204 protein-coding genes, 4 tRNA genes, 1 other RNA gene, 1 pseudogene and 1 riboswitch (1 of these 211 only partly in view) are annotated in these 230,686 nt (G+C 50.2%); of the genes and pseudogenes, 85 read left to right on the top strand and 125 right to left on the bottom strand.

Translation table 11 applies throughout. The features are described 5' to 3' along the window. The 5 genes in view from N8M53_RS05030 to pspA are tightly spaced (at most 50 nt apart) and all read right to left on the bottom strand, a layout consistent with a single transcriptional unit that may run on beyond the window. Positions 1-955: the 5' portion of a YcjF family protein gene (locus N8M53_RS05030; RefSeq protein WP_269579704.1), read on the bottom strand. 68 nt of this gene lie to the left of the window's left edge; only the first 955 of its 1,023 coding nucleotides appear in the window; the start codon lies at positions 953-955; its stop codon lies beyond the left edge, outside the window. A gap of 11 nt (positions 956-966) precedes the next feature. Beyond that, on the bottom strand, positions 967-2,358 hold the full coding sequence (locus tag N8M53_RS05025) for a YcjX family protein (protein WP_269579703.1): 1,392 nt from the start codon (positions 2,356-2,358) through the stop codon (positions 967-969). A gap of 50 nt (positions 2,359-2,408) precedes the next feature. Next, positions 2,409-2,798 (bottom strand): envelope stress response membrane protein PspC, encoded by a 390-nt coding sequence (pspC, locus tag N8M53_RS05020; RefSeq protein WP_269579702.1) that lies wholly within the window; start codon positions 2,796-2,798, stop codon positions 2,409-2,411. Next, positions 2,795-3,025 (bottom strand): envelope stress response membrane protein PspB, encoded by a 231-nt coding sequence (gene pspB / locus N8M53_RS05015; protein WP_077770864.1) that lies wholly within the window; start codon positions 3,023-3,025, stop codon positions 2,795-2,797. The genes pspC and pspB overlap by 4 nt, the downstream gene beginning before the upstream one ends. A 21-nt stretch (positions 3,026-3,046) precedes the next feature. Beyond that, positions 3,047-3,715: a phage shock protein PspA gene (pspA, locus tag N8M53_RS05010; protein WP_269579986.1), complete on the bottom strand. Its 669-nt coding sequence runs from the start codon at positions 3,713-3,715 to the stop codon at positions 3,047-3,049. Positions 3,716-3,923: 208 nt separating this feature from the next. Here pspA and pspF point away from each other — a divergent pair, with 208 nt between their 5' ends. The 6 genes from pspF to N8M53_RS04980 all read left to right on the top strand — a co-directional run bounded on the left by pspF (position 3,924) and on the right by N8M53_RS04980 (position 10,327). Beyond that, on the top strand, positions 3,924-4,937 hold the full coding sequence (gene pspF / locus N8M53_RS05005) for a phage shock protein operon transcriptional activator (protein ID WP_269579701.1): 1,014 nt from the start codon (positions 3,924-3,926) through the stop codon (positions 4,935-4,937). Between the two features lie 124 nt (positions 4,938-5,061). After that, on the top strand, positions 5,062-6,681 hold the full coding sequence (gene sapA / locus N8M53_RS05000; RefSeq protein ID WP_269579985.1) for an ABC transporter substrate-binding protein SapA: 1,620 nt from the start codon (positions 5,062-5,064) through the stop codon (positions 6,679-6,681). A 3-nt stretch (positions 6,682-6,684) separates the two neighbouring features. Further along, positions 6,685-7,647, top strand: a complete 963-nt coding sequence (locus tag N8M53_RS04995; RefSeq protein WP_269579700.1) for an ABC transporter permease — start codon at positions 6,685-6,687, stop codon at positions 7,645-7,647. Continuing rightward, positions 7,634-8,521: a putrescine export ABC transporter permease SapC gene (gene sapC, locus N8M53_RS04990; protein ID WP_269579699.1), complete on the top strand. Its 888-nt coding sequence runs from the start codon at positions 7,634-7,636 to the stop codon at positions 8,519-8,521. Before N8M53_RS04995 ends, sapC begins: the two co-directional genes overlap by 14 nt. Beyond that, positions 8,521-9,528 (top strand): oligopeptide/dipeptide ABC transporter ATP-binding protein, encoded by a 1,008-nt coding sequence (locus tag N8M53_RS04985; protein ID WP_046073489.1) that lies wholly within the window; start codon positions 8,521-8,523, stop codon positions 9,526-9,528. The genes sapC and N8M53_RS04985 overlap by 1 nt, the downstream gene beginning before the upstream one ends. After that, on the top strand, positions 9,512-10,327 hold the full coding sequence (locus N8M53_RS04980; RefSeq protein WP_269579698.1) for an ATP-binding cassette domain-containing protein: 816 nt from the start codon (positions 9,512-9,514) through the stop codon (positions 10,325-10,327). Before N8M53_RS04985 ends, N8M53_RS04980 begins: the two co-directional genes overlap by 17 nt. Positions 10,328-10,387: 60 nt before the next feature. On the opposite strand, the gene pyrF is transcribed toward N8M53_RS04980, so the two are convergent. The 9 genes from pyrF to gyrA all read right to left on the bottom strand — a co-directional run bounded on the left by pyrF (position 10,388) and on the right by gyrA (position 21,462). Further along, the gene (pyrF, locus tag N8M53_RS04975; protein ID WP_269579697.1) at positions 10,388-11,086 is read right to left on the bottom strand and encodes an orotidine-5'-phosphate decarboxylase; all 699 of its coding nucleotides are present in this window, start codon (positions 11,084-11,086) and stop codon (positions 10,388-10,390) included. An 88-nt stretch (positions 11,087-11,174) separates the two neighbouring features. Beyond that, positions 11,175-12,344 carry a lipopolysaccharide assembly protein LapB gene (gene lapB, locus N8M53_RS04970; RefSeq protein WP_269579696.1) on the bottom strand — a complete coding sequence of 390 codons (1,170 nt, stop codon included), beginning with the start codon at positions 12,342-12,344 and terminating at the stop codon, positions 11,175-11,177. 3 nt (positions 12,345-12,347) lie between these two features. Further along, on the bottom strand, positions 12,348-12,635 hold the full coding sequence (locus N8M53_RS04965) for a LapA family protein (RefSeq protein ID WP_269579695.1): 288 nt from the start codon (positions 12,633-12,635) through the stop codon (positions 12,348-12,350). Positions 12,636-12,923: 288 nt separating this feature from the next. Beyond that, a complete protein-coding gene (ihfB, locus tag N8M53_RS04960; RefSeq protein WP_046073494.1) occupies positions 12,924-13,208 on the bottom strand; it encodes an integration host factor subunit beta in 285 nt (94 codons plus the stop codon). A gap of 72 nt (positions 13,209-13,280) precedes the next feature. Beyond that, positions 13,281-14,951 carry a 30S ribosomal protein S1 gene (rpsA, locus tag N8M53_RS04955; RefSeq protein WP_046073837.1) on the bottom strand — a complete coding sequence of 557 codons (1,671 nt, stop codon included), beginning with the start codon at positions 14,949-14,951 and terminating at the stop codon, positions 13,281-13,283. Positions 14,952-15,053: 102 nt separating this feature from the next. Continuing rightward, positions 15,054-15,737 carry a (d)CMP kinase gene (gene cmk, locus N8M53_RS04950; RefSeq protein ID WP_077599353.1) on the bottom strand — a complete coding sequence of 228 codons (684 nt, stop codon included), beginning with the start codon at positions 15,735-15,737 and terminating at the stop codon, positions 15,054-15,056. A 198-nt stretch (positions 15,738-15,935) separates the two neighbouring features. Then, positions 15,936-17,222, bottom strand: coding sequence for a 3-phosphoshikimate 1-carboxyvinyltransferase (gene aroA / locus N8M53_RS04945; RefSeq protein ID WP_269579694.1), 1,287 nt, complete (start codon positions 17,220-17,222; stop codon positions 15,936-15,938). A gap of 266 nt (positions 17,223-17,488) precedes the next feature. Then, positions 17,489-18,571, bottom strand: a complete 1,083-nt coding sequence (serC, locus tag N8M53_RS04940) for a 3-phosphoserine/phosphohydroxythreonine transaminase (RefSeq protein WP_269579693.1) — start codon at positions 18,569-18,571, stop codon at positions 17,489-17,491. 215 nt (positions 18,572-18,786) lie between these two features. Then, positions 18,787-21,462 carry a DNA topoisomerase (ATP-hydrolyzing) subunit A gene (gyrA, locus tag N8M53_RS04935; RefSeq protein WP_269579692.1) on the bottom strand — a complete coding sequence of 892 codons (2,676 nt, stop codon included), beginning with the start codon at positions 21,460-21,462 and terminating at the stop codon, positions 18,787-18,789. 633 nt (positions 21,463-22,095) lie between these two features. Between gyrA and ubiG the strand changes: the two genes are divergently transcribed. The 5 genes from ubiG (at position 22,096) to yfaE (ending at position 27,644) form a co-directional block, all read left to right on the top strand. Further along, positions 22,096-22,806: a bifunctional 2-polyprenyl-6-hydroxyphenol methylase/3-demethylubiquinol 3-O-methyltransferase UbiG gene (gene ubiG, locus N8M53_RS04930; protein ID WP_269579691.1), complete on the top strand. Its 711-nt coding sequence runs from the start codon at positions 22,096-22,098 to the stop codon at positions 22,804-22,806. 23 nt (positions 22,807-22,829) lie between these two features. Next, a complete protein-coding gene (gene gph, locus N8M53_RS04925) occupies positions 22,830-23,486 on the top strand; it encodes a phosphoglycolate phosphatase (RefSeq protein WP_269579690.1) in 657 nt (218 codons plus the stop codon). Positions 23,487-23,882: 396 nt separating this feature from the next. Next, entirely contained in the window at positions 23,883-26,171 is a 2,289-nt protein-coding gene (gene nrdA / locus N8M53_RS04920) for a class 1a ribonucleoside-diphosphate reductase subunit alpha (protein WP_269579689.1), read from the top strand. Between the two features lie 52 nt (positions 26,172-26,223). Continuing rightward, complete coding sequence (nrdB, locus tag N8M53_RS04915; protein WP_269579688.1) at positions 26,224-27,357, top strand: class Ia ribonucleoside-diphosphate reductase subunit beta; 1,134 nt, start codon at positions 26,224-26,226, stop codon at positions 27,355-27,357. Next, positions 27,354-27,644, top strand: coding sequence for a class I ribonucleotide reductase maintenance protein YfaE (gene yfaE / locus N8M53_RS04910; protein WP_269579687.1), 291 nt, complete (start codon positions 27,354-27,356; stop codon positions 27,642-27,644). Before nrdB ends, yfaE begins: the two co-directional genes overlap by 4 nt. A gap of 37 nt (positions 27,645-27,681) precedes the next feature. On the opposite strand, the gene N8M53_RS04905 is transcribed toward yfaE, so the two are convergent. Beyond that, on the bottom strand, positions 27,682-28,935 hold the full coding sequence (locus N8M53_RS04905; RefSeq protein WP_269579686.1) for a CinA family nicotinamide mononucleotide deamidase-related protein: 1,254 nt from the start codon (positions 28,933-28,935) through the stop codon (positions 27,682-27,684). Between the two features lie 226 nt (positions 28,936-29,161). Between N8M53_RS04905 and tyrP the strand changes: the two genes are divergently transcribed. After that, on the top strand, positions 29,162-30,334 hold the full coding sequence (gene tyrP, locus N8M53_RS04900) for a tyrosine transporter TyrP (protein WP_269579685.1): 1,173 nt from the start codon (positions 29,162-29,164) through the stop codon (positions 30,332-30,334). Between the two features lie 71 nt (positions 30,335-30,405). Here the strand turns inward: tyrP and N8M53_RS04895 are convergent, their stop codons facing one another. The 3 genes from N8M53_RS04895 to cysB all read right to left on the bottom strand — a co-directional run bounded on the left by N8M53_RS04895 (position 30,406) and on the right by cysB (position 33,519). Further along, entirely contained in the window at positions 30,406-31,131 is a 726-nt protein-coding gene (locus N8M53_RS04895) for a sulfite exporter TauE/SafE family protein (protein ID WP_269579684.1), read from the bottom strand. A 136-nt stretch (positions 31,132-31,267) separates the two neighbouring features. After that, positions 31,268-32,470, bottom strand: coding sequence for a methyltransferase (locus N8M53_RS04890; RefSeq protein WP_269579683.1), 1,203 nt, complete (start codon positions 32,468-32,470; stop codon positions 31,268-31,270). Positions 32,471-32,544: 74 nt separating this feature from the next. Further along, complete coding sequence (cysB, locus tag N8M53_RS04885) at positions 32,545-33,519, bottom strand: HTH-type transcriptional regulator CysB (protein WP_269579682.1); 975 nt, start codon at positions 33,517-33,519, stop codon at positions 32,545-32,547. Positions 33,520-33,885: 366 nt separating this feature from the next. Between cysB and N8M53_RS04880 the strand changes: the two genes are divergently transcribed. Next, entirely contained in the window at positions 33,886-34,644 is a 759-nt protein-coding gene (locus tag N8M53_RS04880; RefSeq protein WP_077579229.1) for a DNA repair protein, read from the top strand. A gap of 96 nt (positions 34,645-34,740) precedes the next feature. Here N8M53_RS04880 and N8M53_RS04875 read toward each other — a convergent pair whose 3' ends face one another. From N8M53_RS04875 to N8M53_RS04865, 3 genes are all read right to left on the bottom strand, one after another. After that, a complete protein-coding gene (locus N8M53_RS04875; protein WP_269579681.1) occupies positions 34,741-35,229 on the bottom strand; it encodes a low molecular weight protein-tyrosine-phosphatase in 489 nt (162 codons plus the stop codon). Positions 35,230-35,333: 104 nt separating this feature from the next. Continuing rightward, positions 35,334-35,636 carry a Dabb family protein gene (locus tag N8M53_RS04870; RefSeq protein WP_269579680.1) on the bottom strand — a complete coding sequence of 101 codons (303 nt, stop codon included), beginning with the start codon at positions 35,634-35,636 and terminating at the stop codon, positions 35,334-35,336. A gap of 19 nt (positions 35,637-35,655) precedes the next feature. Next, on the bottom strand, positions 35,656-36,402 hold the full coding sequence (locus tag N8M53_RS04865) for a dienelactone hydrolase family protein (protein WP_269579679.1): 747 nt from the start codon (positions 36,400-36,402) through the stop codon (positions 35,656-35,658). A 108-nt stretch (positions 36,403-36,510) separates the two neighbouring features. Between N8M53_RS04865 and cobO the strand changes: the two genes are divergently transcribed. Beyond that, a complete protein-coding gene (cobO, locus tag N8M53_RS04860; protein WP_269579678.1) occupies positions 36,511-37,101 on the top strand; it encodes a cob(I)yrinic acid a,c-diamide adenosyltransferase in 591 nt (196 codons plus the stop codon). 48 nt (positions 37,102-37,149) lie between these two features. Here the strand turns inward: cobO and N8M53_RS04855 are convergent, their stop codons facing one another. The 5 genes from N8M53_RS04855 to apbC all read right to left on the bottom strand — a co-directional run bounded on the left by N8M53_RS04855 (position 37,150) and on the right by apbC (position 43,150). Continuing rightward, on the bottom strand, positions 37,150-38,229 hold the full coding sequence (locus N8M53_RS04855; protein ID WP_269579677.1) for a metal-dependent hydrolase: 1,080 nt from the start codon (positions 38,227-38,229) through the stop codon (positions 37,150-37,152). 52 nt (positions 38,230-38,281) lie between these two features. Then, positions 38,282-40,420 (bottom strand): AsmA family protein, encoded by a 2,139-nt coding sequence (locus tag N8M53_RS04850; RefSeq protein ID WP_269579676.1) that lies wholly within the window; start codon positions 40,418-40,420, stop codon positions 38,282-38,284. A 124-nt stretch (positions 40,421-40,544) separates the two neighbouring features. Continuing rightward, the gene (gene dcd, locus N8M53_RS04845; RefSeq protein WP_269579675.1) at positions 40,545-41,132 is read right to left on the bottom strand and encodes a dCTP deaminase; all 588 of its coding nucleotides are present in this window, start codon (positions 41,130-41,132) and stop codon (positions 40,545-40,547) included. A gap of 113 nt (positions 41,133-41,245) precedes the next feature. Then, positions 41,246-41,890 (bottom strand): uridine kinase, encoded by a 645-nt coding sequence (udk, locus tag N8M53_RS04840; protein WP_077605938.1) that lies wholly within the window; start codon positions 41,888-41,890, stop codon positions 41,246-41,248. 141 nt (positions 41,891-42,031) lie between these two features. After that, complete coding sequence (gene apbC / locus N8M53_RS04835) at positions 42,032-43,150, bottom strand: iron-sulfur cluster carrier protein ApbC (RefSeq protein ID WP_269579674.1); 1,119 nt, start codon at positions 43,148-43,150, stop codon at positions 42,032-42,034. 157 nt (positions 43,151-43,307) lie between these two features. Here apbC and metG point away from each other — a divergent pair, with 157 nt between their 5' ends. Both metG and N8M53_RS04825 read left to right on the top strand, forming a co-directional pair. Next, the gene (gene metG / locus N8M53_RS04830; protein ID WP_269579673.1) at positions 43,308-45,344 is read left to right on the top strand and encodes a methionine--tRNA ligase; all 2,037 of its coding nucleotides are present in this window, start codon (positions 43,308-43,310) and stop codon (positions 45,342-45,344) included. Positions 45,345-45,588: 244 nt separating this feature from the next. Continuing rightward, a complete protein-coding gene (locus N8M53_RS04825; protein WP_269579672.1) occupies positions 45,589-46,389 on the top strand; it encodes a hypothetical protein in 801 nt (266 codons plus the stop codon). 43 nt (positions 46,390-46,432) lie between these two features. Here N8M53_RS04825 and serS read toward each other — a convergent pair whose 3' ends face one another. The 5 genes from serS to lrp form a co-directional block, all read right to left on the bottom strand. Beyond that, positions 46,433-47,719, bottom strand: coding sequence for a serine--tRNA ligase (serS, locus tag N8M53_RS04820; RefSeq protein ID WP_269579671.1), 1,287 nt, complete (start codon positions 47,717-47,719; stop codon positions 46,433-46,435). A 188-nt stretch (positions 47,720-47,907) separates the two neighbouring features. Beyond that, positions 47,908-49,224: a replication-associated recombination protein A gene (locus N8M53_RS04815; RefSeq protein WP_269579670.1), complete on the bottom strand. Its 1,317-nt coding sequence runs from the start codon at positions 49,222-49,224 to the stop codon at positions 47,908-47,910. A gap of 17 nt (positions 49,225-49,241) precedes the next feature. Then, on the bottom strand, positions 49,242-49,871 hold the full coding sequence (gene lolA / locus N8M53_RS04810) for an outer membrane lipoprotein chaperone LolA (RefSeq protein ID WP_420066597.1): 630 nt from the start codon (positions 49,869-49,871) through the stop codon (positions 49,242-49,244). 16 nt (positions 49,872-49,887) lie between these two features. Beyond that, the gene (locus N8M53_RS04805; protein ID WP_269579983.1) at positions 49,888-52,653 is read right to left on the bottom strand and encodes a DNA translocase FtsK; all 2,766 of its coding nucleotides are present in this window, start codon (positions 52,651-52,653) and stop codon (positions 49,888-49,890) included. 236 nt (positions 52,654-52,889) lie between these two features. After that, on the bottom strand, positions 52,890-53,384 hold the full coding sequence (gene lrp, locus N8M53_RS04800; protein WP_046073519.1) for a leucine-responsive transcriptional regulator Lrp: 495 nt from the start codon (positions 53,382-53,384) through the stop codon (positions 52,890-52,892). 166 nt (positions 53,385-53,550) lie between these two features. On the opposite strand from lrp, the gene ald reads away from it, so the two are divergent. The 7 genes from ald (at position 53,551) to infA (ending at position 61,113) form a co-directional block, all read left to right on the top strand. Continuing rightward, positions 53,551-54,675: an alanine dehydrogenase gene (ald, locus tag N8M53_RS04795; protein ID WP_269579669.1), complete on the top strand. Its 1,125-nt coding sequence runs from the start codon at positions 53,551-53,553 to the stop codon at positions 54,673-54,675. Positions 54,676-54,794: 119 nt separating this feature from the next. Then, positions 54,795-55,757, top strand: coding sequence for a thioredoxin-disulfide reductase (trxB, locus tag N8M53_RS04790; protein WP_269579668.1), 963 nt, complete (start codon positions 54,795-54,797; stop codon positions 55,755-55,757). 77 nt (positions 55,758-55,834) lie between these two features. Further along, on the top strand, positions 55,835-57,604 hold the full coding sequence (gene cydD / locus N8M53_RS04785) for a heme ABC transporter permease/ATP-binding protein CydD (protein ID WP_269579667.1): 1,770 nt from the start codon (positions 55,835-55,837) through the stop codon (positions 57,602-57,604). Next, complete coding sequence (cydC, locus tag N8M53_RS04780; RefSeq protein ID WP_269579666.1) at positions 57,597-59,315, top strand: heme ABC transporter ATP-binding protein/permease CydC; 1,719 nt, start codon at positions 57,597-57,599, stop codon at positions 59,313-59,315. The genes cydD and cydC overlap by 8 nt, the downstream gene beginning before the upstream one ends. 14 nt (positions 59,316-59,329) lie before the next feature. Then, a complete protein-coding gene (aat, locus tag N8M53_RS04775; protein ID WP_269579665.1) occupies positions 59,330-60,043 on the top strand; it encodes a leucyl/phenylalanyl-tRNA--protein transferase in 714 nt (237 codons plus the stop codon). After that, on the top strand, positions 60,040-60,765 hold the full coding sequence (locus N8M53_RS04770) for an arginyltransferase (protein WP_269579664.1): 726 nt from the start codon (positions 60,040-60,042) through the stop codon (positions 60,763-60,765). The genes aat and N8M53_RS04770 overlap by 4 nt, the downstream gene beginning before the upstream one ends. A gap of 129 nt (positions 60,766-60,894) precedes the next feature. Further along, entirely contained in the window at positions 60,895-61,113 is a 219-nt protein-coding gene (infA, locus tag N8M53_RS04765) for a translation initiation factor IF-1 (RefSeq protein ID WP_021022425.1), read from the top strand. 85 nt (positions 61,114-61,198) lie between these two features. Here infA and clpA read toward each other — a convergent pair whose 3' ends face one another. Continuing rightward, positions 61,199-63,454: an ATP-dependent Clp protease ATP-binding subunit ClpA gene (gene clpA / locus N8M53_RS04760; RefSeq protein ID WP_269579663.1), complete on the bottom strand. Its 2,256-nt coding sequence runs from the start codon at positions 63,452-63,454 to the stop codon at positions 61,199-61,201. Between the two features lie 45 nt (positions 63,455-63,499). After that, entirely contained in the window at positions 63,500-63,820 is a 321-nt protein-coding gene (gene clpS, locus N8M53_RS04755; RefSeq protein WP_269579662.1) for an ATP-dependent Clp protease adapter ClpS, read from the bottom strand. 804 nt (positions 63,821-64,624) lie between these two features. Here clpS and cspD point away from each other — a divergent pair. Beyond that, entirely contained in the window at positions 64,625-64,846 is a 222-nt protein-coding gene (gene cspD, locus N8M53_RS04750) for a cold shock domain-containing protein CspD (RefSeq protein ID WP_046073528.1), read from the top strand. Between the two features lie 77 nt (positions 64,847-64,923). On the opposite strand, the gene N8M53_RS04745 is transcribed toward cspD, so the two are convergent. After that, positions 64,924-65,505 (bottom strand): thymidine kinase, encoded by a 582-nt coding sequence (locus N8M53_RS04745; RefSeq protein ID WP_269579661.1) that lies wholly within the window; start codon positions 65,503-65,505, stop codon positions 64,924-64,926. A 113-nt stretch (positions 65,506-65,618) separates the two neighbouring features. Further along, complete coding sequence (locus N8M53_RS04740) at positions 65,619-67,202, bottom strand: Na+/H+ antiporter NhaC family protein (protein WP_269579660.1); 1,584 nt, start codon at positions 67,200-67,202, stop codon at positions 65,619-65,621. 88 nt (positions 67,203-67,290) lie between these two features. Continuing rightward, positions 67,291-67,472: riboswitch (Lysine riboswitch) on the bottom strand. Positions 67,473-67,743: 271 nt separating this feature from the next. On the opposite strand from N8M53_RS04740, the gene N8M53_RS04735 reads away from it, so the two are divergent. After that, entirely contained in the window at positions 67,744-68,169 is a 426-nt protein-coding gene (locus N8M53_RS04735) for an H-NS family nucleoid-associated regulatory protein (protein WP_077770910.1), read from the top strand. A gap of 50 nt (positions 68,170-68,219) precedes the next feature. On the opposite strand, the gene N8M53_RS04730 is transcribed toward N8M53_RS04735, so the two are convergent. Both N8M53_RS04730 and N8M53_RS04725 read right to left on the bottom strand, forming a co-directional pair. Next, positions 68,220-69,191: a lytic murein transglycosylase gene (locus N8M53_RS04730; protein WP_269579659.1), complete on the bottom strand. Its 972-nt coding sequence runs from the start codon at positions 69,189-69,191 to the stop codon at positions 68,220-68,222. A gap of 10 nt (positions 69,192-69,201) precedes the next feature. After that, a complete protein-coding gene (locus tag N8M53_RS04725; RefSeq protein ID WP_069361431.1) occupies positions 69,202-69,477 on the bottom strand; it encodes a YcgL domain-containing protein in 276 nt (91 codons plus the stop codon). Positions 69,478-69,746: 269 nt separating this feature from the next. Between N8M53_RS04725 and minC the strand changes: the two genes are divergently transcribed. From minC to minE, 3 genes are read left to right on the top strand one after another with little or no spacing between them, the layout of a single operon-like run. Further along, entirely contained in the window at positions 69,747-70,409 is a 663-nt protein-coding gene (gene minC / locus N8M53_RS04720; protein ID WP_269579658.1) for a septum site-determining protein MinC, read from the top strand. A gap of 17 nt (positions 70,410-70,426) precedes the next feature. Beyond that, entirely contained in the window at positions 70,427-71,239 is an 813-nt protein-coding gene (gene minD / locus N8M53_RS04715; protein WP_269579657.1) for a septum site-determining protein MinD, read from the top strand. A gap of 1 nt (position 71,240) precedes the next feature. Continuing rightward, positions 71,241-71,510 carry a cell division topological specificity factor MinE gene (gene minE / locus N8M53_RS04710; protein WP_046073536.1) on the top strand — a complete coding sequence of 90 codons (270 nt, stop codon included), beginning with the start codon at positions 71,241-71,243 and terminating at the stop codon, positions 71,508-71,510. A 75-nt stretch (positions 71,511-71,585) separates the two neighbouring features. Here minE and rnd read toward each other — a convergent pair whose 3' ends face one another. The 7 genes from rnd to N8M53_RS04675 all read right to left on the bottom strand — a co-directional run bounded on the left by rnd (position 71,586) and on the right by N8M53_RS04675 (position 79,182). After that, entirely contained in the window at positions 71,586-72,719 is a 1,134-nt protein-coding gene (gene rnd / locus N8M53_RS04705) for a ribonuclease D (protein WP_269579656.1), read from the bottom strand. Between the two features lie 85 nt (positions 72,720-72,804). Further along, entirely contained in the window at positions 72,805-74,496 is a 1,692-nt protein-coding gene (fadD, locus tag N8M53_RS04700) for a long-chain-fatty-acid--CoA ligase FadD (protein ID WP_269579655.1), read from the bottom strand. Between the two features lie 121 nt (positions 74,497-74,617). Then, complete coding sequence (locus N8M53_RS04695) at positions 74,618-75,577, bottom strand: alpha/beta fold hydrolase (protein ID WP_269579654.1); 960 nt, start codon at positions 75,575-75,577, stop codon at positions 74,618-74,620. Between the two features lie 41 nt (positions 75,578-75,618). After that, positions 75,619-76,164: a Slp family lipoprotein gene (locus N8M53_RS04690; RefSeq protein WP_269579653.1), complete on the bottom strand. Its 546-nt coding sequence runs from the start codon at positions 76,162-76,164 to the stop codon at positions 75,619-75,621. Between the two features lie 22 nt (positions 76,165-76,186). Next, positions 76,187-76,489, bottom strand: a complete 303-nt coding sequence (locus tag N8M53_RS04685; protein WP_069361426.1) for a hypothetical protein — start codon at positions 76,487-76,489, stop codon at positions 76,187-76,189. A 32-nt stretch (positions 76,490-76,521) separates the two neighbouring features. Further along, complete coding sequence (gene tsaB / locus N8M53_RS04680; protein WP_269579652.1) at positions 76,522-77,217, bottom strand: tRNA (adenosine(37)-N6)-threonylcarbamoyltransferase complex dimerization subunit type 1 TsaB; 696 nt, start codon at positions 77,215-77,217, stop codon at positions 76,522-76,524. Further along, positions 77,218-79,182 (bottom strand): ATP-dependent DNA helicase, encoded by a 1,965-nt coding sequence (locus N8M53_RS04675; protein WP_269579651.1) that lies wholly within the window; start codon positions 79,180-79,182, stop codon positions 77,218-77,220. A 159-nt stretch (positions 79,183-79,341) separates the two neighbouring features. Between N8M53_RS04675 and purU the strand changes: the two genes are divergently transcribed. Next, positions 79,342-80,175, top strand: coding sequence for a formyltetrahydrofolate deformylase (gene purU, locus N8M53_RS04670; RefSeq protein WP_269579650.1), 834 nt, complete (start codon positions 79,342-79,344; stop codon positions 80,173-80,175). A gap of 43 nt (positions 80,176-80,218) precedes the next feature. On the opposite strand, the gene N8M53_RS04665 is transcribed toward purU, so the two are convergent. Beyond that, entirely contained in the window at positions 80,219-80,764 is a 546-nt protein-coding gene (locus N8M53_RS04665) for a VOC family protein (protein ID WP_269579649.1), read from the bottom strand. A gap of 314 nt (positions 80,765-81,078) precedes the next feature. Here N8M53_RS04665 and argS point away from each other — a divergent pair, with 314 nt between their 5' ends. Further along, entirely contained in the window at positions 81,079-82,809 is a 1,731-nt protein-coding gene (gene argS, locus N8M53_RS04660; RefSeq protein ID WP_269579648.1) for an arginine--tRNA ligase, read from the top strand. Positions 82,810-82,882: 73 nt separating this feature from the next. On the opposite strand, the gene N8M53_RS04655 is transcribed toward argS, so the two are convergent. Next, positions 82,883-83,488 (bottom strand): DUF924 family protein, encoded by a 606-nt coding sequence (locus tag N8M53_RS04655; RefSeq protein WP_269579647.1) that lies wholly within the window; start codon positions 83,486-83,488, stop codon positions 82,883-82,885. A 165-nt stretch (positions 83,489-83,653) separates the two neighbouring features. On the opposite strand from N8M53_RS04655, the gene N8M53_RS04650 reads away from it, so the two are divergent. Further along, positions 83,654-84,082, top strand: a complete 429-nt coding sequence (locus N8M53_RS04650; RefSeq protein ID WP_269579646.1) for an HIT domain-containing protein — start codon at positions 83,654-83,656, stop codon at positions 84,080-84,082. A 314-nt stretch (positions 84,083-84,396) separates the two neighbouring features. Here N8M53_RS04650 and N8M53_RS04645 read toward each other — a convergent pair whose 3' ends face one another. The 3 genes from N8M53_RS04645 to znuA all read right to left on the bottom strand — a co-directional run bounded on the left by N8M53_RS04645 (position 84,397) and on the right by znuA (position 89,436). Beyond that, entirely contained in the window at positions 84,397-87,036 is a 2,640-nt protein-coding gene (locus tag N8M53_RS04645) for an AraC family transcriptional regulator (protein WP_269579645.1), read from the bottom strand. A gap of 188 nt (positions 87,037-87,224) precedes the next feature. Continuing rightward, positions 87,225-88,559 (bottom strand): murein DD-endopeptidase MepM, encoded by a 1,335-nt coding sequence (gene mepM / locus N8M53_RS04640; RefSeq protein ID WP_269579644.1) that lies wholly within the window; start codon positions 88,557-88,559, stop codon positions 87,225-87,227. Continuing rightward, positions 88,543-89,436 (bottom strand): zinc ABC transporter substrate-binding protein ZnuA, encoded by an 894-nt coding sequence (znuA, locus tag N8M53_RS04635; RefSeq protein WP_269579643.1) that lies wholly within the window; start codon positions 89,434-89,436, stop codon positions 88,543-88,545. The genes mepM and znuA overlap by 17 nt, the downstream gene beginning before the upstream one ends. A gap of 80 nt (positions 89,437-89,516) precedes the next feature. Here znuA and znuC point away from each other — a divergent pair, with 80 nt between their 5' ends. Next, positions 89,517-90,281: a zinc ABC transporter ATP-binding protein ZnuC gene (znuC, locus tag N8M53_RS04630; protein ID WP_269579642.1), complete on the top strand. Its 765-nt coding sequence runs from the start codon at positions 89,517-89,519 to the stop codon at positions 90,279-90,281. Continuing rightward, a complete protein-coding gene (gene znuB, locus N8M53_RS04625) occupies positions 90,274-91,062 on the top strand; it encodes a zinc ABC transporter permease subunit ZnuB (RefSeq protein ID WP_269579641.1) in 789 nt (262 codons plus the stop codon). The genes znuC and znuB overlap by 8 nt, the downstream gene beginning before the upstream one ends. A gap of 81 nt (positions 91,063-91,143) precedes the next feature. Here znuB and sucD read toward each other — a convergent pair whose 3' ends face one another. The 8 genes from sucD to sdhC form a co-directional block, all read right to left on the bottom strand. Beyond that, positions 91,144-92,016: a succinate--CoA ligase subunit alpha gene (gene sucD / locus N8M53_RS04620; RefSeq protein WP_269579640.1), complete on the bottom strand. Its 873-nt coding sequence runs from the start codon at positions 92,014-92,016 to the stop codon at positions 91,144-91,146. Between the two features lie 2 nt (positions 92,017-92,018). Continuing rightward, positions 92,019-93,185, bottom strand: coding sequence for an ADP-forming succinate--CoA ligase subunit beta (gene sucC / locus N8M53_RS04615; RefSeq protein ID WP_077770930.1), 1,167 nt, complete (start codon positions 93,183-93,185; stop codon positions 92,019-92,021). 106 nt (positions 93,186-93,291) lie between these two features. Then, a complete protein-coding gene (gene odhB / locus N8M53_RS04610) occupies positions 93,292-94,500 on the bottom strand; it encodes a 2-oxoglutarate dehydrogenase complex dihydrolipoyllysine-residue succinyltransferase (protein ID WP_269579639.1) in 1,209 nt (402 codons plus the stop codon). A 28-nt stretch (positions 94,501-94,528) separates the two neighbouring features. Further along, positions 94,529-97,339, bottom strand: a complete 2,811-nt coding sequence (sucA, locus tag N8M53_RS04605; RefSeq protein ID WP_269579638.1) for a 2-oxoglutarate dehydrogenase E1 component — start codon at positions 97,337-97,339, stop codon at positions 94,529-94,531. Positions 97,340-97,453: 114 nt separating this feature from the next. Continuing rightward, entirely contained in the window at positions 97,454-98,164 is a 711-nt protein-coding gene (locus tag N8M53_RS04600; RefSeq protein ID WP_046073555.1) for a succinate dehydrogenase iron-sulfur subunit, read from the bottom strand. A 14-nt stretch (positions 98,165-98,178) separates the two neighbouring features. Next, on the bottom strand, positions 98,179-99,945 hold the full coding sequence (gene sdhA / locus N8M53_RS04595) for a succinate dehydrogenase flavoprotein subunit (RefSeq protein ID WP_069361411.1): 1,767 nt from the start codon (positions 99,943-99,945) through the stop codon (positions 98,179-98,181). Further along, positions 99,946-100,296 carry a succinate dehydrogenase, hydrophobic membrane anchor protein gene (sdhD, locus tag N8M53_RS04590; RefSeq protein WP_046073557.1) on the bottom strand — a complete coding sequence of 117 codons (351 nt, stop codon included), beginning with the start codon at positions 100,294-100,296 and terminating at the stop codon, positions 99,946-99,948. Then, a complete protein-coding gene (gene sdhC / locus N8M53_RS04585) occupies positions 100,290-100,682 on the bottom strand; it encodes a succinate dehydrogenase cytochrome b556 subunit (RefSeq protein WP_046073558.1) in 393 nt (130 codons plus the stop codon). Before sdhC ends, sdhD begins: the two co-directional genes overlap by 7 nt. Positions 100,683-101,081: 399 nt before the next feature. Between sdhC and N8M53_RS04580 the strand changes: the two genes are divergently transcribed. After that, positions 101,082-102,371 (top strand): citrate synthase, encoded by a 1,290-nt coding sequence (locus tag N8M53_RS04580; protein WP_269579637.1) that lies wholly within the window; start codon positions 101,082-101,084, stop codon positions 102,369-102,371. An 84-nt stretch (positions 102,372-102,455) separates the two neighbouring features. Here N8M53_RS04580 and N8M53_RS04575 read toward each other — a convergent pair whose 3' ends face one another. Then, positions 102,456-103,214: a Nif3-like dinuclear metal center hexameric protein gene (locus N8M53_RS04575; RefSeq protein WP_269579636.1), complete on the bottom strand. Its 759-nt coding sequence runs from the start codon at positions 103,212-103,214 to the stop codon at positions 102,456-102,458. A 142-nt stretch (positions 103,215-103,356) separates the two neighbouring features. Further along, the gene (locus N8M53_RS04570) at positions 103,357-103,554 is read right to left on the bottom strand and encodes a DUF2517 family protein (protein WP_269579635.1); all 198 of its coding nucleotides are present in this window, start codon (positions 103,552-103,554) and stop codon (positions 103,357-103,359) included. A 147-nt stretch (positions 103,555-103,701) separates the two neighbouring features. On the opposite strand from N8M53_RS04570, the gene N8M53_RS04565 reads away from it, so the two are divergent. After that, positions 103,702-104,508, top strand: a complete 807-nt coding sequence (locus N8M53_RS04565) for a DUF1853 family protein (RefSeq protein ID WP_269579634.1) — start codon at positions 103,702-103,704, stop codon at positions 104,506-104,508. Between the two features lie 55 nt (positions 104,509-104,563). Here the strand turns inward: N8M53_RS04565 and pgm are convergent, their stop codons facing one another. Together pgm and seqA are read right to left on the bottom strand one after the other, a co-directional pair. Next, a complete protein-coding gene (pgm, locus tag N8M53_RS04560) occupies positions 104,564-106,210 on the bottom strand; it encodes a phosphoglucomutase (alpha-D-glucose-1,6-bisphosphate-dependent) (RefSeq protein ID WP_269579633.1) in 1,647 nt (548 codons plus the stop codon). A gap of 28 nt (positions 106,211-106,238) precedes the next feature. Beyond that, the gene (gene seqA, locus N8M53_RS04555; protein WP_046073564.1) at positions 106,239-106,784 is read right to left on the bottom strand and encodes a replication initiation negative regulator SeqA; all 546 of its coding nucleotides are present in this window, start codon (positions 106,782-106,784) and stop codon (positions 106,239-106,241) included. Between the two features lie 99 nt (positions 106,785-106,883). Here seqA and N8M53_RS04550 point away from each other — a divergent pair, with 99 nt between their 5' ends. The 3 genes from N8M53_RS04550 to fldA all read left to right on the top strand — a co-directional run bounded on the left by N8M53_RS04550 (position 106,884) and on the right by fldA (position 108,578). Next, positions 106,884-107,657: an alpha/beta fold hydrolase gene (locus tag N8M53_RS04550; RefSeq protein ID WP_269579632.1), complete on the top strand. Its 774-nt coding sequence runs from the start codon at positions 106,884-106,886 to the stop codon at positions 107,655-107,657. Positions 107,658-107,717: 60 nt separating this feature from the next. Continuing rightward, positions 107,718-107,939: a DUF2788 domain-containing protein gene (locus tag N8M53_RS04545; RefSeq protein ID WP_021022467.1), complete on the top strand. Its 222-nt coding sequence runs from the start codon at positions 107,718-107,720 to the stop codon at positions 107,937-107,939. A 111-nt stretch (positions 107,940-108,050) separates the two neighbouring features. Beyond that, complete coding sequence (gene fldA / locus N8M53_RS04540; protein WP_046073566.1) at positions 108,051-108,578, top strand: flavodoxin FldA; 528 nt, start codon at positions 108,051-108,053, stop codon at positions 108,576-108,578. 70 nt (positions 108,579-108,648) lie between these two features. Here fldA and N8M53_RS04535 read toward each other — a convergent pair whose 3' ends face one another. After that, complete coding sequence (locus N8M53_RS04535; RefSeq protein ID WP_077668325.1) at positions 108,649-109,137, bottom strand: DUF4442 domain-containing protein; 489 nt, start codon at positions 109,135-109,137, stop codon at positions 108,649-108,651. A 196-nt stretch (positions 109,138-109,333) separates the two neighbouring features. Here N8M53_RS04535 and fcrX point away from each other — a divergent pair, with 196 nt between their 5' ends. Further along, complete coding sequence (gene fcrX / locus N8M53_RS04530; protein WP_046073568.1) at positions 109,334-109,780, top strand: ferric iron uptake transcriptional regulator FcrX; 447 nt, start codon at positions 109,334-109,336, stop codon at positions 109,778-109,780. 52 nt (positions 109,781-109,832) lie between these two features. Here fcrX and glnS read toward each other — a convergent pair whose 3' ends face one another. Together glnS and nagE are read right to left on the bottom strand one after the other, a co-directional pair. Beyond that, positions 109,833-111,500, bottom strand: a complete 1,668-nt coding sequence (gene glnS, locus N8M53_RS04525; RefSeq protein WP_269579631.1) for a glutamine--tRNA ligase — start codon at positions 111,498-111,500, stop codon at positions 109,833-109,835. A gap of 227 nt (positions 111,501-111,727) precedes the next feature. Further along, a complete protein-coding gene (nagE, locus tag N8M53_RS04520; protein ID WP_269579630.1) occupies positions 111,728-113,236 on the bottom strand; it encodes an N-acetylglucosamine-specific PTS transporter subunit IIBC in 1,509 nt (502 codons plus the stop codon). 317 nt (positions 113,237-113,553) lie between these two features. On the opposite strand from nagE, the gene nagB reads away from it, so the two are divergent. From nagB to asnB, 5 genes are all read left to right on the top strand, one after another. Further along, entirely contained in the window at positions 113,554-114,354 is an 801-nt protein-coding gene (gene nagB / locus N8M53_RS04515) for a glucosamine-6-phosphate deaminase (RefSeq protein ID WP_269579629.1), read from the top strand. An 11-nt stretch (positions 114,355-114,365) separates the two neighbouring features. Then, positions 114,366-115,502 carry an N-acetylglucosamine-6-phosphate deacetylase gene (nagA, locus tag N8M53_RS04510; protein ID WP_269579628.1) on the top strand — a complete coding sequence of 379 codons (1,137 nt, stop codon included), beginning with the start codon at positions 114,366-114,368 and terminating at the stop codon, positions 115,500-115,502. A 7-nt stretch (positions 115,503-115,509) separates the two neighbouring features. After that, complete coding sequence (nagC, locus tag N8M53_RS04505; protein ID WP_077668328.1) at positions 115,510-116,724, top strand: DNA-binding transcriptional regulator NagC; 1,215 nt, start codon at positions 115,510-115,512, stop codon at positions 116,722-116,724. Between the two features lie 252 nt (positions 116,725-116,976). Beyond that, positions 116,977-118,557 carry a cation:proton antiporter family protein gene (locus N8M53_RS04500; protein WP_077668329.1) on the top strand — a complete coding sequence of 527 codons (1,581 nt, stop codon included), beginning with the start codon at positions 116,977-116,979 and terminating at the stop codon, positions 118,555-118,557. Between the two features lie 267 nt (positions 118,558-118,824). Next, on the top strand, positions 118,825-120,492 hold the full coding sequence (gene asnB / locus N8M53_RS04495; protein ID WP_269579627.1) for an asparagine synthase B: 1,668 nt from the start codon (positions 118,825-118,827) through the stop codon (positions 120,490-120,492). 74 nt (positions 120,493-120,566) lie between these two features. Here asnB and N8M53_RS04490 read toward each other — a convergent pair whose 3' ends face one another. From N8M53_RS04490 to N8M53_RS04450, 9 genes are all read right to left on the bottom strand, one after another. Continuing rightward, positions 120,567-121,868, bottom strand: a complete 1,302-nt coding sequence (locus N8M53_RS04490) for an inosine/guanosine kinase (RefSeq protein WP_077668776.1) — start codon at positions 121,866-121,868, stop codon at positions 120,567-120,569. Between the two features lie 89 nt (positions 121,869-121,957). Continuing rightward, entirely contained in the window at positions 121,958-122,932 is a 975-nt protein-coding gene (gene hemH / locus N8M53_RS04485; protein ID WP_077668775.1) for a ferrochelatase, read from the bottom strand. Positions 122,933-123,142: 210 nt separating this feature from the next. Further along, entirely contained in the window at positions 123,143-123,787 is a 645-nt protein-coding gene (adk, locus tag N8M53_RS04480) for an adenylate kinase (RefSeq protein ID WP_077668774.1), read from the bottom strand. A gap of 157 nt (positions 123,788-123,944) precedes the next feature. After that, the gene (gene htpG / locus N8M53_RS04475) at positions 123,945-125,840 is read right to left on the bottom strand and encodes a molecular chaperone HtpG (protein ID WP_269579626.1); all 1,896 of its coding nucleotides are present in this window, start codon (positions 125,838-125,840) and stop codon (positions 123,945-123,947) included. Positions 125,841-126,111: 271 nt separating this feature from the next. After that, the gene (gene recR, locus N8M53_RS04470) at positions 126,112-126,720 is read right to left on the bottom strand and encodes a recombination mediator RecR (protein WP_046073580.1); all 609 of its coding nucleotides are present in this window, start codon (positions 126,718-126,720) and stop codon (positions 126,112-126,114) included. Between the two features lie 3 nt (positions 126,721-126,723). Beyond that, on the bottom strand, positions 126,724-127,053 hold the full coding sequence (locus tag N8M53_RS04465; protein WP_046073581.1) for a YbaB/EbfC family nucleoid-associated protein: 330 nt from the start codon (positions 127,051-127,053) through the stop codon (positions 126,724-126,726). A 24-nt stretch (positions 127,054-127,077) separates the two neighbouring features. Next, on the bottom strand, positions 127,078-129,354 hold the full coding sequence (dnaX, locus tag N8M53_RS04460; protein WP_269579625.1) for a DNA polymerase III subunit gamma/tau: 2,277 nt from the start codon (positions 129,352-129,354) through the stop codon (positions 127,078-127,080). Positions 129,355-129,411: 57 nt separating this feature from the next. Further along, on the bottom strand, positions 129,412-129,957 hold the full coding sequence (gene apt, locus N8M53_RS04455; RefSeq protein WP_269579624.1) for an adenine phosphoribosyltransferase: 546 nt from the start codon (positions 129,955-129,957) through the stop codon (positions 129,412-129,414). Between the two features lie 37 nt (positions 129,958-129,994). Further along, entirely contained in the window at positions 129,995-130,402 is a 408-nt protein-coding gene (locus tag N8M53_RS04450) for a YbaN family protein (RefSeq protein WP_269579623.1), read from the bottom strand. A 423-nt stretch (positions 130,403-130,825) separates the two neighbouring features. On the opposite strand from N8M53_RS04450, the gene N8M53_RS04445 reads away from it, so the two are divergent. Beyond that, positions 130,826-131,209, top strand: a complete 384-nt coding sequence (locus N8M53_RS04445; RefSeq protein ID WP_269579622.1) for a DksA protein — start codon at positions 130,826-130,828, stop codon at positions 131,207-131,209. A gap of 133 nt (positions 131,210-131,342) precedes the next feature. Here N8M53_RS04445 and N8M53_RS04440 read toward each other — a convergent pair whose 3' ends face one another. Then, entirely contained in the window at positions 131,343-131,990 is a 648-nt protein-coding gene (locus tag N8M53_RS04440; RefSeq protein WP_269579621.1) for a DUF2057 domain-containing protein, read from the bottom strand. Positions 131,991-132,078: 88 nt separating this feature from the next. Continuing rightward, the gene (locus tag N8M53_RS04435) at positions 132,079-133,041 is read right to left on the bottom strand and encodes a porin (protein WP_269579620.1); all 963 of its coding nucleotides are present in this window, start codon (positions 133,039-133,041) and stop codon (positions 132,079-132,081) included. Positions 133,042-133,579: 538 nt separating this feature from the next. Here N8M53_RS04435 and dinG point away from each other — a divergent pair. The 6 genes from dinG (at position 133,580) to N8M53_RS04405 (ending at position 140,149) form a co-directional block, all read left to right on the top strand. Next, entirely contained in the window at positions 133,580-135,652 is a 2,073-nt protein-coding gene (gene dinG / locus N8M53_RS04430) for an ATP-dependent DNA helicase DinG (protein ID WP_269579619.1), read from the top strand. Positions 135,653-135,666: 14 nt separating this feature from the next. Then, positions 135,667-136,440, top strand: coding sequence for a sulfite exporter TauE/SafE family protein (locus N8M53_RS04425; RefSeq protein ID WP_077667551.1), 774 nt, complete (start codon positions 135,667-135,669; stop codon positions 136,438-136,440). 24 nt (positions 136,441-136,464) lie between these two features. Further along, positions 136,465-137,016, top strand: a complete 552-nt coding sequence (locus tag N8M53_RS04420) for a primosomal replication protein (RefSeq protein ID WP_269579618.1) — start codon at positions 136,465-136,467, stop codon at positions 137,014-137,016. Positions 137,017-137,030: 14 nt separating this feature from the next. Further along, on the top strand, positions 137,031-137,957 hold the full coding sequence (locus tag N8M53_RS04415) for a histone deacetylase (RefSeq protein ID WP_269579617.1): 927 nt from the start codon (positions 137,031-137,033) through the stop codon (positions 137,955-137,957). Further along, the gene (locus tag N8M53_RS04410; RefSeq protein WP_269579616.1) at positions 137,954-138,136 is read left to right on the top strand and encodes a DUF2496 domain-containing protein; all 183 of its coding nucleotides are present in this window, start codon (positions 137,954-137,956) and stop codon (positions 138,134-138,136) included. The genes N8M53_RS04415 and N8M53_RS04410 overlap by 4 nt, the downstream gene beginning before the upstream one ends. A gap of 582 nt (positions 138,137-138,718) precedes the next feature. Then, complete coding sequence (locus N8M53_RS04405; protein ID WP_269579982.1) at positions 138,719-140,149, top strand: alanine/glycine:cation symporter family protein; 1,431 nt, start codon at positions 138,719-138,721, stop codon at positions 140,147-140,149. A gap of 109 nt (positions 140,150-140,258) precedes the next feature. On the opposite strand, the gene N8M53_RS04400 is transcribed toward N8M53_RS04405, so the two are convergent. The 5 genes from N8M53_RS04400 to N8M53_RS04380 all read right to left on the bottom strand — a co-directional run bounded on the left by N8M53_RS04400 (position 140,259) and on the right by N8M53_RS04380 (position 147,037). Then, positions 140,259-140,462, bottom strand: coding sequence for a hypothetical protein (locus N8M53_RS04400; protein ID WP_046073593.1), 204 nt, complete (start codon positions 140,460-140,462; stop codon positions 140,259-140,261). Between the two features lie 138 nt (positions 140,463-140,600). Then, positions 140,601-141,332 (bottom strand): 3'-5' exonuclease, encoded by a 732-nt coding sequence (locus N8M53_RS04395; protein ID WP_269579615.1) that lies wholly within the window; start codon positions 141,330-141,332, stop codon positions 140,601-140,603. Between the two features lie 9 nt (positions 141,333-141,341). Beyond that, positions 141,342-143,219 (bottom strand): DUF294 nucleotidyltransferase-like domain-containing protein, encoded by a 1,878-nt coding sequence (locus N8M53_RS04390; protein WP_077667549.1) that lies wholly within the window; start codon positions 143,217-143,219, stop codon positions 141,342-141,344. 157 nt (positions 143,220-143,376) lie between these two features. Next, positions 143,377-144,993: a BCCT family transporter gene (locus N8M53_RS04385; protein WP_269579981.1), complete on the bottom strand. Its 1,617-nt coding sequence runs from the start codon at positions 144,991-144,993 to the stop codon at positions 143,377-143,379. A 427-nt stretch (positions 144,994-145,420) separates the two neighbouring features. Further along, entirely contained in the window at positions 145,421-147,037 is a 1,617-nt protein-coding gene (locus N8M53_RS04380; protein WP_269579980.1) for a BCCT family transporter, read from the bottom strand. 548 nt (positions 147,038-147,585) lie between these two features. On the opposite strand from N8M53_RS04380, the gene N8M53_RS04375 reads away from it, so the two are divergent. Then, positions 147,586-148,809 carry a NupC/NupG family nucleoside CNT transporter gene (locus N8M53_RS04375; RefSeq protein WP_269579614.1) on the top strand — a complete coding sequence of 408 codons (1,224 nt, stop codon included), beginning with the start codon at positions 147,586-147,588 and terminating at the stop codon, positions 148,807-148,809. 132 nt (positions 148,810-148,941) lie between these two features. Next, complete coding sequence (gene yjjG, locus N8M53_RS04370; protein ID WP_269579613.1) at positions 148,942-149,619, top strand: pyrimidine 5'-nucleotidase; 678 nt, start codon at positions 148,942-148,944, stop codon at positions 149,617-149,619. Between the two features lie 87 nt (positions 149,620-149,706). Here the strand turns inward: yjjG and N8M53_RS04365 are convergent, their stop codons facing one another. Continuing rightward, a complete protein-coding gene (locus N8M53_RS04365; RefSeq protein ID WP_077605900.1) occupies positions 149,707-150,012 on the bottom strand; it encodes a hypothetical protein in 306 nt (101 codons plus the stop codon). 415 nt (positions 150,013-150,427) lie between these two features. Between N8M53_RS04365 and N8M53_RS04360 the strand changes: the two genes are divergently transcribed. Next, positions 150,428-150,922, top strand: coding sequence for a fasciclin domain-containing protein (locus tag N8M53_RS04360; RefSeq protein ID WP_420066603.1), 495 nt, complete (start codon positions 150,428-150,430; stop codon positions 150,920-150,922). 146 nt (positions 150,923-151,068) lie between these two features. Here N8M53_RS04360 and choV read toward each other — a convergent pair whose 3' ends face one another. From choV to N8M53_RS04315, 9 genes are all read right to left on the bottom strand, one after another. Next, positions 151,069-152,271 (bottom strand): choline ABC transporter ATP-binding protein, encoded by a 1,203-nt coding sequence (choV, locus tag N8M53_RS04355; RefSeq protein WP_269579612.1) that lies wholly within the window; start codon positions 152,269-152,271, stop codon positions 151,069-151,071. 10 nt (positions 152,272-152,281) lie between these two features. Then, a complete protein-coding gene (choW, locus tag N8M53_RS04350; RefSeq protein ID WP_269579611.1) occupies positions 152,282-153,124 on the bottom strand; it encodes a choline ABC transporter permease subunit in 843 nt (280 codons plus the stop codon). A gap of 54 nt (positions 153,125-153,178) precedes the next feature. After that, positions 153,179-154,138, bottom strand: coding sequence for a choline ABC transporter substrate-binding protein (locus N8M53_RS04345; RefSeq protein WP_269579610.1), 960 nt, complete (start codon positions 154,136-154,138; stop codon positions 153,179-153,181). A 19-nt stretch (positions 154,139-154,157) separates the two neighbouring features. Further along, complete coding sequence (betA, locus tag N8M53_RS04340; protein ID WP_269579609.1) at positions 154,158-155,882, bottom strand: choline dehydrogenase; 1,725 nt, start codon at positions 155,880-155,882, stop codon at positions 154,158-154,160. Between the two features lie 20 nt (positions 155,883-155,902). Next, positions 155,903-157,363, bottom strand: a complete 1,461-nt coding sequence (gene betB / locus N8M53_RS04335) for a betaine-aldehyde dehydrogenase (RefSeq protein WP_269579608.1) — start codon at positions 157,361-157,363, stop codon at positions 155,903-155,905. 54 nt (positions 157,364-157,417) lie between these two features. Next, a complete protein-coding gene (gene betI, locus N8M53_RS04330) occupies positions 157,418-158,020 on the bottom strand; it encodes a transcriptional regulator BetI (protein WP_077667544.1) in 603 nt (200 codons plus the stop codon). A gap of 649 nt (positions 158,021-158,669) precedes the next feature. Further along, positions 158,670-159,668, bottom strand: a complete 999-nt coding sequence (gene cydB / locus N8M53_RS04325; protein ID WP_420066596.1) for a cytochrome d ubiquinol oxidase subunit II — start codon at positions 159,666-159,668, stop codon at positions 158,670-158,672. Then, on the bottom strand, positions 159,665-161,008 hold the full coding sequence (locus N8M53_RS04320) for a cytochrome ubiquinol oxidase subunit I (RefSeq protein ID WP_269579607.1): 1,344 nt from the start codon (positions 161,006-161,008) through the stop codon (positions 159,665-159,667). The genes cydB and N8M53_RS04320 overlap by 4 nt, the downstream gene beginning before the upstream one ends. An 18-nt stretch (positions 161,009-161,026) precedes the next feature. After that, positions 161,027-161,590 carry a GbsR/MarR family transcriptional regulator gene (locus N8M53_RS04315; protein ID WP_046073610.1) on the bottom strand — a complete coding sequence of 188 codons (564 nt, stop codon included), beginning with the start codon at positions 161,588-161,590 and terminating at the stop codon, positions 161,027-161,029. Positions 161,591-162,009: 419 nt separating this feature from the next. Here N8M53_RS04315 and N8M53_RS04310 point away from each other — a divergent pair, with 419 nt between their 5' ends. The 3 genes from N8M53_RS04310 to N8M53_RS04300 all read left to right on the top strand — a co-directional run bounded on the left by N8M53_RS04310 (position 162,010) and on the right by N8M53_RS04300 (position 165,383). Continuing rightward, a complete protein-coding gene (locus N8M53_RS04310) occupies positions 162,010-163,305 on the top strand; it encodes a methyl-accepting chemotaxis protein (RefSeq protein ID WP_269579606.1) in 1,296 nt (431 codons plus the stop codon). 54 nt (positions 163,306-163,359) lie between these two features. Continuing rightward, positions 163,360-164,739, top strand: coding sequence for an HD-GYP domain-containing protein (locus tag N8M53_RS04305; RefSeq protein ID WP_269579605.1), 1,380 nt, complete (start codon positions 163,360-163,362; stop codon positions 164,737-164,739). Positions 164,740-164,906: 167 nt separating this feature from the next. Continuing rightward, positions 164,907-165,383 carry a Dps family protein gene (locus N8M53_RS04300; RefSeq protein WP_046073613.1) on the top strand — a complete coding sequence of 159 codons (477 nt, stop codon included), beginning with the start codon at positions 164,907-164,909 and terminating at the stop codon, positions 165,381-165,383. Between the two features lie 214 nt (positions 165,384-165,597). Here N8M53_RS04300 and N8M53_RS04295 read toward each other — a convergent pair whose 3' ends face one another. The 6 genes from N8M53_RS04295 to N8M53_RS04270 form a co-directional block, all read right to left on the bottom strand. Continuing rightward, positions 165,598-166,464 carry a DUF2861 family protein gene (locus N8M53_RS04295; protein WP_269579604.1) on the bottom strand — a complete coding sequence of 289 codons (867 nt, stop codon included), beginning with the start codon at positions 166,462-166,464 and terminating at the stop codon, positions 165,598-165,600. After that, complete coding sequence (locus N8M53_RS04290) at positions 166,461-167,105, bottom strand: response regulator transcription factor (protein ID WP_077667539.1); 645 nt, start codon at positions 167,103-167,105, stop codon at positions 166,461-166,463. Before N8M53_RS04290 ends, N8M53_RS04295 begins: the two co-directional genes overlap by 4 nt. Then, positions 167,102-168,520 carry a DUF3404 domain-containing protein gene (locus N8M53_RS04285; RefSeq protein ID WP_269579977.1) on the bottom strand — a complete coding sequence of 473 codons (1,419 nt, stop codon included), beginning with the start codon at positions 168,518-168,520 and terminating at the stop codon, positions 167,102-167,104. Before N8M53_RS04285 ends, N8M53_RS04290 begins: the two co-directional genes overlap by 4 nt. Before the next feature lie 170 nt (positions 168,521-168,690). Further along, an RNA gene (ffs, locus tag N8M53_RS04280) (signal recognition particle sRNA small type) lies at positions 168,691-168,787 on the bottom strand. 122 nt (positions 168,788-168,909) lie between these two features. Continuing rightward, the gene (locus N8M53_RS04275) at positions 168,910-169,641 is read right to left on the bottom strand and encodes a hypothetical protein (protein ID WP_269579603.1); all 732 of its coding nucleotides are present in this window, start codon (positions 169,639-169,641) and stop codon (positions 168,910-168,912) included. A gap of 39 nt (positions 169,642-169,680) precedes the next feature. After that, positions 169,681-170,100 (bottom strand): YbaY family lipoprotein, encoded by a 420-nt coding sequence (locus N8M53_RS04270; RefSeq protein ID WP_158020619.1) that lies wholly within the window; start codon positions 170,098-170,100, stop codon positions 169,681-169,683. Between the two features lie 99 nt (positions 170,101-170,199). Here N8M53_RS04270 and tesB point away from each other — a divergent pair, with 99 nt between their 5' ends. Continuing rightward, complete coding sequence (tesB, locus tag N8M53_RS04265) at positions 170,200-171,063, top strand: acyl-CoA thioesterase II (protein ID WP_269579976.1); 864 nt, start codon at positions 170,200-170,202, stop codon at positions 171,061-171,063. Between the two features lie 89 nt (positions 171,064-171,152). Here the strand turns inward: tesB and N8M53_RS04260 are convergent, their stop codons facing one another. From N8M53_RS04260 to N8M53_RS04250, 3 genes are read right to left on the bottom strand one after another with little or no spacing between them, the layout of a single operon-like run. Then, entirely contained in the window at positions 171,153-172,913 is a 1,761-nt protein-coding gene (locus tag N8M53_RS04260; protein ID WP_077605890.1) for an ABC transporter transmembrane domain-containing protein, read from the bottom strand. Next, entirely contained in the window at positions 172,906-174,666 is a 1,761-nt protein-coding gene (locus tag N8M53_RS04255; protein WP_269579602.1) for an ABC transporter transmembrane domain-containing protein, read from the bottom strand. Before N8M53_RS04255 ends, N8M53_RS04260 begins: the two co-directional genes overlap by 8 nt. Positions 174,667-174,708: 42 nt before the next feature. Beyond that, positions 174,709-175,176, bottom strand: coding sequence for an Lrp/AsnC family transcriptional regulator (locus tag N8M53_RS04250; RefSeq protein ID WP_077457637.1), 468 nt, complete (start codon positions 175,174-175,176; stop codon positions 174,709-174,711). A gap of 130 nt (positions 175,177-175,306) precedes the next feature. Here N8M53_RS04250 and N8M53_RS04245 point away from each other — a divergent pair, with 130 nt between their 5' ends. Continuing rightward, the gene (locus N8M53_RS04245) at positions 175,307-176,371 is read left to right on the top strand and encodes a PLP-dependent cysteine synthase family protein (RefSeq protein ID WP_269579601.1); all 1,065 of its coding nucleotides are present in this window, start codon (positions 175,307-175,309) and stop codon (positions 176,369-176,371) included. Positions 176,372-176,385: 14 nt separating this feature from the next. Here the strand turns inward: N8M53_RS04245 and N8M53_RS04240 are convergent, their stop codons facing one another. Together N8M53_RS04240 and N8M53_RS04235 are read right to left on the bottom strand one after the other, a co-directional pair. Continuing rightward, positions 176,386-177,075 (bottom strand): response regulator, encoded by a 690-nt coding sequence (locus N8M53_RS04240; RefSeq protein WP_269579600.1) that lies wholly within the window; start codon positions 177,073-177,075, stop codon positions 176,386-176,388. Beyond that, positions 177,072-178,745, bottom strand: coding sequence for an ATP-binding protein (locus N8M53_RS04235; protein WP_269579599.1), 1,674 nt, complete (start codon positions 178,743-178,745; stop codon positions 177,072-177,074). Before N8M53_RS04235 ends, N8M53_RS04240 begins: the two co-directional genes overlap by 4 nt. A 194-nt stretch (positions 178,746-178,939) precedes the next feature. On the opposite strand from N8M53_RS04235, the gene N8M53_RS04230 reads away from it, so the two are divergent. The 3 genes from N8M53_RS04230 (at position 178,940) to N8M53_RS04220 (ending at position 182,017) form a co-directional block, all read left to right on the top strand. After that, positions 178,940-179,917 carry a tripartite tricarboxylate transporter substrate binding protein gene (locus N8M53_RS04230; RefSeq protein ID WP_269579598.1) on the top strand — a complete coding sequence of 326 codons (978 nt, stop codon included), beginning with the start codon at positions 178,940-178,942 and terminating at the stop codon, positions 179,915-179,917. A gap of 78 nt (positions 179,918-179,995) precedes the next feature. Beyond that, on the top strand, positions 179,996-180,469 hold the full coding sequence (locus tag N8M53_RS04225; protein WP_269579597.1) for a tripartite tricarboxylate transporter TctB family protein: 474 nt from the start codon (positions 179,996-179,998) through the stop codon (positions 180,467-180,469). 3 nt (positions 180,470-180,472) lie between these two features. Continuing rightward, a complete protein-coding gene (locus N8M53_RS04220; protein WP_269579596.1) occupies positions 180,473-182,017 on the top strand; it encodes a tripartite tricarboxylate transporter permease in 1,545 nt (514 codons plus the stop codon). Between the two features lie 27 nt (positions 182,018-182,044). Here the strand turns inward: N8M53_RS04220 and N8M53_RS04215 are convergent, their stop codons facing one another. The 3 genes from N8M53_RS04215 to dbpA form a co-directional block, all read right to left on the bottom strand. Then, positions 182,045-182,539: a DUF1003 domain-containing protein gene (locus tag N8M53_RS04215; protein ID WP_269579595.1), complete on the bottom strand. Its 495-nt coding sequence runs from the start codon at positions 182,537-182,539 to the stop codon at positions 182,045-182,047. Positions 182,540-182,618: 79 nt separating this feature from the next. Beyond that, the gene (locus tag N8M53_RS04210) at positions 182,619-183,443 is read right to left on the bottom strand and encodes a phosphotransferase family protein (protein WP_269579594.1); all 825 of its coding nucleotides are present in this window, start codon (positions 183,441-183,443) and stop codon (positions 182,619-182,621) included. 39 nt (positions 183,444-183,482) lie between these two features. Continuing rightward, positions 183,483-184,865 (bottom strand): ATP-dependent RNA helicase DbpA, encoded by a 1,383-nt coding sequence (gene dbpA, locus N8M53_RS04205; RefSeq protein ID WP_269579593.1) that lies wholly within the window; start codon positions 184,863-184,865, stop codon positions 183,483-183,485. A gap of 239 nt (positions 184,866-185,104) precedes the next feature. Between dbpA and N8M53_RS04200 the strand changes: the two genes are divergently transcribed. Further along, positions 185,105-185,539: an acyl-CoA thioesterase gene (locus tag N8M53_RS04200; protein ID WP_269579592.1), complete on the top strand. Its 435-nt coding sequence runs from the start codon at positions 185,105-185,107 to the stop codon at positions 185,537-185,539. 101 nt (positions 185,540-185,640) lie between these two features. Then, positions 185,641-186,559 (top strand): annotated as a pseudogene (locus N8M53_RS04195) (IS5 family transposase). Between the two features lie 103 nt (positions 186,560-186,662). On the opposite strand, the gene N8M53_RS04190 reads toward N8M53_RS04195, so the two are convergent. The 3 genes from N8M53_RS04190 to N8M53_RS04180 form a co-directional block, all read right to left on the bottom strand. Then, a protein-coding gene (locus N8M53_RS04190; protein ID WP_269578702.1) for an IS3 family transposase occupies positions 186,663-187,891 on the bottom strand; the annotation gives its coding sequence in 2 pieces (ribosomal slippage) (positions 186,663-187,540 and positions 187,540-187,891; 1,230 coding nt in all). A 122-nt stretch (positions 187,892-188,013) separates the two neighbouring features. Next, positions 188,014-188,799 carry a hypothetical protein gene (locus N8M53_RS04185; protein WP_269579591.1) on the bottom strand — a complete coding sequence of 262 codons (786 nt, stop codon included), beginning with the start codon at positions 188,797-188,799 and terminating at the stop codon, positions 188,014-188,016. A 197-nt stretch (positions 188,800-188,996) separates the two neighbouring features. Further along, complete coding sequence (locus tag N8M53_RS04180) at positions 188,997-189,524, bottom strand: RES family NAD+ phosphorylase (RefSeq protein ID WP_269579590.1); 528 nt, start codon at positions 189,522-189,524, stop codon at positions 188,997-188,999. Between the two features lie 181 nt (positions 189,525-189,705). Here N8M53_RS04180 and queC point away from each other — a divergent pair, with 181 nt between their 5' ends. After that, positions 189,706-190,401 carry a 7-cyano-7-deazaguanine synthase QueC gene (queC, locus tag N8M53_RS04175; RefSeq protein ID WP_269579589.1) on the top strand — a complete coding sequence of 232 codons (696 nt, stop codon included), beginning with the start codon at positions 189,706-189,708 and terminating at the stop codon, positions 190,399-190,401. Between the two features lie 86 nt (positions 190,402-190,487). Here the strand turns inward: queC and N8M53_RS04170 are convergent, their stop codons facing one another. Together N8M53_RS04170 and N8M53_RS04165 are read right to left on the bottom strand one after the other, a co-directional pair. Beyond that, positions 190,488-193,637 (bottom strand): multidrug efflux RND transporter permease subunit, encoded by a 3,150-nt coding sequence (locus N8M53_RS04170; protein WP_269579588.1) that lies wholly within the window; start codon positions 193,635-193,637, stop codon positions 190,488-190,490. Continuing rightward, entirely contained in the window at positions 193,637-194,758 is a 1,122-nt protein-coding gene (locus N8M53_RS04165; protein ID WP_269579587.1) for an efflux RND transporter periplasmic adaptor subunit, read from the bottom strand. The genes N8M53_RS04170 and N8M53_RS04165 overlap by 1 nt, the downstream gene beginning before the upstream one ends. A 286-nt stretch (positions 194,759-195,044) precedes the next feature. On the opposite strand from N8M53_RS04165, the gene N8M53_RS04160 reads away from it, so the two are divergent. The 4 genes from N8M53_RS04160 (at position 195,045) to N8M53_RS04145 (ending at position 195,449) form a co-directional block, all read left to right on the top strand. Beyond that, positions 195,045-195,129: transfer RNA gene (locus tag N8M53_RS04160), tRNA-Tyr, on the top strand. A gap of 22 nt (positions 195,130-195,151) precedes the next feature. Then, positions 195,152-195,236 (top strand) — tRNA-Tyr (locus tag N8M53_RS04155). A gap of 21 nt (positions 195,237-195,257) precedes the next feature. Beyond that, positions 195,258-195,342, top strand: a tRNA-Tyr gene (locus N8M53_RS04150). A gap of 22 nt (positions 195,343-195,364) precedes the next feature. Beyond that, positions 195,365-195,449, top strand: a tRNA-Tyr gene (locus tag N8M53_RS04145). 57 nt (positions 195,450-195,506) lie between these two features. On the opposite strand, the gene N8M53_RS04140 is transcribed toward N8M53_RS04145, so the two are convergent. Beyond that, the gene (locus N8M53_RS04140; protein WP_269579586.1) at positions 195,507-196,484 is read right to left on the bottom strand and encodes a glutathione S-transferase family protein; all 978 of its coding nucleotides are present in this window, start codon (positions 196,482-196,484) and stop codon (positions 195,507-195,509) included. 211 nt (positions 196,485-196,695) lie between these two features. Between N8M53_RS04140 and N8M53_RS04135 the strand changes: the two genes are divergently transcribed. Further along, complete coding sequence (locus N8M53_RS04135) at positions 196,696-197,049, top strand: DUF4168 domain-containing protein (protein ID WP_269579585.1); 354 nt, start codon at positions 196,696-196,698, stop codon at positions 197,047-197,049. A gap of 49 nt (positions 197,050-197,098) precedes the next feature. Here the strand turns inward: N8M53_RS04135 and arsJ are convergent, their stop codons facing one another. The 3 genes from arsJ to N8M53_RS04120 all read right to left on the bottom strand — a co-directional run bounded on the left by arsJ (position 197,099) and on the right by N8M53_RS04120 (position 199,756). Continuing rightward, positions 197,099-198,322: an organoarsenical effux MFS transporter ArsJ gene (arsJ, locus tag N8M53_RS04130; RefSeq protein WP_269579975.1), complete on the bottom strand. Its 1,224-nt coding sequence runs from the start codon at positions 198,320-198,322 to the stop codon at positions 197,099-197,101. A 73-nt stretch (positions 198,323-198,395) separates the two neighbouring features. After that, complete coding sequence (locus N8M53_RS04125) at positions 198,396-199,403, bottom strand: ArsJ-associated glyceraldehyde-3-phosphate dehydrogenase (RefSeq protein WP_269579584.1); 1,008 nt, start codon at positions 199,401-199,403, stop codon at positions 198,396-198,398. 11 nt (positions 199,404-199,414) lie between these two features. Next, a complete protein-coding gene (locus tag N8M53_RS04120) occupies positions 199,415-199,756 on the bottom strand; it encodes a metalloregulator ArsR/SmtB family transcription factor (RefSeq protein WP_269579974.1) in 342 nt (113 codons plus the stop codon). A gap of 540 nt (positions 199,757-200,296) precedes the next feature. Here N8M53_RS04120 and N8M53_RS04115 point away from each other — a divergent pair. Together N8M53_RS04115 and xthA are read left to right on the top strand one after the other, a co-directional pair. Further along, on the top strand, positions 200,297-200,497 hold the full coding sequence (locus N8M53_RS04115) for a hypothetical protein (RefSeq protein ID WP_167314136.1): 201 nt from the start codon (positions 200,297-200,299) through the stop codon (positions 200,495-200,497). A 118-nt stretch (positions 200,498-200,615) separates the two neighbouring features. After that, positions 200,616-201,419 (top strand): exodeoxyribonuclease III, encoded by an 804-nt coding sequence (gene xthA, locus N8M53_RS04110; protein ID WP_269579583.1) that lies wholly within the window; start codon positions 200,616-200,618, stop codon positions 201,417-201,419. An 83-nt stretch (positions 201,420-201,502) separates the two neighbouring features. Here the strand turns inward: xthA and N8M53_RS04105 are convergent, their stop codons facing one another. The 5 genes from N8M53_RS04105 to N8M53_RS04085 all read right to left on the bottom strand — a co-directional run bounded on the left by N8M53_RS04105 (position 201,503) and on the right by N8M53_RS04085 (position 206,259). Beyond that, positions 201,503-202,180, bottom strand: a complete 678-nt coding sequence (locus tag N8M53_RS04105; protein WP_269579582.1) for an ABC transporter permease — start codon at positions 202,178-202,180, stop codon at positions 201,503-201,505. A 6-nt stretch (positions 202,181-202,186) separates the two neighbouring features. After that, on the bottom strand, positions 202,187-202,927 hold the full coding sequence (locus tag N8M53_RS04100; protein ID WP_269579581.1) for an ABC transporter permease: 741 nt from the start codon (positions 202,925-202,927) through the stop codon (positions 202,187-202,189). A 38-nt stretch (positions 202,928-202,965) separates the two neighbouring features. After that, on the bottom strand, positions 202,966-203,742 hold the full coding sequence (locus tag N8M53_RS04095; RefSeq protein ID WP_269579580.1) for an ABC transporter substrate-binding protein: 777 nt from the start codon (positions 203,740-203,742) through the stop codon (positions 202,966-202,968). Between the two features lie 84 nt (positions 203,743-203,826). Beyond that, positions 203,827-204,597, bottom strand: coding sequence for an ABC transporter ATP-binding protein (locus N8M53_RS04090; protein WP_269579579.1), 771 nt, complete (start codon positions 204,595-204,597; stop codon positions 203,827-203,829). A gap of 432 nt (positions 204,598-205,029) precedes the next feature. After that, positions 205,030-206,259, bottom strand: coding sequence for a tetratricopeptide repeat protein (locus N8M53_RS04085; protein WP_269579578.1), 1,230 nt, complete (start codon positions 206,257-206,259; stop codon positions 205,030-205,032). Between the two features lie 427 nt (positions 206,260-206,686). On the opposite strand from N8M53_RS04085, the gene N8M53_RS04080 reads away from it, so the two are divergent. Both N8M53_RS04080 and pflB read left to right on the top strand, forming a co-directional pair. Next, positions 206,687-208,198, top strand: coding sequence for a DUF3360 family protein (locus N8M53_RS04080; RefSeq protein ID WP_269579577.1), 1,512 nt, complete (start codon positions 206,687-206,689; stop codon positions 208,196-208,198). A gap of 133 nt (positions 208,199-208,331) precedes the next feature. Beyond that, positions 208,332-210,608: a formate C-acetyltransferase gene (pflB, locus tag N8M53_RS04075; RefSeq protein WP_269579576.1), complete on the top strand. Its 2,277-nt coding sequence runs from the start codon at positions 208,332-208,334 to the stop codon at positions 210,606-210,608. Between the two features lie 166 nt (positions 210,609-210,774). Here pflB and N8M53_RS04070 read toward each other — a convergent pair whose 3' ends face one another. Continuing rightward, positions 210,775-212,397, bottom strand: coding sequence for a methyl-accepting chemotaxis protein (locus tag N8M53_RS04070; RefSeq protein ID WP_269579575.1), 1,623 nt, complete (start codon positions 212,395-212,397; stop codon positions 210,775-210,777). A 331-nt stretch (positions 212,398-212,728) separates the two neighbouring features. On the opposite strand from N8M53_RS04070, the gene pflA reads away from it, so the two are divergent. Then, a complete protein-coding gene (pflA, locus tag N8M53_RS04065) occupies positions 212,729-213,469 on the top strand; it encodes a pyruvate formate lyase 1-activating protein (protein ID WP_269579574.1) in 741 nt (246 codons plus the stop codon). Positions 213,470-213,513: 44 nt separating this feature from the next. Here the strand turns inward: pflA and N8M53_RS04060 are convergent, their stop codons facing one another. Continuing rightward, positions 213,514-214,419, bottom strand: a complete 906-nt coding sequence (locus tag N8M53_RS04060; protein ID WP_269579573.1) for a LysR substrate-binding domain-containing protein — start codon at positions 214,417-214,419, stop codon at positions 213,514-213,516. Between the two features lie 198 nt (positions 214,420-214,617). Here N8M53_RS04060 and focA point away from each other — a divergent pair, with 198 nt between their 5' ends. Beyond that, positions 214,618-216,066, top strand: coding sequence for a formate transporter FocA (gene focA, locus N8M53_RS04055; RefSeq protein WP_269579572.1), 1,449 nt, complete (start codon positions 214,618-214,620; stop codon positions 216,064-216,066). A 91-nt stretch (positions 216,067-216,157) separates the two neighbouring features. On the opposite strand, the gene N8M53_RS04050 is transcribed toward focA, so the two are convergent. Then, positions 216,158-216,823, bottom strand: a complete 666-nt coding sequence (locus N8M53_RS04050) for an energy-coupling factor ABC transporter permease (RefSeq protein ID WP_077771007.1) — start codon at positions 216,821-216,823, stop codon at positions 216,158-216,160. 182 nt (positions 216,824-217,005) lie between these two features. Here N8M53_RS04050 and N8M53_RS04045 point away from each other — a divergent pair, with 182 nt between their 5' ends. The 3 genes from N8M53_RS04045 to N8M53_RS04035 all read left to right on the top strand — a co-directional run bounded on the left by N8M53_RS04045 (position 217,006) and on the right by N8M53_RS04035 (position 219,451). Continuing rightward, positions 217,006-217,506 carry a YfbU family protein gene (locus N8M53_RS04045; protein WP_269579571.1) on the top strand — a complete coding sequence of 167 codons (501 nt, stop codon included), beginning with the start codon at positions 217,006-217,008 and terminating at the stop codon, positions 217,504-217,506. Between the two features lie 130 nt (positions 217,507-217,636). Further along, a complete protein-coding gene (rlmA, locus tag N8M53_RS04040; protein ID WP_269579570.1) occupies positions 217,637-218,464 on the top strand; it encodes a 23S rRNA (guanine(745)-N(1))-methyltransferase in 828 nt (275 codons plus the stop codon). Positions 218,465-218,479: 15 nt separating this feature from the next. Beyond that, positions 218,480-219,451 (top strand): ChaN family lipoprotein, encoded by a 972-nt coding sequence (locus N8M53_RS04035; protein ID WP_269579569.1) that lies wholly within the window; start codon positions 218,480-218,482, stop codon positions 219,449-219,451. Positions 219,452-219,579: 128 nt separating this feature from the next. Here N8M53_RS04035 and yfbV read toward each other — a convergent pair whose 3' ends face one another. Further along, positions 219,580-220,029 (bottom strand): terminus macrodomain insulation protein YfbV, encoded by a 450-nt coding sequence (yfbV, locus tag N8M53_RS04030; protein ID WP_046073658.1) that lies wholly within the window; start codon positions 220,027-220,029, stop codon positions 219,580-219,582. 356 nt (positions 220,030-220,385) lie between these two features. Here yfbV and N8M53_RS04025 point away from each other — a divergent pair, with 356 nt between their 5' ends. The 3 genes from N8M53_RS04025 to N8M53_RS04015 all read left to right on the top strand — a co-directional run bounded on the left by N8M53_RS04025 (position 220,386) and on the right by N8M53_RS04015 (position 225,103). Then, the gene (locus N8M53_RS04025; RefSeq protein ID WP_269579568.1) at positions 220,386-221,582 is read left to right on the top strand and encodes an acetate kinase; all 1,197 of its coding nucleotides are present in this window, start codon (positions 220,386-220,388) and stop codon (positions 221,580-221,582) included. A gap of 105 nt (positions 221,583-221,687) precedes the next feature. Further along, entirely contained in the window at positions 221,688-223,835 is a 2,148-nt protein-coding gene (pta, locus tag N8M53_RS04020; protein ID WP_046073660.1) for a phosphate acetyltransferase, read from the top strand. A 128-nt stretch (positions 223,836-223,963) separates the two neighbouring features. Beyond that, positions 223,964-225,103, top strand: a complete 1,140-nt coding sequence (locus N8M53_RS04015) for an amidohydrolase (RefSeq protein WP_269579567.1) — start codon at positions 223,964-223,966, stop codon at positions 225,101-225,103. Between the two features lie 7 nt (positions 225,104-225,110). Here N8M53_RS04015 and N8M53_RS04010 read toward each other — a convergent pair whose 3' ends face one another. Then, complete coding sequence (locus N8M53_RS04010; protein ID WP_269579973.1) at positions 225,111-225,734, bottom strand: LysE family translocator; 624 nt, start codon at positions 225,732-225,734, stop codon at positions 225,111-225,113. A gap of 262 nt (positions 225,735-225,996) precedes the next feature. Here N8M53_RS04010 and metN point away from each other — a divergent pair, with 262 nt between their 5' ends. The 3 genes from metN to metQ are packed head-to-tail and all read left to right on the top strand — an operon-like array spanning position 225,997 to position 228,569. Further along, positions 225,997-227,031: a methionine ABC transporter ATP-binding protein MetN gene (gene metN, locus N8M53_RS04005; RefSeq protein ID WP_269579566.1), complete on the top strand. Its 1,035-nt coding sequence runs from the start codon at positions 225,997-225,999 to the stop codon at positions 227,029-227,031. Next, positions 227,021-227,707 carry a methionine ABC transporter permease gene (locus N8M53_RS04000; RefSeq protein WP_269579565.1) on the top strand — a complete coding sequence of 229 codons (687 nt, stop codon included), beginning with the start codon at positions 227,021-227,023 and terminating at the stop codon, positions 227,705-227,707. Before metN ends, N8M53_RS04000 begins: the two co-directional genes overlap by 11 nt. Before the next feature lie 46 nt (positions 227,708-227,753). Continuing rightward, positions 227,754-228,569, top strand: a complete 816-nt coding sequence (metQ, locus tag N8M53_RS03995; protein ID WP_046073665.1) for a methionine ABC transporter substrate-binding lipoprotein MetQ — start codon at positions 227,754-227,756, stop codon at positions 228,567-228,569. 86 nt (positions 228,570-228,655) lie between these two features. Here the strand turns inward: metQ and N8M53_RS03990 are convergent, their stop codons facing one another. Both N8M53_RS03990 and N8M53_RS03985 read right to left on the bottom strand, forming a co-directional pair. Further along, positions 228,656-229,639 (bottom strand): GlxA family transcriptional regulator, encoded by a 984-nt coding sequence (locus N8M53_RS03990; RefSeq protein WP_269579564.1) that lies wholly within the window; start codon positions 229,637-229,639, stop codon positions 228,656-228,658. A 94-nt stretch (positions 229,640-229,733) separates the two neighbouring features. Continuing rightward, positions 229,734-230,510 carry an MBL fold metallo-hydrolase gene (locus N8M53_RS03985; protein ID WP_269579563.1) on the bottom strand — a complete coding sequence of 259 codons (777 nt, stop codon included), beginning with the start codon at positions 230,508-230,510 and terminating at the stop codon, positions 229,734-229,736. Positions 230,511-230,686: the final 176 nt, after the last annotated feature.

Below are 230,686 nucleotides of genomic sequence, written 5' to 3'. Positions count from 1 at the left end.
TGGGTGCCGCTTGACCGTGCCACGGCAATGGTCGCATCAATGTCATGGTTTTTAGCCCTAACCGCGCGGTGAGCAGGCCAATACCTAGCCCTTGGGCAACACGGCCTGATACTCGACCCGCAATATTCACCGACAGCACATCAAACCCCACGTCGGTCATCGCCTCACTGGCACCCGCCAGCGCCATGTTAGTGAGCACCATTTTTAGTAGGCGAAAACGCGCTTTGACGCCCAGCTGAATGCCGTAAATCTGCGCGATACGCGTCATCAAGTGAAAATTGCGCCACGCCACCAGCAGCATATCCGCTACCGCCAGCGGGCTGACCGCCACCATGAGTGCCGCCTCTTGCGCGTGCTTGGTCACCAAGGTACGCGCCGCTCTATCTTGCGCGCTGAGCACTTGCTGCTCATAGAGGCTCAGAATTTCACTGTCATTATGCGTGGCCGCCAATTGCTGCTGCCAGTTGGCAAAGGCTGTCGTTTGCGACTGCCCGGTTTGCTCAGCCAATTGCTGACAAAACCGTTCTCCTTGCCCCACCGCATCACTGCTTAGCAGCTGCTCTGCTTGTTCTCTTACGGCTTCACGCTCAACCAAGCGGCGCATCGCCCGCCACTCTTTGCCTAGCATCACCAGCCCAGTGGTGGCAAACGCGACTAGCAGGCCTTGCCAACCTAGGCTCAGCCAATCTCGCGCTAGCCAGCTTTGGTACACGCTGTCCGCTGATTGCCACACCGCGAGTAATACGGTCACCAATAGCAAAAACGGCCACACGCGGCGACGTTTACGTGGTGTTGGCATTAGGGTCGCTTCAAGTTCCGCATCCCACTCTTCACTCGGCGCAGGAGTAAAATCGGTTTCCGATTGGAACTGAATACCTTGTTGTATTCGGCTTTCCGTATCGCGTTCTACGTCCACATCCTGTGCGAAAGTTTGCTTTGGCTTGTATTGCGTCATCGCGCTCTCACTTATCGAAATTTATCACCCAGCAAGTAATCCAGTGCCTTATCCATACGAATATGAGGCAACGGCGCATCCAGTGGCGCTTGCTGAGGACGGAAAGAAGGAAAGTCAAACCCTTGTGCTTGCCAAAATGCCTCGTCAGGGAGCTGCGCCGGCACATCACCAGGGTATAGAGTCACCGGAGAGTTGTCTGCAAGAAAGCCTTTTAGCGCACTCTGGTTTTCTCCTTTTACCGAGACATAACCTGGTGTGGTGGCTTCAATCGCAGCAACACTTTGGCAACGCATATCAATGCCCTCAAACGCCGCCTGCTGCCACGCCTGATGAACGATTTGTTGCAGCAAGCTCACCATGTTCGGGTGTTGTTCCGGCGTAACGTGATCGGCTTTGGTCGCTGCAAACAACACCTTATCAATCCGCGGTGAAAATAGCCGTTTCATCAGCCCTGATTTGCCATATTTAAAGCTTTGCATCAGCTGCTCAACGGCAAGACGCATATCATGAAATGCCGCCGGCCCCGCATTCAGGGGCTGCAACGTATCCACTAGGATCACTTGCCGGTCTATTTTGGCAAAGTGCTCGCGGTAGAACTTGGCGACCACGTGCTCGCAATAATAGTCGTAGCGCGCTTTTAGCACGCCGTAATTCGACTCTTTTCCGGCTTTGGCTAGGTCTTGTTCATCTTGACGACCAACCCATGGGAAGAACTGCACCACAGGCGCGCCCGCGAGCTCACCAGGAAGTACAAATCGACCTGGCTGCACCCAGTGCAAGCCCCCGTGTGCTTTACACTGATGCAAAAACGCGGTGTAGTCTTCGGCAATTTCCGCCAGCATTTTTTCATCAGCTGGGGCAAATGGGTCAAGCGCCGCTGCTTTGGTTGTCCAGGTGGAAGCCAGTTCGCCCCGGCGACCGGTGAGTAGCCCAGCTTGTTTCGCTGACCATTGCGAGTAGGTGTGACTTAACAAGGGTAAATCGAGCAGCCACTCTCCCGGATAATCGACGATATCCACATATAGCGTGGCCATTTCATTGATTGCTCTCAGTGCCGCCGACTGGGGTCGATAACGCACCGCGAGGCGTACTTCACTGACATCACGTGTCGGTGACGGCCATTCCGGCGGGGTTTGATGAAGCGCTTGCATGGCACTGTCGTAATCAAACGCTGGCAGGTGCATGTGCGGGTGGGGTTCACGACGGGCACCCAGCCCCCGCCCCTGTTGCACCAATGACATCAGCGGTAAATTCGGCTCGGTGCCCAAATGCGTCAGTTGATTAATGAGAGAAGTAATAAAAGCGGTTTTACCCGCACGAGAAAGACCGGTTACCGCGAGGCGAACATGACGGTCAGCCCCACGGCTCACCCACTGCTTCACTCGCCTTTTCACTGATGGCATAGCTTAATAGCGCTCCTAGTTGGCCAAGCTGCCCGACAGGGGCAGCGAGGTTAGAGTTTTTTGAAGGCTTGGTCGACGTTAAAGGTCGATGAGGTCACATACGCTTCCATGTGCGTCACTTTATCTTCCATTTGGCTAAACTCACGGTCGAGATCGGCAATCAATTGGCTCGCTGACTTTCCTGACTGCCACGGCTTTTGCTTGACTTGATGCTCATGCTGCGCCGCACTTGGCTCCGCGTTTACCTCTGGCGGCTTTTTATCCAGGATCAATACCGCGGCGATGTAGGCAACCACCACAAAAAAACCAAAACCGAGCAAGAAAGCCGAGACCGTCAGTATACGTACCAACCAGGTTTCCATACCAAAGTGATTGGCAAGCCCAGCGCACACACCGGCGATGCGGCCATTTTCTGGGTCTCTGTACAAGGTTCCACTCATGCGCGCTGCCTCCAATGTGGCGCCTCAGCATCGAGTAAGCGCTCTAGGTTATCTACGCGTGATTGCAGCTTTTCTGCACGTTGCGCCAGCTGTTGTAAGGTCTCGTAATCTTGCCCACTTAGGCCTTGCGCCACCTGACGCTTGCTGCGGTAATGCAAGAACAGCCACAGCGGGGCGACAAACAGCAGAAAAATCGCCAGTGGGAAACCGAGAAATAGTGATGACATGTCCGCTCCTTGTGGTATCGGTTACGATTGGTTGTCTTTCATTTTGGCTTTTAAAGACGCCAGCTCTTTTTCAATCTCATCCTGCGCTTGCAGATCGGCAAACTCATCTTCCAGGCCTTTACCCTTGCCGACTTGATAACTGTCCGCTTCTGCTTCAAGTTCGTCAATGCGACGCTCATATTGTTCAAATTTCGCCATCGCTTCATCGGCGCGGCCACTGCCAAGGTGGCGACGTACATCGCGACGATTACCCGCAGTTTCACGACGAATTGTCAGTGATTGCTGACGTGCGCGTGTCTCACTGAGTTTGGTTTCTAATGCCGCAATTTCGCCGGCAAGCTTCTCTACGCTTTCATTAATCAGCGACAACTCTTCATCCAGCGCGACTTTAACATCATGCGCTTTTTGCTTTTCGATTAAAGCGGCCCGCGCTAAGTCTTCACGATCTTTTTGCAACGCCAATGAGGCTTTGTCCTGCCACTCTTGGATTTGACGTTCAATGTTTTCAATTTTACGCGCCACTTCTTTTTTATCGGCCAGCGCTTTGGCGGAAGAGGTACGTACCTCTACCAAGGTGTCCTCCATTTCTTGGATGATCAAGCGGATCATTTTTTGTGGATCTTCTGCCTTATCCAACAAGGCGTTGACGTTAGCATTCACAATATCAGCAAAACGCGAAAAAATTCCCATCATAGACTCCTTAATACGCTTCCTCGTTGATGAGCCCTGGAGTTAAGGCCAATGGCGCATTAACCCGTGGTACTCGGCTCTGACACATTCAATCTATCCAAATCCCATGCCAACTTTTAATACCTTTATTTTCATATAGTTAAAACACGTTGCGTTGTTATGCTAAACGCGCCATGATGAAGAAAACCACTATTTGGTAAAAATCGCCATGCGTGAACAAGACAATCTATTGGGTGAATCGGACCGTTTTCTGGCCGTGTTGGATCATGTCAGCCAACTGGCACCACTTAATCGCCCTGTTCTGATTATGGGTGAGCGTGGAACAGGGAAAGAGTTGATTGCACAGCGCCTGCATTATCTCTCCGCCCGTTGGTCACAACCGCTAGTGAGCTTAAACTGTGCGGCGCTCAGCGAAGGATTGATAGACTCAGAGTTATTCGGGCATGAAGCTGGGGCCTTTACCAGCGCCAAAGGCCGACATGCGGGGCGTTTTGAGCGAGCTGAAGGCGGCACTTTGTTTTTGGACGAGATAGCCACCGCCCCACTCGGCGTGCAGGAAAAGCTGCTGCGGGTGATTGAATATGGCGAATACGAGCGTGTTGGCGGCACATCTCCCCTGCGTGCCGATGTGCGTCTTATCTGTGCCACCAATGAAGATTTACCTGGACTGGCACATGAGAACCGCTTTCGACCCGACTTGCTTGATCGGCTCGCGTTCGATGTCATCCACCTTCCCCCTCTTCGTGAGCGCCAGCAAGATATTTTGTTGTTAGCTGAGCACTTCGCGATGAAAATGGCGGTGGAGCTTGGCTATTCTTTGTTTGCTGGCTTTTCGGCACAGGCTCAATCTCAGCTGCTGGCTCACACGTGGCCGGGGAATGTGCGTGAGTTAAAGAATGCCGTCGAACGAGCGCTCTCCCGTCATAATGATCCCAACACACCCATCGACACGATTTGTTTAGACCCTTTTTCACCGCCTTGGCAGCGGGCTTATTCTGCTGTCACTGCGACTACCGAGGCCGACTCGCTGCCCTCTCTGCCCCTTGACCTCCGTCAATGGCAAAGCACTCAAGAACGCGATTTGGTCACAGCGGCGCTGTCGCAGGCCAACTATCATCAGAGAAAGGCCGCGCAGTTACTTGGCCTAAGCTACCATCAATTTAGGGGACTGCTGCGAAAACATAACCTGGGGCAACACGACGCGCATGACCAGACGCGCTGAGTGTACGGACACAGGTACACCCCTTATGCAAAGAAACACCAGATAGCCCCTACTTTGCTTGGTGGTAAAGCCGTTTCGGTGGTAGATTACGGGGTTTACTTTGATAGCTGATTTTACTTGGTTTATGCGCGTTTTTTTCCAGTTTTTGATCCTGGGGGTGAGTGGTCTGCTCCTTGCAGGTTGTGACGCTGCCAGCGATCAACGTGCGGCCGACAATCGTGGCTTTGTGTTTTGTGGCCCTGGCCAGCCGAACACCTTTAATCCTCAGTTGACCGATGGCGGCCTCACGGCTGATACCTTGTCGAGTCAGCTTTATGATCGTTTGCTACGGCTGAACCCGAAGACCTACCAACCCGAGGCGATGCTAGCAAAAAGCTGGAAGGTGAGTGATGATGGTAAAACTTACACCTTCTCTCTTCGCCGTGGTGTCGCTTTCCACCGCAGCACCAAGTTTACGCCATCACGCTACTTGAACGCCGACGATGTGGTGTTTTCCTTCCGCCGCCTCATCGACCCTCGTCACCCGTTTCATCACCTCTCTGGTGGCCAATATCCATGGTTCGATAGCATGGACTTTGATGGCTTGGTGACCGAGGTGAAAGCGCTTGATACCTATCGTGTGCAATTCACGCTTTCTCGACCCGATGTGTCCTTTCTGTCGACCCTTGCCACCAACTTTTCAGTGATCCTATCAAAAGAATATGGCAACCAATTGCTGGATGAAGGCAAACCCGAGCAACTTGATACCTACCCAGTTGGCACCGGCCCGTTTGCTTTAGCTGAGTATCAGCCGCGTGAGTTTATTCGACTACGCCGCCATTGGCAGTACTGGCAAGGCCCTGCCCCCATGGAGCAAGTAGTCTTTGATGTCTCAACACGTGGCACAGGGACGCTTGCGAAAATGCTGACCGGCGAGTGTGATGTACTGGCCTCCCCGGTTGCCAGCCAGCTGCCTGTGGTCGTGGGCGATGAGCGCTTTAGTTTGTCGTCGCAAACAGGGATGAATGTGGCTTTTATTGCGCTTAATACTCGTCATCCTGCGCTTTCGGAAGTGGAAGTGCGTCAAGCGATTAATCTTGCCATTGACCGAGGGGCGCTGCTCAGTTCGGTCTATTATGGCACCGGCGCGCCTGCCACCAGCTTACTGCCACCCATGTCATGGGCCTATGATCCCAATCGAAAAACCCAGCATGACCCCAAATTGGCCGCGGCATTACTTGCCAAAGCAGGGTATCGACATGGGTTCAGTGTTGACTTAACCGTGCCGCTTAAACCCACCGCGTTTAACCCCAGCCCACGTAAAACCGCGGAACTGATCCAAGCGGATTTGGGAGAAATTGGTATCGACGTCAATATCATTCCGGAGAAAACCGTCAATCGCACGTCCATTCGTCAAGGTGGTGACAGCCACGATATGGTGTTAACTGGCTGGGTCGCCGATAATGGCGATCCTGATACCTTCTTACGTCCTTTGCTTACCTGCAACGCGAAGTTTACTGGCTGGAACATCTCAAACTGGTGTAACCGCTTTTTTGACCAAACGCTGAATCAGGCAATTGCCACGGATAAGATAGCCGAGCGCAAGGCGTTATATCAGGAAGCCCAAACCATCCTCGACCGTCGCATGCCCGTCATCCCGCTCGCCCACGGTATTCAGCACCAAGTGCGTGACGCTAGCCTGACAGGACTGACAATGACGCCCTTTGGTGCCGACAGTTTCGCCGATGTGTCGCGGGAGCGCTAACCTATGCTGATTTATACGTTACGACGCCTCAACTTATTCTTAATCACCCTAGTGATCCTCACCTTGGTCGCCTACAACATTATGTTGCTGGCACCCAATTCAAATTGGCACCAATTCGATTACTGGATAGGCTGGATTTACTACATTCGCCAATTACTTGATGGAAACCTCGGCTTAGCCGCCAATGGCTCGCCGGTTGTTGAGACACTGGCGCATGTGGCGCCCGCGACCTTGGAGCTTTGCTTTGCCGCGCTTTTTATCAGTTTGGTCGTAGGTGTGCCTTTGGGCACCATTGCTGGGATCCGCAGCCAAGGGCCGGCAGATAAGGTGATTTCTTCATTTGCGCTGGTGGTGTTCTCTATCCCAACATTCTGGTTGGCCATTTTGTTTATTATGGTGTTCTCACTCGACTTACAGTGGTTTCCAGTATCAGGCCGCTACAACCTTTTGTATGAGATCCCCCATATTTCCGGCTTTGCGCTGGTGGATTTGTGGTTGTCAGACTTACCGCTACAAGGCAAGGTCGCAACAGATATTATCCGCCACCTGGTATTACCGACCCTAACGCTTGCCGTGGTGCCCACCACCGAGATCATCAAAATGGTGCGCGACTCCATGGCCTATGTGATGCGGCAAAACTACATCAAAGCCGCCGCGACAAAGGGACTATCAAAAACGGAAATCGTGCTTCGTCACGGGATGAAAAACGCCATTCCACCCATCATTCCCAACTTTGGCCTGTTGGTTTCCACCATGGTGACCTTTGTGATCATCGTTGAGTCGGTATTTAACTGGCCTGGGATCGGGCGCTGGCTCCTCGATACTCTGATTGCTAAAGATTATGTGTCAGTACAAGGCGGTGTCTTGGTTATTGGTGGCTTTGTGTTACTGATTAATATCATCTCGGATGTATTAGGAGCCTTTATGAACCCGCTGGTAAGGAAAAAATGGTATGCCCTCAAATAGTGTTTATGTTGAACAGCATATCCCTACCCAATTCGAACGTACTTGGAATGCGTTTCGTCGTAATAAGCTTGCGGTGATTGGTTTTTGGTGCTTAGTCGGGCTCATCCTGGTCGCCTTGTTTGCGCCATTATTGGCACCTTGGAGCCCACAGCATCAGACCGGCCACTTACTGATGGCGCCCTCTTGGGTACAGTCAGGACAAATTGAGTACTTTTTAGGTACCGATGATCTGAGCCGCGATATGCTCTCGCGCTTGATTGCCGGCTCTCGGCTCACCTTTGGTTATGCACTGATGACCGCATTGGCCGCGTCACTTATCGGGGTCGCCATTGGCGTGCTAGCCGGGATGACCAAGGGGCTCAAATCGAGTGTATTAAACCATATTCTAGATAGTATCCTGTCTATTCCATCATTATTGTTGGCCATTATCGTGGTGGCGTTTTTAGGCGTGGGTGAAACCCAGGTGTTGCTCGCTATTTGGCTGTCACTGATCCCACGTATCATTCGCGCGGTGTATACCGCGGTGCATGATGAAATAGGAAAAGACTATATCATTGCCGCGCGCTTGGACGGTGCCAATGATTTTTATCTGCTTTACCATTCGATTCTGCCCAATATCGTCACGGTACTGAGTACCGAAATTACCCGCGCTATTTCGGTGGCGATTCTCGATGTGGCCGCACTCGGCTTTCTAGGCCTTGGAGCACAGCCACCAGCGCCAGAATGGGGTGCCATGTTAGGAGACTCTGTCGAGCTGATTTTCACTGCGCCGTGGACGGTCACTCTGCCCGGAATGGCGATTGCGTTCAGTGTGTTGGTTGTTAACCTAGTTGGTGAGGGGATCAGCCAAGCCATCAATGCAGGAACTGAATAATGCCGTTACTTGATATTCGACACCTGACCATAGAAATAGAAACCCCACAAGGCATGGTGAAAGCCGTCGATCGTATGAGTTTGACCATCAATGACGGTGAGATTCGTGGTTTGGTGGGGGAATCCGGCTCAGGCAAAAGCTTGGTGGCTAAAGCCATTTGCGGTGTGACCAAAGACCAGTGGCATGTGACCGCTGACCGATTACGCTTGGGTAATATCGACCTATTAGAGCTCCCCGCGCGTGAGCGTCGCCATGTGGTCGGCAAAGACATTGCGATGATTTTCCAAGAGCCCTCCACCTGTCTTGACCCATCCGAAGTAGTGGGTCATCAGCTCGAAGAAGCGATTCCGCCAGCTTCATTCTCGGGCAGTTGGTGGCAGCGCTTAAATTGGCGCAAACAACATTCGATTGCCTTGCTGCATAAAGTGGGCATCAAGGATCACAAGCGGGTGATGGAAAGCTATCCGTATGAGCTTACTGATGGCGAGTGTCAAAAAGTGATGATTGCGATGGCGATCGCTAACCGCCCTCGCCTATTGATTGCGGATGAACCTACGAATGATTTGGATCCCATTACCCAGGCGCAGATATTCCGTTTACTGAGTCGCACCAATCAGCTCTCCAATACCACCATATTGCTGATTAGTCATGACCTGACCTTGGTGACGCGTTGGGCCGACAGGATCACCGTGATGTATTGTGGCCAGTCGGTGGAATCGGGTAACCGCGAGCAAATTTTAACCACACCGCATCACCCTTATACCGATGCCTTGCTACGGACGATGCCTGATTTTAGTCGCGATATCCCCCACAAGAGCAAGCTAGAAACCTTGCCTGGCTCAATACCACCGCTACAGCATCTGCCCATCGGCTGTCGATTGGGCCCACGTTGCCCGTATGCACAGCGTAAATGTGTGGAAACCCCACACACGCAAAAAGTAAAAAATCATAAGTTTGCCTGTCATTTCCCACTCAACATGGAGAACAAGCATGGCCGCTCTTCTTGAAATTGATGGGCTAACCAAAGATTATCATCACCGCACTGGGTGGTTGAAAAAGCGTGTCACCCACGCGGTGAAGCCGGTGTCTTTCTCATTGGATGTTGGGGAAACCATTGCCTTTGTGGGCGAGAATGGCTCAGGGAAATCAACCCTAGCACGCATGATTGCGGGTGTTATCGAGCCGACCGCAGGGCAAATCCGGGTTAATGGCGAGACGCTGCGTTACAAAGACTACCAAACCCGCTGTAAATTGATTCGGATGATCTTTCAAGACCCGAATACCTCGCTCAACCCACGCAATCAGATCGGCCAGATCTTAGAAGGTCCCTTGCGGCGAAACACCAATATGACTCCGCAAGAGCGCGGCAAACGCATTAAGAACACCCTATTGCGCGTGGGCCTGCTCCCCGAGCACGCCTACTTTTATCCGCAAATGCTGGCGACTGGCCAAAAACAACGGGTATCGCTTGCACGAGCCTTAATTCTTCAACCCAGTGTGATTGTCGCTGATGAGGCCTTAAATGGCTTGGATATGTCCATGCGCTCGCAAATCATCAACTTGTTGTTGGAGCTACAAGATGAGATGGGGTTGTCTTACGTCTATGTGTCTCAGCATATGGGCGTGATTAAACACGTCACCGATAAATTGATGGTGATGCAAAAAGGTGACGTGGTAGAGGCCGGTAATACCGCGGATATTTTTGCCAACCCGCAACATAGTTTGACGCAAAGGCTGATTGACAGTCATTTTACCGCGCCTGTCCTAGACCGGCGCTCACGTAAATCAGCAGGCGCACGGCCATAGCCTGACTAAGAGCGGCACCGTTAGCCGCTCTTGTTTATGGCAACGTATCGCCTTAATCGATTAGCTATTTAATGATTGGTTGATCGCTGCCAGCACAGCGGCAGGATCGGCCGCCTGTGTCACTGGCCGGCCAATCACAAGATAGTCAGAGCCCGCTTGCACTGCTTCTTTTGGCGTCATCACGCGGCGTTGATCGCCTTGGTCACTGCCGGCTGGACGAATCCCCGGAGTAATCAATTTAAACCCATCTCCACACTCGGCCTTCAATAGACTAGCTTCATGTGCAGAGCACACCACTCCATCAAGGCCTGCCCGTTTGGTTAAGCCCGCTAGACGCTGTACCTGTGCTTGTGGTGACGTATAAAGACCACTGTCCGCTAAATCGTTTGCTGTCATGCTGGTCAGTACGGTCACGCCAATTAACCAAGGGCGATTGCCGCCATAGGGAGCTAGAGCTTCACGTGCCGCAACCATCATTCGCTCGCCACCAGAAGCGTGGACATTGACCATCCAGACCCCTAACTCCGCCGCCGCCGCAACCGCACGTGCACACGTATTCGGGATATCATGAAATTTAAGGTCAAGAAACACCTCGTGTCCCCGCGCGTGCAGCTGTTTAACTAATGCCGGCCCAAATAGCGTGAACATTTCTTTGCCCACTTTTAAACGACACGAGCCCGGCTCTATCTTATCCACAAAGGCCAGTGCTTGATTCATGTCTGCGTAATCGAGTGCCACGATGACTTTTGGGTCGTGCATGTTGTCTCCTCGTTCCTTATATAGTGTTCAGCTAAGCGGTGAATACCGCAACGATAGATAAAAAAACGGCGATGCCAATGCATCGCCATTATTCGCCATCAAGCCCTCGGATTGGCTTGATTGCCCCCCAGCTTTTGCAGGACGGACATTGCCAGTAGAGCGCGTGAGTGGAGAAGCCACATTTTCGACAACGGTAATGCGGTTTCACCTTCATCTGTTCAGCGACCAAGTCTTTTAGCGTGTTCAAACTGGTTTTCGCGCGGCCCTCTTCGGCTTGGTCGACATGGTATTCCATCAACTTGTGGAAACCGCGCATGGTCGGATTGCGGGTAAGCTGGCGAGTGAGAAAACTTTGCGCCATCGCGATATTTTCATTATTGCCAATCACTTCTGACAGCATCAGCTCTGCGCTGACCCCAGCGTTCTTTTCAATGCACTCTTTTAAAAACCGGACCAGATGCATTTCTCGCCCTAATGCGCGATAGCTTTGTGCCAGCAAAGGCAGCGCTTCACTGACAAAGTCCGCATCCTGCTCAAGGATATTTTCTAGCTGCTTAATCGCCCCTTTGTAGTCTTCATGCTGGATATCAAGCTTGGCCAACTTCAAACTAGCACGCACACAGCTCTTATCATACGACAGGGCGCGACGTAACCATTGCCGTGCCTTGTGTTCATCGCCATCAGCGAGTTGTTGCATCGCCAGCTCACAATGAAAGTGCGCAATGTCTTTACGTAACTTGTGCTTGCCCATCTTGACCAGCTTTGCTGCGGTATCAATGGCGTTTTCCCATTCGCGAGTTTGCTGAAAGATGGCTAGCAACTGCTGAAGGGCAAATTCTTGATAATCGGGCTCATCCACCAGTTCAGAAAATATCTTCTCTGCGCGATCAAAAAAGCCAGCAACCATATAGTCTTTGGCCAGCTGTTGCATCGCGAGGTTGCGCTGATCAAGCGTTAGATTGGGTCTAGCAATCAGGTTTTGGTGAATGCGAATAGCGCGATCGACCTCACCCCGAGAGCGAAACAGGTTGCCTAAGGCGAGGTGTGTATCAATGGTCTCATTGTCGACCTGAAGCAGCTCAATAAACAGATCGACCGCTTTATCTGATTGTTCAGACAGCAGCAGGTTGAGCCCCGCCACATACTGACGAGACAAGTGATGTGACTGTTCTTGCCGTCGATGACGAGCATTCCTGTTACCCATATACCAGCCGTAACCAGCGGCAATGGGAAGCAACAGAAACAACAGCTCTAGCATGAATTATTGTTCCTTAAGCGGGTCCGTGCGCAATTTATCAAGTTCTTTGCGTTGCTTATCCACCTGTTTACGTAGCCCTCGAGCGGTCACTCTCGCTTTCAGGTATAACGCACCGCAGACTAGCCAGCCGATGCCAAAACCAATGACAAAGACGATACCCAAGATAACAGAGAGGCGAAACTCACCTTGGGCGATTAAATAGTTAAAGTTGACCACATCTTGGTTTTGCGCTCCCAGCGCCAAGGTGATCAGAAAACATAACACCAGAAACAGAATGCCGAGTATTTTCACAAGTATTCCCTCATTGCGAAAGGCCTAGTGCCTCTTCAATTATGGCAGAACGACAAGATGCGAGGCACTTGTCACTGTGAACGTTTGCTTGATACAACAAAACGTTACTAATGCACCCTTGGCTAACGCTGTTCACTTGCAGGATGGCAAGCGGCAAGGTTTTAGTTGAGGGTACAAGATCTTACACAGAAGGTATGATTATGCAGGAAATTCGCCACGCAAGCTATGATCGATAGGCATAAAAAAACGGCATACTTACAGCATGCCGTTTTTTTCAGCGTCTATCGCTTAACCATAGATGTTAACGCGATCACGAAGCTCCTTACCAGGTTTGAAGTGAGGGACATATTTGCCGTCCAGCTCAACTTTTTCCCCTGTTTTAGGATTACGCCCGACTCGGGGCGCGCGATAATGGAGTGAGAAACTACCAAAACCACGGATTTCAATACGATCACCGCTTTCAAGTGTGGTCGCCATATGCTCAAGGATTTCCTTGATAGCATCCTCTACCTGCTTGGCAGATAGATGGGCTTGCTGACTACAGAGCCTTTCAATTAACTCAGATTTGGTCATAGACACCCCGCTTTAGTATGTTTCTCAACAGTATAAATGCAGAGGGGGAAAATTTCCCCCTCAACTTATACATTATTCGCTCTTCGCTGCTTTAAACGCGTCAGCCATAGCATTACCGATAGCGCCTTCATCAGATTTGTTCAGGCTAGCCATCGCTTCTTGCTCGTCAGCTTCGTCTTTCAGACGAACAGACAGGTTCAGAACGCGGTTCTTACGGTCAACGCCGGTGAACTTCGCTTCTACACTGTCGCCAACTGAAAGTACTTGAGTCGCGTCTTCAACACGGTCACGCGCAGCTTCAGAAGCACGCAGGTAACCTTCAACACCGTCTGCAAGCTCAACAGTTGCGCCTTTCGCGTCAACAGCCGTTACCGTACCGTTAACAATAGCACCTTTCTTGTTCGCTGCCAGGTAGTTGTTGAATGGGTCTTCTTCCATCTGCTTGATGCCAAGTGAGATGCGCTCACGCTCTGCGTCAACCTGAAGAACCACTGCTGAGATCTCGTCACCTTTCTTGTATTCGCGAACGGCTTCTTCGCCAGCCACGTTCCAAGAAATGTCAGACAAGTGAACCAGACCGTCGATGCCGCCGTCTAGACCGATGAAGATACCGAAGTCAGTGATTGACTTGATCTTACCAGTTACACGGTCGCCTTTGTTCTGAGTCTCAGCGAATTGCTGCCATGGGTTGGCTTTACACTGTTTCAGACCAAGGCTGATGCGACGACGCTCTTCGTCGATGTCCAGAACCATAACTTCAACTTCGTCACCCACGTTAACCACTTTAGATGGGTGGATGTTTTTGTTGGTCCAGTCCATTTCAGACACGTGTACCAGACCTTCAACGCCTTCTTCGATTTCAACGAAGCAGCCGTAGTCAGTCAGGTTAGTTACACGGCCAGTCAGCTTGTGACCTTCTGGGTAACGGTTAGCGATTGCTACCCATGGATCTTCACCCAGTTGTTTCAGGCCTAGTGATACGCGAGTACGCTCACGGTCAAACTTCAGAACCTTAACGTTGATTTCGTCACCAACATTAACGATTTCTGATGGGTGCTTAACGCGCTTCCACGCCATGTCAGTGATGTGAAGCAGGCCGTCAACGCCGCCAAGATCAACGAACGCACCGTAGTCAGTCAGGTTCTTAACGATACCTTTAACTTCCATGCCTTCTTGCAGAGAAGCTAGCAGCTCGTCACGCTCAACGCTGTTTTCTGACTCGATAACCGCACGACGAGAAACAACAACGTTGTTGCGCTTCTGGTCAAGCTTGATTACTTTGAACTCGAGCTCTTTGCCTTCCAGGTGAGAAGTGTCACGTACTGGACGAACGTCAACCAGTGAACCCGGTAGGAACGCACGGATGCCGTTCAGTTCTACGGTGAAACCACCTTTCACTTTACCGTTAATAACACCGTTAACGGTTTCAGCTTCTTCGTACGCTTTCTCTAGCTGGATCCAAGCTTCGTGACGCTTCGCTTTCTCACGAGAAAGCTGAGTTTCACCGAAACCATCTTCCACTGCGTCCAGGGCTACATCGACTTCACCGCCGATTTCAATTTCAAGTTCGCCAGCAGCGTTCTTGAATTGGTCAGCTGGAATAGACGATTCAGATTTCAGGCCTGCGTCAACCAGAACGAAACCGTTCTCGATAGCAACAACAGTACCCTTAACAATAGAACCTGGGCGAGTTTCGATTTCTTTTAGAGACTCTTCAAAGAGTTGAGCAAAAGATTCAGTCATTATATTTAAATCTTCAATTTGATAAACGTCCACGGGTATCCTACCGCATGGGGTTGTTAAATATGTTAGCTATCATCCTTGCAGCTAACGGTTATAGACTGCTTATGCAGCCGATAATTTGCTTTCAATAAACGCCAGTGCTTGTGCAATCACTTCGTCGATTGATAACGACGTTGAGTCTAGCACTAATGCATCTGACGCGGGGCGCAATGGTGCCACCGCTCGATTGCGGTCACGATCATCACGCTCTTGAATTTCGCTTAAAAGGCGGTCAAAGGTAACATTAACCCCCTTGCCTTGCAACTGATGCTGGCGTCGGCGCGCGCGTTCTTCTGCGCTAGCATCCAGGAAGATTTTCGCCTCTGCTTGCGGGAACACCACAGTACCCATATCACGGCCGTCAGCAATCAGGCCTGGTTCACCGACAAACGCACGTTGGCGGCGTAGCAATGCTTCGCGAACGCGAGGAAGCGCAGCGACTTTTGACGCTTGGTTGCCCACTTGCTCTGTACGTAAGGTGCCAGACACATCTTCCCCTTCGAGGATCACCTTAACCAGATCACCCTCGGCGATAAATTGGACGTCTAGGTTAGCCGCCAGTGGAACCAGGGCTTCTTCCGATGAGGTGTCCACATCATGATGGATCGCCGCCAATGCCAATACGCGATAAATGGCACCAGAGTCTAGCAGGTGCCAGCCTAGTGTCTCCGCCAACCGCATACATAAGGTTCCTTTTCCTGCACCACTTGGGCCATCTACTGTAATTACAGGCGCCTGTGTCGGCATAAATTTCTCCACGTTCGTCTACTTCGCTCAATTCGCTGGTCTATTAGCGTGAGGCTTAAAGCGGGTTTGACGAGCCTGGCGCAGCACTGTCGCCTTTTGCCCAACAAACCGCCGATAAATCGGCGCATAGTATAGAAGAAATATGGGAGGAAATCATTGCTGCTGCGTCGATATCAGCAGCAATGTTGCGCAAACTGATTATTCAGCGGTGCTGATCGCGGCCAGCTTATCGAAGTAGTCCGGGAAGGTTTTTGAGGTGCAGCCTGGGTCATTGATAGTGACGGGAGTGTCACTTAACGCCACTAGCGAGAAGCACATCGCCATTCGGTGATCGTCATAGGTGTCGATGGCCGCGTGTTGCAACTGCTTTGGTGGCTCGACGTATAAATAGTCTTCACCCTCTTCAACCACAGCACCCACTTTTTTAAGCTCGGTGGCCATCGCATACAGGCGATCGGTTTCTTTCACCCGCCAATTGTACACGTTACGTATCCAAGTGGGTCCCTCGGCAAACAAAGCGGCCACACCGATGGTCATCGCGGCATCGGGAATATGATTAAAGTCCATGTCGACGCCTTTAAGCGTCTTTCGACGGGCAAGCACATAATCATCGCCCCACTCAATCTCAGCGCCCATCGCTGCAAGTGCATCGGCAAACTGGATATCACCTTGCACACTATGACGCCCGATGCCCGTCACTTTGACTTCACCGCCCTTAATCGCGGCCGCCGCGAGAAAGTAAGAGGCCGATGACGCATCGCCTTCTACCATGAAGTGACCTGGCGATTGGTAACGCTGCCCGGCAGGGATCACAAACGCTTGGTAATGATCATTTTGTACCTCAACACCAAATTGCGCCATGATTGCCAGGGTAATATCGATGTAAGGTTTAGAAACGAGATCCCCTTTAATGGTGATCCGGGTTTCTTGCTCCGCAAATGGCGCGGCCATCAGTAGTGCGGTTAAAAACTGACTGGAGATGCTACCATCAATGCTGACATCTCCCCCCGCCAAGCCGGTGCCATGGATGCGTAGTGGCGGGTAGCCTTCAGTCTCGAGATATTGGATATCAGCGCCAATCGCATTGAGAGCCTCGACCAGGTGGCCTATGGGACGCTCTTTCATTCTCGGCTCACCTGTCAGGGTCACGTCACCCTCACCGAGGCACAATGCAGCCGTTAATGGTCGCATCGCTGTGCCCGCATTGCCGAGAAAGAGCGTGGTCGCCTCAGCGGTATTAAACGGTTGTCCCAGCCCTTGCAGCACACACTCGGTGCGATCGCTGGACAATTGATAGTCGACCCCCAACTCGGTAAACGCATTGAGCATATGCCGCACGTCGTCACTATCCAGTAAGTTGGTTAATCGGGTGGTGCCTGAGGCTAACGCGGCAAGCAACAGCGCGCGGTTAGACACACTTTTAGAGCCGGGAAGATTAATGTGTCCGTTTACATGAGAAATCGGGGAAAGTGTCAGTTGCTCCATTCTGGTTTATATCCGTGATGCTTAGTGTCCCCAGAGTAACCAAAATACCGGTAACCTCACAATTATTATTTTTGTCATTCTCGCCGCTCAAATAAAAAACCGCTTCCCCGTGGAGAAGCGGCTTGGTTTTGCGCTCGACGTATTGCCAGATAACGCCAAGTGATGGCAGGTAACACCAAGAGATGGCAACAAACGCCAATGATTTGCGAAGGTCACCCCTGTGGCACCTTAACGCAGCAGCCTAGCTTGACTGCCGCGCCCCCTTGTTAGCCGTATTTCTTTTCAAACTTGGCCATAAAGTCGACCAAGGCTTGAACGCCCTCAAGGGGCATGGCGTTGTAGATAGAGGCACGCATACCGCCTACATCTCTGTGGCCTTTCAGCGCATGTAGGCCTTGTTCCATGGCTTCGGCGAGGAAAGTCTCATCTAACTCGCTGTTTGCCAATTGAAACGGTACATTCATCAGTGAACGATTGTCTTGGTGAATGTCATTGCGGTATAAGCTCGATTGATCGATGGCTTGATAAAGTAGCGCCGCCTTTTGTTGATTGCGCGCATAAATCGCCTCAATTCCACCTTGTTTTTTCAGCCATTTAAAGACTTCGGCAGCCAGATACCAGGCAAAAGTCGGCGGCGTGTTGAACATCGAGTCTTTGTCTGCCAACACCTTATAGTTAAGCACGCTGGGAAGCACGTCTCGCGCCAGTCCCAATAAATCATCACGTACAATCACCAGGGTCAGCCCTGCCGGACCGATGTTCTTTTGCGCACCAGCGTAAATCACACCATATTTAGACACATCAATCGGACGTGACAAGATGGTTGAGGACATGTCCGCGACAATGGGTTTATTGGTCTCAGGCAGATCATTGATTTCAATACCATCAATGGTCTCATTTGGGCAGAAATGAACATACGCCGCATCATCACTGAGTAACCAGTCTTTGGCTGGCGAGATAGCACGCTTGCCCTCTCGCTCACGGCGAACATTGATAACATTGGGCGTGCAATAGCGTTTAGCTTCTTTGACGGCACTTTCGGCCCAATAGCCACCATCGACATAATCGGCGATAGTGTGGTTACCCATTAGGTTCATGGGTACCGCTGCGAACTGCGCTCGCGCGCCTCCCTGACAAAAAAGAATATGGTAGTTGTCGGGGATCACCAGTAGTTCGCGCAAATCTTGCTCTGACTGACGGGCAACGGCTAAGAACGCTTGGCTGCGATGCGACACTTCCATCACCGAGGTACCAAAGTCTTGCCAGTTCATCAATTCTTTTTGTGCTTTTAGCATCACCTCGCGTGGCAACATCGCGGGGCCTGCGGAGAAATTATATACCTTATCCATGTTGGGGAGGGGCTCCTGCTTATTTATCACTTGCGGCGTCGAAAGTCGCAATGGTTTCTCTGTTTTAAAAGGCGTGTGATTGATTTAACACGTTTCGCGAGTAATTTGAAAGCGCCAACGCAGTTCCGAACACAATTTCCATCATCACTCCTGACAATAGGCATTAAAAAAGGGTGCAGTTCACTGCACCCTTAAAACGTTATCTCAGCGACACGTTACCCGTTTTGATCATCATCCGACTCTGGCGGCTGCTCTTGCGCATCGCTGTCGTGATCATCGGCCGTCGTGGACGCCTCGCTGCCTTCAGACTGAGTGGTTGTCCCGGCCTCATTAGCCAAGGCTTCCATCTCGTCTTCGTCAGGCTCCTCGATACGCTGCAAGCCTACTACTTTCTCGTCATCACTGACGCGGATCAGGCGCACACCTTGGGTATTACGACTCACCTGGCTGACCTCTTCCGCACGCGTACGTACCAAGGTACCCGCATTGGTGATCATCATCAGCTCATCGCCTTCACACACCTGGATGGCACTGACAACATCGCCGTTACGCTCAGACACTTTGATTGAGACCACCCCTTTGGTGGCGCGACTCTTGGTTGGATATTCAGCCAACGCAGTACGCTTACCAAAGCCGTTCTCAGTCACGGTCAAGATTTCCGCATTCTCTTGCGGAACAATCAACGAAACGACCTCATCGTTTTCAGCCAGCTGAATGCCTCGTACCCCCGCGGCAGTACGACCCATTGCACGGACGGTGTCATTGGATGCAAGGAAACGCACCACTTTACCGAATTGCGAGAACAGCATCACTTCACTGCTATCGTCAGTGAGCTGCGCACCAATTAGGCTATCGCCGTCGCGCAAGTTCACTGCAATGATCCCGGCGCTCCGTGGACGACTAAAGTCAGTCAGTGGTGTTTTCTTCACTGTACCATGAGCCGTGGCCATAAAGACGTATTTGTCTTCTTCATACTCACGTACTGGCAAGATCGCGGTAATACGCTCATCTTCTTCCAGCGGGAGTAGATTGACAATTGGCTTACCGCGCGCATTACGCGATGCATGCGGCAGCTGATAGACTTTCAGCCAGTACATACGTCCGCGCGTCGAGAAGCACAGTATTGTGTCATGGGTGTTCGCGACCAGCAGTCGCTCAATGAAGTCTTCATCCTTCATCCGCGTGGCTGATTTACCCTTACCACCACGGCGCTGCGCTTCGTAGTCACTCAATACCTGATACTTGACGTAACCATCGTGTGACCAGGTCACGACCACATCTTCTTCATTGATAAGATCTTCAATATCAATGTCTGCACTCGCGGCAGTGATTTCGGTGAGACGCTTGTCGCCAAAACCATCACGGACGGCTTCGAGCTCTTCACGGATCACTTCCATGAGACGTTCGGTGCTCGCTAGAATATGTAGCAGTTCAGCAATTTGATCGAGTAAGCCCTTGTACTCATCCAAGATTTTCTCATGCTCAAGCCCAGTAAGCTTGTGCAAGCGTAAATCGAGAATCGCTTGTGCTTGCTGCTCGGTCAGATAGTACGAGCCATCGTCACGGGCACCAAACTCCGGTGCCAACCATTCGGGGCGCGCGTTTTCGCCACCGACAGCTTCGAGCATGGCGGACACACCCCCCAGCCCCCAGCCTTGATCCTGTAGCTCTTGCTTGGCCACGGCAGGTGTCGGCGCTTGACGAATGAGCTCAATCACTTCATCAATGTTGGCCAGTGCAACCGCCAAGCCTTCGAGGATATGGGCACGGTCGCGCGCTTTACGCAACTCGTACACGGTACGACGTGTAACCACTTCACGGCGGTGGTTAACGAAGCACTCAAGCATCCCTTTTAGATTAAAGAGTTTTGGCTGGTTGTTATCCAGCGCCACCATATTAATGCCGAATGACGTCTGCAATTGAGTTTGCGCATAGAGGTTGTTAAGTACCACCTCAGCCACCGCATCTCGTCGACACTCGATGACAATCCGCATGCCCTCTTTATCAGACTCATCACGCAGCGCGGAAATACCATCAATTTTTTTGTCTTTAACCAGTTCGGCGATCTTTTCAATCAAGCGCGCTTTGTTGACTTGGTAAGGGATCTCGTTGACAACAATGGTCTCTTTACCATTTTTGTCGGTTTCGATATCCGCTTTGGCACGCAAGTAGATCTTACCACGGCCCGTTTTGTAAGCGTCTTCTATCCCTTTACGGCCATTGATCATTGCCGCGGTTGGGAAGTCTGGGCCTGGGATATACTCCATCAGCTCATCGATCGTGATGTCTTCATTCTCGATATAAGCCAGGCACCCGTTAACAACTTCGTTGAGATTGTGAGGTGGGATGTTGGTTGCCATCCCGACCGCAATCCCGGAGCCGCCATTAACCAGCAGGTTGGGAACACGCGTTGGCAATACGTCCGGGATTTGTTCAGTACCGTCATAGTTCGGCACATAATCCACGGTTTCTTTGTCGAGATCGGCAAGCAGTTCATGGGCGATTTTCGCCATGCGCACTTCGGTATAACGCATTGCCGCCGCTGAGTCACCGTCGATAGAGCCGAAGTTACCTTGGCCATCTACCAACATGTAGCGCAGTGAGAACGGCTGCGCCATACGCACTATGGTGTCGTATACCGCACTATCACCATGGGGGTGATACTTACCGATTACATCGCCGACCACACGGGCCGATTTCTTATATGGCTTGTTCCAGTCGTTGCCAAGTACGTTCATCGCGAATAATACGCGGCGGTGTACTGGCTTTAGGCCATCACGCACGTCAGGAAGAGCTCGGCCAACAATGACGGACATTGCATAGTCGAGATACGAGCTTTTCAGCTCCTCTTCGATATTGACTGGCGTGATCTCTTTAGCAAGATCGCTCATGGAGCCAACATCCCTCAAATAATGTTTGCGTATTCAAATACGTGACCACGGAGAATAACACAAACCCTCTCTCGAGACACGTGAATATGGCTAAGATGTATCACGGATCTCGTTAGCAAACGCTCTGAGCGCGTCTACACGGACAAAAAGCCACCACTTCCGTACCTGACTACGATTTTTTTGCTAGATAAGCCCACAAGGTGGCTGAGCGCGAAAAAAGGATCCTTAACCTAACTTGGACTCAAGATCACTTTCTTACGCAAAACTGGCGATATCAGCCATACTTAAAGGTGACTGCGCTTTCCCCCTTTTCTGGGGGTAAGCCTTGATATAAAAGAGGAGGCTTTATGCTCACTCGTATCGTCAACGCCATTGGTGCCTGCCTAATCGTAGGTAAATACATTTTGGCTGGTATGATAGCGGCCAGTGCCATTTTAACCGCATCTTAATGGTATCGTCCTAGGCACGGCGGTGGCTGGCCGTCGTGCTATTTCTTTACCTCTATACGTTCCACCTCACTCAGCGCAGCCGATCCTCATTCATGCCACCCAGCCGCCCCGCGAGAAGCACGGCTTCTTTTTATCGTGTTAGATTTCGTTATAATGCAGCAAAACCGATAAGGAAGCTGCAGTTATGAGCCAAGTACCCAATGTCGATCCGGCAGAAATTCAAAAATTCGAGGATATGGCCTCGCGTTGGTGGGATTTAGAGGGTGAATTTAAACCTTTGCATCAAATCAACCCATTACGCCTCGATTATGTTTTGGACAAAGCAGGCGGGTTATTCGGCAAAAAGGTCCTTGATGTTGGGTGTGGCGGCGGCATCTTAGCGGAAAGCATGGCGCAAGAAGGCGCAGAGGTCACCGGCTTGGATATGGGCAAAGAGCCCTTGACTGTCGCGCGTCTCCATGCCCTTGAAGCGGGTGTCGATGTACAGTATATCCAATCGACCGCTGAAGAACATGCCAGCAACTATGCACAGCAATATGACGTTGTCACTTGTATGGAAATGCTGGAACACGTGCCTGAACCTGCCTCAGTGATTCAAGCCTGTGCACAGATGGTCAAACCGGGTGGCCATGTTTTTTTCTCAACACTTAACCGCAATGCTAAATCTTGGCTGTTTGCGATTGTAGGCGCCGAGCATATTCTCAAGCTCGTCCCAAAAGGCACGCACGAGCATCATAAGTTTATTCGCCCCTCAGAACTGATGAACATGATTGATGCCACGACATTGACAGCAAAAGATATGACTGGGCTACACTACAACCCGGTGTTTGATACCTACAAACTCTCTAACGCCAATGTCGATGTGAATTACCTGGTTCACACAGTCGCGCCCTAGTCGACACGAAGGAGCTCGCTAGCATGACCCCATCAACAGTTTTGTTTGATTTAGATGGCACATTGCTTGACACCGCGCCCGATATGGGTGAGGCGGCCAATCGTGTCCTGGCCGAATTTGACTTGCCTCCGTTAACCCGTGAACAGATTTATACCCACACCAGCTTTGGTGCGCGGGGCCTCTTAACCGCCGGGTTCGGTGAGCAAGCGCAATATCAAGATCCCATCGCCTTGCGTGCACGTTTTCTTCACCACTATGGTGAAGCGATATGCCATGGCACACAGCTCTACGATGGCATAGACACGCTGCTCGATACGCTGGATCAGCTGCACATCCCTTGGGGCATCGTGACCAATAAACCCGAAGGGCTCACCCACCAACTACTGACATTCTTCCCACGCCTTCAAAGCGCGAAAGTCATTGTCGGTGCCGATACTTATGAGCATGCGAAACCACATCCGATGCCACTGCTTGAAGCGGCGAAAAGCCTCAATTGTGTGCCACAACAGGGGCTGTACGTTGGAGACATTGAAAACGATATATTAGCCGCTCGAGCCGCCAATATGGGTGCGGCTGTTGCGGGATGGGGTTATACGGGGGATCTCACCCTAGTCCACAATTGGGAAGCAGATCATATTTTCGCCAAACCGGATCAGCTTAGCGCCTTTATTGGATCCTAGTCACACCCCACATTTTGTGGGGTTTGCTGTCTTTTCAATCAGTTAAAAACGATCACTGATCATCGCTGAGATCAACCAAAATAAATTTTTTTTATTGCCGATTTTTACCTTTCAGTGATTGAAATTTTCACTAATCTTGTCGGCCTTGCGTCACTAGGTTGGTGATTACTAACTTTGGATATAACATCCCCAAGATATCCACACCCACCGTAACAAAGACTGGCTTGCAAAAAGCAGGTTATATCACTATCTTGTAACCGACTCGGACATCGCCCCCTATATATAGTGCATAAGCGACTAGATGTCCGCATAGAGGCCGACCAAAAAATCATCAGCATTTTATAAAAACTTGCGAAAAAGAGCAGTTTGGCAAGGGAATATTGGGAAAGCATACAAATGAACCAAGAAATTACCGTATTAAAGCGTGATGGACGCAAAGAAAACTTAAACCTCGACAAGATCCATCGCGTAGTGACTTGGGCTGCCGAAGGCCTCTCAAACGTTTCTGTTTCTCTGGTTGAGATGCGCTCTCACATCCAGTTTTATGATGGCATGCGCACGGAAGATATCCACGAGACAATCATCAAAGCTGCAGCCGATCTAATCTCCGAAGAAAGCCCAGATTATCAATATCTTGCGGCACGTTTGGCGGTCTTCCACTTACGTAAAAAAGCCTATGGCCAGTTCGAGCCACCTAAGCTGGTTGAGCATGTCAGAAACATGGTCGAGAAAGGCAAGTATGATAAACATATCTTGGAAGACTACAGCGAAGAAGAGCTCGACACCCTAGATAGCTACCTAGACCACTGGCGCGACATGAACTTCTCGTACGCCGCGGTGAAGCAGCTGGAAGGTAAATACCTGGTACAAAACCGCGTGACCGGTGAAATTTACGAGAGCGCGCAATTTTTGTACATGATGGTTGCTGCGTGCTTGTTTGCATCATATCCGAAAGAGACGCGCCTGGACTATATCCGTCGCTTTTATGATGCTGCCTCGCAATTTAAGATCTCACTGCCAACGCCTATCATGTCGGGTGTGCGCACACCAACACGCCAGTTTAGCTCGTGTGTATTGATTGAGTGTGACGACAGCTTAGATTCTATCAATGCCACATCCAGCGCGATTGTTCGCTACGTGTCACAACGCGCAGGTATTGGTATTAACGCAGGCCGTATTCGCGCCTTAGGCAGCCCTATCCGTGGCGGTGAGGCGTTCCATACTGGTTGTATTCCGTTTTATAAGTATTTCCAAACCGCGGTGAAGTGCTGCTCTCAGGGCGGCGTTCGTGGTGGCGCAGCGACCTTATTCTATCCAATTTGGCACCGCGAAGTGGAATCACTACTGGTATTGAAAAACAACCGTGGTGTGGAAGAAAACCGTGTGCGTCATATGGATTACGGGGTTCAAATTAATAAGTTGATGTACACCCGCTTGCTTAAAGGTGGCAACATTTCCTTGTTCTCGCCGTCGGATGTACCAGGCTTGTACGATGCCTTTTTTGAAGATCAAGATGAGTTTGAACGCCTGTACACGCAGTACGAAGCAGACGACTCTATCCAGCGCGAAACGGTAAAAGCCGTCGATTTGTTCTCGCTGATGATGCAAGAGCGCGCGTCAACCGGCCGGATCTACATCCAAAATGTTGACCACTGTAATACCCATAGCCCGTTTGACGCATCCGTAGCCCCGATTCGTCAGTCTAACCTGTGCCTTGAGATCGCACTGCCGACCAAGCCACTGAACAATGTTGAAGATGAGAACGGTGAAATTGCACTGTGTACTCTCTCAGCCTTTAACCTCGGCGCACTTGAATCACTCGACGAGCTGGGTGAACTGGCCGACTTGACCATTCGTGCCTTGGATGCGCTATTGGATTATCAAGACTACCCATTGCCGGCCGCGCGAAAAGCAACCATGAACCGCCGTACACTCGGTGTGGGTGTGATTAACTTTGCCTATCATCTCGCCAAGCACGGTGTCCGTTATTCGGATGGCAGTGCGAATGGCCTCACCCACCGCACTTTCGAAGCGATTCAGTATCACTTGTTGCGTGCGTCGGTCGAGTTGGCAAAAGAAAAAGGCGCGTGTCCTGCCTTTAATGAAACCACATACTCGCAAGGTATTCTGCCAATTGATACCTACAAGAAAGACTTGGATGCGATTTGTGATGAGCCATTACATCTGGACTGGGAAACCTTGCGTAAGGACATCCAGACCTATGGCTTGCGTAACTCAACGCTGACAGCCTTGATGCCCTCAGAGACCTCTTCGCAAATCTCTAATGCCACTAACGGCATTGAGCCACCGCGTGGGTTTGTCTCAGTGAAAGCGTCAAAAGATGGCATTCTCAAACAAGTGGTACCTGAGTATCACAAGTATAAAGATAATTACGAACTGCTCTGGAACATTGGCAGCAATGAAGGTTACTTACAGCTAGTCGGTATCATGCAAAAATTCGTCGACCAAGCGATTTCTGCTAACACCAATTATGATCCGAGCCGACATGCAAGCGGTAAAGTTCCTATGAACCAGCTGCTTAAAGATTTGCTCACCGCGTATAAACTGGGGGTTAAAACCCTGTACTATCACAACACACGTGATGGCGCGAGCGATGGTCAGTCGGAATCAGCCGCGGCACAAGCCGCTGAAGACGATTGCGCCGGCGGTGCATGTAAGATCTAACACACGACATGCAAAGGGCCTCTGGGCCCTTTTCTAGAGGTTTATAAGATTCATGGCTTACAGTACATTTTCTAAAATCAACAATGACCCGCTCAAAGAGCCCATGTTCTTGGGTCAGTCAGTTAATGTTGCCCGCTACGATCAGCAAAAATATGAAATTTTTGAAAAGCTGATCGAGAAGCAGTTGTCGTTCTTTTGGCGCCCAGAAGAAGTCGACGTGTCGAGCGACCGTATTGATTACAACAAGTTACCTGAGCATGAGAAGCATATTTTCATCAGTAACTTGAAGTATCAAACGCTACTCGATTCTATCCAAGGCCGTAGTCCTAACGTCGCCCTGTTGCCGCTGGTCTCGATTCCAGAACTCGAAACCTGGATTGAAACCTGGAGCTTCTCGGAGACCATTCATTCACGTTCTTACACCCATATTATTCGCAACATTGTCGCTGATCCGGCGGTTGTGTTTGATGACATCGTGATGAATGAGCACATACAAAAGCGTGCAGAAGACATTGCCCAATATTATGATGACCTAATCCAGCTGAGTAACTACTACCACCAGCTAGGTGAAGGGACACATACGATTAATGGTCAAACGATCACCGTCAGCTTGCGCGCGCTGAAGCGCCAGCTGTATTTATGCCTAATGTCTGTGAATGCGCTCGAGGCGATCCGCTTTTATGTCAGCTTTGCATGCTCCTTTGCCTTTGCCGAGCGTGAACTGATGGAAGGTAATGCGAAGATCATCAAGTTTATTGCCCGTGACGAAGCCTTGCACCTGACTGGGACACAGCACATGCTCAACATTCTACGTAGCGGTCAAGACGACCCTGAAATGGCCGAGATTGCCAAAGAGTGCGAGCAAGAGTGTTTTGATCTATTCAATAAAGCCGCTGAGCAAGAAAAAGATTGGGCAGAATATTTGTTCCGTGATGGCTCGATGATCGGTCTGAACAAAGATATCTTGTGTCAGTATGTTGAGTACATTACCAACCTACGTATGTCTGCGGTCGGCTTAGCGCCTGCCTATGACAATGCGACACAAAACCCCATTCCTTGGATTAACGCTTGGTTGTCCTCAGATAATGTTCAGGTCGCTCCACAGGAAGCAGAGATTAGTTCATACTTAGTTGGTCAAATCGACAACGAAGTCAGCGTTGAAGACTTTGGTGACTTCGAGCTATGACCCGTATCACCATCGAAGTGAACGGCATAATGGTGGGTGGCAACACCCACCAAAACTTGCTGGAGCAGTTGGAAGATGCCGGTATTCAACCTGAATACCAATGCCGAAATGGCATGTGTGGCGCCTGCCGCTGTAAGCTTAATCAGGGGTCTGTGACGCAGGGAGACAGCATGGCCTTTGTGATGCCAGGTGAAGTTCTCGCTTGTCAAAGCACGCCACAAACTGATGTGTCGATCGCGTTCGACTACCAGCCCGCGGAAATCAAAAAGCAAGTTAACGAGGCGTAGAACACCGCCTCGCCTTCCTGCCTATCCCCTGTCTACCCTATTCGATCCGCTCGGCATCAATAAAAATGTCATCGTGTCGCATCAATGAGGCGTAATCAGCAATCACCGGATAGCCATTTAAGTAGCGCCTTAGCATGTCTAACAATACTGTAGATATATAACAGCGCGCGTCGTCGTGAGAGAATTGTCGTTTAAAGCTTAAACGCTGCCCCCACTCCCCCTCTGGTGTAGAGATAGCCACGCAGATTTGTCCATGAAGTTCTGGGCCACAGGCAAGACCAATTTGCTTTTGGCCGGGGCTAATCGTCGCACTGGCCATCGCCAGTGATGCAGCTAACGGGTTTGCCACCGCTTGTTCCGGCACATGGGCGTTCGACATCACCCAGCCTTGCTCAACCAGGTGAGCCGCTTGCCCATTGAGTATGCTTGATAACCAACCGCCGGTAAATTGCTCAGCGACTTTCAGGGCAATACCCTGACGGCTAACGTCAAACGCCAATGCGGAAGCCATAGGCTCATTAGATGACACAACATAGTCTGCGAGACGTTGCTGCAGTGCCTCAAGTAAAGTGTCTTTTTCATCGTGGTCTGCATCAATAAACAGCTTCACCTCAATAAAAGGTAAACTCGAGCGATATCCCAATGACACATCGCTAGGAAGCACTAATGATGCCATCACGTCACTGATCCCTGACTCCGACAAGCCAAATGTAAACAAACGGTAACATGATCGCGCTTTTGCTGCGTAAACATGTAACAACTCAGGAAGGATTTGGCGCTCAACCATGTCGAAAAACTCAGAGGGCACACCAGGCGTAAAATAAAAATGACACCCATTAAGTTCACAGTGAAAACCACACGCCGTCCCTTTCGGATTCTCAATTAACCGCGCGCCGTCAGGTAACATCGCTTGCTTAAGGTTACTCTGCGCCATTGGTTTGCCATGACGCTCAAAGCGCTGTTTCAGCTCATCAAGCCATGCTTCATTGAGCGTCAGATCCACACCCATTGCCGATGCCATCGCCGCCGTGGTGAGATCATCCGTAGTTGGCCCAAGACCACCATTCACAATCACCACTTGCTCTGTCTGTGATAACCGAACGAGTTCAATCGCCATATCATCAAGGTCATCCCCGATGGTCACACGACGAGACATGGTTAAGCCATTTTCAAATAGAATGCTTGATAACCATGCCGCATTGGTATCCGTGATATCTCCAAGTAACACTTCCTCGCCAGTAGAAAGCATCGCGATTCGTGGCATTGGGGCTTGATGTTGTTGATTATCCACCCTGCCGCTCCTTATCTGTCACAGTGGTTGAGCCTTGATTATGACATTAGACCATCTGATTCACTACCCTCACGCAAACGTACACTTTACGTTACGGGCTCGTACCTTTATCATTACACTCATCAGTTTTTTTATCTGCATAGACAGTGCACAATGCGCATAAATTCACGTTATCTTTTGTGTGAACACAACAATTAACTTTTTATTAACACTGGTTAAACACAATATGAATAAAGTACTAGGAAGTTCGCTGATTATTGCAGGGACAACCATCGGCGCAGGTATGCTTGCTCTACCGCTTGCGTCCGCTGGTATTGGGTTTGGGGCATCGATGGCATTAATGGGGGCGATGTGGGCACTAATGACTTACACAGCGCTACTGATGTTAGAGGTCCATCAGTATGCTGACGCTGATGCCACATTACACAGTTTGGCCAAGCAGTTTTTAGGAGATAAAGGCAAGTGGCTGGCTTCCTTCGCCATGCTATTCTTGTTCTACTCGCTATGCGCAGCCTACATTGCAGGTGGTGGGAGCCAGCTTAATGAGAAGCTGGCACAATGGTCAGCTATCGAGCTCCCCCCTGCAGCAGGTGCAGTGCTGTTTACGCTAGTGTTTGGCTTAGTCGTCACCCTAGGCACCAGCAAAGTGGATTTGATCAACCGTGGCTTATTTACCGTTAAAGTCTTATTCCTGATTTTAGCGTTAACCTTACTTACGCCACATGTCTCCAGCATTAACTTAGTAGAGATGCCGGTAGAGAAAGGGCTCTTGGTCGCTGCACTGCCCGTTATTTTCACTTCTTTTGGCTTCCACGGTAGTATCCCTTCGATTGTACGTTACGTCGGGATAGATCTTCCTTCACTACGTAAAGTGATGATCGTCGGCTCGACCCTCCCACTCGCACTGTACATTTTTTGGCAAGTCGCGAGTTTAGGAACAGTGGCACAAGCTACCTTGGTGCAAAACGGTGAGCTGTCTCAGTTTGTTGCCATCATCCAATCGGTGGTGCAACAAGATTATATCGCCTCCAGCATTTCGCTTTTTGCTGATTTAGCCTTAGCCACGTCATTTCTGGGGGTCAGTTTAGGATTGTTTGACTTTATCTCGGACAGTTTTAACCGCCAAGACAGTGTGCGTGGCCGCCTGCAGACCGCTGCCATTACCTACTTACCTCCCTTGATCTTCGCGCTTTTCTACCCTCAAGGATTTATCACGGCATTAGGTTACGCGGCGATTGCTCTGGTGATTCTGGCGGTGGTATTGCCTGTGCTGATGGTACGTAAAGCACGTCAAACCCTCTCGACGGACGATCATTATCAAGTGATTGGCGGGAACCTCGGCCTCAGCTTGGCGATGGTGGGAGGCATAAGCGTTGTGGTGGCACAGTTTATTGGCTGATGATCGCTCGCTAAACATCTAAGGATTCAATGACGCCCAACTGACTGAAGGGCGTCATTTTTTATTACTGTTCATCCACCTATCAAGCCGCGTACCAGTGTGCTAACCCCAGCTAACGTGCACAGTAACAACATCGCCCGACGGACGAGCTGCGGCTTCACCCTTGGTGCGACGCGATAAGCAAGCCATGTAGCAACAAGCACGGCAGGAACCGCGAAAGCAGCTTGTTTTAAGTGCCACCATGTTAAAAAGTCCGTGGCACCTAAGGCGATCAAAGACAAGATACAGCTAATGGCAAAATAGCCAGCCAAACACGCTCTCATCTTGTTAACGTCTGCATGCTGTAACACCAACGCCATTGGTGGGCCTCCGATACTGGTGGTGGTTCCCATCACGCCAGAGGTAAAACCGGCCACAAAAAAGTTTCGCCGACTCGGGGCAATATCAAAGCGCATCACACTTGCCAGTACCGCGACCAAAACGGCGGCACCGATGATGATTTCCAGCATTTGTGTGGTCACCACCAACATCACACCACCAGCCACCGCTGTGCCTGGTACTCGGCCCATGTAAGCCCAACTAAGGTCGCGAAACGAAAGCTGATGCCGATATTGCCAAGCGTTAATGCTTGCTAATGTCAGCCCTACCATAGAAATGGTGGTCGGGACGAGTTTGGGATCAATCATCAGCAACAGTGGCGCGGCCACAATCGCCATACCAAATCCGACCAAGCTTTGCACAAAGCAACCAAGCCCTAAGATCAAAGCCACAGCAATGGAGACACCGATATCTGGCATAGAAAAGTAACTTCAAGTAAAGATAGATATCCGCAGTGTAACTATTTACACCACTTGTGGCGAGAGTTTACCGACAATGCAACTCGATGAAGTTGTTCATGATGCATCGCGTGACATTCACGAGCGCCTGTATACCCTAGCTGATCTTTTCAGCGTGAATAAGAAGGTTACGGGGCGTCAGTTCACGCTCACAAAACTGCACCAGACTCACCGCGTATCCGTGTTGCTCAAGAAACAATACCCGATCTAACACCAGCCATATTTCCATCGCTCGGCGAAAGGCACTCTTCACCACATTGATTTGCTCCAGCGTGGTAAAACGCGCTTCCCCGCGGCCTAAATATCCACCCGCATCGAAATCAGCGGGTAACATGAGGCCTTTTTGTGCTGCTCCCCAGCGACAAAAGGCATTAAACCCTTGGTTAAGTTGTGATTTTTTCAGCGCAGGTAATGGCAAGTATTGATCTCGATGTTGCCAGTCCCGCTGCCATTCATCAAAACCGAGCCGATAAACAACTTCCTGCTCCCGTTGACGGCGCACCCGCTGTCCGCCAGTCACCGATTCTTGGACGGCAAGCTTCAGATCGGTTTTTGTCAGCGCCATTCCCTGACGTCGTGCACTATCAGAAAGTGGCTGATAGACGCTGTCCCGAATAAGTTGGTAGCAACAAGGTGAGACGGTAATACGTGGCATACCGCTTTGAACCGCTGTTTGCAAAAGCTGGACATGCAAATCACCACATGCATGTAGCGCTAACCCATGATCACATTGCCCAACTACTGAAGCGGCTTGCTCGCTCATCGCATCTAAAGGGTAAAACGTCATCGCCAAGGCGTGTTGGTCAGCAAAGGCTTGTCCTTGTTCGCAAAGCGCCTTTTGCCATTCTAGGCTCTCAACCGGCTTACCGGTCACCGATGAAATGGCTCGCCCGAGATACCCTTTTCCGGCACACCATTCAAGGTAGCGCACCGTCTCCTCATTATTGGGGATCGCACCAATGTAAGCCTTGATTTGCGCCCACTTTCTTCCTGGTACCCCCACCGCTAATCGCGCATCAAGATCCACTTTGGTCGTGCTCGCCTTCCGCACGGCGGTGAGCTCAACCAATCGCGCCAACGCAGGCCACCAGTGAGACAGCTGGGTAATCACGGCTTCAGGTTCTGCCTTTAGTTGCATCATTTGGGAATGATCAAGGCTTGTCAGCCAGTCGCACAACGCTTTTTGCTCATGCCATGGCAATGTTCTATGTGCCATTGGCATCGGTTGCCATAACCATTGAAACTGGGTAAGAAGCTGGGTTAATTGATTGAACTGTTGCTGAAAAGAGACGGATGACATGGCGGCTATCAGGGGTTGAATAAAAGCGTGATCAAAAAAGGCTGCTTAACGCAGCCTTATCGTATCCGCGCAGTTTAACGAATTGGCAGTGGAATGTCCTTAAACATGGCATCAATTTCTTCGTTAGAACGCAGAGCCACCGCTTTATCTATCATATTGCGCGTCAGGTGTGGGGCAAAGCGCTCAATAAAGTCATACATGTAGCTGCGAAGGAAGGTTCCTTTACGAAACCCAATTTTGGTCGTGCTGGCACCAAAAATATGACTGGCATCAATGGCGACCAGATCCGAGTCAGCTTGACTGTCCATCGCCATACTAGCAATGACTCCTACCCCTAACCCCAGCTTCACATAGGTTTTGATTACGTCCGCGTCTGTGGCGGTAAATACAATCTTGGGGGTAAGATTGGCGCGATGGAAAGCTTCATCCAACTCCGAGCGACCTGTAAAACCAAAAACATAGGTTACGAGAGAATATGCAGCTAAGTCTTCAATGGTGACGTTCTTTTTCTTTGCCAATGGGTGATCTGGCGTAACAATAATCGAACGATTCCAGTGGTAACACGGCAGCATGACTAAGTCTTCATAGAGGTGGAAAGCTTCAGTCGCGATAGCAAAATCTGACGTGCCTTTGGCAACCGAGCTGGAGATCTGCGTCGGCGTTCCCTGATGCATGTGCAATGACACTTTGGGGTATCTCGCGGTAAAGGCTTTAATCACATCAGGCAGTGCATAGCGCGCCTGCGTGTGAGTGGTGGAGATATTGAGGTTCCCCATCTCCGGGTGCGTATGCTCACTCGCCACGGCTTTGATGCTCTCTACTCGAGACAAAATACTTTGAGAAATTTCCACAATGGCCTCACCTGCGGGGGTTACCTGGGTGAGATGCTTGCCACTGCGCTCAAAGATTTGCACGCCTAGTTCGTCTTCTAGCAATCGAACTTGTTTACTGATCCCAGGCTGAGAGGTATACAAACTCTCTGCGGTCGCAGACACATTTAAGTTGTGATTAACGACCTCAACGATATATCTAAGCTGTTGTAGTTTCATAGTACAGACGCGCAAGCCTCATGGGTTAGGTGACAGCAGTGAGTTTCGTAGATTATTTATATACCCAAATCAGACTATTTAATAGGCTTTGGTTATATAAACGTTAGCGATTGCACATTCACTAAGCAACTTGGTAAGCAAACTTGTTTTTATCGCCCCGCTAAAACCACATTATTACGGCAACTTTGTCGCCAAGTGAGAGATTATAGGCCACACTAATAGCAGCGCATGCGAATCGGGTGTAATGTGCAGAGTTAGAGGCGGATCACTCATGCTGCCTCCATCCTTGATTGATGCTATCTCTGTCGGTCGAGATCGTGTATCTTAACCAGTTGAGTTTATTACAAGGAACATCGTCGCTGAATTATGAATATTGCCTTGATAGCTGGCCTTTGTGTCATATTGCTCGGCCTGATTGTCGGCTACAACATATTGGCTCAACAACGTAAGCAAATTGAATCTCACAAGCGCCAAGAGATGGCTAAGCACATTGCAGTAATTGACGCCACCGAAGAGCTGATTGGTAATGCGCATAACCTGCCTTATAGCGGGACCTTGTTGGTTTGCTTGAATAAGAAGATCCTGGATTCCTTGAAAGCCATGTACGAAATTGATGATTCCGATAAATCCATCAAACAGCGTATCAGTGCGACGCAAGCGCAAATCGATGAAATCAAACAAAGCTACTCAAATCGCGAATCGACTTCCTTTAAAGTACCAGATAACGATCGACAAGCGATTTCGATGCTTAAGTTAGTTAAACGCCTGCGCTCCGTGGTGAAAGCAGAGCACTCTAAGGGACGACTAGCGACGCAAGCGTTTGTGGCTGAGAACGCACGCTTGGAAAAGATGCAACTTAAAATCAATATTGAGAATGTGATTAAGCGTGCCAATGACGCCAAGCAAAAAGGGCAAATGGGCACCGCTCAGCAGTTATTGAAAAAAGCCATTGATGTGGTCTCACCCAAAACCGATGATTACTCGCAAGAGATGAAAAAGCACTTAGAGCAAATGCATAGTGACATTACCCATACACTGAATACAGGTCACGAAAAACTCCAGTCGGAGCAAGAAGAAGAAAGAAGCGATCTGGACGAGTTGTTTGCACCGAAAAAGAAATGGTAAGTCAGCTCAAGTAGGCTTAAACAAAGGCGCGTTCATCTCGCGCCTTTTTTATTCTTCTCATCCGTGCACTCATTTCTCAAACGCGCACTCTCTCAACTAACGAGGCAGAAGATGCATTTCAATATGATTCAGTACCCCGTCTGCCGCCTGTTCAAGCAAGTCTAACACCCGCTCAAAGCCGTCAGAGCCACCATAATAAGGGTCGGGAATCGGGCCATTGGTATGCTCTCCCCAGTGGAGAAACAAAGACAGCTTACCTTGGTGTTCGCGTGGGCATTGCGCTTGCAAGTCAGCCAAGTTGCTCTCATCGGCTGCCAGAATCATGTCATGACACTCAAAGTCTGCAGGGCAAACCTGGCGCGCTCGAATCCCTTCAAACGAGTAGCCTCTCGCTTGCCCCGCCGCCTGGCTACGTTTATCCGGCGGATTCCCCTGGTGATAACCCGCCGTGCCCGCAGAATCTATATCGACCGCCAACCCTCGTGCCTGCGCGCGAGCACGTAATACCGCTTCTGCAGTGGGTGAACGACAGATGTTGCCCAAGCAGACGACCAAAACACTGGGCCTTTGATTATCAGTTGTCATCGGCGTCAAACCTCCTTATTGATAAGCCTTCAGGTTACCAATAAGGCGAAGCGCTGCCTATAGTGAGGCAGGTAATACACGACGATATGGCAACCTGTCAGCAGCTATGTAGGCACGGAATAATCAACAACGATAATGTCTTCCAGGATAGGCCGTAATATCGCTTTTAATGCCTCATGCTCAGGATGTGGTAAATAGCGCTCCCGCGCAGCATCATCTCGAAACGTCATCACAATCACATGTGTATAGCCGTGATCCTTACCTTCTGGGCTGTTGTTCTCGCCCCATTCGACTGATTCAACACCGTCAATCACACTAGGCATTGACTCAAATTTATCTTTCAATGCTTGGATCTGGTCATCGCGCGCGTTAGCGGTAAAACGAACAAGCAATACATGACGAATCATCTCTTTTCTCCTCGTGTCACTATTCCATCTGATCCGTCAAAAACGTTTTAAACGCCTGCCAAGACTTTTTATCAGCTTTTTCACGGTACCTATCCGAGCCAAATACGGTAAACGCATGCGGCGCCCCACCATACACTTGCGACCAGTAATCGACACCCGCCTGCTCTAGCGTTTGTATAAAGGTCGCAAAATCGGCCATGGGCACCGCTTTATCTGCCCCACCATGAGCAATAAACAGTGGCGCGATGTCCTCCGAGTAACCTTGGCCATCTGGCGTGCCCAAACCGCCATGAAAACTCGCGTAGCCACTGACAGGCATATTGCCTGGATTGCGTGCAAGCTCTAACGTCACCGTGCCACCGAAACAATAGCCAGCCACTACTGGCTGCGTCACACCTTGCGATTTCGCGGCACTCATCCCAGCTTCAATCAGTTCGCGCATCCGCACTCTGTCTTCATACAGTGAACGAGTCGCCGCTTTCTTCGCCTCTAGGCTGGTCGGTCGATTCCCAGCACCAAACATGTCTAATGCAAACGTGCGGTAGCCCAAGTTTGCCAACATATCCGCTCGTTGACGTTCGTAGTCCGTTAGCCCATCCCAATCATGAATAATCACCACACTGCCTTTCTCAATAGAGACAGGGGTGGCCAGGTAGCCGGAAAATGCGTCCCCGTCTAACTGATAACTTATCTGTTTACCCGCCACAGCAGGCAACGAACATAAAGCCAACAAGGTAATGAGACCGTGCGTTGTTTTTTTCATCATAGCGTCCTTTGGTTGAGGCCGTCGGTTTGCGGTCAAGCGTGTCATGGGTGGCATCCACCCTATCGTCCCTTTACTATAGACCTAAGTTAACCAAAGGTTGAAAATCACATGTCAGAACAGAGCCATCAACAACGCCAACAAAAACTGAAAGAAAAAGTCGACGCCCGGATTGACGCCGCACAACAAGAAAAAGGGCTATTTCTTATTATTACTGGCAACGGCAAAGGCAAATCGACATCCGCTTTTGGCACCGTTGCACGCGCCGCAGGCCATGGCTTCAAATGCGGGGTGGCTCAGTATATCAAGGGAACCTGGGCGTGCGGTGAGCGGGATTTACTTAGTCAACATGGGGTAGACTTTCATGTGATGAGTACGGGGTTTACCTGGGATACCCAAGATAAAACGGCCGACACGCAAGCCGCACAAAAAATCTGGTCAGCATGCAAAACCATGCTCAGCGATCCTAGTTACGATTTGGTCGTCCTGGACGAAATTACCTATATGATCACCTATGGCTACATTGACCTGGACGATGTCATCGATGCAATTAGCCAACGCCCCAGTGAGCAATCTGTGCTGATCACGGGTCGCGGTGCGCATCGCCGCCTCGTTGAAATCGCGGATACCGTGTCTGAAGTGCGTAATGTTAAACATGCGTTTGATGCCGGTGTTAAAGCACGCCAGGGCATTGACTGGTAAGCGTTATCGAGAGCTTATGAAGCAATAATGAGCGTGCACAGGGCACGTTCATTGCTTTGACGTGTCGCTGGGCGGTACCGCGGTAGCGGACAGTGTATCAACAGGCGTATCATTCGCTTGACACGACTGCCGACAGAGCTTGGCATCTATGGACTGATCGCCCAGCAAACGCTGCCACATAGAGGGTAACGCCGTCTCGGGTAAAGGGCCTGGCTCAAGTTGTTGAGGCGCAACCGGGGCCCACTCCCCATTCGTCTTTTGCTCTGCCAGTAAAAACTGGAATGGCTGATAGGCGGCCACACCAAAACGCAAGTCGGTGACAACCTGCTGGCCATCACGGTTTTCGAAGCGAATAAAATTGCGTGAGAAAGTACGTAGTGCGTCGAGAGTATCAGTATTGGCTAGCGGCCATTGCCCTAAAGGCTGAGCCACCCAATCAATATTCTTGTTGTTATCAAGCCGTGAGGCAAGCCCTTCCCAATATTGCCCTTCATCGATGATCACCACACGCCAAAGCAGTGTGTTAAAAGGCGTTGGCATAATGATTGAAGGCTGGCCTTCCAGCAAGGTTCCTTGTGTTTGCTCGGCAACCCGGTTTTTTATTTGATGGAGCTGATACACCGAACTGGCCAAATAAAGGGTCGACACCATCAACCCAACGCCACATGCCTTGGCCCCCATATGGCGCCATACTAATGCGCTGATAAGCGCAACTAGTAGGGGCAACGTATACAGAGGGTCGATAATAAATAGACTCGCCACCGCTACCGATGGCACATCAAGCGGCCAGAATAGTTTGGTGCCATATACCGTCATAGCATCAAGCAATGGATGGGTGACAAGCACCGCGATGACTAGCACCATCACTTGCCACAGAGGCCACTGACGCTGCCAGCGCCACCAGCACCATGCAATCAGAGCGCCGACCCAAGGCAGTACGAACAACGAGTGGCTGAAACCACGGTGATTCACGGTGTTCGCCACCGGATCGCCATAATCAATCAACACATCAAGATCCGGTAACGTCCCTAAGGCCGCGCCCGCCAGCAGCACTTTCGGTGAGCAGCGTTTACCCGCAACCAAGCCCGCGACCGTTGCGCCCAACGCTGCTTGCGTAACAGAGTCCATAAAACGTCCTTTAATGACTTTGCATTAGATAGCCTGATGCGCTGTCAGCCGATCACTGAAATAAATTAAGGAGTTTATCCGCGGTCTCTTTGACCTTATCATCATCCGCTTTATCACCCAGTAGCTTTTTCAGCCCTCGTTGCGCCTCTTTGCGCGCCTTTTCTTCCAACGCATCATTACTGCTGAGTAGCTGCTTAATATCTAATTTATAGCTTGGCGATTGCCAGGTACCGGCTACCGTCACTGGGATGGTGACATCACGCAGTTCATCAATGTCTTTACCGCCCTGGCCTTTACTGGTCTCGACCACCGAGGTATAGACATTAAAATCAAGCGTCTCTTGTAACAGATCGGTTTGTCCGTCACTGCGTACCCGAAGCGCCGGCGCTTCCAGCAGTAAGTCGGTGGTGCGTGCCATGCCGTTGCCTAAGGTAAAGCTCGCAGTGAGTGCGCTAAAGTCCGTTTTACGTACTTCATTAGCTGCGGCTGCCGACTCGCCTTTCAGCGTCGCTTTCGCCTCTCTGAGCATCTGCGCCAAGTTTATCCCATTGATCGCGCCATCTTCGAAGAAAATAGCGACACTGCCTTGAATCGCTTGACGCAATGCATACGGAGACAATCCTTTTCCCTGTACATTGATATCGACGTTACCCTTGCCTTCTAATAAGTCCACCTCAGCAGCGTCTTCCAGCAAAGGACGCACCTGGATCCCTCGCGCTTTTTTACTCACCTGATAGCGCGCGGGGGATTGCGTGGCATCTAGCATCCCTTGCACAACTACGCTGCCTTCATAGGCTTGCGTTGTCAGCTCGGATACGTCGACTTTGCCACGGTCAATGGCAACCGTCGCGCGTGTTTGCCCTAAGGTCACGTTACTCACGGTCAGCCCTTTCATTGCCAGTGACCCGGCAATATCCAGCGTCTTTAACACACTCAGATCAGGCTCTTCTTTGCTCAGTGGCGCCGCTTGCGTACTTGAGCTGGATGGAGCATTAGAGCCAGACTCACTCTCTTTTTCGGATTGGCTAGACGCTGCGTTGTTTGTCGGTAGCAGCGTATCAAGGTTGATATGGTTAGTATTCAGCGCAAAGCGTATTTGGGGGATGTCAGTCAGCTTAACCGCCACTTTACCATCCACCACAACATCATCGTCGTTTAATCGGCTGGTCAATTCACTGACCGTCACCGTTTGCTGGTTGATGTCAAACACAATATCAGCGGCTAGCGCTTGGCTAAGAGACTGGTGGGGAATCGGCTCACCGGACAGTGTCGTGAGCATGTCTAACCCCTGAACAGTGACCTTATCTTGCGTTTTTGCAATAGTCACCTGGGCTTCACCTGAGCTTTCAATGTCGATGTCCGCGGTTTGCGCATTGACGTTAAAACCTAACTTGGCTGCCTGGCCCAGCGAAAAGCTATCGAGGGTAATATTGGCTTGCTCAATCCCCATATCACCTTGCTCTGCCGAAAGCGTCAACGCCAGTTTGCGCAACTGACTTTGTATCACGTCACGGGCCAGCTTTAACTCGCCCTGACCGTCCACCTCAAAGCGGGCGTCATTTTGCTCGCCGCGCAACGACAGTGAAAGTGGTGTCCACACTTCCGTCGCTAGGTTGCCCACCTCAAGATCCACATCGCGCAACGCTGTCATGGTGCCCGCTTGGTCATCTTTGACGATCACACTCGCGTTGGCCACACTGAGTCCTTGTAACGATACGTTCCACGCCTTTGCCTCGGTACTCGAGCTATCAGCGGATGAGCCTGATTGCGGCGCTGGCTCAGCTTGAGGCTCAGCCGTTGGCGATGTCGCGATGAGGTTGCTCTCCCCATTACTCAGGGTTTGAATAAACACATGTGGGTCTTGCAATGTAATTTCGCCGATCTGCAAGGTTTGCGACATCAAAGGCAACACATCGACAGAGAGGCGTGCTTGAGACAAGCGCATCAAATCGGGTTCATCAAAGCCGGGGCGGTTTTTGATCGCAACATCCTCGATTGAAAACCCCAAACTTGGCCAAAACTGCCAAGCAATGTCGCCACCAATGACCATGTCATAGCCTGTCTGTTTTTTAACTTGCTCGACCAACAATGGCTTAAACTGGTTAGGATTAATGGTGGCAAGCAAAGCGGCGATGCCACCCATGACGACCACCACCAAAATAGCGAGAGTAAGGACGATTTTTTTTATCATTGCAAGATGCTCCTTGTGCGTAACAGGCGATACCACTCGCGAGAGATACTCGCATTATCGACCATGATTTCGCGATCGGGTTCCACGTTAGCAAAAAAATGCGCCCGTAGGCGCATTGAAATTGTTAAGCCTTGTCTTGGCTAATGCGAGAGGCAACTGCCCCTTGCTGATTTTTATACTTTGCGTTGTCGCGTTTGTTATACGGCTTATCAGCGGCGCCCGACATAGGCTCAAAGCTTAACGCACCAATCGGCATACCGGGTCGTAGCGCCAAAGGCAAACGACCATTGTTATAGAACTCGAGTACAATACGGCCCGACCAGCCCGGGTCAATCCGGTGCGCGGTCACATGCACCATCAGCCCCAAACGTGCCAACGACGAGCGGCCATCAAGCCAGCCGACGATATCGTCAGGTAGGGTCACCGCTTCATGAGTGACAGCGAGCGCGAGCTGGCCTGGGTGAAGATAAAAAGCCTCACCATCATCAATCTCAATTTCATCACTCATCACACGTTCAAGCTGGGCATTGACCTCTTCTTTCGGGCCAGACAGATCGATAAATGCCGCACCGTGATCATTAAATACACGGAATTGATTGCCCAAGGTCACGTCTGCCGTCACACCAGAAATTGATGCTTCAGCTGGACGCGGTTCAATTTTGATGCGGCCATCATCAAGGTGTTCTTTGATATGCCTGTCGCATAGTCGCATCGGATAGTCCTCACGGTTAGTAGATGGCGCGATGCCTTCAAGCACCGCTTTGTCTCGACTCGTTACGCCTAGCAATGAGAGGCTAAGTCTCTAGATTTTTCAATCAGAATAATTCAAGCTTTCAATAAGCGTGCGATATGCGCTTTTAGTACATCAATCGCAATGCGGTTTTTACCCCCGCGTGGCACGATAATGTCAGCATATTGCTTTGACGGCTCAATAAACTGCATAAACATAGGGCGGACCGTCTTTTGATATTGCTCCATCACCGAGTCCATGGTGCGGCCACGCTCAGCTACATCACGTTTCATGCGGCGCAACAAGCAAATATCAAGGGGAGTATCCATAAAGACGCTGGCATGGATAAGGTTGCGCAGGCGTGGGTCAGTCAATAACAGGATCCCTTCCAAAATGATCACCTTTTTGGGCGTCATGGTGGTGGTTTCATCCATACGGGTATGCTCTGAGTAGCTGTATACAGGCACATCGACAGACTGACCCGCCGCGAGGCTTTCTAAGTGCTCACAAAGCAAGTCGTGATCTAGCGCTTGTGGATGGTCATAGTTGGTTTGTACGCGCTCTTCCATGCTGAGATGGCTTTGATCTCGGTAATATCTGTCTTCCGTGATCACGCCGATTTGATGATCGCCGACTTTTTCCTTTAATTCCTTATAAATGGTGCTAGCGATCAGGCTTTTACCGGAAGCAGAGGCACCTGCTATGCCGATAATAACGCATTGGTGGTTGTTGTCACTCATAATATGAATACCCAGAGGAAGCTTGGCGGAATCTACATAAACCGCCTGATTATAGGGAGTTGAGGCCGCTGGCGCCAGCGAAAATCACGCATCCCTGACTAACCCGCCGCTTTAAGCCTGCTATGGCTGCGCGTTGCTCAATCAGGGCGACACCGTTTGTACGCTTATTTGTTCAGGGCGTGTTTCCCCTTGCCAATACAGCTGACTGGCGACGGTTGCAGCCGTTTGCCGATAGACAGCAGCATGCTCACTGCTAGGGCGCGCCACCATACTCGGTGTGCCTGCGTCTATGTCCTCACGAATCGCCACATGCAACGGCACTTGTGCTAACACTGGCACTCCCTGTTCACGGGCCATTTTCTCCGCGCCGCCGGTACCAAAAATCGCCTCGTGATGACCGCATTGCGAACAAATGTGGTAGCTCATGTTTTCTATTACCCCGAGAACCGGCACCTGTACTTTCTCAAACATCGCCACGCCTTTAATTGCATCAGCCAGTGCGAGATCCTGTGGCGTGGTGACCACCATCGCTCCCGTCACCGGGAACTGCTGCGCCAAGCTAAGCTGAATGTCACCGGTGCCTGGTGGCATATCCACAACTAAATAATCAAGTTCGGGCCAGCGCGTTTCGTTGATCAATTGGGCAAAGGCTTTCGAGGCCATTGGCCCACGCCACACAGTGGCATTATCAGCGGGCACCAGGTAACCAATTGAATTAGAGGCAATACCATGACGCATCACAGGCTCCATCAGTTTGCCATCATGGGTTTGCGGTTCGCTGTCTTTAGCGCCGAGCATAATCGGCAGCGATGGGCCATACACATCGGCATCGACAATGCCCACTGACGCCCCTTCCGCCTGCAGTGCCAGTGCCAAATTGACCGCCGTCGTCGATTTACCCACGCCGCCTTTGGCCGAGCTCACCACTAACAGGTTTTTCACCCCTTTGACGGGCGCCTTATCACCACTTTTTAGCGGCGCCACTCTCTGTGTCAGTTGAAACTGCTGCGCCAATGACGTCGACTGGGCACTCAGCCACTCATCAAGCGCTTGCCTCACTGACGCCGCTGCAAATGGAAACGTCACCTTAAAACCATCTTCACTCGCGCTCACCCAATGTGGTTGGCTTGCCCACTGCTCCACCAGACGTGGATGTGAAAACTGATTCAATAGACTTACTGCATCGTCCACATTGGTCAGCGGGGCGGCCGTGTCTTCTTTTTGTTTTTGTGCTTTTTTCTTTTTAGAACCAAACAACATGCATCACCATCCCATTGATTAAAATATAGTAGGCCAGATTGGCGACGTTTAACGGATAAACGGCCTCACTCACGGCCTGCACTAGGCAAGGCATATCGTATCAGGTAAGATTTCCGCAATCATTCCATTCATATCATAAGAGCGAACAAACAAGATTATGGCTGCAAACCCACGGAAAATTCTGGTGACCTGTGCGCTACCTTATGCGAACGGCTCGATTCATTTGGGCCACATGCTCGAGCATATTCAGGCAGACGTATGGGTTCGCTATCAGCGCCTGCGTGGCAACACCACTCACTTTATTTGTGCCGATGATGCCCACGGCACCCCCATTATGTTAAAAGCGCAGCAAATGGGTGTGGAGCCAGAAGCCATGATCGCTGGCGTGCAAAAAGAGCACAAAACCGATTTTGATGGCTTTGATATCAGTTTCGATAACTATCACAGCACACACAGTGATGAAAACCGCGAGCTCGCCTCGTTTATTTATACTCAGCTACGCGATAAAGGTTACATCACTAGCCGTACAATCTCTCAACTGTTTGATCCGGAAAAAGAAATGTTCCTGCCGGATCGTTTTGTCAAAGGTGAGTGTCCAAAATGTCACGCCGACGATCAGTACGGTGATAACTGCGATAACTGTGGGGAAACCTATACCCCAGCCGAACTGATTAACCCACGTTCAGCGGTGAGCGGTGCCACGCCCGTGATGCGTGACTCTGAACACTTCTTCTTCGATTTGCCACAATTTGAGCAAATGCTGAATGAGTGGACAAAATCCGGCTCACTGCAAAGTGAAATTGCCAACAAAATGAATGAGTGGTTCGAAACCGGTCTTCAGCAGTGGGACATTTCCCGCGATGCACCCTATTTTGGTTTTGAAATCCCCGATCAGCCCGGCAAGTTTTTCTACGTTTGGCTGGATGCGCCTATTGGTTACATGGGGTCATTTAAAAACTACTGTGACAAGCGCGGCGACATCGACTTTAACGAATACTGGAAAGCCAATAGCGACACCGAGCTATATCATTTCATTGGCAAAGACATTGTTTATTTCCATAGCTTGTTCTGGCCCGCCATGCTCGACGGTGCCGGCTTCCGTAAACCAAACAATGTGTTCGTGCACGGTTATGTCACCGTCAATGGCGCGAAAATGTCCAAGTCGAAAGGGACATTCATTAAAGCAAGCACTTACTTAAAGCACCTTGACCCCGAATGCTTGCGCTATTACTACGCCGCCAAGCTCAACAGCCGTATTGATGATCTCGATTTAAGCTTGGATGACTTCATCCAGCGCGTGAATACCGACATTGTCAATAAAGTGGTCAACTTAGCCTCTCGCAACGCGGGTTTCATCAGCAAACGCTTTGACGGTCAGCTATCAACCGTTTGCTCTGAGCCTGAGCTATATCAATCGTTTATTGATAAAGCCGAGCATATCGGCGAACTCTACGAAGCGCGCGAGTTTAACCGAGCGATCCGTGAGATCATTGCGCTTGCCGATAAAGCCAACCAGTACGTCGATGAGAAAGCCCCTTGGGTCATCGCTAAAGAGGAAGGTAAAGAGGCCGAGCTGCAAGCGATTTGCTCGGTGGGTATTAACTTGTTCCGAGTGCTGATGACCTACCTCAAACCTGTGATGCCAAAATTGGCCGAACGTGCGGAAGGCTTTTTAAACGACACTCTCACGTGGGAAAGCATCGCCACTCCACTGACAGGCCATCAGATCACCAAGTTCAAAGCGCTATTTAACCGAATTGATCCGAAAGCGGTCGATGCCATGATTGCTGACAGCAAAGAAGATGTTGCGACCGAAGAGGCAGAAAAAGCCAAAGCGCAAGGCCCTCTAGCTGATGAACCACTAGCTGATGAAATTGAGTTCGGTGACTTTGCGAAAGTGGATCTCCGTGTTGCCAAGATCCTTGAGTGCGAATCCGTGCCAAAAGCAGATAAACTGCTCAAATTCAAGCTTGATATTGGCGGTGAAACACGCCAGGTATTCTCTGGGATCAAGTCGGCCTACAAACCGGAAGATCTGGTGGGCAAGCACACCGTGATGGTCGCCAACTTAAAACCAAGAAAGATGAAGTTTGGCATGTCAGAAGGCATGATTTTAGCAGCCGGTCCAGGTGGTAAAGATATTTGGATTTTAGAGCCTCATGAAGGTGCACAACCTGGCATGCGCGTCATGTAACCACACGCGTCGTGACGGAAACACCTCAGAAAATCAAAAGAGCCCAACTGGGCTCTTTTTTTACCTGTACGCCACCTCAGCCCTATTATTTGCACTGACAAGGTGCAGCCACTCCCTAACACGGTGCGTAAAGCGCCCATCATCAGGCAGCGTTCTCGGCCATACAAGGCGTGACTAACCTCTCAATTTTGGCATGCTTCATGCTCCTTCACGATATACACGCGAGCCATAGCAAGGAGAGCATATGGGGTGGTTAGTCATGATAGGGATTTTAGCACTCGGGATTGCTAGCGTTGTCGCTGTTATCGTATATCGCCAACGTCCTGACTGGCGGTTACATCAACTGCATGAGTTACGTGCTTTGCTCCAGCATGCACGTTACCTCGCCACCCAACCGCGCGTCGATCCGCGTGACTATCAACGATTGCTAGATCAAACGCGTCAGTTACACCACTTGGCGCCCCATGGGCAAAAGCCAATGTATCGGCTTTTTTTCCATCACCTTCACGCCTTGCCACAATATGATGATGTGACCCAGGCCAAAATGAAAAACCGCGCACTGCAACACTTGGCGTACTTGGTGGATGAAGCTATCCCACCGGTGTTAATTGCCTGTGGTGATGACCACACCCTCGCGTCTTACCAACAAATTTGGTACGCCGTGCTAGAGCTACTTCAGGCTCGCCAACGCTTTTCCTACGCGTCAATACAGCTAGAGAACACAACGCCCAATGCGCACCAGTCCCTAAGCTTACAACAACAAATACTCACCAAGCGCTTAGTACAACTGCGTGACCTTGAACTGGGTGACGCATTCACCGATAACATTGACCAGGTTATCTCACAGCTTGATGGTGTACATACCTTGTCTTTTACTCGCCGCATTGCGCTAGCACAGCAAGTTAACGCCGTGATGCTGGATGCACTCGATACCTTTCTCGCCGCGCTGCTCGCGCGCTTTCCTGCATTGGAGGATGATATCTTCAATACGTTGTCACCTATCAACGATCCACACCATCAAGGATTCAACCATACACAGCAATAAAAAAAGCCGGCGCGAGGCCGGCTTGATAGCAATATGATGACACTTACCCAATATGGGTTTGTCCGCCCATATAAGGGCGAAGTGCTTCAGGGATCTCAATGCGCCCATCCGCTTGCTGATAGTTTTCCAAAATAGCCACCAAGGTGCGGCCTACGGCCAGACCAGAACCATTCAAGGTATGCAGCAGCTCAGGCTTCTTCTCACCTTTACGGCGGAAACGCGCCTGCATACGGCGAGCTTGGAAATCCATGGTGTTTGAGCACGATGAAATCTCACGGTAGGTGTTTTGTGCTGGCAACCAGACTTCTAGATCGTAGGTTTTCGCCGCGCCAAAGCCCATATCGCCGGTGCAGAGCAACACTTTGCGGTATGGTAGGTTAAGTAACTGCAATACTTTTTCTGCATCAGCAGTCAATGACTCCAGTGCTTCCATTGAGTCTTCGGGCTTAACCACCTTCACCAACTCAACTTTGTCGAATTGGTGCATACGGATAAGACCGCGCGTATCGCGACCATAAGAGCCAGCTTCTGAACGGAAACACGGTGTGTGTGCCGTCATGCACAGCGGCAAATCCGCTTCATCAACGATTTCATCACGCACCATGTTAGTCAGCGGTACTTCCGCGGTAGGGATTAACGACATCCCCACCCCTTCTTCGGTGGCCGGCTTGGTGTTAAACAAATCTTCACCAAATTTCGGCAGCTGACCCGTGCCATAGAGGCTGTCCGCATTAACCAGATACGGTACGTACATCTCGGTGTAACCGTGCTCGTTGGTATGTAAGTCGAGCATAAATTGCGTCAGTGCGCGATGCATACGCGCCATCTGCCCTTTCATCACGATAAAGCGTGAACCTGACAGTTTCACCGCACTGGCGAAATCAAGACCACCGGTGAGTTCACCAAGATCGACATGATCTTTGATTTCAAACTCAAATTGACGAGGCTCGCCCCAGCGCGAAATTTCTTGGTTTTCAGACTCGTCTTTACCACTTGGTACTTCATCGGCTGGCAAGTTTGGCACCGCCATCACCACGTCGTTCACCTTCTGTTGCAGTTCAGCCAGCTCGGCTTTTGCAGCGTCCAGTTGGTCACCTAAGTTCGCGACTTCTGCTAGTAGTGGCGCAATATCTTCACCCTTCGCTTTAGCCTGGCCAATGGACTTCGATCGGGAGTTACGCTCTGCTTGCAATTGTTCGGTGCGAATCTGCAGGGATTTACGTTGTTCCTCGAGTTCACGCATAGCGTCAACATCGAGCGTAAAGCCACGACGAGCGAGTTTTTGAGCCGTTTCTTCCAGCTCAGTTCGAAGTAATTTGGAATCCAGCATGCTAATCCTGTGCTTTTCGGGTTGATTAGTTGATTATCTCTTGTCATCACGATTTGAAGACAAGCTGCGATCGTGCGTATTGTATAACGCGATTGGCCGAGGGTGACCGTGGATGTCACCACTACTAGGCGACTGCGCCTTCATGGTACCGCCGCACTCTAAACCTTACCCAAAAAGGGTGAAGTTGCCTAGCGCTTTTGCGGGCTTTTTGCGTCCAGCTCGTCCAGAAAGGCGAGCTTTTCAGCGATTTTAATTTCTAGCCCGCGATTAACGGGCTGGTAGTAACGCACCTCGCCAAGTTCTGGGGGCAAATAGCGCTCACCGGCGGCGTAGGCATTGGGTTCATCGTGGGCATAGCGATAGCCATCACCGTGTCCGAGTTGCTCCATCAATGCGGTTGGTGCATTACGAAGGTGCATAGGCACGGGCGCATTGGCGGTGTCTTTCGCATCGCGTAACGCTTGTTTCCATGCGGTATACACCGCGTTGCTTTTCGGGGCGCTGGCCAAATACACCGCCGCTTGGGCAATGGCGCGCTCTCCTTCTGCTGGCCCCACGCGGGTAAAGCAGTCCCAGGCGTTCAGCGCGACCTGCATCGCGCGCGGATCGGCATTACCGACATCCTCTGAAGCGATCGCAAGTAGCCGCCTTGCGACATAGAGTGGGTCGCCTCCTGCACTGACAATCCGTGCATACCAATACAATGCCCCATCGGGGCTCGAGCCGCGTACCGATTTGTGAAACGCAGAAATCAAGTCGTACCACGCATCCCCCTGCTTATCGAACTGCGCCACTTTTTCACCGGCCACATCTTTAAGCATCGGCATCGTGATTTGGCCATCGGCCATGTCTGCCAACATTTCCAACAGGTTTAACGCCATACGTGCATCACCACTGCACGCTGCCGTCAATGCCGATTTAACCCCTTCCTCAAACGTCAAGGGCTGCTCACCAAGCCCACGCTGTGCGTCGGCGAGCGCTTGATCAATCACCGCTTCCAAATCGCTCTCGTCAAGACTGGTTAAACGGTACACACGGGCACGCGATAGCAAGGCGTTATTAAGCTCGAACGAGGGGTTTTCCGTGGTGGCACCAATAAACGTGACAGTGCCCGCTTCCACATGGGGCAAAAACGCATCCTGCTGGCTTTTATTAAAGCGGTGCACTTCATCGACAAACAGAACAGTACGAATACCAGCTTGCTTGTTTTGCTCTGCGCGTCCAATCGCCTCTCGGATCTCCTTGACGCCAGACGTCACGGCTGAGATTTGTTCCAGCTCTGCGTTGGCTTGGCGCGCGGCAATATCCGCAAGGGTGGTTTTACCGGTCCCAGGTGGACCCCAAAAAATCATCGAGTGGAGGGAGCCAGACTCAATTGCCCGGCGAAGCGGTTTACCCTCAGCGAGAAGGTGACGCTGACCGATGTACTGATCAAGCGTAATAGGCCGCATGCGTGCGGCCAATGGGCGAAAATCATCTGCAAAGTCAAGCGGTAAGGTCGACACAGTCACCTCCGAGGCAATTATCTTGGTTGGCGCTGATCGTCGACCATCACTGAGTCTGGTGGCGTAAACGAAAACAGGTCTGACGCCGGTGCTTGTCGGCTAAATTGACTCAGCGAGAACTGGCTCTGTTGCCCATCTTGCTCAACCACGGTAAAGCCGGTCAAGGTACCATCCGGTTTCACCGTGACTTCAAATTCGCCAATCGTGCCTGTGGTTTTTGGCGTTAAGGTAAAGGTATCAGCCTCTTGGGTGATTCGATACGCCTGCCAATCACTGGGCTGATTGCGTGTCAGCAATACAAACGGCGTTTGTGCCGTCGCATCCTCCAACCACATCGCGGTCACTTGCTCAACAAATGGGCTGTAGTACCAAAGCGTATCGCCATCAGAAATCATGATGGTTTCGTCGGGAGAGGTCGTGGTCCAGTTAAACAAGTTTGGCCGCTGAATCGCCAACCGCCCTTTTGCTTGATGAATCACCTCTCCTTCCGGGCTTTGCACTGTTTGGGAAAACTGCGCACTGAACGCGTCAACCTGACTCAACCGTTCCATCAGGTGTTGTTGCGCCTGCGTTTTCGCCTGCACCGACAATGCAAAAAGTAGAGACAGCACCACCATTAGGTGGCGGATAGCAGAGAATCGAGTCATGAAACCTTCCATTCGATCAATCTTTGGGTGGCGGTGGCGCGATGACTTCGCGATTACCGTTATGGCCTGGTGAGCTTACGACACCGTGTGCTTCCAGTTGTTCCACGATCCGCGCCGCTCGGTTGTAGCCAATTTTGAATCGGCGCTGTACGCCAGAAACAGACCCTCGACGGCTTTCGGTGACAAATTCAACCACTTGGTCAAAAAGCTGGTCCAGCTCTTCCCCATCTCCGCCTGAGGGCGCTTCACCCGGCAACAAGCTATCGGAGCCTTGATCCCCTTTGGTTATTTCGTCTAGGTACTGAGGCTTACCACGCGCTTTCCAATTGTTTACCACGCGATGCACCTCTTCATCACTGACAAAAGCACCATGAACACGAATCGGATGGTTGGAGCCATTAGGCATAAAGAGCATATCACCCATCCCCAATAACGACTCTGCGCCACCTTGGTCGAGGATAGTGCGTGAATCTGTCTTGGTAGACACCGTAAACGCCATCCGCGTTGGAATGTTGGCTTTGATTAAGCCTGTGATCACATCCACTGATGGACGCTGGGTGGCAAGCACTAGATGAATACCTGCGGCTCGAGCCTTTTGCGCCAGACGCGCAATCAACTCTTCCACTTTTTTGCCCACCACCATCATCAGATCGGAGAATTCATCCACGACCACCACAATATAAGGCAGCTTTTCCAGCTTAGGCGCTGACTCATCCATCGAGTCACCTGGCTTCCAAAGCGGATCGGGAATGGGATTATTCGCCGCTTCTGCGGCTTTTACTTTCTCGTTAAAGCCTTTTAAATTTCGCACCCCTAGCGCCGACATCAACTTGTAACGACGTTCCATCTCGCCAACACACCAACGCAGGGCATTGCCCGCATCTTTCATGTCAGTCACCACCTCGGTTAACAGGTGTGGGATCCCCTCATACACCGAGAGCTCGAGCATTTTCGGATCTATCATAATAAAGCGCACATCTTCCGGTGAAGCTTTATACAGCATGCTCACCAACATGACGTTCACACCCACCGATTTACCCGAGCCTGTGGTACCCGCCACCAGCATGTGTGGCGCCTTACCCAAATCGGTAATAATCGCTTCACCCGCGATATCATTCCCCAGCACCACCGAAATAGGCGAGTGGCTGTTCTTAAACCGCTCGCTACCGATCACTTCGGACATAAACACCGTTTCTCGGTGCTCATTGGGGAGCTCAAGACCAATATAGGGTTTACCTGGGATCACTTCGACCACACGCACTGCCGTGGTCGACAAAGCACGCGCCAAGTCTTTGGATAAGCCAGAAATGCGCGAGACTTTGACCCCAGGGGCCAAGTCGAGCTCAAAACGGGTGATCACTGGGCCTGGATACACGCCAACCACGCGCGCCTGGACTTTAAAGTCTTCCAGTCGTGCTTCGACCAGGCGAGCAATCTTCTCGAGCTCTTCACGCGTCGCCTGCTCTGCGGTGTGGCGAGCGGGGTCAAGCAGATCGAGGGTCGGGAAAGGTTCTTTCGGTGTGGGTAAATCCGGCTCATCTTTGACTAAGAACGGGTGATCCAGTCCAGCTGCCTGCTGCTGATTTTTTTGCGCTTGGCGAATGGTTTCTTGGAAGGGGTCGTCATCCTCATCCGCGCCACTGCTCGCTTGTTCTGCACGCTCAAGCTCGGACAGCCCATCTTGATTGCCATAGGTTGTGTCGACGTGATGCTGGCTCGGTGCGATTGGTGCACTGTGCAGATCATCAGATGGTGGCTCTTCGCCCGTTTCAATGGAGGGAGCAGTTCCAGTATCAAGATGTGGCGTATCCACCTCAACGCGCGAAGACGATACAGGCGCAGCTTCTTCATGCTCCTCCTCCTGCTCGATAGCAAGGTGCCACTGCCCCAATGACGGTTCCTCGGGGTGCGCATCATCGCTATCGGTAGCGCCCTGATCGTCGGCAACATCCGAGTCTGTTGCCGAACGCGCTTGTCCACCAAAGATAATAGGCGACGCGGCCTTGTTCTGTGCCTGCTCATCGTTGGCGGAACTCTCCGCCTTCTCCGGCGCTGACGGTGTCAAGCGACGTAAATCACTGAGCTCCATCGGCTCAGATGTATTGGCTGCGGTGTGTGTGTCGGAGTCTGGCATGCCTAGCTCGGTGGGTGCGTCACCGCGAATCCGATTCACCGTCCAGGTGACGCCTTTTAGTGTCATGGCGCCGAGGTTATCAACAATGGTCAACCAAGAGATCCCTGTAAAGAGAGTAAAACCGGCCGCCCAGCCAAACAGCATCATCAAGGTCGTGCCTAATACATTAAATAGCGGCAGCGCCAAACTGTTGGTGACATCCCCCATCACGCCACCAGAGGAAAAATGCCAAAAATCGTCAAAATTCAAATCGGCCAACGAGCAGCTGGTTAAAAACAGGATGAACAGTCCTAATATGCGCGCACCGATAATGGTGTAATTAATGGGTTCGTCGTCACCACGGCGACGTAAAAATACCCAACCACCGAGGATCACCGCTGGCGGCAGCGGATACGCTAAGATGCCAAACGAGAAGAAAAGACTATCGGCGAGCCAAGCGCCCATGGCGCCTGCGGCATTGTGCACATCACCATGCCAAGCAGTTTGCGACCAAGACGGGTCGGCTGGATTAAAAGACAATAAAGCCACCATAGCAAACACGGCAGCCGCGAGCACCAAGATAAACCCACACTCTTTTAATCGCTGAACACCATCTAAACGCACTTTGGAACGAGCTGCTTTGGGCTCCCGACGTAAAGAAAACTCCATCATCACCTGTTTAATACCGTTCTTGAACCGCATTCCTCATCCTATCTTGAGGCTTGCTCATATTGTCCTGACTTTACCACATTCATGCCATGAGAGCAGGCATGATGCCTGTTTACGATAAATCTTTACCGAGATATCACACAATCCTCAGTGATCCGAGCAAAAAATAAGCCGAGCACAATGCTCGGCTTGCGTTCTGATAGGAGTTGCCCCGCACCACCCATTTAACTCACTGACTATCGCGTATGAATAACCAGATGATTGCTCTGCTTGACCTCTTCCATTACCACGTAGGTGCGAGTGTCATTCACACCAGGCAAACGCAGCAAAGTTTCACCCAATAACTTGCGATATGCCGACATATCCGCTACTCGTGTTTTAAGCAGGTAATCAAAATCCCCTGACACTAACGAGCACTCTTGAATGTCCTCAAGCGTTTGCACGGCTTTGTTAAATTGCTCGAACACATCAGGCGCACCGCGGTTGAGTGTGATTTCGACAAACACTAGCAGTGATGCATCCAAATACTGGGGGTTAAGCAGTGCTGTATAGCCAAGGATATAACCTTGACGCTCAAGACGTCGTACACGTTCTAGACAGGGGGTAGGAGAAAGACCAACACGTTTTGATAACTCAACGTTAGAGACTCGCCCATCCTTTTGGAGCTCGTTCAGGATGTTGCGGTCAATGCGGTCCAATTCCTTGGAGGGCTTTTTTTTGGTATCTACCATTTTTTATTCCACCTTGTTACTTCCTTGCAAAAAGATATACCAAATTAAATAACATCTAAATGATTTTCAGCATCAAATGCTGGTTTATTGCCTTTATACTAGCCTGAAAATTGACAATATCAATAACAAGCCAGCCGATAACACTGAATAAACAAGAGGTGACAGCATGATCATTGGCGTTCCAAAAGAAATCAAAAACCATGAGTACCGCGTTGGTATGGTACCCGCGAGTGTTCGCGAGCTCATTTCTCACGGCCACTCTGTCTACATCGAGACCAACGCAGGTAATGGTATTGGTTTCTCTGACGACGACTATAAAGCCGCCGGCGCGTCTATCCTTCCCACTGCTGCTGACGTCTTTGCTAAAGCAGAAATGATCGTCAAGGTAAAAGAGCCACAAGCCGTTGAGCGTGCGATGCTCCGTGAAGGACAGATTTTGTTCACCTATTTGCATCTTGCACCAGATTTTCCGCAAACAGAAGACTTAATTAAAAGTAAAGCCATCTGTATTGCCTACGAAACGGTAACAGATTCTAAAGGTCGATTGCCACTACTTGCGCCTATGTCTGAGGTTGCCGGTCGTATGTCTATTCAAGCAGGTGCACAAGCGCTTGAGAAATCACATGGTGGTTCAGGCATGCTGCTCAGCGGTGTGCCCGGTGTTGAGCCTGCGAAAATCGTGGTATTAGGCGGTGGCGTAGTTGGCTCTAACGCTGCACGTATGGCGGTTGGCCTACGCGCGGACGTGACTATTCTCGACAAAAATGTCGACACCCTACGTCGCCTCGATGAAGAGTTCCAAGGGCGCGCCAAAGTGGTGTACTCCACCGAGGAGACCCTGGAGCAGCACGTGCTGAACGCAGACCTGGTCGTGGGCGCAGTACTCATCCCAGGCGCAGCTGCACCTAAGCTGGTGAACGAAGATCATATCAAACGTATGAAGCCTGGCGCAGCGGTTGTGGATGTGGCTATTGATCAAGGCGGCTGTTTCGCAACTTCACACGCGACCACTCATGCCGATCCAACCTATATCGTCGACGACGTGGTGCACTACTGTGTCGCTAACATGCCAGGCGCGGTGGCACGTACCTCTACTGTCGCACTGAACAACGCCACGCTGCCATATATCGTCAAACTGGCTAATAAGGGCTATCGCGATGCCTTGGTGGAAGACCAGCACCTGCGCAATGGCCTGAATGTTATCGGTGGTCAAGTCACGATTAAAGAAGTCGCTGAAGGCTTTGATTTGCCGTATGTTGATGCCATGGACGCACTGAAGTCTGCGCATTAATCGGCTGCGCCAATCATAGAAATCGAGGGCACCATCACGGTGCCCTTTCTTTACCTTTCTAATTTACCTACAATCAGTCCATTCAAAAAAACGAACCTCTTTCCTGCTCGGAGACGTGAATGAGTAACATTAAGCATGCGAACCTTTTGATCTTGGGTTCAGGCCCGGCTGGCTACACGGCCGCTGTTTATGCCGCGCGCGCTAACTTAAACCCAGTCATGGTGACTGGAATGCAGCAAGGTGGGCAATTGACCACCACGACAGATGTCGAAAACTGGCCAGGCGATCCTGAGGGGCTGACCGGACCGGCGTTAATGGATCGCATGAAAGCCCATGCGGAAAAGTTTGAAACCGAGATCATTTTTGATCACATCAATGATGTGGATTTATCCTCACGTCCATTCCGCCTAAAAGGCGATAACGGCGAGTTCACCTGTGATGCATTGATCATATCGACCGGCGCGTCAGCGCAATACCTTGGCTTGCCGTCTGAAGACGCATTCAAAGGACGTGGTGTCTCAGCGTGTGCGACCTGTGATGGTTTTTTCTATCGCAACCAGAAAGTCGCGGTGATCGGCGGTGGCAACACCGCAGTCGAAGAGGCGTTATACCTGTCTAACATTGCCTCAGAGGTACATGTTGTTCATCGTCGTGACACCTTCCGTGCTGAAAAGATCCTCGTTGATCGCATGATGGATAAAGTGAAGAACGGGAACATAGTGCTACACACTAACCGCGTGCTCGATGAAGTATTAGGCGATGAAATGGGCGTGACCCAAGCACGCTTGAAAGATACCCAGAGTGATGAAACTGAAACACTGGATGTGATGGGCGTGTTTGTTGCCATCGGCCACAAGCCGAATACCGACATTTTTGCTGGCCAACTCGACATGGAAAATGGCTACATTAAGGTCGAGTCAGGCCTCAATGGCAACGCCACCCAAACCAGCGTTGAAGGGGTGTTTGCCGCCGGTGACGTGATGGATCATGTATATCGTCAAGCGATTACTTCTGCCGGTACTGGCTGTATGGCGGCGCTCGATGCCGAGCGTTTTCTCGACGCTTTAGCCGATAATAAATAAGCCTATGCTCTCATGCAGGCTGCCATTCGGTGGCCTGCCCAGCCTATTTGTAGGCTCTCATAAAATAATAAGACGATATGGATAAATCTAAACAGCGGGCGCTAACCCAATGGCTCAAGTCGCAGAGCACGTTAGCCAAACCCTGGTTAGTTGCGACGATTAGTATTGCACTCCTCTCCGGTGTGCTTTTGATTGCCCAAGCAGCACTTCTCGCCCACCTGCTGCACCAATTGATCATTGAACAAACGGATAAATTCGCGCTGCTCCCAAGCTTTTTGGCGTTAGCGGGCGTCGTGTTAGCACGTGCGGTATGCAGTTGGGCAAAAGAGCAAACGGGCTACCGCTGTGGTGAAGCCATTCGCCAACATATCCGTCACCTGATACTGAACCGACTCGACGCGCTAGGGCCGGTAACGATTCAAGGACGCCCAGCGGGAAGCTGGGCGAGCCTTATTTTAGAACAAGTGGAAGAGTTACAAGATTTTTTCGCTCGTTATCTCCCACAGATGGCTATTGCCGTACTGATCCCCTTGGTGATCTTGGTCGCCGTATTCCCAATCAATTGGGCATCGGGCGTGATCTTTTTAGTTACTGCCCCGCTCGTGCCTCTTTTTATGGCTTTAGTCGGCATCAAGGCCGCAGATGCCAACCGCAAGAATTTCAAGGCACTACAGCGCCTGTCAGGCTATTTTTACGATCGTTTGCGAGGCCTTCCGACCCTCAAGCTGTTTAACCGCGTCGACGCAGAAGCCGACCAACTTCATCTCGCCTCACACACGTTTCGTCAGCGTACCATGGAGGTGCTGCGCTTAGCCTTTTTGTCATCGGCCGTGCTGGAGTTTTTCACCGCGATATCTATTGCCGTTGTCGCAGTCTATTTTGGTTTCAGCTTTATTGGTGAGCTTGATTTTGGCCATTATGGGGCCCCCATATCGTTATTTACCGGCCTATTTGTACTGGTTCTCGCCCCCGAGTTTTATCAACCACTGCGGGATTTAGGGACCTTTTACCACGCCAAAGCACAAGCAATCGGGGCGGCCGAGTCTATCGTGGAATTTCTCGATGCCCAGCCAGACACCGGCACCCAAGGCACAATCACACCTGACTTATCCGCTGTCTCTATTAGCGCGCAAGATTTAGAGGTGCTGAGTCCAGACGGACACGTATTGGCAGGGCCTATGAGCTTTTCTATCCAGCCCGGTGAACACGTTGCGCTTGTTGGCGTTAGTGGTGCAGGGAAATCAAGCCTGCTTAATGCGCTACTCGGCTTTTTACCCTACCGTGGCCGCCTTAGCATCAATGGCTGTGAACGCAGTGAACTTGATTTAACGCATTGGCGTCAGTCGATAAGCTGGGTTGGGCAAAACCCACAGCTTTTCCATGGCAGTATTCGCGACAATATTGCCCTCGCCAACCCTGAAGCGAGCCCTGAGACAATCAATCAGGTGATGACCCAAGCGTACGTGGATGAGTTTGTGATGCGACTGACCGACGGTTTAGCGCACTTTGTCGGCGATCGAAATGGTGGTTTATCGGTGGGCCAAGCGCAACGTATCGCTGTCGCACGGGCGTTGCTACAAAATGGCGCACTGTGGGTGCTGGATGAACCGACCGCAAGTTTGGATGCGCACAGTGAACAACGCGTGCTCGACACCTTGCAAGCCGCCACCCAAGTTAGAACCTGTATTCAGGTTTCCCACCGTTTAGATACGCTGGCAACCAGTGACCAAGTTTGGGTCATGATGAACGGCAAGTTAGTACAACAAGGCCCCTATCATACACTGGCAGAAACCGGCCCGCTGGCAGAGATGCTGGCTTCCGCCGATAGGAGAAATCTCGATGCGTGAACTACTGCCCTATCTTCGCCTCTATAAACGCCACTGGTTTGGATTAAGTCTGGGTATGGTGTTGGCGTTTGCCACCTTGTTTGCCGCCATTGGGCTGTTAACGCTCTCCGGCTGGTTTATTGCCGCCGCCGCAGTCGCTGGCCTAGCTGGCATCGCCACCTTTAATTACATGCTGCCCGCCGCTGGTGTGCGTGGCTTTTCTATTGGGCGTACATTCGGGCGTTGGGCTGAACGTGTGGTCAGCCACAATGCCACCTTCAAGCTGTTGGCGGATTTGCGGGTATCCTTTTTTCGCAAGCTCGCCCCTTTAGTGCCAGACCAAAGCCTGAACATGCGTGATGGCGATTTACTCAATCGCATGGTTGCCGACGTCGATGCCATGGACCATGTTTATCTGCGACTCATTAGCCCTATGGTTGTCGGCACCCTCGGCATTGTGGCTGTGAGTCTGTTTTTAGGTTGGTTTGACCCAATGCTTGGCATGGCGCTTGGGCTGACACTACTGGTGTTATTGATTGGGCTGCCCATCCTTTTTTATCGCTTGGGTAATGATCAAGGCCGTGCTCAATTGGAGCAAAACGCAGCTACGCGCATTGCACTGCTCGATTGGTTGCAAGGACACGCCGAGCTGGCTTTATTTGGCGCACGTGACCGTTATCGCGCTCGCATCGATAGCAGTGAGCAAGCCATGCTTCACGCGCAAGCCAATATGGCGCGTATCACTGGGCTGGCCAATGCCGTGCTCGTTGCAGCAACAGGTTTAACACTGGTCGGTATGATATGGCTTGCGGCTGACGGGGTTGGTGGTCGCCTACCCGGTCCAATGATCGCCATGGTGGCTTTCACTACCATGGCAAGCTTTGAGCTGATGATGCCGATCACCGCTGCGTTCCAATACCTGGGCAAAACGCTTACCGCCGCGAAACGGCTCAATGCGATCACCGAGCGCACACCGAGTGTCCCCTTCCCCTCACAAGGACATTCTGGCCCCGCCATCGGCACCATTAGCTTTGATAACGTCAGTTACCAATACCCTGGCGCAGCACAAGACGCGGTTTCAAATATCTCGCTCCACGTGACATCGGGACAAACACTGGCACTGCTGGGTAGGACGGGGTGTGGCAAATCAACCTTATTGAGCTTGGTCACCCGAGCGTGGGATCCCACCCAAGGTCAAATTACCCTTGATGATGTGCCGCTAACACAATGGCAAGAGCCAGCGCTGCGTGACGCAATGTCCGTGGTAACGCAAAAAGTCGACCTGTTTAATGGCACATTGCGCGATAACCTTGCACTTGCCAACCCTCATGCGTCAGACGATGTTTTAACATCAACCCTAGAACGTGTTGGCTTGGGTGGGCTGCTAGAGGGTCAAGGGCTAGATGCTTGGTTGGGCGATGGCGGACGACAGCTTTCCGGTGGCGAGCGCCGCCGCTTGGGGATTGGTCGCGGGTTACTGCATCCCGCCCCTATCATGCTACTCGATGAACCCACCGAAGGGCTTGATGTGCAAACCGAGGCGGAGATCCTATCCTTACTACACACACATTGTCAGGATAAAACCGTGGTGATCATCACCCATCGCTTAGTCGGATTAGCACACATGGACAAAATATGCCTAATGGATGCAGGCCAAATTATTGAGCAAGGTACACACTCGTCGTTGCTCGCCCAGAATGGCCGCTATGCGCAACTCATGAACCGCTTGTAACGAGAGCGTGTAATATGACCCTCTTTTTACCGCCTTTAGCGCAAGATGATTTTCGCTTTCCGCCCGTTGACGAGGCACTCTCTCACCCCGATGGCTTGCTTGCCATTGGGGGAGACCTATCACCCGCGAGATTGATGTCTGCTTATCGCAGTGGCATTTTCCCTTGGTTTGGCGAAGATGACCCTTTGCTGTGGTGGTCGCCAAGTGAAAGGGCCGTGATTCAACCCTCTGATTTCCATGCCAGTCGCAGTTTGCGTAAAGCCGCCAAAAAGTCCGCGTATACCATCACGCTTAATCACGCGTTCGAGTCGGTGATTGCTACCTGTGCGGCCATTCGCGGATCTGAACAGACCTGGATTACCGATGAGATGCAAGCCGCTTACTGCCAGCTTCATACTCAAGGCGATGCACACAGTGTCGAAGTCTGGCAGAACAATCACCTGGTCGGTGGACTCTATGGCGTTGCCGTTGGTCAGGTGTTCTGTGGCGAGTCCATGTTTTCCAAGGCTACCAATGCCTCTAAGTTTGCGCTTTGGCAATTCAGCCAATACTTTGCACAACAGGGTGGCCGTTATATTGATTGCCAAATGATGACACCACATTTAGCCTCTTTGGGCGCCAAAACCTGGACGCGTGACGCGTTTATCGCCGCGCTGCAAGCTCATCGCGACCTGCCCATTATCCAGGGCTGCCAACCGACGCAGATAGCAGATTGGAGACCACGATGAGTGTGGGGATCCAGGTTGGCGTTACACCAACAGCATCTTGCCAATATTTACCCCGTCAGCAAGAGCAACTGGCGGTGGTGATGTCTGCCGATTATCATACCCCTGCAAGGTATGGCGCGCTCCTAGCGGCAGGTTTCCGTCGTAGCGGCAACCTCATTTATCGGCCACATTGCCCACAATGCCAGGCTTGCCAAGCACTCCGGGTTGATGTGACTAAGTACCAACCGTCTAAGAGTCAAAAACGCCACCGTAGTCAGCTTCAACGCCTCGACATCAAGGTGAGTGAACAGCTCGATGAAAACTGGTTTAGTCTCTATCAAAAGTACATCGCCGCCCGTCATGCTGATGGCAATATGTACCCGGCTAAGCGTCAAGACTTTCTCGATTTTGTTAGCAGTGACTGGCTATCACCTCGCTTTATTCACCTGTATCAGCGCGATCACGACCAGCTGACCTTGGTGGCTATCGCCGTGACCGATGTTGTCGACGATGGCTTGAGTGCACTCTATACGTTTTTCGACCCCGATCACCGCTTCTCGCTTGGACGCGTCAGTATTCAAGCACAGCTTCAGCTAGCGAACTCACTCGGATTACCTTGGCTCTACTTGGGCTATCAAATCGATGCCTGCCCTGCAATGCGCTACAAAGCGGACTATTATCCACATCAACGCTTTATCAACCAGCAGTGGCGGGCGTTTTCCTGGCCGGTTATTCCACAATAGTGGCTATTTTTTCTAGCAAGGAGCGCCCCAACAGGGTAAAATTCGCACCCGAACTTTACAGACTTTCAGAATAGAGGCATTATCTGTCGGTCAAAAAATTGGCTACCAGAAGAGGCCTAAGAGGATTCAATGGCAAAAGAAGACGTAATTGAAATGCAAGGCACCGTACTCGATACGTTGCCTAATACTATGTTCCGTGTAGAACTAGAAAACGGTCACGTGGTGACTGCCCACATTTCAGGCAAGATGCGCAAGCACTACATCCGCATCCTGACCGGCGACAAAGTCACTGTTGAAATGACCCCTTACGATTTGTCCAAAGGTCGCATCGTTTTCCGTTCGCGTTAATCCTCCGGACGCGATCAAAAAACCCGGCATTTCTGCCGGGTTTTGCTTTTTATGAGCACGACATCTTTTAGTGACTGATAGGCCGCTATGCAGGCTCCATTTGATCGCTAAATTGGAAGTCCAATCGGTTATCTTTCAATACCACACGAACGGTTCCCCCATTGACCAAACAGCCAAAGAGTAGCTCGTTGGCGAGTGGCTTTTTGAGGTTATCTTGGATAACACGCCCCATTGGCCGTGCTCCCATTGCCTTGTCATAACCTTCTTCTGCCAGCCAACGCTTGGCCTCCGACGTCACCTCAAGCGACACCCCTTTGGCGTCCAGTTGGGCTTGTAGCTCAACAATGAACTTATCCACCACTTGCAAAATAACCTGCTCATCCAAGTGGTTAAACCAAATGATGTTGTCCAAGCGGTTACGGAACTCTGGCGAAAACACCTTCTTAATTTCAGACATCGCGTCATGACTGTGATCTTGCTGAATCAAGCCAATCGACTTGCGCACCGTCTCGGCGACACCCGCGTTGGTGGTCATCACCAAGATAACGTTACGAAAGTCCGCTTTACGTCCGTTATTATCCGTCAAGGTGCCATTATCCATCACCTGCAGCAGCAGGTTGAACACGTCTGGGTGTGCCTTCTCGATTTCATCCAACAACACCACGCTGTATGGGTGTTTGATCACCGCATCGGTGAGCAACCCGCCTTGGTCATACCCCACATAACCTGGGGGCGCACCAATCAAGCGGCTCACTGTGTGACGCTCCATATACTCTGACATATCAAAGCGCTGCAGTTCGATGCCCATGGCTCGCGCCAACTGCACCGTGACCTCGGTTTTACCGACCCCGGTAGGCCCCGCGAACAAGAAGGAGCCGACCGGTTTATTCTCATCGCCTAAGCCTGCTCGGCTCAGCTTGATGGCTTCAGACAGCGCCGTGATGGCGGTATCTTGACCGAATACCAGCATTTTGAGCTTGTCATCCAGCGATTGCAGCACGTCTTTATCAGACGACGAAATCGACTTCTCAGGAATACGGGCCATTTTCGCAATCATACTCTCAACATCAGGGACATTGACCGTTTTCTTGCGCTTGCTGGCTGGCGCCATACGACACCGCGCACCCGCCTCATCAATTACATCGATCGCTTTATCTGGCAGATGACGTTCGTTGATGTATTTCGCCGACAGCTCGACCGCGGCACGAATCGCCTTATTGGTATAACGCACTTCGTGGTGAGCCTCATATTTCGGCTTCAAACCCATCAAAATCTTGGTGGTATCGTCAATTGATGGCTCAATCACATCAATTTTTTGGAATCGACGCGCCAAGGCTCGCTCTTTTTCGAAAATAGAGCCGTACTCTTGATAGGTCGTCGAGCCAATACAACGTAACTTTCCGCTACTGAGGAGTGGCTTGATGAGATTCGCGGCATCGACCTGACCGCCACTCGCGGCACCAGCGCCAATGATGGTATGGATCTCATCGATAAACAGTACCGCGTGATCCTCTTTTTCAAGTTGCTTTAAGATGGACTTAAATCGCTTCTCGAAATCGCCACGGTATTTAGTGCCCGCGAGCAACGAGCCAATGTCTAACGAGTAAATCACACAGTCTTTAATCACGTCAGGCACTTGGCCTTCCACAATTCGCCATGCCAAGCCTTCCGCAATCGCCGTTTTACCAACCCCTGCTTCGCCAACCAACAGAGGGTTATTTTTGCGACGGCGACACAATACCTGGATGGTGCGCTCAAGCTCTTTATCACGGCCGATTAACGGATCAATACCGCCAACACGCGCGAGCTGATTAAGGTTGGTTGCGAAGTTTTCTAACCGGTCCTCTCCCGCTTCTGCTCCGGATTCATCCGCGCTCATGTCGCTGCTTGGTAGATCATCACCCTCGTCTTTGGTGGTACCGTGGGAGATGTAATTCACCACGTCGAGGCGACTGACATCATTCTTTTTCAGCAGATACGCGGCGTGGGATTCTTGTTCGCTAAAGATGGCCACCAACACATTCGCACCGCTTACTTCGCTACGACCGGATGACTGCACATGAAAAACAGCGCGTTGGAGTACTCGCTGAAAGCTCAGCGTTGGCTGCGTCTCTCGCGATTCATCGTCCGCAGGGATCAACGGTGTGGTTTGCTCAATGAACGCATCAAGTTCTTTGCCCAGCGCCTCCAAATCTGCGCGACACGCGACCAGCGCATCGTGCGCGGCCGCATTTTCGATTAACGCGAGAAGCAGGTGCTCCACCGTCATGAATTCGTGGCGTTTTTCACGCGCACGTGCAAACGCGCCATTCAAACTGGCTTCAAGTTCTTTGTTAAGCATAAAGGCACCTCCCTCAAAAACCGCGCTAAAGCGTGATGGAGCCGGCTAAGCTTTCTCCATCGTGCACAGTAGCGGATGGCCATGCTCTTTGGCATACATCATCACCTGTGCCACTTTCGTTTCAGCAACCTCGGCGGTAAATACGCCACAGACCGCTTTTCCTTCGTAGTGCACCGTCAGCATGACTTGCGTCGCTTTGTCCACATCCATGGCAAAAAACGTCTGGAGCACGTCGATAACAAACTCCATCGGAGTGTAGTCATCATTGTTTAGCACCACCTTGTACATTGATGGTGGCTGCAACTTTGTTTTTTCTGACGATTCGACCTCTGCGTCAGGCAAACCCCACTGGTTCCAATTACTCATAGCTCATTCAATGCATTGTTAGGGTGTCTCGGTAAGTGATGTGGCGGGGCACTACTGCCATCCACGATTCCCGTCCACCTATACTTAAAGTTAAGCCACAGATTGTATTCCAGCAACCTTTTCATTGCGAACACCGTTTGCCTGAGCAATTGTTAATCACTGTACTGTGTAATAGTGTCTCACACCGCATTTCGTTCACTGCGAATCACACAAACGTCTCACCTCTCCCTGCATCAGAATGCATAAAAAACAAGGCATGTTAACGGGCAAACAAATTATTGTCAGATCGCGTCAAACGCGACGGGTGAGAATAGGCACACTCGGATCTCGTTTCGACAATATTCACTCAATTGTCATTTTTAAGCAGGTAGACCGCATGACTTATGCCAGTTGCGATCACTGCGATCCAAACACTTTAGGGATAAAGAGCAAGTTATTAGAATAAAAAGTAATAGTTCAGCCTTGTAATTGCGTATCTATCACTGTGTTTGCACTTTTTTATAGCGAAAACATCCGGTGTAAATCCTAGAAAACTATGCAATTAAGATGTCTATTGTTGAGTGAATAATTGCCACCTCCTCACACTTTTTCGATTTGATATTACATTCCTGTTATAAGTTATACCCCACACTTGACTGCCTAAAAGTATCTACTAAAGTGAAACATGTGGTAGGTAAACTAACCATGTCACTTCTATTCAATCATATCAGTGAAGGCAACAGCGCCACGCTGCCGAGATTGATGAGGTGGAATGAACGCGTTTATCGCAGGTATGCAAAGTTTGATGCAAGAAGGATGTGTCGCATGGAAACTGGTACAGTAAAATGGTTTAACAATGCAAAAGGATTTGGCTTTATTTGTCCGGTAGAAGGAGAAGGCGATGTGTTTGCCCACTACTCTACCATCCAGATGGACGGATATAAGACACTAAAGGCGGGACAAACCGTCAATTATGAGGTTCAGGAAGGACCGAAAGGCTACCATGCCAGTGAAATTGTGCCAGTCGATCAAGAAGCGGCTAAATAGCGCTGAATCCGGTCGGCCAGATGGAAAAGGCGAGCTTACCGCTCGCCTTTGTTGTTTCTGACCGCACGGAATGTCGTCTAGAGTAACCCGAGCATCTGTTTGTAATGCCGGCGACACACAGAAACGTAACGTTCATTGCCCCCAATCACCACTTGATCACCATCTGCAATGGCATTGCCTTCACTATCTTGGCGAATGACTCGACTCGCTTTACGCCCACAGTGACACACGGTTTTAAGTTCAACGAGCTTATCGGCCCACGCTAGCAAGTACTGTGATCCTTCAAAAAGCTCACCACGAAAATCTGTTCTTAATCCATAGCACAACACTGGGATCCGCAGCTTATCCACCACATCAGTGAGCTCGAGCACCTGCTGTTTGGTCAAAAACTGGCTCTCATCAATCAATAAACAGTCAACTTTCTCTTGCGCTAAGATGGTCGCAACGTGCTCGAACAGTGGCGTTTGATTGTCATACAGGTGGGCCTCAGCTTCTAATCCAATTCGCGAACTGATTTTTCCGACCCCATAGCGGTTATCAATCGCAGCAGTGAATAATAGAGGCTGCATACCGCGTTCTTGGTAGTTAAAGGCCGATTGTAACAAGGTGGTCGACTTACCCGCGTTCATTGCCGAATAATAAAAGTATAACTGAGCCATAACTGTCTCTACACGTAATGCCCATTCCCATTGTGGGCGAGCTGGATTGAATAAACAGGCATGCTACCGCACTAGCAGAAAAAGAAAAGCCCCGCATAAGCGGGGCTAGATGGTTAACCTACCAATTTGCATGGTCGTTTTTTAAGCCACATTAGCCCAGCACATAGTGCAACGAACGCAAACACGGCCGCCATCAGTGACCAAAGAAGTGACGCGGTAAAGCCTAACACCATGAAGCCTACGGTTGAGACAACAGCCCCACCAATTGCATAAGGGAGCTGAGTAGCGACGTGGTCAATATGCCCACACCTTGCACCTGTTGAAGACAAGATAGTGGTATCCGAGATAGGTGAGCAATGATCACCGAATACGGCGCCGGCTAATACGGCCGACAACATCGGCAACATCAGTGCGATATCGGTCGCAGCAGCTAGGTCGCCCGCAATCGGTAGCATAATACCGAACGTCCCCCACGACGTACCGGTTGCGAAGGCCATCACTGCCGCCAACAAGAAGAGCACCACAGGCAAGAGTTGCGCCGGCAAGTTCCCCTCAACTAAGGACGACAAATATTTGCCAGTTTGTAAGTCACCAATAATATGACCAATCGACCAAGCAAATAACAGAATGAGGATCGCGCCAAACATAGACTTTGCACCTACCCAAAGGGTTTTCGCAATATCTGATACGGCAATGCCTTGTTTACCTGTCATCACCAAGGACACAGCCAAACCCGCCAGTCCACCCCACAGTAATGACATGCCGACATCGGTATTTTCAAAGGCCCCAAGGAGAGAAAAGGCCTGAGCATCGGCTGCCAATGCCAGCCCGCCGGTATATAGCATCGCACCTACCGTCGCCACTACCAGCATAATAATGGGGGCGACCAAATCAGCCACACTGCCTTTATCACTTTCTTCAATCCCTAGGTCGTCGCAAATGTCAGCGCAGTTTTCACTTTCATCGCCCAATCGGCTGCCTTTTTTCGCCTGATATTCAAACTGACGCATCGGGCCAATATCCAGTTGAAACCAAACCACCGCAAACACTAACAACAAGGCAAAAATAGCGTAGAAGTTCATTGGGATCATGGTGACAAATGCTCCTAGCGCCGTGTAATCCGTCACGCCATGTGCCACCAAAATCGAGCCAATCACGGTAATGATATAAGCCCCCCAGCTTGATGCCGGCGTGATAACACACATAGGGGCTGCCGTGGAATCAAGAATGTAAGCCAGTTTCGCTCGAGAAACGTGGAAGCGATCCGTCACAGGACGAGAAACGGCCCCTACCGCCAAACTATTGAAATAATCATCGACAAAAATAAATACGCCAAGAAAAGCAGCCAGTAGTTTCGCGCCACGCTTACTTTTAATTCGACTTTGCGCCCAATTAGCAAAAGCACGTGTGCCACCAGACAAGGATAACAGTGCAGTGATCATCCCCAGCAAAATAAGGAAGCCGAGAATACTCAGATTCCAACTATTTAAGCCACCGTCTGCAAAGAATAGACCGGTCACCACATCAAGCAAGTACTGCCCTGCCGAGACAAACGAAAAGTCAGTCAGTAATACGGTACCCAGTACAATCCCCATACCCAACGACAATAAAACCCGTCGTGTGGCGATCGCGAGGCCGAGTGCCAATAAAGGGGGAAGTAGTGATAAAGCGGATGAAGAAAAATCTGTTAAGTTCATGATCTCAGTGTCAACCAGGTGGTTGGAGATCTACTGCAGAAATGAAGACGGTAAGGCGTGGTATCACACGGCAAACAGCTTGCCTCCTACATACAGTAGCGCTCCATAGTGTATTTCCAAGTACTATGGCAGTGCTGTCCCTATTCGGTAACAGCCCCAGCTCAATCGGTGTGATGACCTGATTGGCTTCGGCGTTGTTTCCTTTTATGCGCTTTCATCGGTATCACCCTCTTGCGCACGACTTATAAACAACGCACCTCTACGTTAAGCGTGGTGCATTCTACACAACGTGCTTACTATCGCAACTATTTATGGTTGAAAAACCGTCGACTAAACACCATCTCACTCAATGCCAATAAAACATGTCTCACCCTCTATTTTTTTAGACATCTGATTCAAAAAGACAATGGAATTAAAGTCAAATTTGCGGTTAACTTGCAATTAATGAATAATATGGCGTATTAATATAGGTCATATTGTATATTTCAATTATACTGTTATCATTCTTTCAATTAACATATAAATCAAATAGGAACCAATAATGTCTGATGCAATGAAAGCTCTACTCAATTTGCGCAGCCTGCGCGCGGTTGCAAAAGAAATGTCTACTGAGCAACTGAACGAAGCCTTAGAAAAACTACAAACAGTTGTTGAAGAGCGCAAAGAAATCGATCGCCAAGCGGAAGCGCAAGAAAAAGAGCGTTTAGAGAAGTTAGAAAAATACCGTGCTATGTTAGAAGCAGACGGTATTGGCCCAGAAGAAATCGTGGCGTTGTTAGGTGGTGCTTCAAAGAGCAAAGCATCGGGTAAACGCGCGACTCGTCCAGCAAAATATCAATATACGGGCGAAGACGGCTCACAAAAGACGTGGACAGGCCAAGGCCGTATGCCTAAGGTTATTCGCGAAGCCACTGAAAGCGGCCAAGCAAAGCTTGAAGATTTTCTCATCCCAGGCCAAGAAGCCTAACGACTTATTCCAACATAAAAAAAGAGGCTCAACGCCTCTTTTTTTATCGCTTAATCAAATTTAATTCTATCCGCTAAATGGCTCACTGCTAACGCAAAGTAGTGCGAACGGTTCCACTTCAATAGACTCTGATAGTTATTATAGACAAGGTACGCTCTGCCTTTTTCATCATCAGGCTGAATGAGCCACGCATCAATATCGACTGTTGGTAACGCTTGGCCATTCATACGCCGTACTCCAAGAGCTTGCCACTCACTTAATGATTGTGCTTTATCACTGTTGGTACCAAGCAAAGTACGATCAATCGCTTTAGGCAACTGAACCTGCCGCCCCCATGTATAGGTATCATCCCAGCCCGCTTTTTTTAAGTAATTGGCCGCGGAGGCAAATACATCGGCTTCTGTTTGCCAAATATCTTTTTTGCCATCTTGGTTTCCGTCGACCGCATAGTTAATAAACGAACTCGGCATGAACTGGCATTGACCCATTGCGCCGGCCCAAGATCCTTTCATCTCTTCGGGAGCGATATGCCCTTGCTGCAATATTTTCAGTGCGGCCATGGTCTCTTTACGAAAAAAGGCTTCACGTCGACCATCAAAAGCTAACGTTGATAACGCTTCAATCACGTTATAACTGCCCTGAAGTTTGCCGAAGTTACTTTCCACACCCCATAAAGCCACAATAAAACGCGGCTGAACCTGATAGTGTTCACCGATGATTTTTAGTGCGTCGTAATGCTGGCGGTAGAGTTTTTTCGCTTGGGCGACTTTCCAATCAGGCACAGCACGCGGAATATACTCATCCAACGTGAGACGTCGCTCAGGTTGATTTCTATCGGAGCTGACCGCGCGCTCGTGGTACTCAACGTCCTTAAAGGCACGCTCAAGTAAAGCATCACTGATGCCCGCCTCTCGTGCTTCGGCTTTTAAGGTGGTCACATACTGCTCGAATCCGGGCTTGGCCATCACAGGGCTCACTAAAAGTGCCGCCGCGATAGAGGCTGAAATCATACCTTTGCGCATAGTCTTCCTTTTACAGTTTTTCGTTTTTATTACGAATAGCCTGCAATGCCGCATCAGGTGGCGGGGGCAATTGCACAAAAAAACCATCACTTTGCAGGCTTTGTTTTACCTTATTGATGTCGACAGCAGCCAGTTTATCGCGCTTGTCTAAGTTGATCATCATGGCAAACTCGGGCTGCCCAAAGCTATTCATTAATGCCTCAGGCACATCATCGAATTTATCTTTCTCTGCAAGATAAAGATAGGTACCTTCTTTCTTTTTGCTACGATAAATTGCGCAATACATCTCAAAAGTCCTCATGAGCATGCCATATTACAGGCGATACATTGTCATCTTCGGGTAAAGGTTTGTTAAGCTTTGCAGCAAAGTGTGTCAAAACACGTATCTGCTGCCATTTCTCGCTCAAAGATTAAAAAAACACTAATAAGAGGAGAAATAACGCATCAGCGGCAAACCCTGCTTGCCGCATTGGCGCTGTGAATATACCATGCTATCCAACGTCTGATAATGCGCGTCTGACTCGTGTTTAAACGACAAAACCGGGATCGAATAACATGCTCAAACAACCGGAGTTGAAAGGCTCAACCTTTACCCTTTCCGTCCTCCACCTCGTTGACGATAATTTTGCTGCCGCTGCCACTGTTTTGACAGAGAAAGTCACTCAAGCACCGGCTTTTTTCCAAGGCGCCCCTGTTGTCGCTGACATTAGCCGCCTATCACAATGCCCAGATATCGGCGCCTTAAAGCAATGCTTACAGGCCACAGGCATGATTCTCGTTGGGCTGACCGGTGTCACCCACAATGATACGCGTGAGCTTGCGCTGGATGCGCAATTAGCCGTGTTAAAGTCGAGCAAGCAATCCCGGGTTGCCGATCCGATTCAGCCGCCTGCAAAAGTGGTCACCACCCCCGTGCGTTCAGGTCAGCAAATCTATGCAAAAAACGCCGACCTGGTGATCCTCAACCATGTCAGTGCCGGTGCGGAAGTGATAGCCGATGGCAGTATCCATATCTACGGCGTCTTGCGTGGTCGAGCCATTGCCGGTGCAAGTGGACAAAAGCAAGCGCGTATTTATTGTCAGAACCTTCAGTCAGAATTATTGTCTGTAGCAGGAAGCTATTGGCTCAGCGATAAAATTCCATCAGAACATTTAGAGCGGCCTTCCATGGTCTCACTTAATCAAGAAAGCTTACACATTGACCCCCTCACGCTATAAGAGAATAAGGAAGAGGAATGGCACGAATTATTGTAATTACTTCCGGTAAAGGCGGTGTTGGTAAAACAACATCGAGTGCAGCATTAGCGACCGGGTTGGCCATGACAGGCAAAAAAACCGCCGTGGTCGATTTTGATATTGGCCTACGTAACCTGGATTTGGTGATGGGCTGTGAGCGTCGCGTGGTCTATGACTTTGTCAATGTCATTAACGGCGAAGCCAATCTGCATCAAGCATTAATTAAAGATAAACGCGTAGAAAATTTGTTTATTCTGCCAGCCTCACAAACGCGCGATAAAGATGCGCTAACCAAAGACGGTGTAGAGCGTGTTTTAAAAGACATGGATGAACTTGGCTTTGAATACATTATTTGTGACTCACCCGCCGGGATTGAAGCTGGCGCGTTGATGGCATTGTATTTTGCAGACGAAGCCATCGTGACCACTAACCCAGAGGTCTCATCCGTACGCGACTCTGATCGTATTCTTGGTATTCTCGACTCTAAATCACGCCGCGCAGAAAACGGCGAGGATCCGGTAAAACATCACTTGTTGCTTACTCGCTATAACCCCACGCGAGTGACCAACGGTGAAATGCTCAGTGTTGAAGATGTAGAAGATATTCTGCGTATTCCACTGTTAGGGGTCATCCCTGAAAGTCAGTCTGTATTGCACGCCTCAAACAAAGGTGAGCCTGTGGTGCTTGACCAAGAGTCAGATGCGGGCCAAGCCTATGAAGATGCCATTGCGCGTCTGCTGGGTGAAGAGCGTCCCTTCCGCTTTATTGAGGAAGAGCGCAAAGGTTTCCTAAAACGCTTATTCGGAGGCTAATGTGGCACTGCTTGAATTCTTCCGTCCATCAAAGAAAAAGTCGGCCAATATTGCCAAAGAGCGTTTACAAATCATTGTTGCCGAGCGTCGCAGTGCCGATAGCCCTGCGCCGACTTATTTGCCCCAGCTCAAGCAAGATATTTTAGACGTGATCCGCAAATACGTGGATATCGCACCGGACCAGGTGTCTGTTAGCCTAGAACAAGGCGATGATGATCTATCCGTCTTGGAGCTGAATGTGACCTTGCCCGAAGAGGGGAAAGAGAGCTAGATCTCAATCACGACGGGCTACGACAAAAAGCGGTGGTTTTAGGTCACCGCTTTTTGTTTATCCGCGAGATGATGGCTATGCCCCTGGGGCGTTAGGGATCATCGTCAGCAATGTCTCTCCCACTAACCGAAAGCGCCATCCCGAGGCTAAATCAGGGCGTTTATCTTCTTGACATTCCTCTCGCCATACCCAGGTAATCAATTGATTAAGCTGCTTTTTGGAGCCAATAAACTCAGGGGCTAGGCCTGATTTATCTGCCTGAGTTTGTACCTGCTCCTTAATCGCTTTAATCACCGACTTATACCCTGGTTCATCAACTAAGCGTGTGATGACCGGTGGGCATTTCGCTAAGGGGGTTTTATCCGCTTGCGTGGCCAGCTTTATCAAGGTTTGTGCATGATAACGCACTTCAAATTTGTCGAACCCATGTTCATTCATTTGCTCAACGGTACGGATACCGTAGCGTGCCATTTTAAAAAGGTGCTGCTCTTTAACAATGAAGTTGAGTGCCATATTTCGGCGTCGTGCTTCCTTTGCACGCCATTTGGCAAGGGCCTGCAAAACGGCCAGTTGTTGACGATTAAGCTGCCACGCATATTTGATATCGAGGTAAGCGGCCTCATCTGATTTTGCCAGCTGTTTTTTACGGCTCAGCAATGCACACTCTTCCACCATAGCGTCGTGCCACTGCGTTTCGGATAGGGCTTGAGTCAGCGCTTGATAAAGCGGCAGCAAGTAATACACATCTGCGGCGGCGTACTGTTTCTGCTTTTCCGTTAAGGGGCGCGCACACCAATCAGTGCGTGACTCCCCTTTATCTAAGCTTACGCCGACATAACGCTCAACCAAGCTTGCGAAGCCCTCGGAGACGCCATGACCTAAAAAGGCGGCGACGATTTGCGTGTCTATCATGGGAGTTGGCAATACGCCCGCATAGTGCTGAAAAACCTCTAAGTCTTCACTACTCGCATGTAACACCTTGGTGACCTGGGTGTCACTCAACAGCGCCCATAACGGGGAGAGATCATCAATCGCTAGCGGATCAACCAGCGCCAGTTGCTCGCCATCATAAATCTGGATAAGCCCCAGTTGTGCATAAAAGGTACGCGTACGGACAAACTCGGTATCAAGCATCACAACGGCTTGGTCACGGAAATGTGCGCAGATATCGACCAGTTGTTGATCGGTGGTGATTTGTTGATAGTTCACAAAAAAGCCCATAAAGAAAATGCCGGCGAGGCCGGCATTTCGTGATTCGTTATCGACAGTTTACCCTTTTCTGGGTCGGTTCGCATTAAGCTGACGCTTTTTGCTCGGTGGCTTGCGGCTCATCACGTAACTCTCGACGCAGAATTTTACCCACATTGGTTTTAGGCAGTTCATCTCTAAATTCCACGACACGTGGCACCTTGTAGCCAGTGAGGTGTTTGCGACAGTGCGCCACCAGATCATCTCGCGTCAGCGAAGGATCTTTTTTGACCACACAGATCTTAACCACTTCCCCAGAGTTCTCATCTGGCTGGCCAATGGCGGCAACTTCTAGCACCTTGTCATGCAAAGCAACGACATCTTCCACTTCATTAGGATACACGTTAAAGCCAGAGACAAGGATCATGTCTTTTTTACGATCCACAATATGCAAGAAGCCGTCATCATCGAACTGCACCACATCGCCAGTGGCTAACCAACCATGCTCGTCGATGCTTTCTCGTGTCGCCTCTGGGCGATTCCAATACCCTTGCATCACTTGCGGGCCGCGCACTAACAACTCACCCGGCTGGTTGTCCGCCACATCATCACCTTGATCGTCGACAATGCGCACCTCCGTTGATGGTACGGGCAGACCAATGGAGCCGTTATAGTCGCGTAAATCATAAGGATAAGCCGCGACCAGTGGCGAGCACTCTGTTAATCCATAGCCTTCAAGCAGATGCTTGCCCGTCAGCTTTTTCCAGTTTTCCGCAACAGCCCTTTGCACGGCCATGCCACCACCGACGGTCAAGCGCAGGTTAGAAAAGTCCAATTCATGGAAATCTTCGTTATGGAGCAGCGCGTTAAACAGAGTGTTCACACCTGTAATGGCCGTAAACGGATACTTTTGCAGCTCTTTGACAAAACCTGGAATATCGCGTGGATTAGTGATCAGTAGGTTTTGTCCACCCATTTCAATAAACAATAGGCAGTTCACCGTGAGCGCAAATACGTGATACAGCGGCAATGCGGTGACAACTAACTCCTCACCCGCATTGAGTACCGGCTGATACGTGCCCTTCGCTTGATACACGTTAGCCAGCATATTTCTGTGAGTCAGTACCGCACCTTTCGCTAACCCCGTGGTGCCACCGGTATATTGTAAAAACGCAATGTCTTCGCCTTTCAAAAAAGGCTTCACATATTGCATACGTCGACCACGGCGCAGCGCTTGGCGCATCGAGGTGGCGTGTGGCAAATGATACTTAGGCACCATTTTTTTGACGTATTTGACCACGAAGTTAACCAGGGTCCCTTTGGCACGTGGCAACTGTTCGCCCAAACTGGTCAATACCACGTGTTTAACCGGCGTATTGTCGACCACCTTCTCCAACGTGTGAGCAAAGTTACTCACAATCACAATCGCCTTTGCTCCGGCGTCTGTTAATTGGTGCTCGAGCTCGCGAGGGGTGTATAACGGGTTAACATTCACGGCCACACAACCGGCTCGTAAAATACCAAACAGGGCAATCGGATATTGCAGCAAGTTCGGCATCATAATGGCAACGCGATCGCCTTTTTTCAGTTTCAGCTCATTTTGTAGATAGGCAGCAAACGCACGGCTACGCTCTTCCAGTTTACGAAATGTCATGACCTGCCCCATATTGATAAAGGCAGTTTGATCCGCGTACTGCTGGACAGAGTGTTCAAACATCTCGACCAGAGAGCGATGGGCATCTGGATCTATTTCCGCCGGCACATCCGACGGGTAACGATTAAGCCATACCTTTTCCACTGGCTTTCTCCTATGTGTTAACTTGCAGGCTATATTGCCTGCTTCGATCGACGCGAGGCATAATTCAAACAGGTGTTTAACCTGCCCACCATAGCGTTAACATTATTTTTACACGAGCATTTTAAGTGCGCGTTTGAATTTTGGTCACAAAATCCGTTATTAACGACACAGTTTGTTGCGGTTGCTGAAGGTGACAATGATGTGTCCCGGGGATCTCAATGAGTGTCAGTTGCTTAAACCATGTGGCTCGTTGCGCGGCATCGGCAGAGCGCAGCGCAGGATACCCGTCTGTCGCGCGAATCGCCAGCACAGGGCATTCAATCGCTCGAATAATCGACTCTCCATGGCCGGGCGCCATTCGATACAGAGGCTCACCACGAAGCTTGGGATCATGACGCCAACGTACACCATGGCTGCATCGCTCGATCCCTCGTGCAACCAGTGGCATCAATGACTGACAGGCGACTTTATTAATGGACGCGCGCAATTGTAGCGCTTTAATCGCAGAATCAAAGAGACGTGGTGCTTTTTGCGCTGAATTTAAGCGCTGATTGAGACTTTTCGCGATGCGTTCGGTGATTTTGTGTTCAGGTTCAACAATGGGCCCTAGTGCTTCTATCGAGACAACACCCGCGATCGATTCAGGAAAACTGGCTGCATAACAGCTGGCCACTAACCCTCCTAGCGAGTGTCCCACCAATATGAAGGGCCCCCTTTTCTCAGGTTGCGAGCAAGGTGTTTGGTGAAGGACTTGATGCAAGCTGTCTAGATAATCAAAAAACGGGTAATGATAATCCCCGGCTTTATGCTCAGATAAACCATGCCCGGGCCAATCAAACATGAGTAACCCGTAGTCTTGAGGCAACATGGGGATCAGCGAATAGAAACTCGCTAGGTTGTCTTGCCAACCATGTAAAAAAACCAATGTTGGCGCTGCGCCGCTTGCTGAGCGTATTGCCGCTGCCACTGTCACATCATTAAGTCGAATCGAGGTAGGCGTTAAGCCAGACGATAACCCGAGTGCTGCCGGATCAGACGCCAATAATGCCTCGAGTGTCTCCGTCAATTGCGGTGTCATCATCGTCACATTTAAGGGCTAATAAGGTAAGCTAATAAGGTAAGCTAATAAGGTAAGCTAATCACGCTTTGCACCCGTCCCGTGCCAACGCCAATGCGCACTCGGGAGCAGTACAAGCCGTAGCAATAAGGTCTGTCATCATCAACCACATGCTGTTGAATATCCCAAAGCTGATGCCCTTTTACCTTAAGCACAGGATAGTCATAGGAATAATCCCCCACCTTTCCCGCCTGACGGCCCTGAAAGTCGCCCAACACCGTTATCGGCCGGCCTTTGGCATAATCAGCCGGTTCAATAAAGCCAGTAAAAATCGCTTTGAAACGCCCAAGTGACGATGCATCGATATCAGGCCGACCCGCTGTCGACGTTGGCAAGGCCACTATTTCAACCACAGAGTCCTGCTCACGGTTATTCACCCCGACGATCAGGCCCCCAAGGCGTACCTCTTCTCCTTGATTTGCTTGGGTCATTTTCGCGACCACCGGATATTCGGTCACGGGCTGATCCATCCGGCCTTTTAGTGACTCGGGCAAACTTGTACAGCCACTCAGTAGCAACACGCCGCATAAAACAAACAGGTAAGACTTCATATCAGGCTCCTTTCACGCCACATCACACATAGATATCGACGCCCACTAAGTTGATCAGTTCCTCTCGCCTGGCTTGATTTAACACCGCGAAGTAGGAGGCCATCGCTTGACGGCCGCGACCATCCGGCAAATCGTATTGCACGTATTCTTGTTTCGCCTGTTCTGCTTGCGCAATAGCAGCGGGGTCAACACGCTGGCGAACCGCCTTTGCCACTTGCGTTGTCTTGGGCGTTTGTTTGCGCGTGGTTTGAGGCTTTTTTCCCGTGCGTTGGGGGTGGTTAGGCCGGTTTGTCTGTGGGGAGGATACACCGTTAATCGATACCATATTCACGTCCTATGCTGCCGGCCTTATTGTGGTTATTCGCGACCAGGTAGTTTTTTCCAAGTCACTTTATCCCGCAGATACGTCGGGCTTGCGAGCTCTGCAGCAACCGTGTCTCCCGCACGATATGCGTGCTTAGCAATATCCAACATATCTTGTGCCTGAGGATATAACACTTCTGACGATGCCGTCTGCAGTGCCAAATGTGCCGCCAGATCAGGATAGGCTGCCCATCCGGTTCCTGCCAATGTCCATACTCCCTCAGTACACTCAGGGGTGAGTGCTTCCGGAGCGACGACCCTCTCTTCACCGACACCCTGCCATGCGCCAGTGTCAGTCCGCCGATATTGGCCGACATAGAGTTCACTCATACGCGCATCAATCGCCGCCAATACTTGGGTCGCGTTGTGTAGCCGATAGCTTTGTGCTGCCATCGCTTCCAATGTTGAGACACCAATCATGGGCACACCCGCCCCAAACGCTAAACCTTGTGCAATACCGATGCCAATACGCACACCGGTGAAACTTCCTGGCCCGCGGCCAAACGCCAGAGCATCTAACTGCCCCAGCCCAATACCCGCTTCTGCCAACACCTCATCCACCATGGGTAGGATCTTGTTGGTATGCTCACGCGGTGCAATTTCGCTGCGCGTGATAACCTGATCATCACAACACAGTGCGACAGAGCAGTTTTCGGTCGCCGTATCTACGGCCAATATTCGTAGCGTCATTTAACCCTCTATCGGTTGATCTAATAAATGCGAGTGCATCGTGTTGCTGTTGGTGTCACTGCCCGACAAAAAATCGTCAATGTGGTGTAAATCCCGCGTGCGAGGGATCGCCGGCAAGCTGCGCAAAAAGGTTGCGCCGTATGCGCGAGTTACCAATCGGTTGTCACAAATAACCAGTGCACCAAAATCTTGTTGATCCCGAATGAGACGTCCCACCCCTTGCTTTAGGGTGATCACCGCCTCGGGGATCTGTACCTGAGCAAAGGGATCCCCCCCTTGCAGTTTACAATCTTCTATTCGTGCTTTTAATAAAGGATCATCGGGGGAGGCAAACGGGAGTTTATCGATGATCACACAACTGAGCGCTTGCCCACGCACATCAATGCCTTCCCAAAAAGCGCCCGTCGCCACCAGCAACGCATTGCCCAACGACAAATATTCTGCCAATAGGCGCTGCTTGGGCATCTCACCTTGCATGAGCACCGGCAATGACAGCTGTTCACGAAACAAGGCTGACAGCTCGCGTACCATTTGATGTGACGTACACAGGAAAAAGCAACGGCCTTGGTTACGCTCAATCACTGGCCCCAATAATGCGGCAAGTTTGTTGGCACGACGAAAACTATTGGTTTCCGGTACATGACGAGGCACGCAAAGCCTCGCCTGATTGGGATAGTCAAAGGGGCTTTCCAGTGTCATTTGCTGCTTAGCGTCAATTCCTAGGCGGTGGTTAAAGTGCGCAAAGTCCCCTTCAACGGCCAAGGTTGCGGAAGTGAAAATCCAAGCGCCACCCTGTTCGGCCATTTGCTCACGAAAGCGATCGGCAACCGACAAGGGCGTAATGTTGAGGCTAAAGTGATGCCGCGTACATTCGTACCAATAGGAGTACCCAGTAATTGAGGTGTCTTTTAAGCGTGCCAGCCGCGCTTTGAATGAGGTAATCCGATCAAACGCAGCGTCAAGCAATTGACTTCGGCCTAGTGATAGTTTTACCACGTCATGGGCAAGATCGAGGGCGTCGGCTAATCGCACCAACTCTTTCTCTACTGTGGGCGAAGCCTGAAGTTCACGCCAATTACCTCGGTATCCGGGCTCGCCCATCACCAAGCGCATATCCATCGCGGCTTGCGAGAGGCGATCAGCGACCTTTTCCAGTTGACGTGTATCCCGTAACTCCGTGCGATAGGCAATATGAATATCTTTGGCAACATCTTGCAATTGCCGACTGGATAGCGATTGACCAAAATACTGACTGGCGATATCGGGCAGCTGATGCGCTTCATCAAACACCATCACATCTGCTTCTGGGATCAGCTCGCCAAACCCCGTTTCTTTGATAGCAACATCAGCCAAAAATAGGTGATGGTTAACCACCACCACATCGGCATCCATCGCACGACGTCGGGCTTTGACCACATAACAGTCTTCATAGCTTGGACAGTCTTTACCAAGGCAATTGTCATTAGTGGACGTCACCACAGGTATCAGGGGGCTGTCTTCAGCCAGTGCGTCACATTCACTCAGATCCCCCGACTCAGTATACGACGACCACTCGCGAATCTTCACCAGCTGACTCAATTGCCCAGGCTCGCTATCGGGACGATGGCACTCACTAATTTGTCGCTCGAGTCGCTCTGGACACAGGTAATTCACGCGACCTTTCAATAAAGCGGTGGTTCCTGTGTAGCCCAAGGCTGACTTCATCAGCGGTAAATCACGGTGGTAAAGCTGCTCTTGCAGATTTTTCGAGCCGGTGCTGATGATCGCCTTTTTGCCACTTAATAAAACCGGGGCGAGATAGGCATAGGTTTTCCCTGTCCCTGTGCCCGCTTCTACCACAAGCTGGCCTTGGTCACGAATTGTTGCATCAACAGCAATCGCCATATCTGTTTGCGGCTGACGAGGCACAAAACCATCAATCGCTTTAGCCAGCGCGCCAGTGTCTGAGAAAACCTTACGGATCATTGTATAAATACACAGGGGGAAAGCCGCCATTATGCCAAACCCCTCTACGGGATGAAACCACTCCCCTGAGAAACCGATGGCGCATCGTAAAATCACTTTGACCTTACGGCTGAGACAGGGTACAACCGAGGGTTTAGTCATCAGCAGTACACAACCAACATGGAACGAAAAACACTTCTCACGGACTGTCCTGACGCCCAAGGGCTTATCGCGACCATCACCAATATTTGCTACAAACATCAACTCAACATTATTCACAATCGTGAGTATGTCGATAATGTCACTGGGCAGTTTTATATGCGTACTGAGCTGGAGGGGATTTTTAATGATCACACCCTGCTTCTCGACCTTGATCATGCGCTACCACCTGGCAGCCAGCGCCAACTGATTAGCTCGCGCCGCAAACGCGTCGTCATCATGGTCACCAAAGAATCCCACTGCCTCGGTGATATTTTGATGAAAGCCTACGACGGCTCGCTCGAGATTGATATTGCAGCGGTGGTCGGTAACTACGATAAGCTCCAGCCCCTGACCGAGCGCTTTGATATTCCTTTTCATTACGTGAGTCATGAAGGCCTAAGCCGAGAAGATCATGAACAGGCGATGCTGAAAGCCATTCAAGGCCATCAACCTGATTACATTGTGTTGGCAAAATACATGCGAGTACTGACACCTGACTTTGTCGCCCAGTATCCGCATCGCATCATCAATATCCATCACAGCTTTTTGCCTGCCTTTATCGGGGCCCGTCCATACCACCAAGCCTTCGAGCGTGGCGTTAAAATCATTGGCGCGACGGCGCACTTTGTCACTAATGATTTAGATGAGGGACCGATTATTGGCCAAGACGTAATTCATGTTGATCACAGCTTTAGCGCACAAGATATGGCCAAAGCAGGTCGAGATGTAGAAAAGAGCGTACTGAGTCAGGCCATCGAGTCTGTCACCGAGGACCGTGTGTTTGTCCATGGCAACAAAACCGTGATCCTATAGCACGTGACCTTGTGACAAAATACGCTGACCGTGAAGCCTATGATTAAAAATGGGCTTCACTGGCAATGATTTCCGCCAGTGAATACGGGTGAAACTTCACGCTAACACCGCGGTGTTTAAACGCAATGGTTGGGTTAGCTAGGCGCTCTCCCACTCCCTGCGGCTCACTACGTTTGATCGTTACCGCCTCCATGCTAGCCGCGCGCGTCAACAAGCCCGGGAAGCGTGATGTTAGCGCGGCTTCAAGCGCCTCCATAGTTGCCGTTTGGCACGGCACCACAAACTCAACATGTTCCCAGCTTTGAAATGGATAGGTTTTGTGATTGGGAAAAGGCAACTCGACCACATTGGTTTGCCAGTGCCCGATCTGCAATGGCGTCTCTAGCTGGTAAATATGAATAGGACGGGCATTCACGACGGCTTGCGAGAGTCGTTGCCCCCGTTCACCCAAATGTTCGGCCAGCGAATCAGTGAGCGCGCTATCATTGGTACGAATCGCGACGTGATCAAGCTCGAGTTCACGACAGTCGATCGCCAACACTTCCAGCAACTGATTGATTTTATCTGTAAAAGCTGCTTGATCTCGCATCAGGGATGTCCAATTGCTGGCATCATGCATAGTGACCTCTCAAGGTTTTAAGGTACTCGTTGTCTTCCAGTCGCGAAAGATATCAAGGATGAGGTTGAATAACTATTGCCAATGCCTGCTGTTTTATGGGTATCATTAGGGATAATCCGCGTCGATTGACGTCATGGTTCGCAACAATACAGCATCCCGCCAACACTGTGTTTGCACGCTTGGTTACGTGGCAGTGCAGTGTTGGCGGATTCTTGTATTAATAAGCTGGAAGCCCACATAACGGGTCGTTCATAATCAGCCCGGCTAGTAGTAAAGGTAAGCAAGTGAATATTCAAAGTCTTCTTAACGAAAAAGTGTCTGCCGCGATGGTTGCGGCGGGTGCGCCTGAGGGCACACCAGCGGCAGTGCGTCAGTCTGCGAAGCCACAATTTGGTGACTATCAAGCCAATGGTGTGATGGGCGCAGCCAAAAAGCTCGGCACTAACCCCCGTGAATTTGCCCAGAAAGTGTTGGACGCCCTCGATTTAGGTGATGTGGCGAGTAAAACAGAAATTGCGGGCCCTGGCTTTATCAATATCTTTTTGAATGACCAGTGGCTGGCGAAGCAGGCGGATGCCGCGCTATCAGACGCGCGCCTCGGTGTCGAAAAGCAAGACACACAAAACATTGTGGTGGATTACTCCGCCCCCAACGTGGCGAAAGAAATGCACGTTGGCCACCTTCGTTCCACTATCATTGGTGACGCCGTTGTACGCACCCTCGAATTTTTAGGCCACAACGTGACCCGTGCCAATCACCTAGGTGATTGGGGGACACAGTTCGGTATGCTCATTGCCAACCTCGAGTTACATGAATCACGCGGTGACGATGTCTCCATGGAACTGGGGGATATCGAGAACTTCTATCGTGAGTCAAAGGCGCGTTACGATGAAGATGAAGCCTTTGCTGCGACAGCGCGCGACTACGTGGTCCGCCTGCAGCGAGGCGATGCCTATTGCAAAGAAAAATGGGAAAAATTGGTAAAAGTGACGTTGGAGCAAAACCAACGTAACTATGATCGTCTTAATGTTTCATTGAGCAATAAAGATGTGATGGGTGAAAGTCTGTATAACGATATGTTGCCCGGTATTGTTGAAGACTTAAAAGCCAAAGGGATTGCCGTAGAAGATGATGGCGCGCAAGTTGTCTTCCTCGACGAGTACAAAAACAAAGACGGCGAGCCAATGGGTGTGATCATCCAAAAACGTGATGGTGGCTATTTGTACACCACCACGGATATTGCTTGCGCTAAATATCGTTACGAGCAGTTCAATGCCGACCGTGTGCTCTACTTCATTGATTCCCGTCAGCATCAGCACCTGATGCAAGCGTGGACCATTGTGCGTAAAGCGGGCTATGTACCCGATTCGGTCAGCCTTGAGCACCACGCTTTTGGCATGATGCTCGGCAAAGATGGTAAACCCTTTAAGACACGTTCAGGCGGAACTGTTCGTCTTGCTGACTTGCTTGATGAAGCAGAAACACGTGCTAAGGCGCTTATCGCTGAGAAAAACCCTGAGATGGATGCTGAGACGCAGCGAGATATCTCAACCACGGTGGCGATGGCAGCCGTCAAATATGCCGATCTGTCAAAGCATCGTACCACGGACTATATCTTCGACTGGGATCACATGCTGGCCTTCGAGGGCAACACCGCCCCTTACATGCAGTATGCCTACACCCGTGTGGCGTCAGTCTTTGCCAAGTCTGGGGTTGACCGCGATGCACTCGACGGTGAAATGCTGATTGAGCATGAGAAAGAAAAAGCGCTGGTCGCCAAGCTGCTTCAGTTTGAAGAAGCGGTTAAGTCTGTGGCTCGCGAGGGTCAGCCTCACCTGATGTGTAGCTATCTGTTTGAACTGGCTGGTTTGTTCTCAAGCTTCTACGAAGCGTGCCCTATCCTGCTTTCTGAAGGAAACACACGCCAAAGCCGACTGAGAATGGCGGCATTGACTGCCAAAACCATCAAGCAAGGCCTAGATCTGTTAGGTATCAACACGCTAGAACGCATGTAACAAGGTTAGATGCTCCTTGTTGTGCCGATAAGTACAGAAGAAAAGCGCTCACTTTTTGCAAGTGGGCGCTTTTTTATCCCTGACCAAAACGCTGATCCGTTTCGCTAAGCCATAACCGTTCCTCGGGAGTCGATAACCGTCCCATCACCGCATTACGATGAGGAAATCGACCAAAGGTGGTAATAATGTCGTAGTGTTGGCGTGCGTAATCAAAGCATTGCTCGTACCAAGCTGTTGCCTCCCCACTCACTTTCTGACGCAGTTGATCAAACCGAAACAATGCTTCCTCTTGTTCTGCTTCTTCTTCAGCATGCTCTAAGGGGAGATAGAAAAACACCCGTTGAAGCGGGGTTAAGGCTTGGTCGTCACCTTTCGCAAGTCCTGCCTTACACAGCGCTAATGCTAAGGCATCATATCGGTATGCTGCTGCCAAACCGCGGTATAAGTTTCGGGGGAATTGGTCGAGCAAAATAATCAATGCCAAACGCCCCTCTGCGGTCTGGGCCCAGTCATTTAACGCGCCCGCGCCAGCTGCACTAACCCAAGATTGGAACCGCTCGCGAATCGCCTCATCAACGTCTGGACTACCGCCAAACCACCGCGCCTGCAAGGCGGATGAAGGAACCCACTCACTACGCTCGCCGCCAAACCAAAAAGCTAGGACGTCTTGATAGTGCATGCCACCTCCTCTCGCATTCGTCGACACATTTCGCTTTCAACATTGTGTTAAGGGTACTTGCTTTTTATTTATTTGGAGGCGAATCCTCCTACTCGGTGAGGAGTTTGTGACCCAAAAGCAAGTTGTGATGTAAGCTAAGCACTCGCATTGCAATAAGGAGTTTATATGTCCTTTGTTCTCCACTCTCGATTAGCCGCCGATAGCGCTTATGTCGGTGACTTCTCACTTTGTCAGTTGCGCCTTGCGCATGCCGATATTGGTCCATGGCTCTTGCTGATCCCACGTAAGCGGGACATCGAAGAAATTCACCATCTTGACGATACTGAGCAGCAATCGCTGTGGCAAGAGTCGGCCAAAGTAGCGCGCTGTCTTGAACATCTATTTTGCCCTGACAAGCTCAATATCGCCGCGATTGGTAACCTGGTTCCTCAGCTCCATGTCCACCATGTTGCTCGGTTTAAAACAGATCCAGTCTGGCCAAATCCGATTTGGGGCCACCTACAAGTGGGGCATCGTCCTCACGAACAAGCACTACGCCTCATCCACCAGCTGAGAGAGGCACTCGCCGCCAGTGGGTTAGTCGTCAAAGAGTAAATGCACTTCGTTATTTTCGTCAAAATCAAAAGACAGACAGAAATAAGCCATTAATTATCAACACCTTAATTGCATGTCTGTCAAAACGAGGTTGGCGGTTTAGTCATAACGGCTCAAGCTCAAATCACGGTATATTGACGCCACTGGTTACGACAATACACGCCTGACCAGCCCATTTTTTTACCAGGGCGGGTTCCCCGCCCTCGGCAGCAAGCGAAGGTGTCGTTGACACCCGTGGCATGGCTCCCCGGCTATGCCACGTTTTCTTTTCTTTCCTTTTCCATCAAGCACACCATTTTCGCCGGCCACGAACACTAGTCGAGCATATCGGCCATGGTCACTTCGGTCATTGCTTGCCGATAATGCGAAGGGCTAACACCATAATAGCTTTTAAAGCGCTGACTAAAATACGCTGGGTCACGATAACCACATATCTCCGCCACATCGGCAACTGCGTTACCATGTTGTAAAAGTGCAGCCGCATCGCTAAGTCGCTTTTGTGTTACATACGCTGTGACCGTCACACCAAAATACTGTCGACACTTACGTTGCAAATTGCGCTCAGACATCGCTAACGCGCTTGCTACCTGAGCCATTGAAAAGTCAGGATCTTGATACTTGGCCGCGATAACTTTCTCAAACTCGGCTGTCCATCGCTGATTGGCGTGGTCTGAAGCCAGCGCCACCGATGAGGGCGATTCAAATCCGATAGGATATGTAACATCCGAGATTTCATCCAGCGAGTCGGATGTAGGCACGCTCGATGTATCCAGGTGTGAAGCCGATAAATGACGTTGTCTAAGGGCTAATACAACAGCAGAAAGGACTACGCTCACAAAACAGGCTAATACTATGCCATTGATAATATGAGGCAACAGAGGGAGAGAGACAGAGATATCTAACACGGTGTGAGACGCACCATCACGCGGAATGGCAATACGTAATTGATAGTGCCCCCCCACCATATTGGCCAAGGAAATCGTATCGCTGCCGGTTTGCTGCCAAGCAGCCAGTTTGTCAGCCATTGCCTGCCCAGCGTGCTGATAGGGCACGAGCTGGTAATGGACCCGTGTCACTTGTCGCTCTGGTGGCCAACTTCCCCACGCTAAGTGAGCGGGGCTTCGTTCTAGTAAGGTCACCGCTGTTTGTTGTCGAGGGCCAATACGCCAACGCTTATGTTGCTGCCAAACAGCGCCAACCACGACACTGGGCGGTTTACGCAGAGAGAACGCCAATTGGTCAGTATCTATCTGATAGGTATAATCCCCTGCCAGCAGAGTGAGCTGATGGGGTTGGGTCGCGTAGCAGGCCACTTTGTCTGCATCAGATGGAAGGCGAAATGTGCGCACAAACCCTCGCGGGGCAATGTGTACCAATGCTTGGTTACTGTACGCCCATACGCCGTCGCGGTTACCAGTGACACAGTGGAATCGCTCATCGGGTAGCGACAAATAAACCAATGATGCGGCTTCTGCAGCGCTAGGATCGTATTGATATACACCGCGCGCACTGGTGAGCCATAAACGACCTCGTTCATCGGTATACATATCCTGCACAGGCAGTCGGTCTTTTTCCAAAGGTATCGACGTAAAATGCCCCTCTCGGTAACGGGTTAATCCATTCTGATCTCGGATCCAAACACTGCCGCGACCATCATCGTAAAAGCCTAACACCTTACCCGCGTGATGAGTCTGCCATCTCGTGCCATAACTAACTAACGTCTGTGTGTCCGGCCAATAGCGCATCACCTGGTCGTCAACCGATAACCAGATTGTGCCCTCGGCATCAGTATATAGATGCTCAGCGGGCAACGTTGCCAACCGATCGGGCACGGTGATACTTGCCCCTGTTTGCGTGTTGACCCCTTTTATACCTGACGGTGTTGACCACCAAAGGCGCTGAGCGTCTCGGGTGGCACTGAGATATTTACCACTTGCGTCCGGGGTCGACGGTACAGTGCGATCCCCACTTAAATCACGCCAACTGTCTCCCTCTAGCCCCCAAGGGTTACTTTGCGCCATAAAACCATGGGTAAACACGCTGGGAAACGCACGGTGTTGATGCGTGATCCAACGCTGGCCCGGGGCACGATAACGTGTAGCCTGATCGGTTGAAAACCAAATTCCCCCATCAAAATCTCCCCATAAAAACGTGACGTTTCGACCTGCAATTCCCTGATAGCCTGGCTTCCAAACGGGCGTCGCGACACCGTCTAGGGAAAGTCGAAATAATCCCTCATGATTGGCGGCCCACAACCCGCCCGAGCCGACCGTCATTCTTTGGTAGCCTCCACGAGTATTCAACACGTGTTGTGCTTTTACTTGATCGCCCGATAATGCCAGTAGATAAACACGCTTTTCGGTACTGATCCAGGCTCTGTCTTGTTTCGCCGTGATCGCTGTAATCGGCGTAGAAAAGCGTGTCAGTTGACGCACACCCGCGTCACTGAGTTGGTATAAGCTTGTCCCGACCGCAAACAGTCGATGGCCCGCAGTGAACCAAACGTTATCAGCACGCCACGGACCCGTTCGCCACACATGAAAGGCCTTATCTTCCCGTTGATAGACGCTTATCTGACCGCTTTGAATGTGCCATAGCGTATTATTGATCGTCGCCAGCCGAGGCGATTGGGGGGAACGAGGCGCATGCTCAGCGCGTGTCTGTGCAACGGCATCGGGCAATGGGAAAGCGGTAAGCGTATTGGTACTAGGTTGGAAACGATAAACATGTTGCCTCCCTGCCATCCAAAGCGCTTGGTGAGCATAAGCAATGGTCAAGATCTTTTCATCAGGCAACGTCAGGGCATCGTTGAGTGGATGGCGCTGATGGCCATCAAAAAAGTGAATGCGCCCTTGGTTATCCAACAGCCACATACCACCAGATGACTGCACCGCCACATCGCGAACATCACCTAGGCCATTAAGACCGCCGTATGATTGAAACGATGTGAGCAAGGGATCATGCGCCTGCAAAGGTAGGCAAGGAAAGATGAGAGCCAGCCATAACAAACAGAGACATCGGCGTTTCATGTACGAGAAGAGAGACAGGTTGCAGGATTCAGTTGCGTAGTGTCCTGCGACCTGCCTCTAAATAAAACCCTGCAACCCTAAATGTGAGCTAGGCCTCACATAATTGATACCCATTACCCATTTAATCGCTGCGCCAACGCCTGATGTGCACGTTTAGCTTGACGCTGGAACGCATTACGCTCACCACTAGGCACAGGGTGCGCTTCAGGCAGCGGCACCTTCATCGCATTGACCGGGTGACCATATTTGAGCAATTCAAAATGAAGATGAGGCCCTGTCGAACGACCGGTATTACCACTTAATCCGATTCTCTGTCCCATCGACACATGATCGCCCGGCTTCACTAAAATCCGGTTTAAATGTAAGTATCGCGTTGAATACTCTCGTCCATGCTTTATCACCACGTAATTACCCGCTAACCGATGTTTGCGCGCTTTGACGACAACACCATCACCGGCAGCCAATACTGAGGTGCCGATTGGCGTCGCGAAGTCAGTACCATTGTGCGGTGAAATACGCCCTGTGATCGGGTGTTTACGATGTGGGTTAAACGATGAGCTAATACGATAGCGCTTGGCGGTAGGATAACGACGGAGCGCGCGGTCAAGGCTTTGCCCTTTCTGATCATAAAAGCGTCCATCATTATGGCGATAAACAAAAATGTCTCGACCTCCCGATTTGTAGAGCATGGCCGTGACCTTACCCGATGACACGGGTTTATTGTCAATAAACTCTCTGTTTACTTGTACCGCAAATTGGTCGCCGCGACGAGATTGACGCCCGAAGTCAAACCGCCACTGTAGTGCTGAGACCAGATTTTGAATCTGATTAGGGGTGAGTCCAGCTTGGCGCGCCTGCTGATAAAAGCTACTGTTCACCCGTCCAATCAAAGTCACACTCTCAAACTCGCCTTTGGTTTCCAAACGCTGATAGTCAACAGTGCCTTGTTCGAACTGGTAATAGTCGCGATATTTAATCGATTGATAAGCGGTGAACGTCAGCAGTCGACCTTCTTCGTCAACTTGCCATTCCATTTTTTGTCCGCGGCGAATATCGCCGGCTTTATCGTTCACATCCAGCATTTGGTAGAGCTGGCCGATAGCGAGACCATACTGTGAGAAGATCTCACCGAGTGTATCCCCTGCCGCGACGGTGTGGTGATGGACACGCGGCGCCTCAGATGTGATGTCTTGCTCGAGCGCGTCTTCAGGCACACTCAAGGCAGGATCGTTTGCATCCATGCCTTGCTCAATCGGTTCACTGTGATCCACTGTCGCCGGTGCTTGGCGTTGATTGACCGCCGGCAACGATTGCCGCTCTTTGGGAGAAAAAGGATGGGGCTGCCACATCAGGGCAGCGCCAACCAAAAGAGATAATGACGCAAGGGCCAGCTTGTGCTGGCGAGGAAGTCTGGCTGTCACAGCGAGCCAGTTAGTCAGTAGTTTCATGCTTTAAACAACGTGTGAAACGATTTCCTAAATCTTTTAAAAACACCTGATAGCTATCAGGTGCTACCGGAATTGATGTCGCCAATGGATCCAAAGCAAGCACATTGACGTCATTATGTCGTGTCACAGCATCAATCAGTGCGGGATTAAACTGCGGCTCAGTGAAGATACAGGTCGCATCATGATTAAGCAAACCTCGGCGAATCGTCACCAGGGTTTTCGCCCCAGGCTTTTGACTTGGATCAACCGTAAAATGTCCCGTTTTTTCGAGGCCAAACGCATCCTCAAAATAACCATAGGCATCATGAAAGACGAAATATCCTGATTGAATACGGGTGGCGAGGTCTTGCTGAATCTCGGCAACGGTTTGATCGAGCTTGTCATTAAAGCGAGCCAGGTTGGCCTGGTATAGCTCTGCTTTACCGGGAGCGGCTTCAATCAGTGCCTCTGTAATGGCTTGTGCCGCCACTCGAGTCGTTTCTGGCCCCAGCCAAAGGTGCGGGTCAATATTATGCTCGCCATGATCGTGTCCATGATGATGGTGACCACCATCAAAATGGCGCAAAGGCATATTCTCGACTTGCGTCAAGGTCAATACCGACGGTTTATCCGCCAAAAGCTTGGAGAGAAACAACTCTAGTTCGGGTCCCACCCAAATCGTCACATCCGCTTGATTTAAACCGCGTATGTCCGATGGCTTTAGGGCATAGCTATGCGGTGACGCCCCCGGCGGCAACAATACATCCACGCTGTCGTCTTGAGTCACAAGCCCAGCCGCGATCAGCTGTAATGGCTTAACCGATGTCATTACCGACGTGGCATGCGCGGGCAATGCCAATAGTAGTGCAATAAATACCCCAATAATACGCGCCGTCATCTTTCCTCTCATTCTTATGTTTTCTCATTGGCGATAAATGTTATAATATAACAATTCCAATTCACAATGCTTTTTTCACTATGACTGATTCGCTAGTCTCGCTCGATGCGGTGACGGTGACCTTCAATGGCCGCCATGTGCTGGATAAGGTTTCAATGCAACTAAAGCGTGGGCAAATCACCACGCTAATCGGCCCCAATGGCGCAGGGAAATCGACGCTTGTTAAAGCACTGATCGGTTTAGTTAAGCCGAGCGCCGGCACAGTACAAATAGCCCGAGACGTAAAAATCGGTTATGTGCCTCAGAAGTTGCAGTTAAATCAAACTCTGCCACTAACGGTTGATCGCTTTATTCGTCTGGGAACGCGCTATACTAATGCACAAATTAGCCACGCCCTACAAACGGTCAATGCCGAATCCTTACAATATGCGAATATGCATACCCTGTCCGGCGGTGAAACCCAACGCGTGTTGCTCGCAAGGGCTATTTTAAAGCACCCAGATGTCCTGGTACTGGATGAGCCAGTGCAAGGCGTCGATGTCAGTGGTCAGCTAGAAATGTATAGCCTGATTAGTCAACTACGTGACAGCCTAGGTTGCGCAGTGCTCATGGTCTCACATGATTTGCATTTAGTGATGGCCAAAACTGATGAAGTGATTTGTTTGCAGCATCATGTCTGCTGCTCGGGTGAACCCGATGCCATCTCGCAGCACCCATCTTATGTGGCGATGTTTGGTCGTCAAACCAGTGAGCAACTGGCGCTCTACCATCACCACCATCATCATAAACATGATCTTGCAGGGCAACCTGTAAGCTGCGAACACCAAGAGCACCATCATGATTGAGTTCTTATTGGCCCCTATTATGGGCGGCTTGTTGATCGCTGCCATTGCCGGCCCTTTGGGCTCATTTGTGGTCTGGCGACGTATGGCCTACTTTGGCGACACACTGGCTCACGCCTCACTACTCGGTTTAGCGTTAGGGTTTCTGTTGCAAATCGATTTAAACCTCGCCCTTGTGATCACCTGCTTACTCTTGGCGGTTTTATTGGTGGGACTACAGCGTCAGCACTTGGTCTCAACCGATACCCTGTTAGGCATATTGGCTCACAGTGCCCTATCTTTGGGGCTAGTGTCGGTGAGCTTTTTAGATAACATGCGCGTCGACCTGATGGCCTATTTGTTTGGCGATCTGTTGGCGGTCTCGTTTGCTGATCTTACATGGTTGGCGATCGGTGCCTGCCTAACACTTGGCCTGTTGGCGTACTACTGGGAACAACTGCTATCGATGACCGTCAGCGAAGAGCTTGCCAAGGTGGAAGGCATTGCAGTAGACAAACTGCGGCTGTTATTGATGCTACTGATTGGTTTGGTCATTGCGCTGGCAATGAAATTTGTCGGGGCATTAATTATTACCTCTATGCTAATCATTCCCGCGGCAACGGCACGGCGCATCGCCTCAACACCAGAGCAAATGGCCTCGTTTGCTAGCCTCATTGGGATGGCTGCGGTGATGCTAGGCATGGCAGGCTCTTGGTTTTATGATACACCCGCTGGCCCATCTGTGGTGGTTGCGGCAGCCAGTGTCTTTATGTTGGCGCAGTTATTGCCGAATCGATCGCACTAAGCCCTAACCACTTAATATGTTTTTTATATCAAAAAGCCGCTCATATGAGCGGCTTTTGTTTATGCGATTACCTTGTCTGGCTTACCAGCTTGTTTTCTCGCGCAATGCTTTACCAATATCAGCCAGGCTTTTAACCGTCGTGACACCCGCTGCTTCAAGGGCAGCAAATTTATCGTCAGCGGTCCCTTTACCACCTGAGATAATCGCCCCCGCGTGCCCCATGCGTTTACCTGGAGGCGCGGTCACACCCGCAATATAAGCCACAACGGGTTTTGTGACATTGGCTTTGATATAAGCCGCCGCCTCTTCTTCAGCGGTGCCCCCAATCTCACCAATCATCACGATCGCTTCTGTCGATGGATCCTTTTCGAACATCTCCAAAATGTCGATAAAGTTAGACCCTGGAATAGGATCGCCACCAATACCAACACAAGTAGATTGGCCAAAACCTTCGTCAGTGGTTTGTTTGACTGCTTCATACGTCAATGTGCCTGAACGTGACACAATGCCCACTTTGCCAGACTGATGAATATGCCCCGGCATAATGCCGATTTTAGACTCATCCGGCGTGATAACACCTGGACAGTTAGGCCCAATCATACGCACGCCTGCTTGGTCCAGCTTCACTTTTACTTCCAGCATATCCAGAGTTGGGATACCTTCCGTAATACATACAATCAGCTCAATACCCGCATCGATCGCTTCTAAGATAGCGTCTTTACAAAATGGCGCTGGCACATAAATCACCGAGGCCGTCGCGCCAGTTGCGTCAACCGCTTCAGCCACCGTGTTGAACACAGGCAAACCTAGATGCGTGGTACCGCCCTTACCAGGTGATACACCGCCGACCATTTGTGTTCCATACTCAATAGCTTGCTCTGAGTGGAAGGTACCTTGTCCACCCGTAAACCCTTGGCAGATTACTTTGGTATCTTTATTAATCAGCACTGACATTGTTATTTACCCTCCGCGGCAGCAACGACTTTTTGAGCGGCTTCGGTTAGCGATGTTGCCGCAATGATATTCAAACCACTATCGGCCAGTTTCTTGGCACCTACATCAGCATTATTTCCCTCGAGGCGGACGACCACTGGAACTTTAACGCCAACTTCTTCGACTGCGCCAATAATGCCATCTGCGATCAAGTCGCAGCGCACGATACCGCCGAAGATATTCACCAAGACAGCCTTTACGTTGCTGTCAGACAGAATGATTTTAAACGCTTCTGTTACACGCTCTTTGGTCGCGCCGCCACCCACATCGAGGAAGTTGGCCGGACTGCCACCGTGCAAATTAACAATGTCCATGGTGCCCATTGCAAGGCCCGCACCGTTAACCATGCAGCCAATATTGCCATCGAGCGCAACATAGTTGAGTTCCCACTGTGCGGCGTGCGCTTCACGCTCGTCTTCTTGGCTGGGGTCATGCATTGCTCGAACTTTTGGCTGGCGGTAAACAGCGTTGCTATCAATCGCCAATTTAGCGTCCAAACAGTGCAGGTTGCCTTGGTCAGTGATCACTAACGGATTAACTTCGACCAGAGCAACATCTTTGTCCAAAAACAACTGGCCGATGCCAACGAAGATCTTGGTGAACTGCTTGATTTGTTCGCCTTCTAGACCCAGCTTAAACGCCAGTTGACGGCCTTGGTATGGCTGAGGCCCAACGAGCGGATCAATCGATGCTTTATGGATAAGCTCAGGGGTTTCTTCCGCCACCTTCTCGATTTCAACACCGCCTTCCGTCGACGCCATGAAGACAACACGACGAGAACCGCGATCGACAACGGCACCCAGATAAAGCTCTTTGGCAATATCCGTGCATGATTCAACCAAAATTTTGCTTACTGGCTGACCGTTTTCGTCGGTTTGAAAGGTAACCAGGTTTTTACCTAGCCATTGTTGCGCAAACTCGCGGATTTCTTCTTTGGAGTTGGCTAGTTTTACGCCACCCGCTTTACCACGGCCACCTGCGTGGACTTGGCATTTTACTACCCATTTGTTTCCGCCAATTTTATCGGCTGCTTCAGCAGCTTCTTGTGGAGTATCGCAAGCATAGCCCTCTGAAACTGGTAGACCATATTCAGCGAACAGCTGCTTTGACTGATATTCGTGCAGATTCATGATGTTCTATCCGTGTTAGTGTCCATTATTGTGTATTTGTGCTTTCCAAATGAGGGGACCTCCGTCCCCTCAAAATGACCGCCCCCGCCAACACGAGGGAAAGCCATTAAACGTCCAGAAGCAGACGTGTTGGGTCTTCTAGAAGTTCTTTGATGGTCACCAAGAAGCCTACTGACTCACGACCGTCAATCAAACGGTGATCATAAGAAAGCGCCAGGTACATCATCGGCAAGATTTCTACCTTGCCATCCACCGCCATCGGGCGGTCTTGGATCTTGTGCATGCCGAGAATGGCCGCTTGAGGTGGGTTAATGATCGGTGTTGACATCAATGAGCCAAATACACCGCCATTAGTTAGGGTAAAGTTACCGCCTGTCAGTTCATCAACGGTAAGCTTCCCATCACGACCTTTGATCGCCAGCTCGCGAATGCCCTTTTCAATGTCCGCAAAGCCTAGTTTGTCGCAGTCGCGAAGCACAGGCGTCACCAGACCACGCGGTGTGGATACGGCCATGCTGACATCGAAATAGTTATGATAAACGATGTCATCACCGTCGATGGACGCATTAACCTCTGGGTAACGTTTCAAGGCCTCTACGACCGCTTTCACATAGAAAGACATAAAGCCGAGGCGGATGTCATGACGCTCTTCGAAGCTGTCACGATATTGCTTGCGCAGATCCATGATGGGCTTCATATTCACTTCATTGAACGTAGTGAGCATCGCAGTGCTATTTTTCGCCTCTAACAAGCGCTCAGCAACACGTTTACGCAAGCGCGTCATCGGCACACGCTTCTCACCGCGTTCAGCCACGGGTGGCACATCTTGGCTTTGTGCTTTTTGCTCACCCTGCTCAGGCTGACTCTTAAGGTGTGCTTCAACATCTTCTCGCGTGATGCGTCCACCCACACCTGTGCCTTTCACTGCGTCAGCAGAGAGGTCATGCTCCGCAAGCAGACGGCGCACGGCTGGGCTTAATGCATCATTCGTCTCCTCCTCAAGAGAAGCCGTATGACGCTTGTCCGGTGAGGACTCTGATTGCGCCGGGACATCTTTGGTTGGCTCGCCTGCGACGGCACCTTCTTTAATTTTCGCAATAGCTTGTTTCGCTAATACGGTTGACCCTTCATCTTCAATGATGGATTCCAGCACCCCATCAGCGGGGGCAGGCACTTCCAGCACGACCTTATCTGTTTCAATATCAACCAGTACTTCGTCACGGGTTACCGAGTCACCTGGCTGTTTGTGCCATGTGGCAATGGTTGCGTCAGCCACAGATTCGGGTAAATCGGGAACCAGAATTTCGATTGTCATATCGTATTTATCCTTAATGTTCTAGTTCTTACTTTAGGGTCAGAGCGTCTTGAACTAACGCTTTTTGTTGTTTCTGGTGTACAGACATATAACCTACCGCTGGTGATGCCGATGCCGAGCGTCCGGCATAGGTTAACGTGGCATCTTTGGGTAAGGCTGCACGGAAGTTGTGCTGGCTGCTGTACCAAGCCCCTTGGTTTTGTGGCTCTTCTTGGCACCAAACAAAGTCTTTCGCATTGCTATAAGGCGCAATCGCGTCTTTAACCGCATCCAGAGGGAATGGATAAAGCTGCTCAATACGGATAATGGCAACATCATCAATTTCTTGCTCTCGGCGTGCTTGTAGCAAATCATAATAGACTTTGCCCGAGCACATCACGACGCGTTTCACTTTGCTTGGCTCAAGGTCATCCATCTCGCCAATGGCAGGCATGAAGTCACCATCGGTCAGATCTTCCAAGTTAGACACACACAACGGGTGACGTAACAGCGATTTTGGTGACATAACGATCAAAGGACGACGCATGGGGCGCACCACTTGCCGGCGCAACATGTGATAAACCTGCGCAGGGCTTGAAGGCACCACAACTTGCATGTTTTGCTCAGCACACAGTTGCAGATATCGCTCTAAACGTGCTGACGAGTGCTCGGGGCCCTGCCCTTCATAGCCATGCGGCAACAGCATGGTCAGGCCGCACATCCGGCGCCATTTTTGTTCACCAGAGCTGATGAACTGATCAATCACCACTTGCGCACCATTGCCGAAGTCACCAAATTGTGCTTCCCACACGGTTAAACCGCCTGGCTCAGCGGTGGCGTAGCCGTACTCAAACGCCAGTACCGCTTCTTCCGATAATACGGAATCGAAGATCTCGAATGGTCCTTGTTTGTCATGGATATTCGCAAGTGGCAAATACGTGCTGCCATCTTCTTGGTTGTGAAGCACCGCATGACGGTGGAAGAAGGTGCCGCGGCCTGAGTCTTGACCGGTAATGCGGATACGTTTGCCATCATCAACCAAGGTGGCATAAGCCAAGGTTTCTGCCATCCCCCAATCAACCATCTTTTCGCCTTCTACCATCGCTTTGCGATCTTTGTAGAGCTTGGCAACACGGCTGTGGAGTTTATGGCTATCCGGCAACTGGCAAATGCGATGGCCCAGCTCTTTCAGGCGCTTCGCATCGAACTTATTCGCCCACTCTACCGTCCAATCGTGGCCTAGATAGGGCGTCCAGTCGACAGAATGTAACACCATTGGGCGCCACTCTTTCACCACACACTCACCACTATCAAGAAGATCACGATACTCATTGATCATCTCAGTGGCTTTTTCGAGGTTCGCAACGCCTTGTTGATCCAGTACATCGGCATAAAGCTTACGCGGAGTAGGATGCTTTTTGATCTTTTGGTACATCATCGGCTGAGTCGCGTTGGGCTCATCCGCTTCGTTGTGGCCGTGGCGACGGTAACAAACCAAGTCAATGACCACATCACGCTTAAACTCATTGCGAAAATCGAGCGCCAAGCGCGATACAAAGGCAACCGCCTCAGGATCGTCCGCATTCACATGGAAAATCGGTGCCTGCACCATCTTGGCGATGTCAGTACAGTATTGCGTCGAGCGCGAGTCAGCTGGGTTTGACGTGGTAAAACCGATTTGGTTATTGACCACGATGCGCACGGTGCCGCCGACTTGGAAGCCTCGCGCCTGAGACATATTAAAGGTCTCTTGAACCACCCCTTGGCCCGCAATAGAGGCATCACCATGAATGGTGATCGGCAGCACACTTGACCCTGTATTATCTTCCAAACGGTCTTGACGAGCACGTACTGACCCCATCACCACTGGATTGACAATTTCAAGGTGCGATGGGTTAAACGCCAAGGCAAGATGCACATCACCGCCCGGTGTCGCGAAGTCAGATGAAAAACCCTGGTGATACTTCACATCGCCAGTGCCCCAACTCTCGTCTTGCTTACCCGCAAACTCATCGAACAGCTCAGAAGGTTTTTTACCTAGCACATTAACCAGCACGTTGAGGCGGCCACGGTGAGCCATCCCCACAACTACTTCTCTTGCGCCTTCGCTACCTGCGTGGCGAATCAGCTCTTTGAGCATCGGGATCAGAGAGTCCCCACCTTCAAGAGAGAATCGCTTGGCACCTGGGAACTTGGCGCCCAGATAGCGCTCAAGCCCCTCGGCCGCTGTCAGCTCTTCCAAAAAGGTCAGTTTCTCTTGCTCGGTAAACTGCGGCTGACCAACCACAGACTCCAAACGACCTTGGATCCAACGTTTTTCTTCGGTATCGGTGATGTGCATGTATTCAGCACCGATAGACCCACAGTAGGTCTTTTCCAGTGCATCATACAGCTCACCCAATTGCATACTGTCTTTGCCAATCGCAAATGAGCCGACATTGAAGGTTTCGTTGAAATCCTGCTCATTGAGAGAGTGAAAAGCAGGCGACAGATCAGGTACAGGTTTACGTTTCCATAATCCGAGAGGATCTAGGCTGGCCTGTTGGTGGCCGCGGAAACGGAAAGCATTGATAAGTTGGAGAACTTTAACTTGTTTCGCGTCTACGTCTGGATCATTGACTGAAGCACTTGCACGCGATGTATCGGTAGCTAAGCGTCGAAAGTAATCACGAACACGAGAGTGGGGTTGTTCTACCGCGGTGTCACTCACCACTGGTAGCTGGTCGAAGACCGCTCTCCATTCTTGATCAACTAACTCCGGGTCACTGAGGTACATTTCGTAGAGATCTTCTACGTACGTTGCATTGGCGCCAGCCAAATGAGAAGACTCTATCCAAGCCTTCATCACGCCATTTTGCATTGTTATCCCTTAACCACTAGTTATTTATCCAAACACCGGTCTGAGGCCGGGTTACCTGTTATTAAGCCCCGTCCGAGGACGGGGCATTTTTATCTACGTTATTGGTTGTGCGTTTTAAACGCCGCGCTGAATCAGCATAGACTTGATGTGCCCAATTGCCTTAGTTGGGTTCAGTCCCTTTGGACATACACTGACACAGTTCATGATCCCGTGGCAACGGAAGACACTAAAAGCGTCGTCTAGATCAGATAACCGCTCTTCGGTCGCTGTATCACGGCTATCCGCCAACCAGCGATATGCAGCAAGCAAACCGGCTGGGCCGACAAATTTGTCAGGGTTCCACCAAAATGAAGGACATGCGGTACTACAACATGCACACATGATGCACTCATACAAACCGTCTAGTTCAGCGCGATCTTCCGGCGCTTGTAGGTTCTCGCGCGAAGGTGGCGTTTCATCGTTCATCAGGTAAGGTTTGACGCGCTCATAGTTCTCATAGAACTGCCCCATATCGATAATGAGGTCACGCACAACCGGTAAGCCTGGTAATGGACGAATCACGATTTCCGACTTATCCATCAGTGAGGATAGTGGCGTAATACACGCAAGACCATTTTTCCCGTTCATGTTGACGCCATCAGAGCCACAGACACCTTCGCGGCACGAGCGACGAAAAGCCAGTGTTGGATCCTGCTCTTTAAGCTGAATGAGTGCATCCAGCAGCATCATGTCAGACCCTTCAGGCACATCCAGCGTGTAGTCTTTCATGTATGGCGCATTGTCTACATCTGGGTTGTAGCGATAGATAGAAAACTTAACATTCATCGTTCTCGACCCCCTTAGTAACTGCGGACTTTCGGTGGGAAAGCCTCACGGTGCACTGGCGCCATGTTGACGTCGCGCTTCGACATAGCTTCGGTTTCTGGGTTATAGATGGAGTGGCATAGCCAGTTCTCATCATCGCGATCTTGGTAGTCGAAACGCGCATGTGCGCCACGACTTTCAGTACGATAATGAGCTGATACCGCTGTTGAGTATGCGGTTTCCATCAAATTCTCCAGCTCCAAACATTCGACACGCTGGGTGTTGAACTCGGTTGACGTGTCATCAAGACGCGCCGACTTAAGGCGTTCACGAATTTCCTTCAGCTCTTTCAGTCCTTTTTCCATCGCCTCGCCTTCTCGGAACACAGAGAAGTTTTCTTGCATACAAGCCTGCAAATCTTTGCGGATCTCAACCGGGTCTTCACCCTGCTGGGTGCTATTCCAACGATTAACACGCGCCAGTGACGCCTCAATATCTGACTCGCTCGCATCGCGCGCTTCTACCTGCGCAGCGAGTGTCTCGCCAAGATGCAGGCCGGTCGCGCGTCCAAACACAACCAAGTCGAGCAATGAGTTGCCGCCCAAGCGGTTGGCACCGTGAACAGAAACACTCGCAATCTCGCCACAGGCAAACAAACCTTGTACTTCAATGTCATTGCCGAGCGGGTCTTGCTTGATTGCTTGGCCAGACACTTGTGTTGGAATGCCCCCCATCATGTAGTGACAGGTTGGGATCACCGGAATCGGTTCTTTGATAGGATCGACGTGCGCAAAGGTACGCGACAAGTCAAGGATACCGGGTAGACGAGACTCGAGCACATCTTTGCCAAGGTGATCGAGCTTCAGTTTGAGGTGTGGACCCCATGGGCCGTCACAGCCACGCCCTTCTCGAATCTCGATCATCATCGAACGCGCCACCACGTCACGCCCTGCCAAATCTTTTACATTGGGGGCGTAACGCTCCATAAAGCGCTCACCATCTTTATTGAGCAGATAACCGCCTTCGCCACGGCAACCTTCTGTGACCAATACGCCCGCTCCAGCAATGCCTGTGGGGTGGAATTGCCACATTTCCATGTCTTGCATGGGCACGCCGGCGCGCAGCGCCATACCCACGCCATCACCGGTATTGATGTGAGCATTGGTGGTTGACTGATAGATACGACCCGCTCCCCCTGTCGCCAGCACAGTTGCCTTAGACTTAAAGTAGCAAATCTCGCCCGTTTCCATACACATGGCGGTCGCACCAACAATCACACCGTCTTGGTTTTTCACCAAGTCAAGCGCATACCATTCAGAGAAGATGGTGGTCTTGTTTTTAATATTTTGCTGATACAAGGTGTGCAGCAGTGCGTGCCCGGTTCGGTCAGCCGCCGCCGCGGTGCGTGCAGCTTGCTCGCCACCAAACTCTTTAGACTGGCCGCCAAACGGACGCTGATAAATGGACCCATTCTCAAACCGAGAAAAAGGTAACCCCATCTTCTCTAGCTCAATCACTGATTGCGGGCCCGTTTTACACATGTACTCAATGGCGTCTTGGTCACCAATGTAGTCTGACCCTTTCACCGTGTCGTACATGTGCCACTGCCAGTTATCTTTGTGCGAGTTACCCAGTGCTACCGTAATACCGCCCTGCGCAGACACGGTGTGGGAGCGGGTTGGAAACACTTTCGATAACAGTGCACAAGTTAGGCCCTGCTCAGATATTTGCAGTGCGGCGCGCATACCTGCACCGCCTGCGCCAATAACAATTGCGTCAAATTCGCGAACTGGAATACTCACTTACACACCCCACAATACAAAGAAACCGGCGAAAACGTAGATCAGTAGCATCGCCACAACGCCAAGTTGCAACATGCCACGCAGCAAGGCTGGCTTAATATAGTCAGTCAATACTTGCCACATTCCGATCCAGCCGTGAATCAGCACGGAGACCAGGGCTAACATGGTAAAGACTTTGGTACTGGTCTGGCCGAAAAAGGCTGTCCATGAGGCATACGTAATCTCAGGGCCAAAAACGGCAAAACCGACCATATAAAGTGTGTAAAGTGTGATGAGAATCGCAGTGGCGCGAATCAGCACATAGTCGTGCACGCCATTGCGCCCGACCGATGAGATGTTTTTCGTTACCATACTAAAACCCCCGCCAACACAGACAATACGCCGGTGATAACAAATGCAACCTGCGCACTTTGCGCGCCTGACTCAAGCTCTTCAAAATAACCCATGTCTTGGATTAAGTGACGGATGCCACCGACAATGTGATAAGCAAGCGCGGTCAAAATACCCCAAAGGATCAGTTTGACGAAAAAGCTATCGACAATCGCAGCAGCGGATTGGAATCCATCAGGAGAAGAGAGAGAGAGGCTAAGCAGCCATAGGAGGATGGCGATCGAGACAAAGGTGATGACACCTGCCACTCGATGCAATATAGACGCAATCGCTGTTATCGGAAAACGAATCGTCTGGAGGTCGAGGTTTACGGGTCTTGACTTTCTTTCTTTCACGATATTGCCCACTCAGCTCCATTGAGCATTTATAGTTATTACACTCTCTGAACCTCAGTACTCAAAGCGTAAGACCTGCAACATCTGCGTAACGCGCTTCATGTACCTTATTGCTTATAACTGCAATTCTTGGCGAATGGATCACGTCAGTTAGGAAAGGTGTTTGAGCCCCTAAACGCCCTAGGATACTGATTTGCCCAGAGACCTCGAAAAAGTATACGTGGCGTAACAGACAATTACAAACGCACAAAATTGACCGGAATCTCACAACAGATATTTAACTCGCATTGCAAATAAGTTATTAACTGACGCACACATCGATAGGTTAAAAATTGACATCATTAGGGTCGATCGGTACAACGGTCGAGTCCGTATCCTGGATGGGATTATAAAATAACAAAGGAGATTGTTATGGCAGAGAAGAAAGCTACCCTACACATTGAAGGGAAAGCACCAATCGAACTGCCGATTATCGAGGGCACCGTCGGTCCAGAAGTCATTGATGTGCGCCAGCTGGTAAACGAAGGCTATTTCACCTTTGATCCTGGTTTTGTCGCAACAGGTTCATGCAACTCGCAAATCACCTACATCGATGGCGCAGCCGGCGTATTGCTGCACCGCGGTTACCCGATAGATCAACTTGCCAATAACGCTGATTATTTAGAAGTCTGTTATATCCTGCTCTACGGTGAAGTCCCTACAACAAAGCAATATGATGAGTTTCGCTCAATGATCGTGCGCCACACCATGGTGCATGAGCAAATTGCGAGCTTCTTCCACGGCTTCCGCCGTGATGCGCACCCAATGGCCGTTATGGTCGGGGTTGTAGGTGCACTGGCCGCGTTCTATCACGACTCTCTCGACATCAACAACGACCAGCACCGCGAAATCACGGCGTTCCGTCTGTTGTCGAAAATGCCGACACTGGCTGCAATGTGTTACAAGTACTCAATCGGACAGCCATTTATCTACCCACGTAATGACCTTGATTACGCAGAAAACTTCCTTCATATGATGTTCGCCACTCCGTGTGAAGAATATGAAGTGAACCCAGTGGTCGCGCGTGCAATGGATAAGATCTTTACCCTGCATGCAGACCATGAACAAAACGCATCAACATCGACGGTACGTCTGGCGGGCTCTTCAGGTGCTAACCCATTTGCTTGTATTGCGGCTGGGATCGCCTCGCTATGGGGGCCTGCGCATGGTGGCGCGAACGAAGCGTGCTTGCGCATGTTTGAGCAAATTGGGCATGTTGATAACATTCCTGAGTATATTGCTCGCGCAAAAGATAAAGACGATCCATTCCGTCTGATGGGCTTTGGTCATCGTGTCTACAAAAACTACGACCCTCGTGCGACAGTAATGCGTGAAGCCTGCCATGAAGTGCTTAACGAGTTACAAATCCAAGACCCATTACTGGATGTGGCCATGGAGCTGGAGCGTATCGCGCTGTCAGATGACTACTTTATCGATAAGAAACTTTACCCGAACGTTGATTTCTATTCAGGCATTATCCTGAAAGCAATCGGGATCCCTACATCGATGTTTACTGTCATCTTTGCAATGTCTCGTACCATAGGCTGGATTGCCCACTGGAATGAGATGCATACCGATCCGCACAAGCGAATCGGACGCCCGCGTCAACTTTACACTGGGTATACGCAACGCGAATTTACCCCAATGGATGAGCGCAGCTAAAGCGCGAATTTCATACAATAAAGCCGCCATAAGGCGGCTTTTTTATGATCATTACAGTCTGGGGGGAGGCGCTCAACCAGAGAGTTAAACCGGGTTGTCTATATCAACAAAGTGCACATTGAAGCCATGCTGGTCTGCCAGCCACTCACCCAAGGCTTTCACACCATACCGTTCAGTTGCATGATGCCCTGCAGCGATGTAATGCACGCCTTGCTCGCGAGCAGAGAACGTCGTACGCTCAGACACTTCACCTGATAAATACGCATCCATACCTTGAGAGGCAGCCAAGTCGATAAAATCTTGCGCGCCACCGGTACAAAGCCCCACGGTCTCAATCCGCGTTTGCTGCCCACCGTCAATCACAAGGGGCGCCCGGTTAAGCACCGTGGCCACTTGTTGCTCAAACTGCGCCAACGTCATGGGTGCTGAAAGCTTTCCGTAAACAGGAATAGAGACCGGATTGTCAGGCTCCAGTCCCCCAAGCAGCTCAATGCCTAAACGCTTGGCAAGCTGCGCATTGTTACCCAGCGTCGGATGAATATCCAACGGCAAGTGATAACCGTATAGATTGATGCCGTGTTCAATCAACTTCTTGATCCGTTGATATTTCATCCCGCGGATCGTTTGTGGCTCACCTCGCCAAAAATAACCATGATGCACGAGAATAGCATCCGCTTGCTGCGCGATGGCAGCCTCAATCAAATCTTGGCAGGCCGTCACCCCGGTGACGATCGTTTTTATCTCATCACGCCCTTGCACCTGTAAGCCATTCGGACTGTAGTCTTTGATGCGATCAGGTTTTAGTTCGGCGTTGAGCAATGCTTCCAGTTCAAAGTTATTCATAGCATTCACATTCACTTGCGAGACAATGGCAACAGTGTAACCTGACAAGCAAACATAAAAAAAGCGGTGAGACCGCGTCTCACCGCTTACTGAATATCACGTATTTGTTCTATGGATGTGTGGGCCACTAACCAGGTGCGGATTAGAAAAACCCGCCGGCTTTTTCAGACTCAGCTAACCAGACTGGCTTGGTGCTGTCTTTAAGCCAGACTTGATGTAAATGGCTATATATACGCGAGGCCATGGGCGGCACAATCAGCGTTGGCAGGCAAGTGATGCCCGCGATCACAACCGCGCAGCGGCGCAATACAACACGGGTTTTATCGAACGGAGTATACATAATCAACCTCACTCATCTGACCAGTTTGCTAGCATGCGCGTAGTGTACCATCCGTTTTGTTTTTTTACTACATTATTGATGGTTTTTTAATCAAAAACCATCAATAATAGATTTAACATGCCCTTAACAAGGTAATAAAATTACATCATGAATGACGCCTATCCCCTATTTAGTAACCCGTCCCAAATCAACGCCGATTTTAGTTGGTTACAAAATCAGTTTTCACTGCTCAGCGATAAGCGCTTCCCAGTTGTGCCTCATCACCTTTGGCAACCCACATTACTGCCATCTCCCGCAGCCTATACGGGTCCAAGCCGTATCGGCTTTTACTATCAGTGGCTGCTCAATCAGCTCATTGATTGTCACCCTCATTTGGCACTAGAAGCTGAGGAAATCCAGATTAATGAAGCCGGCAAGACGCGAGGTGCCATCGATTTTTTAGTCAGATATCAGGGGCAACTAGAGCACTGGGAGGTAGCGGTAAAATTCTACCTTGCCTATGACAACCGTTGGTTAGGCCCCAATGCCAAGGATGCGTTGGATATTAAAGTGGCGCGAATGCTTGACCACCAATTGGCCTTGTCCAGCCACCCAAGCTTTTGCCAGCAATACCCACACTGGCAACCGAGTAAGAAGCGTTTGATGGTGCAAGGAAGGTTGTACCGCCATTATCACAGCGAGCAGCCCCTACCAGACTGGCCACCCGTCAATCATGACAGCATTGGGGGATGGTGGTGTTGGCCAGATGCATTACCAACAGACAGGGAATTTGCCGTATTGGCGCGCGATCAATGGCTATCACTGCCTGCCTTTGCGGATCTACCCAAGCTAGAGCGCGCTTCACTTCAGGGGCTGTCTCGCACCTGTCACTTGCTAGATGATTCACTCACCCCTTGGTTCGTGGTACCCAGCGATTGGCCCGCCAATGTGCCGCCCTTGCCTTCTCGCCAATAAAAAAACGCGCACTTTACCAGTGCGCGTTTTTAGCACGAAACACAAAGGCGGTTAGCTAAACACCTTGCTCATTGAACACACGATCAACTATTTGTTGCGCTTCTTGTTCAATCAAACGCAAATGCTCATCGCCTTTAAAGCTTTCACAGTAGATTTTATAGATATCTTCTGTCCCTGATGGGCGCGCCGCGAACCAACCAAATTCAGTGACGACTTTCAAACCACCGACGGCAGCGCCGTTGCCCGGTGCGTGGGTCAGTTTGGCGGTAATGGTATCACCGGCCAAGGTCTCCGCTGTCACCATCTCTGGGCTTAGCTCACTGAGCACCTGTTTTTGCTCAGCGTTAGCAATGGCTTGTAAACGGTTATACGCCGGATCACCGTGCTTGTCGGCAAGTTTCTGGTAATAGGCTTGAGGCGTCAGTCCCGTTACTGCCAAGATCTCAGCAGCCAATAAGCAGAGAATAATGCCATCTTTATCCGTTGACCAAGGTTTACCATCAAAGGTTAAGAATGAAGCACCGGCACTTTCTTCCCCGCCAAAGCCAAGCGTTCCTTCACTCAAGCCGGGCACAAACCATTTAAAACCGACAGGCACTTCAACCAGCGGGCGAGCGAGGTCGCCAACCACCTTATCAATGATCGCACTGGATACGAGGGTCTTACCCACGCCTAAATCGGCTGACCATTGCGGACGGTGGCGGAATAAATAATCAATGCACACCGCTAAATAGTGATTCGGGTTCATCAAGCCAGCTGGGGTCACAATGCCGTGACGATCAAAATCTGGATCATTACCAAATGCCAAATCATAATCATCTTTGTACGCCAGTAGTCCAGCCATTGCGTATGCCGACGAGCAATCCATACGAATTACGCCGTCACCATCGCGAGGCATAAAGCCAAACGTTGGGTCGATATGGTCATTAATCAGGGTTATATCGAGTTGATAATGCGCGGCAATTTGCTGCCAATAGCGGATCCCTGCGCCCCCCAAAGGGTCGACGGCAAGTTTTAAGCCTGCCGCTTGAATGGTCTTGATATCAACGACACGCTCCAGCCCTGCGACATAAGGAGTCACTAAGTCTTGCTCCTGGTAGTAAGCGCTTACCCGTGCTTCGTCGATAGTCCATCGTTGAACGCCTTCTAAGCCAGCATCAATATAGTCGTTGGCGCGTGATTCAATCGATTTTGTGATGGCCCCTTCTGCTGGACCACCATGAGGTGGATTGTACTTGATGCCACCATCTTGCGGCGGGTTATGTGAAGGGGTGATCACAATCCCATCCGCTTGCTCTGCATGATCACGGTTATAAGCCAGAATTTGTTGGGAAATGCCCGGTGTTGGCGTATAGCCCTGATCGGCTTGCGCAATAACCTGTACCTGATTGGCCGTCAATACTTCAACCACGGCACCGAAGGCGGGTTCGGAAAGCGCATGAGTGTCTTTTCCCACAAAGACAGGGCCAGAAATGCCGCGCGCGCTGCGCTCATCACAAATTGCTTGTGCAATCGCCAAAATATGATCGCGGTTAAACGTGGTGTTCAACGCGCTTCCACGGTGTCCTGACGTCCCAAACGCAACACGTTGCGACGGATGACCTGGACGTGGTTGAGCCTGGAAAAAACGCGTCACAAGCGCCGGGATATCACACAAATCTTGCGGATTCGCGCGCTGTCCGGCTTGAGGATGCACTGCCATAATTCTCTTCTCCCATGAGTGGCATAGATTAAATCGCGTTCACAACCTTCTCAGTCAAATCACTCGGGAACTGCATTTTTTCCATAAGCTGCTCCACCATCTGACGCTTACGGCCAGTATTCGTGTTGGTGATGACCCAAAAAGGGGTGTCTGGAATCTGCTTGGGTTTGGTGGTTTTGCCGCTTTCTAATAAGGTTTGTGGATTATCGGCAAAATACAGACGGGTTCGCCCTTTTAGCGCCATACCATCTGCGAATCCTTGTTGGTCAACACGGTATAAGGTGGTGAGGATCAGCATAAAGCGGCCAATCGCTCGTTCTTGGGCCGCAAACTCATCTGAAATCAATAACGTTCGCATCGCTTTGACACGATCGACGGACGCACTGCGCCCAGCATCTTTACTGACAACAATACCGCTAGAACGAGAGGGCGTCGTCGGCGCAGCCTGAGTTGGCTGCGGTGCCGAGTCCGACAGCAGTAAGCGACGCAGGATGTCTGATGCGCTTTCGCCAATATGCTGAGTTTGGCTGGCAATATACCGGTATAGATCGTCGTCAACCTCTATCGTCTTCATTGTTTTTCATCGCGTCCTGTTTATCGTTTAACGGGGCGATTATACAGAGATAGATAGGTATACTCTACGTTAAAGCCAGTAATCTGAGAGAAAAGCAACGTGTTGTTAAACGGAAAGTCTCGCGGTGAGGGCTCACCGCTCGTATTGATCCACGGTTTATTCGGTGATCTCGATAATTTAGGCGGGCTAGCAAAGACACTGGCCGATCATTTTTGTGTCTACCAAATTGATCTACCTAACCATGGTCGATCCTATCATACAGAGTGCACAGATTATCAAAGCCAGTCTGATGCCGTGGTCGCATGGATGGATGCACAACAGCTTGAGTCAGCCATCATCGTCGGTCACTCAATGGGTGGTAAAGTGGCTATGGCCGTCGCTCAGCGTTTCCCTAAGCGCGTAGAACAATTAGTAGTGATGGATATTGCCCCAGTCGATTATCAAGTTAATCGCCATGACAATGTTTTCAAGGCATTGCATCAGACACAAAGGGTGACACTGGAAAGCCGCCAACAAGCGCAAACCATTATGAATGAATCGATCGAAAATCCAGGCGTGAGCCAATTTTTATTGAAATCACTCTATAAAACCGATCACGGTCACTACGCCTGGCGCTTCAATATTGATAATCTTTATCACGGCTATCGTGACATCATGGGATGGACAGAGTTTGGCCAGTATTCGGGCCCAACTCTGTTTGTCAAAGGGCAGAACTCTGAATACATTCTGCCAGACCACCGCGAGGCCATTGTCGCTCAGTTTCCTCATTCAAAAGCGCATATGGTGGCAGGCACGGGTCATTGGCTACATGCTGAAAAACCGGCGGTGGTTGCCAGCGTCATAGAACGTTTTTTAATGCCGAGCGAGCGTTAACAGTTAAGTGACCCTTGTGGTATATTGCGCCGCATAAGTCGGTGCTCAATGGAGGCACGCATGCTTTACGAGCACTTTCAATTGCTCGAGAAAATAGGTCTAGATCTCGTCTTCGCCGCGATTTTCTTTTTTATCGGCATGGCAATTAAAGACGTGTTACGTGAGGGCAATGTGCCAGTATTCGGCCGACGGATCGTCTGGTTTGTGCTCACACTAGGCTGTGTCGGCTTTATCGTAAAAGGTGTGATTCAGTTGGTTTGGGAAGGGGTCGGCATCGGCTAACCCTAGCACTGAAGTCACTGGTTAATCATATAGGTTTGAAAAAGCGACGCTTTTTCTTTAATTCGAGTTAGTTGCAAACAGCAACCCACTGACAAAACGGGTGTTTTTTATATGGCGAGTGTAGGTCTCTTCTTTGGTAGTGACACGGGAAACACGGAAGCAATTGCAAAAACCATTCAAAAGCAGTTAGGCAAGCAAATGGTTCACGTGCAGGATATCGCGAAGAGCAGCAAAGAAGATATTGATAACTTTGATTTGCTGCTGATCGGTATTCCAACATGGTATTACGGTGAAGCACAGTGCGACTGGGATGACTTTTTCCCAGAGTTAGAGCAAATTGACTTCTCAACAAAACTCGTGGCTATTTTCGGCTGTGGCGACCAGGAAGATTACGCAGAATACTTCTGTGATGCCATGGGCACCGTCCGCGACATCATTGAAGCGAAAGGCGCTACCATCATTGGTCATTGGCCAACGGAGGGGTATGAATTTGAAGCCTCACAAGCATTGGTTGATGACAACCATTTTGTTGGCTTGTGTGTGGATGAAGATCGCCAGCCTGAACTGACCGACGAGCGTGTGAGCAAGTGGGTGAAACAAGTTTACGAAGAAATGTGTCTAGCAGAGCTTGAAGACTAAGTCTGGCTTATCAAACGCCAAGGGTACTCAACCTTGGCGTTTTTTATCTAACCGGCGCACAACGAGCCGATCATGCGGCTTGTTTGCTGGCTATATCTCGATACTGGCGTTTTTTTCTCACATAAAGTGTACGCCTTACTTCAGCAACCACCTCGCCATGCGCGTCTTTGACGTGGACAACAAACTCAGGCAGCACCTTATCGCCTCGTCCTGCTTGTTGTTGAATATCGGTTAATACCGCATCACTGATCACGAAATCTGCGTACAAGTCCGTCGTTCCCGGCTTAATAAAATTGATATCTGCTTGCTTGTCCCAAACATGGTACTGGGGACCGAGAATACCCATTAACATGAGCGCATAAACAGGATCGGTTAAAGAGAAGATGCTACCGCCATACTGGGTACGATTGGCATTTTTATTCCACCAGCGGAGCTTCAAGCGCATGTTGACGCATTTAAAATCCTGGCTAATGGCGTCAATATGGATCCCTGCGCCCCAAAAAGGTGGCCAGCTGTTAAGTGCCCACTTAACAATACGTGGTTTGTAGAAGCGATACATGTAAGTTGACATCCTTATCTGGTCTAACCAGGCAATATTCACATCTAGTAAACATTGATGCAACCACAAATGATCAAAATTCCCCCTAACAAAGCGTGTCGAGAGTAGCGAGAGCGGTGCAATTTTGATAGGCTTATAAAATATTTTCCTTGCTAATCCAACTGTCTTAACTCAGGCAGAAAACAGGTAGATACACATGTCAGACAATAACCAGGCGTTGAAGCAAGCTGGGCTCAAAGTCACCCTCCCACGGCTCAAGATCCTAGAAGTGCTGCAACAGCCAGATTGCCAGCACATCAGTGCCGAAGACCTGTATAAGAAATTAATCGACCTAGGTGAAGAAATTGGCCTAGCAACCGTGTACCGCGTACTGAACCAATTTGACGATGCAGGCATTGTCACGCGTCACCACTTTGAAGGCGGAAAGTCCGTATTTGAATTGGCGACACAGCATCATCATGACCATTTAGTCTGCCTTGACTGCGGTAAAGTGATTGAATTTTCTGATGATTTGATTGAAGAGCGTCAGAAAGAAATCGCCGCACGCTTTAATGTGCAACTGACAAACCATAGTTTGTATTTGTATGGTCACTGTAAGGAAGGCGATTGCAAAGCCGACCCATCCATTCATAACGCTGATTAATTCAGTGAGAACGATCTAAAAAAGCCGGCGTGCTCATCACGCCGGCTTTTTATTATTTACCTTCTATCTTCGCCCAGGTATCACGCAAGCTCACCGTCCGGTTGAAAACCAGTGAGTCAGGACAGCTGTCTTTGCTATCTGCACAAAAATAGCCTGTACGCTCAAACTGATAGCCCTTTTCTACCGGTGCATGCTGCATACTTGGTTCGACATAGCCATGTTGGACCTGTAGAGACTCAGGGTTGATGGTTTCCGCGAAATTGTCCGCGCTGGCCGGATTCGGCACCGTGAATAAGCGGTCATACAAACGGAATTCAGCGGGTAACGCCTCAGCAGCAGAGACCCAATGGATCACCCCTTTTACTTTACGCCCATCGGCAGGATCCTTACCGAGAGTGTCTGGATCATAGCTGCAATACACTGTGGTAATATTGCCTTCATCATCTTTCTCACAACGTTCAGCTTTAACCACATAGGCATTGCGCAAACGCACTTCCTTGTCCAGCACCAATCGTTTGTACTTCTTGTTAGCTGATTCACGGAAATCTTCGCGCTCAATCCAGATCTCGCGCGAGAATGGCACTTGGCGCGTCCCCATCTCTGGCTGGTTTGGATGATTTGGTGCATCTAGCCACTCAACGTCATCAGCTTTGTTTTCAATCACCAGTTTAATCGGATCGAGCACTGCCATTGCACGCGGTGCATTTTCGTTCAAGTCATCGCGTACACAAGACTCAAGTGCACTCATTTCAATGGTGTTATCTTGCTTGGTCACACCAATACGCTGGCAAAATTCACGAATAGAGGCAGGCGTGTAACCACGGCGACGCAAGCCTGAAATGGTCAGCATACGCGGATCATCCCAACCGTTCACTAATTGCTCTTCCACCAGTTGGTTCAGCTTACGCTTGGACATCACGGTATACTCGAGATTTAAGCGGCTGAACTCATATTGGCGCGGTGTGCAGTCGATGGTGATGTTTTCCAATACCCAATCGTATAGGCGTCGGTTATCTTGAAATTCGAGGGTACACAGAGAATGGGTAATTCCTTCCAGTGCATCCGAGATGCAGTGGGTAAAGTCATACATTGGGTAAATGCACCACTTATCCCCAGTCTGGTGATGATGCGCAAAACGCACGCGATATAAAACCGGATCACGCATCACCATAAAGGGCGACGCCATATCGATTTTGGCACGCAAACAGGCTTTACCTTCTGCAAACTCACCAGCACGCATTTTTTCAAACAATGCTAAGTTCTCTTCAACAGAACGTTCGCGATAAGGGCTGTGCTTGCCAGGCTCAGTCAATGTGCCACGATACTCTCTGATCTCATCGGGCGTCAGCTCTTCGACGTACGCTAGCCCTTTTTCAATCAGTTCAACCGCGTAAGCATAAAGCTTATCAAAGTAGTTTGAGGAGTAACGCACCTCTCCTGCCCAATCAAAGCCTAACCATTGCACGTCTCGCTTGATAGACTCAACGTATTCCACGTTTTCTTTTTCTGGGTTGGTATCATCAAAACGCAGGTTACATTCACCCTGATAGTCTTGTGCGATCCCGAAGTTCAAACAAATTGATTTTGCATGGCCGATGTGCAAATAGCCATTCGGCTCAGGTGGGAAACGTGTCACGATCGCTGTGTGTTTCCCTTCCGCCAAGTCTTTATCAATGATTTGGCGAATAAAGTTAGTGGGACGAGCTTCAGCATCACTCATCAAGGTTACCTCGTATCAAAAATGCGAATTTTAAAGCTACATAGGCACTATGATCTCCTATTCCGCGCTGCGACTCAACCCGTTGTTGTCATTGTCATCGCGGTGCAGGCCTATTTGTTACTTTTTTGCGCGAAAGCAGGGGGGAAACAACCAATAAAAACGCCCAGCGGCAAACTGGGCGTTTTGTGTCAAGTTAGTGTCACGTTATCAAAGTTCGGATGCCTCGTTTAAGGCAGCGCCACTTTCGATAAATCTTCATCTTCTGGGATTTGTTTCAGCTCACCCGCAATAATTTCTGCTAATGGGCCGAGAATAACTTGCAAGTTATTCTCGCCAAGCTTGACAACTCCCATAGCACCAATGGCTTTCAATTTAGCTTCATCAACCACCTCGCGGTCGGCAACCGACAGACGCAGACGAGTGATACAAGCATCAATCGATGTTAGGTTTTGATGACCACCAAGGGCTTTAAGGTACTTACGTGCTAGCTCGCGATTATCGCTCGCCTCACCGGTATTGGCGCTGGCAGGAGCACTCTCTACTGCGTCATCTTCACGACCTGGTGTTTTCAGGTTCAAGGCTGAAATAGCCGCTCGGAAAGACACATAATAAAGTGCGAAGAACACAAGGCCCATGATAGGCAGCATGTACCACTGGTTAGCAACAGGGTTTTTCGACGACAACACCAAGTCAACCAACCCTGCAGAGAAGCCGAAGCCTGCGGTCCAGTCGAAGGTTGCGGCGATAAACAATGAAACGCCCGTTAACAATGCATGCAACACGAACAACAGAGGTGCGACAAACAAGAATGAGAACTCGAGTGGCTCAGTCACCCCAGTAAAGAAAGAGGCAAAGCCGGCAGCAATCATGATAGACGCAACACGCGCTTTGTTCTCAGGACGTGCAGTATGATAAATCGCGAGCGCTGCACCTGGCAGACCAAACATCATGACTGGGAAGAAGCCTGCCATGTACATGCCTGTGGTACCTTTAATCGCTTCGCCTGTTTCAAGGCCTTGCGCCCCCATCCAGAAGCGACCCAAGTCGTTAATACCGACAGTGTCGAACCAGAATACTGCATTAAGCGCGTGGTGCAGACCAACAGGGATAAGTAGGCGGTTAAAGAAGCCATAAACACCGGCACCAGCTGCACCCAAATTAGTGATGCTTTCACCAAAGTGAACCAGACCACCAAATAGCACAGGCCAGACGAACATTAATACAAACGAGATAATGATCGCCACAACAGAGACCAAAATCGGCACCAAACGTCTGCCGCTAAAGAAAGCCAAAGCTTTAGGCAACTCAACACCGCTATAACGGTTGTACAGCTCAGCAGAAACCACGCCGATCAAGATACCGATAAACTGGTTGTTGATTTTGCTGAAAGCAAGCTCATTGTTACCCGCTGAAATATCGACCAAGCCAATTTGGCTTACCGCACCAGGCGCACACAGCGTGGTGATTACCATAAAGCCAACAAACCCTGCCAGAGCAGCTGCGCCGTCTTTATCTTTTGACATGCCATACGCTACACCAATTGCAAATAGCACTGACATATTATCGATAATGGCTGCCCCTGATTTTATCAAGAAAGCAGCGAGAGCACTGTTGCCCCCCCATCCAGTTGGATCAAGCCAGTAGCCGACCCCCATTAAGATCGCAGCCGCTGGCAATACCGCAACCGGTACCATCAGCGCACGACCTATACGTTGTGCATAACCAAGAATATTCACCGTCGTTCCCCCTTTATATTTTTCAGTGTCTCACCACGCTAGCGTTCGCTCAGTGGTGAGACATCTAACTTGGACGTTTGCCCAAGGACTTTTGTTAAATCACTTCTTTTGTAAAGCAATGTTAGTCAATTGCAGTTTATGTCAATAAATTCGCCTCGCAAATTAAACCCGCGTTATTTGTGATAATCGTCACCAAACCACACCATATACAGAGAAAATTGTTAGCCTGATCATAAAACTTATTTTATGATGAAAATAAATGAGCATATCCGTTATGCTATGGCCACGAACTGAGCATTGATAGAACGAGGTGACCGATGCGACTTATTCCTTTACAAACCAGCCAACAAGTCGGCCTATGGTCGGCTCGCTATATCGTCGATACCATCAACAAGTTTTCGCCGACCGCCGATAATCCCTTTGTTTTGGGCTTACCCACGGGAGGAACGCCACTCAACACCTATAAGCAACTCATTACGCTCCACCAGCAAGGTGAAATCAGTTTTGAGCACGTGGTGACCTTTAATATGGACGAATACTGTGGGATCCCTGCTAATCACCCACAAGCATATCGTACCTTTATGTACGAAAACTTTTTTAACCATATTGATATTCAAGAAGAAAACATCAACTTGCTTGATGGAAATGCGACCGATGTCGATGCCGAGTGCCAACGCTATGAAGAAAAAATCAAAGCATACGGCAAAATCCATCTCTTTATGGGTGGTGTGGGTAACGATGGTCATATTGCGTTTAATGAACCCGCGTCATCATTAGCATCAAGAACACGGATCAAAACCTTGACCGAGGATACCCGTGTGGCAAACTCTCGCTTCTTTGATAATGATATCAATCAAGTACCTAAGCATGCGCTTACCATTGGTGTGGGCACCCTATTAGATGCAGAAGAAATCATGATCCTAGTGACAGGACACAATAAAGCACAGGCACTTGAGGCCGCGGTAGAAGGGTCAGTGAACCACTTATGGACAGTATCAGCGCTACAACTGCATCCAAAAGCGATGATTGTGTGTGATGCGCCTTCAACAGCAGAACTAAAAGTAAAAACTGTGAAGTATTTTCAAGAGCTTGAAGCCCAAAATATACACCATTTATAAGGAATAGAAGCATGTATGCGTTAACCCACTGCCGGATTTTTACTGGCCATGAGGTGTTGGATGATCATGCCATCGTGATTCGAGACGGCCTGATTGATTCGGTCTGTCGACAAGACGCCTTGCCCAATAATATTGCCACACGCGCGCTCAATGGTGCATTAGTCAGCCCTGGCTTCATTGACCTCCAGCTAAATGGCTGTGGCGGAGTGATGTTTAATGATGCCATTACCCCTGACACCATCGCGACCATGCATCAGGCTAACCTTAAGTCAGGTTGCACCAATTTTCTCCCCACCCTGATCACCAGCTCTGATGCCGATATGCAAGCCGCCATCAGCGCCATGCGTGTTTACCAAACACAGGAGCCCCATCAAGCTCTGGGGTTACACCTTGAGGGCCCTTATCTGAATATCGAGAAAAAGGGAATACACAGTGCTGACTATATTCGCCCAAGTGACGATCAGATGATCAACTACTTGTGCGAAAATGCGGATGTGATTACCAAAGTCACCCTCGCACCTGAACTGGCACCCGCATCACATATTCAAGCCCTTAAACAAGCTGGAATCGTGGTCTCTGCCGGCCATACCAATGCCACTTACGCACAAACTAAACAAGGCTTTACGCACGGTATTTCCTTTGCCACTCACTTGTTTAACGCGATGACCTCGATTTCGGGCCGAGAGCCAGGTGTCGTCGGTGCTATCTACGATACACCTGATGTCTATACTGGGGTGATTGCTGACGGCTTTCACGTCTCATACCCTAACATTCGCCTCGCACATAAAGTAAAAGGTGAGAAATTAGTGTTGGTTACGGATGCTGTTGCACCAGCAGGAGCCGACATGGATCACTTTATTTTTGTAGGTAAGAAAGTATATTACCGTGACGGTAAGTGTGTTGATGAAAATGGCACACTTGGCGGCTCAGCACTGACAATGGATAAAGCAATTTATAACAGTGTTGAGCATGTAGGGATCGCCTTGGATGAAGCTTTGCGGATGGCTACGCTCTATCCCGCTCGCGCAATCGGTATCGAACAACACTATGGCAGCATTCGTCCGGGGAAAATTGCGAATCTTGCCATTTTCGACCGTGCCATCAATGTTCAAGCGACGATCGTAAACGGACAATATCTACAAAGCTAGGACACCTATGACTGGCGGAAAAATCGGGAATGTCGATCTTGTAAAGCAACTTAACGGAGCTGCCGTTTATCGATTAATTGATCAACAAGGGCCTATTTCACGCATACAAATTGCCGATGTAAGCCGATTGGCACCGGCAAGTGTGACGAAAATAACCCGCCAACTGCTAGAAAGAGGCCTGATTAAAGAAGTGGCACAACAAGCGTCGACAGGCGGACGTCGTGCCATTTCTCTCACCACCGAGTGTGCGCCCTTTCATACCCTTGCGGTACGACTGGGTCGCCATTTTATTGAGTTGTCTTTGTATGACTTAAGTGGTGCCTCTTTGGCCGAACACGGCGAAACCTTCCAGTACCATGATCAGGACGAACTTGTTCAAGGCTTGATTTATATCGTCAGCCAGTTTTTGGAAAAGCACCAACAGGTGCTCAGAGAGTTGATTGCCATATCCGTGGTGATGCCTGGCTTGGTTGACCCTGATTCAGGGGTGGTCGAATACATGCCCAACATCAATATTAAACAACTTGCACTTGCTGACACCTTGCGCGAAGAATTTGGTGTACAAGCTTTTGTTGGTAATGATATCCGCGGGCAAGCATTGGCCGAGCACTATTTTGGCGCTAGCCAAGACTACTATGATTCTATGCTAGTCAGCGTGCATCATGGCACTGGCGCGGGGATCATCGTAAATGGGCAAATCTTTCTTGGCCATAATCGGAATGTCGGTGAGCTTGGTCATGTGCAGATCGATCCATTGGGTAAAAAGTGTCAGTGTGGCAACTTTGGCTGTTTAGAAACCGTGGCGTCGAACGAAGCCATCATTGAGCACGCCCAACAGTTGCTTGCGCAAGGGCACCCTAGTAGCCTCAGTTACGATCAAAGTTTGACCATCGAAGCGATTTGCCAAGCTGCCGAGCAAGGTGATGAATTGGCGCGCCAAGTGTTGGTGAAAGTGGGCAATCACCTGGGTAAAGCGATCGCGATGACTGTCAACCTGTTTAATCCACAGCTAGTGGTGATTGCAGGAAAAATTACCGCGGCGAAAAGTGTGGTATTTCCTGCCATTGAGCGCTGTGTAGAGAATCAATCACTGCCAAGCTTCCACGAAAAGCTGGCGATTGTCAGCGCAAACCTGGAGGCTCAGCCTACAATGGCCGCGTTCTCTTTAGTCAAGCGGGCGATGCTTAATGGTGAGCTCTTGCAGGAGCTGCTGGAGGAGTAGTCTGTCACTGCTTGGCTTGACATGTTTCGTGGTTAAACATGTCGTTAAGCATCGCCGTTAAAACCGGCCGAGACGTTAAGACCTAACCGTTGGTCAGCCAGCGGTTAGGTAAGTCACCACCTCATCTTGCCTCCACCCCCCTTTTCTCACGCTTCCTTATTTTACATTCACATATTGGCCACAAAACGTGTACATTATAGCCACGTTACCGACAATGCCTTGTCTCACTCAACTTTAGAATAAGTACAAGATATGGAACTGGTTTTTATTTCTGCCGCATTTATCAGTGGCTATGCGTTAATGCGTTGCCACCTTCCCCCCTTAGTTGGCTTTCTAATTGCAGGCTTTGTTCTGCATGCCATGGGTTATCAATCGACACCGGTGATCAGTCAACTGGCGGACCTAGGTGTCACATTGCTGCTGTTTACCATCGGCTTAAAACTTGATGTCAAAACCCTGCTTGCCAAAGAAATATGGTTTGGAGCCACGGCCCATAACGTCCTGACAACCGCGTTTTTTACCTTGGCGCTAATGGGCCTTAAAGCACTGAGCATTCCTATGCTGTCAGGCATGAGTGTGTCTGAAATGCTGCTGCTTGGCTTCGCGCTATCGTTTTCTAGCACCGTCTTTGCCATCAAAGCGCTGCAAGAAAAAGGTGAGCTTAATGCCACCTATGGCACCTTGGCCATCGGTATGCTGATCATGCAAGATATCTTTGCAGTGATTTTCCTCACCGCCACATCGGGCAAAACGCCAGAGCTTACCGCTCTCCTCCTCTTTGGTTTACCTCTGCTAAAACCTCTATTGGGTAAGCTTTTGGACAAGGCAGGCCACGGTGAAATGTTGGTTCTTTATGCCGTATTCCTCGCTCTTGTAGCTGGTGCGGGGCTGTTTGAGGCCGTCGGCATTAAGCCCGACTTGGGCGCGCTTATTCTCGGTATGCTGCTTGCCAGTCACCCACGTGCATCTGAAATGGCCAAGTCACTGTTTAACATGAAAGAGCTTTTTCTGGTTTGCTTTTTCCTCAACATTGGTCTGTCCGAACAGCCTACTTGGCAAAGCTTCAGTTTTGCGCTGATCTTGATGTTGCTACTGCCCATCAAGGGCGTACTCTACTACTGGATCGTCAACGGCTTTCGGTATCGAGTTCGTACGGCCTTATTCACCACGCTCACCTTATTCAACTTCAGTGAGTTTGGACTCATTGTCGGTGGCTTGGCGTATAAAACAGGACTGATGCCAGGCCCGATCTTGGTTTCCATCGCCATTGCGGTATCACTCAGTTTTGCCTTTTCCGCACCACTCAATACCTTTAGTAATCAGCTGTATGGATGGGCATCACGCTGGCTACCTGAGCGTGCCCCCGACAAACTTCACCCCAGTGACCAACAAATCAATCTGGGGGATGCCAGCATCTTGGTGCTGGGGATGGGCCGGATTGGCTCAGGCGCCTATGACGAGCTTGCCACCACCCATCACCAACCTATTGTGGGGATTGACACACGAGAAGACTCGGTGACACGTCATCAGCAAGAAGGACGACGTGTTATTTTGGGCGATGCCACCGACCCCGACTTTTGGTCACGAGCCGTGTCTGATGGCAATATCTCGCTCATTTTACTGGCCATGCCTCACAGCCATGCCAATACGTTGGCACTCGAGCAAATTCGACAAACACAATTCAGTGGTAAAGTCGCCGCCATTGCCAAATATCAAGATGAGCTTGATCAACTCAAAGCACTCGGTGTGGATGAAGCCTTTAATATCTATCAAGAGGCAGGTAGCGGCTTTGCGCGCCACGTAAGAGACCGCTTCTCTCACCCAGATAGCTAGCCCCCGCTACAACACAACTAACGCACAAGCCTCGTTGCTTGTGCGTTTTTGTATAAAAACTGCACCATTTTTAAATTTAATTCATTTTTAGTGGTTTTTATTAAATTTTATTCACCATAAGGCAAGTTTGGATAACGGATTTGTTTTATCTCCTTGTGTCTTTCTCTGCCACAGGGCAGAGTGTGGTTAACAGGTCGCCACCCGTGGTCTTTTATCGCAGATATGCCATGGCGAAAACACCGTATAACACAAACAGAGAGGAAGATTATGTGTTCAATTTTTGGAGCGCTTGACATTAAAACCGACTCGCAACAATTGCGGGAAATCGCGTTAAAAATGTCGAAGACCATGCGTCACCGTGGCCCTGACTGGTCAGGGATTTATTCGTCTGAAAAAGCCATTCTCGTTCATGAGCGCCTTGCGATTGTCGATCTTAATAGTGGGGCACAGCCACTTTATAACCATAACCAAACTCAAGCCCTCGCAGTCAACGGTGAGATCTACAATCACAAAGAGCTCCGCGCTGAATTCGCTGCCGATTATCCGTTCCAAACAGAGTCAGACTGCGAAATCATTCTCGCCCTATATCAAGAGAAAGGGCCAGAATTGCTCGATTATCTCAACGGTATCTTTGCCTTTATTTTGTATGATGAGGAGCAGGATGCGTATTTAATTGGTCGCGATCATATCGGCATTATCCCGCTTTATCATGGGCACGATGAACATGGCAACTACTACGTTGCTTCGGAAATGAAAGCACTGACGCCTATTTGTAAAACCATCAGTGAGTTTCCTCCGGGTCACTTTTTATGGAGTAAACAAGGTGAGCCAGTTCGTTATTACAAACGCGCATGGATGGAATATGACGGGGTAAAAGACAGCACCACGGATAAAGCGGCACTCAAAGAAGCCCTAGAGAAAGCAGTTCACCGTCAACTGATGACCGATGTGCCGTATGGCGTTTTGCTATCTGGCGGGTTGGATTCATCGGTGATTTCCGCAGTGACCAAACAATATGCCGCCAACCGTATCGAGGATGACGATCAAAGCCAAGCTTGGTGGCCACGTTTGCACTCGTTTGCTATCGGCCTGGAAGGCGCGCCGGATTTGAAAGCCGCCAAAGAAGTCGCTGACCACCTTGGCACCGTGCACCACGAGTTTACCTATAGTATCCAAGAAGGCTTAGATGCCATTCGCGACGTGGTGTACCACATCGAAACCTATGATGTGACCACTATCCGAGCATCAACCCCGATGTATCTGATGTCCCGTAAAATTCGTGCGATGGGAATTAAAATGGTGCTCTCAGGAGAAGGCGCAGACGAGGTGTTTGGCGGCTATCTGTATTTCCACAAAGCGCCTAACGCGCAAGAGTTCCACGAGGAAACGGTTCGCAAGCTGCTCGCGCTCAACATGTTTGATTGCGCCCGCGCGAACAAGTCGATGGCCGCTTGGGGCGTCGAGGCACGTGTCCCCTTCTTGGATAAAGAGTTTTTGGAAGTAGCGATGCAAATCAAGCCAGACGACAAGATGTGCGGCGATGGCAAAATGGAAAAACACATTATTCGTGAGTGCTTTGGGGATCTGTTGCCAGAGTCGGTGGCATGGCGTCAGAAAGAGCAGTTTAGCGATGGCGTCGGTTACGGCTGGATTGACACCTTGAAAGCCATTGCCGATGAAAAAGTCAGCGACCAACAACTGGCAACCGCCGCGTTCCGTTTCCCATACAACACGCCGACCACCAAAGAAGCGTATATGTATCGTGAGATTTTCGCCGAACTCTTCCCTCTGGAAGATGCCGCGAAGTGCGTCCCTGGTGGCCCATCAATTGCTTGCTCCAGTGCCAAAGCAATTGAGTGGGATGAATCGTTCAAAAACCAAGCCGACCCATCAGGTCGCGCGGTCCGCAACGTACACGAAAAAGCGTATCAGTAAGCCCATGCCCTGCTGCCAATAATAAAAAACCGCCAACATCAATTGGCGGTTTTTTATCGTTTAGGGCAATGAGATTAACGTTCCCAGTAAGCCTCTTCCAAGCTATCTTCGCGCTCCGGCAAGCCACGAGACAAACGCGGAGAGTGCTGCGCCAGCACCTCATAGCTAACACGGTTAGCGTATTTACACACCTGAGAAAACGATGAGTAAGTCAAAAATGGGTACTGATGTTTGCTTGAGTTTGGCACGTTATCACGGTGATAGCGGTTAGCTGACATATCGTGCAGCAACGCAGACAGGGCACCGTCACCCGCACCATTGGTGTTTTTGATCCGTTCTGGTCCACCCATGTAAGGCGCAATGTGCGAATAAATCTTAATCGGGTTTTCGCAATCGGCTTTGATCATTGGGCGGCTGAACTCATACATATTGAATTCGGGAATGGCCCCGGGTAATAAAGGCAGTGAGGTTTCGCGTTTGGCTTTATCTTCACTATACCCCGCCATGTATAGGCCAATCGGGCCAGCGGTGCAAAGCACCATATCCACCCATTGCAACGCAGCGTCAGCCGCGAGCAGCGGGTCACTTTCACCCGTGAGCGCTTCGCCTTCATCTTCGTTCATCGCCACCACACTGACGTGCTCAGCAAGAAAATCACGCCACCATTGTGGATTTTGTTCAATCACATACTTGGTGCCCAACGTCATCACCACAGGGACGTTATGCTTTTTGGCATGTTCGATGGCACGCATGGTCGCTTCCGGCATCGGATCACCGTCTTTGCAACGAACGAGATAGGCCGTCAGTACTAAGGCCGACGCATGCTCAAAGATATGTTCAGGGATCGACTCAGGACGCAACTGATTCATCAAGCCTTCGTTGATGGCAAAAGTACGCTCACCGCAATCGCCAATCAGGGCGTAGCAACGGCCAATCGGGCCTTCGACAGGTTGCAGATAGTTGAGATCCATGCGGCTAGAGGTGTTGCATAAGTAGCGATAAGAGTAGCTACCAATGCGGATATCCTGACTCATCACGCCAAGTAGAATCGACTGGTCATCCGCTAAGGCGGAGTAGTTGTGCAAGGTGTTGCCAATGGTGCCGCCAGCAAATTCATGCGTCACCAAATTGTTGTCCTTAAGCTCTTGATACAAGGCTTCAGCACGCTCATCGTCAATCACTAACGAGTGGCCTTTGCTCAAACCATAGCGCTCCAGGAAGTCATCACTCACTTTTGCTTCTATATCCACCAAAGTTTGGTCAATACCAATCACATGGGGGCGCTTAAAACCACGCTCACTGGCAGGGTTAAGCAGAGGGTCCCGGGCGTGAACCGGAAAGTAGTGTTTAGACTTACGTTGTCCTGGAAATTTCATGGTTCGTGTAACTAGCTAATGGAAGGGAGGCGCGAATTCTACCACAGAATTTGCGCCTGCATAGCGTCTGGTGGACGAATTTTATCGCCCTACCACCCTTGCGTATGCTCTGCCACCAGCGTCGCCATTAACTCAATATGCGCCTCGTCATCGTTTAAGCATGGGATAAAACGAAAGGCTTCGCCACCTGCTTCTAAAAAGATATCCCGACACTCACCGGCAATTTCTTCCAAGGTTTCCAAGCAGTCTGATGAAAAGGCTGGCGTCATAATATCAAGTGTCTTTACCCCTTTCGCGGGCAGCGATTCTAATGTTTTATCTGTGTAAGGCTTAAGCCACTCTTCACGTCCAAACCGCGATTGGTAGCTCATCATGATCGCTTGATCGGGGAGCCCGAGTTCCGCCTGCAACAACGCCGTGGTTTGTTCGCAATGTTGCGGATACGGGTCGCCATTATCGGCAAAGCGTTGCGGGATCCCATGGTATGAACACAGTAAGAGATCGCCTTTGCCGTGTTTATCCCAGTGGCGTCTCACGGAGTCAGCCAATGCCGATTGATACGCCGGATGATCGTGATAGTGGTGCACAAAGCGAAGCTCAGGAAGCAAAGGGCGTCCTTTGAGGGATTTGGCGACTTTATCAAATACCGCAGCAGTGGTGGTGGCAGAGTATTGCGGGTACAAGGGCAAAACCATGACCTTTTCGCAGCCTTGTTGCTGCAGTTGCTCAATACCATCCGTCATCGACGGTGAACCATAAGTCATTCCTAGGGCAACGGGTAGTCCCGACTTGTTGGCTAAGGCATCACGCTGGCGTGTGGCATACACCATCAGCGGTGAACCCTCATCCATCCAAACACTTTGATAGAGCTTCGCCACCTTGGGAGAGCGTACCGGGAGAATCACACCATGAAGCAGTGGGCACCACAACCAACGCGTTAAATCGACCACCCGATGATCATGAAGAAACTCAGATAAAAAGCGCTTTACAGCAGAAGAGGTAGGCGCATCTGGGGTTCCCAGGTTGACCAGAAGTACGCCAACTTGGTTATGCTTTTCGGTCATGTTTGTTGTCCTTGGCTTTGGCTCGGCCGCGAGCCCAGTATTTTTGTTGTACCTTTCCAATTTAACGTATCTGATTAAATTGTTTGGAGAATGGCGCTTAGCTTGCCATAAAAAAACCGGAGCGACTAATCGTCAGCTCCGGTTTCTACTATCAGCAATACCGATGACAACCTGTGTCAGCACGTAAACGCGAGACACATTGAGCCTGGTTTAGCCGAGTACCTTTTGGATCTCTGCGCTCACCTGCTCAACCGCTTGTGTACCATCGAAGGTCACAAACTGGGTGTTGCCAGCATCTGCTTCTTTTTTGTAGTAAGCAATCAGTGGTGCGGTTTGGTTATGATACACATTCAACCGTGCGCGTACTGTCTCTTCTTTATCGTCATCACGTACCACTAGCTCCTCGCCAGTCACATCGTCTTTTCCTTCCACTTTCGGTGGGTTGTAAACAACGTGATAAGTACGGCCTGAAGCAAGGTGAGCACGGCGACCACTCATACGCTCAACAATTACGTCATCCGGAACGTCGAATTCGAGTACGTAATCGATCGCAACACCGATCTCTTTCAGTCCATCAGCTTGAGGAATGGTGCGTGGGAACCCATCTAGCAAGAAGCCGTTGGCACAATCATCTTGCGAGATACGCTCTTTAACCAAGCCAAGAATGATGTCATCAGACACCAATTCGCCAGCATCAATAACCGCTTTGGCTTGTTTGCCAAGCTCAGTGCCCGCTTTAATCGCGGCGCGCAACATGTCACCCGTAGAAATCTGCGGAATCCCGTATTTTTCCATGATGAACTGCGCTTGCGTCCCTTTACCCGCGCCCGGTGCACCCAACAGAATGATGCGCATAGTGATCCCCTTTATGATTATTTAGGTTTCGTTAAACTGCGTCTATATTCGCAAAGACACGAAACATACACGCTTAACTAAACGCTATCAAGCCCGGCAATCCGGCCGGGCTTGTTCGATAGTCATTCAGTATGTGGTCTCGACAATCGCCTGTCGATTATACCTTAGTCAGAAGCTGGTTGACCGAGGCCAAGAAGTCTGACGGATCGTCCATACTGCCTTTCTCTGCCAGCATCGCTTGACCGAGCAGCATTTCTACCCAGGTACCGAATTTCTGCTCATCGCTTTCATCTGCCATGCGCTTAACCAGAGCGTGCTCTGGGTTCAGTTCAAAGATGTACTTCACATCAGGCGCTTGCTGGCCAGCGGCTTCTAAAAGCTTCGCCATTTGCGTGCCCATTTCAAACTGATCGGTCACCACCACCGCCGGCGTGCCAGAGAGTTTAAAGGTGGTACGTACATCTTTAACGCGATCGCCCAAGTGCGATTTTACTCGCTCAATCACAGACTCAAAGGCTTTTTCGGTTTCTTCACGCTCTGCTTTTGCCTCTTCATCGTCGAATTGGCTCAGGTCGAGATCCGCCTTGGTGATTGCCTGGAACTGCTTGCCATCAAACTCGGTCAGGTAGCTCATCAACCACTCATCAATGCGGTCATACATCAAGATAACTTCGATGCCTTTGGCTTTAAACTGCTCCAAGTGCGGGCTGTGTTTCGCCGCATTATAGCTATCCGCGGTGATGTAGTAGATTTTGTCTTGCTCTTCTTTCATGCGCGACACGTAGTCGGCCAAGGAGACGGTTTGTTCAGCGCTGTCTTCATGCGTTGATGCAAAGCGCAGCAAGCCAGCAATTTTTTCTTTATTGCTGAAATCTTCCGCCGGCCCTTCTTTCATCACCAAGCCAAATTCACGCCAAAACGTCTGATACTTCTCCGCATCGTTTTTAGCCAGCTTTTCTAACATCGACAGCACACGCTTGGTGCACGCACCGCGCAGTGACTGCGTGATCTTGTTGTCTTGCAGAATTTCACGCGAAACGTTAAGCGGTAAATCGTTAGAGTCAATCAAACCACGGACAAAGCGCAAGTAGCTTGGCATGAACTGTGACGCATCATCCATGATAAAGACGCGTTGTACATAGAGTTTCAGCCCATGTTTGTGCTCGCGGTTGTAAAGATCCCAAGGGGCTTTTGACGGGATATACAGCAAGCTGGTGTAGTCGTTTTTACCCTCTACACGGTTGTGGCTCCACGTCAGCGGTTCGGCAAAGTCATGCGACACATGCTTATAGAACTCTTTGTATTCGTCTGCCGAGATATCGGACTTAGCGCGAGTCCAAAGCGCTTGCGCTTTGTTGACTTGCTCCCACTTACCTTCGCCCGTCTCATTACCTTCCTCGTCTTTCTCTTGCGTCCACATTTCTACCGGAATACCGATATGGTCGGAGTATTTACCGATCACCTCACGTAGGCGCCAATCATTGAGGAACTCTTTCTCGTCGTCTTTAAGGTGCAGCGTAATCTCAGTGCCACGGTCAGATTTGCTGATAGGCTCTAGGGTATACTCACCTTCACCGGTTGACTCCCACTGCACTGCCTCGTTGGCAGCAAGACCCGCCGCACGAGTGCGTACAGTTACCTTGTCAGCCACAATAAAGGCAGAGTAAAAGCCGACCCCGAACTGACCAATCAGGTTCGAGTCTTTGCTTTGATCTTCGTTAAGCTGTTTAAGAAACTCTTCTGTGCCCGATTTGGCAATGGTACCGAGGTTGGCGATGACATCATCACGGCTCATACCAATACCATTGTCTGAGACAGTCAACGTACCGGCGTCACTATCAAAGGAAAGGCGAACGCGCAGGTCACCGTCATTTTCATAAAGCTCAGGGGCGGACAACGCTTTAAAACGCAGCTTATCAGCGGCATCTGACGCGTTTGACACTAGCTCTCGCAGGAAAATCTCTTTGTTTGAGTAGAGAGAGTGGATCATCAACTGCAGTAACTTGGACGTATCTGAACCAAACTGATGTTTTTCTGGGGTTTTCACGCTCATGTCAATCTACCTAACACTATGAGGATTAATGGCGACGTGGGCTCGATGCCCACGTTACAATGAATTCGTATTCAGTTCTTTTGGATATAGGGATCCTGTTACACGCTTTCAAGGCCTAGGTGGTCAAATAAAAGCCAGTTAGTATTAAAGCGATAGGCAATAGAAAAAGAAAAGCCTAACCAGAGGCTAGGCTTTTGAGGGTCAATCACGCTGTTGGCGCTGTATCGCCGAGTAAGGAGGTTCACCCACCGTTGAGGGCTCGTCAAACAATTTAGCGATACTTTAACTGCTGGCGGCCGATAATTGAGTGAGACAGCGTGGTGCCATCGACCAGTTCAAGCTCGCCTCCCATTGGCACGCCATGCGCAATTCGGCTGGCACCCACTTGGTGCTCTTGGCAAAGTTCAGCGATGTATTGCGCCGTGGCCTCGCCTTCCACCGTCGGGTTAGTCGCTAAGATAAGCTCTTGAATCGGTTCGTGTTGCAAACGCTTTTCCAACACATCAAGGCCAATGTCTGCCGGGCCAATGCCATCAAGGGGGGACAAATGCCCCATCAAGACAAAGTACCGCCCAGAGTACTGGCCGGTAGCCTCGACGGCCGCAATATCTGCTGGGCTTTCAACTACACAAATCAACCCGGTTTCTTGGCGTTTCGGGTTATCGCAAATCGCGCACACGTCTTGCTCGGTAAAGGTTCGACATTGGCTGCAGTGGCCAATGTCTGTCATTGCCGTGCTCAACGCTTGCGCGAGAGCCAGTCCACCTTGGCGGTTTCTCTGCAATAGGTGGTAGGCCATCCGCTGCGCTGATTTAGGGCCAACGCCTGGCAAGCAACGCAGCGAGTCCATCAGTTGTTCAAGTAACTGGCTGGTGCGCATAGATTAAAATGGCATTTTCATGCCTGGTGGTAACTGCATACCACCTGTCACTTCTGCCATTTTCTCTTTTTGTTGCTCCTCAACACGACGGGCAGCATCGTTGAATGCAGCCGCAATCAAGTCTTCCAGCATGTCTTTATCATCTTCCATCAGGCTATCGTCGATGTCGACACGACGGATGCTGTGGCTGCCTGTCATGGTGACTTTCACCATGCCTGCGCCCGCTTCGCCCGTCACTTCCATGCTGGCAATTTCTTCTTGTACTTTCTGCATGCGCTCCTGCATTTGCTGCGCCTGCTTCATCATGTTACCCATGCCGCCTTTACCAAACATAATTCTCTCTCTTGGTTAGGTGTCTTAAATTGGTCGAATGCTGTCTTCTTCTAACTCCGCCGCAAAGCGTTGAAGAATAAAAGTCACATTCGGATCATTATGCAGGCTGTGTGTCGCCTGCGCTAATTTTTGTTGATAGAGCTGCTCGCGCCGCTCTAAAGGTGTGATTCCCGCTTCCCCGAGCTGCACCTCCAAGGTTATGGGGGCGCCTAGCGCTGTCGTCAAGGCCTGAGTCAATTGCTGCTGGGCTTTTTCGGTATTAAGGTGCGATTGATCTGGGCGCAAGATAAGCTGTACTTGCTCACCTTGCTGCGACATCGCCGCATTGAGCGCCATTTGCTTGACCAACCGCTCCACCTCTAAGCTGTCTGCCAGCGCACACCAAGGATCTTGCGCATTGGTTTCCTGCACCAGTTTGTCACGCATAGCAGCCGTTTTTTCATGCTCTAACGCCTGCTTTATCGACTTAGGTGTCAGGGTTGGTGCAACCTCAGGCGATTGTTGCACGGGCTGGGTAGGGCGCCATTGATAAGGCTCTGACGATACCTCACTTCCATGCGATGTTTGCTTTGGTGCTGACGTCGAATTGCCCGATTGGTGCACCGGGGCGGACACAGGCGATGCACTCTCTGCCGCTGTCGCTACGCGATCGAGCACAGATAACGCATCAGTCTTGGCCGGTGTCCGTCCCGCCTTTTTTACACTGCTCCCCGTTTGATCAACTTGACGCTTCATACGACTACGCAACTGATTACGCGCCTGAATAAGGCTAGAGGCAGGCGAAGAGGCCGATGACTGACTCGCGGGGGGTGTCGCTGGATCAGGCACCGAATCATCGGCCACCGGTTGGCTCTGCTCGGCGACACTCGCTTCACGAGCCCCACTACCAGATGCATCTGCGCTAGGCACCTCCGTGCCAGTCTTTGCCATCGGCTGCTGAGGCGCTGGCGCATGTGTGTCATTGATATCTTGGCGACTTTCCAGCGTGTACTGGCTCTTATCCATCGGAGTATCGCCCATGGGCCTCTGTTGTGCCTCATGCCCCTGGGGCGCATGGTCTGAAGGCCCTTGGTTTGGCGGCGCCACATTGGCCGATGAGACCTGCGCTTTCAACGCGTTCAGTGCTTGCGAGGGATCTTTTTTTACCGGCTGCTTTGACTCAGAAGCGGGATCGCTTGCCGGCACTGATATAGTAGCCGGTTCATACGGCACGGTTTTGACCGGCTGAAACGCCAACATACGCAGCAAGACCATTTCTAGACCGGCCCGCCCATCAGGGGCATAAGGCAGGTCTTGTCGCCCTTGCAGTGCCATTTGATAACACAGCTGCACATCTTGTGGCGAAAGTCGCGAGGCCAAGGCGTGAATCCGTGCTTGCTCCCCACTGTCATCATCATGTGTCTGAGGCAGTGCTTGGGCCAACGCGACATGGTGAAGCTGACTGGCTAACTCTTTGAGTAAGCCATCCCATTCCACCCCGACGTGCGCAATTTGCGCCAGCATGTTCATCAACTCGACCGCATCATGGTTCGCCAAGGCTTCAAGGAGTAAGAGTGCGTTATCGGTACTCAGGGTCCCTAGCATCTCTGCCACTGCTTGGGTGCTAATTTGTCCATTACCGAGCGCAATCGCCTGATCGGTTAAGCTCAAGGCATCGCGCATACTGCCTTCCGCAGCCCGTGACAATAGCATTAAAGCACGTGATTCTGCCTCGACCCCTTCTTGACCAAGGATATGCTCTAGCTGCGTCTGAATCTGGCTGGCGTCAAAGTGCTTTAAATGAAATTGCAGGCAACGCGATAAAATGGTAACCGGTAGCTTTTGTGGATCCGTGGTCGCCAATAAAAACTTTACGTACTCAGGCGGCTCTTCTAACGTTTTTAGCAATGCATTGAAACTGTGGCGTGACAGCATGTGTACCTCATCAATGAGGTACACTTTATAGCGGCCACGTGCTGGCTTGTATTGAACGTTGTCGAGCAACTCTCGCGTGTCTTCTACCTTGGTACGAGAAGCGGCATCAATTTCTAACAAATCAACGTACCGGCCCTCATCAATTTCACGACAGGTTGAACACTGACCACAAGGCGATGACGACACGCCCTGTTCACAATTAAGCCCTTTGGCAAAAATACGTGCAATGGTGGTTTTACCCACACCGCGAGTACCACTGAACAAGTATGCGTGGTGCAAGCGGTCATGATCCAATGCATTGGCCAAGGCCGTCAGCACGTGACTTTGACCAGCAACAGACTCAAAATTATGGGGTCGCCACTTGCGAGCGAGGACTTGGTAACTCATGTCAATTCGCTTCCTGTATGCTTATTGCTAACGCGGGACCCTGCATATAGCCTGGCATTAATGGCCTGCAAACTCGCACAAGCTATAAACACTGATCCCAAGCGCGGCCAGTTTTTCTTCACCGCCGATATCCGGCAAGCTTATCACAAAGCCGGCGTGTTCTACGGTACCGCCTAAACGGCGCACCAGCTTCACGGTGGCTTCTATGGTGCCACCTGTCGCCAGCAGATCGTCAATGACGAGCACTTTATCGCCCTCGTCGATCGCATCACGGTGAATTTCTAAGGTATCTTCGCCGTATTCCAGCTGATAGTTCTCGCTGATCACCGCGCGTGGTAATTTGCCAGGTTTGCGAACCGGCACAAATGGCAGCCCTAACGCCAGCGCCAGTGGCGCACCAAATAGAAAGCCGCGCGATTCAGTGCCAATCACCTTGGTAAACCCATGATCACGGTATTGTGCTACCAAGGCATCAATCGTCGCTTGGTACGCAACTGGGTCTTCCATCAAGCTGGTCACATCGCGAAATAAGATGCCAGGCTTGGGATAATCTGGGATGGTTTGAATACTTTGTTTGATGACATTCAAGCTGTCGATGCTCATGGCCAATTCTCGCCGATAAAAAACGCAAACAGCAATGTTATGAATTTTCGGCCGAGCCAGCAACAGATTCCGTTTCAGGTAGGCGGAGAAACCAGCACAAGAGCACAATTAAACACATGACGAGTAGCCCTTTAAGCCACATTGCACCGACGATATAAATGGAGAAACTGAAACTTGCCACAATCATGACCGTCGCGCGCCGCTTAACTTTGCGACTAATTGCGCGCTTTTGGTACCAATCGGTCAGTATGGGTCCAAACGTGGGATGGGCGTGGAGCCAGTTAGCGATGCGGGGAGAGCCACGCATAAAGCAGCCACTGGCGAGCAGCAAAAATGGCGTGGTAGGGAGTACAGGCAAAAAAGCCCCTGCCGCACCCAGCGCGACCCATAACCACCCTAATCCGTTCCATAACCAACGCCAAGCGGCTGTCGGTGCTTGCTGCATAGTAACCAATGACCTTTTGTTGAGCTTTCGTGGCTCTCTTTCACTCTCACTAGTGTAGTGGCAGAGTTAAGACAGGTACAGGATGGCGAATAAGGAATGCGGCGCGGTGAGTGAATAAGGCGGTGATTAGCCGCCAAAAATAATGCCAAGCCACGTGAGGCTGGCAGGTAAGGTCGGGATCAGTAAGACCAGCAGAAAGCCGATGAAATACTTAACGTTATAAGGCTCTTTAAAATCGTGTTCCATTTTGTTACTTCACTCACAACAGCATAACAACAGTGAGCGGCTACTATAGCTCAGGTGAGCACCGCTAAAAACGGACTCTTTGTAAGGTTTTAGCTGGATCCTTGATTTACATCAGGGTAACAACTTGTGCAACTGGGTCATGATAAAAGTCATTTTAGCCAATCAAGCGAACTGACCATGGATACGACAACCCTTGCCCAGCTTGGGCGTGAGCTTAACCGCGAGCGCACTGAACTGGTAGCAACATTAACCACGCGATTGCGTGAAGACTGGGACAAGCATTGCGAAAACCTCACCATTTCGGATCTGATTAAAGAGAGCCAAGGGGTACCTGGTGCCATCCGATGCCTCGGTGAACGTTTAGAAAAAGTCGATGCGGCTTTATGTGCCATGGATTTGGAGATTTATGGCTTGTGTGCCGATTGTGAAAGTGAGATTCCACTGGATGATTTAATTAAAGACGCCGCCGAGCAGCGCTGCCCGCAGTGTCGTGCGTCGAATTATTATCATCACGATCCAGCCACTCGCCGAGCCACAGCAGGAGCACGTAAAACCGTGTGATCGCGAGGTTGACTTTCGCTTGTCTCATCGTGGCTTAAACGGAACGCGCCCAGCATCAGCTGGGCGCGTTTTTTATTGACGGTTTAAAGCTGTCAAGCGCGTGGTACTAACGACCACCCATCACACTAGGCAATTAATCTTGGTCAATAATCCAACGACGGAACGACTTACGCTCTTGATCACTGGCTTTGGTGTACCAAAGCTTCAACTGCGACAAAGCGTCACCCTTAATTGAGGCTTGGCCTTGATCGTCCACCTCAACCAATACATCGTTGAGGTTCTTGCTCTCACCTTGGTCGATAATGATGCCATTCTCACGGTTATACTCCGCCACCAGCGCTTCCATGTCTGCATAGGCGGCAAACCCATCACCTTTTAACTCGACAGCGTCTAAAGGCATCACATCACCATTGTCGAACTCGGCTTGCCATTGCGGGGTGCCGTCAAAATAACTGGTGGCTTGGCTTTTTACCCGCAATTTCGAGTCAATATTGATAGTAGCATTACGCCCATCGACCTCTAGTTCAAACAGATACGGGCGAGAGGTATAGATCACCTTTTGGCTCCCTCTCTTTACTTCTCCGTCAAAGCGCATCACTAATTGGTGGGTACCGTTATCTAGCTCAATCGTCTGCTGCGGTGCCCAGTTTTCAAAACTGATTTCCTTGCCATCAACCACCACAAATTCAATATTACGTGCTGAGGTAATTTCTGCCGCATTAACCACACTCGCTGCTATAAGAGTGCTGAGCACCAAGCCCATGCCTACTACTTTTCTCATTTTTTCTCCAAATCGTGATAATAAAAAAGCCGCCCTAAGGCGGCTTTTGTAATCAGTGCTACGTTTAGCAGTGATGGTATAAGCTCAATTAGAACTTAACTTCCATACCTGCTACATAACCCCAATCGTTGTTATCAGCGTCGTTGTCACCAACTTCTGCGTATACTTTTGCATTGTTGTGCAGTGCATAAGTTACGTTCGCGTAATAACCTGTTACGTCATCACCGCTGTCAACGTCTTTGTTGTCAACACCGATAGCATAAGTTGTTTTACCGTGCGTGTAATCAGCAGCTACAGAGAAGAAATCAGCTTCTTCGTCGCTTGAGCCAGTGTCAACAGTATTAACACCATAGGCAGCGGCAAGACTTACGTTTTCGATGCCAGCATACTCAACTTCAAAGTTGTAGTTCTCTACATCACCTTTCGAAGCATAGACGAAGTCGTCGCCGTCTCCGTTCACACCTGCGTCATCCGCATAATAGTAGTACACACGCATGTCGACATCAGCTACACGATAGCCAAGACGGCCGTCGTAGATTTTGTACTCGTCGGTTGACTCTTCACCATCGCTGTTTTGCAGCGTAGATAGGCCTGCGTAGAATGTACCGTTGTCGTAAACGTATTTAGCAACTTGGTCACCTTCAGTGCGAAGAGTACCGTTAGAAGCTGATGACAACTCGTAGTCTTTGGTGATGCCCATGTCATCGTTGATCAGCAGTTGACGACCGAAAGTAAGCGTACCCCAGTCACTGCCTTTGAAACCAACGTAAAGCTCATCGTTTTTAGTGGTGCTGTCTTCGAATTTAAATGCGAAGTGACCGATTGCAGCCAAGTCTTCAGAAACAGCAACTTCGGTGTTAACAGCGAAGTCACCGTCATCTAGGCGCCACTCGCCATCTTTGTTTTCACCGATAGCTTGGAAGTATTGCACTTCGGCTGCACCAGACGCGTCTACTTTAACGCCTTCTGCGTCATACAGGTTGATGCTTGCTGATGCTGAGCCAGCAGCCAGCAGAGCTGGTACTGCCATTGCTAGAATAGTCTTTTTCATGGTTAATCCACTGCCTTTTCTATTTAGTCATTATGAGTTCCTTCTTGGAACTCTGTTTTATGGTGACTGTCATTCTATTACCAGCAGCAAAAACGCTGCGAAGAACAAAATGCCAGTTCACTGAAACTTCGTGGCTAATCGTGCAGAACATTTGTAGTTCTGTCAACTCACTGGAAGCGCATTACAATCTAGACAAAAACCGCTTAAAAACAACAATATAGTGATATTTGTTGAACTGAGATCACAGTTTATCTCGCGATCACCTGTCCTTTTGATGAAAATAAACAACAAACACTAACAACATAAAACACCAAAAACGTCACTTTAAAAAACAGTTTTTAGAATAAAAAACTAATCAGTGGCTTAAATCAGGCGTTTTGTTAATCAAACGGCAGATCAGCAAGATAGCGAAGAATGGTTCAAATTAAATTCGTGACCAGGATCTCATATCTGTAAGGAAATCTTGCAGTTCGCGATCGTTTTCACGTTTTTGCCTCGTGTTATACTGGCCGCCAACCTTTGCAACTCGGACCTGTTGATGCTCAGCCCTGCCGTAAAATCAGACATTCGCGCGTGCTACCAAACGCTACAAGATCAACTTCCCCACTTTATTCCCCGTAAAGCTCAGAACTATTTGGTGGCAGAGCTCGCGAAAACCCTGGCCGGTGATTACGAGCCTAAACGCCGATTATTAGTGGCAGAAGCAGGTACTGGGGTCGGTAAGTCGATGGCCTATCTGATGGGAGCGATCCCATTTGCACTCAACAACAATAAAAAAGTGGTGATTTCCACCGCGACAGTGGCGTTGCAAGAGCAGCTTGCCAATAAAGATATCCCGTTTTTTCATCGCATTTGCCCAAAGCCGTTTGATTTTATCTTGGCCAAGGGTCGCAAACGCTATTGCTGTATACATAAGCTAAGCGCGGTCGCGGATACGGAAAGCATTCAAGGCGCGCTATTTACCCAAAAACCCAAGCGCAGCGAACAATTGTTACTCAACGATCTCTACGCTGCACTGAGTCGGGGCAAGTGGGATGGTGACAGAGACAGTTGGCCAAAGCCCATTGCTGATCATCTTTGGCAGGCTATCGCCTCTGATAAGCACACTTGTCACGCTGGTTTGCCCGCCCACCGTGGTTGCCCGTTTGCTAAAGCACGCGAAGCGATGGATAAAGCGGATGTAGTGGTGGTGAACCATAGCCTACTGCTGGCCGATTTAGAGCTCGGTGGCGGGGTGATCTTGCCCGAGCCAGAACAATGCCTGTATATGATTGACGAGGCACACCACTTGCCCACTGTCGCGCGAGACTTTTCTGCCGCCAGTGCCAGCCTGTTGGGTGTGATCAGCTGGTTAGAAAAGCTCAATCAAGCGACGACCAAGTTGGGGAATACCGCTGATATTAAGCGTGCACATCGGTTTGTCGATAGCTTGCTAGACGCGATTCAAACCTTAATCCCAGGCTTACGCGACGTGAAGCAACAGCTCAGTCAATTGCCGCTCAACGATGATGGTTGCTACCGCTTTGCCGATGGCGAGCTCCCCGATGCGCTTATCTCGCCCAGTGAACAACTCAAAACCGCGAGTAAAAAAGCCCATCAAGCATTGGGGAAAATTCATGATTTGATCAATGAGCGTCTGAAAGAAAATGACATTTCGGCAAAACTGGCTGATCCGGCACTCGCGGAAACGGCTTTTTTCCTGCAACGGTTAGAGAACCTGGAAAAAGTATGGACCTTGATGGCCCAGCCTAATTCGAACAAAGGTGCCCCTTTGGCGCGTTGGTTGCAGGCGTGTCGCGAGCGCGAAGGCGATCTTTGGGTGCATGTCTCTCCTTTGGAAGTCGGTTGGCGCCTAGACCAAATGCTCTGGTCTCGCGCAGCCGGAGTGGGCCTTTTTTCCGCCACTTTGCGTGCTCTAAATCGGTTCAGCTATTTCTGCCGTCAGGTTGGTTTGAGCGAAACCGATGGCTCGCGTTATCTAGCCTTACCCTCACCGTTTGATTACGCCAATAAAGCGCGCTTGGTGATCCCGACGATGCCTTGTGAGCCCCAAGCCAGTGCCTTTACAGATGCATTAAACGAGAAAATACTTGAACACCTAGAAGGTGAACGTGCCTCTTTGGTGCTCTTTGCCTCCTACTGGCAAATGAAACAAGTGACACAAGCAATTGAAAGCACTTGCAAGCAACGGGGCTGGCAATTGCTTTGCCAAGGTAGCCAGTCGCGTACCGCGTTACTCAAAGCGCATCAACAAGCCGTTAATGATGATAAAACCAGCATCATTTTTGGCACTGGCAGCTTTTCCGAAGGCTTAGATTTACCGGGTAACTTATTGACCAACCTCATTATTACTAAGATCCCCTTTGCGGTGCCAACCTCGCCGGTTGAAGAAGCGCACGCTGAATATATCGAGCGCTGTGGTGGCAACCCGTTTTTACAAATTGCCGTGCCAGAAGCAAGTAAAAAGCTGGTGCAATCAGTGGGGCGACTACTGCGCAAAGAAGAGGATTCTGGTAAAGTAGTGCTTCTTGACCGGCGCATTATCACCCGTAGATATGGCCAATCCTTACTCGACTCGCTACCACCCTTTAAACGCGTGATCGAACCTTAAACTGACGAGTTAACATGCTGGAACTGATTGACCTCTCTACTTTAGTTATTCTGGGGCTGACTGCTTTTGTCGCTGGATTTATTGATGCGGTCGCTGGCGGCGGCGGCATGCTCACTGTGCCTGCTCTATTATCACTCGGCCTGCCGCCGCATGTTGCCTTGGGGACTAATAAGCTGGCCGCGACCTTTGCGTCGAGCACCGCTGCCTTCACCTACTATAAAAAGCGCCTATTTTCTCCCTTGTTTTGGCAACATGCATTTTGGGGCACCTTAATTGGCGCCACGGCCGGCACCCTGCTGGTGGACGTTTTGAGCACCGAGTGGCTCGAAAAAGCGATACCGATCGTGGTATTGGTGGCCGCGGTGTATACCATCTGGCACCCACACCCAAAGGGGGATAACAACCAACTACCCACACGTTGCCCCAAATTGCCGATAAAACAATGGAGTCAGGGTTTATCTCTTGGCTTTTACGACGGGGTGGCAGGTCCAGGAACCGGTGCGTTTTGGACCGTGTCGACCATGTCGCTCTATCGGATGAATATCTTGCTATCCTCTGGGTTGGCAAAGGCGATGAACTTTACCAGTAACTTCACCTCACTGGTGGCGTTCGCGCTATTAGGCCATGTGAGCTGGGCGCTGGGCTTAACCATGGGCGCGTGTCTTATGCTGGGCGCCTTTATTGGCGCGCACTCAGCAATCCGATTTGGCAGCCGCTTTATACGTCCGATTTTTATTACCGCCGTGGTTATTTTAGCGGGCAAACTTGCCGTTGATGCGTGGTTTTAGCCCTCAATAAAAGAGAACGACACCATGAAAGCGCAAATCGATGCAATGGCTCAACATTTAGACCAACTTGCTGTTCAAGCGGCAGAGGTCGACCGGCGTCGCGGTGAAGCCAAAGCACCTTTATTTGCCACACCGCTTTTTCACTGCAAAGGTAAGCTGTTAACACCTTGTGTTAATGAAGCGCAAGCCTTATTGGAGGTGATGCGCCGCGACCATCAACAAGGCGTGCTAACGGATGCGCGTGCCACCCATATTTGCGAAACCTTATTAGCGCAAATCACTGCACTGCAACGTGAGCTTGCAACCCAACCTTTACGTAAGCAAGAACAGGCGCGGCGTGGCCCTCGTCGCCAGTCGATCGGTGAGCTTTATCAAGACTTGGCCAAACACCAAGATTGGGAAAGGCGTCTCGCCGACAAGCTCCGCGACGCCAACGCCAGCGTAGACATGGCCTCAAGTCCTGCTGTGCGGCAACAATACCAAAAACAGGTCCTAGCACTTGAGCAGCGCCTTGCACGGTGCACCAAAGCCCGAGAACGTATTGAAACCACTATTACTTACCGGGAAAAGCGATAACGTAAGGAGCGAATGTGCTACCACTGATATACCACCCCATTTACTCTGATTTTCCGCTTCCCGAGGGTCACCGTTATCCACTGCAAAAGTACCGGCTACTTTTTGAGCGCTTGCAAGCACTTGCCTTGCCGGTTGAGTTTTACCGGCCAAGCGCCGCACAAAGAGAGGTCATTGACGCCATTCATGACCCCGCCTATGTAAGTCAATTACTCGAGGGAAGCTTGCCTTTGGTAAAAATGCGTCGTATTGGGTTTCCTTGGAGCGAGTCGCTAATAAAACGCAGTTTAACCTCTCTGGGCGGCACCACATTAACGGTGGATCAGGCATTGCGCACGGGTCTGGCTATTCACCTTACTGGCGGTTACCACCATGCCCACTATGATTTTGGCAGTGGCTTTTGCTTATTTAACGACTTGATGATTGCCGCCCGTCATGCGCTCACTCAACCGGGGATAGAGACGGTAATGATCGTCGATTGTGATGTTCACCACGGTGACGGCACCGCCGCGCTGGCCTCCTCACATCCAGATATTGTGACCTTTTCCGTCCACTGTGAGAAAAACTTTCCCTCGCGAAAACCATCATCAACGCTTGATTTACCCCTCCCGATTGGCACCCAAGATAACGACTATCTTGATGCCTTTTTGCCTTTACTCGACCTTGCACTGGCTCAGCACCGCCCCGACATGGTGATCTATGACGCTGGCGTCGACGTTCATAAAGACGATGCATTGGGGTATTTGTCACTCAGCACTGAGGGCATTTTTCAACGCGACACAGGCGTGCTATCACGGTGTGCCGCCCACCAGATCCCCGTCGCTGCGGTCATTGGAGGTGGTTATCATGACACCCACGACCAGCTGATCCCGCTGCACGAACAACTCATCCAAGCCGCGATCACCCACTTTCCCGACTTTTCAGCCAGCCTGGAGGCATCATGACTGACTCACACCCTTCCTCGTCAAAAGCACTCGAAGAGGCACCCGACGACGTAAAACTCGCCGTTGATCTTATCTATTTACTTGAAAGCCATGAAATTGACACCGACACAGCCCTATCCGCAATCGATATCGTTAAACGTGACCTGCTGACAAAGAAAGCCGCGTCACCCAACGAATAAGTCACCTTTATCTACCCATTCGGGCAGAGTGGTTGGAGATTCAGTGCGATGAGTCAACGGCAATATGAGGCATTGATCACATTTCGTTCAGCGCGCAATAAAACAATATTTAATCAAAAAATACGGAATAATATGCGAAAGTCGCCGAGATGACTGCTTTAACATCAAGTAATTAGCGTGCAAAGCATTACATTCTGGTTACAGTTTTTAGTGCTATTATTAACACTTAATGCCGTTCAAAAAACCAACAAATCAATAATCATCTAGTGTTTTGTCTCACAAATATCGGTATTATCCGGCGTGCTCCACTCAGTGTATTGATGTGCTAAGACATCAATATCGCTGGCAACGGCGCACTCTGGCAACAGCCGAGCATGGATTCAAAATGCTGTTGCAGATCCAACATCGCGCGTCATAGCGAGCCAGATTTTTTGGTGCTACCGCGCGTTTCGTTGCTCACCTGCATGGACGGCAGAGATCTCACATGGACAGTGGTTGTCGACCCTCGCTCTTTCACGATGAACCTGAGTTCACGTGTTTATCGAGTTAGGCGTCTCCCAACAGACAAAACAGAGTTTAATGATGGAACAACTTAAAAATCTATTTGTGTCCATAGTCGATACAGGTAACGGCCTCCTTTGGGGCAGCGTACTCATTTATCTTTTGATTGGCTTAGGTTTGTACTTCACCGTACGATCTGGCTTTATTCAATTCCGTAACTTTGGCCACATGTTCAAACTCATGGCCAACAGCCGCGATGGCGCGTCAGGTGGTATCTCTTCTTTCCAAGCCTTTAGTACAAGTCTGGCGGCGCGCGTCGGTACCGGGAACATGGCCGGTGTGGCCGTCGCACTCTATCTGGGTGGCCCTGGTGCTATCTTCTGGATGTGGCTAACGGCATTGGTCGGCATGGCAACCAGTTTCGTCGAATCCACCTTGGCGCAGGCGTACAAAGTTAACCACAACGACAAGACCTTTCGCGGTGGTCCAGCTTATTACATTGAGAAAGGTTTAGGTCAGCGCTGGTTAGGCATTGCGTTTGCGATCTGTCTGATTATCGCCTTTGGCCTGGCGTTTAACGGTGTCCAGTCCAACTCGATTGCCGCAGCAATGAATACCGCATTTGGCTTTGATGCCTTAGCGGTTGGCATCGGCCTTGCCCTCGTGACCGCGCCCGTGATTTTTGGTGGTATGCGTTCGGTTGCGCGCGTGGCCGAGCTGATCGTGCCGTTCATGGCACTAGCGTATTTGTTGGTCGCACTTGTCGTGGTCGGTATGAATATCGAACAGCTGCCTGCGGTAATCTCAACCATTGTTAAAAGTGCGCTCGGGCTTGAACAAGCGGCTGGCGGTGCAATGGGCTATGCCATTGCGCAAGCGATGATGCAAGGTATTAAACGCGGTTTGTTCTCGAACGAAGCAGGTATGGGTTCAGCACCGAATGCCGCCGCTACCGCAACCACCAAGCCAAATCATCCAGCAGCACAAGGCTATGTTCAGATGCTCGGTGTTTTTGTCGACACCATCGTTATCTGTACCGCGACGGCATCGATCATCTTGATCTCCGGTATGCTTGAGCCAAATAGCGGCCTCACGGGTATTGCGCTTACCCAAGAAGCACTGGTTAGCCAAGTAGGTGACTGGGGCGCGGCCTTTATCGCCGTCGCAATCCTGCTGTTCGCTTTCACCTCTATCATTGCCAACTATTCTTATGGTGAGTCAAATATCGAGTATATTTTCCGCTCGAAGAACGCGATTTTGCTTTACCGCATTGCCGTGTTAGCCATGGTGTTGGTGGGCGCGATTACTGATTTACCGTTAATCTGGAGCTTTGCGGACTTGTCGATGGGCATGATGGCCGTGATCAACTTGGTGGCTATCGCGCTCTTGTCGGGTATCGCGTTTGCGCTGATGAAAGATTATGAAGATCAGCGCCGTGCGGGCAAAAACCCAACCTTTGATCGTACTAAGTTCCCGAAACTAGATAAGCAAATCGATAAAGACGTTTGGTAATCCCCTACGGGTCATACGAAAAAACCACCGAGCAATCGGTGGTTTTTTTTGCACTCATGTTTAAGCCTTAGGCTTATGCGCTGTCGCCGTTATACCAAGGTCTCTAAGGCTACACGCTCAACCAATAGCCAATGAGTAGGGCGAAAACAAGGCAAGCGCCAGCATAAAAACCCAACTCAATTTTACGTGCGGTCATATCTTCAGCTTCTTCAGGCTTTAAAGTGATCCCCCAATACGCAAAGCCAATGGACGATGACAGCAATAGCACGCCGAGACCGAACGCTAACCCTTCAACCGCATGGATCAATGTCATTTTTCCTCTCACTCCGTCACTGACTTGTAGCACGTCGATTATACGCCTTGTCAGTCACTACGGAAACCACCAGTAAAGGGTTCATTCGTGTTCTCGCCACGATATCAGCTGCTTTAGCAGCGAGAATTGTTCCCGCGGCTAGCGCCATAATTCACTAATGGGCGTGTCCGGTGAAAAGTCATGGGCAATTTGCGCTTGCAGTAACTCAGCGGTAGCCATCGCATCCGTCAGTGCATGGTGGCTCTGGTAGAAAGGCAAGTGATAACGATGACGACTATCGGCTAAACGAATCGACTCAGGCGGGCGACGTGCAATCCAATCCATAAAGCTGCGTTTACCGCTTCTATGTTTGCGCGCCTCTAATTCCATGGTATCAACCATTGGGAAGATAATCCCCTCCCCCAAGCGTTGTTTGATCGCGCGATCCAGAAACTCCCGTTCAATACGGCGATAATGAACCACCACCACGGAGCCGGCCAACGCGCTCAGTAAAGGTTCAATCACATGCGAAAAGTCAGGCGCGTTGACAATATCAGAATGTGTAATCCCATGAATCACAATCGACGACTCTGCCAACGGCCGATTAGGGTTAACAATCCAGTGTTGCGCCTGCTGACAGCGAATGCGATTGAGAGTGAAAGGCACCAAGCCAATACTGACAATGGCATCTTGCTGGCTATCGAGCCCTGTGGTTTCAAAGTCTAACGCCACAAAAGACACTTGTGAAACAGGTGTATCAGGCGACACCCAGCCTTGTTGATAAAATGCTTGTAATGTTTCGTGCTGCACCGTCTCACGTTTGGTTTCTAACATAGCACGCCAGTCCACGTGGTCGGCATCCTCTTTTTTTCTTAAATCGAAATGAAGCATACCCTCCCCTTAAGACCGATTCGGCTGATAACGGAATTTCAAGAACTTCTGTGCGTTACTTAAGATCTGAAACGCATCTTTGAGGTTTCGGCGCTCAAAATCAGACAGATTCTCTGGCTCGATGTTATTGTCCGGCTCGCGACCCGCTTCGATGTCTAACGCTTGGTGACGAATACGTACCATAGAGATAAATTCCATCGCATCGCGTAGGTCTGGCCCGCGACCTTTAGGCAAGATCCCCGACTCGATAATATCGTCCAAACGCTCAAAGGAGTTTTGCGAGCGTGAGTCGATCGCCAATGAATGTACCCGAATCAGATCAGCCAAAGGTGCCGTGCCACGACGTTTTAAGTTAATGGAATTGTTATGCCGCCCGTCTTGCTCCATGACAAAGTCTTTGAAAAAGCCCAGTGGCGGTGTGCGATTGAGCGCATTGCGTGCCATCGCCGCCAAGAAGCGGTTGTTGCGGCGCGCACGACGACCAATAAAGGCTTTAAGTTGCTCTGCCCAGTTGGTACGACCATGGACGCCATCAAGGTCAAAAAAGATATTGCTATCAAGTAACGAGCGTGGACTGGGATTATCAATCCAATCAGCAAAGCATTGCTCCCATTCTTTCAGCGTTTTTCGCCACTCAGGGTTAGTCGCCATAATATTGCCGGTGCAATACGTATACCCACACGCATTAAGGCCGTCAGACACACGTTTAGACAAGGCTTCAAAATACGCATTGTGCTGACTGTGATCATAACTATCGTCCAAAATAATCGCATTATCTTGGTCAGTAACAATTAACTGCTCGTCACGTGCCATTGACCCCATGGCTAAAAAGCAATACGGCACTGGCGGCTCTCCGAGCTCTTCCTCGGCAAGTTCAAGCAAACGCTGTTTAAAACTACGGCCAATCACCGACAATGCGGAACCTATCATATGTGAGTTCGCGTCTTCGTTGACCATACGGACAAAGCAATCCTTCACCTGTTTAGACAGGATCACCAAATCATCCACAGATTGTTGGCGGAAGATACTCGCCACCAAGAACAAACTGTTTTGCGACTCATAGCGCGCGATATCAGACAGTGCGACCACACCAATCGGCTTACCGTGTTGAATTACAGGCACATGATGAAGGTTTGAGCGCAAGATAGTCAGCATTGCCTCAAAGATATATGCATTGTGGTCAAGCGTGATCAGCTGTGGTGACATGATTTCTTGCACCGGCGTCTCATAAGGCAAGCCTTCCGCTAAGACGCGATTACGTAAGTCACGGTCAGTGATGATCCCCAGTACAGGTTCTATCCCGGTGTCAGGATCTGGCTCATCGCCCATCACTAAGATAGAAGACACGGTTTCCTGGGACATGACCTGTGCAGCATGCTGAACCGAATCCGTACTCGAAATCATTACCGGGTCACGGATAATCAGTTTTTTGACTTTGGAGGTGGTCAAGTCGTTGGCTTCATTATGACTCGATACCGCTTGACGTAACCGGGTTCGATCTTCCACCTCAACGAAATCAGCAAAGTGCTCAAAGTCGTCAAACAAACGGTTGAACATCGCTTCGGGGATGAAATAGACCAGAGTGTCTTCGATCGCTTTGGCGGGCATCCGGACGCGGTTATTCATCAAAAGCCCCATCTGACCAAAGATATCGCCTTCTGAAATACGGTTGTATAAGGTGCCATTACGGCGAAATAGCTCTACGGCGCCGCTACGCAAAATGGCTAAATCGTGAATTTCATCACCATAGGCAAAAATATCGGTGCCCGCGCGGTAGTAACTGATTTCAATGCTGGTTGCCACCTCAGCGACCACCTCTTCCGGCATCGCGTCAAACGGCGCGTACTGCGCTAGAAATGTCGCGATTTCAATCTGTTCAGCTTCCATAATGTCACCTAAACCTGGATTTTATTGTTGGGGTGCACCCCTTTCTGGCTTCCTTCGCAGGCGCCACAGCAAACGTGGTCGCCTGATAACAAAAAAGGCAGTCCCGAAGGTCTGCCTTTCCTATCTTAGCTAACAATCAAACAGTTAGCACACATCTTTATTTCGCGCGTGGCTCAGAGGCCAAGCCTTTAAACAAAGAAACAGTCGCAACCAGCAGCACCACCGCGAATGGGAAACCTGTCGAGACAGCCATCGCTTGCAACGCCACTAGGCCACCGCCGAGAATGAGTGCTACCGCAACCAAGCCCTCGAACGATGCCCAAAAGACTCGTTGTGAGACAGGCACGTCCATCTTTCCACCCGCAGAGATGGTATCAAGCACTAAAGAACCCGAATCTGACGACGTGACGAAGAACACGATCACCAAAATAATACCGATAAACGAGGTGATCTCAGCAAGCGGTAAGCCTTCAAGCATTGCAAACAGCGTCAAAGAAAGCTCAGCATCGACAACGGCGGTGTACCCCTCGTTAACAAACTGGTCAATCGCAGTCCCACCAAACGACGTCATCCAAAGGACACTCGCCGCTGACGGGATCAACAACACACAGGTAATGAACTCACGCACCGTTCGGCCACGCGAAACCCGCGCGATAAACATACCGACGAATGGGGACCAAGAAATCCACCATGCCCAATAGAAAGAAGTCCAACCTTGAGTAAAGTTGGCATCTTCACGACCAAATGGCATCGCCAATGCTGGCAAGTTTTCTAAATAGGCGCCGAGATTACCGAAGAAGCCAGTTAAAATCGCGAGCGTCGGGCCAACCGCAATCACAAACAGCAGCAATAAGAACGCAAGGATGAGGTTAATCTCGGATAAGCGCTTCACACCTTTATCAACACCAGCGACAACCGAGAAGATCGCCATTGCGGTGATCACCACCACCAAAATGACCTCTGTCGTTGCCCCTAAAGGCGTATCAAACAAGTAATGTAAACCACCTGATGCCTGCGACGCGCCGATCCCCAAAGAGGTCGCAAGGCCAAACAACGTAGCAACAATCGCGAGCACATCAATAATATGACCCGTCCAACCCCAAACACGTTCACCAAACAAAGGGTAGAACACCGAGCGGATAGTCAGGGGCAATCCTTTATTGTACGCAAACAGGGCAAGACCAAGCGCAAGCACCGCATAGATGGCCCAAGGGTGGAGCCCCCAATGGAAAATGGTCGCTGACATACCTAAACGACGTGCCGCTTCAGTATCCCCCTCTGCGCCCCCTAAAGGCGACCAGTCAGTCCGGATGCCATTGGCGTTCGTCGCCGTGCCATCGAGCGCGGTTTGAAAATGCGTCAGCGGCTCTGACACACCATAAAACATTAAGCCGATACCCATACCTGCAGCGAACAGCATCGCGAACCAGCCACCATAGCCGAAATCCGGCTTGGCTTCTGTGCCGCCAAGGCGCACTTTTCCGAGTGGTGAAGCAATTAATACTAAACAAGCAATAACGAAAACGTTACCGGCTGAAAGGAAGAACCAATCAAGATTCGAGGTTAACCAGGCACGTAAATCGCTAAAAACCGGCCCCATTTTGTCTTGAAAAGCCAAGGTCACAAAGACAAAGGCCATAATCGCCAGTCCTGAGACCATAAATACTCGGTTGTGAATATCAAAACCAAACGGGCCCACTTTTAGGGCGACGTTATCCTGACCAACCTGGTAATCAGTGTCGATCGGATTAACTTTTCCATCTGGCGTCATCATATCTTCATGGCTTTTATCGCTCACGCGTTAACTCCTTAGTTCGTCGATTCACAAGCCTTATGTGCTGCCGAACACTGCCGAAGGTTGCTTGGTATTTAAGCGTGATAAAAACACCAAAAAGGGTGGCAATGACAACACGGTCAACAAGAATATCATAGAGCGCACGCGCTTTAATTAGGCCCCTAACCGCTTGGTTACTTTGTCATCAAGGTTGTTACACACATACCTTGCCAGCACAGCTTTTTTACAACGAAGCGGATCCTTTGAACTCATTATTTAACAGTTATAACGATTGGATAAAGGTGCTACATGTTGGCGCAATCAGGGAAGAGACACGAATATTAGGTGGGAAAAACGTAACCGATAAAAAAGCAGCCCACTTGGGGGGCTGCTTTTAAAACCTTAACGCAATGTTAAGCATTTTGGCTTACGAGGCACGAGGCTCCGACGCCAAACCTTTAAACAACGACACTGTGGCAACCAACAAGACAATGGTAAATGGGAAGCCTGTCGAGACCGCCATTGCTTGTAGGGCGACCAAGCCACCGCCAAGGATCAGCGCAACGGCCACCAAGCCCTCGAAAGAGGCCCAGAACACACGCTGTGGTACAGGAACATTCACTTTACCACCGGCAGAAATGGTGTCGATAACCAATGAACCTGAGTCAGACGAGGTGATAAAGAACACCATGACCAAGATTATGCCGATAAACGATGTGATCGCTGCCAGTGGCAGGTCATCAAGCATCGCAAACAGCTTCAGTGATAGCTCTGCGTCCGCAACGGCTGTGTAGCCTTCATTAACGAACTGACCAATTGCGGTGCCGCCAAAGGCAGTCATCCACAATACACATGCGGCTGATGGGATGATCAACACACACGTGATGAATTCACGCACGGTACGGCCACGCGATACGCGCGCAATAAACATACCGACGAATGGGGACCAAGAAATCCACCATGCCCAGTAGAAGGATGTCCAGCCTTGCGTAAAGTTGGCATCTTCACGGCCAAATGGCATTGACAGCGCAGGCAGGTTTTGCAGATATGCGCCCAAATTACCAAAGAAACCAGTCAGGATAGCGATGGTTGGCCCCACTGCAATCACAAAGATTAACAGCAATAGCGCAAGAATCATGTTGACTTCAGATAGGCGCTTAACCCCTTTATCAACACCAGCAACAACCGAGAGAATGGCTGCCCCTGTAATACCCATCACCAACAACACTTCTGTGGTATCACCTAGCGGTGTATCGAACAGATAGTGAAGGCCGGCTGATGCCTGTGAGGCACCCAAGCCGAGCGATGTTGCAAGGCCAAACAAGGTCGCGATGATTGCTAAAATGTCAATCACATGGCCAGTCCAACCCCAAACACGCTCACCAAACAATGGATAGAACACCGAGCGCATGGTAAGAGGCAAGCCTTTGTTGTACGCAAACAGCGCCAAACCTAACGCCAATACCGCATAGATTGCCCATGGGTGTAAGCCCCAGTGGAAAATCGTGGCAGACATCCCCAAGCGGCGTGCCGCTTCTGTATCACCCGCTGCCGCACCCAAAGGCGCCCAGTCGGTGCGAAGGCCATCAGCCCCCACGGATGTCCCGCCTAGTGCAGTTTGGAAATGCGTCAATGGCTCTGAAACCCCGTAGAACATCAGACCAATACCCATACCTGCTGCGAAAAGCATCGCAAACCAACCACCGTAGCTGTAGTCGGGCTTCGCTTCGGTGCCACCGAGTCTCACTTTACCCAGCGGAGACGCAATCAGCACTAGACAGGCAATAACAAAAATGTTTCCTGCTGAAAGGAAGAACCAGTCTAGGTTTGAGGTGAGCCATCCACGTAGATCCCCAAAAACAGGACCAATTTGGTTTTGAAAGGCCAGGGTGACAAAAATGAAGGCCAAAATAGCCAGCCCTGAGACCATAAATACTCGGTTGTGAATATCAAAACCAAACGGGCCGAGTTTCAGTGCCACGTTATCCTGACCGACCTGATAGTCAGTGTCGATCGGGTTAACCTTCCCGTCTGGTGTCATCATATCTTCATGGCTTTTATCGCTCACGAGTTAACTCCTTAGTCCGTTTATTCGGAAGCCTGTGAGTGTTGGTGGTGCGCCCATTATTCATTGCTGTTCAAGCCATCTTTACCAGCAATCAAAGACCAGCTGTCACCACACAATCAACTACATTATCACATCTGAAAAAAAATTTAATTAGGCCCCTAACCAAATGTTCACTTTCTAACCAGAAACCTAACGCAAACTTCCCTCCATGCCCCGATTTTACTGGCTTTCCCAGTTATTTGAACTCTTTATTTCAGAACAATAAACAATTTGGTTAGTAAGGATTTAGAACGTCTAACACCCCTTTTAAATCATAGTCGTATTTTCCACTATTGCTAAGCAAACATCACGATCGTGAAACTCATCACGCGAGGTGTTTTTCTTCGACCTATCAATGTCTTCCTCTAGTGCAACAAAATGCAAACAAAAAATACACAAAGTGATACTTGTCACATAATAAAATCCAAGTACAATACCGCCGCAATCGTTTTCCATCTCAAGTTTAACGTTTGCGGAGCAACATCATGCAGTTTGGCATTGGCCTTTTGGGGATTAGCGTCCTCTTTCTTATCGCGGTTGGGTTTTCAGAAAATCGACACGCGATTAATTGGCGTACCGTCGGTGGTGCATTTCTGATACAAATCGTCTTCGCCGGATTTATCATCTCCGTTCCCCTTGGCCAGCGTATTCTCGCTAACGCCTCTGATGCCGTTTCATCTATTATCAGTTTTGGCGATATTGGCGCAGAGTTTCTCTTTGGCGATCTCGCCAAGTTCAAGCTTGGTTTTATCTTCGCCTTTAATGTTCTCCCCACCATCGTCTTTTTCTCTGCACTGATTGCCGTGTTATACCACCTAGGTATCATGACGTGGATTATTCGCTTGATTGGCGGTGTGCTGCGACGTGTTCTCGGCACCACTCGAACTGAGTCGATGTCTGCCACCGCTAATATTTTTGTCGGATCTGTTGAAGCTCCCCTGGTGGTTCGCCCTTTCCTCGCCTCAATGACACGCTCAGAATTGTTTGCCGTTATGGTCGGCGGGCTCGCTTCAGTGGCTGGCGGCACCATGGTGGGTTATGCCGGGCTCGGCGTGGAAATGAAGTATTTAATTGCCGCGGCTTTTATGTCAGCACCGGCAGGACTCATGATGGCCAAAATCATGGTACCTCAAACCGAGGAAGCATTAAGCCAATCCCAACATTCATCGGTTGAAGATGCACAAGACAAACCCGTTAACTTGATTGATGCAGGAACACAAGGCGCCTTAAGTGGCCTGCAAATTGCCATGGCGGTAGGTGCCAGCTTACTGGCCGTGATCAGCATGATTGCGCTAATTAACGGAGGATTGGCTAAGCTTGGTCCTATTTTGAACCTGCCTCAGCTAAGCCTTGAATGGTTGTTTGGCTACCTGTTTGCGCCCGTGGCTTGGTTAATTGGTATCCCTTGGCAAGAAGCCATGACGGCAGGCACCTTGATTGGTAAAAAAATCGCCGTGAACGAGTTTGTTGCTTTTGCCGATTTTATGAATTTAAAAGGCCAATTATCCGCCCATAGCCAAGCTATTGTGACGTTTGCACTATGTGGTTTTGCCAATTTGACCTCCATTGCCATGCTGATGGGAGGCCTAGGCGGCATCGTCCCCGAACGCCGAGGCGACATTGCTAAACTCGGTATGCGAGCTATTCTGGCAGCGACACTTGCCAACCTGATGAGTGCAACGCTGGCTGGCCTCTATCTTTCTCTATAATCCCCCAGAATATTCAATCAACGCCATTCACGCTGTTTCTCACCATGGACGGTGAGTAAACAAAAATGGGCTCGAAAACCGCACTTGCACTCTGTTACACTTAGTTAACTTTACGTAAAGAGATGTAATAACATGCGATACCCATGGGTTTTATTCGATGCCGACGAGACCTTGTTTCACTTTGATGCATTTTCAGGCTTACAACGTCTGTTCTCGCACTATGATGTCGATTTTGATCAGCAGGCGTTTGCCGAATACTCCGCACGTAATAAACCACTGTGGGTACAGTATCAAAATGGGGAAATTGATGCCCAGACTCTACAGACCGAGCGCTTTACTCACTGGGGAAAACGCTTAAACGTCGCTCCTTCCATCTTAAATCAAGGCTTTTTAGATGCCATGGCAGACATCTGTGAACCATTGCCAGGGGCACGAGAACTCATCGACGCCATTTCCCCGCATGCCCATATTGGTATCATCACCAACGGGTTTACGGCTTTACAAGATATTCGTTTAGAAAAAACAGGGTTGAAGGGTGCGATTTCTACATTGGTTATTTCCGAGCAAGTCGGTGTCGCTAAGCCTGATCCACGTATCTTTGAACATGCGTTTGAAAAGATGGGAAATCCGCCAAAAGAAAAAATCTTGATGGTGGGTGATAATCCACATTCCGACGTCCTCGGCGGCATGCAAGCCGGCATCGATACGTGCTGGCTAAATGTCGATAATACCCCAGTCCCTGAAGATATTGCGCCGACACACCAAGTTGACTCCCTACATCAATTAAAAAATTGGCTCCTGCCAACCTAAACGCTGAATAAAAAAAGAGAGCAACTATGCTCTCTTTTTATCGGCTCCACCATTGTTAATGACGGCTTAAACTCAATCGCGCGTCTCTTAGCTGTGGTCGCCTTTGATGAATGCGGCTTGCTCAACACGCTCACCTTGGTCAGTGCTCGCCACAAAGTTGATTGAGCGGCTGTTTTGGTTCTGAGCGTGGATAAATACACGACCAGATTCATCAGTTACCTTCGCATCAAGACCCGATTCGTTGGCGACTTTAGCGCCTTTTACCGCTTGGCCTTGTTCAGTGACTGTTACCCAAGCGCCCCCTTCTGCAGGGTCTACATCGAGGTTCAGACCACCAGCCATTACAGACGTTGAAGCGAACGTTAGGGCAAAGATTGCAGCAAGTTTTTTCATGGTTTGTTTCCTCTTTCGTAATGGGTTGACAGCTATTAAACGCAAATTGTGCCGGTGATTTGTCACCTCAATGTCTCCATTTCTAAAAATCTATCTCCAAAGACTCACCGAGGCGCTATCACAGTTCGACATCACAGTTGCGTTGTTGCCTTGGAACGAGAATGAGATTACGCCTGATGAATCGTGACAACAATCACAATAATATGAATGACTCATTCGAAAAATTTCACAAGACGGCAGCCGTTATTGAGCGTAAAAAAGAGGAAGATGAGCACTATTTCTTCTCTCCAGTGATCGACTTCGCTTCCGTCCTCGTTTTCACCCTTGCAACAAGTTGATCCTTCCCAAGTCGTCACCAAGGGTTGTAATAAAGCAACTTATTCGGTGGGGAAACGAAATCAAAGGGAGAACGATGATGTTAACACGCACGATCACGAAATTAGCCATTACTGCGACATTGCTGGTTGGGATGGGAAGCGCCGTCGCTGCCCACCACAAAGGCGAGCATGACATTGTTGATACAGCAATGAAAAATGACGACTTTTCAACATTGGTGGCAGCCGTCAAAGCCGCGGACCTTGTTGATACATTGAAAGGAGAAGGCCCGTTTACCGTCTTTGCCCCCACGAACACGGCCTTCGACAAGTTACCTGACGGCACGGTAGAGACACTGCTCAAGCCCGAAAACAAAGGTAAACTGACCGATATTCTGACTTATCACGTTGTTGCCGGTAAAGTGACAGCAGAACAAGTGATGGGGATGTCGTCGGCAACGACAGTGCAAGGCAGTGACGTGATGATTAAAACATCGTATGGAGATGTAAAGATTGATAACGCCACCGTCATTAAGCCCGATATCATGACGTCTAACGGCGTTATCCATGTGATTGATACCGTGATTATGCCCTAGCGCCTGGTTCGTCTCGCTCACAAAAAACCGCTCGTGAGGGGCAGGAGTGAGGCACCAAGCCTCGGACATAGATAGGTACATAAAAAATAGCCTGCTCCATGAGCAGGCTATTTTATTTATACGTCAATTGACGAATATGCCAAATGTCACGCCGCTTTATCCGTGCACTTTTGTTGAAACTTACCCAACAGCGCGTGGTAGAAGTCATGATCAGATAAGGTACCAACCAGTTCCCCTTCTTCGATGAGTAATACCGGCTTAACGGTGTGATAGCGAATTTCAATCGCATCACGCATTTCAATATCAGGCGAGGCAACCACTATCGTGTCGTCTCCAACTTGTGACAGATCTTGAACGTCTTTTTGCCATTCAACGACACGCAAGGGTTGTGAGCCTGCAGCGGCTGACAAGCGACCACCCTGCTCTGCGGTAACCCAAATATCACGCTGCTCACACACTTTCCAACGGTTGTCGACATGAGGCAAGTCGTCAACAGACTTCATCATCGAACGCCCTTTCAGCACGTTCAGTGGATTAGTATGAGCAACAAAGTCACGCACATAATCGGTCTCGGGACGCAACACAATGTCTTCAGGCTTACCATGTTGAATAAGCTGACCTGATTCCATAATGGCAATGTTGTTACCAATTTTCAGGGCTTCATCCAAATCATGGCTCACAAACAAGATGGTTTTATTGAGCTTTTTCTGCAGCTCTAGCAACTCGTCTTGCAGCTGCGCACGGATCAGTGGATCCAGTGCCGAGAAAGGTTCATCCATCAGTAGGATATCACTGTCCATCGCGAACGCACGGGCCAAGCCAACGCGCTGCTGCATACCACCAGACAGCTCATGCGGGTATTGATAAGCCCAATCGTCCAACCCGACCATTTCTAGCTTTTCCAGCGCTTGTCGACGGCGTTCTTTCTTGCTGATCCCTTTCATTTCTAGGCCAAAGGCGACGTTATCAACCACTGTCATCCAAGGCATAAGGGCAAACTTTTGAAACACCATAGATGCACGATTAGTACGAAGGTGGCGAAGCGTTTGCGAGTCAACTGTTGCCATGTCGACCATTCTGTTGCCATCACGGACTTCAAGACTACCGCGGCTGATGGGGTTCAATCCATTCACGGCGCGCAGTAGGCTCGATTTACCTGAGCCCGATAAGCCCATCAAGACGCAGATTTCACCTTCTTTCACATTGAGTGAGACATTATCCACGCCCACGACTTGACCAGTTTTCTCGATGATCTCCGAGCGGCTTAATCCATTATCAAGCAGATCCAGTGCTGGCTTAACATTATCGCCAAACACCACGTCTAAATTTTTAATTGCGATTGCGTCCATGGTTTCCCCCTTATTCGTTGCCTTGGTTTGGTGCTTTACACAGGCGGTCAAGAATGATGGCTACCAATACAATCGCCAGACCCGCTTCAAAACCTTGAGAAATGTTGACGGTATTCAGTGCACGAACCACTGGCTTACCGAGGCCGTCAGCACCGACCAGCGCCGCGATAACAACCATCGATAGTGACAACATAATACACTGAGTCACACCGGTCATAATGCTAGGCAGTGCCGCAGGAAGCTCCACTTTAAACAGTAGTTTCATACGGTTAGCACCAAATGCGCGTCCTGCCTCTACCAACTCTTCCGGTACACGAGTAATGCCGAGATAGGTCAAACGAATCGGAGCCGCGATGGCAAAAATGATGGTTGAAATCAGTCCCGGTACAATGCCCAAGCCGAACAGCACCAAGGTTGGGATCAAGTACACAAATGGTGGCACCGTTTGCATTAAATCAAGCAGCGGCCGCATGATGGTGTACACCAAGGGCCGATGCGCGGCCATTATCCCAAGCGGTATGCCAATTAATACGGAAATCGTTGTCGCGGCAAATACCAGAACAAAGGTTTCCAGCATCTCTTGCCAGTAGCCCAGGTTGAGGATCAACAAGAGCGCACTCACAACAAAGATCACGATGGAAAGTCGACGCTGCAGGTACCACGCCAGCAAGGCTGTCATGATGATAGGCATCGCAGGTGGCATCCATTTAAAGATGTCGACCAAAAACATGATGCTGGTATCTAAGCCGATTGAAATCGCATCAAAAAAGCCGGCAGCATTCATGGTTAGCCAATCAACACCATTTTCCATCCATTGACCGAGTGGGATCTTGTTATCTGTAATAATATTCACAATAAAACCTTAGGGGCGGCGTTAACACCGCCCTCTCCTTCTACACTTTTTTATTTACGCTTCAGTCTTTTTCAGGTACTCAGTGACTGCTTCAACCGCGTTTTCACCATCAACGGTAGTCACGCCGTCCAGCCACTTGTTCAACACACTTGGGTTATTACGCAACCACTCGCGTGCCGCAGCCTGAGGCTTCTCTCCGTCATTAAGGATTTTGCCCATCATTTCGTTTTCCATCTTGAGGCTGAACTCAAGTTGCTCAAGCATTTGACCGACGTTCGCACACTGCTCGACATAACCGCTACGTACGTTGGTGTGCACCGTGGCACCGCCATAGTTAGGACCAAAGTACTCATCCGCACCTGATAGGTATTTCATATCAAAGTTGCTGTTCATTGGGTGCGGGGCCCAGCCGAGGAAGGCAACCCATTTGTCACGACGAACGGCACGAGACACCTGAGACACCATGCCAGCTTCACTCGATTCGATAAGACGGAAGTCACCCAGGTTGAAATCATCGGTATCGATCATTTTCTGAATCTGGCGGTTGCCGTCGTTACCTGGCTCAATGCCATAAATGCGAGAGTCGAATTTGTCAGCGTATTTCGCGATATCTGCGACGCTAGTAACACCCGCATCGTAAACATACTGAGGCACGGCGAGGGTATATTTGGCACCTGTCAGGTTGGCGCGAACGCTGTCGATCGAGCCTTCGTCAAGATACTTTTTGATATCGCCTGTTTGCGTAGGCATCCAGTTACCGAGGAATACGTCGATGTCGCCCGACGCTAGTGATGAGAAGGTTACCGGCAAAGACAATAGATCGGTTTGTGTCTCGTAACCCATGCCTTTCAGCACTTCAGTAGTGATGGCAGTCGTTGAGGTCACGTCTGTCCAACCGATATCCGAAAAGCGGACTGTCTCACACTGATTGGCAGCGGCGCTAAAAGCAACCATTGAGCTCAAACCGACTGCGGTCATCAGAGTTTTGCTGGTTTTACGTTTATTCATTGACATCTTAGTTTCCTTGTAATGCTTACTGATTAGTTTCTAGTGTGTGCTCACCGACGGTGGCATCATCACTCTGCGCGTTTTGATTGCGTTGCTTGTGCTGCCACTCAGCCGCAATCCATACTGGCACCTGCTCGGCAGGCAAGAGTGGCTTTTCAAGGATCATGTCAGCGGCGCGCTCCGCTACCATGATGGTTGGGGCATTTAGGTTGCCGTTAGGGATTGTCGGGAAGACAGACGAGTCCACCACACGCAACCCTTGAATTCCACGCACACGGCACTGCTCATCAAGCACAGCCAATGCGTCATCGTCGGCGCCCATTTTGCAAGTACACGAGGGGTGATACGCGCTTTCCACGTTATCTTTCACCCAACGGTCAATCGCTTCATCAGACTGAACATCATTGCCCGGCTGAATTTCATCACCGCGGAAGGCATCCATCGCGTTTTGCGCCATGATTTCACGGGTCAAACGGATGGTGTCGCGCCAGTCTTGACGATCTTGCTCGGTGGTAATGTAGTTAAATAAGATTGATGGTTTATCGTGCGGATCGGCTGATTTGATCCGAACGTGGCCGCGGCTCTCTGGTTTGTTAGGACCGACGTGCACCTGGAAACCATGGCCATCAAACGCAGCCTTACCGTCATAGCGCATCGCTGCAGGCAAGAAGTGATACTGAACGTTAGGCCACTTCAATCCTTCGCGAGAGCGGATAAAGGCGCATGATTCAAAATGGTTGGTGGCACCCAACCCCTTACGAGTCAAGATCCACTCAGTGCCAATCATGCCTTTGCTGATAAGACCCAGCTTGCTGTTAAGCGTAATAGGCTGTTTGCAGTGGAACTGGAAGTAAACTTCAAGGTGATCTTGCAGGTTTTCCCCCACACCCGGCAGCTCATGCTTAACGTCTACGCCAGCTTTCTCGAGCACATCGCGTGACCCAATCCCTGATAGCTGCAGCAGCTGTGGAGAGCCCACTGAGCCGGCACTGGAGATCACTTCTTTATCGGCCATCACATGCTGAATGTTGCCGCCTTTTTCAAACTCCACGCCCACCGCGCGCTTGCCTTCCAGCAAAATACGGCGTGTGACCACACCTTTTTTCAGGGTGAGGTTGCTACGCTTCAGTGCGCGGCGCAGATAAGCGTTGGACGTTGAGGCACGCACGCCTTTATCGACGGTCATGTGCATAGGGCCAAAGCCTTCTTGCTGATAACCGTTGTAATCGTTGGTTTCTGGATAACCCGCTTCGACACCCGCATCAATAAACGCTTGATAAAGCGGGTTTAACTTCATGTCGTTACCATTACATGTGCCCACAGGACCCTGACCGCCACGGTAAGTATCAGCACCACCAGACCAAGTTTCTGCACGCTTAAAGTACGGTAGACAGCTTGCGTAATCCCAACCGTTAGCACCGTGCTCAACCCACTCTTCAAAGTCACAAGCGTGACCACGGACATATACCATGCCATTAATCGATGAGCTTCCACCCAGTACCTTGCCGCGAGGACAATGCAGTTGGCGGCCATCAAGGCCCGGCTCAGGCAAAGATTCAAACTGCCACGCGTAGCGTTTGGTATTCATCGGAATCGATAGCGCCGTTGGCATCTGAATAAAAATGCTCTTATCGGTACCACCAGCTTCAAGCAATAACACTTGGTGTTGGCCTGACTCGGTCAGCCGATCAGCCAATGCACAGCCGGCCGAACCCGCGCCGACGATAATATAATCGTAGCGTTGTGACATATTGGTCGCTCCGTTAGAAATTAGGCGTAAGGGCTGGCGAAATCGCCAAGCTCGATTAACACACTCTTGGTTTGGGTATAATGTGTGAGGGTTTCGACACCGTTTTCGCGCCCCACCCCTGAGTGCTTATAACCACCAACAGGCATTTCAGCCGGTGAGTCGCCCCAGGTATTAACCCAACAAATACCCGCTTCGAGTTGATGAATAATGCGATGCGCACGCGATAGGTTTTGGGTAAACACGCCAGCCGCCAGGCCGTAGTGCGTGTTGTTGGCACGTGCCACGACTTCTTCCTCGTCAGAGAAACGCAGCACTGACATCACAGGGCCGAAGATCTCGTCACGGACATGCGCCATGCTGTCATCACAGTCAGTGAAAATAGTGGGCGCCACAAAGTTACCTTTATCAAGGCCATTCTCAGTCACACGATAACCACCCGTGAGCAAGGTCGCACCGCTTTGCTTTGCGGTCTCGATAGCCGTCATCACTTTTTCAAGGTGTTCGGTTGAGATCAGCGCGCCGATTTGGGTGTTCATATCGGTTGGGTCGCCGATAACAAGCTTTTCAGTACGGTGTTTAAGCTGTTCAATAAAGCGATCATAAATGCTGTCATGAACAAAAACGCGAGTACCGTGTGTGCACACTTCACCTTGGGTATAGAAGTTTGCCACCATTGCCGCAGAGACCGCGTTGTCCAGATCGGCATCATCAAACACGATACATGGTGATTTGCCGCCTAGTTCCATAGTGACTGATTTCAGGGTCTTCGCAGCATCACCCATCACGGTTTTGCCTGTACCCACTTCACCAGTAAACGAGACTTTGGCAATCTCAGGATGTGCCGTCAGCATTTGACCCACACGATAATCACCCTGCACCACATTAAATACACCGGCAGGCATACCCGCTTCGGCAAAGATCTCTGCCAGTTTCAGTGCGGTCAGCGGTGTTTCTTCTGAGGGTTTGAAAACCATGGCATTACCCGCGGCCAGAGCAGGTGCTGATTTCCACATCGCAATTTGAATCGGATAGTTCCACGCACCAATGCCTGCACACACACCAAGTGGCTCACGACGCGTGTAAAAGAATTGATTGTCAGAAAGCGGCTGCTGCTCACCTTGCATCGACGGAACCAAATTCGCGAAATATTCAATCGCATCCGCGCCAGTCACCACGTCAACCTCTACCGCTTCTTGCATCGGTTTGCCGGTGTCCAGTACTTCCAGTTTGGCGAGCTCATCATTACGCTCACGTAACAACGCAACCGCTTTAAGCAAAATACGGCTACGCTCCATGGCTGTCATGCGTGACCAGACCGCAAAACCTTGCTTAGCGGCATCAACTGCAGCTTGCACATCGTCTGCCGAGGCTTGGTCAATTTGTGCCAGTGTCTCGCCCGTTGCTGGGTTTACCGTTGCAAACTGCTCGCCGCTTGTTGCGGAAGTAAGCTGACCATTAATAAAAAGCGTTTTCGCATTCATGATTAATCCTGAATTCTTTTCTGTTCGAGTATGCATGTAAGGCTCTGTTGAGGATTAGCTCTGAGGACGACCATAAAAGGTCAGTTGCTTATCCAAATAGTCATTGATGATGGTACGTGCGTTATTGGCATCAATACCTTTAGGGTTCAATGCACCACGCAACCAAATACCATCAATCAATGCGGCAATCCCCTGAGCCACCATCGCAGCCTGCTCTTCTGGCAATAGTGCGCGAAGTTCAATGCGCAAATGTGACAGCAAGCGCTTCTCGTTCACACGTTGTAAACGATGTAACTCATTGTCATGCATGGCATAAGACCAGAACGCCAACCAGGTTTTAACCACATCAGATTTGGCCTGAAAACCTTCAAAGTTAGCATTAATAATCGCGTTAATACGCGCCTGGTGGTGATGACGCGGGATTTCTTTCAATGCGCCGATCACAGTGGCTGAAAGCTCGCGCAATACCACGCGCATCGTTTCTTCCAGCAAGCCATGCTTACCACCGAAGTAGTGGTTGATAATGCCTGTCGATACGCCGGCTTCCTTACTAATCAGAGAAATACTTGCCGCATGGAGCCCCACTCGACCAATCACCGTCATGGTGGCTTTAACAAGTTGCGGTTTTCGTACTTCCGGCATCCCTACCTTAGGCATTTCGTCTCCCATTCGTTTTTAATTGAACGATTAGTTAAAGATAATCTTACACGCTAATCTTTAGATCTCAAACATTATTTTTAACCAATTTGCTACACCCACCCCCACCAAAAACAGCTAGATAAAGACAAAACAATGATTTAGGTCAATTTTTCCCTGGCTGATTCCAGACCTAATATTTTGTGCTGATAGCACTATTTGTGAGCAATTCGGGCAAAAAACCGCCTAGCCAAACACTAAACGCTGGCTTTAGTAAGGGGCATAAACAAGAAAAACGCCTCATTTTCTCGACGACGGAGGCCGGCCGCCCGCATAACAATAAAAAAATAACGGCATGATGGCGCACATTAGAAGAAAATAGCCACCACTTAGCCACAATATCTCATTGAAGCACGGGTGATCACGACAAGACAAAGAAAGGAAAACACCATACTAAACGTACGACAAATAAATGAGATGTAATGGTTAACCCCCTAAATGTTTAGGGTGACAAGTTTTATAGTAGCGCAGAGTGATACATGAAGTGATAACGGGCAACCTTAACATCGCTTAATAGAAGCGCGTTTAAGGCCAGCCCACAGGAGGGCATAAAAAAGCGCTCAGGCCTGTCAAAAAGCCTGAGCGCCTCATCAATGATGTTAACGTCGTCTTACTCGTAGTTAAGCTCTGTCGCTTTCCCCGAGAAGACACGATAAACAAACAGGGTATACAAGAAGATCATCGGCAAGACGAACATGGCACCATAGCCCACAATCAATAAGGTACCCGGCGCACTGGCCGCTTCTTTCGCTGTCATCACCCCAGGAATAATATCGGGGAAAAAGCTATACGCGAGACCAAAGAAACTCAATGCAAATAGGAAAATCGCACCAATGAACGGGAACTGGTACCCCACATCATTTTCGACCGGCACGTGGCGCAGGTAGCGATCTACAAGCAGCATGATCGCAAGACAGACCAATGGGACGGGCGCGAGTAGCAAAATTTCAGGGAAGCCAAACCAACGCTCTGCGACTGTCTCACTGACCAGAGGATTGACGATACTGATCGCTAACACCCCCAATGCTGCCAGCCAACCGCCACGACGTGACCATTTAGCCGCACGTTTTTGTAAATCCCCCTCGGTTTTCATTACCAGCCAGGTACCGCCGATATAGATGTACGCTGCAGTAACACAAAGGCCGCTTAGTAGCGCAAACAAATACGACCCTGTGCTCTCATCAAACGCCAGCACGTAACGACCAATCATGTAGCCTTGCGTCATCGACGCGATAAAAGAACCGGCTTTGAAGCATCGATCCCAGAGATCTTTACGCTCCGGCCTCACCTTGGCACGAAAATCAAAAGAGACACCACGCAAGATAAGGCCTGCAAGCATCACAGACGTTGGCAAATATAGCTCAGTCAAAATCATGCTATGCGCTGCGGGGAACGCAATGAGCAGCAAGCCCACCGCCAGCACTAACCAGGTTTCGTTGGCATCCCAGAATGGACCAATCGATGCAATCATACGGTCACGCTGCGCTTGATTGCAGCTTGGTAGCAGCATGCCGACGCCGAGGTCATAGCCATCAAGAACGGCGTACATGAAGACCGAAAAGCCAAACAGCAGGAGATAAATTTCAGGCAGATAAGGAGTTATGCTCATGCGTTCACCTCTTTATTCGGCTGAGCGTGATTGTCTGATTGGTATTCAGGCAGGCGTTTTTTCGCCAAAAAGAACAAGGTGCGGATATACGCCACCATTAGCACCGCGTAGAGCGTTAGATAAATGGTTAAGGTAATCCCCACGTGCGAGCTCGCGACTGGGGTAACCGCATCGGCGGTTTTAAGCACGCCCTGAACCAGCCAAGGCTGACGGCCAATCTCCGTCACATACCAGCCAGACAGCGTAGCGACCCAGCCTGAGAACGTCATCGCGACCAAGCCGATTAAGTGCCATTTGGGCATCGGCTGGTTACGCCACACGCGATACGCTGTGAACCAGCTTACCAGCAGCATCAATACGCCCACTCCGACCATAATGCGGAAACCAAAGAACAGCGGTTTCACTGGCGGGTGATAGTCAAAGCTTTCCAAGCCCTTGATTTCACCGTCGAGCTGGTGGGTCAAAATCAAGCTCGCTAGATTCGGGATCCCAACTTCAAAATCGTTGGAACGGGTCTCTTCATTCGGTACCGCAAACAATAGCAAAGGCGCCCCCTGCTCGGTTTCCCAAACCCCTTCCATGGCCGCAATTTTCTGTGGCTGATGCTCAAGCGTGTTTAGGCCGTGCATATCACCGACAAAAATTTGCAACGGAATAAGGATGGCGGCAGCCGTGATCCCCACTTTTAATGGTTTATCTGCCACACCTGATTTAGGCGACTTCAACTTCTGGTAGGCGGAAATACCAGCGATCAAGAAAGAAGCCGTCAGGCCAGACGCCAGCAACATATGGCTTAAACGATATGGCATCGACGGATTAAAAATCACCTCGAACCAACTGGTTGGATGCACCACACCATCGATAATTTCAAAACCGGTTGGCGTATGCATCCAACTGTTCAGCACCAAAATCCAGAACGCAGAAATGGTGGTACCAATCGCCACCAGCAGCGTCGCTAACGTGTGCACCCAGTTAGGGACGCGATTTTTACCAAACAGCATAATGCCAAGGAAAGTCGCCTCCATGAAAAAGGCGGTCATCACCTCATAACCCAACAGTGGGCCGGCAATATTACCGACCTTTTCCATAAAGCCAGGCCAATTGGTGCCGAACTGGAAACTCATGGTGATCCCAGACACCACCCCTAGCGCAAACGTGAGCGCGAACACTTTTACCCAGAAATAGTAGGTATCCAACCAGATTTGCTCACCGGTACGGTTGTGCCGGAACTTGAAAAACACCAGCATCCACCCAAGTGCTATCGTGATGGTGGGAAACAGGATGTGGAAACTGATGTTGGCCGCAAACTGGATCCGCGACAACATTAATGTATCTAACATGACATTACCCTCAGGAGGTTAACTACCCGATTCTTCGTTGGATTTGCTGTGAAACAGCTTACCGGACAGCTCAAGAAGCTTGCCGACACTGCTACCCAGCTTCATCAAGTTTTTTAGATGTTCAGGTTTCATTTGCTGCACATCGTCAAACCAGTGGTTAAACAGCTCTAGGAGATCGTGGATTTCGTGCAACTGTTTAACCGAGTGACTCTCTGCGTCGTCTTCACTCCGCATAAAGTGTGAGCGCAGCATAGATAAGGTAGGGTCGACTTCTCGCTTCTTCCTTTCGGCGAGAACTTGCTGCGCCAACTCCCAGATAGTGCCATTTGGCACAAAGTAGTCCTTTCTATCTCCAGGGGTGCGCTGCGATCGGATCAAGTGCCAGCCTTGCAGCTCTTTGGTTGCCATACTGACATTGCCACGAGAAATGTTGAGCGCCGACACAATGTCGTCTGCGCTCAGTGGGTGCTCACTCAACACAATCAGTGCCAACATTTCTCCCACCGAACGGTTAAAGCCCCAACGACTTCCCATTTCACCAAAGTGCATCACCACATTACGTAGTTCTTGTGACAGCTCCATCTTGATCTCCCTCGCAGTGCCTCGGGAAATAATACGGAGTTTCTTTGTGAGGGATCAATGAAAATTTGGAAATTTCAGAAATTATTGAAAATAGAAAAGCGAAGTTGTAAGCAAAGGTAAGGAGAGGTTATGAATACGTTACAGTCGACTATGATTAAACATGATCGAAGTCACGCAGATTACGTATTCACCAACGGAAAATAAAGGGGAACACACAAACAGATACACAATTGAAGGGTTTATATACATCGAGTCGCTCAACAGAAATGGTTTTTTATACTGGAAACCACGATATATTTGGGGACAATGTCACATGCGAGACATCGCAAGGTTCTATACTCCTCAACGTGCGCGGACTTATAACGATTCGACATGGCGCGCCTATGATTAATACCTGAACAAAAAGGAAGTTTGCTGTCATGTTCAAAAAGACGCAGCGAGAGCTGGACACCTGCCGAGCAGAAAAAGCCTCGCTCCAAGCAGAGCTCGATGCTATCAATACACACATTGCGACCATCACCTTCACACCCGATGGCATTATTACCGATGTTAATGACAAACTGCTAAAAATCATCGGCTACACCTACGATGAAGTGATCGGACAGCACCATCGCACGGTCTGTTTCGAGGAAACCAGCCAAGCATCAAGCTATCGGCAGTTTTGGCAATCACTCGCACAAGGGAAATCACAAAAAGGGGTTTTTCGTCGCCGCCATCAGACCGGTGCGGAGATCTGGATGGAAGCGACTTATGTTCCTATTAAAGATGCCAACGGCAAGGTCGTCAGTATTCGCAAGTTAGCTGCAGATGTCACCAAGTCGCACCAGGATGCGCGTCGACAAGAGGCCATATTAGCGGCGATTAATCGCTCATTAGCCGTGATCGAATTTGAGCCAGATGGCACGATTATTCGTGCGAACGAGAACTTTCTCGCCGCGGTGGGTTACCAAGACCACGAAATCAAAGGCCAACATCACCGCCTCTTTTGTGATCAGGACTTTTACGATGAGAACCCTGATTTTTGGGCGGATTTAGCTCAAGGGAACTTCACTTCTGGTCAGTATTTGCGCCGCGACAAACATGGCAATGAGGTCTGGTTAGAGGCCACCTATAACCCCGTTTTTGATGCAGAGGGAAATGTGCGCCAAGTGATCAAATTTGCCACCGCCATTACCGATACGGTGAAACGAAATCAAGCGGTCAACCAGGCGGCTGAACTCGCTCAAGCGTCGTCAGAGCAAACCCTTAGCGATAGTGAAAAAGGCAGTGCACTGCTGCAAGAGGCCGTGACCTTATCACAAAGCGTGACCGACCAAGCGGGGGAAGCCGCTAATCAAGTCAATCAATTGAGTGAGCACGCACAAAGTATCGAAAACATTGTGACCACCATTAAGCAGATCGCGGAACAGACGAATCTCTTAGCGTTGAACGCGGCAATTGAGGCCGCACGTGCCGGTGAACAAGGGCGTGGGTTTGCGGTCGTCGCTGATGAAGTACGCGGTTTATCACAACGAACCAGTCAATCGACCACCGAAATTGCCGATGTCGTCGATGAAAATCTACAACTGATCAAAGGGGTCAGTGAGGCGATGGGAAAAGTCACTGAACAATCTTTGCTCGGGCAGGAAAAGGTGACCGCCGCCGATACCGTAATGACCGATATTCATGCCGGCGCAGAAGAGGTTTCCGCTACCGTTCGCAGGCTGACACAATAACCGTCGATCTCATTGCCACTCGGTAGCCATGAGCACAAAGGATAAGGAAATACGATGCACACCCAGGCTAGCAGCGCAACACAGTTGAAGTTATCGGAGCTCATTCTGGCGTTAAGCACCGCGTTGGATATGACGGAGGGGCAACCTCCCGAGCACTGTATGCGCTGCACGTGGTTAGGAATGAAACTCGCTGACGCCTTAGCGCTCGATGATCAACAGCGTCATGATCTTTTCTATACACTACTGCTAAAGGATGCGGGCTGCAGTAGCAATGCGGCACGGATTTGCGAGCTTTACCTCACCAACGACTTGGCCTTTAAACAAAGCTACAAAGTTGTCGATGGTAGCTTATCCAGCGTGCTTAACTTTGTACTTAAAAATACCGGTGTCAAACGAGGCTTTATGCAAAAGCTTTCGACCACACTGGATATCATCCGCAACGGTGACATGTATGCGCAAGAGCTGATTGAAACGCGATGCACCCGCGGTGCCGATGTCGCGCGCGATTTGCGTTTTGGTGAAACCGTTGCTGAAGCCATCTATGCGCTGGATGAACACTATGATGGCGGTGGCCGCCCTGACCAGTTAAAGGCCGACCAGATCCCCTTGTTTTCGCGCATCGCGTTGATGACACAAGTCATTGATGTCTTCCGAACCGAGTCCGGTGTCGACGCCGCACTCAGCGAGCTAAAAAACCGTCGCGGTACTTGGTTTGATCCGACACTCGTCGATACCTTTTTACAGATAGCGCGCGAGCCGCAGTTTTGGCAGCAGCTGGGCAGCCCCACATTAAAAGAAGACGTACTCTCAATGACACCGGCTGACACATGTATCTGGGTCGATGATGACTATCTGGATGACATTGCGGCAGCATTCGGACGCATTGTTGATGCCAAAAGCCCTTTCACCTCCGGGCACAGCGAGCGCGTTGCCGTTTACGCCAGCTTAATTGCTGATGAGCTTGGCATCAGTGAACAGGATAAAAAATGGCTAAAGCGTGGCGCGTTACTGCACGATATTGGCAAGCTCGGCGTAAGCAATGATGTGCTCGATAAACCGGGAAAATTGGATGACGACGAATGGGAGCACGTTAAGCGCCATGCAGCACTGAGCAAAGCTATCTTATCGAAAATCCACCAATTCGATCACCTCGCCAAGTTCGCAAGCGCCCATCACGAAAAACTCGACGGTACTGGCTATCCAGAGGGGATACAGGATGACGATATTTCCCTTCTCACTCGTATTATTACTACCGCGGACATATTTGATGCCATCACCGCCGAACGCCCCTATCGTGGTCCTATCCCAGTCAACAAGGCCTTGGCTATCATGCAAGAAGAAACGGGCACGGCCATTGACGCGCATTGTTTACAGGCGCTCATTGCTGGCCTCGAACGACTGCCCGATCACTTTATTGTTCATGACGATACCTAGATCACATCATAGGCATCACCTATCACGTATATAGGTTAACTCCATTTTCTTTTTTTATATCGGGTAGTTACTCTATTTACATCGTTTTGAACGAACCGTTTCCAGTGCTTGGCACTCGCGATAAGCGAAGGGTCGAACACATTGATTTGCCACTAAGGAGGCATTAAATGAGTAAGCAAGCAGCATTGATTGGACTAGACAGCAGCAAAGCCGCCGATCTAGGCGCGCGTTTGGATACGCTATTGGCGAACTACCAAGTGCTTTACACCAATGTGCGTGGTTTTCACTGGAACATCAAAGGCAACGACTTTTTCGAGTTGCATACCAAATTTGAAGAAATTTACACCGATCTTCAAACCAAGATTGATGAAGTGGCTGAGCGTATTCTCACCATCGGGGGTACTGCAGAGCACCGCTTCAGCGAGTACTTGAAAGTCAGTGAGATCAAAGAGCACGCGCCCGAAGCGAATGGTCAAGCCGGTGTTCGTGCATTGGTGGAAGGTTTTAGCGTTCTGATTGGCCTACAACGCGATATCATGAACCTTGCCGGTGATGCCGGTGACGAAGGGACATCTGCACTGATGAGCGACTACATCCGCGAACAAGAAAAACTGATGTGGATGCTTAACGCTTACCTCAACTGATCATGAATCAGTAAGATTGAGCAAAAGCCCGCATGAATGCGGGCTTTTTTATATCCTGTTATCGAACCTTAATCCTACTCAGACACAGACCAAACTACTTGCGTCCCATCACTCAATTGCGTCATCAAACCTTTGCGGGCACAGTGATTTCCGACATACCGACTGGTTGGTCGGTAAGTTTGCGGTTAGCGTCGACCCATCGATGAAAAAGTAATTACTTGCTGGGTACTACGGAACGAGTAAGCGGCAATGCTAGTCGCTCAACGTAGTTCACTTTAATCGCACCTTGATACTCAAAATGACTGACAGTAGCACTCAAGTGCTCAGCATTGGCAGGCGGTGCGACTGGGAGCTTTATCATGGTGGGATCGTGGGATTTATCTGAGCGACTAGACAGATAAATCGGTGTTTGCTCAATCCAACGGTACGCCTCGTCTAGCCATAGCCAGCGCGCAGTTGCCGGTGAGCAGCTTAAAGGTGTTTCGGGCAAATCCACAGCCAACTTTTGGTCAGGATGACCTATCAGTTTTATCCAAGGGCGGCGTGGAAGCCCATACACCACCAAACTATAGTGCTGACCACCCATTTTTAACTCATAAATACCAGGAATGATTTGGGTAAAGAGTTGCCCTGATTCAACTTCTTGATATCCACTTTGCGCTCTCAATATTTCATTAAGCACAGTTTGCCCAGTTGGATCCGCAAGCGTGAGCAAGGTATCACGCTCTACGTGCTCGGCCGATAGTTTAATCTCATAACCCAGGCTTGACGCCCCTGCCCGACGCACAAAAGAAATAGTGAGCCCTTGAGGGATCCCTTTGCCGTTGGGCTCAGTTAACTGCTGGCCACAATCGGTTTGATTGATGATCGCGTACTTGATCTTCGCCCAACGCTCAGTCGGTATCTGCTGCTGAGATAGCGCAAAAATAAGCTCTTGCCACGCCACCTTAGGCCTCTCTGCGAGGAGTGCCTGATAGGTTTCCTGCATCGGTGTTTTTGGGAACCAAGCTTGCTCAGCACGGACGCTGAAGCTGCATACCATGCATGCTATCACCAGTAAGTGGTAGCCAAACCCGTTCATAGCACCACCAACCGATACCCGACACCGCGATGCGTCTCTATCGCTAAACCGGGTAACTTTTGTCGTAGCCGCAACACATGGTTGTCAACCGTGCGCGTGGTAGGAAATGCCTGATATCCCCATATTTTATTGAGCAGCTCTTCGCGATGAAAAACCCGCCCTTGGTTTTGTAACAGCAATAGCAATAAATCAAACTCTTTAGGCTTGAGCGTCACGTCTTGATCTTGCCAATACACATTGCGGGATCCAGGTTCAACCGTGATCTGCCCGTATACGAGTTGGCTTTCTCCTAAGGGCCGCAACTGGGCATAGATGCGCGCCAAGAGCTCCTGATGTGAAAAGGGTTTAACCACATAATCTTTGGCGCCGGCCATTAAGCCCTCAACCCGTTGCTCAACCTCAATTTTGGCTGTCAATACGATCACTGGCACTGCTTTTAAAGACAGCCAATGAGGCAGATGCGCTAAACTATCGCCATCGGCGAGCTGGCGATCTAAAATCACCAAATCGGCATGAAACCAATGCTTATCCACCTTATTACTCTCGGCCAGCCAGGTGCATTCAAACCCCTGCTGTACCAAAAACTGGCGTAAGCCTTCCCCTAATAAGGTGTCATCTTCAATCAACAATAGGTGGCTCATTGCGGCAACTCCAGAATACAGCAGGTTGGGTGGCGCTTGATCACTAGCTTACCCCCCATTTGACGCATTAAACGCGCCACCAAAAACAATCCAATCCCCATGTTTCTTTCTGACGGTGACGACTTATATCGCCGCCACAGCCTTTGCCACCAGGATGGAAAAACACCGTTATCATACACACAAACACGCACGTGCTTGTCCTCGCATACACGAATCCAAATTTGATCACCGCCATGATGATGTGCATTTTGAATCAGATTTTTCAAGCAGATGGATAACCAGTAGAAAGGCAACGTCAGTGTTTTATCTTGCTCAAGGGTGTAGTCAACCTCTAGGCAATCGCAAATATTATCTAGCCACTCCGATAAGGACGCAGTTTGTAACTTAAATTGCTCTCGTTTATCGGTACTTAAATAGCCCTTACTGGTCTCTGTCAGCTGACTTAAACGTTGATGGTCCGCCAGTAATCGCCAAAGCACATCTTGCGTGCTGGGCTCAAGCAAGTCGAACTGGCTGCGCAACATTTCCACCGTCATGCCTAAACTTGCAATCGGCGTTCTAAGCTCATGGGTCAGTAACTGCAGGATAAACTGACGCTCACGGCGCTGCTGGTATCGATCGTATAGGCTACGCGCTAAACCAACTATCAGCGCACAAAAAACCGCTACCAACACCGCAATCATCACGCCACGATAGGCCGGGTGGAGTTGATTACAAATATTGCCATAACGGTAATCACATCCCGTGGTATCCGTCGATAAACTCAAACGATATTGTTCAGCAATTGGTGCCCATTGTTCATGAGACAGCGCCTTCCACCCTTCTTCGCCGTTAAGCCACAGGCGCCCGCCATCTAAATACGCACGGTAACCACTAAGTAACGCGTCGCGGCCAGCCTGACTGAGAGCATTCAGTGCGGCATGTAGGGGATGTTTTTCATTGGCTAAGGTAAAACGTTGTATCAGTTCAGGTGACGGCGTGGCGATACCACGTGCTGACACATAGCGCTCTGCATAACTTCCACCGGCAGGATGGAGCAGCGGATTTTGCTCAAACCACTCAATGGATAAAGGCTCATCACGGCACAAAGCCAATTCAAAGCGCTGGGCGGCTAACAAAAAGGGGGACACGATACTGGGGGTCGGCTGGCACGTTTGCACCACTTGGTGTAGCGCGTTTAAGTCCTGCCAATCAACATCCTCGAAATCAGGATACTGCGACTGGCTAACCAATAAAGACTGCGGATAGGCATTTAGTGCCGGCTGTGCAACCATCAAGGTGCCCGTTTGCCAGGCCTTATCATAAAATCCTTTCAGTTGCGTGTGCAGCTCACTGGCCACCGTTTGGCTGCTGAGTAAAGCCAACAATAACGCTGCTAACGCTCGAAACACCACTTTGCCACCCTTATGGACCATCACACTTACGCTACCAGCGCTAATGATTAAATCATAGCTAAGCGGTGAGAGGCTGTGTCACCCGAGTGTCAACATTGTCAGGAGGCCAAGACGCTATATGGTCGTACGAACAAGAGAGGTATCGGTGGTTGATAAATAATGCGGTTTTCATGGCGCAGAAAGGGCGGAGACCTCCCCAGCTGCATCCCGGCACACACGTCCCAAGCGCGGGCTGCTTCCTTCCGGACCTGACCCAGTACACAAGATAGTGTTGCGGGAGAACCAAGGAGGCCTCCATCGATATGTCGTTAAGCTTGCTTAACTGCGGGGCATTATGTGGCATGGCTGGATGCAATGCAAGGAGGATTCATGGCCTCATTCGCTAACTGTTTATCTTCTAGACAATTTTCCTACTGATCGTCCGGCTCTTCTAATAGCAAATACTCACCGACCCAAATCGCCGCAAGCATGGTAGCCCACGCGACCAATAGCGACAGCGTGAGTTGTCCAGGGGTAATCCACGTAATCACCAAAAACGGAATACTCGGGATAAGATGCAAGGCAAGGTGACGTGAGCGAGCAAATTGTGGTGTGAACCCCACCCACTGTAACAACCAAATAATCATCACCATTGTCGCCGTCCATAGCGCAGCAGACCAACCACTCAACGCCACTAATACGGGCAGTAATAACCAGGCACCGCGATGAGGCGGCTGGTAACCTGGCCAATACCTGATCGCAAGCCATAACCCCACGAGTGCTAGTGTTTGAAGCGCGAGGGTACTCGGTGATCCACCCAATTTAGCTTCGGATTGCAAAGCCATCATCCCCGCGAACATGGCAACCATCACCGCACCGAGTAATAGCTTGACGTGTGGATGTCTGTCGGGATTGAACCAGAGAGACAAAGCCGGCAAAAGCAATAGCGTGCTAGCAGCTAACAGCGCAGGTAACTGTGGCAAGGTAAAGGCAAAAATCGCCATCGCGAGTGCTAAGCACCAACTCGCTAATTTATCTGGATAGAAAAAGAATAAAGCAGACGCGCCAATCGCTAGACTATTCAGGGAAAACGTGGCGCTAATTCCCGCGACAGCGATAACCGTCAGCACCAATACCGGCCAGAGAAACAGTGAGATTCGCATGCACACTCCTTGTGCGGATATCTCTTACCAGTGTAGCGATCAATGCCCCGCGCGTACCAGTGTTAGCGTCGGATCATAGGTATGATTCGTATCCGTGATCACTTTATTGACGGTATTAGTAATAAACAGAGGCCGATCACTGACATCGATTTGAGCGGTGATCACATAATCATGTGTGGTCGTGATTTGCCCCGGATCATAATTGAGTGAAAAGTGCAGAGGTGTTTGTTGCCCTTCAGTCACGAAGGACTGGCGACTGATTACCTTCCCTGGGGCATCCATATTTTTGATTTCTACTAGCCGCACGGTCACGCTGGCATTTTCAGGTAACGCAAGGCGTTCACGATACACCAAACTACCAGAAACATTGGCTAAATCATTAGGTTGGGTATTTCCAGAACAAGCAGTAAACACCAAAGCAGTGAATAAGGCGAACAATAGAAACGTTAGTTTCTTCATTAAAGAATCCTCACTGAAGCGCGTTCAAATGCGACAAAAACGCTAAGGTTATGATAGCTTGAACAATAACAATGGAAGCATAGCATGAATCAAGGACTTATGAGCCAACCACTAAAAGAACTCTTACAGCTGCTAGAGCTTGAGCGACTAGACACTGGCCTTTTCCGCGGTCAAAGTGAGAACCTTGGACTGCCCCAAGTGTATGGTGGGCAAGTGATTGGACAGGCCTTGTCGGCCTCTAAAACCTCAGTTGACCCTGATCGCTTTTTGCATTCATTCCATAGTTATTTTCTGCGCCCAGGCGACCCTGAGCAGCCGATCATCTATGATGTTGAGATACTCAGAGACGGAAAAAGTTTCAGCACACGGCGAATAAAAGCCGTGCAGTACGGAAAACCGATTTTTTATCTCACCGCCTCTTATCAAGAGGAGGAAGAAAGCTTTGAGCATCAAAACACAATGCCAGCAGACGTGCCAGCGCCCGAGACCTTGCGCTCTGAGCAGTCACTTGTCAATGATATCGCCCACAAACTACCGCCTAATGTGGTCAAAGCCTTTGGGGGCGACAAGCCGATTGAAGTGCGACCTGCCACGGTGATCAACCCACTGAAGCCCCATGCCGCGCCGGCTAAGCAATATTTATGGATCCGCGCCAATGGTGAAGTGGGAGACGATTTCCATGTCCACCAGTATTTACTTGGCTATGCCGCCGATTGGGGCTTTTTGGTCACGGCCTTGCAGCCTCACGCAGTGACGCTGCTTACGCCGGGCATGAAAGTAGCCACCATTGATCACTCCATGTGGTTCCACCGTCCGTTTAGAATGGATGAGTGGCTGTTGTTTGCGATTGAAAGCCCCTCCGCCAGTGGCGCGCGTGGCTTTGTACGCGGCGAACTTTTCAATCAGCAAGGCGATCTTATCGCCTCAGCCACCCAAGAAGGCTTGATGCGTAAGCTCTCCTAACCATCAGCGTCTCAAGCGTGTGCGAATCTGAGCGACACAAAAAAGGGGCATTGCGCCCCTTTTTATCTGTTTCACCCATGACTGAACCGCTACACCTGCGCCTCTTCCTCTAATGCGGCTAAATGCGCGCTGGCTTGCTGAAGTTGGTACATCTGCCAGTAGCGGCCTTGCTGACGCAGCAGGCTTTGATGACGCCCTTGCTCAATCACGCGGCCACGATGCAAAACGAGGATGTTATCGGCCTCGGCAATGGTCGATAAGCGGTGCGCAATCACCACCACTGTCATCTGTTGGCGTAACCGATTCAGCGCCTGTTGCACAAGCTCTTCGGTGCCGGAGTCGATATTGGCGGTGGCTTCATCGAGGATCAGAATTTTAGGCTGACGCACTAACACCCGCGCCAGAGCCAACAACTGGCGCTGACCGGCAGAAAAGGTCATTCCGCCCTCGCCAAGTAAGGTATCCAGCCCCGCTGGCAATCCTTTCACGTAATCTGCCAACGCCACTTGCTCGAGGGCATGCCAAATTTTTTCATCGTCCAGTGTCTGTCCCAGCGCGATGTTTTCTCGCAAGCTCCCTGTCAACATGTGCGGATCTTGTTGCACCATGGCAACGCCTTCACGCAAGCTTTGATGACTCAAGCTTTCGATCGGTAACCCCCCCAGTGTCAGCGTCCCCTCGCCTGCGCGATAAAACCCCATCAGTAACGACGCCAAGGTTGATTTACCACTGCCCGTATGTCCCACCAACGCCAGAAAACCGCCGGCAGGGACGTCTACATTCACGTCTGACAATACCGGTGTTTCACCATCATAGGAAAACGATACATTCTGCAGTGCAATGGCGCCATCAGGGATCGGCGTGGTGTCATGGCCATATTGCTCAGGCGGCGTATCCATCATTTCGAAAAGCCGCTCACCGGCCGAGATAGCCTGCTGAAGCAGTGACAGTTGCTGCATCATTTCAATCAGTGGCTCGGTGATCCGCCCCAAATAGCTTAAAAAGGCATACAGCACCCCAACCCCAATCACTGCCGTGCCGCTAAAACCGAAGATAGCCACCAAAGACAGCAACGCGGCTCCCGCCAATAAATCAATCAAAGGGCGGAGATAGATCCCGTTGAGGCGTTGAATGGTGACCATGGCATCCAAGTGATCCGCGGTCATATCACTGAATCGCGAGGAGAACGCCCGCTCTTGCTGCATTAGCTGGATCAAATTCATGCCAAGCACAGATTCATTCATCACCCCGTTGATGTCTGCTAGTCGATCTCGCGCTCGACGATACGCAGGCGCTGAGCGTTTTTGATAGCGCGCCATCACCAACACCACACACGGCAGTAGCACCAACACCACCATTGTCAGTTGCACACTGAGCATCAGCATCGCCACCAACATCACCCCAATCAGCGCGATGTTGCGTAAAAAGGTTGAAAGCACCGACACATACAGCTCTTTCAACGACTCGGTGTCATTGGTCAAACGCGATACAATCCGCCCCATTGGCACATAGTCAAAGGCTGACAGAGGCTGTTTAATCACGTTGGCGAACACCGCTTTACGAATACGTTGAATGATGGCCACCGCCATGGTGTTAAAACGCAGCTCGTACTGATACTGAAAGCCCGCGGAGACAATGGTCGATACGATATAACCCACCGCCAGCGCCCACATGATCACCGCCGGATAATGGTCTTTGGCGACATAGTTATCGAGAAAGATTTGCACCAAGTAAGGGCCCGTCACCTCTGCCACCGCCGCGACTAGCAAGAAAATCGTGGCAATCACAAATTGACGCCTGTCGCGACGCATGTAGCCGAGCAATCGAAATAAGATCTCTCGCTTAGTCATGGCGCGGCTCCTCATCGGCTTCCAATGCCGCTTCCAGCTGCTGATATTGGTGCATTTCTTGATACCATCCTGGCTGTTGAATCAATTGGCGATGCTGGCCACGTTCGCGGATTTGCCCATGACTGAGCACCACAATTTCATCGGCATTTTCGAGCGCCGATAAGCGGTGGGCAATCACTATCGTGGTACGGGTATGCTGATGCTGTTGCAGGTTCTGCAAAATGCGGTGCTCGGTGTCACCATCAACCGCCGACAAGGCATCATCCAAAATCAAACACTCCGCTTCCACCAGCAAGGCGCGGGCAATCGAAATACGCTGCTTTTGACCGCCAGATAGGGTGATCCCTTTTTCACCCACCGCAGTTTCATACCCGTGCGGCAGCTGACGGATGTCTTCATCAATGCAGGCAAGTGTCGCCGCCAGCTCGATTTCCGCTTGGGTTGCATCCGGACGACCAAGGGCGATGTTTTCCGCAATCGAGCGAGAAAACAAAAACGGCGTTTGCGTCACTACCGCGAAACGTTGTCGCCATGACGACAAATCAGCTTCCGCTATCGACACATCACCATAGCGAATATCGCCCTTTTCAAGCTGGGTCAGATGAAGTAGCAATTGCAATAAGGTTGATTTGCCACTGCCGACTGGGCCGGCAATCCCCAACATGGCTCCAGGCGGAAGCGTCACATGGATATCTTTAAGGGCAAAACTGTCGTCCGGTTGCCACTTAAACTGCTCAATGGCCAGCGTCAACGGCTGCATGGTGTCAGGCAGCGGCGTGTCACCGCCAACAATGTCTGGCTGCTCTTGCAGCAACGCATCAATCCGCGTCCAAGCGGCACGCCCACGCTCAATAATATTAAACAGCCACGCCACTGCGAGCATCGGCCAAATCATCAAGCCTTGATACAAGGTGAATGCGGTAAGATCCCCAAGCGAAATCTCACCGTTAGCGACCAAGTAGCCACCGCCAGACACGGTTAGGAAAAACGAGGCGCCAATGGTGCCTTGGATCACCGGCGAAAACAGCGCATCAACCCGCGCCACCGCGAGGTTTTTCTCCCCAGTACGATCGGCGACTTGATCAAACTGATTCATTTGGTGCTGCTCTAAGCCAAATGCACGCACCATACGCACTGCTGACAGTGAGGACTGACTCACCTCTGACAACTCAGAAAATGCCGCTTGTGATTCGGTGAAGGTATGGTGCAAACGACGGCCAAAGCGATTAACCAGCACCGCCATCACCGGCATCGGTAGCAGCGCTAAGAGTGTGAGCTGCCAACTGATTTGGCTCACCATCACAATGAGCACCGCAACGCCTGTGATAATAGAATCCCCCGCGGTCAGAACCCCTTCACCGGCGGTCATTACCACCGCTTTCACATCATTGGTAGAGCGCGCCATGATATCGCCACTCGGGTAGCGACGGAAAAAATGCGGGGATTGGCGAGTAAAATGATCATAAAGCCGGTTGCGCAGCACAGTACCCAGCTCGGCCGCGGCACCAAATAGCCAGACTCGCCACACAATGCGTAGCACATACACCACCACCCAAATGGCCAGCATACCCGCGAGTAGCCACATCAGTAGCTCAGTCGAAATCTCTCCCGCGACCACGCCATCAACCACATGGCCCACAGCCATCGGTGGAATGAGCTCGAAGACAGAGACAAATACCAAAATAATCATGGCGCCGACATAACGACGCCATTCACGTTTAAAAAACCAGCCTAACTGCCAAAACACCTTCATGAGGTCTCCTTTTTATCCCCGCCTTTTTATCATCAGAACGACCTATCGGATCGGTAAGGCGGTGGTGTACTTAAGCGCTTCCATGGCGAATGTTGATGTCACATTATTCAGACTTGGCACAGAATTGACCAGCTTTTTATAAAAATGATCAAATCGAGTCATATCAGCTACCTGCACCTTCATCATGTAATCATACTCGCCTGCCATGCGGTAGAATTCCATCACCTCAGGGAACTCGGTTACCACCTCAGTAAAGGTCTTGTACCACTGCTCACTATGGTCATTGGTTTTGATATGGACGAAGGCGGTAAATGCGAGGCCAACGGTTTCGGGGTCAAGCAATGCCACCCGCCCGCGGATCACGCCTTGTGATTCCAGCCGTTTCAGCCGCTTCCAACAGGGGGTTGTGGTTAGATTCACCCGTTCTGCCAGCGCGGACACAGACCAGTTGGCATCTTCCTGCAGCGCCGCGAGTAAAGTGCGATCTATCTCATCTAAAGTGACAGTCATGAAAATCTATTTCCATTAAGTGTTATATAGGAGTTTATTTTTCTCTTTTGGCGTCATTATAGAGCAAAAATAGCAAGGTTTTTATCCCACTCTTTACGTAAACTGGTGCTAATTACGTATTCGGAGATGCATGATGACAACCTCACATCCTTGCCATACTTGGGTCGGTAATGCGATTCGCCTGATTGAAGCCGACTTTAAACGCTCTGCAGATACCCATTTAATTAAACTCGATCTCCCTAGCTTTACGGACATTGATATCTATCTCAAAGACGAAAGCACCCATCCAACCGGTAGCTTGAAGCACCGCTTGGCGCGTTCTTTGTTTTTGTACGGCTTATGTAATGGCTGGATTGATGAACACACCACCATTATTGAAAGCTCATCAGGCAGTACTGCTATTTCCGAAGCGTATTTTGCCCGTCTGCTTGGCTTGCGCTTTATTGCCGTGGTGCCCAAAAACACCGCGTGTAAGAAGATTGAGCAAATCCGTTTCTATGGCGGCGAAGCGCACTTTGTCGAGCGGTCAGATCAGATCTATGCCGAGTCTCGCCGCCTTGCTAAAGAGCTCAATGGCCATTACATGGACCAATTTACCTATGCCGAGCGAGCGACCGACTGGCGGAGCAATAACAACATTGCCAACCGCATTTTTGATCAAATGCAGTACGAGCGCTTCCCTACCCCTCGCTGGATTGTGATGAGTCCGGGCACCGGTGGCACCTCAGCAACCATTGGCCGCTACATTCGTTATCGTTGCCAACCGACTCAGCTGATGGTGGCAGATGCTGAGCACTCGGTGTTTCACGATTATTACCTCACCGGCGACAGTGCACTGACCACCGATAAAAGCAGCCGCATTGAAGGGATTGGACGACCACGTGTCGAGCCCAGCTTTATTCCCGGCGTGATTGATAGAATGACCACAGTGCCGGATACCCACAGTATCGCCACCATTCATTGGCTAGAAAGCCAGCTTGGCCGCAAAGCCGGCGCGTCCACCGGTACCAACCTATACGGCGTTTTGATGCTGGCCAATGAAATGCGCGCCAACGGCGAGAAAGGATCTATTGTCACCTTGCTGTGTGACAGCGGCGAGCGCTACCTAGACACCTATTACAACCCTGATTGGGTACGCGAGCACATTGGGGATCTCGACCAAGCAACCCATGATTTGCAGACCTTGTTGGGGTAATAGGCATAACAGCATTATGGTTTGTGGTAGCGTCGTTCCGGGCGACCAACGCTACCATAAGCCACTTCAGCGCAAAGCTCATCCCTTCCGACCATATATTCCAAGTAGCGACGCGCCGTTGTTCGGCTTGCGCCAATTTGCTGCCCAACCTGCTCAGCATTGAGCGATATCGTGGGAGCACTTAATACCTCACGAATTTTATTTAATGTAATCGCGTCTATGCCTTTTGGTAGTCGCGGAGAATGAGGTTCGCTCTTCCCCTTTACACCGGACGCCAGTAGCCCATCAACTTGGCTTTGAATGAGTGAATCCATATTAGCAAGCTTTTGAACATGCGTAGAGTATTGGTTTAACGACGTTTTTAATCGCTCGAAAACAACAGGCTTTAAAATATAATCAAATATACCGTTGTGCATGGCGGTGCGAAGGGTCTCTACTTCCTTAGCTGCCGTCACCAATATCACATCTGTATGGGCACTCTTGGCACGCAGCTCCCTCAGTAACTCTAGCCCTGTGCCCTTGGGGAACTGATTGTCGAGAAGCAGTAATTGAGGATGAAATACATCAAGCAAGTCTCTTGCATCATCCAAATCATGAGCAATCCCCACTACATCGAACCCTTCGATTTTATCGATAAAGCGACGTTGAATCTCTGCAATTTTCGGATCGTCTTCTGCTATGACAATACTGATTAATGCTGTCATGTGTTGTCCTGATATAGGTGTTGATCGAGCCCTTGCCACTTAGCTTTAGGTATATAAACCGTAAAGCGGCTTCCTGATAATGTACCTTGCTTATCACGCATATTCGGCTCAACCGTCACTATACCACCTAGGTGTACAACTTGACGCTGAACTAAATCCAAGCCAATACCATGACCATCGGTCTCTTTTGTTGTGTAACCACGCGTGAATATCGTCTCCGCTTGTTGATGAGATAGGCCTGCCCCCTGATCATTCACTTCGAAAATAAGCTCTTTACCGTAGTCAGAAAAGCTCAATGTCACTTGGCCACCGGGTCCATAATGATCCAGCGTTGCTTCTAGAGCGTTATCAACGAGGTTACCTAAAATACTGACCAGCTGCTCACGCGGCAAAGCCACTGGCAAGTCTTGCATATGACTCTCTTTATCAACGGTTAACCGTAAACCTAATTCTTTCGCTCGATTGTATTTACCTAATAGACATCCTGCCAAAATGCTATCTGAAGTAACCTGCATCACTCGCTGGATAAAAGACTGGTGGCCAGAGGTTTCCTGACCGATCATTCGCAGCGCCTCATTTGTCGCTCCCATGTGAATCAGTCCAGCAAGAGTATGTAATTTGTTGTTGTACTCATGTGCTTGGCTGCGCAAGGATTCAGCATACTGTTTGATTCGCGTCAGCTTGCGACTCACCAAATCCACTTCGTCTTTCAACCGAAAGCTAGACACGACCCCCGTGATGATGCCGTTTTGCCGCAGTGGAATCCGGTTAACAATAAGATTGTGATGATGAAGCCAAATCTCTTGATCAAAATCAGGCTCTCCCTCCGCCAGTACAGTCTCCATTCCGGTGTCGGGTAATACATCTGTAATATGACGACCAATGTAGGGTTGGTCTTCTGGTAACGCCAGTGTCTTTATGGCTGCACGGTTGAATGTCGTGATATACCCAGATTGGTTAATCGCAACAATTCCCTCGCGAACAGTTTCTAGTGTTACATTACGCTCCTGAAACAGACGCGCGATTTGCTCAGGCTCAAGATTGAAAATCGCTCGACGAAAATGATTAGCGAATAAGATCGCGGTAATGACACTAAATATAAAGGCCGCGAGGATGGCAAAGAACATCGTACTGGTATGATGTATGACGATCGCATCAACAGTATCTAGTAAGTATCCTACAGAGACAATGCCGACAATCGATGTTCCGTCAGGACTGAAAATAGGCGCTTTTCCACGTACAGACCAACCCACACTGCCCTCGGCTTGTGCAATGTACGCTTGACCATGAATCAGCGCAGGGGCATTGGTATCTCCGTCATCATCGGCCATCGATTTCCCTAGACGGTCAGGTAAAGGATGAGCGAGCCGAATCCCCGCTTCATTGCCAAACACGACAAACCGTGCTTGTGCAGAACGCGCGAGAGAAACACTCAAAGGTTGCAGAAATGTTGAGTTCTCTTCTGATACGGCCTCAACCACATCAGGCATCGCCGCGATCGTCATCGCGACCCGCATCGCTTGCTGACCAATTTGCTCATTGAGCACTCTATCGAGGTAATTGATAGCAAAATAGCCGAGCGTCCCTGTTTGCAGAATGGCAATAACACCTAAAATCAATATCATGCGTTGCTTTAGCTTTAAGCGACGCAATGAGAGAAACTGACGCATTGTGGTGGCGAGCTCCTTTCACCCAAGCATTCTCACGTTCAGTTAGTTTATCTGCGTTATGCTTTTATTGCAGTGAACATTATGAACAAAACCACCAAAATATTTTTTATTCACATTATTTTTACAATATATAAAACACTCAAAAACAGCATTAGAGTCCTCATGAGGAAGCAATCAATACATGAGGAAGCACAATGTTCAAGCAATATCGAAAAGGTAAATCAACAGCCATTGTCGCAGGTGTGATAGCAGCCGCGCTAAGCATTAACGTCCAAGCGAGCGTCGACAACATTCATTTTCTGGTACCAGGCGGCGCTGGTGGTGGTTGGGACAGCACAGCACGCGGGGTCGGGGAAGTTCTTTCTAAATCTGAGCTTGTCGAGCAGGTTTCGTACGAAAACATGTCCGGCGGTGGCGGAGGTAAGGCCATTGCGTACCTGATCCAAACCGCTGAGCAATCTACCGACACGTTAATGGTTAACTCCACACCGATTGTGATCCGCTCTCTTGCCAAAGTTTTTCCCCAATCGTTTCGTGATTTAACCCCAGTAGCAGCCACTATTGGTGATTATGCAGCGTTCGTTGTACCAAAAAACTCGAAATACCAAAGCTTTACCGATCTTGTGGAACAATACAATAAAGATCCTCGTTCCGTTTCTGTTGCCGGTGGATCAGCGCGCGGCAGTATGGATCACTTAGTAGCAGCGCTCGCATTTAAAGCAGGTGGCGGCGACCCACGACAAGTAAAATACCTCGCTTACGATGCCGGAGGAAAAGCCATGGCAGGGTTGCTATCAGGCGAAACACAGGTGCTATCAACCGGTTTGAGTGAAGCGTTGACCCTTGCAGAAGCAGGCGAAGTTCGCATCCTGGCGATGACAGGAGAAGAGCGCTCTCCCGTTGCATCCGATGTTCCCACCCTCAAAGAGCTTGGCTACGACGCGACGTTTGTAAATTGGCGTGGCTTTTTTGGCTCCCCAGAAATCAGTCAAGCACGTGCGGAAGAGTATGCACAAGTACTGGGTGAGATGTATGACACACCTGAATGGAAATCCGTGCGCGATCGCTACGGCTGGACCGAAATCTATAAGCCTGGCGACGAATTCATGCACTTTCTTGAACAACAAGAAAAAGAAATCGGCGCCTTGATGACTGAACTTGGTTTCATGTAATCGCCTTACCGCAGCGTCGCCATGCTTCTTGGCGCGCTGCTTCTCCATTTTATTGGTTCATCTAGAGAGGGAACTCCAATGACGATAACCAAAGACCATATCGGCGGCCTGATATTTCTGAGCTTTTCGCTTGCTTACGGTTATTACGCTAATCAAATCGCACTTATTCCTGGCGATGAGTTTCAGCCCTTTCATGCCCGTACCCTCCCCAACTTTCTTGCCGTATTAGGGGGTGTGCTCGCGCTACTGCAGTTGCTCACCGCCACAAAAAGTCGACACTCAAGGCTTTCATTAGCCGGCTACGATTTTTGGCTCATGGGCAAACTTTTATTATTGATGGTCGCGTTTTCTCTAGCGCTGAAATGGGTCGGCTTTTTGGTATCTACCGCGCTGTTTCTTGCTGGCGGTTATTGGTTGCTTGGCGAGCGGCGCCCCAAAGTCATTCTCTTGGCCTCCGTCCCTTTTGCCATCAGCTTCTGGTTTTTATTGACCCAAACGCTCGATATCTATCTAGCACCCGGTCAACTTTTTCGCCTAGCACAAGGAGGGTAAGCGATGTTTGATGGAATTTTGTCTGGGCTTGGTACTGCTATCATGCCCTTCAACCTACTCATGGTCATTGTTGGCTGCTTTGCCGGCACCTTTATAGGGATGTTACCCGGACTCGGCCCCATTTCAGCGATTGCTCTAATGATCCCGATCACTTATGGGCTCGACCCATCATCCGGTATAATTCTGATGGCTGGCGTTTACTACGGGGCCGTGTTTGGTGGTTCCACGTCTTCCATTCTTATCAATGCTCCGGGATGTGCCAGTACCGTTGTAACTGCGTTTGACGGTTATCCATTGGCGCAACAAAAACAAGCTGGAAAAGCTTTGGCGCTTGCCGCCTATTCCTCTTTTACCGGTGGCACGATCGGCGCCATCATCTTACTTTTTGCCGCGCCTGCGCTAGCAAAAGTTTCTTTGAGTTTTCAATCCAGTGACTACTTTGCACTTATGGTCCTGGGGCTCACTGCTGTGGCTGCATTTTCCGGTAAAGGGCGTGTGCTTAAAGCCATGATGATGACTGTCTTTGGCCTGATGATCGCGACGGTTGGCATTGATGTGATGTCAGGCAGCCCACGATTTACCTTTGGAAATGTCGATTTAATCGATGGTATCAGCTTCTTATTACTGGCAATGGCAACCTTTGCATTAACGGAAGTTGTGATGACGGTACTGCGAGGCGAGCACAAAGAAAAAGACGCGCAGATCGATATGACTTCCCTCGGCAGCATGAAGCTAAGCAAAGAAGAAATAAAACACGTCGCCCCGACCGTCGGGCGTTCATCCTTTTTTGGCTTTCTTGTTGGCGTATTACCCGGCGCAGGCGCAACGATTGCCGCCTTTTTAAGTTATGGTATGGAACGGAACTTTGCGCCTAAAGCAATTAAAGAAAAATTTGGACGCGGAGCATTGCGTGGGCTTGCCGCCCCAGAGTCTGCTAACAATGCCGCATCGACAGGATCATTTGTTCCTTTACTGACGCTTGGTATTCCTGGATCCGGCACAACCGCCATTATGCTCGGGGCACTAATCGCTTATGGCATTCAGCCAGGGCCACGTCTTTTTATCGACAATCCTGATGTGTTCTGGTCCGTGATTATCTCGATGTACTTCGGTAATCTGGTTTTGTTAATTCTCAACCTACCGCTGATCCCTTACATCTCCCGTCTGTTGGTGATCCCGCGCCCCATTTTAATCCCATTGATATTGTTTTTCTCCATTACGGGCGTTTACCTAGTCAGTTTTAACGCCTTCGATATCCAAATGATGGTCGTCATCACTATCATCGCCACTTTTTTGAAACTGCTAGACTTTCCAATGGCTCCCATGCTTTTAGGGTTTATCCTAGGCGATATATTGGAGAAAAATCTTAGCCGTACACTGACACTGACCGATGGTAGCTATGCTTTCCTATGGGAAAGGCCACTAACACTTACCATCATGCTGTTAGCACTACTCGCTTTGTTACTGCCTGTCTTTATCGCCGTCTGGGATAAGAAACGAGGTAAGAAAAGCAGTACAACGCAAGCGACCGAGCACGCAACAGATTGATCAAACGCACAAAAGAGTATCAATACACTAGTTCGTATCTTTATCTACCCGCGCCTGCAGGGCATCAAATTTGTCGTGCAGGCGCATTAGTTCAAGCTCGAGTTTTAGATTGATTTCGTAGGTGGCTTTTTGCTCCATCCTATCTTTTGCCGCTTGGCGGTTTTGCGACATCATGATGATCGGCGCTTGGAAAGCCGCCAGACTGGATAACCCAAGGTTCAGCAAAATAAAGGGATAGGGATCGAATGACGCGTCTCCCACTAACCAAACCGTATTCACGGCAATCCAACCAATGATGAATGCGAAGAAAAGTCCGATAAATGACCAAGAGCCACCAAATGAGGCAATTTTGTCCGCCACCATTTGCCCAGTGGTCAGGCTTTCGTGGAAGGACTTGTTGACGTTCTCAGAGACAGACGTGTTGTTAGCAATACTTTCAATAACTTTCTTTTCTCCCGAGCTAAGGCTACCAAACGGTTGACCCAGCAAGGCTTTGGCTAAGTTCTCAAAATATTTTTTCATCTATGACTCCATGCCAACACGCACAATACCAACGGGGTATGATGCAGCGCTTATCATTAAGCGATTGAAATAGAGTAGATTAACTTAGGGACTCCGCAAGTGATGCCCATCTGAAAGCGTGAGGCAACCACTGCGGTAAGACTGATTTATACCAATTCAAATAGCGGTCTCGATTGGGTGTGCCACGCTGGGTCAATAGGTTCACGACCTCTATAACTATCCATGCTTTTGCCAAGACAAGCTCAACAAACAGTGAATGACTATCCACACTCGGATTTGCTGCTTTGTAACGAGCGATAATCGCTTGATAGGCTGATTTATCTCCCATTCCCGTGACCAAAGGAGCTAAATCAATCGCTGGTGAACCTTGCCCAAAGCGCTCCCAATCAAACAGCACTAATGTACCGTCTTCACGTCTTCCCCAATTGCCCGGATTAGTATCACCAGAGAGTACACAACGGGGCGTGAACAATACATCGCTGCGCTGTTGTAACTGATACAGCATACTTTCAAGCTCGGGTGTTAGGCTGAGCTGTTCAAGCGCGGATTGAGTTTGCGGTAAAGACCATTGGTGGTGTTTGAAGTGTGGCTGGATAGGTAGCTCGATACCATGTAAGCGAGCTAATTGCTCAAACGTATTTGTATCTTGCGCAAGTTCTTCTATCGAAACCGCATGGGGAATGCATTCCATACAGAGAATCTTCTCACTCACCTCGAACAAGGCAGGTGTGTTCACACCGACTTCGTTGATATAAGGCGCAACGGATAGGTAAAAGTCCCGCTCAACTGACGTTGCATGAGTTTTGGTGATACAAGCCCGACCTTGATACATTGAACGATAGACCGACGCCTCACCCATTTGAGCTAGGTTTTTTAAGACGAGAACAACATCCTTGTTCGTCATGCTTATTCCTTGGTTATGTCTTTGATGCGTTCTTACAAACTAAATCCGGCGGGCACGAATAGTGCGTCCTTTCACTTTTCCATCATTGAGCTTACGCAACGCGGCTTTAACGCAGGATTGGGACACAGCAATAAACGCCACATTGTCGAGCACATTGATTTTACCCACCTGCTTACCGTCAATGCCCGCTTGGCCCGTCAGCGCGCCCAAAATATCACCCGCGCGTACTTTTTGTTTTTTACCTGAGTCAACCATCAAGGTTACCATCTCAGGCTGATAGGGTACGGTGTCGAGCAAATCTTGCGACGGCAGGGCTTCAGGGAGAAAATCGCGGTCATACTGATCGCCAATCATCGCCAGCTTATAGTGCTCGGCATCGTTATATAGCGAACACGCCACCCCTTTTTTGCCAGCGCGACCGGTACGGCCGACGCGGTGTACATGAGTTTGCGGATCGTGGGCGAGTTGATAGTTGATCACCATATCCATGTCATCAATGTCTAAGCCTCGCGCGGCCACATCAGTGGCCACCAGCACGGACGCACTTTTGTTGGCAAATTTTACCAAAGTGCGCTCACGGCCACGCTGTTCAATATCACCATGCAAGGCAACAGCGCTAAAACCATCGTCTTCTAGGTTATCGCAAACTTGTTGGGTTTGAGCTTTGGTTGTACAAAACACCACGCAGCTTTGCGGCTGAAAGTGCAATAAAAGTAACTTTAACGCTTGATAACGCTGCTTGTTGTCATCGACTTTATAAACGTGTTGCGTGATTGTACTTTGCGTTTGCACCTCATCCACTTTAACGGAGACAGGGTGGCTAAGCACTCGCTGGGCAATCGCATTGATCGAGCGCGGGAAGGTAGCGCTGAATAACAAGGTTTGGCGATGAGCAGGAACACGCGCAATGATAGCATCCAAGGTATCTTGGAAGCCCATATCCAGCATCTGGTCGGCTTCATCCAACACCAACGTCTCAACGTCATCGAGACGCAAGGTGCCCTTACGTAAATGGTCATCCACACGCCCCGGAGTGCCGACAATAATGTGTGCACCATGCTCCAGTGATCCAATTTGTGGGCCAATCGATACTCCACCGCACAGCGTCAGTACTTTGACATTATGACGACCACGCGCCAACTTACGCATCTCAACCGCCACTTGCTCGGCCAGCTCACGGGTTGGACACAGCACCAAAGATTGCACGCGAAAGCGTTTTACGTTCAGTTTGGCTAACACGCCCAGGCTAAACGCCGCCGTTTTCCCCGAGCCGGTTTTTGCTTGGGCAATAATATCTTTCCCACTGAGCACAGACGGTAAGCTCTGCGCCTGAATGGGCGTCATGTGCGTATAACCCAAGGTTGCTAAGTTATCGAGTAAATCAGCGGGTAACGCAAGCGAGGAAAAAGCGGTATCAGTCAAAGTCGTATCCACAGCAAAAGTAAACCAGGCCAAGCGCGGCCAAAAAGGGGGCGTATCATACCAGAGTCTGATTGCTGCCACATTAAGCGATTAGCGCCACCCGCGTTGAGAACCGCTTTGTCGAGTCATGTATTTTGTTACGTCATTGTTAGACAAAGCTCCGTATTTATACCTGCTCGACTTGTCTTGTCATTGGGCTTGGTGTGCAATCAAGGCACACAATTAAGGAGGATTGTCTTGTGGCTAATATCCCAGTAGAAAACTACCCGCTCTCTCATACGCAGGCGATTGTCTGGAATGACATGGATGCCCTGCAACACATCAATAACACCGTGTACTTTCGCTATTTTGAAGATGTACGCGTGGTGATGCTTGAAAAATTGGAAGTGTTCGAGCTAGCCAAACGACTGCATGTTGGCCCCGTGGTCGCCTCAACCCGCTGCGATTATCGCGCCCCTTTGGTGTATCCAGATACCATCACCACCGTCGCTTGGGTCGAGGATATTCAAGAAAAGCGCTATGCGATGAAGTATGAAATCTACAGCCACAATCAAGAGCGCTGTGTGGCCGAGGGCGAGGCTTTGATTGTCTATTGCGATTTTAAAACCGGTAAAAGCTGCCCTATCCCAGCTGAAACGCTCGAAGGGTTAAAAGCTTTTGTGGCGAAAGAATAACTTTTAAACTCTGGTTTCTGCGGGGCGTTGTTTCCTAAATCATTGAACTTATCATCCGAGCCGCGATCAGATCATCAACGCCTCAAAACCGGTCTCAGATGATGAGCAAAGCCAAGTACAAAATCAGCAATTGGAAGCAATACAATCAAGCATTGATTAACCGTGGTTCGATTACCTTTTGGGTTGATGACGCCGCTATCCAGACTTGGCACTGCAAAGAGCATCATGGCAAACGAGGCAGAGGCTTTACGTTTACTGATGGTGCCATTGAAACGGCCCTAATGATAAAAAAGGCATTTTCAAGCTCCCTCTTCGCGCCCTGCAAGGCTTTCTCGACTCGATATTTGGTCTGATGGACGTACCGCTAAAATCGCCGTCATACAGTTGTATCAGTAAACGGGCGAAGACGGTTGAGGTTAACTACCGATTACCCAGTCGTGGGCCCGTTGCTCACGTCGTCATTGATGCCACCGGTTTAAAAGTGTTCGGCGAGGGAGAGTGGAAAATGCGCAAACATGGCAAGGAAAACGCCGTGTTTGGCGCAAGCTGCATCTCGCGATTGACGACAGTACACATGAAGTGATTTCTGCCGTCGTGAGCTTAGCGTCTGTCGGCGACAATGAAGCCCTACCGACACTACTCAACCCGTTACGCCGAAAAATCGCCCAAGTCAGTGCTGACGGCGCTTACGATACGAAAGCCTGTCATCAGGTGCTCAAGAAAAAAGGCATCAAACCGACCATTCCACCGCGCAGCAATGCGGGTTACTGGGAGGACGGCCACCCTCGCAATGCAGCCGTCAGCGCCTTGAAATCGGGTAACTTAGAAGACTGGAAACAAGAAGAGGGTTATCACCAACGCTCTCTGTCAGAAACAGGCATGTCCCGATACAAAACGTTAATCAGCCCTGAGCTGACCCTACGTAACTATGATGCCCAAGTTGGCGAAGCATTGGCCAACGTGAAAGCAATAAACAAAGTCATAAGACTTGGTATGCCTGTTAGTTATCGAGTTGATTGATGGGAGCAATTCCATTGGGATCAGTGCTTTAGGTGAATGATTTGATCAACAACGCCTTTCTGCGGTATACCTACTGTCTCGTCCTAAAATAGGTTGACAGTTTTTAGGCCAGCTCCAGTAGCTGGCCTTTTCTATTATGCACCTGATTGGGGGTTGTCATACTTAAACTCAGGTGCGGTCTCATTTCGTTGTATATCGCTATCGATTCTTTTACCAGTACTTTCAGCTCTGCCAGTGTCTTACACCGGTACAGTAAAAACTCCTGCTTCAGTATGCCATTGATTCTTTCCGCTAACGCGTTTTGGTAGCAATCATAACCATCCGTCATCGACGACTGGATTTGACTCTCCTGTAACGCATTCTGATAAACGGCTGAGCAGTATTGCGAACCTCGGTCTGAGTGATGTACCGCATTGCCGATATAGCGCTTATCTTTGACGGCCATTTTCAGCGCTTTCACTACATTGTCTACTTTCATATCTTCGCTCACGTGATAACCCACTATCTTGCGTGAACTGGCATCGGTCACCAGTGACAGGTAATGCACACCTTGGTCTGATTCAACATAAGTTATGTCGCTAACCAGTACATGCGCAGCATCATGTAGTCCGTCTTCTTTTAGCAGGTTAGGATGTTTCTTCATCCAGTGCTTACTACACGTTGTTTTTGTGTAGCTTTTCTTGGGTCTAACCAGTAAACCTTCACTTTTCAGATAGCTAAAAAACCCGTCTCGCCCTAGTTTAATGCCATGTTCAACTAGCTTGGGCTTTACCAACGCGTAGAGCTTACGCGCCCCTAACCTCGGCATATATTTACGCCAGTATTGGACCCAGTCTTTGATGATTGATAGTTCAGCTCTTCGGCTTTCCATTCGAGCAACGGCTTGGTAGACACCTTGTCGAGAAACGCCTGCGGCACGACATGCCGACGCTAACTTGATTTTGCTTTTGGCTTTGGCTTGCCAGATGTACCGGATAAGTACTTTTTTCTGAGGCCGGCTCCGTACTCATTGTCCATGATATCGACCATACCGTTGAGGATTTGGTTACGCAGTTTCTCTTCGGCTAACTCACGCTCAAGGCGCTTGATAGTTTCGGCTGGGGTTTCTTTTGAATGTGGCATAAGGGGATGCTGAAATGGTTTCGACCAATCGAGTCTACCATGTTTTCTGAGCCAGACGAGCACCGTTGAGCGGCCCTGAATACCAAAACGGGCTTGCGCTTGTTTGTAGGTCATTTCACCTTTTTCAACACGCTCAACAACGCCTAATTTAAAGGCTAAGGTGTAATCACGTTGCGTACGCTTACGGCTTGAGTTACTTGATGTTGTCATAAAGAAGTCCTCTTTATGTCAACGTATTTCAGGACGGGACATACTAATAAAAAGAGCCCCCTTTTTTTGGAGGCTCTTTTCCAAAAACTGTCAAGCTAGATTAGGACGGGACAAAGACATTCTCAATAACGGTCACATGCATACCAATTATCCGGCCAATCCCAAATATACTCTGAGTTTATCATCACTTTTATTTTTTCCTCAGTAGCATCCTCAGTATAGCCTACTACTTTATCCTCTATGGAAACAAAGCATATTTTTGTTCCCTTAGTCAGTACCTTCTCTCGAGTATCTAAGCTTCTCTCTTTCAATTTTGTAAGCTTTTCTTCCTTTCTTCTTTTTCTCTCTTCTAAACGCTCTTTCCGTTTCAGCTCTCTTTCTTTTTCCCACAACTCGTACTCTTTGTCTGCCTCTTTTCTGCTAGAAAAGTTGGGGAAGACACTCTGTGAAAGCTGACTATTTCCTACGGGTTTAAAAAAAGTGAGAACCCAGCTTGGCCAGTCTTTTTTCACTAATTCTTCATAATCAAAATAATAAGAGAAAACCGCAATATCTCTGTTTTCTTTCAGCTCACAGACATGTTTATTAATATTGTCTCTCCCAATACGATGACTATCATATTTATGTATCACACCATCATGGGACTCACAATACCCACTCATCACTTCATTTATGTAAGAGCGTTTATCTTTAAAGACAAATACACGATACTTTTCTACTCCATCTTTTTTTTCATATGAATCTAAATAATCACCAGAAGCTAAAACGAGTGCTGAAGATCCCAAGTCCACGTTGTATGTCGCTATATCTCTAAAGACACCGTCAAGCTCTTCATTAATATTGACATTAGTTGACTGGCATGCAGAAATCATCAGCGACATGATGAGGATAGGTATTCTTTTTATCATCTTAATAACCACTATGTTAAATAGTTTAAGGTTAAATTTTATTTAAACCAAAAAGAAGAGAGCTGAGTCACAAAAACAAAGGATGCTTATAGGAGTATTCTTTATCTAAATGGTTATAGGTGATGAGATAACTACGTATCTTTCATTGCAATGAATAATCAACATTAACTTACACGCATATAGTAACTTATCTTAATCTAACTTGATAGACTAATCTCTTCAGGCTCGCCCACTCTGGTCACAGACGGCGCGCCTGGGGCGTTCCAGCGAAACAAGGTGATATGCCAAGTGCTGGGATCTTTTCGCGACGGGTCAATCAAGCCAATTTCATTACCACTTCTCAGTTTATCGGCCACCCACCAACTGGATGGAGATTCGCCTTTTGCCAAGGCCGCTTGCCAATCAACGCTGGATAAGGTTTTGTATTGCTGGAGTTCAGGATGACGCAAATCTACCAGCTCACAGGGCTCAACCTGATACCGCACAAGCACGCGTGGCGTTGTGATCTGGCTGGCGTACTTTTGCATGGCTACGCGCGCACTCTCTGCACTCTCGGTTAAATACAGCGCGCTTTCACCCTGACGATTATACCGACCGTTCGGTCTGTCTTTACTTTCTCGCATCAAGACAGCGTCGATGTGCTCAGGGTGACATACTCTGACAAAAATACCCGAGATAGGCGTGCGGCACAGGCTGGGGATAGCTTGCGGTTCAAGTCCGTCCATGACTTGTGAATGTCCTTTATAAATCAACCATCAAGGCGTAGCTTAGCAAACAAAAAGGGGACAAATTGCGTGCTGACTAACGGATTGCATCATCGCATCTGGCTTGCTGTCGATACCACACAGGGGTACCATCCCTGCTCTGTGTAACACTGGGTAAGTAGCACCGCCAAAGGACAAACCAATGAAAAAAGCCGTTGTGGTATTTAGCGGAGGACAGGATTCAACCACCTGTTTGATTCAAGCGCAGGCAGAGTATGACGAAGTGCATTGCCTCACTTTCGACTATAACCAGCGCCACAAGCAAGAAATTGATGTTGCCCGTGAGATTGCTGCAAACCGCAAAGTCAGTGCGCATAAGGTATTGGATGTTGGCTTGCTCAATGAATTGGCGATTAGCTCGCTCACACGCGACAACATTCCTGTTTCCAATGCACTGAACGAAAACGGCCTGCCCAATTCCTTTGTGCCGGGACGTAATATCTTGTTTTTGACTTTAGCGGGTATCTACGCCTATCAAATTGGCGCTGAGGCGGTAATCACCGGTGTCTGCGAAACCGACTTTTCTGGCTACCCAGATTGTCGTAACGATTTTATTCAATCAATGCAGCAAGCCCTTGAGCGCGGCATGGACAGAAAACTCGCGCTAGTCACACCACTGATGTGGCTGAATAAAGCTGAGACCTGGGCACTGGCCGACCAGTATCACACCCTCGATTTTGTACGCGACCACACCCTAACCTGTTATAACGGTATTAAAGGTACTGGCTGTGGTGAGTGTCCAGCCTGTCACTTGCGTCAGCGTGGCTTAGATGACTACCTCGCCAACCAAGCGGACGTGCAAGCGGCACTGCAGCAAAAACAAGCGGTAAACGCGTAACTGCGCGCATCTACTGGCAGCGACAAGAAATAAAAAAACCGCCTCACTGTGAAGAGGCGGTTTTTGTGTCGAGAATACAACAGCGGTTATTTATGCGGTTCATCATGCGGATGGGTATCAAACTCACCATGACTGGCCCGATGCACGGTTTCCACCGCGAGCGCTTTATCCAACTGCTGCGCCACATACTCCGGCGAGTGAGTATGAACGGAGAGCAAACGATACATCGCCGGGATCACCAGCAAGGTGACAAAGGTCGCAAAGGCCATGCCGGTGAAGATCACCGTCCCAACCGCGATACGACTTTCCGCTCCCGCGCCAGTGGAGAGGATCAATGGGATCATCCCTGCCAAGGTGGTAAACGCCGTCATCAAAATCGGTCGCAAGCGACGGACTGACGCATCGATAATCGCTTTATCAAATGCAATACCACGGTCACGCAATTGGTTGGCAAACTCCACGATTAAGATACCGTTTTTGGTCACCATCCCAATCAGCATGATCAAACCAATTTGGCTGTAGATATTGATCCCTTGGTTAGTCAACCACAGGCCTAAAAAGCCGCCCAGCATCCCCATGGGCACCGTCAACATCACCACCAAAGGGTTAATAAAGCTTTCAAATTGTGCCGCTAACACCAAGTAAGACACCAAGAGCGCTAAACCAAACACCACCAGCACACTGGTTTGGTTGTCACGAAAATCTTTCGACTCCCCTGAATAGCCCACCGAGATATCAGCCGGCAGGTTCTCAGCCGCAACCTTATCCAGATAATCGAGTGCTTGTCCGAGCGTCACCCCCTCGCCTAAATGCGCCGATAAGGTGATCGATTTTTGCTTGTTGGTATGGCTTAACCGCTGCGCGGACGCGGTTTCTTCCACCGTAGTTACCGCATCGAGAGAAACCAACTTGCCGCTGCGGCTGCGCATATAAATACGAGTGAGATCGCCTTTGCTGCTAAAGGCCTGCTCATCGCCGCGCACATACACATCGTATTCCTCGCCGCGATCCACATAGCTGGTCTGGGCACGACCACCAAGCATCACCTCTAACGTATCGGACACATCCCGCACCGAAATGCCAAGTTCAGCGGCGCGACGACGGTCTACTTTCACTACCAGCTCAGGGGTGTTTTGGTTGTAGTCGTAATCCGGGCTATCAATCAAGCTCGCCTCGCGGCCCATTTCGCCCAATTTTTCCGCCCAACGATGAAGCTCAGGATAGTCTGGGCCGCTTAACACAAACTGCACGGGCTCTGAACTCCCCCCACCAAAGCCAGGCGCAAACGGGAACACTTGCACGTCTGGCACGCCATTTAGCACCTGACGGACTTCCGCTAAGATATCTTGTGCAGAGCGATCACGCTCATCCCAATCCGGCAATAGCATGATCACAAAGCCCGTTTGATCGCCGGCCCGACCACCAAACGCTGGCGTTTGTAAACTAACTGAGCTCAAGGTGCCCGCCTCGACCAAGGGCATTAAGCGCTGCTCAATTTGCTCAATGTTGCCCACCATACGGTTGTACGCCGTGCCTTCCGCACCACGGACAAACGCCAGCAACACCCCACGATCTTCTTGTGGCACTAATTGCGACGGTAAGTGCTGCATCAGCACGCCACTGCCGCCAATACAGAGCAAGATAACCACAGGTGCCATCCAACGCCAACGCAGGACATGTGCCAGCACTCGGCGATAGTAACTTTCAAGCACATCAAACCCACGGGTGATCACGCGGTTCACAGGACTGGATGTTACATTTAAGCGTAGCAATTTACTGCCAAGCACCGGCGTGAGCGTTAACGCTATGAGAGACGAACAGAGCACGGTGACGGCGAGCATCACGGCAAACTCGGTGAACAACTTACCAATCATGCCATCCATGTAGGTAATAGGAAGGAACACCATCACCAACACCGCCGTGGTGGCGATCACCGCAAAGCCCACCTCCCGTGCGCCACGGTAAGCGGCCACCAAGGGTTTATCGCCTTGTTGTAAGTGGTGGAAGATATTTTCGACCACCACAATGGCATCATCCACCACCAGACCTATCGCGAGAATGAGCGCCATTAAGGTCAGCAGGTTGATAGAAAAGCCCATCGCCGAGGCAACGATAAATGCAGATATCAAGGACACCGGCACAGTTACTGCTGGGATCAAGGTAGCGCGCGCTTGGCCGATAAAGATATATAGCACTAATACCACCAGCGCCCCAGTAATAAATAGGGTGCTATACACTTCCTCAATCGAGCGCTCAATAAATACCGTAGTATCGTAATCCACCCAAAGACGCGTACCTTCGGGTAGGAAGGCCTGCATCTCATCGACAAGCTTATGAGCGCGGTCAGAAATATCGAGCGGATTGGCATCGGATTGTGGGATCAGCGCCAAACTTAAATTATTGATACCATTGTTTTTATAGGTGGCATCTTCGTTCCGTGAGCCAATTGCTACCTCCGCCACATCCGACAAATAAATCGCAGTGCCGTTCGCCGTGGTGCGTACCACCAGTTGTTTAAAGTCCTCTGCGTCACGATATAGACGATCGCTACGCACTGGCATGGTCATCACGTCATTGCGGATTTCCCCGCCCGGACTCTCTAAGTTTTCATCTCGCAATGCATCAAGAATATCTTGGGTGGTGACACCGTGCCCCGCCATTTGGGTGGGATCCAGCTTCACATACATCACTTTATACAGCGCGCCGTATAAATCGACCGAGCTCACCCCAGAGATCAAGCTGAATCTATCTTCCAGCGTACGTTGGGCGTATTCCGTCAGTTGGTTGCGATCCATTTCTGACGAGGCCAAGTTGATGTAGACCGCCGCTTCACCAGTGCCGTTGTCTTTGTAGACAATCGGATCATTGGCATCATCGGGCAGTCCTCCTTGTGCGCGTGCCACGGCATCACGCACATCACTCACCCCTTCGGTCAGCGGATGATCGAGCTTAAACTCCACCGTGATCCGTGATGAGCCATTGCGACTGACCGAGGTGATCTCTTCAATGCCGCTAATGCCGGAGAGCTCATCTTCAATCAATTGCGTGACTTGGCTTTCCATAATGCTGGCCGAGGCGCCAGAATAGCCGGTGTAGATACTCACTACCGGGCTATCGATATCAGGCATCTCACGCACGGACAAGGTCGAGAAAGAAACCGCGCCAAAGACACATAACAGCAAGCTCAATACGATCGCCATCACTGGCCGTTTCACTGAGACATCAGACAACCACATTAGCTGGCCTCCGTCTCAGAAACGGTCTCATTCACACGGCTTTGGTCATCTTCTTGATTTTTCGGTGCTTCCGCATTTAATACAGACACTTGCGCACCATCGCGCATATTCACCAAACCTTGCACCACAATGTGCTGACCGGGTTCAAGTCCTTTACTCACCACCACTTGGTTATCAATCCGCGCGCCAAGGGTAATTTCAGTACGATGGGCAATGCCTTCGTCATCAATGCGGAAGACGTAGCGACGCGTACCGGAATATTGCAAAGCTTGCACAGGCACAATCACCGCTTGTTGCTCGGGCAAGGTCAGTTTCGCCTCCATCAGCATGCCGGGCTGCAGTTGGCGTTCAGGGTTATCCAGCGCCACACGGACACTGACTGATAGCGCTTCTTTATCCACCCGAGAGTCCACCACACTCACCGTGCCGGTAAAGGCATCATCGGGATACGCTTGCGACGTGACCGCCACTGGCATATTGGGATAAAGCAGTCCGACGTATTGCTCTGGCACCTGAATATCGAGGTTCATGCGTGACAGGTTATCGAGGCTAAAGAGGGTTTCGCCCACATCCACACGCTGGCCGACACTTAAATCAAACAAACCAATGCGGCCGGAAAAAGGCGCGATTAAACGGTGATCATCTAAATCAGATTGCGCCGACTGCAAACGCGCCTTGGCAATATTGACACTCGCTTGCTGTGCATCCAACTCGGTTTGCGTTAACGCACCACGCTGCGCCAGCTTGGTATACTCTTTTAGCTTGCGCTGCTCATCATTGAGGTAAGCCGATGCTTCCAGCACCGCGGCTTGGGCTTTGGCGCGATTAAAGGTCACCAAAGGCGCCCCTTTTTCAACCGTCTCTCCCGGCTTGACGTGCACAGTTTCAATGCGCGCCGAGACTTCCGACTCAATATCTATCTGCTGATGGGCTTTGACATTGCCCACCAAGGATAACGACGGCGCAATCGGTTTGGTTTCCACCTGTGCCGTCATCACATCCACGGATCGTGCCCCCGGTGGTGGCGCAGAGGCCTCCTCGTTCGAGGGCTGTGTATCGCCCCACTGCCAGAACGCGACGCCCGCCAACACCACGACGCCTAATAGCATCCACTTCTTCATTACCATGTACCTTATAGATTGGATAGCACCAGTGTACTGATCTGCATTTTTTTGTCCTTAAAGAATTGTAAAGACACTGTTTTTTATCGTTATTACATAGGATTGTGCGATAAAGCGAGACAGGGGTAAGACTGTGTAAGCGCGGCCAGGTTTCAAAAAACATCAAAAAAGCCCACTTATACCGTTTTTCGCACGCAAGACGCTGAAAAAAGCACCAACTACTAACCGGGACAGAGAAAACCCTTTACAGCTCCAGTCGGTTTGGTAAGATTCGCCTCGTTCCCGTGGTGGAGTTCCCGAGCGGTCAAAGGGATCAGACTGTAAATCTGACGGCTCAGCCTTCGAAGGTTCGAATCCTTCCTCCACCACCAATTTTACAAAGCAAAACTCCGTGGTGGAGTTCCCGAGCGGTCAAAGGGATCAGACTGTAAATCTGACGGCTCAGCCTTCGAAGGTTCGAATCCTTCCTCCACCACCATTTTATAAAGCAAGACTCCGTGGTGGAGTTCCCGAGCGGTCAAAGGGATCAGACTGTAAATCTGACGGCTCAGCCTTCGAAGGTTCGAATCCTTCCTCCACCACCACTTTTACAAAGCAAGACTCCATGGTGGAGTTCCCGAGCGGTCAAAGGGATCAGACTGTAAATCTGACGGCTCAGCCTTCGAAGGTTCGAATCCTTCCTCCACCACCATCTTTAAGGGCCAGCATCTGCTGGCCCTTTTTCGTTGTTTTTTCGTCAACTGCTCAATCAGTTACTGCGAGCGCTAACTGAGGCACGCCCATGCGGCGACCACAAGTCTTGCTCTGGTCCTTTCGGTACAATGCGCGTCGGGTTTATGTTGCCGTGGCTGTAATAATAATGGGTTTTGATATGATGCATATCGACCGTATCTGCTACGCTTGGTACTTGGAACAACTCTTTCATGTAGCAGAACAAGTTGCAGTAATCGGCAATACGTTGCTTATTACATTTAAAGTGGCCCACGTAGACAGGATCAAAACGAATCAGGGTGGTGAACAAACGCCAATCGGCTTCTGTGATCTGATTGCCGGCAAGATAACGATTGCGACTTAAATGATCATCTAACACCGTCAATGCAGTGAATAACTGATCAAAGGCTTCTTCATAAGCCTCTTGTTCGGTGGCAAAGCCACATTTATACACGCCATTATTTACATTGGGGTAAACAAACTCGTTCCACTGATCAACCGCTGCACGCAGGCTGTCTGGGTAATAATCGTCATGATTACCCGTGATGTCATTAAACGCTGAATTAAACATCCGAATGATATCGGCCGATTCATTACTGACAATGGTCTCGGTTTGCTTATCCCATAAAATCGGCACGGTGACTCGCCCCGTGTAATTAGGCTTAGCGTGGGTATAGAGCTGATGAGCATAATCGTACCCATACAATGGCTCTGGCTCCGAAAAAGTCCAGCCATGTTCTAGCATTTCAGGCGCGACGACAGTGACGGCTATATGAGGTTCAAGCCCTTTTAAATGGCGCATGATCAGAGTGCGATGCGCCCAAGGACAAGCAAGAGAAACATACAGATGATAGCGGCCTGATTCAGCGTTAAAGCCCGCATCGCCACTTGGTCCAGCTTGGCCATCAGCGGTCACCCAGTGACGAAAGCCCGCGTCTTCACGGACAAATCGACCACCCGACGACTTGGTGTCGTACCACACATCATGCCAAATACCGTCTATCAGTTTTCCCATACGTCCTCCTTTTTCTACGCAATACAGTATAAGGAGTGCGCTAGGGAAAGTCGGCAGAGCAACTTGTTGGAGTTATTCGAAAAAACTGAGCAATTCATACAGTATCAAGAATGTCATGGTCTTGTGAGAATTTGTCTGATTGCTTTTTCACGTTTGACCGTCACTCTTCACCTCTTTTAGGGTGGCCATGATGAATAAAAGGAGAGTATTGATGAAACGTTTATTAGCGACCCTATCTTTTGCGTTTGTTGTTGCAGCCAGTCTGCCAAGTTTCGCTGCCAACGAAACAAATAATATGTCAGCGGATCAGCCGACCGAACAAGTAGTCAGCAGCTACGCAGAGGCCGCTGAGCAGGTGGTCTCAATATCAAAAGACTACAAAAGCAAGCTTGAGAGCATCCGTAGTGAAGAAAAGGCGAAAGCGCTAATGGCCGAGACGCAAAAAGAAATGGCGCAAGCGATTGAAGCAGCAGGGCTGTCTGTCGAGGAATATAACGCTGTTTTTCGTCAAGCGCGTGAAGATAAAGAGCTGCAGAAGAAAATCAGCAATATGCTCAATGAGTAGCCGTAGTCTTAAAAAGGGGGCAAGCATATGCATGCTTTCCCCTCTTTATTTAAGCGTGATCTGTTGAGGCTATCGTTTTGGGTAGCCCCAGCGAAATGACCGTGGTGACAGTGAGAAACCCAAACGACACCCAAAGGCATGCCGCCAGTCCCCATACTTGGAAAACCCAACCGGATAACACAGTGCCAATTAAGCGTCCCATGGCGTTCGCCATATAATAAAATCCTACATCCAGCGACACACCGTCGCCTTTGGCGTAGCTGACAATCAAGTAGGAATGCAGTGACGAGTTAATCGCAAATATCGCCCCAAATACCATGAGTCCAACAATAATCACCCCTTGCGGATACCACTGTTCGCCAATCGCGTAAGCAATAATACCCGTCACCACCGCCAATAAACCTGCCCAACCTAACGCCGCTTGACCGCCCGGCGAATGGCCAGCTTGGCGCCCGGTAATTTTCGGCGCAACCCCTTGCACCACGCCGTAAGCGATCACCCATAGCGCAAGAAAGCCGCCCACCGCACTGTGGCTCCAACCAAATGTGGTGCCAAGATAAATTGGCAAGGCCACCACAAACCAAACGTCTCGAGCGCCGAAAAGAAATAAACGTGCTGCCGAGAGGATATTCACGCTGCGAGACTTGGAAAAGATTTCCGAAAACTTAGGCTTATTTTTCGCTTTCCCCAACTCCGCATTGAGCGATACCACACTGCCGATAAACACCAAACTCAACACGCCAGCCATCGCCGCCACCGCATACTGAAAGCCAATCAGAGAGAGCAATGCACCACCGACAAAAAAGCCTACGCCTTTGAGTGCATTCTTCGAGCCCGTTAAGATCGCTATCCACTTAAACAGTGCTCCCTGTGCGTTGTCAGGCACTAAGGTTTTAATCGCGCTTTTAGCGCTCATCTTGTTCAGATCTTTCGCAATTCCAGACAAGGCTTGAGCCGCCATCACCCAAGGAATGGTGAGCCAACCGGCTGGCACGGCTAACATGGCAAGCGCGATAATTTGCATGCCAAGACCAATATTCATGGTGCGATTAAGGCCTAAACGCGCACCGAGCCATCCACCGATAAGGTTGGTGACCACCCCGAAAAATTCGTAAAACAAAAACAGCGAGGCGATTTCTAACGTGCCGTAGCCCAACTCATAAAAATACAGCACCACCAGCATCCGCAGTGCACCGTCGGTGATGGTGAAATTCCAATAGTTAAAGGTGACCAGCATATACTGGCGCACAGATTGGCTTAATTGAGCAAACATAGTGGTCATCGATTCACATACAAAAAAGGGCGATGCGGCACTGGGCACACATCGCTACCCGATAAAAAAGCGATTACTGATCAACGCCGCCGACGTTGCGCACCAGCTCAGCAGTGCGCGTGGCATACCCCATTTCGTTGTCATACCACGCATAGATTTTGACCATACGCTTACCCACCACCATGGTGGATAAACCATCGACAATCGTGGAGCGCTGATCACCACGGTAATCAATCGAGACTAAAGGACGCGCCTCAAAGCCAAGAATGCCGTTGAGCTCGCCGTCCGCGGCTTCTTGCAACAATGCGTTCACCTCGTCGGTGGTGGTATCGGTTTCCACGTCAAAGATCACATCCGTCAGCGACGCATTAGCGAGGGGGACACGCACCGCATGGCCATTAATCTTGCCTTTTAGATCCGGGAAAATTTCTACGATGGCGGTCGCCGACCCCGTGGTAGTCGGGATCAAGCTCATGCCACAGGCGCGAGCGCGACGTAAGTCTTTATGCGGCGCATCCAAAATCGTTTGGGTATTGGTTAAATCATGAATGGTGGTGAAGGTCGACTGCGCAATCCCCAGCTTTTCATGGATCACTTTCACAATCGGTGCCAAGCAGTTCGTGGTACACGATGCTGCGGTAACGATCCGATGTTTGCTGGGATCAAATATCGCGTCATTCACTCCCACCACGATATTCGCCACACGCTCATCTTTGACCGGCGCAGAGACCACCACGCGCTTTACGCCTTGGTCCAAGTAATGTTGCAGCAAATCCGCGTCACGGTGTTTTCCCGTTGCTTCAATCACCACATCGCAACCTGACCAGTCGACGGCATCAATCGCTTTTTCTTGGCTTGTCGTCAGTGTTTGGCCGTTAATCTGCACGCGGTTGCCTTCTGCACTCACCGCGTGATGCCAACGCCCTTGTACCGAATCAAACTCCAGCAAATGCGCCAGTGTTTCGGTATCTCCCGCCACATCGTTGATATGCACAAACTCGAGCTCTGGCCAATCAAATGCTGCCCGTAATGCCAAACGACCGATACGGCCAAACCCATTGATCCCGACTTTAATTGTCATTGCTTTCTCCTTTACACACAGCAGGTAGGGCGAGACGCCATCTTGGCAAGCCGCGTGATATCTTCTTGATAAGTGTCTTTTAGGCAGTTGGAATCAACTAAACCCTGAATTTGTTTGCGCATCCAGCCGGGTAAATCAGCGGCCAAGCGATAAAACACCCATTGCCCTTGGCGCATATCAACCAACACACCACTGGCCCGCAGCTGCGCCAAATGACGTGAGATCTTCGGCTGCGAGGTGTCCAGCGCTTCGGTGAGCTCGCACACACACAACTGCCCTTCACGAGCAATGAGCAGCAAACACCGCACGCGTGTTTCATCGGCCAATAATTTGAAAAACTGGTGAGGCAACATAGGCTCTCTCACTACACTTCATTAAATGCACATATGGATATGCGTATATTATAAAGCCTAAGCATGCACGCAACCCTGACAAACAAGAATTCACAAAAGCTTCATATTAGAGAATCAGCCGATAGCGCTATAAGCCCTTTACATCCGCATAAAATGCTGTAGTGTGGCTGAAGCTCTAGATACGGAGCATCAAAAGACATCAAGTCAAAGTCGAGACAGACCACGCTATTTCCCGCATAGACTCTCTGCAGCAATCCACTTTCGCTTTTTTCCTAGATTGATAACCCGTTAACAACCCTTTTGCTATCTCTCATTGGTGGGTATCACTGTATTAATGGTGATCGCTCATTCCAAAGGGACCGGCGCATTTGCGCGGCTCATGATGAATAGCCACTGAGGGGGCAGAGCAATAATCATTTAACTCCTGGAGATAAAATATGGCCGCCACTAACGGCAGACTGCGTCACTGGTATCATTTACGCCGTGCGCAAACACAAACGAAAACAGCTAACAACACAAATAAAACAGTAAGGAACGCCATTGATAGTTAACTTTTCACTACCTAACCTTGCCAACTGGCAGGTCGCGATTCATCAATTTAATGGGGATATTATCCTCAAGCACTTGCTCCATCGCCTACCGACATTACCCCAACCGACGCTACAATTTGATCCCAGCACCGAGCTTGGCACTATTTTTAGCCAAGGCGAATGCTTGGGTGAATTCTCTCTTGCGCACTAACGCTTAGACAATATCGCGCGTTTCCATAACCTATAGAGATAGAGGCCGCCTTTCCGTTCATTGAACGAAGCTGGTAAAGTGTCTTGCTATTAACAAGACAACAAAGGCAGCCTCACACGTGAAAATCATTTCATTCAATATCAATGGTATTCGTGCTCGTTTGCATCAATTGCAAGCCTTAATTGAAAAGCATCAACCTGACGTGATCGGGTTACAAGAAACCAAAGTCCATGATGACGCCTTCCCGCTCGCGGATGTCGAAGCGATGGGTTATGAAGTGCACTTTCATGGCCAAAAAGCCCATTATGGCGTGGCAATGCTATGTAAAAAGTCCCCTATCAGCGTGCAAAAAGGCTTTCCCACTGATGACGAAGACGCCCAACGCCGCATGATCATGGCGACCTTTGAAGACGAAAACGGCAAGCCAATTACTGTGCTCAACGGTTACTTCCCACAAGGAGAAAACCGCAGCCATGAAACCAAATTCCCCGCCAAGCGTAAGTTTTATCAAGACCTAATGACTTATTTGGCTGGCCGTGATCCCAGTGAGCAGTTGGTGGTGATGGGCGATATCAATATCAGCCCGAAAGACGATGACATCGGCATTGGTGAGCAAAACGCCAAACGCTGGCTACGCACCGGCAAGTGCTCATTCTTGCCCGAAGAGCGCGAGTGGCTGGGCACCCTGATGGATTGGGGGTTTGTTGACACCTTCCGAACTCTGCATCCTAGCGTGAACGATCAGTTCTCGTGGTTTGACTACCGCTCCCGTGGCTTTGACGATAACCGCGGCCTGCGTATTGACGTGATTCTGGCCACCCCAGATCTGGCGAGCCAATGCATCGATGCTGGCATTGACTACGAGCTCCGAGCGATTGAAAAGCCATCAGATCACGCACCGATTTGGGCGACCTTTAAGTAAGCCCCACGTTATACGCTTTGGATAAAAAACGCCGCAGATGATCAGGTGATCACTGCGGCGTTTTTTATTTGAGATTGAGCCGATTAGCTAAGCGGCCTTAAATGGCGTAGGAAGCGGCGCTCTGCTAGGCGGAACATCCAAAGGATGCTGAATGTCAGCGCCATATAGAACGCCCCCGCAGTCAAAAACGACTCGAACGGCGCATAATAACGCGAGTTCACAATCCGAGCGGCACCGGTTAAATCAACAATGGTGATAATCCCAGCCACCGCTGAGCCGTGCAGCATAAACACCACTTCGTTACTGTACGCGGGTAACGCACGACGCATCGCGCTCGGCAATACAATGCGCGAAAAGGCTTTATAAGGGCTCATGCCATAAGCGATCGCCGCCTCGACTTCCCCTTTAGGAAGGCCGTTAATCGCGCCACGAATGATTTCGGCTGTATAAGCGGCGGTGTTGAGCACAAAGGCCACCAAGGCGCAGAACCAGGCATGCTGCCACAAGGTATTTTCAACATTCACTATCTGACTTAAGCCGTAGTAAATCAAATACAGTTGAATCAACAGCGGTGTACCCCGGAAAAAATAAATGAACGCCCATGCAGGGTAACGCCATAAAGGGAATTGTGCATTGCGCGCGACCGCGACTGGCACCGCGACCACTAAGCCAATCACCAATGCAGAGGCGACCAACCATACGGTGGTCCAAAGGCCGTCTAAGTATATCGGCCAGGTTTCGAGTACAAGAGAAAAATCCATGGTCACCTACCGCGTATGAATGCTAAAACGGCGCTCCATCCAGCGCAATCCCGTGGTCGAGATACTGGTAAAGAGCAAGAAAATCAGTGCAACGGTAAAGTAAAAAGTAAATGGCATTTGAGTTGAGCCGGCCGCCAACGCGCCTTTTCGCACCATGTCATCAAGGCCAATGATTGACACCAGCGCGGTGGTTTTGAGCAGCACCAGCCAATTGTTACCGAAGCCGGGTAACGCGTGACGGATCATCTGCGGCAGCAAAATACGGCGGAATGCCAAACTGCTGCTCATTCCATAAGCACGTGCGGCTTCCATTTCCCCAGCGTCCACCGCCATGATAGCGCCACGGAAGGTTTCCGCCATATAAGCACCAAAGATAAACCCGATGGTTAGGATCCCAGCAATAAATGGGCTCACATCAATATAGTCAGGTAAATAGGACGTCCAATCATGATTGGGGTCTTGGCCGGCCATGTACTCGTTTAACCATTCATTGATGCCATACAAGCTGTTGTTCAGCAGCATTTGACCGCCGTAAAAAATCAGCATCATCAGCACCAGATCAGGGATCCCACGTATCACCGTGGTATAGACCGTCGCTATCCCACGCAGCCAGCCAAATTTGGAGAGTTTCGCCAGTGCGCCCAGCATACCCAGTAGCATGGCAAGACCTAACGAGAGCAGCGCAACCTGAAGGGTCACCCATGCGCCTTCGAGCAGGGACCACTCGTAACCTTTCAAATCAATCATATGAACCGGGCAGCACTTTCATGCTGCCCGCCTGCCTATTACTCGCCGTAAACGTCGTAGTCAAAGTACTTGGCAGCAATCTCGTCATACACGCCTTTTTCACGCAACGAATCGATCGCTTGGTTAAGCTTCTTGGTCAGGTCTTTGTCTTGCTTACGTGTCGCTATACCAAAGCCTTCACCAAACCACTCAGGGTCAGTGAGTGACGGGCCAATGAACTCAAACTCGTCACCCCCCTCTTTGTCGAGCAGCCCTTGTTGGAGTGCCGACGCATCGCCAAGGATTGACTCAATACGGCCTGCTTTTAAATCAAGGTAGGCTTCGTCAAAGGTGCCGTAACGGACGATATCCACCGAGTCGCCATAGTTGTCAGTTAGGTATTTATCATGGGTGGTCGCGCGCTGAACACCGATTTTAACGCCATCTAACCCCTCTTTGGTAAAGGTCAAATCCGTGCCTTTTTCGGCCACAAATTTATTGGGGATCAGCGCGTATTTGTTGGTGAAGTCAACTTTTCGCTTCCGCTCTTCGGTAATGGACATCGCGGCGATAATGGCATCGTATTTACGTGCCAGCAGCGATGGAATAATGCCATCCCAATCCTGCGCCACAATCTTACACTTTGCCTGCATCTCTTCGCAGAGTGCATTGGCCATATCCACATCAAAGCCTTTCAGTTCGCCTTCATTAGTAGTCCAGCTAAATGGAGGATACGCCCCTTCGATACCAAAACGTACGACCTTCCATTCCTTGGCTGCTACGGAGGTTGACCCAACCGCGGCCATCACAGCGGCGGCAACTAGCCATTTTTTCATCTTCCTGTCTCCTGTCGTTTTTACGATGTTGTCAGGGCTGCGCCCTATTGCATGGTTATGCTATTGATATTTTTAATAAATAAATCAGTAAATCGATGAGATAAATTGCTGCAAGCGCTCTGATTCTGGCGAATCAAACAGCTCTTTCGGATTACCTTGCTCTTCCACCAATCCTTGGTGCAAGAACATCACATGGTTAGAGACATCACGCGCGAAACTCATTTCGTGGGTAACCACCAGCATGGTGCGCCCTTCTTCGGCCAATGAGCGCATCACCCCCAGCACTTCTCCTACTAATTCAGGGTCCAGCGCGGAGGTTGGCTCATCAAACAGCAAAACTTCTGGCTCGACGGCGAGTGCACGCGCAATCGCGGCACGCTGTTGCTGACCACCGGATAAATGGCCTGGGTAGTAGTCGCGGCGCTCATATAGCCCAACGCGATGTAATAACGCTTCTGCTTCTTCAATCGCTTGTGCCTTAGGCACCCCTAGCACATGCACGGGCGCTTCGATAACATTTTGCAGCACCGTCATATGCGACCAAAGATTGAATCCTTGAAACACCATCGCCAGACGCGAACGAATGCGTTGCACTTGCTTGTCACTGACGGGGACGGGGTCACCAGCACGGTTGTTTTTCATTTTGATCAACTCACCATTGACCCAAATTTCACCGCCCGTGGGGGTTTCCAGCAGATTGATACAGCGAAGAAAGGTGCTCTTGCCGGAACCGGAAGAGCCGATAATGGAAATCACGTCGCCGCGGTGGGCGTCGAGGGAAATACCTTTGAGCACTTGATGCTGCCCAAAGCTTTTTTTAAGTGATTTTACCTGTAGCGCCACAGCATCCGTCATGCGCTAACTCCTGTCATCCGTGAAATCTGTTGTGTTTGTGGTTAAAGCGCACCAAATGCACTGAGTATGGATCGAAAATATCACCCCTCAACACAATGAGCAACATTTTGTTAACCTTTAAAGTGCATTCATTATAGTCACTATTACTGCATAAAAAGTCAATCGTAAAATTTACTGCTGAAAAAACCAACAATTGCTTTGTCAGCCATTAGCCGCACTAAACCGGCTTTAACCGAGGTAAGTATAGAAGTTAACTTGAAGAAAGCTGGTAATTTTTATCGTGAAAGCTGATAAAAATTAGCGTTGGAGGGGATAGACGTGCAATTTATTTCATTTCAATGCGATCAGCGGTGCGTAACAAAACTGTGAACACCATAGTTAAACGCCTACTAAAAAAGACAGTACTGTTTTTAAAGTAGGCAGCTTCTAACCTTATGACAGCCGCGCGTCGCGACGTTTCGCTCGCTTGGCTTTAAGCAGCTCTAAGGTGTCACGCCAGCGCTCGGCAAGGCCAGTGGGATCGCGCGCCTCCCACTGTTCTAGCGCATAGTCCGCCAGTGCATAGTCCCCGGCTTTAATTGCACTGATGGATAACCACTGCCACAGCATACGATCATCTTTCAGACCATAAGAGAGCGCCACTTGCGCGGTATCAATCACTTCCTGCCAATGATTAAGCTGATACGCTAACATCACCTGTAGTTTGAGCGTTTGCTTATCTGGCTCGCTCAAATTCACTTCACTGATCCGATTTAACGCCGCCACGCGCTGGCCTGTTTTTATCAAACACTGCACCAAAAATAACTGCTCATCACGGGTAGGTAGCCGGGTTAACTGTTGTAAACCTTGCTGCCAATACAGCAACGCCTGCTGCGCAGCATCTTGTTCTAACAACGAGGTCGATAGAGTGCGGTAAAGGGCAATGTCGGTGTTGGCACGCGCTAAATACTGGCGTGCCGTTTGGTGCGACCCGGCTTTGGCGTGGGCGCGTGCGGCCTGTTCTAACCAACGAGGAGCCACATCGGGTTGATTAACCAACTTATCGAATGTCGCCGCTGCCGCGTCAAAGCGTGACAGCGCCACTTCACTGAGCCCTTTAGTTTGCAGAATAAAGGCATCCTCAGCACCGAGTTTTTGCAGCTGACGTGCATAGTCAATCGCCACATCAAAACGAGATAGCGCATAAGCAGCTTGCATCGCGAAGCGAGCAGAGGTCGGCTGCAGTGTGTGCTTCTCGCGGAGTTGGCGAGCATAGCTGAGGACCTCCTCATACTGCTCAACACGAAACGCCAAACTAATCACCGCCGTCAAGGCGTCCGCTTCACTCTCTTTACTCAGTCCGTTTTGTGTCAATGCCTGACGATACGCGCGATACGCTTCAGCGCGCCGATCAAGATACAAGTAGGCAATGGCCCGCAAACGGTGCAGCTCAGCACGTTCAGACGGTGTAAACGCCCGCTCTTCCGATTGTGCCAAGGCGCCTTCAGTCTGCGACAAGGCTTGCTGATAGTCACCGTTTTGAATAGCAGCGCTCACCGTGCCTATATCCGCGGCCGGTGCCGCCACTAATGGAGTGGAGAATACCAAGCTTAAAACCAAGCCACGGAAAGCACACAAAGGCGTTGGATGACACACAAAAGGACGGAACAATCGGCGCACCATGAGGATCCATTTTTAGAGGACAATATATCGACTATAACCTATCTTTTTTATTCACTACAGTGAGCACAAGGTGGCTGTCTTTATTTGTTGACACAGATTCAAGATGTCACCAAGCCTGCTTTACACGTAGCGACTTTATCTTGCTGTTTTGTGGCACATATTTGGCGCCTCGATTAGTAATTAAATTACACAACGACTGATTTGGTGGCAAAAGAAGGCCAATAAAGCGGTAAAAACCTTGGCATAAGTGGGCGTAGCACGTAAAAAAATTACACGGTAATGATCTAAGTCAACATTCTACGCCCACCCTGTTGTTAGCATGCTGATAACGAAACAGAACACGGCCATAAGGCCAGCGTTAACAACACACAAAGACTGGCTAAGCCACTGTTTCGAAAGCGTTTGCTTTCTGTACGACGAGGAAATTATGGCAACACATGCTCAAGACCGCAGTGTGAGTCACGAAGAAAAGAGCGAATACCAAAAGAAGCACAAGCCGGCTTCTTCATTTGCCTCCCGCGCTGACTACCTGAATCACGAACTACAAATTATGCGTCCGCGCCGTTGGGGCTTAAACCTGCCTGGCCGTGACTTCCGTTTTGAAATCGAAGACCTTGTCCCTGCTGTAGCGGGTACCATTGGCATTATCGCCATGTACTCTGCAGTGATGATGTCTTGGGCGGACGGTTTAACCGCTGCTTGGGATCACATCACCTTGGGTAAAGCGTTTGCCGTTGAAGTGGCGCGGGTAGAAATGCTCATCCCTGCACTTCTGTTCTGTGTCCTGTTGTGCGGGTTTATTAACCCCCGCGCCAACTTGGCTGGCAACCACGGACCAATGATCCCACTGGTTGGCACCATCGCGTTAGCAGGGGCGCACCCTCTGGCTCTGGGGATTCTGATTGGTGCTTTTGGTCTGATACTAAGCTACCTAAAAGGGGGCTCCAAACTAGTCAACTTGACCAGCCAAGGGGTCGCGGGCGGCTTGCTGATCTTCCTCGGCTTTGGTGGCGCAAAAGGGCAAATTGAGAGCCTGCTCGCATGGGGCGCGGCGATTGATATGGGCTATATCTCCATTTTAATTCTCGCCGTATCGATTGTGATCTATGCCTTCTTGGCGCGCATCGGCAAACGCTGGCTCGCGATTCCGGTTTGTGCGGTCACCGGTGGATTAATTGCCACAGCCCTAGGTGCTGGCTCGTCACTGGAATTCGTTACTCAACCAGGTGTGCCTAACCTTAATCCGGTTTACTGGTGGGGCTCAACCGAGCAAGGTTGGCAGCTAGGACTTCCAAACCTGTCGCACTTCCTTGCCTCTTTGCCATTTGCATTGCTGGCTGTGGCGATGTGGTCGCCAGACTTTCTGGGTCACCGTATTTTCCAGGAACTAAATTATCCGAAGAAAGCCGAAAAAGTATTGATGGACGTGGATGACACCATGACTGGTTGTTCTATCCGTCAAATGGTTGGTGCCTCTGTGGGTGGCGGTAACATCACCTCATCGTGGGGAACCTACATGATTCCGGCGGCGATTGCGCGTCGACCCATCCCTGGCGGTGCCATTGTACTGGGTCTGCTATGTATTGCCGTTGCCTTGATTGGCTATCCTATGGATGTCGCCACTTGGCCACCCGTGATGACCATTGCGCTACTATCGGGTGTGTTCCTGCCCTTGCTTGAAGCAGGCATGCAGATGGTGAAAGACGCCAAGTCGAGCCAGGCAGCCGGTATTTGTATTTTCGCCTCCATGGCTGTTAACCCAGTCTTTGGTTGGGCAGTCACTATGCTCTTGGACAACAACGGCCTTATCGGTGATAAAGAGCGTCCTACAACGCTTTCTACCGTTGACCGTCTGGTGATTCCAACCGCCACAGTGATCATTTGTATTGCTGCCATGTTGGCAGTCGGAATGATTCCCGGCATTCCATCTTTGTTGTAAGAACATTGCCCCGCTTTCGGGCGGGGTATCCGGATAAATCGATGGGTCGCAGGCGTCAGCCATACTGACAAATACGATGACTGAACCTGGTCCCAATACATATCTTTTTGAAAAGAGTACAGGTAGGTGCAACATGTCTGAGCACGTTTCCAATGCATGGGAAGGATTTGTTGAAGGTAACTGGAGCAAAGAAGTTGATGTTCGTGACTTCATCCAGAAAAACTATACCCCTTACGAGGGCGACGAATCATTCCTAGTTTCTGAGCCAACTGACGCCACTCGCAAACTGTGGGCGCGCGTGATGGAAGGCATCAAGCAAGAGAACGCGACGCATGCACCGGTTGATTTTGATACGTCTGTGGTTTCTACCCTGACGTCTCACGACGCCGGCTACATCGAGAAAGATCTGGAACAGATTGTCGGTCTACAGACTGACGCGCCGCTAAAACGCGCGATGCTCCCGTATGGTGGTATCCGCATGGTTCAAGGTTCATGCGACGCATATGGCCGCGAACTTGACCCACAAGTGAAGAAAATCTTCACCGAATATCGTAAAACCCACAACCAAGGCGTTTTCGATATTTATACCCCAGAAATCATGAAGTGCCGTAAATCTGGCGTGTTGACTGGTTTGCCTGATGCGTATGGCCGTGGCCGTATCATCGGTGACTACCGTCGCGTTGCGCTATACGGTATCGACTTCTTGATGAAAGACAAAAAAGCCCAATTCGATTCACTGCAAGAGAAATTCGAAAACGGCGAAGATCTGCAGATGACCATGCAACTGCGTGAAGAAATTGCAGAGCAGCATCGCGCACTGGGTCAATTGAAAGAAATGGCCGCAAGATACGGCTGTGACATTTCTCGCCCAGCCGAAACCGCGCAAGAAGCGATTCAGTGGACGTACTTCGGTTACTTGGGTGCAGTGAAAACCCAAAACGGTGCCGCCATGTCACTTGGCCGTACCTCTACCTTCCTCGATATCTATGTAGAGCGCGATATCGCGGCGGGTAAACTGACTGAAGAGCAAGCCCAAGAACTGATCGATCACTTCGTGATGAAGCTGCGCATGGTGCGTTTCCTACGTACGCCTGAGTATGATGATCTCTTCTCTGGTGACCCAATTTGGGCAACAGAATCGGTTGCCGGTATGGGTGTTGACGGTCGTCCACTGGTTTCACGTACCAGCTTCCGTTTCCTAAACAGCCTGTACACGATGGGGCCAAGCCCAGAGCCAAACATCACCGTGCTTTGGTCTGAGCAGCTACCTGAAGGCTTCAAAAAGTTCTGTGCCAAAGTCTCTATCGACACCTCGTCTATCCAGTACGAGAACGACGATCTGATGCGCACTGACTTCGACAATGACGATTATGCGATTGCGTGCTGCGTATCACCCATGATCGTGGGTAAGCAAATGCAATTCTTCGGTGCTCGTGCCAACTTGGCGAAAACCCTGCTTTATACCATCAACGGTGGTATTGACGAGAAGCTGAAAATCCAAGTTGCGCCTGAACACGCGCCAATGACTGACGAAGTGTTGGACTATGACAAAGTCATGGATCGCATGGATCACTTAATGAACTGGCTGGCTAAGCAGTATGTCACAGCCCTAAACAGCATCCACTTCATGCACGACAAGTACAGCTATGAAGCGGCGCTGATGGCCTTCCACGACCGTGATGTATATCGCACCATGGCATGTGGTATCGCGGGTCTCTCGGTAGCAGCTGACTCATTGGCCGCGATTAAATACGCCAAAGTGAAGCCAATTCGTGACGAAGACGGCATTGCAATCGACTTTGATATCGAAGGCGAATACCCAGCATTTGGTAACAACGACGAGCGTGTTGACCAAATCGCTTGTGACCTGGTTGAGCGCTTCATGAACAAAATCCGTTCACTGAAGACCTACCGTGACGCGGTGCCTACCCAGTCTATCCTGACTATCACTTCAAACGTGGTATATGGTAAGAAAACGGGTAACACGCCTGATGGTCGTAAAGCTGGCATGCCATTTGGTCCAGGTGCTAACCCTATGCACGGCCGTGATGAAAAAGGCGCTGTCGCGTCACTGACATCTGTTGGTAAACTGCCATTTGCCCACGCCAAAGACGGTATTTCTTATACCTTCTCTATCGTGCCAAATGCACTGGGTAAAGATGAGAACGCACAACGCGCTAACTTGGCAGGCTTGATGGATGGTTACTTCCACCACGAAAGCGGTCAAGAAGGTGGCCAGCACTTGAACGTCAACGTGATGAACCGTGAAATGTTGTTGGACGCGATGGACCACCCTGAGAACTATCCTCAGCTGACCATTCGCGTATCAGGTTATGCGGTACGTTTTAACTCGCTGACCAAAGAGCAGCAACAAGACGTCATTACCCGTACCTTTACCTCTTCACTGTAAGAGATAAATAAGGGTTAACGCCTAAAGAAAAAACCGCCGGCAATGCTGGCGGTTTTTATTTGTCTGTCGCTTTTCAGCACGATGTCTTGCTTTGTCCAGGTGCAACGCCAAAGAGGCAACGCCCAGCGAGCGGCTGTTTAACCTGCCAGCTAGGCGCAATCAGCAATTACCCCACTTCAAAGCGATCCAACTTACTGTCCAACTCGCGTGCTGAATCTGCAAGTAACTGGCTTTGCTCAGCAAGGTGCGACGCCGCGCCGCTCACTTCATTAGCCGAGTTGTGAATATTACTCACATTTTGGTTCATCTCTTCCGACACCGTGCCCTGCTCTTCTGCCGCCGCGGCAATTTGTACCACGCGATCATTTGAGTCGTGCAAAGCACTCACCATTTCCTTCAATTGCTCTTGAGTTTCCAATGCCGTATTCACACTGTCTTCACTAGACTGATGGCTTGATGTCATCGCCTCAGCGGCCTCAATTGCGTTGTTAGTGAGTGATTCAATCGTGCCTTGAATTTGGGTGGTCGATTTTTGCGTGCCTTGTGCAAGCGAGCGCACTTCATCGGCCACCACCGCAAAGCCACGGCCTTGCTCACCCGCTCGCGCCGCTTCAATCGCCGCATTGAGTGCCAGCAGGTTAGTTTGCTCAGAGATGCCTTGGATCACCGTCGCCACATCACTGATCTCCATCACCCCTTGCTTCACTTGATTCACCAATTTATCCGCTGCGGCAATACGCTCGGCCACTTCACGAATACTGGCCACCGTGCTATCTAGCTTATGGTTGCTGTCTTCCGCCATCGACGAAATATCGTTGGTCGCTTGCGCGGTTTGCTCAGCGTGATCAGCAACATCGGCCACGGTAGCCGTCATTTCGTTCATCGCCGTGGCGAGCTGCTCAAGTTGTGCGCGCTGAGATTGAATACTTTGTGCACTCTCCTCACTGGCCGATGCAATGGAGGACGCCATGGTCGATGATTGCTTGGCTTCCTCATGCGCAACACGCAGCGCCTCGCGGACACTGCTCATTGCGGTATCCATTCGACGAGCGAGTTTGCCAATTTCATCATGGCGGGTATAACCGCACTCTACCCGAAGATCGCCACCAGCAATGCGATCAAATTTTTCCACCAGCTCGTCCAATGGCACCACGATATCGCGGCTGACAAACCCACCCGCTACCAGCAAAATAACGCCAGATAACAAAGTTAAACCACCAATTTGCCAAGCAGATTGTATCACCCGCTCCTCGATATCACTGACATGGACGCCTGAGCCAATAATCCAATTCCAGCCATCAACCCGTTTTACGTACGAAATTTTCGGCTTCATCTCGCCCTCAGGTGAGCGCCAGGTGTAATCGAGCACACCGCCCTGCGCGTCTTTACTGACCTGCACCATCTCACGCCAGTGATGCTTGCCGTCACCATCGGTTAGCCCGTCCGCACTTGTACCGTTTAACTTGGGCTTAATCGGGTGGTTAACAATGGTGAGATCAGGTTTAAGCACCCAAAAGTAGTTATTGCCGTCATAACGCAGTTTATTAAGTTGGGCGATCGCTTGTGCCTTTGCTTCTTCTTCGCCAATTTGTGGTGCCTGCTGTCGGTAATAGGCGACCACGCTTTGCGCCACCTCAATATTGGCGCGCAACGAGGCCGTCCGTTCAGCATAGGATTGCTCCCGCTCTTTGTTGATGGTGTACGCGCTGATCCCTGCCAGCAACACAACGGCAACCAGCATTAGTGCAACAAGCTTATTTTTCACTCTCAGATCACTGATTCTTCTCATTATAAGTCCTAGCATTTGCTTTGATCCTAGCCTGACACCAAGCATGTCCTTGCTTGCATGCAACCTGGCATAAGCATGTATCGCTTTGGCGACGTGTCGCACGTAAGTTTGGACAAAAAAACGAAAAGTCACAAAAACAGCATGGAATTTATCTGGTTAACGTCTCATTCGTTAAGCGATGGAAAACTGGAACTGTGATCAAGCTATGACAGGAATGCAAAAAAGAAGAAATACGAAGGTGAGAAGTGCGAAAAAGCGGGGAATTCCCTTATCTTCACACCGGCTTTTGTAATAAAATGACGACATAGCCATTCGCAGTCTGGAGACAGTTATGTCGACAATTGGTCGCATCCATTCGTTTGAATCCTGTGGCACCGTAGACGGCCCAGGTATCCGCTTTATTGTCTTTATGCAAGGCTGTTTGATGCGGTGCAAATACTGTCATAACCGTGATACGTGGGACACGCACGGCGGCAAAGAAGTGACCGTCGATGAGATAATGAAAGATGTGCGCGCCTATCGCCATTTTATCACCGCCTCTGGTGGCGGGGTGACAGCATCTGGCGGTGAGGCCATGTTGCAGCCCGAATTTGTGCGTGATTTTTTCCGAGCCGCTAACGCGGAAGGGATCCACACCTGTTTAGATACCAACGGCTATATTCGCAAACACACCCCGGTGATTGATGAAGTCCTTGAGGCCACCGATTTAGTGATGCTGGATCTTAAGCAACTCAACGATCACGTCCACGAAGACTTGGTCGGCGTATCGAACCGACGAACCCTCGACTTTGCTAAGTACCTGCACAAAATTGGGCAAAAAACCTGGATTCGTTACGTGGTTGTCCCCGGTTACACCGATGATGATGACTCTGCCCATCGTCTCGGCCAATTTATTCAAGACATGGATAACATTGAAAAAGTCGAGTTACTTCCCTACCACCAACTCGGCGCGCACAAATGGGAAGCGTTGGGTCATGACTACGAGCTGCAAGACGTCTCGCCCCCATCAAAAGAAGTGATGGATAGAGTCAAAGAGATCATTGCCAGTTACGGTCACAGTGTCACTTACTAAGCGTTAACCCCATAAAGCCGGCCATACAGCCGGCTTTTTTGGCCTTACATCTCGCGTCGCCTCGCCTTCGTCATTCGGATTGCTTCACGGATAATACAGTCGCGCAACGGGTTATCCGCCGCATCCGCTCGCCAAATAAAAGACAATGTGCGTCGCATGTTTAGCTCAGGCACATTTAGCGCCACCAACTCTTCACGTGCTAACCACTTTTCTACATCAAGATACGGCAAGCAACTGAGGTAATTGGAGTTAGCCACCAAGGTGCGTAATACCGGCACCTGCTCATATTCACGGCGCACATCAAGATCTTCGATAACGCCATGAATGGCACTATCAAAACTGTGCCGTGTCCCCGCTCCCGGCTCTCTCAGCACCCACTGGGCTTGCTCCAGCTGCGCAAGGCTTACCTGATCGCGCTTTGCATAAGGATGATGCTTGGCCGCCACCACCACCAAATGGTCATGGCACCACACTTGTTGCTTCAATCGGCTATCGTCACAACGCCCTTCAATGATCCCCAAGTCGTGCTGATAGCGGCGCACACTATCAATCACCTTCTGGGTATTTTTCACCGTAAAGTCGATTCTCAGCTCAGGAAAGTCACTATCAATAATACTGATAAGGTCTGGAATCAGGTGCTCTGCCGCAGTCTGACTGGCAATTAAGGCAATATCACCACTAATAATGTGCTGTCCATCAAACCCTGCTTCAATTTGTTGCGCATCAAACAGCAGTTGTCGTGCTTTAGGTCGCAGCCATGCTCCCCAATAGGTTAACTGCATTTGCTTGCCTTGGCGCTCAAAGAGAGGCCTACCGAGTAGCTTTTCGAGCTGTGAAAGCGCCATGCTAGTCGCCGACTGAGTTAACGCTAAATGATCGGCAGCACGGCTCACACTGCCCATCGCAGCAATCGCCTCAAACACGGCAAGCTGCTTAAGTGAGTAGCGCATTCTCTCTCCTTCACTGTCTGATTTTGATGACATCAGACTATCAATTTTTGTGATTATTACCCTAAGAAATATCAATTTTACTCCTGATAACCACAGGAATAGGCTGGATTTATTCACATTCAGTCTAAAAAGGAGTACAACCAGTATGTTTTTTTGTCTTCAAGGTCGGGCATGCATCGCCAAAAGAGGAGGCAGCCGATGGTAACCCCCATTCACACTGACGGCCCCGCTGCACTGCTGGTGCAAGCCGAACAATACGCTGAGAGCAAGTCGCGCAAATCGACCCGTATGGCCGTCGGGCTGGCGATGATGGCAGGCCTGTTTATCGGGTTGGCTTTCGTGTTTTACCTCACGGTCACCACAGGCAGTCATGCCGGCTGGGGGCTAACCCGACTGATGGGCGGACTGGCCTTTAGCATGGGATTGATCCTCGTGGTGCTCGGCGGGGCCGAGCTATTTACCAGCACAGTGCTATCAATGCTCGCTCGCGCCAACGGTAAAATTAGTACGCGCAGCCTGCTTTATACCTGGGCAAGGGTGTATATCGGCAACTTATGTGGCGCACTCTTGTTAGTACTGATCGTGATGGCAGCGGGTCTGTATCAGCTTGATGATGGGCAATGGGGGCTCAACGCCCTACACGTTGCGCAGCACAAACTGCATCACAGCTGGCTGCAAGCGTTCTCCCTAGGCGTGCTCTGTAACTTGCTCGTTTGTTTAGCGATTTGGATGACATTTACCTCGCAAAACCCACTAACCAAAGCCGTGATGGTGATTTTACCTGTTGCCATGTTTGTCAGCACTGGTTTTGAGCACAGCGTCGCCAATATGTTCATGGTGCCATTGGGCATGAGCATCGCCACCTTCGCACCAGATAGCTTTTGGCAAGCAGTAGGTAGCTCCCCCGCAGCCTTTAGTGATGTCAACCTCATCCAGTTTATTAGCGCCAATTTAATCCCCGTCACCCTTGGCAATATCGTGGGTGGTGCCGGCCTTGTCGGCATGGGCTATTGGCTAATTATCAACCCAGAAAGAGAAAATAAAACCGCGCACATTTCTTCATTGACGCTACCGTCTGTGCCTTATTCTGAGAGACCTGTTATGACCCAAGAAACCTTAACCATTGAAAACCATATGCAATCGGCTCAGTGTGCCTTAAAAGCTCAGCAGTTTGTGGCTGACGCCATAGAGCAACTTAACCGCCATCAACTTCAAGGTGCCCCTGTGGTAGACAGCCAGAATCAACTGGTTGGCTTTTTCTCGGTGCAGGATGTCTTGGTGGATTTATGGTGGAATGACTATCAACCAGATATGGATGCGAAAGTTGAAGATCTGATGCGCACCGAGGCACAAACGGTTGAGGCAGACCAATCGGTGATTGAACTGGCACAGTACATGAGCATTGATAATCAAGTGCTCTACCCGGTCAGTGATGCGGGGATTGCCACTCGCTTTACCACCCAATCAGCGTTAGAGCGCGCCAAAACACAAACCTTATCGCGCCCCTATATTTATCCGGTGATGAAAGACGAGCGATTGGTGGGTGTGATCACGCGCGCCAATGTGGTTCGAGCGCTCGCGCCACTTTATGGTAACGCAATGGACATCCTGCCCACTGATGCCAAAGAAGGATTAGTCACCGCCTAACACAGGAATGGCCATTATCGATAACGCCGCCGGTCAATACTGGCGGCATTTTTTCATCTAGATTTCACCGTCACCGCTGCATTGACGCACACTAACGCTCGGGTGATAGATACTCTCGATCGTAAAAAGTGCGTAGCCAATGAGGGCGATACACCGCCATCACCGTCACCGCCATGCCATTTAATAGCGCCTCAGGGAACCACATCAGTAGCGCAATTTGCAGGTAGTTATGCACGATATCCTGCCAGCTGTGCCTATCGGCCAGCCAATACCACAACGAGGTCACGGAGAGCTGGAATACCATGGTGAGCGCCGCACCGATAAATGCAGCGATAAAGATGTAAATAAACAAATGCCGGGTTAAGTAGTGGTAACTGAGCGCGAAAATGCCATAACTAAAAGTGATAGGTAACACCGCCGTGGTCAATGCGGTCATGCCCACATCAGCAACAGGAACAAAACCAAACACCGCCATCAACGCCAGTGGCACAGTGGCAATCCAAATAGCAATGCGCCAACCGTGGCACAAGGCTAAAGTGGTCACGCCTAAAAAGTGGATATCCAGCCCTTCTTTAATCCCCGCCTGGAGCGCCCACAACGCAAACAACACCACCGCGGAGGAAAACGCCAAATGCTGATACCCGGTTTCTTGGCGCAGCTTAGAGAAAAACTCTGGTGGATAGGTCCGATAAAGCACCGCTGCCCACAATAACCAGCCGCCCCATTGCCAACCACTCACTTCGGCGAACTCAAACATATTTAATCCCTAGTCACTGACCTTTTCTACCTCTGACTGACACAACCACTAGCGGGTGATAAACGTGCTACGGACATAGCTCAGATCAAGATTTCACCCTCATAGAGCTGGTAGTCTCTATTTATTCCCTCATCAATTGATGAATGACTATTGTACCTTTGAGAGTTAAGAGGCCAACCGCGATGGATATGACCCCTGCACAACGTCTAATTTTATCTAATCAATACCAATTAATGTGCCACCTCGATCCCTCTAATAGCGAAAAGTATCGCCGCTTACAAACCATTATTGAGCGCGGTTACGGCTTGCAAATGGCGGAAGTGATCAGCCAGTTCGAGGCATTATGTGAAACCCAATGCCGTGAGATCATTGATATCATGGAAATGCACCATGCCATGCAAGCCTCTTACAACCTCCTGGACGATGCCAACCAAGCCGCCTTATCACCGCGCCGCGTTCAATTCTGGGGCTTCGATGCCGCCACTGAAGGTGCCTTAGTGCATTATGTCCGCTTTCTTGTTGATACGGAGGGGCTTTATCCACAATTCGACCAAGGCGAGCACCGCTTTAACAGCCAAATGCCCATGCTGGAAAAGTACCGTCGCATGCTGAACGTGTGGCGTGAGTGCCCGCGCCAGTTCCACTTAAGCTTAACCGAGATTGAGCAGATCCTCGCCGCCTAAACCAAAGCAAGCGACCCTCTCCATTGCCAGCCGCCCACGAGGCGGCTGTTTAATTTGCTCGCGCCGCGCTTGTCGAACGCCTCGCAAGCCCGTACCCTTAAGCCCATTCACGCTAACACACCGAACAACCATGATTTATCGATGCCCGCTGTGCCAACAGCCCCTACAAGCCAGGTCACGTGGCGCCTATTGCGCTAATAATCACCAATTTGACCGCGCCAAAGAAGGCTACCTCAATCTGCTTCCGGTACAATTTAAGCGCTCTAAAGATCCGGGCGATAACAAGGCCATGACCCAAGCGCGTCGGGCGTTTTTAAATGCCGGCCATTACGCCCCCATGCGCCAAGCGATGATTGACGCCCTCACCCAAGCGCTCGATGGCGAGCACAAAACCATCTTAGATGTTGGCTGTGGCGAAGGTTACTACACCCACGCGATTGCCGATCAAACCGCAGCGCAACAATGGTCTGTACACGGATTAGATATTGCCAAAGTGGCGGTGCGTTATGCGGCTAAATGGTATCCACAGTGTCAGTTCTCGGTCGCCTCTTCCCAACGCCTGCCGTTTGCCGATAACAGCCTTGATGGTGTGGTACGCATTTATGCGCCCTGTAATGGTGAAGAGTTAGATCGCGTGATTAAGCCAGGTGGCGTGGTGGTGACGGTAACGCCAGGTCCACGTCATCTATTTCAGCTAAAAGCCGGTATCTATCAAGAGGTGCGCTTACACGAAACGCCACCGGAGTCATTACCAGGCTTTCAGATAGAAAGTGAGCACTCACTGCATTACCCGATGACATTGGCAGGCGAGCAAGCCCTCACGCTGCTGCAGATGACGCCCTTTGCTTGGCGTGCCTCAGATGAGTGGCGTAACACCTTAGCCAACAGCGAGGCCTTTGAGTGCGAAGCAGACTTCACCCTGCGCGTGTATCGCCATCACACTGCGGAGCAATCATAGCCAAGGAGACATCCCATGAAACAAGGTCGCGTATCGGTTCGTATCGTCACTGCCTGGCTCGCCGCAGCCTGCATCGCACTCACCAGCTCGGCGCTCCATGCGAAAACCGATGCGCTTGCCACCTTGTTTGACTATCAAGTGACCCGCGCAGAGGGTGAGTCATTAAGCCTAACCCAAGTGGCCGCTCAAGTGGCGGATGCCGATGTGGTGCTGATTGGCGAGTGGCACGGCCATCCTGGCGTGCACCGCTTTCAAACTGAGCTACTCAGTCAGCTCGCCTCAGAACACCCTGTGGCCCTGTCGATGGAGCAATTCAGTCGCGATGCACAACCCGTCCTTGACCAATATCTTGCCGGCGAGATCGGCGAAGACACGTTAAAGCGGCAAGCCAATGCCTGGGATAACTATGATGGCAGTTACCGCCCCTTGATTGAACTAGCCAAGCAACGCCAAATCGAGGTGATTGCTGCCAACGCCCCCAAGCGGCTGGTGCGCTGTATGGGTAAACAAGGGTTGTCGTACCTCGACAGCCTTTCCGAGCAACAGCGTGGCTGGTTTGCGGACACCATCGATACCCAAGGTTCACCGTATAAGCGCAAGTTTAAGGCCAATATGCACCATGGCAGCGCCAGCCAAACCGAGGCCCAATATGCCGCCCAGCTTGCGTGGGATGCCACGATGGCCGAAAGCATCGTCGAGTATCATGCTGCCCACCCTGACAGCCAAATTGTGCATATCGCGGGACGCTTTCATATCGCTGAAGGCTTGGGAACCGCCGCGCAAATTCACGCCCGCGACCCTGAACTGCGCCTCGCACTGATCACTGCGGTGAGCGACCATACCCAGCTTAGCGACAACGCACCCGACTTGCGCTTACACGTGCAGCCCATGCCTCAGCGTTGGCTGTCGATGGACGAAATGCGTCAAGCGGTGAGCCAAATGAAAGGGCAAGGTGCCGCCCAGTGCAAGCGCGCCACAAAGAGCTAAGCGCTCACGCTTTCTCACATACAAAAACGCCGACCAGTCGGTCGGCGTTTTTGTTATCATTTCTTCTCGTTAGCTCTTTGATAGTCGATGGCCGATATCTGCGCGATAGCGACGACTCCGCGTGTCTGTTAGAACCAGCGCTCCAAGGCGGCGCGATCAACTTTAAACGCGCGGCTTAACGCATGCGCGAGCTCTTTGTATTTTGGCTGGCTTTTAATCGGCTGCATCGCATGGCCTTCACTGGTAATTTTTTGATGTAGCTCGCGATACCAACCTGCTAGCGCCGGCGGCAGAGGCGTATCACGACGCTTACCCAACCACCACAATCCTTGCACCGGCAAGCTCAACGCGAACAGGGCCACAATGACCGCTTGCGGTAGCCCTTGCACATTATTGGCCGACATCTGCAGCAATACACTGATTGCCGCCACTGCAGGCATGACTTTAATCGCGAAACGAGTCATGGTGATAACCCGGTTTTCGGGAAAGACCGGTGCCAACTCCTTTCTCATTGGCCATTCCTGCATGTACTTCTGACCATCTTGCAGGCAGCGCCAGATTGACTTATTCGTTGTCATACCTACCTCACTTACTCAGTGTGACTCGACTCGCTATCACTCAACTTTTACAATAAAAATTAAACAAACTGTTTAAAAACTTTCAAAATTAACCAGTATTGCTCAAAAAATTTTTGTTATCTGTATCAAGTCCCGCTATCCTTAGCGCACTTTATCATTGTTGCTCGGATTCGATTGTCTCGCAACCTAATCTGGTTGTACTCGACGGAGCGTTCATTTATCCAGGACGGATAAAGATGGTTCTTTCCCCGCGACAACGCATGAGATAATTCTTTTTTTAAAAAGGTAGTGTCTCTGTTTGTCCACTATCCTTTTTGTTCAATACACTCTGTCTTACGAAACATAGGTAGTCATACATGTCCAAGCTGGTTCTCGTACTCAATTGCGGAAGCTCCTCTTTGAAGTTCGCCATTGTCGACGCTCAATCAGGCGATGAGCATCTTACCGGTCTAGCCGAATGCCTTCACCTTCCAGAAGCCCGCATCAAGTGGAAGATGGACGGTAAGCATGAAGCCCAACTCGGCGAAGGTGCCGCACACAATGAAGCCCTTAATTTCATTGTCGATACCATTCTTGCCTCAAAGCCTGAGCTTGCCGAGAACCTAGGTGCCATTGGCCACCGCGTTGTTCACGGTGGTGAGCACTTTACCCAGTCAGCATTAATTACGGACGATGTACTGAAAGGGATCCACGATGCAGCCAGCTTTGCACCGCTGCACAACCCTGCCCATATCGTAGGTATCGAAGCGGCGAAAAAAGCCTTCCCTGCGCTGAAAAACGTGGCGGTATTCGATACGGCATACCATCAAACGATGCCAGAAGAAGCCTACCTATATGCACTGCCTTATAACCTTTATAAAGAGCACGGCATCCGTCGCTATGGCATGCACGGTACGTCACACTACTTTATCGCTAACGCCGCGGCAGAGCAGCTTGGCAAGCCAGTAGAAGAAGTGAACATCATTAACTGCCACCTCGGTAACGGCGCGTCAGTTTGTGCGATTAAAAACGGTAAATCCGTCGACACTTCAATGGGTATGACCCCATTGGAAGGTCTGGTCATGGGCACCCGCTCTGGTGATTTAGATCCTGCAATTATCTTCCACCTGCACGATGCACTGGGTTACAGCGTTGAGCAAATCAACACCATGCTGACCAAAGAGTCTGGCCTGCAAGGCTTGACCGAAGTGACCTCTGACTGCCGCTTTGTCGAAGACAACTACGGTGAGAAAGAAGAAGCCACGCGTGCAATGAACGTGTTCTGTCACCGTCTTGCCAAATACGTAGCAAGCTACACCGCGACCCTAGACGGCCGTCTTGATGCGATTGTCTTCACCGGCGGTATCGGTGAGAACTCAGGTCCAATCCGCGAGCTCGTGCTTGAGCGCTTGTCGCTACTGGGTGTTGATGTCGACAAAGAGCGCAACCTGAAAGCGCGCTTTGGTGGCGAAGGCGTGATCACCACAGACCAAAGCCGTGTGCCAGCCATGGTGATTTCAACCAACGAAGAGTTGGTCATTGCGCAAGATACTGCGCGCCTAACTGGCCTGTAAGACCATTCCCAACGGCTGATTCCACTCAGCCGTTTTTATATTTGTGCCGGCCTGTCCGGCACGCCAATCAGATAGTAAGAGGAAGTCAACGTGTCCCGTACTATTATGCTAATTCCAATCGGCTCCGGCGTCGGTCTGACCAGTATCAGCCTCGGCGTAATGCGAGCGATGGAGCGTAAAGGCGTTCGCGTCTCATTTTTTAAACCCATTGCCCAGCCACATCACGGTAGCGACACCGATGTGACAGACCTGACGACAGAAATCATTCACGCCAACAGTGACATGAAAGTCGCCGAGTCGATGTCCATGAACCAGGCCGAAGATCTGCTGCGCTCCGATCAAGAAGACGTGCTGCTTGAAGAAGTGCTTGCACGCTTCACACGCGCCACCCAAAACACCGAAGTGGCGCTGGTTGAAGGCTTGGTCACCACGCGTAACCATCCGTTTGCCAACCAAATCAACTACGAGATCGCTAAGACGCTGGATGCAGAGATTGTCTTTGTCACCACACCAGGTACCGACAACCCTGCGCAGCTAAAAGAGCGTATCGAGTTTGCGTGCACCAACTTTGGTGGCAGCAAAAACGGCAATATCTCTGGCGTGATCATCAACAAGCTCAATGCGCCTGTGGATGATGCTGGCCGCACCCGCCCTGATCTGTCAGAAATCTTTGACGATGCAGACGGCGCGCGTCCAACTAACGTTGAAGTGATGCAGATCTTCAACTCGAGCCCAATCCGTGTACTGGGTTGTGTGCCGTGGAAAATCGACTTAATTGCCACCCGTGCCAGCGATATGGCCAAGCACTTGAATGCCACCATCATCAACGAAGGTGAAATTCACTCACGCCGTATCAAGAGCATTACTTTCTGCGCTCGCTCTATTCCTAACATGGTTGAGCACTTCCGTCCTGGCTCACTGCTGGTGACCTCGGCAGACCGTCCAGACGTGATTGTCGCGGCCTGCTTGGCAGCAATGAACGGCGTGGAAATCGGTGCACTGCTGCTAACCGGTGGTTATTCGATCCCTGATCAGCTCAAAGCACTGTGTGATCGTGCCTTTGAAACGGGCCTACCAGTGTTCACCACCGCAGGTAACACCTGGCAAACCTCACTCAACCTGCAAAGCTTCAGCCTCGAAGTCCCGGCTGACGACAAAGAGCGTGTTGAGTTTGTGAACGACCACGTAGCCAGCCACATTGATGGTAACTGGATTGAGTCACTAAGCTCTGGCTCTAACCGTGAGCGTCGCCTCAGCCCACCGGCCTTCCGTTATCAGCTCACCGAGTTTGCACGTAAAGCCGCCAAGCGTATTGTGCTGCCAGAAGGTGACGAGCCACGCACCATCAAGGCCGCCGCTATCTGTGCGGAGCGTAAAATTGCTGAGTGTGTGCTTTTGGGTAACCCAGAAGAAATCAAACGTGTTGCTGATCAACAGGGCGTAACCCTGGGCGCAGGCGTTGAAATCATCGATCCAGTGAAAGCGCGTGACAAATATGTCGCCCGCTTGGTTGAGCTGCGTAAGAGCAAAGGCATCACCGAAGTGATTGCGCAAGAGCACCTGGAAGACACAGTGGTACTGGGTACCATGATGCTAGAAGCCAACGAAGTGGACGGTCTGGTTTCTGGTGCCGTGCACACCACGGCTAACACCATTCGCCCACCGCTGCAGATCATCAAGACAGCGCCGAACGCCTCTTTGGTGTCGTCGGTCTTCTTCATGCTGCTGCCTGAGCAAGTGCTAGTTTACGGTGACTGTGCGATCAACCCGGATCCAAACGCGGAACAACTGGCTGAAATTGCAATTCAATCAGCCGACTCTGCCGCAGCATTCGGTATTGAGCCGCGCGTGGCGATGATCTCTTACTCGACCGGTAGCTCAGGCAAAGGGGCTGACGTGGATAAAGTTCGCGAAGCGACTCGTCTTGCCAAAGAGAAGCGCCCTGATCTCGTGATTGATGGCCCACTGCAGTACGACGCGGCCATCATGGAAAACGTGGCTAAGTCGAAAGCACCGGATTCACCGGTTGCCGGTAAAGCGACCGTGTTCGTCTTCCCAGACTTGAACACAGGTAACACCACCTACAAAGCGGTACAACGTTCTGCTGAGCTGGTGTCTATCGGTCCAATGCTGCAAGGCATGCGCAAGCCAGTGAACGACTTGTCGCGTGGCGCACTGGTAGACGACATTGTTTACACAGTGGCCCTGACAGCTATCCAAGCGAAACAAGCTGAAGACAACGGCCAAGTGTAATTTGCACCACGCCCTGTCGGATAAAACAAAAGCCAGCACCTGTTGCTGGCTTTTTTGCGTTTGCGTTCACAACGTGACATGCAAACGCGATCTAGCATGGCGTATCCATTCTGGTTTTGGAGTCGAAGATGGCTAACGAATTCGATCCCGTCACACTACGGCATACCCTGCACCAAACCCCTGAGCTTTCTAATCACGAAGCCCTCACCGCCCGCACCATCGCCGCCCAATTGCGGCAATTTGGCTTTCACCCTGCCACTGATATCGGCGGTCACGGGCTCCTGGTTACCATTCAAGGCGCGGCACCAGGGCCCACCACCTTGCTACGTGCCGACTTCGATGCGCTGCCGATTGAAGAGCGTGGATCACAGGCATACTGCTCCCAGCACCTAGGCGTGATGCATGCCTGTGGCCACGATGGTCATACCGCGGCGTTGCTGGCCGTCGCCGCCGAGCTTAGCCACATTCCGCCCGCTCGTGGCACTGTGCTGCTCGCCTTTCAGCCTGCCGAAGAAACCGGTGAAGGCGCAGCGCGTATGTGCGAGTCCCCCGAGATTGCCAACGTGCAGATTGATAACGTCTACGCCTTTCACAATCTCCCCAGCTTTAATCAGCATCAAATCGTGGTGCGCCCCGGCACCTTTGCCTGCGCATCAACCGGGGTCGCTATTGAGCTGTACGGAAAAACTTCTCATGCCGCCTACCCAGAGCGTGGGATCAGCCCCGCCAGTGCGATGACAGGCGTGATGCATACCCTGACACAACTACCCGACGCCTACCCAGACGCCAACAGCCTCGTCACCTTGGTTCACGCTCAGTTAGGAGAGCCCGCCTACGGCGTCGCGCCCGGCCAGGCGACCGTGATGGCTACCTTGCGCAGTGATGACAACGCCTGCTTTCACGCCATGAAGGCCGACTTAGTCGACAAAGTGAACACGCTGGCGGCTCGGGCAGGATTAACTGTCAATGTTAGCTGGCATGAACCCTTTATCGCGGCCGAGAACAGCACACACCATACGCAGCATGTGGTCAATGCCGCGCAGTCGTTAGGGTTAGCGGTTCACAGGCTCACCGAGCCCATGCGCTGGTCGGAAGATGTGGCCGAATTTCTTGCTCGCTGGCCAGGGGCGTTATTTGGCATTGGCAGTGGTGAGCATCATCCACAGCTACATAACCCCGATTATGATTTTCCCGATGCGATTCTCCCCACCGCCAAAGCGATCTTTACCGCTTTGGTCGCTGAGCATCACGGGCGTGGCACGGATTAATCACGTCCTATCCCAGCGCCAGCCAAACGCCAACGCCCACCATCAAGGTGCCGGCGACACGGTTGAGCAGTTGCACGTTGCCGCGTTGCTGCAAAAATCGACGCAACGTGCGACCACCGCTGGCGTAAAGCATCAAGCAGCTAAACTCAGTGAGCAAAATAATCAACACCAGCACACTTAACTGGCTAGGCAGCGCCAATTTAGGATTAATAAATGGCGGCAACAGAGAAATCATAAACGCCCAGCCTTTGGGGTTGGCAATCGCGGTGACAAACCCTTGGGTCGCCAAGGACCACGCTGATGCCTCACTGGGGCTGGAATCATCCTCTGCGGGAATCGCCATTTTCCCGCGAGATCGCCACATTTGTACCCCAAGAAACGCCAGATAAGCACCACCGACGTATTTAAACACCTGAAAGATTGACGGATAGTTAAGCATCATGGCCGCCACCCCAATCACCGAGGCAATCGCTACTAGCCCCACACCAATTAACTCGCCCCACATCATATGCAGGCTACGCTTAACCCCGATGGTCATTCCCAACGTCATCGAGAGGGTCATACACATCCCAGGGGTCACGGACACCAGGAAAAAGGTCGGGATAAACAAGGAAAGCATGGTGGTATCAATCAAAGCAGTTGGCATAAAGCGTAATCAGAACAAAGTACTACAGGGGCTTCTAGTAAACGCCCTTTATCGTTTGAGATCAAGCTGACTGTTGAGTTTATAACCAAGCGATTGGACTTATTGCCATTTAGACGTCCAGAAGTAAAAATATCCATTGACTTAATTTTGACTAACTCATAGCATCAATAACCAGAGCGACAGCAAGAATGTGGCACAAGCCGCTGAGTGAGTCTGCTGTGATCAAATTAATCGCCAAGGACATGTGATGATTGAGATAACCAACCTCAACAAGGTATTCGAACTCGGGGAACGCCGAATTCATGCCCTTAATGACATCAACTTATTTATTCCCAAGGGGAAAGTATTTGGTGTGATCGGTGCCTCCGGCGCAGGGAAAAGTACCCTAATCCGGATGGTTAACCTGCTCGAGCGCCCAACCAGCGGCTCAGTCAAAGTGGGTGGCACTAACCTCACTGCGCTACCCAACCGCCAGTTGACCCAAGCGCGCCGTAAAATCGGGATGATTTTCCAACACTTTAATCTGCTTTCGTCACGCACCGTGTTCGACAATATCGCCCTGCCGCTTGAGCTAAGTGGCTCGAGCCGCGATGAGATTGAAACCCGCGTGAGCGAACTGCTCGATCTGGTTGGCTTGGCCGATAAGCGTGATGTGTATCCTGCCAGCCTCAGTGGCGGACAAAAACAACGTGTCGCCATTGCCCGTGCATTGGCGCCAAGCCCCAACGTTCTACTTTGTGATGAAGCCACCAGCGCACTGGATCCGGCCACCACCCAATCGATTTTGTCGCTGCTGCAAACCATCAACCAAAAGCTCAACCTCACCATTTTGCTGATCACCCACGAAATGGACGTGGTCAAACGTATCTGTGACGACGTCGCTATTATTGGCGATGGCGAACTGGTCGAGTCCGGCCCGGTGGGCGAGATTTTTGCGCACCCCAAATCCGACTTGGCGAAACAATTTATTCGCTCAACCCTCGACTTGTCAGTGCCGCATGATTTTGCCCAGCGCTTACAAAAAGAATACTTTAAAGGCAGCTACCCCTTGGTGCGCCTCGAATTTACCGGTGCAACGGTCGATGACCCATTAATCAGCCAGATCTCGCGTCTGTTTGATATCGACATCAGCATTTTAAGCTCAGATATCGACTACGCCGGCGGCGTGAAATTCGGCCTACTGCTTGCAGAAATCATGGGGCCAAAAGAGGCGGTTGAAAACGCCATCACTTACCTCAACAAGCACCATGTCAACACGGAGGTACTTGGCTATGTTGATTGATCAATTCACCCACTGGGTCAATGAAAACAGCGCCCTTATCAACTTGCTGCTCGAAGCCACTGGCCAAACCCTGTATATGGTATTTGCCTCCGGCATCATGGGGTTTGTGATTGGTATCCCACTAGGCGTGCTACTGCATGTGACCAAACCCGGTGGTTTGCTGGGTCAACCACAAGTTAACCAGGTGCTTGGCGCAATCGTGAACATTGGTCGCTCCATCCCCTTTATTATCTTGCTGGTGGCGATTATTCCGTTTACCCGCATGGTGGTTGGCACCTCAATCGGCACCGCGGCGGCGATTGTGCCACTTACCGTCGGCGCGATTCCATTTATTGCCCGCTTGGTTGAGGGGGCGTTACTGGAACTACCGGCAGGGCTAGAAGAAGCGGCCAAAGCGATGGGCGCGAACCCGCTCCAAATTATTTGTAAAGTGCTGATACCGGAAGCACTGCCGGGCATCATCAATGGCGCCACCATTACCTTGGTCACCTTGGTGAGCTACTCAGCCATGGCCGGTGCCGTCGGCGGTGGTGGCCTTGGGGATGTGGGCATCCGCTATGGCTATCAACGCTTTGATACCACCGTCATGCTGATCACCGTTGTGATGCTGGTGGTCTTAGTACAAGCGATTCAATCTTTTGGTGATTACTTGGTGCGACGCGCCGATCACCGCTAAATCAAACACAATAATGACGAATATGTTCCAAACAGGGAGACAGACAATGAAAACCACTATTAAAACGCTACTCGCCACCCTTGGCCTTGCCTCAACTTTGGTGCTGACTGGCTGCGGCGAAAAAGAACAAGCCGCAACCGATAATAACAGCATCACCGTGGGCGTGATGGCCGGCGAAGAGGCACAAGTGGCTGAACATGCGGTGAAAGAAGCGAAAAAGCTCGGTCTTGATGTAGAGCTAGTGACCTTTACCGATTACGTCTCGCCAAACGCGGCACTGGACGATGGTTCGGTCGACGTGAACGCTTTCCAGCATAAACCGTACTTGGACGCACAAATCAAAGACCGTGGTTATGAGTTCGCGATTGCCGGCAACACCTTTGTGTATCCGATTGCAGCGTATTCTTACAAGCTAGATAGCGTCGAGGATCTACCAGAAGGCGGTAAAATTGCGGTGCCAAACAACCCATCGAACCTGGGCCGTTCACTGGTATTGCTTGAGCAGCAAGGCATCATCAAGCTCAAAGAAGGTGCAGGCATCAACGCTACCAAACTGGATATCGTTGAGAATCCGAAAAATGTGGAAATCATCGAGCTAGAAACCCCACAACTGCCTCGCTCATTGGAAGATGTGGACTTGGCTATCATCAACAACACCTTTGCCGCCGGCGTGGGCCTGACGCCAAACAAAGACGGCATCTTTGTTGAAGACAAAGAGTCACCCTACGTGAACCTGATTGTGGCGCGCAAAGACAACGTCGACGCAGAAAACGTCAAAACCTTTGTTAAAGCCTACCAAACTGATGCGGTTTACAACGCCGCGATGGAAATCTTTGACGGCGCCGTGGTAAAAGGCTGGTAAGCCGCTAAGCACAACACATTGAAATATGATTAAGCCCGCACTGAAAAGTGCGGGCTTTTTGATGCAGAGAACAACACAACTGACACTTAGGTCTGATTATTGGGTTGACGATAAAACGCTTTTCTCCACTGATTAGGCGTCACTTCATAGCGCGCTTTAAACTTTTCTCTGAACATAAGCACCGAGCTAAAGCCTGTTTTTTCGACAACCTGCTCGATAGATAAGTCCGTAGATTCAAGCAAATCTTGAGCGACATTCAGTCGCTCGGTGGTCAACCACTCTCCAAATGACATTCCTGTCGCCCGGCTAAATTTTCTGGTAAACGTGCGGCGGGTCATCATCACAGACTCAGCGAGCACATCCAATGAGTGCTTTTGACTGAGGTTACGTCTGATGTTCTCCATTAACGCATTGATACGAGAATCGGATGACGTCACCGGTATGGGTTGGTCGATAAACTGAGCTTGTCCACCATCACGATATGGCGGCACGACCATTCTTCTTGCCACTCGGTTTGCAATGGTACTGCTGTAGAGCTTGCGGAAAATATAGAGACAACAGTCAATCCCGGCAGCCGTACCTGCTGAAGTGATCACGCGATTATCCTCAACATACAAGGCATTCGTATCCAGTAAAACACACGGAAACCGTTGGCTAAAGTCTTGTTCTAGTTCCCAATGTGTCGACGCTCGCCTTCCTACCAGCAAGTCCGCATAGGCAAGCACATAGCTGCCAAGACATAAACCAACAACGAATGCGCCTCGGGCATGAGCACGTTGAAGCGCAGCAAGCAGTGCTTCATTGGGACGTTCATCAATGGTTCGCCAATAGGGAATGACGATGATGTCGCTGTGCGCTAGCGCATCCAGCTGATGCTCAGTATGAATTTCCATACCAATATCGGAAAGAATGGGACCAGGTTCTCCTGCGACTAACTTGAGGTCAAAAAAAGCCTCACTCAACGTGCTAGGCCCAAACACAATACTCGGGACTGAAATATGAAATGGGCTAAAGTGATTAAAAACGACAATAGCCACCGAGGGGAGTTTGTTACTGTCTGTGGGATACATAGGCCATTTCCATCGTTAAAACACAGAGTAATGAAGACGCACTACTCTGTGTTGCTCACCAGCACGGCATCTTATGATGCTTTATTGACTCACCCTAAAGGGTCACTGTCTCACCATCTTCTGGCACAAACACACACTCATGGATCATGTTTGCTTTTGCATAAGCGCGCATTTCTTGCGTTGTTACCAACGCATGATTCACTGCTCCCATATGTGTGGCGACAATTTTAGCTTCAGGAAGCACTTGATGTGTTTTGAGCACATCTTCCTTACCCATGATAATAGGGCCGAAACCAAGGACATGTGCCCAACCTGTGTTGAGAATAACCACACCTGGCTGTTGTTTTATCATGGTTTGTTCAACACTTGGGATCCAGATCGTATCACCAACCAAATACAGCTTTTCCTCCGTCGCGTGCGAGAAGATAACCCCCGTCACTTCACCTAGTCTGTCCGCCATTTGTTCATTTTGAAAAGCAGCATCAGAGCCGTGTTGGCATACCGTGCGGATAAATGAAATACCATGATAATCAACCTCTTCAGAAAAGATCTGCACATTGGTAAACCCTTGAGAGCGTAAAATGGCCTCATCCCCCTCATGTTGCACAAAAATCGTTTTATCTTTGGGGATTATGTTCACGGCAGCCTCATCCCAGTGATCTGGGTGCGTATGAGTTAATAACACCGCGTCCACATCAATAATACTTTCAATCGGTAAAGGTAATTCAACGGTGGGGTTCGATAGGTGCGAATTGGCTGTGCCTTCAAAGCCGGGGTACGCCCCCTTCGGGGCTAACATCGGGTCAATGAGGAATTTTTTACCCGCATATTCAATTATTTGTGTTGCATTACGAATTTGTGTGATTTTCATGATTGCGCTCCAGTGTCACTATGCTTTGCGTTAGTGACGAAATAATAAGCACTAAACCACACGCTCAAAAGTGGCTAAAAGGACATATAAGGATAGTATCGGGACAAATACGGTCCCCCTTAACTTGACCCCCACACCGGCGGCCAGTCATCATACCCTCCCTATTTTTACGCTTG

The sequence above is a fragment of the Salinivibrio kushneri genome (genome assembly GCF_027286325.1).
Lineage (GTDB): Bacteria > Pseudomonadota > Gammaproteobacteria > Enterobacterales > Vibrionaceae > Salinivibrio > Salinivibrio kushneri_A.
This window is presented reverse-complemented; position numbering and strand designations above follow the sequence as displayed.

Excerpts from the sequence above, each read along its gene's own strand:
- N8M53_RS05025 (WP_269579703.1), bottom strand. The coding sequence starts at position 2,358 with ATGCCATCAGTGAAAAGGCGAGTGAAGCAGTGGGTGAGCCGTGGGGCT.
- pspC (WP_269579702.1), bottom strand. The coding sequence starts at position 2,798 with ATGAGTGGAACCTTGTACAGAGACCCAGAAAATGGCCGCATCGCCGGT.
- pspB (WP_077770864.1), bottom strand. The coding sequence starts at position 3,025 with ATGTCATCACTATTTCTCGGTTTCCCACTGGCGATTTTTCTGCTGTTT.
- pspA (WP_269579986.1), bottom strand. The coding sequence starts at position 3,715 with ATGGGAATTTTTTCGCGTTTTGCTGATATTGTGAATGCTAACGTCAAC.
- pspF (WP_269579701.1), top strand. The coding sequence starts at position 3,924 with ATGCGTGAACAAGACAATCTATTGGGTGAATCGGACCGTTTTCTGGCC.
- sapA (WP_269579985.1), top strand. The coding sequence starts at position 5,062 with ATGCGCGTTTTTTTCCAGTTTTTGATCCTGGGGGTGAGTGGTCTGCTC.
- N8M53_RS04995 (WP_269579700.1), top strand. The coding sequence starts at position 6,685 with ATGCTGATTTATACGTTACGACGCCTCAACTTATTCTTAATCACCCTA.
- sapC (WP_269579699.1), top strand. The coding sequence starts at position 7,634 with ATGCCCTCAAATAGTGTTTATGTTGAACAGCATATCCCTACCCAATTC.
- N8M53_RS04985 (WP_046073489.1), top strand. The coding sequence starts at position 8,521 with ATGCCGTTACTTGATATTCGACACCTGACCATAGAAATAGAAACCCCA.
- N8M53_RS04980 (WP_269579698.1), top strand. The coding sequence starts at position 9,512 with ATGGCCGCTCTTCTTGAAATTGATGGGCTAACCAAAGATTATCATCAC.
- pyrF (WP_269579697.1), bottom strand. The coding sequence starts at position 11,086 with ATGCACGACCCAAAAGTCATCGTGGCACTCGATTACGCAGACATGAAT.
- lapB (WP_269579696.1), bottom strand. The coding sequence starts at position 12,344 with ATGCTAGAGCTGTTGTTTCTGTTGCTTCCCATTGCCGCTGGTTACGGC.
- ihfB (WP_046073494.1), bottom strand. The coding sequence starts at position 13,208 with ATGACCAAATCTGAGTTAATTGAAAGGCTCTGTAGTCAGCAAGCCCAT.
- rpsA (WP_046073837.1), bottom strand. The coding sequence starts at position 14,951 with ATGACTGAATCTTTTGCTCAACTCTTTGAAGAGTCTCTAAAAGAAATC.
- cmk (WP_077599353.1), bottom strand. The coding sequence starts at position 15,737 with ATGCCGACACAGGCGCCTGTAATTACAGTAGATGGCCCAAGTGGTGCA.
- aroA (WP_269579694.1), bottom strand. The coding sequence starts at position 17,222 with ATGGAGCAACTGACACTTTCCCCGATTTCTCATGTAAACGGACACATT.
- serC (WP_269579693.1), bottom strand. The coding sequence starts at position 18,571 with ATGGATAAGGTATATAATTTCTCCGCAGGCCCCGCGATGTTGCCACGC.
- gyrA (WP_269579692.1), bottom strand. The coding sequence starts at position 21,462 with ATGAGCGATCTTGCTAAAGAGATCACGCCAGTCAATATCGAAGAGGAG.
- ubiG (WP_269579691.1), top strand. The coding sequence starts at position 22,096 with ATGAGCCAAGTACCCAATGTCGATCCGGCAGAAATTCAAAAATTCGAG.
- gph (WP_269579690.1), top strand. The coding sequence starts at position 22,830 with ATGACCCCATCAACAGTTTTGTTTGATTTAGATGGCACATTGCTTGAC.
- nrdA (WP_269579689.1), top strand. The coding sequence starts at position 23,883 with ATGAACCAAGAAATTACCGTATTAAAGCGTGATGGACGCAAAGAAAAC.
- nrdB (WP_269579688.1), top strand. The coding sequence starts at position 26,224 with ATGGCTTACAGTACATTTTCTAAAATCAACAATGACCCGCTCAAAGAG.
- yfaE (WP_269579687.1), top strand. The coding sequence starts at position 27,354 with ATGACCCGTATCACCATCGAAGTGAACGGCATAATGGTGGGTGGCAAC.
- tyrP (WP_269579685.1), top strand. The coding sequence starts at position 29,162 with ATGAATAAAGTACTAGGAAGTTCGCTGATTATTGCAGGGACAACCATC.
- N8M53_RS04895 (WP_269579684.1), bottom strand. The coding sequence starts at position 31,131 with ATGCCAGATATCGGTGTCTCCATTGCTGTGGCTTTGATCTTAGGGCTT.
- N8M53_RS04890 (WP_269579683.1), bottom strand. The coding sequence starts at position 32,470 with ATGTCATCCGTCTCTTTTCAGCAACAGTTCAATCAATTAACCCAGCTT.
- cysB (WP_269579682.1), bottom strand. The coding sequence starts at position 33,519 with ATGAAACTACAACAGCTTAGATATATCGTTGAGGTCGTTAATCACAAC.
- N8M53_RS04880 (WP_077579229.1), top strand. The coding sequence starts at position 33,886 with ATGAATATTGCCTTGATAGCTGGCCTTTGTGTCATATTGCTCGGCCTG.
- N8M53_RS04875 (WP_269579681.1), bottom strand. The coding sequence starts at position 35,229 with ATGACAACTGATAATCAAAGGCCCAGTGTTTTGGTCGTCTGCTTGGGC.
- N8M53_RS04870 (WP_269579680.1), bottom strand. The coding sequence starts at position 35,636 with ATGATTCGTCATGTATTGCTTGTTCGTTTTACCGCTAACGCGCGCGAT.
- N8M53_RS04865 (WP_269579679.1), bottom strand. The coding sequence starts at position 36,402 with ATGATGAAAAAAACAACGCACGGTCTCATTACCTTGTTGGCTTTATGT.
- cobO (WP_269579678.1), top strand. The coding sequence starts at position 36,511 with ATGTCAGAACAGAGCCATCAACAACGCCAACAAAAACTGAAAGAAAAA.
- N8M53_RS04855 (WP_269579677.1), bottom strand. The coding sequence starts at position 38,229 with ATGGACTCTGTTACGCAAGCAGCGTTGGGCGCAACGGTCGCGGGCTTG.
- N8M53_RS04850 (WP_269579676.1), bottom strand. The coding sequence starts at position 40,420 with ATGATAAAAAAAATCGTCCTTACTCTCGCTATTTTGGTGGTGGTCGTC.
- dcd (WP_269579675.1), bottom strand. The coding sequence starts at position 41,132 with ATGCGACTATGCGACAGGCATATCAAAGAACACCTTGATGATGGCCGC.
- udk (WP_077605938.1), bottom strand. The coding sequence starts at position 41,890 with ATGAGTGACAACAACCACCAATGCGTTATTATCGGCATAGCAGGTGCC.
- apbC (WP_269579674.1), bottom strand. The coding sequence starts at position 43,150 with ATGTTGTTTGGTTCTAAAAAGAAAAAAGCACAAAAACAAAAAGAAGAC.
- metG (WP_269579673.1), top strand. The coding sequence starts at position 43,308 with ATGGCTGCAAACCCACGGAAAATTCTGGTGACCTGTGCGCTACCTTAT.
- N8M53_RS04825 (WP_269579672.1), top strand. The coding sequence starts at position 45,589 with ATGGGGTGGTTAGTCATGATAGGGATTTTAGCACTCGGGATTGCTAGC.
- serS (WP_269579671.1), bottom strand. The coding sequence starts at position 47,719 with ATGCTGGATTCCAAATTACTTCGAACTGAGCTGGAAGAAACGGCTCAA.
- lolA (WP_420066597.1), bottom strand. The coding sequence starts at position 49,871 with ATGACTCGATTCTCTGCTATCCGCCACCTAATGGTGGTGCTGTCTCTA.
- N8M53_RS04805 (WP_269579983.1), bottom strand. The coding sequence starts at position 52,653 with ATGGAGTTTTCTTTACGTCGGGAGCCCAAAGCAGCTCGTTCCAAAGTG.
- lrp (WP_046073519.1), bottom strand. The coding sequence starts at position 53,384 with ATGGTAGATACCAAAAAAAAGCCCTCCAAGGAATTGGACCGCATTGAC.
- ald (WP_269579669.1), top strand. The coding sequence starts at position 53,551 with ATGATCATTGGCGTTCCAAAAGAAATCAAAAACCATGAGTACCGCGTT.
- trxB (WP_269579668.1), top strand. The coding sequence starts at position 54,795 with ATGAGTAACATTAAGCATGCGAACCTTTTGATCTTGGGTTCAGGCCCG.
- cydD (WP_269579667.1), top strand. The coding sequence starts at position 55,835 with ATGGATAAATCTAAACAGCGGGCGCTAACCCAATGGCTCAAGTCGCAG.
- cydC (WP_269579666.1), top strand. The coding sequence starts at position 57,597 with ATGCGTGAACTACTGCCCTATCTTCGCCTCTATAAACGCCACTGGTTT.
- aat (WP_269579665.1), top strand. The coding sequence starts at position 59,330 with ATGACCCTCTTTTTACCGCCTTTAGCGCAAGATGATTTTCGCTTTCCG.
- N8M53_RS04770 (WP_269579664.1), top strand. The coding sequence starts at position 60,040 with ATGAGTGTGGGGATCCAGGTTGGCGTTACACCAACAGCATCTTGCCAA.
- infA (WP_021022425.1), top strand. The coding sequence starts at position 60,895 with ATGGCAAAAGAAGACGTAATTGAAATGCAAGGCACCGTACTCGATACG.
- clpA (WP_269579663.1), bottom strand. The coding sequence starts at position 63,454 with ATGCTTAACAAAGAACTTGAAGCCAGTTTGAATGGCGCGTTTGCACGT.
- clpS (WP_269579662.1), bottom strand. The coding sequence starts at position 63,820 with ATGAGTAATTGGAACCAGTGGGGTTTGCCTGACGCAGAGGTCGAATCG.
- cspD (WP_046073528.1), top strand. The coding sequence starts at position 64,625 with ATGGAAACTGGTACAGTAAAATGGTTTAACAATGCAAAAGGATTTGGC.
- N8M53_RS04745 (WP_269579661.1), bottom strand. The coding sequence starts at position 65,505 with ATGGCTCAGTTATACTTTTATTATTCGGCAATGAACGCGGGTAAGTCG.
- N8M53_RS04740 (WP_269579660.1), bottom strand. The coding sequence starts at position 67,202 with ATGAACTTAACAGATTTTTCTTCATCCGCTTTATCACTACTTCCCCCT.
- N8M53_RS04735 (WP_077770910.1), top strand. The coding sequence starts at position 67,744 with ATGTCTGATGCAATGAAAGCTCTACTCAATTTGCGCAGCCTGCGCGCG.
- N8M53_RS04730 (WP_269579659.1), bottom strand. The coding sequence starts at position 69,191 with ATGCGCAAAGGTATGATTTCAGCCTCTATCGCGGCGGCACTTTTAGTG.
- N8M53_RS04725 (WP_069361431.1), bottom strand. The coding sequence starts at position 69,477 with ATGTATTGCGCAATTTATCGTAGCAAAAAGAAAGAAGGTACCTATCTT.
- minC (WP_269579658.1), top strand. The coding sequence starts at position 69,747 with ATGCTCAAACAACCGGAGTTGAAAGGCTCAACCTTTACCCTTTCCGTC.
- minD (WP_269579657.1), top strand. The coding sequence starts at position 70,427 with ATGGCACGAATTATTGTAATTACTTCCGGTAAAGGCGGTGTTGGTAAA.
- N8M53_RS04695 (WP_269579654.1), bottom strand. The coding sequence starts at position 75,577 with ATGATGACACCGCAATTGACGGAGACACTCGAGGCATTATTGGCGTCT.
- N8M53_RS04690 (WP_269579653.1), bottom strand. The coding sequence starts at position 76,164 with ATGAAGTCTTACCTGTTTGTTTTATGCGGCGTGTTGCTACTGAGTGGC.
- N8M53_RS04685 (WP_069361426.1), bottom strand. The coding sequence starts at position 76,489 with ATGGTATCGATTAACGGTGTATCCTCCCCACAGACAAACCGGCCTAAC.
- tsaB (WP_269579652.1), bottom strand. The coding sequence starts at position 77,217 with ATGACGCTACGAATATTGGCCGTAGATACGGCGACCGAAAACTGCTCT.
- N8M53_RS04675 (WP_269579651.1), bottom strand. The coding sequence starts at position 79,182 with ATGATCCGTAAGGTTTTCTCAGACACTGGCGCGCTGGCTAAAGCGATT.
- purU (WP_269579650.1), top strand. The coding sequence starts at position 79,342 with ATGGAACGAAAAACACTTCTCACGGACTGTCCTGACGCCCAAGGGCTT.
- N8M53_RS04665 (WP_269579649.1), bottom strand. The coding sequence starts at position 80,764 with ATGCGAGATCAAGCAGCTTTTACAGATAAAATCAATCAGTTGCTGGAA.
- N8M53_RS04655 (WP_269579647.1), bottom strand. The coding sequence starts at position 83,488 with ATGCACTATCAAGACGTCCTAGCTTTTTGGTTTGGCGGCGAGCGTAGT.
- N8M53_RS04650 (WP_269579646.1), top strand. The coding sequence starts at position 83,654 with ATGTCCTTTGTTCTCCACTCTCGATTAGCCGCCGATAGCGCTTATGTC.
- mepM (WP_269579644.1), bottom strand. The coding sequence starts at position 88,559 with ATGAAACTACTGACTAACTGGCTCGCTGTGACAGCCAGACTTCCTCGC.
- znuA (WP_269579643.1), bottom strand. The coding sequence starts at position 89,436 with ATGACGGCGCGTATTATTGGGGTATTTATTGCACTACTATTGGCATTG.
- znuC (WP_269579642.1), top strand. The coding sequence starts at position 89,517 with ATGACTGATTCGCTAGTCTCGCTCGATGCGGTGACGGTGACCTTCAAT.
- znuB (WP_269579641.1), top strand. The coding sequence starts at position 90,274 with ATGATTGAGTTCTTATTGGCCCCTATTATGGGCGGCTTGTTGATCGCT.
- sucD (WP_269579640.1), bottom strand. The coding sequence starts at position 92,016 with ATGTCAGTGCTGATTAATAAAGATACCAAAGTAATCTGCCAAGGGTTT.
- sucC (WP_077770930.1), bottom strand. The coding sequence starts at position 93,185 with ATGAATCTGCACGAATATCAGTCAAAGCAGCTGTTCGCTGAATATGGT.
- odhB (WP_269579639.1), bottom strand. The coding sequence starts at position 94,500 with ATGACAATCGAAATTCTGGTTCCCGATTTACCCGAATCTGTGGCTGAC.
- sucA (WP_269579638.1), bottom strand. The coding sequence starts at position 97,339 with ATGCAAAATGGCGTGATGAAGGCTTGGATAGAGTCTTCTCATTTGGCT.
- N8M53_RS04600 (WP_046073555.1), bottom strand. The coding sequence starts at position 98,164 with ATGAATGTTAAGTTTTCTATCTATCGCTACAACCCAGATGTAGACAAT.
- sdhD (WP_046073557.1), bottom strand. The coding sequence starts at position 100,296 with ATGGTAACGAAAAACATCTCATCGGTCGGGCGCAATGGCGTGCACGAC.
- N8M53_RS04580 (WP_269579637.1), top strand. The coding sequence starts at position 101,082 with ATGGCAGAGAAGAAAGCTACCCTACACATTGAAGGGAAAGCACCAATC.
- N8M53_RS04575 (WP_269579636.1), bottom strand. The coding sequence starts at position 103,214 with ATGAATAACTTTGAACTGGAAGCATTGCTCAACGCCGAACTAAAACCT.
- N8M53_RS04570 (WP_269579635.1), bottom strand. The coding sequence starts at position 103,554 with ATGTATACTCCGTTCGATAAAACCCGTGTTGTATTGCGCCGCTGCGCG.
- N8M53_RS04565 (WP_269579634.1), top strand. The coding sequence starts at position 103,702 with ATGAATGACGCCTATCCCCTATTTAGTAACCCGTCCCAAATCAACGCC.
- pgm (WP_269579633.1), bottom strand. The coding sequence starts at position 106,210 with ATGGCAGTGCATCCTCAAGCCGGACAGCGCGCGAATCCGCAAGATTTG.
- seqA (WP_046073564.1), bottom strand. The coding sequence starts at position 106,784 with ATGAAGACGATAGAGGTTGACGACGATCTATACCGGTATATTGCCAGC.
- N8M53_RS04545 (WP_021022467.1), top strand. The coding sequence starts at position 107,718 with ATGCTTTACGAGCACTTTCAATTGCTCGAGAAAATAGGTCTAGATCTC.
- fldA (WP_046073566.1), top strand. The coding sequence starts at position 108,051 with ATGGCGAGTGTAGGTCTCTTCTTTGGTAGTGACACGGGAAACACGGAA.
- N8M53_RS04535 (WP_077668325.1), bottom strand. The coding sequence starts at position 109,137 with ATGTATCGCTTCTACAAACCACGTATTGTTAAGTGGGCACTTAACAGC.
- fcrX (WP_046073568.1), top strand. The coding sequence starts at position 109,334 with ATGTCAGACAATAACCAGGCGTTGAAGCAAGCTGGGCTCAAAGTCACC.
- glnS (WP_269579631.1), bottom strand. The coding sequence starts at position 111,500 with ATGAGTGATGCTGAAGCTCGTCCCACTAACTTTATTCGCCAAATCATT.
- nagB (WP_269579629.1), top strand. The coding sequence starts at position 113,554 with ATGCGACTTATTCCTTTACAAACCAGCCAACAAGTCGGCCTATGGTCG.
- nagA (WP_269579628.1), top strand. The coding sequence starts at position 114,366 with ATGTATGCGTTAACCCACTGCCGGATTTTTACTGGCCATGAGGTGTTG.
- nagC (WP_077668328.1), top strand. The coding sequence starts at position 115,510 with ATGACTGGCGGAAAAATCGGGAATGTCGATCTTGTAAAGCAACTTAAC.
- N8M53_RS04500 (WP_077668329.1), top strand. The coding sequence starts at position 116,977 with ATGGAACTGGTTTTTATTTCTGCCGCATTTATCAGTGGCTATGCGTTA.
- asnB (WP_269579627.1), top strand. The coding sequence starts at position 118,825 with ATGTGTTCAATTTTTGGAGCGCTTGACATTAAAACCGACTCGCAACAA.
- N8M53_RS04490 (WP_077668776.1), bottom strand. The coding sequence starts at position 121,868 with ATGAAATTTCCAGGACAACGTAAGTCTAAACACTACTTTCCGGTTCAC.
- hemH (WP_077668775.1), bottom strand. The coding sequence starts at position 122,932 with ATGACCGAAAAGCATAACCAAGTTGGCGTACTTCTGGTCAACCTGGGA.
- adk (WP_077668774.1), bottom strand. The coding sequence starts at position 123,787 with ATGCGCATCATTCTGTTGGGTGCACCGGGCGCGGGTAAAGGGACGCAA.
- htpG (WP_269579626.1), bottom strand. The coding sequence starts at position 125,840 with ATGAGCGTGAAAACCCCAGAAAAACATCAGTTTGGTTCAGATACGTCC.
- recR (WP_046073580.1), bottom strand. The coding sequence starts at position 126,720 with ATGCGCACCAGCCAGTTACTTGAACAACTGATGGACTCGCTGCGTTGC.
- N8M53_RS04465 (WP_046073581.1), bottom strand. The coding sequence starts at position 127,053 with ATGTTTGGTAAAGGCGGCATGGGTAACATGATGAAGCAGGCGCAGCAA.
- dnaX (WP_269579625.1), bottom strand. The coding sequence starts at position 129,354 with ATGAGTTACCAAGTCCTCGCTCGCAAGTGGCGACCCCATAATTTTGAG.
- apt (WP_269579624.1), bottom strand. The coding sequence starts at position 129,957 with ATGAGCATCGACAGCTTGAATGTCATCAAACAAAGTATTCAAACCATC.
- N8M53_RS04450 (WP_269579623.1), bottom strand. The coding sequence starts at position 130,402 with ATGCAGCAAGCACCGACAGCCGCTTGGCGTTGGTTATGGAACGGATTA.
- N8M53_RS04445 (WP_269579622.1), top strand. The coding sequence starts at position 130,826 with ATGGATACGACAACCCTTGCCCAGCTTGGGCGTGAGCTTAACCGCGAG.
- N8M53_RS04440 (WP_269579621.1), bottom strand. The coding sequence starts at position 131,990 with ATGAGAAAAGTAGTAGGCATGGGCTTGGTGCTCAGCACTCTTATAGCA.
- N8M53_RS04435 (WP_269579620.1), bottom strand. The coding sequence starts at position 133,041 with ATGAAAAAGACTATTCTAGCAATGGCAGTACCAGCTCTGCTGGCTGCT.
- dinG (WP_269579619.1), top strand. The coding sequence starts at position 133,580 with ATGCTCAGCCCTGCCGTAAAATCAGACATTCGCGCGTGCTACCAAACG.
- N8M53_RS04425 (WP_077667551.1), top strand. The coding sequence starts at position 135,667 with ATGCTGGAACTGATTGACCTCTCTACTTTAGTTATTCTGGGGCTGACT.
- N8M53_RS04420 (WP_269579618.1), top strand. The coding sequence starts at position 136,465 with ATGAAAGCGCAAATCGATGCAATGGCTCAACATTTAGACCAACTTGCT.
- N8M53_RS04410 (WP_269579616.1), top strand. The coding sequence starts at position 137,954 with ATGACTGACTCACACCCTTCCTCGTCAAAAGCACTCGAAGAGGCACCC.
- N8M53_RS04405 (WP_269579982.1), top strand. The coding sequence starts at position 138,719 with ATGGAACAACTTAAAAATCTATTTGTGTCCATAGTCGATACAGGTAAC.
- N8M53_RS04400 (WP_046073593.1), bottom strand. The coding sequence starts at position 140,462 with ATGACATTGATCCATGCGGTTGAAGGGTTAGCGTTCGGTCTCGGCGTG.
- N8M53_RS04395 (WP_269579615.1), bottom strand. The coding sequence starts at position 141,332 with ATGCTTCATTTCGATTTAAGAAAAAAAGAGGATGCCGACCACGTGGAC.
- N8M53_RS04390 (WP_077667549.1), bottom strand. The coding sequence starts at position 143,219 with ATGGAAGCTGAACAGATTGAAATCGCGACATTTCTAGCGCAGTACGCG.
- N8M53_RS04385 (WP_269579981.1), bottom strand. The coding sequence starts at position 144,993 with ATGATGACGCCAGATGGAAAAGTTAATCCGATCGACACTGATTACCAG.
- N8M53_RS04380 (WP_269579980.1), bottom strand. The coding sequence starts at position 147,037 with ATGATGACACCAGACGGGAAGGTTAACCCGATCGACACTGACTATCAG.
- N8M53_RS04375 (WP_269579614.1), top strand. The coding sequence starts at position 147,586 with ATGCAGTTTGGCATTGGCCTTTTGGGGATTAGCGTCCTCTTTCTTATC.
- yjjG (WP_269579613.1), top strand. The coding sequence starts at position 148,942 with ATGCGATACCCATGGGTTTTATTCGATGCCGACGAGACCTTGTTTCAC.
- N8M53_RS04365 (WP_077605900.1), bottom strand. The coding sequence starts at position 150,012 with ATGAAAAAACTTGCTGCAATCTTTGCCCTAACGTTCGCTTCAACGTCT.
- N8M53_RS04360 (WP_420066603.1), top strand. The coding sequence starts at position 150,428 with ATGTTAACACGCACGATCACGAAATTAGCCATTACTGCGACATTGCTG.
- choV (WP_269579612.1), bottom strand. The coding sequence starts at position 152,271 with ATGGACGCAATCGCAATTAAAAATTTAGACGTGGTGTTTGGCGATAAT.
- N8M53_RS04345 (WP_269579610.1), bottom strand. The coding sequence starts at position 154,138 with ATGTCAATGAATAAACGTAAAACCAGCAAAACTCTGATGACCGCAGTC.
- betA (WP_269579609.1), bottom strand. The coding sequence starts at position 155,882 with ATGTCACAACGCTACGATTATATTATCGTCGGCGCGGGTTCGGCCGGC.
- betB (WP_269579608.1), bottom strand. The coding sequence starts at position 157,363 with ATGAATGCGAAAACGCTTTTTATTAATGGTCAGCTTACTTCCGCAACA.
- betI (WP_077667544.1), bottom strand. The coding sequence starts at position 158,020 with ATGCCTAAGGTAGGGATGCCGGAAGTACGAAAACCGCAACTTGTTAAA.
- cydB (WP_420066596.1), bottom strand. The coding sequence starts at position 159,668 with ATGAGCATAACTCCTTATCTGCCTGAAATTTATCTCCTGCTGTTTGGC.
- N8M53_RS04320 (WP_269579607.1), bottom strand. The coding sequence starts at position 161,008 with ATGTTAGATACATTAATGTTGTCGCGGATCCAGTTTGCGGCCAACATC.
- N8M53_RS04315 (WP_046073610.1), bottom strand. The coding sequence starts at position 161,590 with ATGGAGCTGTCACAAGAACTACGTAATGTGGTGATGCACTTTGGTGAA.
- N8M53_RS04310 (WP_269579606.1), top strand. The coding sequence starts at position 162,010 with ATGTTCAAAAAGACGCAGCGAGAGCTGGACACCTGCCGAGCAGAAAAA.
- N8M53_RS04305 (WP_269579605.1), top strand. The coding sequence starts at position 163,360 with ATGCACACCCAGGCTAGCAGCGCAACACAGTTGAAGTTATCGGAGCTC.
- N8M53_RS04300 (WP_046073613.1), top strand. The coding sequence starts at position 164,907 with ATGAGTAAGCAAGCAGCATTGATTGGACTAGACAGCAGCAAAGCCGCC.
- N8M53_RS04295 (WP_269579604.1), bottom strand. The coding sequence starts at position 166,464 with ATGAACGGGTTTGGCTACCACTTACTGGTGATAGCATGCATGGTATGC.
- N8M53_RS04290 (WP_077667539.1), bottom strand. The coding sequence starts at position 167,105 with ATGAGCCACCTATTGTTGATTGAAGATGACACCTTATTAGGGGAAGGC.
- N8M53_RS04285 (WP_269579977.1), bottom strand. The coding sequence starts at position 168,520 with ATGGTCCATAAGGGTGGCAAAGTGGTGTTTCGAGCGTTAGCAGCGTTA.
- N8M53_RS04275 (WP_269579603.1), bottom strand. The coding sequence starts at position 169,641 with ATGCGAATCTCACTGTTTCTCTGGCCGGTATTGGTGCTGACGGTTATC.
- N8M53_RS04270 (WP_158020619.1), bottom strand. The coding sequence starts at position 170,100 with ATGAAGAAACTAACGTTTCTATTGTTCGCCTTATTCACTGCTTTGGTG.
- tesB (WP_269579976.1), top strand. The coding sequence starts at position 170,200 with ATGAGCCAACCACTAAAAGAACTCTTACAGCTGCTAGAGCTTGAGCGA.
- N8M53_RS04260 (WP_077605890.1), bottom strand. The coding sequence starts at position 172,913 with ATGACTAAGCGAGAGATCTTATTTCGATTGCTCGGCTACATGCGTCGC.
- N8M53_RS04255 (WP_269579602.1), bottom strand. The coding sequence starts at position 174,666 with ATGAAGGTGTTTTGGCAGTTAGGCTGGTTTTTTAAACGTGAATGGCGT.
- N8M53_RS04250 (WP_077457637.1), bottom strand. The coding sequence starts at position 175,176 with ATGACTGTCACTTTAGATGAGATAGATCGCACTTTACTCGCGGCGCTG.
- N8M53_RS04245 (WP_269579601.1), top strand. The coding sequence starts at position 175,307 with ATGATGACAACCTCACATCCTTGCCATACTTGGGTCGGTAATGCGATT.
- N8M53_RS04240 (WP_269579600.1), bottom strand. The coding sequence starts at position 177,075 with ATGACAGCATTAATCAGTATTGTCATAGCAGAAGACGATCCGAAAATT.
- N8M53_RS04235 (WP_269579599.1), bottom strand. The coding sequence starts at position 178,745 with ATGCGTCAGTTTCTCTCATTGCGTCGCTTAAAGCTAAAGCAACGCATG.
- N8M53_RS04230 (WP_269579598.1), top strand. The coding sequence starts at position 178,940 with ATGTTCAAGCAATATCGAAAAGGTAAATCAACAGCCATTGTCGCAGGT.
- N8M53_RS04225 (WP_269579597.1), top strand. The coding sequence starts at position 179,996 with ATGACGATAACCAAAGACCATATCGGCGGCCTGATATTTCTGAGCTTT.
- N8M53_RS04220 (WP_269579596.1), top strand. The coding sequence starts at position 180,473 with ATGTTTGATGGAATTTTGTCTGGGCTTGGTACTGCTATCATGCCCTTC.
- N8M53_RS04215 (WP_269579595.1), bottom strand. The coding sequence starts at position 182,539 with ATGAAAAAATATTTTGAGAACTTAGCCAAAGCCTTGCTGGGTCAACCG.
- N8M53_RS04210 (WP_269579594.1), bottom strand. The coding sequence starts at position 183,443 with ATGACGAACAAGGATGTTGTTCTCGTCTTAAAAAACCTAGCTCAAATG.
- N8M53_RS04185 (WP_269579591.1), bottom strand. The coding sequence starts at position 188,799 with ATGATAAAAAGAATACCTATCCTCATCATGTCGCTGATGATTTCTGCA.
- N8M53_RS04180 (WP_269579590.1), bottom strand. The coding sequence starts at position 189,524 with ATGGACGGACTTGAACCGCAAGCTATCCCCAGCCTGTGCCGCACGCCT.
- queC (WP_269579589.1), top strand. The coding sequence starts at position 189,706 with ATGAAAAAAGCCGTTGTGGTATTTAGCGGAGGACAGGATTCAACCACC.
- N8M53_RS04170 (WP_269579588.1), bottom strand. The coding sequence starts at position 193,637 with ATGTGGTTGTCTGATGTCTCAGTGAAACGGCCAGTGATGGCGATCGTA.
- N8M53_RS04165 (WP_269579587.1), bottom strand. The coding sequence starts at position 194,758 with ATGAAGAAGTGGATGCTATTAGGCGTCGTGGTGTTGGCGGGCGTCGCG.
- N8M53_RS04140 (WP_269579586.1), bottom strand. The coding sequence starts at position 196,484 with ATGGGAAAACTGATAGACGGTATTTGGCATGATGTGTGGTACGACACC.
- N8M53_RS04135 (WP_269579585.1), top strand. The coding sequence starts at position 196,696 with ATGAAACGTTTATTAGCGACCCTATCTTTTGCGTTTGTTGTTGCAGCC.
- arsJ (WP_269579975.1), bottom strand. The coding sequence starts at position 198,322 with ATGTTTGCTCAATTAAGCCAATCTGTGCGCCAGTATATGCTGGTCACC.
- N8M53_RS04125 (WP_269579584.1), bottom strand. The coding sequence starts at position 199,403 with ATGACAATTAAAGTCGGGATCAATGGGTTTGGCCGTATCGGTCGTTTG.
- N8M53_RS04120 (WP_269579974.1), bottom strand. The coding sequence starts at position 199,756 with ATGTTGCCTCACCAGTTTTTCAAATTATTGGCCGATGAAACACGCGTG.
- N8M53_RS04105 (WP_269579582.1), bottom strand. The coding sequence starts at position 202,180 with ATGGATTTTTCTCTTGTACTCGAAACCTGGCCGATATACTTAGACGGC.
- N8M53_RS04100 (WP_269579581.1), bottom strand. The coding sequence starts at position 202,927 with ATGATTGATTTGAAAGGTTACGAGTGGTCCCTGCTCGAAGGCGCATGG.
- N8M53_RS04095 (WP_269579580.1), bottom strand. The coding sequence starts at position 203,742 with ATGAAAAAATGGCTAGTTGCCGCCGCTGTGATGGCCGCGGTTGGGTCA.
- N8M53_RS04090 (WP_269579579.1), bottom strand. The coding sequence starts at position 204,597 with ATGACGGATGCTGTGGCGCTACAGGTAAAATCACTTAAAAAAAGCTTT.
- N8M53_RS04085 (WP_269579578.1), bottom strand. The coding sequence starts at position 206,259 with ATGGTGCGCCGATTGTTCCGTCCTTTTGTGTGTCATCCAACGCCTTTG.
- N8M53_RS04080 (WP_269579577.1), top strand. The coding sequence starts at position 206,687 with ATGGCAACACATGCTCAAGACCGCAGTGTGAGTCACGAAGAAAAGAGC.
- pflB (WP_269579576.1), top strand. The coding sequence starts at position 208,332 with ATGTCTGAGCACGTTTCCAATGCATGGGAAGGATTTGTTGAAGGTAAC.
- N8M53_RS04070 (WP_269579575.1), bottom strand. The coding sequence starts at position 212,397 with ATGAGAAGAATCAGTGATCTGAGAGTGAAAAATAAGCTTGTTGCACTA.
- pflA (WP_269579574.1), top strand. The coding sequence starts at position 212,729 with ATGTCGACAATTGGTCGCATCCATTCGTTTGAATCCTGTGGCACCGTA.
- N8M53_RS04060 (WP_269579573.1), bottom strand. The coding sequence starts at position 214,419 with ATGCGCTACTCACTTAAGCAGCTTGCCGTGTTTGAGGCGATTGCTGCG.
- focA (WP_269579572.1), top strand. The coding sequence starts at position 214,618 with ATGGTAACCCCCATTCACACTGACGGCCCCGCTGCACTGCTGGTGCAA.
- N8M53_RS04050 (WP_077771007.1), bottom strand. The coding sequence starts at position 216,823 with ATGTTTGAGTTCGCCGAAGTGAGTGGTTGGCAATGGGGCGGCTGGTTA.
- N8M53_RS04045 (WP_269579571.1), top strand. The coding sequence starts at position 217,006 with ATGGATATGACCCCTGCACAACGTCTAATTTTATCTAATCAATACCAA.
- rlmA (WP_269579570.1), top strand. The coding sequence starts at position 217,637 with ATGATTTATCGATGCCCGCTGTGCCAACAGCCCCTACAAGCCAGGTCA.
- N8M53_RS04035 (WP_269579569.1), top strand. The coding sequence starts at position 218,480 with ATGAAACAAGGTCGCGTATCGGTTCGTATCGTCACTGCCTGGCTCGCC.
- yfbV (WP_046073658.1), bottom strand. The coding sequence starts at position 220,029 with ATGACAACGAATAAGTCAATCTGGCGCTGCCTGCAAGATGGTCAGAAG.
- N8M53_RS04025 (WP_269579568.1), top strand. The coding sequence starts at position 220,386 with ATGTCCAAGCTGGTTCTCGTACTCAATTGCGGAAGCTCCTCTTTGAAG.
- pta (WP_046073660.1), top strand. The coding sequence starts at position 221,688 with ATGCTAATTCCAATCGGCTCCGGCGTCGGTCTGACCAGTATCAGCCTC.
- N8M53_RS04015 (WP_269579567.1), top strand. The coding sequence starts at position 223,964 with ATGGCTAACGAATTCGATCCCGTCACACTACGGCATACCCTGCACCAA.
- metN (WP_269579566.1), top strand. The coding sequence starts at position 225,997 with ATGATTGAGATAACCAACCTCAACAAGGTATTCGAACTCGGGGAACGC.
- N8M53_RS04000 (WP_269579565.1), top strand. The coding sequence starts at position 227,021 with ATGTTGATTGATCAATTCACCCACTGGGTCAATGAAAACAGCGCCCTT.
- metQ (WP_046073665.1), top strand. The coding sequence starts at position 227,754 with ATGAAAACCACTATTAAAACGCTACTCGCCACCCTTGGCCTTGCCTCA.
- N8M53_RS03990 (WP_269579564.1), bottom strand. The coding sequence starts at position 229,639 with ATGTATCCCACAGACAGTAACAAACTCCCCTCGGTGGCTATTGTCGTT.
- N8M53_RS03985 (WP_269579563.1), bottom strand. The coding sequence starts at position 230,510 with ATGAAAATCACACAAATTCGTAATGCAACACAAATAATTGAATATGCG.